We start from the raw sequence: 230,686 nt of genomic DNA, 5'->3' as shown, positions 1-230,686 counted from the left end.
CACCGAAGGCGTGCCGCGTCTGGGCATCCCGCCGTTCAAGATGGACGACGGCCCGATGGGCCCGCGCGAGGAGCTGCACAACGACAACTGGGCGCCGCTGTACAACACCCGCGACCGCGTGACCTACCTGCCCTCCGGTTCCGCCGTGGCCTCCACCTGGAACCGCGATCTGGCGCACAAGGCCGGCCAGGTGCTCGGCGCCGAGGCTCGCGGCCGTGGCAAGGACGTGATCCTGGGTCCGTCCATCAACATCAAGCGCAGTCCGCTGTGCGGCCGCAACTTCGAATACATGAGCGAGGATCCGTACCTGACCGGCGAGCAGGGCGTCGCGTTCATCCAGGGCGTGCAGGAATCCGATGTCGCCGCCTGCGCCAAGCACTACGCGGCCAACAGCCAGGAGACCGACCGTCTCGAAGTGGACGAGACCATCAGCGAACGCGCCCTGCGTGAGATTTACCTGCCTGCGTTCGAGGACGCGGTCAAGCGCGGCGGCGTGCTCTCCCTGATGGGCGCGTACAACCTGGTCAACGGCGAGCAGTGCTGCGAATCCGGTCGTCTGCTGGACGACATCCTGCGCGGCGAATGGGGCTTCCGCGGCTTCGTGGTCTCCGACTGGAGCGCCGTCAAGCGCACCGTGGCCAGCGCCCGCGTGGGCCTGGACGTGGAGATGTCCGTGACGCCGAACTTCGACGAGTACTACTTCGCCAACCCGCTGCGCAAGGCCATGGCCGCCGGCGAGGTGAGCGAGACGGACATCGACGTCAAGGTGGAGCGTGTGCTCGCGGTGATGGACGCACTGCACATGCTGCCCGATACCGATGCTGACTCCGCTGGCGACTCCGCTGGCGATCGTCCCGCCCGCAAGGCCGGTTCATACGCCACGCTCGCGCACGCGCAGGCCGCCCTCGACGTGGCCCGCGAATCCATCGTGCTGCTCAAGAACGACGCCGACGAATCCGGTCGTACGCTGCTGCCGCTGGACGAGCGCTCCCTGCGCCGCGTACTGGTCGTGGGCGCCAACGCCGACCGCATCCACTCCAACGGCGGCGGCAGCGCCGTCATCAAGGCGCTGCACGAGGTCACGCCGATCCTGGGCCTCAACGGCCAGCTCGGCGGCAACGTGGAGATCGAATACGCGCTCGGTTACGACGCCAAGCAGGTGGTGCAGGACGACTCCTGGCAGGAGGAGAGCCTGGAGAACTCGGTGGGCTCCGCCACCGACGACGCCGAACGCGCCGCGCACCTGCGCGAGGAGGCCGTGACGCTGGCCCGCGAGTACGCGGCGGCCGGCGACCCGGTGATCTTCGTGGGCGGACTCGACCACGAGCACGACCTCGAAGGCCGCGACCGCGAGACCATCGCCCTGCCGTACGGACAGGACGAGCTGATCTCGACGCTGCTCGACGTCGCCCCGGACACGATCCTGGTGTTCGTCGCCGGCTCCCCGGTGGCCATGCCGTGGGCCGACCACGCCCGCGCCATCGTCTGGAACTGGTACAACGGCACCGAATCCGGCACCGCGCTCGCCGAGACCCTGCTCGGCCGCGTCAACCCGAGCGGCCACCTGCCCGAGACGTTCCCGATCGCCCTGGAGGATTCCCCGGCCCATTCGATCGGCACGTTCGGCCCCGGCCTGCACGTGCGCTACGACGAGGACATCTACGTGGGCTACCGCTACTTCTCCACCCGCGGCGTGCCGGTGCGCTTCCCGTTCGGCCACGGCCTGAGCTACACCACCTTCGCCTACGCCGACCTCGACGTGCGCCGCGTGGACGGCGACGTGCGCATCGCGTTCACCGTGACGAACACGGGGAAGCGGGCCGGCAAAGCCGTGCCGCAGGTCTACTTCGGCCTCGAAGGCACCGGCGAGGACCGTCCGGCCAAGGAGCTGCGCGGCTTCGCCAAGGTGACGCTGGAGCCGGGCGAGAGCCGTCAGGTGGAGCTGGTGCTGCCCGCCGCCAAGGCCCTGCGCTACTGGTCCAACGAGACGGGGGAGTACGCCCTCGCACCGGCCGCGCGCGTGTACGTGGGCGAGTCCGTGGCCGACATCCGTCTGACCGGCGCGCTGGCTGCGTGCGAGGGCGCCGAAGTCGCCGAATCGGTGACGGACGTGGCCATCACCGCCTGATTGTCCGACTGCTGACTGTTGCATAGGCCTGCCGTGGAATCGCGAAACCGGTTCCACGGCAGGCCTTTTTCGTTCTCCGGGCGCCGGTGGTGGGGAAGCGACGAGGAAACCGGCGCTATGTATGCGGCCGAACGAAGGTGGCGCATACATAGTGAGACTTTTGCCCTGTGAACCGGCGCTATGTATGCGGACGCATGGTTGGGGCGCATACATAGTGAGGCTTTGTCCCCGGACTGGCTGTATACGTGCGGGTGGATGGTTGAACCGCATACATAACGCCGGTCGGCCCGGCGTTTGGCCGCGTCCGACGGTGGGGCCAGCGGTTGGTTCCGCCTGTCGCCGCGCGATGCCGCATGCGCGGTTGCCGCTGCCGCGTCCGGCCGAAAAACGTCGCCGCTGGCGTGTCGGAACTTGTTATTTATAAACTTATAAATAAGATTGTTCTCAACAAACGTACTCGCAATGAAGGAGACGCGACAATGAAGTTCCTCAATGGTGGCTGGCTCGTCAAGGACGGCTTCGACGTCAAGTACGCTGCCAACGTGTACACCGCGAACATCGAGCCGAAGAAGCTCACCCTGTTCTGCCCGTTCGGCGTGCCGATCCACCACCCCGGCCAGACGCTCGACGGCGGCATCCTGACCATCGAAGTGACCTCCCCGCGCGAGGACATCATCACCACGCGCCTCATCAACTTCAGGAAGGACCGCAGCAACTGCCCGCAGTTCGCGCTCAACGAGTCCGACCCGGCCGTCACCATCGCCGAGGATGACGACAAGTGGACCTTCACCTCCGGCAAGCTGACCCTGGAAATCTCCAAGGGCGAGACCATCGACTTCACCTACAAGTACGACGGCAAGACCATCGCGCACTCCGGCTGGCGCGCCAAGGGCCTCGTCACCGATCCGGAAGGCTGCCTGCACGTCTCCGAGCAGCTCGACCTCGGCGTGGGCGAGAAGATCTACGGCCTGGGCGAGCGCTTCACCAACTTCGTCAAGAACGGCCAGACCGTCGACATCTGGAACGAGGACGGCGGCACCGGCACCGAGCAGGCGTACAAGAACATCCCGTTCTACCTGTCCAACAAGGGCTACGGCCTGTTCGTGGACAACCCCGGCAAGGTGAGCTTCGAGGTCGGCTCCGAGAAGGTCTCCCACGTGCAGTTCTCCGTGCCCGGCGAGGAGATGAGCTACTCCGTCATCGGCGGCAAGGACCTCAAGGGCATCCTCAACACCTACACCGACCTGACCGGCAAGCCGCCGCTGGTGCCGGACTGGAGCTACGGCCTGTGGCTGTCCACCTCCTTCACCACCGACTACGACGAGAAGACCGTCATGGAGTTCGTGGACGGCATGGCCGAGCGCAACATCCCGCTGTCCGTCTTCCACTTCGACTGCCGCTGGATGAAGGAACTCGAGTGGTGCAACTTCGAGTGGGACGAGACCAAGTTCCCCGATCCGGAAGGCCTGCTCGCCAAGCTGCATGAGCGCGGCCTCAAGGTGTGCGTGTGGATCAACAGCTACATCGGCCAGAAGTCCCCGCTGTTCGAGGAAGGCGCCAGGAAGGGCTACTTCATCAAGAACACCGACGGCTCCGTCTGGCAGTGGGACAAGTGGCAGGCCGGCATGGCCATCGTCGACTTCACCAACCCCGAGGCCACCAAGTGGTACCAGGACAAGCTCAAGCACCTCGTGGCCCAGGGCGTCGACTGCTTCAAGACCGACTTCGGCGAGCGCATCCCCACCGAGGGCGTCCAGTACTACGACGGCTCCGACCCCGAGCTCATGCACAACTACTACACGTACCTGTACAACAAGGCCGTGTACGACGTGCTCGTGGAGACCAAGGGCGCCGACGAGGCCATCCTGTTCGCCCGCTCCGCCACCGTGGGCGGCCAGCAGTTCCCGGTCCACTGGGGCGGCGACTGCTCCTCCAACTACCCGTCCATGGCCGAGTCCCTGCGTGCCGGCCTGAGCTTCGGCATGTCCGGCTTCGGCTACTGGAGCCACGACATCGCCGGCTTCGAGGACAAGCCCACCCCGGACCTGTTCAAGCGCTGGACCCAGTTCGGCCTGCTCTCCTCCCACTCCCGCTACCACGGCTCCACCGAGTACAAGGTGCCGTGGCTGTACGGCGACGAGGCCGTGGAGGTCTCCCGCGAGTTCACCGAGCTCAAGCTGCGCCTGAAGCCGTACCTGGAGGCGATGGCCAAGGAAACCCACGAGACCGGCGTGCCGATGATGCGCGCGATGGTGCTCGAGTTCCCGACCGACCCGGCTTGCGAGGACATCGACACCCAGTACATGCTGGGCGACGACCTGCTCGTGGCCCCGGTGTTCTCCGAGGACGGCACCGCCCGCTTCTACGTGCCGGACGCCGGCGGCGACCACGCCGGTGAGTCCTGGGCCAACCTGCTGACCGGCAAGACCTACGAGCCGGGCAAGTGGTACACCGAGCAGTACGACTACCACACCCTGCCCGTGCTGGTCCGTCCCGGCTCCGACCCGCTCAACGCCTGAGACCCCACGCGGGTATCGCGTATATGACATGGCTCCCCTCCCTGAGGGGAGCTGTCGCGGAGCGACTGAGGGGAGTTTCCGGATCATGCCGGGCTCCCCTCAGTCACCTACGGTGACGGCTCCCCAGCGAAGGGAGCCAAGAAAACCTATCCTTGGCTCCCCTTGTCAGGGGAGCTGGCTCGTGCGGCGAGACCGAGGAGTAGTTCCAAACAAGAACGGACACTCATCTCGCCCCAATCACCTCACCTACCTCACGCACCCCCATACAAGGAAGTATTCGTCCATGACCCTGTTCAACGTTCAGCCGGCCCGCCGCATCGCCTCCGGCTTCCATCCGGACCCCACCATCTGCGAAACCCCGCAGGGCACGTACCTGATGGTCAACAGCTCGTTCGAATACTTCCCCGGACTGCCGGTCTTCGAATCCGAGGACGGCGAGCACTGGCGCAAGATCGGCGACGCGATGAACCGCCCCGAGCAGTTCCCGTACGAGACGATGGACAACAGCCAGGGCATCTACGCGCCCACCCTGCGCTGGCACGACGGCACGTACTACCTCATCGTGACCAACGTGAACAAGGGCAACATGATCCTCACCACCGAGGATCCGCACGCCGGCTGGTCCGACCCGATCTGGGTGGACGGCTGGCCCGGCATCGACCCCAGCCTGTTCTTCGACGACGACGGCACCGCCTACATCTGCGGCAACGAGGGCGGCGAACCGGACGAGAACGGCGAGCGCGAACCCGCCGGCATCTACCTGTCGAAGATCGATGTGAACACCGGCACCGTGCTCACCAAGCGCAAGCGCATCTGCGGCGGCATCACCGGCTCCAATCCGGAAGGCCCGCACATGTACAAGCGCGGCGACACCTACTACCTCATGTGGGCCGAAGGCGGTACCGAATCCGGGCACATGGAGAACATCGCCCGCTCGTCGAGCCCGGAAGGCCCGTACGAGATGTACCCCGGCAACCCGCTGATCACCAACCGCTCCACGCATCTGACGTTGCAGGCCATCGGCCACTGCGACTGCGCGCACTTCGGCGACGACCGCACGCTCATGGTGTTCCACGGCACCCGCAACAACGACGAATACCCGGCCCAGGGCTGGGTCGGCCGCGAGCCGTACGCCGTCTGGTTCGACTGGAAGGACGGCTGGCCCGAGCTTGCCGATCAGTCGTACGACTGCGATCTCAACGGTCACGGCGACTCGTTGGAGTCCGACGTCGAATGGATCACGCCCGGCATCGACGTGGACAGGCAGTACGTCGTCTCGTCCGGCCGTGCCATGGCGCCCGCCACCGCCAACAACGTGACCATCGCCGTGCATGCGGCCGCGCAGTCGTTCGACCTGGCCCACGGCGCGCCGATGATCGGCACCCGCCAGACCGACCTGCGCTTCGAGTTCGGCGCGACGCTGGCCGACGCCCGCGCGCTGACCCTCGGCGAGGCGGGCGTCGCCGTGTACGCCAACAGCCGCCACTACCTGACCATCGCCGTGCGCGCGTCCGATGCCAACGGGCTGATCCGCGTCAAGGCCACGGCCCACAACGCCGGGCTCGCCACCGTGGTGGGCACCGTGGCCGTGCCGGCAAGCGCCAAACTACGTCTGGTCGTGCGCGGCGACGAATCCGGATACGACTTCGCGGTGGCCAACACCAGCGCATTCGCCGGCGGCGAGCAACTGCTCGGCCACGTGCCCGGCAAACTGCTGAGCTTCACCAACGCAGGCGGCTTCACCGGCATCCTGCTCGGCGTCTACGCCCATGGCAGCGGCGACGTCACCTTCGCCAACGTCCGCTACGACGTGTGATCATCGCAAGGAGCTTCACATGACACCCCTATTCGACACCTTCCTGTTCGGCGGCGACTGGAACCCCGAACAGTGGCCCGAGGAGACGTGGGAACACGACATCGAGATGCTCGAGGACGCCCACATCAACGAGGCCACCATCAACGTGTTCTCCTGGACGCTCCTGCAGCCCGGCGAGGACACCTACGACTTCACCATGCTCGACAAGATCGTGGCGCTGCTGGTCAAGCACCGCTTCAACATCGTGCTCGCCACCGGCACCGCCGCACTGCCCGCATGGATGGTGCGCGAACACCCCGAGATCATCCGCACCACGTTCGAAGGCAAACGCCACGTGTTCGGCGGCCGTCACAACTTCTGCCCGAACTCCGCCTACTTCCGGGGCGTCTCCGGCAAGCTCGCCGGCGCGCTCGCCGAACGGTATGCCGGCACTCCGGGACTCACCGCTTGGCACATCGGCAACGAATACGGCGGCGGTGGCGGCCTGTGCTACTGCGAAAACTGCGCTGCGGCGTTCCGCGGCTGGCTCAAGGCCAAGTACGGTTCGGTCGAGGCGCTCAACAAGGCATGGTGCGCGAACTTCTGGAGCCACACCATCGTGGACTGGGCGGACGTGGTGCCGCCGGTGGGCTACGGCGACGGCATCGGATCCGACTGGGACCCGAGGAAGTGCGTGGTCTCCGGCCTGCTCATCGACTACCGCCGCTTCCAGAACGAGTCCCAGCTCGCCTGCTTCACGAACGAACGCGACGCCGTGCGCGCGCATGACGCGGTGACGCCGATCACCACGAACCTCATGGGCACGTTCAAGGACCTCGACTACTTCACATGGGGCCGCGAGATGGACGTGGTCAGCTGGGACAACTACCCCGGCATGGGCATGCCGGCCAGCCGTGTGGCCATGAACCACGACCTCATGCGCGCCGTGGGCGGCGGCAAGCCGTTCATGCTCATGGAACAGACGCCGAACCAGCAGAACTGGTTCCCGTACTGCAAGGTCAAGCGTCCCGGCGAGGTGGCCGCCTTGAGCTGGCAGGCCGTGGCGCATGGCGCCGACACCGTGCAGTTCTTCCAGATGCGCCAGTCGATCGGCGGGTGCGAACGTTTCCATGGCGCTGTGATTGCACACGATGGCACCGAGGACTCCCGCGTGTTCCGCGAGACCGCCGCGCTCGGCGAGGCGCTGGGCAAGGTGGCGCCGCGCATCATGGGCTCGAAGGTCCGTGCGCGTGTGGCCGTCATGTTCGACTGGGAGAGCTACTGGTCGCTCGAAGGCTGCGTGGGCCCTACTGCCGGGTTCGCCTACCCGGAGGAGGTCCACCGCTTCTACCGCGCGTTCAACCGTCGCAACCTCGCCGTGGACATCATCCCCAGCACCACGCCCGCCGCCGAACTGGAACGGTACGCCGTCGTGGCGGCGCCCGCGCTCATCATGGTCAAGCCCGGCGTGGCCGAAGCTGTCGAGACGTACGTGCGTGGCGGCGGTCGGTTCATCACCGGCTACATGTCCGGCATCCATGACGAGCATGATCTGGTGATTCCGGGCGGATACCCCGGACCGTTCCGCGCGCTCGCCGGCGTGTGGGCCGAGGAGATCGACGCCATCGCGCCGGGGGAGACGATCCCGGTGCGCTTCGGCGGGCCGCAGGCCGGGAAAGAGCCGGCCGTCGGCGACTCCGGTGCCGCGACTGGGGCTTCGGGACAGTGCTGCGGGAATTGCGCGGCCGGAAATGCCGATGCCGCAGGTGCCGGGAACGCCAGGGATGACGCCAGCGGCGAGATCGTCGCCAGCATCATGCACCTGGAGGGCGCCCGCGTACTTGCCACGTACGGCGGCGACGAGTTCTACGCCGGTACCCCGGCCGTCACTGCGAACGTGTGCGGCAACGGCGAAACCTATTACGTTGGCACCCCGCTGGACGAGTCCGGCATGGACGCGCTGATCCAGCCGATTGTGGACGCGGCGGGACTGACCTCGACTTTGACCCCGGACGGCGTGGAAGTCGCCGAACGATATGCGGACGACGGGCGCACGTTCACGTTCGTCATCAACCTGACCGACCGTGAACAGCAGGTCTCGCTGCCGGCGCTGGCCGGTGCCGCCGACCTGCTGTCCGACGGACGCCCACTCGCCGCCGATGTCACGCTGGCTCCCTACCAGGTCATCGTGGCCGAGTCGTAAAGCAGACAATCCAGTGGATTGTCTGTAGACGAGGGGCCGACGAGAGTCGGGCCGGAAAGACGCAGTCGAAGACTGTCCGCAATTGCGGACGAACGATGAGCGTTGTACTGGCTCCCCTCTCTGAGGGGAGCTGTCGAACGGAGTGAGACTGAGGGGAGTCTGCCAGGTGTAGTGCTCCCCTCAGTCAGCTTCGCTGACAGCTCCCCTCAGAGAGGCCGAACCGTGAAGCAAACAATCCAGTGGATTGTTTGTAGGTGAGGGTTCGACGATAGTTGAACCAGAAAAGCGCAGTCGAAGACTGTCCGCAATTGCGGATGAGCCGGATATACCCCCGAAAAAAATAATTTCAATCTTGTTAAATCGTCGATCAATAAGGGTTGGCAAGACCCGCTAAGCTACTGAACAGAATGTTCACGTTCACGTTGTTGTGGAGATTGAAACGTGAAGGATTCGGTTCGGCGGTGAGCTAAGGAGGACACATGGACAGCAAGCGCGTGCTGACATTCGACGTGGGATACCGCTTCATCCGTCACGCCGTGGTGACCGACGGCATGCAGGACGTGCCCTCCGCCTTCGCCACCCCCGCCGAGGACTCCGAAGCGCTGTTCGACGGCATCGCGAACGTGGTTCGCCAGCAGGGCGAATCGCTGGACGGCATCTCGCTGAGCCTGCCCGGATTCGTGGACGTCAAGCGCCAGCGCACCATCACCGGCGGCCCGGTCACCGCGCTGTACAAGCAGAACGTCGGCAAGGAACTGCGTCGCCGACTGGGCGACGACCTGCCCATCTGGGTGGAGAACGATGCGAACTGCGCCGCCATCGCCGAACGGTACGCCGGCAACGCGCGCAAGATGGACGATTTCGTGGTCTTTACCATCACCGACGCCGGAGTGGGCGGCGCGCTGTTCCTGGACGGGCACATCCGCCGCGGCCGCGACTGGCGCGCCGGCGAGCTGGGCATGATGATCACCAACTACCAGACGGAAGGCGCGCGCTCGCTGCACGAATACTCGTCCACGGACACGCTCAACAAGCGATACGCGGCGAAGTTCGGCGGTCCGTCCGAGATCGTGGTGCCCTCCAGTCTGCTGCGCCGCATGGATGACCCGGAAGTGCGTGGCATCGTGGAGGAATGGGCGCAGTACATCGCCGTGGGCATCTACAACGTGGTGGTCTCGCTGGATCCGGAATGCGTGCTGCTCGGCGGCGCCATCTGCCAGGAGACCGCGTTCCTGCCGCTCGTGCAGCGCTCGCTGGAGGAGATTCCGTACTGGAAGGACTTCGCCACGCCTATCAAGCGCTGCCGCAACGTGAGCTACGCGGGCCTCTTGGGCGCATACTATGCGTTTGTGGATGAAGTGAAGTAATTGGAACGGAATCGGCCTGCGGCCGATGGATTTTCCCGCAGCCTTGCGGCTGCTTCGCTGCTCTCCTTCCGGCGCTTCGCGCCACCTCCCTCGCCAGAGGGAGGCAAGACCTGTAACCTTTGCTGGGGAGCTGATAACGAAGCCGACTGAATGCGAGGTAGCCGAAGATTGCTGGGAATACGGTATCGGGCGTAATACAACCGATACGGCTCGGCCGATACCGTTTAGTTTTCGCGGGCCGTCAGGGTGAACGGCAGCAGGCACTGTTTGCTGGCCGGATCGTATTCGGAGGGGTCGCGGAAGCCCTTCCATAGGCTTTCCGGGAAGATCTCGTCGGAGAACGCCATCCATTCCTCCAGCAGGTTCACGGAATGGTCGGCGAGCCAGCGGTATTGCAGGCCGTCCATCGCGGACATCGAGAGCGTGTAGAGGTGATAGAACCGCTCCTCGTCGTAGCCGTCCGGCAGGATCCAGTTCATCGATCCGATCTGCTCCCAATTGCGCAGGTGTCGGCCGATGAAAAAGCGGTGCGCGGGATGTGCCGGATTCAGCGCCTCGCCGTTGAGCATCGAGAACAGCTGCACCATTTCCGGGCGCTGCAGGTTGTAGAGCACCACGTTGGTGCAGTAGCGGGGGAAGCAATAGCAGTAGTGGCCGTCGAAATCGGTCACGGTGGAGGTGGTGGCGTTGTACTCGTCCGCCTCGGGCGTATCGTAGCCCTCGGCGAGCACCATGTTGAGCAGTTCGTTCTTCGAACGGATGTAATGGTAGAGCGCCGCCTCGGTGATGCCGATCTCGTCGGCGATGTCCTGCAGGGACATGCCCCAGAAGCCCTTGGAGGCGATGACCTTGACCGCGGCCTGCATGATCTGCAGATGCCGCTCCTCGGGGCTCATGCGCTTGCGCTTTTCGAAGGTGGTGCCGGCAGTGGTGTCCCGCACCATGGCCTGGTGGGTGGTCCGTGAAGCCGCGGGCCAGCTGCTCTGGTCCTTCAGGAACTGTTCCCATGCTGCGACGGGCATTGGTGACCTCCCTCCTTCGCGGGAATGTGGGCGTTCACATCGTGCAATAGTCTACCGCGAGCGGTGGCGGCGTTGGGATTGGCTGCGATGGCTGAGATCAGCGCCGGATAATCCCAGCCATCGCAGCGAGGGAAGCTGGCGGCGGAGCCGACTGAGGAGAGTTGGCTCACTGTATGAGCATGGCTCCCCTCAGTCTCATTGCATTCGACAGCTCCCCTCAGCGAGGGGAGCCGGGCCCATACCTATCAATCAGTCGAAGAGACGGCCGAGCCAGTCGATGGCGAGCTCGGGCCAGACCTGGATGCAGGGGAAGATGTTGCCCTTGCCGCCCCACGCGGTCTCCTCGGTGCCGAGTGCGAGGCCGTGGCCGCCTTCGGGGAAGAGATGGGCCTCGACCGGCACATGCGCGGCCTTGCAGGCGGAGACGAGCATCAGGGTGTTCTCCATCGGCACGCAGTCGTCGGGTACGGTGTGCCAGGCGAACACGGGCGGGGTCTTGGCGTCGATGTGCTTCTCGATGGAGAGCTTGTCGAGCCAGGCCTGGTCGTCCTTGCGGTCCGGGCCGAGCAGCGAATCGAAGCTGCCGCGGTGGGCAAGCGGGCCGGAGGTGACGACGGGGTAGCCGAGCATAAGCGCGTTCGGGCGCACCTCGTCCGGGTCGTAGCCGTGGGCCTGTTCGTCCTCGTCGCCGGCGGTGGTGGCGAGGTTCGCGGCGAGGTGGCCGCCGGCGGAGAAGCCGATCACGGCGATGCGCTCCGGATCGGTGTGCCATTCGTCGGCGTGCGTGCGGATGAGACGCATGGCCTCTGCGGCCTCGAGCAGGGCGGTGGGGTAGAGGCTGGGCTTGCAGGAGTAGCGCAGCACGAATGCGTTGTAGCCTGCGCCCACGAATTTGAGGGCGATCGGCTCGGCCTCGCGGTCGGAGGTCATTTCGTAGCCGCCGCCGGGGATGACGAGCACTGCCGGACGCCGGCGGTTCGGATCGACCTCCGGGCTGTTGTCGATGACGTAGCCGGTGAAATGGGCCGGGGTGCCGTCGATGCCGGTGATGGTCTGGTCGATGTATTGCATGGGTTTCCTTTGGGGTGTGTTATGGCTCATCCGCAATTGCGGATGAGCCATCGACTGCGCTTTTCTGGTTCGACTATCGTCGAACCCTCACCTACAAACAATCCACTGGATTGTTTGCTTTACGGTTCGGCCCCTCAGCGAGGGGAGCCATAAACTAAACGGCTGATCAGAACGTGACGCTGACGTTCACGGTAGTCGTGCCTGCGGTCGGGACCGGGACCACGGTGCCGTTGACGGGCTGGCCGTCGACGGTGAGCGTGCGCTGGCCGGTGCGGTCGAGGGTGATGTGGTAGGTCGTGCCGCGGAACACGCGGGTGACGGTCAGATGGGTGTACTCGGCGGGCAGGTGAGGCTCGATGGCGAGGCCGTCCAGGGTCGGGCGGATGCCGAGGAGGTACTGGGAGACGTCCACGAACGTCCACGCGGCGGTGCCGGTGAGCCAGGAGTTCTTGCCCTCGCCCGGAATCGCGGCCTCGGGACCGGCGACCATCTGGCAGTAGACGTACGGCTCCACCTTGCGGATGTCGGACTTGTCCTCGAGCCAGGCCGGGCAGTTGCGGCGGTAGACGGCGAACGCCTCCTCGTCGTTGCCGGCCAGGGCGTTGGCGATGGAGACCCACGGGTTGTTGTGGCAGAAGATGCCGCCGTTCTCCTTGTAGCCGCGCGGATACGTCGAGATTTCGCCGAGTTCGATGCGGTAGGTGGAGTACGCGGGCGCGAGGATCGCGGTGCCCCACTCGCAGGTCAGGCGATCGCGCACGGACTTGAGCGCGGCCTGGGCCTTGCCGTCGTCCAGGCCGATGCCGGCCATGACGCACATGCCCTGCGGCTCGATGTAGATCTGGCCCTCGGTGTCGGTGTGCGAGCCGACCGGGCGGGAGTAGGCGTCGTAGGCGCGCACGAACCATTCGCCGTCCCAGCCGGCGGTCTTGACGGCCTGGGTCATGTCGTCGATGGCGGCGCGGACGTTCGCGGCCTCGGCGGCAACCTCGTCGGCGCTCATGCCGGTCGCCTCGCCGTAGTGGTCGAGGATGTCGGCGTACTGGCCGCCGTAGAGCACGAACATGCCGCCGATGAACACGGATTCGGCCACGCCGGTGTCGTTGTTCTCCACGGTCTGGAAGCTCTCGCCGGGGGTGGCGGAGAAGCAGTTGAGGTTGAGGCAGTCGTTCCAGTCGGCGCGGCCGATGAGCGGGAGCTTGTGCGGGCCGAGGTGGGTCATCGTGAAGTTCGCGGAACGACGCAGGTGCTCGAGCAACGGGACCTCGGACCCCTCGACGTTGTTGAACGGGACCGGCTCGGTGAGGATCGAGGCGTCACCGGTCTCGGCCAGGTAGGCGTTCACGCCGGCGATGAGCCACAGCGGGTCGTCGTTGAAGCCGCCGCCGATGTCCGCGTTGCCCTTCTTGGTCAGGGGCTGGTACTGGTGCCAGGCGGAACCGTCCTCCATCTGGGTGGAGGCGATGTCGATGATGCGCTCGCGGGCGCGTTCGGGCACGAGATGCACGAAGCCGAGCAGGTCCTGGTTGGAGTCGCGGAAGCCCATGCCGCGGCCCATGCCGGACTCGTAGTAGGACGCGGAGCGGGACATGTTGAACGTGACCATGCACTGGTACTGGTGCCAGATGTTGACCATGCGGTCGAGCTTGTCGTCGCCGGACTCGACGCTGTAGATGCTCAGCAGGCCGTTCCAGTAGTCCTTGAGCTCGGCGAGCGCGGCCTCGACCTTGGCGGTCGTGTCGAAGCGGGCGAACAGCTCGTGCGCGGGCTTCTTGTTGATGATGCCGACCTTGGCCGGGTCGTCCGGGGCCTCCCACTTCTGGTCGTTCGGCACCTCGATGTAGCCGAGCGTGAACACCAGCGACTTGGTCTCGCCGGGGGCGAGCGTCAGGCGCACGCGGTTCGCGGCGATCGGGTACCAGCCGTGGGCCACGGAATCGTGGGCCTTGCCCTCGGCGATGACCTGCGGGGTGTCCCAGCCGTTGAACTGGCCCAGGAACTCGTCGCGGCTCGTGTCGAAGCCGACGACCGGCGCGTTCACGCCGAAGAATGCGTAGTGGTTGCGGCGTTCCTTGAACTCGGTCTTGTGGTAGAGCAGGGTCGCGTCCTCAAGGCGCTCGACTTCGACTTCGCCGGTGGACAGGTTGCGCTGGAAGTTGCTGGAGTCGTCCACCGCGTTCCACAGGCACCATTCGACGAGCCCGGTCACGTCCACGGTCTTCGGGGCGCCGTTGATGTTGGTGATGTCGAGGCGATTGATCTCGGCCGCGGTGCGCAGCGGTACGAACGCGGTCAGTTCGGTGCGGATGCCGGCCTTGGTGGCCTCGAAGACGGTGTAGCCGATGCCATGGCGGCACTTGTAGCTGTCAAGCGGGGTCTTGACGGGCAGGAAGGTGGGGGAGAAGGTCTCGACCGGCGTGGCGTCCTCGCCCTCGCCGCTCATGACGCTCACGTAGTAGTTGCGCGCGCCGTTGTCGAACGGGACGTTGTTGTAACGGTAGCGGGTGATGCGGCGCAGCTTGGCGTCCTTGTAGAACGAGTAGCCGCCGCCGGTGTTCGAGATCAGCGAGAAGAAGTCCTCGTTGCCCAGGTAATTGATCCACGGCAGGGGTGTCGCGGGGGTCTCGATCACGTACTCGCGGTTCGCATCATCAAAATGACCGTATCGCATGGGTTTCCTTTCGGCTGCTTCGTTGCTGCTGTGGCGCCGGCGGAGCCTTTCCGCGGTGCCGTGCATCTGTGCGTACGAGACCAGCATAGCACTTATTTATAAGGTTATAAATAAGGCGTGTGCGAGAAGTGCTTGCGGTTGACGAATGCGCACGGGCGGTGGGCGGAGCCGGGTTGCCGGGGCGGCTGCGATGTCGACAAGCCATGGGTGGCGCGAGGCGGAGGCGGCGTGCGCCGCCGTGCTTGCGGTCTTTTCGGTACAGAAGAGGGTGCCTTCTATGACGAAAGGACCGTCAATCGCGGCGTCCGCGGTCTTTTCGGTACAGAAGACCTCCGTTCCTGTACTGAAAGGACCGTGAATGCCCGGATTTGAGGTCTTTTCGGTACAGAAGACGGTCATTTCTATGCGGAAAAGACCTCTGGAGGGTGGATTTGCATCCGGGATCTGATGACGCGGTGGTTCTGAACAAATTTCGACCACCGTCAACCTTGATACCTTGTGGAGTGAAAGTGTGATTTGCGTCACGTTGCGCGATGGTTGTGAGCGTTAACAACGAACCGTTGTCGGAAAATGGTCGGAATTGTGCGGTTCTTCGTGGGACGACGGGGTTGCCTTGGTCGGTATCGGGGGTATGGTGACACCCATGATTATTGCTTTGAAGGCTGCAGTGCCGCAGCTGCCGAGAACCAACGATGCCGCCGAGCAGGTGGTGGCCGTGGCTGAGACCGACTCGACCAACGCGCTCGCCGCGCGCATGATCGCCGACGGCACGATGCCGCTCGCCCCGACGCAGGACGGCACGCCCGCCATCGCCGTGGTGGCCGCCGACCGCCAGACCGCCGGTCGCGGCCGCAACGGACATACGTGGGTGAGCCAGCCCGGCCGATCCTCCACGATCTCCTACGCCGTGAGGCTGCCGCGCGCGATCGCCACCGACGGGGCGCTCAACGGCTGGCTGCAGATGATCGCCGGACTGGTCACGCTGGACGCGCTCAACGGCACGATGCGGGAATTCGGCGCCGAGCCGGACCATCCGGATTCGCTGCTGGAGCTCAAGTGGCCCAACGACATCTTCTGCCACGGCCTCAAACTGGGCGGACTACTGTCCGAACTGGTGCTGCTGCCCGAAACGGCGGGCGCGGACGGCGATGCCGATGGCGACGTCGCCATCGTGTTCGGCGTGGGCCTGAACCTCATGCTCGGCGCATGCCGCCTGCCCACGCCGCAGTCCACGTCGCTGCAGCTGCATGTGCACGACCTGCCCGCGTTCGGCGAACTGCGCGACGCCGTGGCCGCCCGCGAGGTGGCCGGCTTCCGTGAACGGCTGGCCAAGTTCGTGGCCGATCCGCACGGTCAGGCCGAACTGCTGCGCGAGGAGATGAAGACCGTGTGCTGGGCGCGCGGACGCCAGGTCGAGGCGCACTTCACGGACGGATCCACGCTGACCGGCGAGGCGATCGGACTCAACGAGGACGCCTCGTTGATCCTGCGCACCCCCGACGGGATCGACCACACCGTGCGCACCGCGGACGTGGGCGTGCTGTAACAGACGTCGTCGGCGTCACGGTTGCCGCCGACGATCAGAGGAAAGAAAGAGAGATGGTTCGGGCCGCCCGGCATATGCTGCATGGGCGGCCCGAACCATGAGATGAGGCGTTTTCGATGCGGCTCGGTGTGACTCGATGTAGCTTCAGCGGACGAGCCTGCTCAGTCCGGAAGCGGCCAGTGCGGCCACCACGGCCTTGACGATGTCACCGGCGACAAAGGCCATCGAGGCCAGCGCGACCGTGGCCAGCGGCACGCCCGTGAGCGCGGACTGCACGGTGATGCCGAAGAAGTACACCACCGCGACGCCGCCCACGAGGGCCGCCAGCAGATAACGGCCGGCGGTGAGCGCCGTGCGCGCGGCGGAGGAAAGGCCGGCCTTGCCGCGCAGCAGCGCGATGACGATGATGCCCGGAACCAGGCCGAACAGGAAGCCGGCGCTCGGACCGGCCAGCGCCATCGTGGAGGCGCCGCCCGCGAACACCGGCAGTCCCAGCGCGCCGGCGGCCAGATACAGCGCCGCGGCGGAGGCGGCCTGACGCCACGGCAACATGAGACCGGCCAGCATCACCACGAAGGTCTGCAACGTGATGGGCACCGGAGTGCCGGGAACCGGAATCTCGCCGGCCGCGGCCGCCAGCCACAGCAGCGCGGCGAACAGCACCGGCTTCCAGGATGCGGCCGCGATGCGGCGGACGGGCGAGATTGCGGAGGCGGCGGGTGCCGCGGTGTGCGAAGTCTGCATGATGATTCCCCTTTGCGATGCGATGATGGATGTTCCGCGATGTGAGACGCGATGATTGCCTGAGTTGTGGCTCCCCTTCCTCCGGAGAAGATCGTCGCTGGCGGCGGCCGAGGGGAGCCGGGATGGCGATGGAGCCTTCCCCCAACGATTGCCATCGTAGGGATGTTCGATTTCGTGCGGTTTCGTGCCAAGGTACAAAAATGTCGATCCCCGTTTGTTGTAAGTTGACGAATAAACCATTTACTGTCAACTTGCGAAGTGTGGGGAAGAGTGGTTCGAAAATGGCGTGATTTCAACATTTTGGCGTCAGTTAGATTACGGTTACGTCGGCGAAACCTACGCGCTCGTTTGTCGGTAGCCTACAAAAGCCCATGAAACGTTTTGTGCGAACGGGTCTTGTCCCGGCCGTTGAAGCGCGCAAGAATTTGACGATATGGCTCAATCTGTCAAAAAACTGCTGATCGCGAACCGCGGCGAGATTGCGCTGCGCGTGGTGCGCACGGCCAAGGAGATGGGGATCAAGACCGTGGCCGTCTACGCCGAACAGGACCGCGACGGCCGCTATGTGGACATGGCCGACGAGGCGTACCTGCTCTCCGGCGACACCTACAAGGACACGTATCTCAACGAGGACCTGCTCATCGACATCCTGCATCGCACCGGTGCGGACGCCGTGCACCCCGGCTATGGGTTCCTCTCCGAAGTGCCGAGCTTCGCGCAAAAGGTCGAGGCCGCCGGCGCCGTCTGGGTGGGCCCGCACCACACCGCGCTCGTGGACCTCGGCGACAAGATCACCGCACGCCGCGTGGCCCTGCGCGCCAAGGTGCCGCCGGTACCCGGCCTGTCCGAGCCGGTCGAGGACATGCGCACGCTGCTCGACTTCGCGCACACCCACGGCTACCCGATCATGATGAAGCGCACCGACGGCGGTGGCGGCCACGGCATCACCGTGGTCCACGACGACGAGGAGCTGCGCCGCTTCTACACCAACCACGACGCGCTCCAGGGCGGCGACCTCAAGGAATACTTCATCGAGAAGTTCATCGACAAGGCCCGCCACGTCGAGACCCAGTCCGGCCGCGACTCCCACGGCAACTTCACCGTCTACTCCACCCGCGACTGCTCGCTGCAGCGCCGCAACCAGAAGCTCGTGGAGGAGGCCCCCGCGCCCTTCCTGCCCCAGGAGATCACCGACACGCTCGTGGAGTACTCCCGCCGCCTGTTCACCACCGTGGACTACGTGGGACTGGGCACCTGCGAATTCATGGTGACGCCCAACGGCAAGGTCTACTTCCTCGAGGTCAACCCGCGACTGCAGGTCGAGCACACCGTCTCCGAGGAGGTCAGCGGCCTCGACCTGGTGCGCGAACAGCTCGTCATCGCCTCCGGCGGTATGCTCACCCCGGCCCCTGAGCCTCGCGGTCACAGCTTCGAACTGCGCATCACCAGCGAGGATCCGGCCAAGAACCTGACCCCGGGCGCCGGTACGCTGGAACGCATCCAATGGCCCGCAGGCCCCGGCGTGCGCATCGACACCGGCGTGGAACAGGGCGACACCATCTCCCCGAAATTCGATTCGATGATGGGCAAGGTGATCGTCACCGCGCAGGACCGAGCCGCCGCCGTGGCCCGCGTGCGCCGCGTGCTCGACGAACTCGTGATCGAAGGCGTGCCCACGCCGATCCCGCTGTTCAAGGAGATCTTCCGCAACGACGACTTCACCGCCGAGCACGGCCACCCGTTCGCCGTATCCACCAAATGGCTGGAGCGCACGTACCTCAACCGCGAGCCGGATTCCGCCCGCGCCGGACAGCCCGCGTCCCTCGCCGGTGCGGGGGCTGGCACGGCCGGCGCGGCGTCGGGTGCCGCGGAAGCCGAGAAGGACCGCACCGAAACGTTCGTCATCGAGATGAACGATCGTCGCGTCAAGCTCACCGTGCCGCTCGACATCGTGGAGAACATCACCGGCTCCGCCCGCGCCCGCGGCGCCAAGCGCCCCACCCAGCCGTTGCGCGGAGCCGGCCTGCACAACGTGGCCGCGGCCGGCCAGAGTGCGAACGACGGCGCCAAGTCCGGCGTCATCGCCTCGCCGATGCAGGCCGTGGTCACGCGCATCAACGTGTCCGAAGGCCAGCAGGTGGCCAAGGGCGACCTCCTCGTGGTGCTCGAATCCATGAAGATGGAGAACTACGTGTACGCGCCGGCGGCCGGCGAAGTGACCAAGATCTTCGTCGGACCCGCCGATGGCGTGGAGGCCGGCGACACCCTCGTGACCTTGGACGTGACCAAGAAGGAGGCGACCAAATGACCGACATCATGGATTCGCCGGCCGTCAAGGCGGCAGTGCGCTCGGCCGCGGCTGGTACCGGCGCGGGAACGGATTCGGCAGTCGCGGGCGATGCGCGCGACACCGCCTCGCGCGGCTCCGCCAACCCGGCGCAGCCCTCGGCCCACCAGCCCCTGAGGGCCGCCGTGGTCAGGGCCGCCGAGCTGGCCCGCGCCGCCGAGGAGCGCGCCCGCGACAAGCAGCATGCCAAAGGCAAGAAGACCGCGCGCGAACGCCTTGACATGCTCTTCGACACCGGCACTTTCGAGGAGATCGGCCGCTTCCAGGGCGGCAACATCGCCGCCGGCAACGCGGGTGCGGCCGTCATCACCGGCTTCGGCCTGGTCTACGGGCGCAAGGTGGCCGTCTACGCGCAGGACTTCTCCGTCAAGGGCGGCACCCTCGGCACCGCGGAAGGCGAGAAGATCTGCCGCCTTATGGACATGGCCATCGACCTCAAGGTGCCGATCGTGGCCATCGTGGACTCCGGTGGCGCGCGCATCCAGGAAGGTGTGGCGGCGCTCACCCAGTACGGCCGCATCTTCCGCAAGACCTGCGAGGCCAGCGGATTCGTGCCGCAGCTGAGCCTGATCCTGGGGCCCTGCGCGGGCGGCGCGGTCTACTGCCCGGCCCTGACGGACCTCATCATCATGACCCGCGAGAACTCGAACATGTTCGTGACCGGACCGGACGTGGTCAAGGCGGCCACTGGCGAGACCATCTCCATGGCGGACCTCGGCGGCGGTGAGGTGCACAACCGCGTCTCTGGCGTGGCCCACTACCTCGGCGAGGACGAGTCGGACGCCATCGACTACGCGCGCACCGTGCTCGCCTACCTGCCCTCCAACGCCGAAAGCCAGCCGCCCGTCTACGCCTACGCCGCCACCCGCGCCGAACGGGACACGGCCAAGCGGCTTGCCCAGATCGTGCCCGCCAACGAACGCCAGCCCTACGACATGCTCGACGTGATCCGCTGCATCGTGGACTACGGCGAATTCGTGCAGGTCCAGGAACTGTTCGGCGCCTCCGCGCTCGTGGGATTCGCCTGCATCGACGGGCATCCGGTGGGCGTCGTGGCCAACCAGCCGAACGTCAGGGCCGGCATCCTGGACGTCGATTCGTCCGAGAAGGTGGCCCGGTTCGTGCGCCTGTGCGACGCCTTCAACCTGCCCGTGGTCACGCTCGTGGACGTGCCCGGATACAAGCCCGGAAGCGACCAGGAGCATGCCGGCATCATCCGCCGCGGCGCCAAGGTGATCTACGCCTACGCCAACGCGCAGGTGCCGCTCGTGACCGTGGTGCTGCGCAAGGCGTTCGGCGGCGCGTACATCGTGATGGGCTCCAAGGCCATCGGCGCGGACCTCAACTTCGCGTGGCCCAGCTCGCAGATCGCCGTGCTCGGCGCGTCCGGCGCGGTGAACATCATCCACCGGCACGACCTGGCCAAGGCCAAGGCCGCCGGGCTTGATGTGGAGGCGCTTCGGGCCAAGTACATCAAGGAATACGAGACCAGCACGGTCAACGCGAACCTCTCGCTCGAAATCGGGCAGATCGACGCGATGATCGACCCGGAGCAGACCCGCGAGGTGATCGTCGAATCCCTCGCCACGCTCGCCACCAAGCGCCGCGTGAAACGCACCCCCAAGCACCACGGCAACCAGCCGCTGTAACGGCGGAGCGACAGGGGAATGCAATTCGGCTCCCCTCTCTGAGGGGAGCTGGCCGCGAAGCGGACTGAGGGGAGTACCTCCAGGATGACCGCAACCCCGGCGGACTCCCCTCAGTCGCCGACGGCGACAGCTCCCCTCAGAGAGGGGAGCCGGAATTAGCCCCACCAAAACCTTCCCAACACGTCAACCAATCCACCAACACAAGGAACACCAATGACCACCTTCTTCCTCAACCGCCTGGCCGCCGAGCCGCACGCGCTCGCCTTCGCCGGACAGTCCACCCCGTGGCCGGTCGCGCTCGCCGACCAGATCACCGATCCCAGCCTCGACAAAGCCCTGCATGCCCACGTCGAGGCCGCAAGCCGTCTGCTCGCCCCCGTGGCCGCCGACCTGCTCGCCACCACCGGTCGCCCGGTGGACCTGTTCGGCTTCACCCCGAACCCAGCCCGCCTCGGCGCCGCGGCCGACACCACCGCCTCCGTGGAAGGCGTGGCCCTGACCCAGCTTGGCGCCCTGCTCGACCTCGAGCACCTGGGATACACGCTCGCCGCGGCCAAGCCGGCCGCCGTGCTCGGCCACTCCCAAGGCGTGCTCGCAGTCCACATGGCCCGTGCCGTCGAAGCCGCCGGCTCCATCGAGGCCGCGGCCCCCACGCTGGACGAGGTCCTGGCCGCCGCCTCGCTGATCGGCGCCGCCGGCACCCGTCGCGTACACGAACTGGGCCTGAGCCCCAAGTACGGTGAGGCCAGCCCGATGCTCTCCGTCAAGGGCGCCACGCTCGCCCAGGTCAAGGCGCTCATCGCCCGCGTGGCCGGCTCGAACCACGCCCGCGGCCCGATCTCCATCGCCGTGACCAACTCGGACAACCACCACGTGCTCTCCGGCTACCCGGAGGATCTGGCCGCCTTCGCCCTCGAAACCGAGCGCGAGCACAAGCATCAGGCCAAGCTGCGCGAGGAGAAGCTGCACGGCGGCACCGTCTTCGACCCCACCCTCGAATACCTCGAAGTCACCCTGCCGTTCCACTCCCCGCTCATGGCCGAGGCCGTGGACCAGACCGTCTCCTGGGCCGCCGCCTGCGGCTTCGACCAGGACCGCACCCGCGCGCTCGCCGAAGAGGTGCTGCTCAACCACGTGGACTGGAACGCCCGCGTCAAGGCCCTGCTTGACCAGGTGGACGAACCGGCCAAGCTGTGGATCGTTGATCTGGGTCCCGGCAACACCCTGGGCAAGCTGGTCGGCAACGTCGTGCAGGGCACCGGCGTGGGCGTGGTGGAGGCCACGACCCTCGCCGAACGCGCCGCACTGTCCACGCTGGAGGGCGAACCCGAACGCACCCAGAACTGGAAGGCCTTCGCCCCGCGCGTGATCGCCACCCCGGCCGGCGACAAGCTCGTCACCAAGTTCTCCCGTCTCACCGGCAAGCCGCCGGTGCTGCTGCCCGGCATGACCCCCACCACCGTGGACCCGGAGATCGTGGCCGCGGCCGCCAATGCCGGCTACTGGGCCGAACTCGCCGGCGGCGGCCAGGTGACCGCCGAGGTGTTCGACCGCCACGTGGCCGCGTTGGAGGAGCAGCTGGAGGAAGGCCGCACGGTCGAATTCAACGCCATGTTCATGGACCGCTACCTGTGGAACCTGCAGTTCGGCTCCTCCCGCATCGTGCCCAAGAAGCGCGCGTCCGGCGCGCCCATCGACGGCGTGGTGGTCTCCGCCGGCATCCCCGAGCTTGACGAGGCCGTCTCCCTCATCAGATCCCTGCAGACGGACGGTCTGCCGTACGTGAGCTTCAAGCCCGGCACCGTGGACCAGATCCGCCAGGTGGTCGCGATCGCCAAGGCCGTGGCCCCCACCGTCATCATGATTCAGGTGGAGGGCGGCGAGGCCGGCGGCCACCACAGCTGGGAGGCCCTGGACGACCTGCTGACCGCCACCTACGCCGACGTGCGCGCCTGCGAGAACCTGGTGCTCGTGGCCGGCGGCGGCATCGGCACCCCCGAACGCGCCGCCGACTACATCTCCGGCCAGTGGGCCCGCGCCTACGGACTGCCGGACATGCCGGTGGACGGCGTGCTCGTGGGCACCGCCGTGATGACCGCCAAGGAGGCGCACACCAGCCCCGAGGTCAAGCAGCTGCTCGTCAAGACGCCCGGCATCCCGGCCGCTTCCGCTGGTGCGGCCGCTTCCGCCGATGACGCCGCCGCCGACCCGTTCGCCCCGCAGGCCGCCCACTGGGTGCCCTCCGGCAAGTCCGTGGGCGGCGTCTCCTCCGGCCTGAGCCACCTGCATGCGGACATCTACGAACTCGAGAACTCCTCCGCCGCCTGCGGCCGCCTGCTCGTGCGCGTCATGAAGCACCCCGAGGAGCTGGAATCCCGCCGCGCCGAAATCATCGAGGCCCTGAACAAGACCGCCAAGCCCTACTTCGGCGACCTCGCCTCCATGACCTACCTCGACTGGGCCAAGCGCTTCGCCGCGCTCGCCTACCCGTGGGCCGACCCCACCTACGCCGACCGCTTCCAGCGCCTGCTCCAGCGCATCGAGGCCCGCGTCAACGCCAAGGACTCCGGCGAGTTCGCCTCCCGACTGTTCGCCGCTTCCGAGGCCTCCGCCGAAAGCGCCGCCGCAGCCGGCCTCCTGACCCGCGACGACATCCTCAACGACCCGGCCCCGGCGCTCGCCAAGCTCGCCGAGGCCTACCCCGAGACCGCCGATCTCACGGTGGTCCCGGCCGACGTGGCCTGGTTCCCGGTGCTCGTGCGCGAATACCCCAAGCCTATGCCGTTCGTGCCGGTCATCGACCACGACCTGCTGCGCTGGTGGGGCCAGGACCAGCTCTGGCAGTCCGAGGACCCGCGCTATTCCGCCGATTCCGTGCGTGCCATCCCCGGCCCGATCTCCGTGGCCGGCATCACCACCGTGGACGAGCCGGTCGCCGACATCCTCGGCCGCTTCGAGCATGCCGCCATCGAGCGCGTCAAGACCGCCGAAACCGAGGAGCCGCAGGCGTTCGCCGCACTCGGCGACGCCGCGAACGCCGAGGACTTCATCCGCAAGTCCCCGAACATCTCCTGGGTGGGCCACATCACCGACAACCCCGCCTACGGCACCGCACTGGGCGACGAGCACTACGAGATCCGCGCGTTCGACGCCGCAGCTGGCAAGTACGACCTTGACATCCATCTCGACACCTACTGGGACAACGACCCGGACGGCGGCTTCTCCAAGCACGCCGTGCGCGACATCGTCATCCCGCTCATCGTGGACGGCACCGAACCCGGCCGCGTGCCGGTCGTGGACCGCGAGCGCCTGATTCCGGACGTCTACGCGATGCTCGCCGCCACCGCCGGCATCGGCAACACCGCCATCACCGGCGACAAGCTCGACGCCATGCCTGAGATCACGCCTGCCGAGGGTCGTGTGTTCGGCGAGGCGCACGCCACCTACACGCTGTCCGCCAACCTCGGCTTCGACCACGAGGCGGCCACCGGCGGCGCCTTGCCCGCCACCCTGCAGCCCAGCCGCATCGCCCCCGACGCGCTGGTCGGCCCCGCCTGGCCCGCGATCTACGCGGCGCTCGGTTCGGTCTCCGTCCATGGATATCCGGTCATCGAAGGCCTGCTCAACGCCGTCCACCTCGACCATCTCATCGAGCTGGAGGTCAGCGAGGAGGACCTCCTCAAGCACACCGGCGAGACCATCGCCCTCACCTCCTGGGCCGAGGACTACTTCGAATCCGCGTCCGGCCGCGTGGTGACCATCCACGTGACCCACACCGCCGCCGACGGCACGCTGCTGGCCCGCGAAACCGAGCGTTTCGCCATCCGCGGCCGCGTCTACTCCGACGCGCTGCCGGCCGACGCCCCCGAATTCGGCGACGCCTTGCACGACGAGATCGAGCCCACGCCGCGTCGTCTGCTGCGCCGCGTGAAGGTCACCGCCCCCGGCGACATGACCGCCTTCGCCCGCACCTCCGGCGACTTCAACCCGATCCACACCTCCACGCGCGGCGCCCGCATCTCCGGCCTCAAGGCACCGCTCGTGCACGGCATGTGGCTGTCCGCCACCGCCCAGCACGCCGTGCAGGCCGCCGACGAGAAGGGCGCCCACTACGAGATCGCCGGCTGGACCTACAACATGTACGGCATGGTCCAGCTCAACGACCAGGTGGAGATCTCCGTGGAGCGCGTGGGCAAGGTTCGTCACGGCGGCATGACCCTCGAGATCACCTGCCGCATCGACGGCCAGCTCGTCTCCCGCGGCACCGCACTGGTCCGCGCCCCGCGCGCCGCCTTCGTGTACCCCGGCCAGGGCATCCAGAAGCAGGGCATGGTCCTGGACGAGCGCGCCAAGTCCGCCGCCGCCCGCGACGTGTGGGAGCGCGCCGACAAGCTGACCCGCTCCAAGCTCGGCTTCTCGATCATCGGCCTCGTGCGCGATAACCCCAAGGAACTCACCGCCAACGGCGTGACCTACCGCCACCCCGAAGGCCTGCTCAACCTGACGCAGTTCACGCAGGTGGCGCTCGCCACCGTGGCCTTCGCCCAGACCGCCCGCCTGCGCGAAGCCGGCGCGGACATCTGGCCCGCCTACTTCGCCGGCCACTCGCTCGGCGAATACAACGCGCTGTCCGCATTCGCCGGCGTGATTCCGCTGGAGACCGTGCTCGAGCTCGTGTTCCACCGCGGCTCGACCATGCACCACCTCATCGACCGCGACGCCCAGGGCCGCTCCAACTACCGCATGGGCGCCCTGCGTCCGAACCAGTTCGGCGTGGACGACGCGCACGTCAAGGAATACGTGGAGTCCGTGGCCGAGAAGAGCGGCGAGTTCCTGCAGATCGTCAACTACAACCTCGCCGGCCAGCAGTACGCCATCGCCGGCACCATCGCGGGCCTCAAGGCCCTGAAGGCCGACGCCGCCCGCCGTGTGGCCGAATACGGCGGCAAACCGGCGTTCATGCTGGTGCCCGGCATCGACGTGCCATTCCACTCCACGCTGCTCAGGAAGGGCGTGCCGGAGTTCCGCGACAAGCTCGACGCGCTGCTGCCGCAGTACATCGACTACCGCGGCCGCCTGGTGGGCCGCTACATCCCGAACCTCGTGGCCGTGCCGTTCGAGATGACCCGCGAATTCGCCGCCAAGATCCTCGACGTGGTGCCCTCCGAACGCATCCGCGAGGCCCTGGAGAACCCGGAGGTGTGGGATTCCTACGCCGCGGACGACCAGAAGCTCGGCCGACTGCTCCTGACCGAACTGCTCTCCTGGCAGTTCGCCTCCCCGGTGCGCTGGATCGAGACCCAGGCGCTGCTCTTCGGCAAGCGCGAGCAGGGCGGCCTCGGCGTCGAGGAATACGTGGAGGTCGGCCTCGGCAACGCGCCGACCCTCGCCAACCTCGGTGCCAAGACCCTGCATCTGCCCGAATTCGCCGGCAGCGACACCGTGGTCTACAACGTGGGCCGCGACGAAGGCCGCGTGTACATGACCGATTCGGACTCCCTCGTGCCCGAGGAAGACGACGATTCGTCGGAGGCCGCGGCACCGGTGGAGACCGCGCCGGCCGGTGGCTCCGCCGTCGCCAAGCTCGGCTCGTCCGCTGCTGCTTCGGCTCCCCTCGCTGAGGGGAGCTCCCGTGCAGCGGGTGAGGGGAGCCCCGTCGCATCGGCTGTTGCCCCGGCTCCCGCCCCTGCCGCCGCTCCCGCCGGCCCGGTCGCCGACCTGCCCTTCAAGGCCTCCGACGCCATCGGCGTGCTCATGGCCTACTCCGCCAAGGTGCGCCTTGACCAGATCGGCAGCAACGACACCACCGACACCCTGACCAACGGCGTCTCCTCGCGCCGCAACCAGCTGCTCATGGACATCAGCTCCGAGCTGGGAGTCGCCAGCGTGGACGGTGCCGCCGAAGCCACACTCGTGCAGCTCGCGCAGATCGTGAACAAGGCCGCCCCGAACTACAAGCCGTTCGGCGCCGTGCTTTCCGAAGCCCTGCGCGACCGTCTGCGTGCGCTCTTCGGTGCCGCCGGCGTCAAGCAGCAGTACATCCGCGACCGCGTGACCAACGTCTGGCAGCTCGGCGAAGGCTGGGTGGCCAGCGTGCTCGCCGCGCTCCTGCTCGACACCCGCGAGGGTTCCAGCTCCCGCGGCGGCGACCTCGCCAAGCTGCCCACCCAGGCCGTGCAGTCCAAGGCCGAGGCGGACAAGCTCATCGACGCCGCCGTCCAGGCCGTCGCCCAGTTGAAGGGCGTCACCGTGGCCCTGCCCACCGCGGGTGGTGCGGCCGGCGGTGCCGTGGTCGACTCCGCCGCGCTCGACGCCTTCGCCGAGAAGGTCACCGGCTCCAACGGCGTGCTCGCCGCCACCGCCCGCTTCGTGCTGGGCGAACTCGGCGTGACCGCTCCGGCCCCCGCCGAGGAGGAGGACGAGAACGCAACCGTGGTGGCCGCCGTCGAGGCCGAGCTCGGCTCCGACTGGCCCAAGCAGGTCGAGCCCCGCTTCGACGCCGACAAGGCCATCCTGTTCGACGACCGCTGGGCCTCCGCCCGCGAGGACCTCGCCCGCGCCTACTACGACAACGATCCGACCGCCCTGAACGGCAGCTTCATCGGCCTTGGCAAGACCATTGCCGACGAAGCGCAGTGGTTCGCCGGCCAGTTCTCGGCCGAGGGCGTTCCCACTTCGGCTCCCCTCGCTGAGGGGAGCTCCCGCGCAGCGGGTGAGGGAAGCGACACCGACGACCTCAAGACCGCCTTCGCCCGCATCGCCTCCGAGGCCCTCGAACCCGCTACCTCCAACCCCGCCGCCTCCCGCTTCGCGAACGACATCGCCATCGTGACCGGCGTGAGCCCGAACTCCATCGCCGCACAGGTGGTCGAAGGTCTGCTCGCGGGCGGCGCCACCGTGGTGGCCACCTCGCACAGCTTCAAGCCGTCCATCAAGGCCTGGGCCAAGCAGGCCTACCGCGAGCACGCCACCGGCGACGCCAGGCTGTGGCTGGTCCCGGCCAACCTCTCCAGCTACCGCGACGTGGATGCGCTGGTCGACTGGGTGGGCCACGAGCAGAAGAAGACCTCCGGCGCCACCACCACCGTGCTCAAGCCCGCCTACGAGCCGACCCTGTTCTTCCCGTTCGCGGCACCGCCGGTGCACGGCACCCTGGCCGACGCCGGCGACCTGTTCGAATCGCAGGCCCGCCTCATGCTGTGGGGCGTGGAACGTGCCATCGCCGGCTTCTCGAAGATCGGTGCGGACACCAACGTACAGCACAAGCTCCACGTGGTGCTGCCCGGCTCCCCGAACCGCGGCGTATTCGGCGGCGACGGCGCCTACGGCGAAGTCAAGAGCGCATTCGGCGCCATCGTCAACCGCGCCCGCGCCGAACGCGACGCCTGGTCCGACCGCGTCACCTTCGCCCACCCGAAGATCGGCTGGGTGCGCGGCACCGGTCTCATGGGCGGCAACGACCCGCTGGTCGACGTGGTGGAGCGTCACGGCATCCACACCTATTCCACCGCCCAGATCGCAGCCAAGCTGCTCGACCTGTGCACCGCGGAATCGCGTGCGGAAGCCGTCAAGCACCCGCTTGACGTGGACCTGACCGGCGGCCTCGGCTCCGAGCCCATCGACATCAAGGCGCTTCGAGCCGAAGCCCAGGCCGATGCCGAGAAGGCCTCCGCCGAGACCACCTCGGCTCCCCTCGCTGAGGGGAGCTCCCGCGCGGCGGGTGAGGGGAGCAGCGAATCCGCCGTCACCCTCAAGGCCCTGCCCACCCCCATCGTCACCAAGCAGGCCGCGGTCGACCTCGCCGACTGGCAGCACGTCACCGCCCGACCGGAGGACGAGATCGTCATCGTCTCCGTCGGCGAGCTGGGCCCGTGGGGTTCCGGCCGCACCCGCGCCGAAGCCGAACTCGGCATCCACTCGGACGGCGAAGTCGACCTGAGCGCCGGCGCCGTGCTCGAACTGGCCTGGAACATGGGCCTGCTGACCTGGCAGGACAGCCCGAAGCCCGGCTGGTACGACGCCGACGGCAACCTGGTGCCCGAGGAGGACATCGCCGAACGCTACCACGACGAGGTCGTGGCCCGCTCCGGCATCCGTCCGTTCGAGACCGGCATGGGCTCCGACTACCAGGACGGCGCCGACGAGGAGGAGGCCGAGGTCTTCCTGGACCACGACGTCACCTTCTCCGTGCCGAACGAGGACGTCGCCCGCGAATACGTCAAGCTGGACGCCAAGCACACGAGCATCGCCCCGGACGCCGAATCCGGCGAATGGAACGTGACCCGTCACGCCGGTTCGATGATCCGCGTGCCGCGCCGCGCCACCATGACCCGCACGGTCGGCGGCCAGTTCCCGACCGGCTTCGACCCGACCCGTTGGGGCATCCCGGCCTCGATGGTGGGCGATGTGGACGAGATCGCGCTGTGGAACATCGTCACCACCGTGGACGCCTACCTCTCCGCCGGATTCACCCCGGCCGAGATCCTGCAGGCCATCCACCCCTCGCTGGTGGCCTCCACGCAGGGCACCGGCTTCGGCGGCATGCGTTCCATGCGCAAGCTCTACCTCGACCGCTTCCTCAACCACGAGATCCCGACCGACATCCTGCAGGAGGCGCTGCCGAACGTGGTGGCCGCACACGTCATGCAGTCGTACATCGGCGGCTACGGCAACATGATCCAGCCCGTCTCCGCCTGCGCCACCGCCGCGGTCTCCCTCGAGGAGGGCGTCGACAAGATCGCCCTGGGCAAGGCCGACTTCGTGGTCACCGGCGCGATCGACGACATCGGCGTGGAATCGGTGATCGGCTTCGGCAACATGAACGCCACCGCCAACTCCGCCGAGATGTACGGCAAGGGCATCGACGCGAGGTTCTTCTCCCGTGCGAACGATCGCAGGCGCGGCGGCTTCCTGGAATCCCAGGGCGGCGGCACGATCCTCGTGACCCGCGGCGACATCGCCCTGAAGCTCGGCCTGCCGGTCGCGGCCGTGGTCGGCTTCATCCACAGCTACGCCGACGGCGCGCACACCTCGATCCCGGCCCCCGGTCTCGGCGCTCTGGCGGCGGGTCTCGGCGGACGCAAGTCGAAGCTTGTGCGTGACCTGGCCGCGCTCGGCGTCACGGCGGACGACATCGCCGTGGTCTCCAAGCACGACACGTCCACCAACGCCAACGACCCGAACGAATCCGAACTGCACAACACGTTGGCCCACGCCATCGGTCGCACCGACGGCAACCCGCTGTTCGTGATCTCGCAGAAGACGCTCACCGGCCACGCCAAGGGCGGTGCCTGCATCTTCCAGGTCAACGGACTGACCCAGCTGTTCAAGTCCGGCGTGATTCCGGCCAACGCGGCCCTTGACTGCGTGGACCCGAAGCTGGAGCGTGACGACCACATGGTCTGGGTCAGGAAGCCCCTGCGCATCGGTGGCGGCGAGGATGCATACGGTCGCGTGACGGCGGGCCGTCCGGTCAAGGCCGGACTCGCCACCTCGCTCGGCTTCGGACACGTGTCCGGCTTCGTGGCGCTGGTGCATCCGGGCGCCTTCGAGGCCGCCGTGGCCAAGGCCGACGGCGAGGCCGCGCTTGCCGAATGGCGTGAGCGCGCCAATGCCCGTCTGGCCGCCGGTCAGCGTCATCTGGAGGAAGGCATGATGGGCCGGGCCGCGCTGTACGAGCCGATCGAGAACCGTCGCTTCCACGACGACCACCGCGGCTACGACCATCACGAGGTCGAAAAGGCGATGCTGTTGGATCCGAACGCCCGTCTCGGCCAGTCTGGCTTCTACGAAGCCTGACAGTCCGATCCGTTCGTTCGGATCCCTTCGCGGGGCACCTGTAGTGTGCCCCGCTCACTTCGCCTACGGGAAGCCCACTGGACTTCCCGCTTCACAGCTCAGCTGAACGCCCGTCTCGGCCAGTCCGGCTTCGACGAAGCCTGATGCATACTCGGCTCCCCTTATCTGAGGGGAGCCGAGTCCATGATGTAGGGATTTTCACATGGTGTGGGGAACCTCCCATGATGTAGGGGCGCGAAATGGCGGAATTCCGCCATTGTTAAGGTTTGCGTCGGCTTTGTATCCCTGCATCATGGGGGAATTCCCATGCATCATGGGCATAATTGGTGCGGGGATCCATGGCGTTGAGGCCTTGAGCCGCGGGGTTTATGGATCAGGGCATACGAAGCGGCGGCTGACGGCCATATTCAGGCAATCGGCCGCATGAATAATTGGAGGATTCATGGGTGTGACCGGGCTGGGCCATGATGTGGTGGACGTCGCAGCGTTTGCCGACCAGTTGACCATGCCCGGTTCGCATATGCGCAACCTGTTCTCCGTGCGCGAGGTGCGACAGGCCTCCGAACGTGCGCGCGTCAAAAACGACGGCGAGACCGTGCATCTGGCCGCCAAATGGGCCGGCAAGGAGGCGTTCCTCAAAGCGTGGTGCGAGGCGCTGGGGGAGCGCCCATACTCATTCACGTTGGATAATTTCCCTTGGCATGAGGTCGAGATCCTCGACGATTCGCGCGGGGTGCCGCATGTGATGCTCGCCGGTAAAGCCGCGCAGGCGTTCCGCGATGTACATGGCGAATCAACGGCCTCCGACTCCCGCAAAAGAGAAGACTCAGTCTTCCAAACTGATTACGCGGGTTCATCCCACGGTGCTTCACTCGTTGCGGATAAATCGCCGTCCATTCATATCTCCCTGAGCCATGACGGTCCCGTCGCATCCGCCGTGGTCATGATTTCCGTCGATTGATAGGTAATCTTCCCTAAATAAGCGACGGTTTTGTATACCAAGATTCGATGGCACCTTATTCTTGGCTCCTCTTGTCAGGGGAGCTATCGAACGAAGTGAGACTGAGGGGTAGTCCATCAGAATTGGGATGATCTTGATGTAACGAAGCCCGCTTCAATCAAATCCGGTTGCACGAAGCCTCATGAATCGGGCCGGCCCCCTTGATTTTTTCGCGTGTGTCGGCGTGCCTCGATTTGCCTATATCGAACCGGTTTGATATGCTATATTCCAACGTCAAACGATTGACGCGGGCGGAATTTAGGCGACGAAGGAGTTCCCGATGGCTCGGAACAATCAGGAGAATGGCAACCAGTCGGCACAGTCGAAGCCGAAGGCAACCAAGGCAACGGCAAAGTCCACGAAATCAGCGGCAACGCGCACCCGCAGCACGGCGTCGCGCCCGGCGGCGGTCAGCCCCGTCTTCAAGGCCAGGCTTGACGCCCATCGTGAGGAACTGGAACAGCTGTTCATGGGCCTGTACAACGACCAGGCCGCCTTCCAGTCGCTCCTCGATGCCATGGCTGCGGCATATGCGGACCGTCCCGCCGACCTCAAGCGTCTCGACAAGGCCCGCGAGGCCGATCCCGAATGGTACAAGCGCGGCGACATGTTCGGCATGACCATGTACACCGACCTCTTCGCCGGCGACCTCAAGAAGCTTGCGGACAAGATTCCGTACCTCAAGGAGCAGAAGCTCACCTACCTGCACCTCATGCCGCTGCTGCAGATGCCGCACCCGAACAACGACGGCGGCTACGCGGTCGAGGACTTCGACAATGTGGATCCCTCGCTCGGCACCAACGAGGATCTGGCCGCGCTCACCAAGAAGCTGCGTCGCGCCGGCATCAGCCTGTGCCTTGATTTCGTGATGAACCACACCGCCTCCACCCATCGTTGGGCCAAAGCCGCCCAGGCCGGCGACCCGGAGTACCAGGACTACTACTTCTGCTACGACGACCGCACCATCCCGGACGAGTACGACGCGCACGTGCCGCAGGTCTTCCCGAACACCGCCCCCGGCAACTTCACGTGGAACGAGCAGATGGGCAAGTGGGTCATGACCCAGTTCTACCCGTTCCAGTGGGACCTCAATTACCGCAACCCCAAGGTCCTCGTCGCCATGATGGGCTCCGTGATGCATCTGGCCAACCTCGGCGTGGAGGTGTTCCGCATCGATGCCGTGCCGTACATCTGGAAGGAGCTCGGCACCAACTGCCGCAACCTGCCCACCGTGCACACCATCGTGCGCATCCTGCGCATCATCCTCGAATGCGTGTGCCCGGCCGTGGTCCTGAAGGGCGAGGTGGTCATGGCCCCCAAGGAGCTCGCCGCCTACTTCGGCACCCCGGAGGCCCCCGAGTGCCACATGCTGTACAACGTCTCCATCATGGTGAACCTGTGGAGCGCGCTGGCCAGTCGTGACGTGCGCCTGCTCAAGGCCCAGATCGACAAGCTCGACGCCCTGCCCGAGAACTGCTGGTTCGTCAACTACCTACGTTGCCACGACGACATCGGCTGGGGCCTGGACGAGGACGTGGAGCGCGCGATCGGCATCGACCCGCTCAAGCACAAGGAATTCCTGTACCACTTCTACGAGGGTGCGGTGCCCGGCAGCTGGTCGATGGGCGAGCTGTACAACTACGACGAGGCCACCCGCGACGCCCGCAGCTGCGGCACCACCGCCTCCCTGACCGGCATCGAGAAGGCGCTCATCACGCACGACAAGCCCCTGCTGGAGACCTCCGTCAAGCGCGACCTGCTCATGCACCAGGCGATGGCCTTCCTGCGTGGCTTCCCGATGCTCAACTGCGGCGACGAGATCGCCCAGCTCAACGGCTGGGATTACAAGGAGGATCCCGACCGCGTGGAGGACAGCCGCAACCTGCACCGCTCCAAGTTCGACTGGGACAAGGCCGCGCTGCGCAAGAAGTCCGGCACGCTCCAGAACGAACTGTGGAAGGGCATGGAAGGCCTGCGCGAGGAGCGTCACGATCCGTGCTTCGCGCCCGATGCCTGGGTGTCCACGTGGGATACGTTCAACGATGCGGTGCTCGCCGTGGTCCGCAAGGTGGAGGGTTCCGTGCTGGTCGGCCTGTTCAACTTCTCCGAACTGGAGCAGCACGCGCACCTCAACGCCAGCGAGGGCATCATCGACTCCCCGGTCGAGGCCGACCTCGCTCCGTACGAGGCGCGGTTCATCCACCTGTGAAATTGAAAGGTTCTGTTAAACCAAGATTGACATGGCCCTTATTTCTTGGCTCCCCTTGATTCATGTCAATCTTGGTTGAACAAAGCCAATTGAAATGCAATGACTTGCCTGCAACCGGCTCCGCGATCAGTTCTTACTGCCTGAATCCCTGACCGATCGCGACCGGCGGCAGGCTCCTGTTCGGCCGCGATGTCCCTGGCCAACAACGACAAAATGCCGGGCAAGGTGTAACACAACACCTTGCCCGGCATTTTCATTTGGCTTTGTTTCCCGCTGCCCGTCAGACTAGTCGGCGTAGAAAACGTAGGACGGACGGCGCGGGAACAGAAGTCCCTTACCTGATACTCCCGTGAGCCGTGTTCATTGCCTCCTCGTTCAGGAGGCCGGCCCGGCGGCGCAAGACCGTCGGACCATCGTGCATAACGCACGGTCTCGGGACATCTGGCGTATTAAGTTATTTTTGCCGCTTGGGAGCGGACCTAATCAGCCCTCAATGGCGATCTGGTGCTTGGCCTCGACCTGCGGCTGAGCCTGCATCTTCGGAACCTGGATGCACAGCGTGCCGTTCTGGTAGCTGGCGTGGATGTCGGATTCCTTCACGTCGTCGCCCACGTAGAAGCTGCGAGAGCAGGAACCCATGTAGCGTTCGCGACGCAGCCACTTGCCGGAATCAGAAGCGCACTCGCACTTCGCGTCCGACGAACCCTGGGCCTCGCCCGACTCAGGGGCCTTGTCCTCATGCTCGCTGCTGCGAGAGGCGGACACGGTCAGGTAGCCGTTGTTGAGCTCGAGCTTGATGTCGTCCTTCTTGAAGCCAGGCATGTCGATGTCGACGTCGTAGCCGTTGGCGGTCTCACGCACATCCGTGTTCATCATGTTCGCCGGCATGGCCGCAGCCACCTGGTTGTCCATGTTGCGCCAACCCTCGAAGAACGGATCGTCGAACAGATCAGAGAACATCGTGTCATTCATCAAAGCCGGAAACATTGCCATAATCGGTACTCCTTGAATAGGAGGGAAGCGGTTTGGCTACCGTCCGCTTCCTGCCTTGCCGCGGGCGGGAAGCGAAGCGGATATCGTGGCCGGTTCCGGAACCCCTTCCGGGGCTCTCACCTTCGCCTTTCACTTCACCCAACTTCCCACGTCCCCAATCATTCCGGTGTTTTACCCACGGTGAAATCCGGGGTGGAATGGGTTTATGTCCCTGAAAGCCTGACTGGCCGAAACTGCCGTGAAACGCAAAGGACCGTTGGAATTCCAACGGTCCTTGAGTGGAGCGGATGACGGGAATCGAACCCGCGTAATCAGTTTGGAAGACTGAGGCTCTACCATTGAGCTACATCCGCGTTAGGTCGTCGCTTTTGGCGACTTGAGACATTATACATAGGAATCCGACGCAAGCAACCCCGTCCGTCGTGCCCATGTCTTGGCCGTTGCCGCATCGCTGTTGTGCGCGTACTGATTACGTACGTGATTGGCGGGCAATGTGCGCTCGCGAGCGGGTTGAGAGTACCATGGTTGCGGTAATAAGGCGGAACGCAAAGCATAGCGCAGAACATAAGGTGTAAGGCCGAGCGAACAGGACGGGGGATTATGGCGGACGACGCAACCGTGGACTTCAACGGAACCGAACGAACCGACGCGACCGGATCCGTGGCGCCTGCCGTCGTCTCCGCAGATGCCCCCGCATCCGACGCCGAGGCGGAGCTCGCCCAGCTCATCCGTCCGAAGCTGACGGCCGAGCCCGTCGAGCCCAACGAGGCCGTCGAGGTGGTGGGCGGCAAGGTCGAGACCGTCGAGGTCTCCAAGCACCCGACCCCGTCGATTCCCGAAACCGACCTGTCCCTGGCGGACATCGAACGCCGCCGCTCCCACCCGTTGCGTTGGGCGGCCATGATCCTCATCGTGCTGGTGGCCATCGTCGTGCCCTACTGGTTCGGGCGCTCGCTGGCCGTGAACGAGACCGAGGCCGTGGTGGCTGCGCTCGGCGGCGTGGACCCACGCGGCATCGCGCTCATCGGCTGGGTGGCCGTGGTCATCACGTATGTGGGTCTGGCGATGGCGGTGGTCGTCTCGCCATCGTGGCCGTGGCTCATCGTGTTCGCGGCGGGACTTGCAGGCGAACAGTTCGTGGCGGGTCTGAGCATGCTCAACCTGAACTTCTGGTACTCCACGTACGTGGTCTACGGCGATCAGGCCAATCTGGCGAACGCCGCGAACATCGGCATCCTGGCCGCCGCGATCGGCATTGCCGTGTACGCCGTGATCTTCGTGGGGCTGCTGGTCGTCATCAAGAAGACCTCGCCGCTCAACGTGCTCACCAAGAGCTGGGCCAGCTTCATCCTGTACTTCGTGATCGAGACGCTGGCGCTGCTCGTGGTGCTGTTCGGCGGCCTGCTGACCGCGGTGTGAGGTTAAGACGCACGGCTACCCCTCAGTCGGCTTTGCCGACAGCTCATCCTGCAATTAATGACGAACTCTGTTCGCGGATATTTGGTTCGACTGTCGTCTCACACGTTGTCTACAAACAGCTCCGCTGTTTGCTTCACGGCAACGTCCTGACAAGGGGAGCCAAGAATAAGGATGACGAAACCGCAAGCCAACCCGCAAGTCCGCACCCTGACCTATAGTTCTCATTTGGCGTGATTTCGCCCGCGGATAGAGAGCGTTCCAAGCACACCCGCTTGGATCACCGCGCAACGAACACAATAAGGAGGACGCCGTGGCACTGACGGCTGAAGAAAAGACCCAGATTATCAACGAGTACGCGACGCACGAAGGTGACACCGGTTCCCCCGAGGTCCAGGTGGCCCTGCTGTCCAAGCGCATCTCCGACCTGACCGAGCACCTCAAGCAGCACAAGCACGACCACCACTCCCGTCGTGGTATGCAGCTCATGATCGGTGACCGTCGTCGTCTGCTTGACTACCTCAAGCGCGTCGACATCAACCGTTACCGCTCCCTGATCGAGCGCCTGGGCCTGCGTCGATAATTCTTCCGCCCGAGTACCTAGGATGGTGCTCGGGCGTTTTACATATCGCCAGCCAACGGCAACAACGGCAAGAGGGTTAAGAGAGTAACGGCCGGCGGGCGGCGGCCATAGGTTAGGAAGGCCGCCATAAGCCCGGAAGGAAGGCCGAACAAGAGAACCCGAATGAGATGGGTTGACACGAGGAACGGTGGCCAAGGGGCCTCCGCACAACAGGTATGTGACGTCCGCTGAAGAGGACAAACCGCGGCGCAGACACATCCGGCCGCGGACAGTATGTAGGAATAATAGAAAAATCAAGAAGGAGGAACCCTATGGAGGGTCCCGAAATCAAGGCCGTTGAGGCCGTCATCGACAATGGATCGTTCGGCAAGCGCACGCTGCGCTTCGAGACCGGCCGCCTCGCCCAGCAGGCCGACGGCGCCGTCGCCGCCTATCTGGACGACGATTCCATGATCCTTTCCACCACCACCGCCGGAAGCAGCCCGAAGGAGAACTACGACTTCTTCCCGCTGACCGTCGACGTCGAAGAGAAGATGTACGCCGCCGGCAAGATCCCGGGCTCGTTCTTCCGCCGCGAAGGCCGCCCGTCCAGCGAGGCCATCCTCGCCTGCCGCATCATCGACCGTCCGCTGCGCCCGCTGTTCCCGCACACCCTGCGCAACGAGGTCCAGGTCGTCGAGACCGTGCTCGCCGTGAACCCGGACGATGCGTACGATGTCATCGCCCTGAACGCCGCCTCCGCCTCCACCATGATCTCCGGTCTGCCGTTCTCCGGCCCGGTGTCCGGCGTGCGTCTGGCCCTGATCGACGGCCAGTGGGTCGCCTTCCCGCGCTGGAGCGAGCGCGAACGCGCCGTCTTCGAAATCGTGGTCGCTGGCCGCGTCATCGAGAACGGTGACGTCGCCATCGCCATGATCGAGGCCGGCGCCGGCAAGAACGCCTGGCACCTCATCTACGACGAGGGCCAGCAGAAGCCGGACGAGGAAGTCGTGGCCGGTGGTCTCGAGGCCGCCAAGCCGTTCATCAAGGTGATCTGCGAGGCTCAGAACGAGCTCAAGGAGAAGGCCGCCAAGGAGACCAAGGAGTTCCCGCTCTTCCCGGAGTACACCGACGAGCTGTACTCCCGCATCGACGAGATCGCCCACAAGGACCTGGACGAGGCCCTCTCCATCGCCGAGAAGCTGCCGCGTCAGGACCGCATCCACGAGATCAAGGAACACGTGCGCGAGGTGCTCGCCACCGAGTTCGAGGACATGGATGATCTGGAGAAGGAGAAGGAGCTCGGCAACGCCTTCAAGGAGCTGCAGCGCCAGATCGTCCGCCGCCGCATCCTGACCGAGGACTACCGCATCGACGGCCGTGGCCTCAAGGACATCCGTACCCTGTCCGCCGAGGTGGACATCGTGCCGCGCGTCCATGGCTCCGCCCTGTTCCAGCGCGGCGAGACCCAGATCCTGGGCGTCACCACCCTGAACATGCTCAAGATGGAGCAGCAGATCGACGCCCTGTCCGGTCCGCAGTCCAAGCGCTACATGCACAACTACGAGATGCCGCCGTACTCCACCGGCGAGACCGGCCGCGTCGGCTCCCCGAAGCGCCGCGAGATCGGCCACGGCGCCCTCGCCGAGAAGGCCCTCGTGCCGGTGCTGCCGAGCCGCGAGGAGTTCCCGTACGCCATCCGTCAGGTCTCCGAGGCCATCGGTTCCAACGGTTCCACCTCCATGGGTTCCGTGTGCGCCTCCACTCTGTCCCTGCTGGCCGCCGGCGTGCCGCTGAAGGCCCCGGTCGCGGGCATCGCCATGGGCCTCGTGTCCGGCGATGTGGACGGCAAGCACATCTTCAAGACCCTCACCGACATCCTGGGCGCCGAGGATGCCTTCGGCGACATGGACTTCAAGGTGGCCGGCACCTCCGAGTTCATCACCGCCCTGCAGCTCGACACCAAGCTGGACGGCATTCCGGCCGACATCCTGGCCGCCGCCCTGCAGCAGGCCCACGAGGCCCGCACCACCATCCTCGAGGTCATCAACGAGTGCATCGACGGCCCGGCCGAGATGAGCGAGTACGCCCCGCGCATCATCACCACCTCCGTGCCGGTCGAGAAGATCGGCGAGGTCATCGGCCCGAAGGGCAAGATGATCAACCAGATCCAGGAGGACACCGGCGCCGAGATCGCCATCGAGGATGACGGTACCGTCTACATCTCCTCCGAGGGTGGCGAGGCCGCCGAGAAGGCCAAGCAGATCATCGACCAGATCGCCAACCCGCACGTGCCGCAGGCCGGCGAGACCTACAACGGCAAGGTCGTCAAGACCACGTCGTTCGGCGCCTTCGTGAACCTCACCCCGGGCACCGACGGTCTGCTGCACATCTCCCAGATCCGCAACCTGGCCAACGGCGAGCGCATCGACTCCGTCGAGGACGTGCTCAAGGAAGGCGACACCGTCGAGGTGGTCGTGCAGGGTGTGGACGACCGCGGCAAGATCTCCCTGGCCATCCCGGGCTTCGAGGACCAGGACAGCAACGCCGGCGCCGGCCGTGGTGGCCGCGGTGGCGACCGTTCCGGCTCCGATCGCGATGACCGTCGCGGTGGCCGTGGCTCCCGTGACGATCGCCGTGGCGGCTCCCGTGGCGGCCGTCGCTCCGATCGTGACGATCGTGACTTCGATCGTGACGACCGCGATGATCGCGACGATCGTCCGCGTCGCCGCCGTCCGGTCGAGCACGACGATTTCGAGGACGATTACGACGATCATCCGCGTCGCCGTCGCTCCGATCGCGATGACCGTGACTTCGATCGTGACGATCGCGATGATGATCGTCCGCGTCGCCGCCGTCCGGTGGATCGTGACGACCGTGACTTCGATGATCGCGATGACGACCATGATGATCGTCCGCGTCGCCGTCGCTCCTCCGACCGCGATCGCGATGACGATCGTCCGCGCCGTTCCTCCGGCCGTGGCCGTGGTTCCGACCGCAACCCGCGCTATGCCACCGACGACAACTACGACGACTACCGCGCCGACCGCGAGGAGCGTTCCGAGCGTCCGCGCCGCCGCGTCCGTCGCGACTTTGATCCCTTCGAAGACTGATAAATAAATAGGAATCGGCCTTTGGCCGGTGCAGGGATTTCGCAGTCTTGCGACTGCGGCTTCTCTCCTTCCGTCATCGGCTTTGCCGATGCCACCTCCCTCGTCAGAGGGAGGCAAGTCCTACATGTGTAAGGCCTCGGCTCCCTCTGACGAGGGAGCTGTCGAACGAAGTGAGACTGAGGGAGAGAAGAGAAGCAGACGAAGTCTGCGGGAGACGCTGCATCGGCCAAAGGCCGATTCCGTTCTCGAGAAGCCCGTCGCATCCCGCGGCGGGCTTCTCGCGTTCCAGAGGCATTTGTGGAAGAATGAGCTGCGGAAGGGTTTTCGCACAAAGGAGCGCACATGAGCGTCGGTCTCATCATCGCAATCGTCATTCTCGTACTCATCATCGGCGTCGTGGCGTGGGGCATCGGTGCCTACAACAACCTCGTCACCCTCAAAAACCGCGTCAGGAACGGCTGGGCGCAGATCGACGTGCAGCTGAAACAGCGCGCCGACCTCATCCCGAACCTGGTCGAAACCGTCAAGGGATACGCCACCCACGAATCGCAGACACTGGCCAACGTAATGGCGGCCCGTGCCGGCGTGCTGCAATCCGCGGCCAGCGGCGACGTATCGCAGCGCATCGCCGCCGAAAACCAGCTCTCCCGCGCCCTGTTCAACCTGCAGGCCACCGCCGAGGCGTATCCGCAGCTGCAGGCCAACCAGAACTTCCTCAACCTGCAGGGCCAGCTCAAGGACCTGGAGAACAAGATCGCATACGCCCGCCAGTTCTACAACGACGTGGTCCTGAAGTTCAACACCGCCATCGAGACCGTGCCGAGCAACATCATCGCCGGTCTCTTCCACTTCGAACAGGCCCAGTACTTCGAGGCCGACGAACCCGCCCGCCAGGCCCCGCAGGTCAGGTTCTGATGGCAAAGCGATTCATCCGGGCCGGCATCATCAGCGCCATCGCCACGCTGGTCATGGCCGTCTTCTTCGTCACGCTTACCTGGGCGCCGAACCACGTGTACGAATCGGACCTGAGCTACCGCACGCTGGATTACGACGTCACCGCGGACACCAGCGGCGACCTCACCGTCACCCAGCACATCGACGTGAAGATGCTCGAGCGCACCGACGGCGACGACAACGTCAAACCATGGAAGCAGCTCTACCAGCAGTACACGCTGCGCGGCAGCAATCTGACCGACATCACGGACATCAGCGTCACCAACGTCACCGACGGCATCAACTACGCGCAGCAGACCGAACCGAAATACCCTGACGACGTATCGGACAGCGAGTGGGACTCCGATTACGCGAACCGCTGGTACATCGCGGACGTGACCGCCGGCGCCTCCCAGCCCAAGCCGTACACCCCCGGCAAGGACGGCCTCGCCATCAACAGCGACGCCACCAAAACCATCGAAATCGGCTGGAACATCCCCGCCACCCGCAAGGCCGACAGCATGAAGTTCGACGTCACCTTCGTCATGCACGACGTGATGACCCAATGGAACGACGTGGCCGACTTCCAATGGGAGCCGTTCGGCAAATCCAACCCGGTGCCGATCGGCACGGTCACCGGCACCGTACACTTCCCCGAAGGCATCACCAAGGACGATTCCTGGGCGTGGCTGCACACCGAACGCACCTCCGAAACCAGCCGTACCGCGGACGGCGGCCTCAGGTTCACGGCCTACAACATCCATTCCGGCGACTACCTGGACGTGGTGGCCGCCTATGCCTCCACGCCGACATCCACCGGCATCAGCCGCGTCCGCAAGGCCGACCGATTAGCCGCCCTCAAACGCAGCGAGGCCGAACAGGAACGGCAGTGGCAGGAAGGCCAACGGACCGCGGCACGCGCGCGCCTGGCCCTGTGGATCGCCACGGTCGTGATCGGCGTGGCATTGTGCGCGTGGGGCCTGTACGCCTCAATCACCAGCAACAAACGCTCGAAATACCGAGGTCCCATCGAATACTGGCGCGACCAGCCCGGCATCAGCCCGGCCTCCGCTGCCCGGCTCATCGACGTGGTGGACAAAACCAGCGGTACGCAATCGAACCGCGAGCTCACCGCCACCCTGCTTTCGCTCGCCGTCAAGAAGGCGCTCGCCATCTACCCAGGATCCTCGGACCTGTACCGCGGTATCGACATGAGCCGGGCCACACCGGTGGAGCTGAGCCACATGATCGCCGCCGATCCGGGCCGACAGCGTGCGGCCCTGTCCACCAGCACCATCGTGCTGCTGCCCGTCGCCATCGACGCCGTGCCCAACCGCGAGCAACTGGGACTGAGCGATTCCGAGGACGCGCTGCTGAACCTGCTCACCGTGATCTCCCATCGCGTGGGCTGCCCGGTGTTCGACTTCAACCAGATGCGCCTGGCCTGCAAGGGCTGGGAGGACGGGTACATCGAGCTCGGCAAGTTCACCACCGCCTGCGACATCGAATACGTGCGCCTGGACGCCTCCCGTTCGCGCGGCTGGCAGTGGATCCTCGCCGGCGTGCTCGCCGCGGTGGTCGGCTTTGGCGCCATGATCGCTAACCTCATCATCGGCTACGGCATGGTGGGGCTCATCACCGGACTGCCGGTGTTCGCCGTGGGACTGTTCTGCTCGATGTCCGGCGCGATGCACGAGCTGACCGCAACCGGTCAGGAGATCGCCGGCCGTTGCCTGGGCCTCAAGCGCTACATGCAGGACTTCTCCAACTTCACCGACCGTGGCGCCGCCGATTTGGCCATGTGGGACTGGTACATGGTTTACGCCGCCGCGTTCGGCATCTCCGAGCGCGTGATGCGCGAACTCGCCAAGGCCTACCCGCAGGTCTCCGACCCCGACTGGCTGGACAGCAACGCCTCCGATTCGATGGTCTACTGGACCTACCGGTCGCACACGTGGCATGACCGGTACGATTACGGGCATGAATCCGGTGGCCCCGGTGGCCCGTGGGGTCCGGGCGGTCCCGGCAACGGTGGCGGCCTCGCCGGCCAGTTCGGCGCGACCCCGCTGTTCGGCGGCACCTCCTATGCGCCCGGCTTCTCCGACCTCGGCTCCCAGCTGTCCTCCGGTTTCGCCGACATCACCTCCACGATCCACGCGGCGGCACCCAGCTACGACAGCGGCGACTCCGGTGGTTTCGGCGGCAGCGGCGGAAGCTTCTCCGGCGGCGGCTTCGGCGGCTCATCCGGCGGTTCCGGCGGCGGCTCCTTCGGCGGACGCTGATGCGGGCCGGTCGAATCGCCCCATGGTGTAGGGATTTGCACATGATGTAGGGATCCGGACACGGCGTAAGGTCAAGAAACGGTTTCATTCCGCCGTTATGAAGAATTCGTGTCCCTACATCATGTGCAAATCCCTACACCATGGGAACAACGTGAGCCGGTTACAGGCCTGGAAATCGGTCAGGTCACAGCCGGCATGCGCACGTTCAGACGCGAATCACGCCCTTGAGCTCCGGATGCTCGGCGTAGATCCGCTCCAGTTCCTCGGCGGTCGGGCGAATCGGATGGTCGCGGTCGGCCTTGACGATGCAGATGAAGCCGAGTGGGCCGTCGTCGGTGGCGCTGAACTGATGCCACTCGTTCGGGCCGACGAACACCAGGTCGCCGGCCTTGACATGACGGGTCTCATAACCCACCAACGCCGTGCCGCTGCCACGGAAGATGATCACCTCATGGGTGTGCTCATGATGCTCGAACGTGCTCCAGCCGCCGGCCTGCACCTCGAAGTAGCGGACCTGATTGCCCTGACCGGCATTGGAATCGAAGAGGATGCGGCGCGTCACCGAACGGAAGGTGGTGTCGTTCTCCTTGTAGACGAGTTCGTCGACGTCCTCCCAGCGGGCCTCCTCGGTTTCCGTACGGAAGGGGACCAACGGCTTGATGACGTGATGCGGGGTGTGATACGTGTCTTTCTGCTGTTCTGCCATGCTCCCCATCATGCATCACGTGACGGCGGGCAGGGACGCAAAGTACCCCCGAACGGTATCGCAATAACTTATAGACCGCTATCAAAGGCCTAAAACCGTTGGAAAATCGCGGTTTTCAGGCACTGCCGCCGGCTATGGATTCCTGTTATATTCGCTTCTATGCTCGCCGTATACCCATGTGCGGCGATGGTCGTATGCCTGGGGGATCGGCATCGGTTGCCGCGGAAACGTCGAAACCATGCGCGTGCAGTACGCCCCGGCCCGATTCGAACCGCCGAACCGCAGGCGGGAAAGGAACACACTATGGCGGATGAGGAATTCGGCTTCGCGACCCGTGCGGTCCATGCCGGCAACATCCCAGACAAGGCGACGGGCGCCCGCGCCCTGCCGATCTACGAGTCGGCGGCGTTCGTCTTCGAGAACAGCGACGATGCGGCGGCCCGATTCGCCTTGCGCAAGTACGGCGAGATCTACTCGCGCATCGTCAACCCCACGGTGGCGGCACTGGAGGAGCGCGTCGCCAGCCTGGAGGGCGGCCTGGGTGCTGTGGCCACGGCCAGCGGCCTGTCCGCGGAGTTCATCACGTTCGTGGCGCTCGCCTCCCAAGGCGATGAGATCGTGGCCTCCGCACAGCTCTACGGCGGCACCATCACCCAGCTGGACGTGACGCTGCGCCGACTCGGCATCGTGACCAAGTTCGTGGACAGCGAAGATCCCAAGGATTACGCGGCCGCCGTCACCGACAAGACCAAGCTGCTGTATGTGGAGGCCGTGGCGAACCCGTCCGGCGAGATCGCCGATATCGAGGGGCTCGCGGAAGTGGCTCACGCGGCGAACATCCCGCTGGTGGTGGACTCCACGATGGCCACGCCCTACCTCATGCGCCCCATCGAACACGGCGCGGACATCGTGATCCACTCGGCCACCAAGTTCCTCAGCGGTGCCGGCACGGTGCTTGGCGGCGTGGTGGTGGATTCCGGCAAGTTCCAGTGGAGCCAGGAGCGGTTCCCCGCGTTCTACGAGCCGGTGCCGTCCTACAACGGTCTGACTTGGGTGGGTAACTTCGCCCAGTACGCCTTCCTGACCCGCCTGCGCGCCGAACAGCTGCGCGACGTGGGCCCGGCCATCAGCGCCCACTCCGCGTTCCTCATCGCGCAGGGCATCGAGACGTTGCCGCTGCGCGTGCAGCGCCAGGTGGACAACACGCGCCGCATCGCCACGTGGCTGGAGGCACAGCCGCAGGTCGAGGCCGTGTACTGGGCCGGCCTGGAAAGCCACCCGCACCACGACCGCGCGCTGAAGTACTTCCCGAACGGCGACTCCGGCTCCGTGTTCTCGTTCGACATCAAGGGTGGGCGCGAGGCCGGCAAGCGGTTCATCGACTCGCTGAACCTGTTCAGCCATGTGGCGAACATCGGCGACGTGAAGTCGCTGGCCATCCACCCGGCATCCACCACGCACGGTCAGCTGTCCGCCGAGCAGCTGCGTGAGGCCGGCATCGGCGAGGGCACGATTCGACTGAGCATCGGCATCGAGACGGTGGACGATTTGCTGCGTGACCTGCAGCAGGCGCTGGACGCTGCCGCGACGGTCACGGAAGCCGCCGCCGATGCGGACAACGGAAAGGAGCAGGCATGAGCGAGCAGGCCAACACCCAGACCAATGCGCCCAAGATCACGCTCAACCGGGCCGGGCAGGGCATCGGATTGACCTCCCCGGCACCCCAGGCGGCCGCATGCGAGGCGCCGACTCCGGTGGGGGAGCGTCGCTGGAAGGAACCGGACGCCCTGACCCGCCGGCATATCCTCGAGAACGCCAAGTCGATAGCCATCGTGGGCGCCTCCTCCAACCCCGCCCGAGCCAGCTACTTCGTGGCCACGTACCTGCTGCAGACCACGCCGTACAAGGTGTACTTCGTCAACCCGCGCGAGAAGGAGATCCTGGGCCACCCCGTGTACCCGGATCTGGCCTCGCTGCCGGAAGTACCGGACATCGTGGACGTGTTCCGCCGCGCCTCCGCCATCCCGCCCATCGCCGAGGAAGCGGCCCGCATCGGCTCGCCGGTGCTCTGGATCCAGCTGGGCATCTGGAACGACGACGTGGCCGAACAGGCCGAGGCGTTGGGCCTGCAGGTCGTCATGGACCGCTGCATCAAGATTGAGTACGCGCGATTCCACCAGGGCCTGCACCTCTTTGGCTTCAACACCGGCGTGATCACCTCACGCAAGGCCAAGTAGACGAGGCAGCCAAGCCATGGTACAAGCCCAGCCGAAGGAATCCCGGGATGCCGCCGTGCCGGAGCGTCCGGAAGCCAAGCCGCAGTCGCTCATCATCGACACCGATCCCGGCATCGACGATGCGGCCGCCATCGCGGCGTTGCTGGCCTCCGACTCCGTGGACGTCCGGCTGATAGCCAGCGTCAGCGGCAATGTGGACATCGGCCACACCACCGAGAACGCCCTGAAACTCCTGACATTCCTCGGCCGCCGCATACCGGTGGCCCGTGGGGCCGGGGAGCCGCTGGAACGGCCCGCGGTCTATGCGCCGGAAGTCCATGGCGATTCGGGCATGGACGGTTTCGATTTCCCCGCGCCGGACCGTTCGCTCCTCCTCGACGAGGACGCCATCGAGGCCGAGGCAAGGGTCCTCCACGAATCCGATGTGCCGGTGGACATCCTCGCCCTCGGCCCGCTGACGAACATCGCACTGCTCATCCGACGGCATCCGGAGGTGCTGCCGAATATCCGGCGCATCGTGCTCATGGGCGGCACTTTCGCGGGTCGTCCGGAAATCACCGTGCCGGACTTCAACATCGCCGTGGACCCCGAAGCCGCGGCCGAAGTGTTCGCCTCGACCATCCCCATCGTGATGGTCGGCGTGGAAATCGGCTGGGATGCCCGCCTGAGCGCGACTGATGTCGAGACGCTGCGTGCCGACGGTCCGGTCGGCACGATGATCGCCGCCCTGTTCGGCGTCTATGACGACGGTCGCGTGGACCGTGGCGTGCAGATGTACGACCCCACCGCGGCCTGGTACCTGCTGTACCCGGAACTGTTCGTCGTCCAGCCCGCCGAGGTGGGCGTGACCGGTACGGACGGCCCGTTCGGAGGCATCACCACCCGTGTGACGTTCGCCCCGGCCACGGTGTCTCATGACGGTGAAGCGACCGGCGAATCCGGTGTCACCGCCGTTTCGACCGCGAACCATGTGGACGTGGTCACCGCCATCGACGTGGACGGGTTCGCCAGTACGTTTGTGAACGGTGTCCGCCGGGCCGACGCCCGTTTCCGGTCCTGAACAATCAGCTCCCATAACCGAACAATCCCCAAGGGGCACGGCGTGTCGCGGACGCCGTGCCCCTTGTCGTACCGGGACTTTGCGACCGTCGACCGGCGGGAATCAGCAGAACCATAGCAGGGTATAAGAATTGGGTATATTTGCCAGCTTGAACCGCCCGGCGGCCAGCGCTTAGTGTGTGAATCACCGCTTCGAAAACAATACAAACCTCCAAGTTGGGCTCATAGCGAGGGACGAAGCGCAATCACATACTTTCCAAGAGAGGGAACCAAGAATGGCAACGAACAACGCACCGGCACAGGCCGGCAAGAAGAACCAGCTGCTCATCCTGATCGTCGCGATCGTGGTGGTCCTGGCCGTCGTGGTCGGCGGCGCATGGGCCATCAAGAGCCGTCAGGCCACCGCCAACGAGGCGAACAACGCCAACGGCGACACCGTCAACATCGCACTGGTCTCTCGCGGCACGCAGGGCGACTTCCTCAACCAGTGGCTGGACGGCGCCAACAAGGAGGCCAAGCGCATCGGCGCGAACCTGCACATCTACGATGCCAAGGGCGATGACAACCAGCAGATCCTGGACGTCCAGTCCGCCGTGGCCACCAAGCCTGACGTGATTCTCGTGGACCACAGCCTCGAAGGCGTCACCAACAACGTCAAGGCCGCTCTGGACGCCGGTATCCCGGTGGTCGGCTTCGATTCCGTCGTCAACGACGACCGTGTGGTCCACGTCTCCCAGTCCGACGCCGACCTGTCCAAGCTCATCACCAGCCAGCTGGTCAAGGACACCAACGGCAAGGCCGACGTGATCTACACCTACGTGGCCGGCTTCGCCCCGCTCGACCGCCGCAACGCCGTCTGGGAGAAGGTCAAGAAGGCCAACCCCGGCCTCAACCAGGTCGCCCAGGTGGGCGTGGTCAACGAGGCCACCGCCCAGCAGACCGCCGAGCAGGTCAAGGCCTCCCTGCAGGCCAACCCGAACGTGACCGCCGTGCTCGCCCCCTATGACGAGTTCGCCAAGGGCGCCGCCCAGGCCGTCGACGAGCTCGGCCTCAACGGCAAGGTCAAGGTCTACGGCGTGGACATCTCCGATGCCGACATCGCCGAGCTGAAGAAGGACAACAGCCCGTGGATCGCCACCGCCACCACCGACCCGGCCAACGACGGCGCCGTCTCCGTGCGCACCGCCTACCTGGCCGCCAAGGGCAAGCTCGGCGACACCAAGACCGTGACCGTCCCGCCCACCCTGGTGACCGGCGACGTGCTGCGTGAGAAGAACATCACCAGCCTGTCCCAGCTGGTCACCGCCTTCCCGAGCCTGCGCACCGACGATCTCTCCCCGGTGGAGGACGCCGCCAAGCAGTGAGTGAACGAGGATAGGGCTGGTCCGGAACCGCTGTGGCGGCCGGACCGGCCCGTCCATGTGCGGGCCGACGACGACGCAAGCCGGTGAACGGCCCGCTCTCTCGGTGACACAGCCAATCCGAAAACGATTAGTCATCCGATTCAAAGCAAATCCATCAACCAACCGACAGTAAAGAAGGCAATCCTGTGAGCACTGCAACTCAAGGTGCTCAGGACATCGCAGCGCAAGGTGGTGCCGGCAACGGTTCCACCGCTCCTGTGGTTCTTGAGATAGACAACGTCACCAAACGGTTCGGCGCTACGCAGGCGTTGAAGGGCGTGAGCTTCCGTGTCCATGCCGGCGAGATCCTGGCGCTCGTCGGTGCCAATGGCGCCGGCAAATCCACACTGATGAGCATCGTCTCCGGCTCCCTGACCCCCACCAGCGGCTCCCTCAAGGTCAACGGCAAGGAAGCGGTGCTCGGATCGGTCAAGGATGCGGCCGCCTCCGGCATCGAGACCATCACCCAGAACGTGGACGACGCGCTCATCCCGGACGCCACCGTCTGGGAGAACCTGGTGTTCCCGCAGATCGCGGACAACCGGTTCGGTGCCTTCCCCTCCGTCAAGGCCATGCGCGCCGAGGCTGAACGCATCGCCGAGGGCCGGCTTGACCTCGACCTCAACGAAACCGTGCGCTACCTGAGCACGTCGGACAAGCAGCAGGTGCTCATCGCCCGCGCGCTCGCCACCAAGCCCGTCGTCCTCATTCTCGACGAGCCCACCGCAGCGCTCGGCGTGCAGGAAAGCGAACGGTTGCATGCCGATGTCCGCCGTCTCGCCGAGCAGGGCACCGCCATCATCTTCATCTCGCACCACATGGGCGAAGTCGCGGAACTGTGCGATTCGGCCGTGGTACTGCGCGACGGCGCGGAAGTCGCCACCTTCACCAAACCGCTCGACACCACCGCCATCGTCCGCGCCATGCTTGGCGACCTCGCGGATGGTCTGCAGAACGACCTTGACGCAATCGAAGACCGGTCGCGGACCGGGGCGGACGACAATCCCCGCAAGGCCGGACGCACGGTGCTCTCCCTCAAGGGCGTCCGTTCGTTCCATGGCACCCGCGCCAACGACATCGACATCCACGAAGGCGAGGTTGTCGGCCTGACCGGCCTCATCGGCGCCGGCAAGACCGAACTCATCTCCCAGATCGTGGGCGACCGTCCGCTCATCAGCGGCACCATGACCCTTGACGGCCAGCCGTACGATCCGCACCACCCCAGCGACGCGATTCGCGCCGGCGTGGGATACGTGCCCGAGGACCGTTCCGTGCAGGGCGAGATCCCGGACTGGTCCATCCGCGAGAACCTCTCGCTGCCCGATCTGAAGCGCTACCGCCACAAGTACGGTCTGCTGAGCTTCTCCCGCGAGGAATCCGCGGCACAGCGAGTCATCGAGACGCTGGGCATCGTGGGCAAAAGCACCGACTCCATCCGGTCCCTTTCCGGCGGCAACCGTCAGAAGGTCATCGTGGGCCGGTGGGTCTCCGCCCAATCCAAGGTACTCATCTTCGACGAACCGTTCCGCGGCGTCGACATCGGCGCACGAGAGGACATCGCCCGGTTGCTCAGGAAGACCGGCACCGCACTGGTCGCCTCCAGCGATCCCGAGGAGATCCTGCAGGTGGCCGACCGGATCCTGGTCATGTCCAACGGCGTGATCACCGGACAGGTGGACCCCGCGACCACCACGGCGGACGAGCTCTCGCAGCTCATCGCGGACAAGGCGGGTATCAGCGGCCATGACGAATCGGATGCGAACGACGTGCGGAACACGCAGGACGCACAGGATGTGAAGGAAAAGGAGCCGGTGGCGTGATCGACATCAAACGAGTTATCTACAAATACGGCCTGCTGGCGCTGTTCGTGCTCATGGTGCTGTTCTTCTGGATCGCATCCCCGGCCTTCGGCACCAAGCAGAACGTGTTCGTGATCCTGCAGTCCGTGTCCGTCACCGCAATCGTGGCATTGGGCGTGACCGTATCCATGTCGGTGGATGGCTTCGATATGGCCGCAGGCTCCATCGTCTCGCTGTCGGTCATGGTCTCCACCGCCACGCAGATCTATCTGGGTCTCGGCGCGTTCCCGGCCATCGTGTTCGGCTTGGTCTCCGGCGTGCTGGTCGGCGTGCTCACCGGTGTGCTCATCGTGTTCGCCAAGATTCCGGACATGCTCGCCGCCCTCGGCTCGATGTTCGCCATCCAGGGCCTGTCGCTCATCATCACCGCCGGCAAGTCCGTCTCCAAGGGCAACGGATACAACGGCGCCCCGGCCAAGGGCGATTTCGACCCGGCGTTCCTGTGGATCGGCAGCGGTACCGTGCTCACGGTCCCGTTCTCGGTGATCCTCATGATTCTGGTGGGCGTGATCGTGGCCGTGTTCCTGGAACGTACGCGCACCGGCCGCCTGATGCGTGCCATCGGCAGCAACCGTGAGGCCGCCCGCCTCGCCGGCACGCATGTGGGTGCCTACCGCATCCTGGCCTACGCGCTCTCCGGTCTGCTCGCCGCGCTCGGTGGCATCGTGCTGGCCGCCCGCGTGGGCCGAGGCGACGTGAACGTCGGTTCCTCCTACCTGCTGGAGGCGATTTCCGCCGCGCTCATCGGCTTCGCGGTGTTCGGCGCCAACCGGCCGAACGCCTTCGGCACCGTGGTGGGCGCGCTGTTCGTGGGCGTGCTGGTCAACGGCCTGACCATGTTCAATGTGCCGTACTACACGCAGGACTTCGTCAAGGGCACCTTGCTGGTCATCGCGCTGGTGGTCAGCTTCTCCAAGATCTTCAATACGCAGCAAAGGGATAGGTAGGTAACGGTAATGACTGAACTACTCGACAACAACACGGTGATCGACTACATCGCCGCGAACCCGGAATACGCCAAGCTCATCGACGTGACCACGGCCACGGCCAAGGAGATCGGCGACGGCAACCTCAACTTGGTGTTCCTCGTCAAGGACGCCGCCGGCCGCGGACTGGTGGTCAAGCAGACGCTGCCGTACGTGCGTTCCGACCATTCCTGGAAGGTCACCGAGGACAGCATCTTCGCCGAGGCCCGCGGACTGGAGGCCGCCGACAAGTACACCGACGGGCTCTCCCCGAAGTTCTACGGCCTCGACCGCGACCGTCGACTGGTGGTCATCGAGGACCTCTCCGACTGGCAGCAGTGGCGTGAGGCGTTGGACGAAGGCAGCGTGAACCCCGGCGCGGCCGGCGATGTGGGTCGTTTCGTGGCCCGCCTGGCATACGGTACCTCGTACTTCAGCAAGGAGCCGCAGGAGGTGCAGAAGGCCGCGGCCGCCGCCATCAACCCGGAACTCGAGCAGATCACCGAGGACCTCATCTTCGAGGAGCCCTACTACGAGCACGAGCACAACGGCTGGGAGCCGGGCGCCACCGATCTGGTGCTGGGCCTGCGCGACGAGGACCTGCGCACCCAGGTGGCCAAGCTCAAGTACGAGTTCCTGACCAACGGCGAGGCACTGCTGCATGGCGACCTGCACTCCAGCTCGCTGTTCGTGCGTTCGGACAAGAACCCGGTGGCGGATGACGACACCACGTCGCCCCGCATCAAGGCCTACGATTTCGAATTCGGTTTCTACGGCCCGGTCTCGTTCGACCTGGGCATCCTGTGGGGCAACTTCCTGCTGGCCCAGGCGCGCGAACTGGCGTTGCTGGCCGACGGCCCCGACACCATCGGCGTGCGCGAAGGCAAGGACTTCACCCGCTTCGACTGGCTGCTCTCGCTGTACGAAGAGGCATGGAACGGCTTCGAGACCGAGTTCCGCCGTCTGGTGGCCGAGCGCCGCGCCGACAAGATCTTCACCGACGCATTCGTGGACGGCTGGATCGCCCGCACCCTGAAATACGCCGCCGGTTACGCCGGGGCGGAAGGCATCCGCCGCACCATCGGCTGGGCCCACCTGCCCGATTTGGAGACGCTGGAACAGGACCGCAAGACCTGGGCGTCCCGTGTGGTCATCACGGCCTCCCGTGCGCTGCTTGAGCGCTTCGAGGAGGTCGGTTCCGCGGCCGACGTGCGCCGCATCGTTGAGGAATCCATCGCAAGGAGCCAGGCATGAGCGACATCGTGACATTACGGTCCGTGGTATGGCAGGACAATGAGGGCGATGCCGAAGCCTCGCTGCGCATCATCGACCAGCGCAAGCTACCTGCGGCCCTGGAATACCGTGACCTGCGCAACGCGGACGACGTGGTGGACGCCATCCAGACGCTGTCCATTCGCGGCGCGAACTCCATCGGTGCCGCCGGCGCGTTCGGCTACGCCTTCGCCGTGCGCGACGGCCTGTCCTCGGCGGAAGCGTTTGACAAGGTATCCAACGCCCGACCCACCGCGGTGACCCTGCGCCACGGCGTACAGCGCGCCGCCGATGCGTTCGCCGCCGAAGGCGACTGGCATGCCGCCGTCGCCGCGGGTGAGCGCATCATCGAGGAGGACATCGACGAATGCCGTCGCATCGGCGAGGTCGGTGCGGCCGAGCTGGCCGACGCCCCGCGTATCCTCACGCACTGCAACACCGGCATTTTGGCCACCGCCGGCATCGGCACGGCCATCGGCGTGATCTACACCAAGCAGGCGCTGGGCCAGGAAGTCCACGTCTACTCCACCGAAACCCGTCCGCTGCGCCAGGGCCTGCGTTTGACCGCATGGGAGCTCGCCAAGAACGGCATCGACGTGACCGCTTTGGTCGACGGCGCCGCACCGGCCGCCCTGCACAACGGACTCATCGACGCGGTGATCGTGGGCGCCGACCGCATCGCGGCCAACGGCGACACGGCCAACAAGATCGGCACCTACTCACTGGCCGTCGCGGCCCACGAGAACCATATACCGTTCTACATCGCCGCACCGCTGTCCGCCGTGGACGCCTCCGCCCGCTCGGAGCAGGACATCCCGATCGAACTGCGCGGCGGTGCGGAAGTATTGGACGCTCCCGGTGTGGATCAGAGCCTGCCCACGTGGAATCCGGCGTTCGACGTGACGCCGTCCTATCTCATCACCGGCATCATCACCCCGGTGGGCGTGCTCAGGGCCCCGTACGAGGAATCGATTAAGAACGCACTGCAGCAGGTGCAGGATGAAACGCAAGGAAGCAACGACTGATGACTGACAATACGGACAACACATCCGGAACCACGTCCGGCGCCACCTTCGAGGTGGTCTACGAAATCAACGGGGACCCGGCCGATGCCCGTTCCCGTGCGGAATCGCTGGCGGTGGAACAGAGCCACGAATTCCCGCGCGCCTACGCGCCTGCCAAGGCCGACCGTTCGCTGGGACGTGTCGTCTCCGTGGAACAGGCCGGCGAATCGCGCTCGCTCGCGGTCGTCTCCTACCCGGAGGACCTCACGGCCTATGAGATCCCGCAACTGCTGGTCGTGCTGCTGGGCAACGCCTCGCTGCTGCCGGGCATCCGTCTGGTGGACGTGCGCGTCTCCGCCGAGTTCGCGCGTCGCATCGCCGGCGGCCCGAAGCTGGGCGTCGAAGGCATCCGCCGCGTGCTGGGCGTGCCGAAGCGCCCGCTGCTGGCCACCGCGCTGAAGCCGGTCGGCCTCGACACTGCGGACATCGCGCAGGAAGCCTACGACAGCGCCTTCGGCGGTGTGGACGTCATCAAGGATGACCAGGGACTAGGCAACCAGGTGTGGTCGCCGTTCGAGGAGCGTGTGCCCGCGGTGGCCCGCGCCATCGCCGATGCGAACGAGAAGACCGGACGTCACAGCGTGTACCTGCCCACGTTCAACCCGGTGGCCGGCGACTGGAAGCGTCACGTGGACATCGCCGTTTCGGCCGGGGCGGGCGGATTCCTGGTGGTGCCGGGCACACTGGGACTGGATTCGCTGCGGTACGTGCGCGACAATACGCCGGACGACTTCATCATCTACGCGCACCCGGCGTTCCTGGGCGGCTGGACCGCCGGCGCCGACCACGGCATCGCACCCGGACTGCTGTTCGGACACCTGCTGCGCTGGTTCGGTGCGGACTCGGTAATCTTCCCGAGCTTCGGTGGCCGGTTCACCCTGTCCGAAGAGGTGTGCCGCTCCATCGCCACCCAGGCCAAGGACGATTTCGCCGGCTTCAAGGGCGCGCTGCCGTCCCCCGGCGGCGGCATGACCGTCGAGCGCGTGCCCGAACTCGTCGATTTCTACGGCCTGGACACCATGTTCCTCATCGGCGGCGCACTGCACGCCACCGGCAACCTGGTCGAAGGCGCGCAACGCTTCCGCGAAGCCGCCGAGGCTTATGCTGACTGATCGGGCCGTCCGGCCGTATCGACGATAAACCGTTGGGCTCCGTTCGATTGTGGTCGAGCGGAGCCCGAATCATATGGCCAGGTATGGCGATTCCCCTGAAATCCATCGGCCTGCCTACGCTGGGAAACGGATAATCCGGCGCCGGGCATCCGGCGTTGACGCCACAACGAAGGGACCACATCATGGCACTGTTCCGCAACCTCGGCCCGTTCTCCACCACCGCCATCGGCCACGGCGAAATGCCGCTGACCATCGAGAACAACCGCGGCCACGACATCGGCATCGAGACGCTGCACGCCTCGCTGGACGCCGGCTGCCGTCACATCGACACGGCCTGGGCGTACTACACGCCGGGCGAGGAGGAGCAGACCGGCGAGAAGCTGGTCCGCGAGGCGCTCGCCACCTGGAAGGGCCCGAAGGACGAGGTCACCGTGGCCACCAAGATCGGCCTGCGCCGCACGTGGGGAGAGCACGGCGAACCGCTGTGGCCGCGCGACGGCAAGCCCGAACACCTCATCGAGTACGGCAAGCAGTCCGCCATGGCCCTCGGCGTGGATACCATCGACCTGCTCTATCTGCACCGCCACGACCCGGAAGTGCCGTACAACGAATCCATCGAGGCCCTGAAGCAGCTCGTGGACGAGGGCGTGGCCCGTGTGGCCGGCGTCTCCAACGCCTCCATCGAACAGATCGACATCGCCCGCTCCATCCTCGGCGACAAGCTCGTGGCCGTACAGAACCAGTACTCGCCGATTCATCTGGAGACCCAGGACACGCTCGACTACTGCGCCAAGCTCGGCCTGGCCTTCGTGTGCTGGAGCCCGCTCGGCGGCTACCGTCACCCCTACGACGAATCCAAGTTCGACCCGTTCCGCGAGGTGGCCGCCGCCCACCACGTGAGCTACCAGCAGGTGACGCTGGCCTGGGAGCTCGCCAAGGGCGATCACATGTTCGTGATCCCTGGCGCCCACCGCCCCGAGACCATCCTCGACTCCCTCAAGGCCGACCAGCTCGAACTCTCCCCGGAAGAGCTCGCCAAGCTCGGCTGACGGTTCGGGTTCGGTTCATAGCTGCCATCGATGCCCGGCCACGTCGGCAAACGACCTCCCGTAATTGCTGTGCTGGCGTCTTGGCTCGCGCCGGACCCAGCTGACGGTTCAGGCCGCGGTTGTTTGCCCGTTTCAGGCTGCTTCTCGCGTTACTTTTTTCGAAACAAGGCCATACTTCGTGAAAAGGTAACGTTTACTGGCACTCAGTGTTACTTTTTCACGAGATAGGGCTGTATTTCGAGAAAAAGTAACACTGACGGCAGCTCAGCGTGTCTTTTTCGCGAAGTGTGGGCTGATTTCGAAAAAAGTAACGCCAGCGGAGTGGATACAAGCACCGTCATCATCCCCATATAGGCCGGAACTCATCATCGGGTGATATCGCATCGGCCGCAAAGGAGTAGTAATGCGTAAAAAGCTGATTCTTGATTTGGACACCGGTATTGATGATGCGATGGCGATCGCGTATGCGTTGGGCAGCACGGACGAGGCGGATCTGATCGGCATCACGGCCACATACGGCAATGTCGCGGTGCCGCTCGCCGCGCGCAACGCCTTGGCGGTGCTGCACCTGTTCGGCCGCGATGACGTGCCGGTGTATCCGGGCGTGGACCATCCCATCGCGCCCGCCGTGCTGCCCGGAACCGGCCCCACGCCCCCGCAGGAACGTGCCCATGCGTACGAGGATTGGCGTGACGGCGGCCGTGGCGGCTGGCCGGTGGGCGCCGTGTGGGTTCCGTCGCCGGGTTCGGTCGCGGTGCATCATCCCAACGGCATCGGCGGCGCGGTGATCCCGGATTCGCCGCGCGCCCCGGAAGCACCCGGTTCGGCCGTCGGTTTCATCATCGATGCCGCCCGCAAGTACGGTCCTGACCTGACGATCGTGCCCACCGGCGCGATGACGACGATGGCGACCGTGTTCCGCGACGCCCCGGACCTCAAGGATTCCGGTGTGAACGTGACGCTGATGGGCGGAGCCCTGACCCTGCCCGGCAATGTGAGCCCGGCCGCGGAGGCGAACATCAGCCAGGATCCGGAGGCCGCCGACTACCTGTTTCGTTGCGGTGCGCGCACCACGATGATCGGCCTGGACATGACCCATCAGACCGCGCTGACCCGTGCGAAGGCCCATGAGTGGGCGTCGCTGGGCACAGCGGCCGGTGATTTCCTCGTCACGATGACCGATTACTACATCGATTTCTATCTCAAAAACCAGCCGGAGATCCACGGGTGCGGATTGCATGACCCGCTGGCCGTGGCAGCGGCGCTCGACCCGTCACTGGTCACGACGTTCGGGTTCAACCTGCAGGTGGATCTGGAGGGCGCGTTCCGCGGGCGGACGATCGGTGACCGGTCCCGTCTGCAGGATGCGGACAAGCACACGCAGGTCGCGCTCGGCGTGGACGTGCCCCGCTTCCTCGACCGCTTCATGACCCGCGTCACCAACGCCGCCTCAGCCGCGTGATACGGAAAGGCTGGTCCGAACGGAATCGTTCAGATCAGCCTTAAAAGCACACGCGGCGAAACGGAAAACCCGCGTCACAGCCCGGGAATCAATCCTCCGGGCGGGTCGAGCGTGAGGTACTCCTCCTCAAGGTCGATGTCTGGCACCAGCTCCTCCACGAACGGCACCAGCGCGGTCTTCTCCACCACGTCCTCGCCCTTCGCGTTCTGGCCGGTCACCACCGGTTCGACCAGGCGGATCTTCAGCAGCGATTGGGCGGGGGAGTCGAGGACATCCACCACCTTGCCCACCACCTGACCGGCGGGCAGTCCCAAGCCGTTATCCGAAGCCAGACGCGCCTCAAGCCCGATGAGATCCTTCGGATACCATTCGTCCGCCTCAAGCATCTCGTCCGGATCGTCGGCCTCGCCGTATAGCTCCACGCCGTTCAGCGCTTCGGCGGCGTTGCGGTCGTCCGTGCCCTCGAACTTCAGGATCCAACGATCTTTCATCGTGCGGGACTTCTCGATGATGTACTCGGTCTCGCCGTCGTCCTCGTACAGGACGGACCCCGGCTCGAAACGCCATTCCGGGTCGTCTGTGAAAACGCGCACGGTGACTTCGCCCTTCAGGCCCTGCGCTCGCCCGATACGAGCGACCCTCAGCAACTCGCGCTGCTGAGGGTCGTCGTGCATGTTCTGCTCTGCCATGCTGTGAATCAATCCTTGTCTTATCGACGCACGTCCATGATGTCGACGCGCACCTTGTGATCGGACAGCGCCTGGATCACGGTGCGAATCGCATTGGCGGTGCGGCCTCCGCGGCCGATGACGCGGCCGATGTCCTCCGGGTTCACGCGCACACGAAGCAGTTCGCCGCGCGCGTTCTCATGGGACTTGACCGATACATCGTCCGGAAAATCGACGATGTTCTTGATGAGGTGTTCCACAGCCTGTGCAAGCATGATTGCTAGCCTTTCGCTATCGCCGTTATGACTCAGGCCTCGGCCGGAGCTTCTTCGGCGGCATCCTCAGCCGGAGCCTCCTCAGCAGCGGCGGCAGCCTCGGCTTCAGCCTTGGCCTTGGCTTCAGCCTCGGACTTGGCGGCCTTCAGCTTCTGAGCCTGGTTCTCCACGGCCTCGATGCGGGCCTCGGCGTCCGGGCCGGCCTCAACGGTCTTCAGCGTGCCTTCGGCACCCTCAAGGCCCTTGAACTTCTGCCAGTCGCCGGTGATCTTGAGCAGGTTGAGCACGGGCTCGGACGGCTGAGCGCCGACGCCAAGCCAGTACTGAGCGCGCTCGGAATCGATCTTGATGGTCGAGGGCTGGGTGTTCGGATCGTAGGTGCCGATCTCCTCGATGACCTTGCCGTCACGCTTCTTGCGGGAATCGGCGATCACCACGCGGTAGAAGGCGTAGAACTTCTTGCCCTGTCGCTTCAGACGAATCTTGGTTGCCAAAATGGCTCTCCTTGTAAATACTAGGTTTGTGGTTTCTCGGTATGCTGTGTGGGGCACGGCTCGCCGGAACCCACGTGTCCTCGCGGCCCGGGGTGTAGAGGGCGCCACGCGCGCGCGAATAACTGGCCTATTATAGCGCGCAGCCCCGGACTGACACTCCGGTTGCGGCGTGCGATCGTCCGAGGCTGCGATTGTCTGGCCGATCGGCCGGTCGGCCGGGTCGCCGGGGCCGTTCGGCCTGGATCGATGCCGGTTGCGGCGTCACTTCACCGTCAACGTCGCGGTGAGCGCCAGATGATCGGTGTCCTTGATTTCGAACGACTTGACGCCGGACGGCTGCAGACCCGGCGTGAACAGCACGTGGTCCAGCTCGATGCGCGGCCACTTGAGCCAGCGGGGGAACGTGAGGTTCGGTCCGGCGCCCTGGGTCAGGCTCGCGTCCTTGAACCCGGCCTTGAGCAGCGCGCGGAAGCTCGGGTGATCGGTGCCGGAGTTGAGGTCTCCCATGACCACGGCGATATTGTGGTCGTCGATGGCCGAGGCGTTGGCGATGGCACGCAGGCCCAGGATGCCGGCGGACCAGTCGGCGCAGCCGCGCATCGGGGACTTCGGGTGCGCCGAGCAGAACGTCACCGTGCGGGTACGATGCGGGGAAGCATCGGGTGCGGGTTCCGGGTCATCGGATCGCGGGTCATCAAGCCTGAGCGTGACGGCCGGCACGTCGGCGGCAGGAATCGTCACCACGTTCGGCACGGCCGCGGCCGGCTCGTACCGCGAAAAGACGACGTTGTATCCGCCGTTGTCGGTGTCCTTGGCCTCGCCTGACTGGTGGTAGGGGAGAAGCTCGCCGATGCCGGCCGCGTCCAGTCGAGCCATCAGATCGTCGCTGACCTCCTGCAGGGCAAGTACGTCGATACCGCGCGTGCGAACGTTCGCCACGATGTCGTCGGCGTCGGCGCGTCCGTACCGGCAGTTCAGGGTCATGACGGCGAACTGTGCCGGCAATGTTTCACGACCTGTTTCATGCTCGCCTGATTGTGTTTCACGGGATGTTTCACGATGGGTTTCGCGGCGTTTGGCCCGCGGATCGGAGGACAGGCCCCAGTAACTGAGCCGTTGCGAGGAAGTCAGCAGCGCGTCCGCCAGCAGACAGAACAATGCGCCCCAAGCGTGCAGCCATGCGGCCACCCCGGCTCCCGCCAACAGGGGAATCCACAGGAACGGCGTCAGCGCGATCATGTACGGCAGCGGCATGCGCGCCTCAGCGCCGGCCGGCAGCGCGCACAGCGCGGCCCAGATGCAACCGATGAGCGCCACGATATAGAGGAACGTGATCATGCGATTCCTTTCACTTACGACATTGGCTCCCCTCGCTGAGGGGAGCTGTCGCTGAAAGCGACTGAGGGGAGCATCTCCCGAATTTGCGGGAGGCTCCCCTCAGTCAGCTCCGCTGACAGCTCCCCTCAGGGAGGGGAGCCAGAGCCAAGGATGCGGCTTATCGTAAAGAACCGCATCCGAAACAATCAGCGACCGAGCAGGCCGCCGAGGCCGCCGCCCAGGTTCGGGGGCAGCTCGGCGCCGCCGTCACCGCCGCCCATCAGGCCTTCCAGGCCGGCGGGCAGGGCCGGGTTCTGCGGCTTCTTGGCGAACGCGGAACCGCCGGTGGAAGCGGACGACTTGCCGGACAGACGGTCGCGCAATGCCCTCTCCTCGGCCTCGCGCTTCATCGGGTTGCCCGACTTGCCGCCCTTCTTCTTGTTCTTGCCCTTCTTCTTGCCGCCGCCCATGGCCGGGCCGCCGAAGCCGGGGATACCGCCGCCCATGCCGGCGCGGTTGGACATACGCTTCATCATCTTCGCGGCCTGCTCGAAACGCTGCAGCAGGGCGTTGACCTGCGAGACCGTCACACCGGAACCGTAGGCGATGCGGGCGCGGCGGGAGCCGTTGATAATCGACGGGTCACGACGCTCGGCCGGGGTCATCGAACGGATGATGGCCTCGGTGCGATCGATCTCCTTCTCGTCGAACTGCTCCAGCTCCTTGCGATGCTGGGCCATGCCCGGAATCATGCCGAGCAGCGACTTCATCGAGCCGAGCTTCCTGACCTGCTGCAGCTGGTCGAGGAAGTCGTCCAGGCCGAACGAGCCGTCGGAGATCTTCTCGGCGGCCTTGCGGGCCTCCTCCTCATCGAACTGCTTCTGCGCCTGCTCGATGAGCGTCATGATATCGCCCATATCGAGGATGCGGGAAGCCATGCGGTCCGGGTGGAAGACCTCGAAGTCCTTCAGGCCCTCGCCGTTGGAGGCGAACAGAATCGGCTTGCCGGTCACGCTCGCCACGGACAGGGCCGCACCGCCGCGGGCGTCGCCATCGAGCTTGGAAAGCACCACGCCGGTGAAGTCCACGCCCTCGTCGAAAGCCTTGGCGGTCTTGACGGCGTCCTGGCCGATCATCGCGTCGATCACGAACAGGATCTCGTTGGGCTGCACGGCGTCGCGGATGTCGCGGGCCTGCTTCATGAGCTCCTCGTCCACGCCTAGACGGCCGGCGGTATCGATGATCACCGTGTCGTACAGCTTCTGCTTGGCGAAGGCGATGGAATCGCGCGCCACCTTCACCGGGTCGCCGGTGGTCTGGCCCGGAGCGGCCACGGCCTCGCCGCCGTCCGACTGCACGCCCTTCTCCGGGGCGTACACCGGCACGCCGGCGCGCTCGCCGACCACTTGGAGCTGGGTCACGGCGTTCGGACGCTGCAGATCGGCCGCCACCAGCAGCGGCGTGTGACCGGCGTCCTTGAGCCAGTAGCCGAGCTTGCCGGCCAGCGTGGTCTTACCGGCACCCTGCAGACCGGCGAGCATGATGATCGTCGGCGGGTTCTTGGCGAAGTTCAGCGGACGGTCCACGCCCTGGCCGAGCACGTCGGTCAACTCCTCGTTGACGATCTTCACCACCTGCTGGGCGGGGTTGAGCGCCTGGGAGACCTCGGTGCCGAGCGCGCGCTCGCGCACCTTGCCGGTAAAGGAACGCACCACGTCGAGCGCCACATCGGCGTCGAGCAGCGCGCGGCGGATCTCACGGATGGTGCCATCGATGTCCGCCTCGGAAAGCTTGCCCTTGCTCTTCAGATGCTTGAACGCATTCGAGAGCCTGTCAGTCAAAGAAGAAAATGCTGCCATAATGGGCAACAGTCTAGCCGCCACGCGGGAAATCGCGGGTTCGGCAGCGGCCGGCCTCGCGGGCCCTCAGCCCGCGGCGCAATCCCGTCCGCCGATCGAGCGTTTCCGGTACCATGGAATGGCAATAAATCCAGTGTTTTTTGGAATGCTTATGCTGTTTTGAAAATCCTTGGACACCACCCTATACGCAGACTGCCGTGCGCCCTCGCGAATCGAGCCAACGGGTCGGAGAAACCGTGAGCCAGTGAAGTAGCGGGCCAACGCAGACATGCCGTGCAATAAGGAAGGCCCGCCTATGCCACAACATAAAACCATCGAACGCAAAGCCCTGATCGTCGGCATCGTCGTCAACGTGATTCAGGTCGCGGCCGGTATGGCCGTGTTCTTCATGACCGGTCTCAAGGCCATGTTCCTCGATTTCTCCTTCACCGCCATATCCGTGCTCTCCGGGCTGGTGGCGGTGTACCTGTCCACCCGAACCGTGCGTACCACCGAACGGTTCCCCAACGGCCTGTTCGCGCTCGAACCGATCTACGCGATCTGCAAGGCCATCTTCACCATGTCCCTGCTGGTGTATTCGCTGATCGACGTCTGCCAAGTGGCCTACGACTACTTCGTGCTCGGGGACGGCGAACGCATCGTCACCGGACCGGTGGTGATCTACGAGGTCCTGACCGTGGCCATCTGCTTCGGCCTGTACGTCTACTACCGCCGCGAGAACCGGGCGATCCGCAACGCCAGCACCATGCTCACCGCCGAATGCAAGAGCACGCTGGTGGACGGCGCGATGTCGTTCGGCATCGGCGCGGTGGCCGTGTTCCTCATGCTGCTGCCCGCCGACGGCCCGCTGGACTTCCTGCACTACACCGGCGACTTCTTCATCACCGTGGCACTGGTGGCGTTCACCATCAAGGAGCCGTTCGGCGTGCTCAAGGACGCCTTCATCGAACTGGTCGGCGGCGTGCATGACGACGACGAGACCAACGCCTTCGTGGAGGCGGAAGCCCAGCACCATCTGCCGGACAACACCGAATACGAGCAGACGTTGATCTTCAAGACCGGCATGAACTACACGGTGGACGTGTATCTGGCCGGCACCGGAGAAACCATCGACGTGGCCAACCTCATCGAATGCAAGCGTTCGCTGGAACAGGCGCTCAAGAAACGCCTGCACATCGTGGACGTCGACTTCGTGTTCGACTGATTCGGCTCCCAGCAGCGCAGAAACGCAGAATGGCTCCGTAGGTAATCCTGCGGAGCCATTCCTGTAATCAGTCGATCAGCGATCGGACAATCAGCCGGAAACCGGTAGGCTCTGTTAAACCAAGATTGACATGTCCATGTCTGGCTACCCCTCAGTCGGCTTCGCCGCCAGCTCCCCTGACAAGGGGAGCCAAGAATAGGGGGACATGTCAATCTTGGTTTAACAGAGCCAACCGGTATTACTTCAGGGACCAGGTCGACCCCTGCGGGCCGTCCTCGATGGCGATGCCGGCCTCACCCAAAGCATCGCGGATCGCGTCGGCCTTGGCGAAGTCCTTGGCCTTGCGGGCCTCCTGGCGTGCCTTGAGCTGCTCGGCGATAAGCGCCTCCAGCGCGGAGTGCTCGGGGGAATCGCCGTCGGCCGCGGCGCCACCGGCGGCACCGGCGGAGACCCACGGCTCGGCCAGCGGGTCGAGGCCCAACGTATCGAGCATGGCGCGCACGGCCAGCAGGGAGTCGCGTACCTCGGCGCGGGCCGTCTCGGTGTCCGCGCGGTCGGAAAGCTTGGAAAGCAGGGTGTTGCCGGAGCGAATCGCGGTGAAGATCGCGGCGGTGGCGCCGGACACGTTGATGTCGTCGTTCATCGCGGTCACGAAATCGGCGGGCAGGTCATCGGCGGACACGGCGGCCACCTCCTCGCGGGAGAGCTGGTCCTCAAGCACCACGCCGGCGCGCTCGATGAAGTTCGCGATGCGCTCGTAGGCGGCCTGCGCCTCCACCAGCGCCTGATCGGACCACTCCAGCATCGAACGGTACTGCACGGAACCGAGGGCGTATCGCACCACCCACGCGGAATGCTCGGCCAGCACGGACGGCACGGACAGGCCGGTGCCCAGCGACTTCGACATCTTCTCGCCCTTGGCGGTGACCCACGCGGAATGCATCCAGCGGGCTGCCGATTCGTAGCCGGCGGCGCGCGTCTGCGCCATCTCGTTCTCGTGATGCGGGAAGCGCAGGTCGAGGCCGCCGCCGTGGATGTCGAAGCCGTCCTTCAGATAACGGTGGGACATGGCGGAGCACTCGATATGCCAGCCCGGACGGCCGACGCCGAACGGCGTGGACCAGCGGGCGTCCTCGGGGTCGGTGTCTTTCGGGGCCTTCCACAGCGCGAAATCACGCGGATCGTGCTTGTCGGGGGATGCGTCGGCCGGATCGACCGGGTTGTACTTGTCATCGCCGGCGGCGTCCACGGACGGGCCCATACGGTCGGCGACGGCCGCGGCCTCGTCCACCTCGGTGGTCTGCTTCTGATGGGTCAGTTCGCCGTAATGCGGCCAGGAGGCCACGTCGAAGTACACGTTGCCGGTGGGCTTGCCGTCCTCGTCCACCACCACATAGCCGTGGCCGTTGTCCAGGATGCGCTGGATGAGGTCGATCATGTCGGACATGTGGCCGGTGGCGCGCGGCTCCACGGTGGGCGGCAGCACGCCGAGCGTGTTGTACGCCTCGGTGAACTCGCGCTCGTAGTAGTAGGCGCGGGCCCACCACTGCTGTCCGGCCGCGGCGGCCTTGTCGAGGATCTTGTCGTCGATGTCGGTCACGTTGCGCACGAACGTCACCTGATAGCCGAGCTTCAGGAACCAGCGGCGCACGATGTCGAACGCCACGGCCGCGCGGATGTGGCCGATGTGCGGGGACGACTGCACGGTGGCGCCACACACGTAGATGCCCACCTTGCCGGGCTTGATCGGCGTGAAATGGCTGACCTGATGCGAGGCCGTGTCATACAGGCTCAGGCCTTCGGCGGCCTTGGCCACATGCACCGGCGTCAGGCTCGACGGCATGACGGAAATGTTGAAATCCTGCGGTTCTTGGCTGTTTCCCATAGGCACCAAGCCTAAGGTCCGAGCCAGACATGGGCAAGGGAGAAACCGGTGTGCGAACCGATTGCGGCACGTGCGCGATGACGCCGTTGGGCGGACGTTCGTTCGCTGCCGGTTCGTCGCCGGTGCCTTGCCGGTTCTTTGCCGATGGCCCCCGGACACGGCCGTTTCTTAACACGGTTAACACGGGAGGGGCCCGTTCGTGCCACAATGGAGACATGGCCACACCACAAGTGCTCATTCTGCAACATGTCCCGTGGGAACGTCCGGGGCGCATCCTGTCCAGTCTAGAGGATCTCGGACTGGAGACGGTGACGATGAACATCACCGACAAGAAGAAGCCCGACCTTCCCGACTTCGGCGAACTGGCAGGCGTGGTGATCATGGGCGGTCCGATGGGCGCGCTCGATTACGACAAATATCCCGGCCTGAAAACCGAGGCCAAGCTGGCCCGCGCGGCCGTGGCGTCCGGCAAGCCGCTGCTCGGCGTGTGCCTGGGCCATCAGATCATCGCGACGGCCCTGGGCGCGCAGCTGCGCAAAGGCGAGGAGCCGGAGATCGGGTTCGCGCCGATCAAGCGCATGGACCGTCATGATTTCTTCTCCATGTGGGACAAGCAGGTCAACGTGCTGCACTGGCATAACGACGTGGTCGGGCTGCCGGAGGGCGCGCAGCTGCTGGCACGTTCCGGACTGACCAAGGTGCAGGCGTTCCGCATCGGCCCGGCACTGGGCATGCAGTTCCATCTTGAGGTGTGCAAGTCGCTGCTGGACGAATGGCTTGAGGAGCCGAGCATGGTCAAGGACCTGAAGGCCGCCGGCGGCTCCAAGTCCGCGCTGCGCGAGGCCTTCGAGCAGTACGACCCGCTGCTGCAGCCGCTGGCCGAGCAGGTGTTCTCCGGGTTCGCCGCCCGCTGCAACTCCTACGCCCAGACGTTGGAGAAGTAGCGTAAGTCCCCATGATGTAGTGATTGGCTCATGGTGTAGGGAACGGCCCATGATGTAGGGCCGTAAAATGGCGGAATTCCGCGGATGGTAAAATTATTCTCCCTACATCATGGGGAATTCCCTACACCATGTGCGCAAAGTGGCCGCAATATAGCAGTGATGGGCAAGCGTGCCGCTACATTGGTGAATCATGCCGACTTACGATATTGGACTGGAACACGTTTCGCTTGCCTTCGCCACCAAAACCATCTTCACCGACGTCACGCAGGGTGTGTTCGAGGGCGACCGCATCGGCATCGTCGGCCGTAACGGCGACGGCAAATCCACGCTGCTGCACCTGTTCCGCGGCACCCAGGAACCGGATTCCGGCCGTGTGACCAAGCGCGGCGGCCTCACCTTCGGCATGCTCGACCAGCGTGACCCGCTCGACGACAACGCCACGATCCGCGAGGCCGCACTGGAGGGGCGCGCGGACTACGAATGGGCGTCCGACAACACCTCCCGCGAGATCGTGGAGGCGCTGCTCGGCGGCATGAGCCTCGACGCCAAGGTCGGCTCCCTGTCCGGCGGTCAGCGCCGTCGCGCCGATCTGGCCCGCCTGCTGCTCAAGGACTGGGACATCCTCGCGCTCGACGAGCCCACCAACCACCTCGACGTGGTCACCATCCACTGGCTCGCCGAACACCTCAAGAACCGCTGGTCCAAGGGTCAGGGCGCGCTGCTGCTCGTCACCCACGACCGCTGGTTCCTGGACGAGGTGTGCGAGTCGATGTGGGAGATCCACGACGGCGTCATCGAACCGTTCGAAGGCGGCTATTCCGCATACATGCTCCAGCGCGTCGAACGCGACCGTCAGGCCGACGTGCGCGAGACCAAGCGCCGCAATCTGGCCCGCAAGGAGCTCGCCTGGCTCTCACGCGGCGCCCGCGCCCGCTCCACCAAGCAGAAGTTCCACGTCAAGGCCGCGCGCGAGCTCATCGCCGACGTGCCGCCGATGCGCAACACCTTGGAACTGAAGCAGATGGCCACCTCCCGACTCGGCAAGCAGGTGGTCGACCTCATCGACGTGACGCAGATCTTCGAACACACGCAAGGCACGGTCGCCGACATCGACCCGGACGTGGCGGCGCTCGCCGACTCCGCCTCCCGCGTGGACGTGGTCAACGCCATGTACGCCGAACCGCAGCTGCACGGTTCCGTGGAGGTGGCGGTCACCGACATGACCGACCCGCGATTAGTGGACGCCGGCGTGCCCGAGGCCGTGGCGGCCGCCGAGGAGGCGCGCGCGAAGGCTGAGGCCGAAGGCGGTGCTTCAGCGCTCGCCGACGACCGTGAGGTGCGGCGCATGAACACCGGCGGCGAGACCATCGGCGGACCGGCTGCGGGCGACGCGGCCGGCGCCGACGAGACGGGCACGGGCGCCACGTCCGCCGCCCGCAAGATCACGGTGTCCGGCCGCGAGATCCTGGACGACGTGACCTGGCTGATCGGTCCCGGCGACCGTTTCGGCATCGTCGGCGCGAACGGCGCCGGCAAGTCCACGCTGCTCAAGCTCATCGACGGCACGCTCACGCCCACCGCGGGCCACGTGAACATCGGCAAGACCGTGAAGTTCGCCGTGCTCTCGCAGCGTCTCGACGAACTGGAGAAGCTGGGCCAGTACAAGATCAAGGAAGTGCTCTCCCGTTACAAGCCGAGCTACATCGTGGACGGCAAGGAGGTCACCCCCGGCCAGCTCATGGAGCGTCTCGGCTTCGAGTCCGCGCAGCTCATGACACCGATCCGCGACCTGTCCGGCGGCCAGAAGCGCCGCATGCAGCTGCTGCTCATCCTGCTCGACGAGCCGAATGTGCTCATCATGGACGAGCCCGGCAACGATCTGGACACTGACATGCTCGCCGTGATGGAGGATCTGCTGGATACTTGGCCCGGTACGTTGATCGTGGTGTCCCACGACCGCTACCTGCTCGAGCGTGTGACCGACCAGCAGTTCGCGCTGCTCGGCGGCAAGGTGCGCCACCTGCCCGGCGGCGTGCAGGACTATCTCGATATGGTCGAGGACATCAAGAACGGCAAGGGATTGCCGGCCGACAATCCCGGCTTCGCGGGTACGGGCGGCAGCTCGTCCAGGAAGGGCGCCAAGGGTGCGGCCGCGCAGGCTCAGGGCACCGCAAACGGTTCGGGTTCCGGCGCCCAGGCTTCGGGCGATGCCAAGTCCGGTGGCGATGCTGGCGCCGCTGCCGGTGCCGCCGAGCCGAAGCTCACCGGCAAGGCCTTCCACGAGGCGTCCAAGCGCGTCAAGGCCATCGAACGCAAGCTCGCCAAGCTCGAGGAGCAGAAGAGCGACATCGAAGCGCAGATGGCCGCGCACGACCCGGCCGATTACGAGGGCCTCAACAAGCTCAACGAGCAATTGAACGCCATCACCGCCGAAAACGACGACCTCGAAGCCGAATGGCTCGACCTGTCCGAGCAGCTGGGATAGGCAAACGTCCTTGAGCCATGGCTCTGCTTGGCCCAGCTCGGTGCGGGCTCGGAGGACGTCTCTCTTTTTCCCCAATCGGCTCTGCCGTCAGTTTCCCCATGACGGGGAGCGGGGCGGAAGCCCAGCTGCGACCTCGGCCGGACAGAGCGATTACTGTTGCCGGGCGAAGTCCTGCAGCATCTCCAGTGACGTGAGCCCCTGGTCTATGGCGGCGTAGGCCAGGCCGATGATTCCGGTTTGGGCCTCGTCGTTGCAGGACTCGATGCGCAAGGATTTGGTGGCCAGCGGTTGCACGCGGGCCCACACGCGCTCGCGGATGCCGTTGAGCAGCAGCTCGCCGCAATGCGAAAGCTCGCCGCCGACGACGATGCATGAGGGATTGAGCATATTGACGCATGCGGAGATCACATCGCCGATGAGTCGTCCCGCCTGACGGATGAGCTGCACGGTTTCGATATCGCCGTGAGTGGCAAGCTCCACCACCTCATCCAAGGTGTGCACGGGTTTGCCTTGGGCTTGCAGAGCCGACAGAATGGCCCATCCGCCAGCGGTGGCCTCCACGCACCCGGTATTGCCGCAACGGCAGAGACTGTGCTCTCCGATACTGCCGAAGACGTGGATATGCCCGATGTCTCCCGCCGCGCCAAACGCGCCATGCATGATGGAGCCAGAGGAGATGATGCCAGCGCCAAGTCCCATGCCGGCATGCACATAGAGAAGATGGGGAACGATGTGCTCTCCATCGGCGGCCAGCTGATATGCCTTGCATAGTGCGCGGGCGTTGGCGTCGTTCTCGATGAAGGCCGGTATATGGTATCGGTCGGCGAAGAACTCGCGCAGATGATGGTTCTCCCAGTGCTGCATGACCGGAGCCTGGATGATGTTGCCGGTGACCGTTTCGACTCGCGTGGTCACGGCCACGGATACCGCGAACAGTCGGGGCGTTGCGGTTGCCGTGATGCCTTCGTCTGTCGTGGCTGGGTCGTTGACGGTTACGGGGACCTCGTCGTTGCCTATGACGGCGCCGGTGTCGGTCCGGCTGGCGAGCTTCCCGGTCAACATGGCGTCGGCTGCCCCGCAGATCATATCCAGGGTCTCGTCCGGTTCGTTCTCCGCACCGGCGCTGACGGTCCGGACCAGTACAGGCCGTCCGGCCAGATCGCACAGGGCGATTGTGGTGGCCGTGGTGGCGATGTCGATGGCGAGGATGTGCGCACAGGAGGGGCTGAAGGCGAATCCCTGTGCCGGTCGTCCGCCGGTCGGGCTGGGCATGGTCAGTGGTTGCGCGATGCCGATGGCGGTGAGCTCGTCGATGCGCTTGTTCACTGTCGGACGCGCCCAACCGGTTGCGGTACCGATTTCACTGCGCGTCATCGGACCGTGCTCTCGCAAGTGTGTGAGTAACTCGACAGTGCCGGCGCTGATATCGATATTCTCCACTGACTTATCCATAGCTGTTAGCATACAACATCGACATATTTGACAAATTCTTTACAATTACTTCCTTACTTTTGTATAGTAATATACAAAACAATGGTATAGTTATGTATTGCAAGGAGAAAACGGATGGCGGTGAAGCGTTCGGCTACTCCACTCGTTGGAAACACCGGTGGCGGAAAACCAATGAGGCCAGCGTAACTACAACAGAACATATTCCGAGGAAGGAAACGACAATGGCGGTCAACATCGCAAATCTCGAAGAGGCCAAAGCTCGTGTCAAGGAGCTGCTCGAATCCCATGAACGTGTGATTCTCGGCATTGTGGGTGCTCCCGGTGCCGGCAAATCCACGTTGGCGCAGCTGCTGGCCGAGGCGTTCGCCGAAGGTGTGCCGGGCGTCGTTGCCGAGCCGGTGGATCACTTTGCCGCTTGGGTGCCGATGGACGGTTATCATCTGGCGGATGTGGAATTAAAGCGTTTGGGACGTCTGCAGCGCAAGGGTGCCATCGACACCTTCGACGCACGTGGCTACCGCTCGCTGCTGCAGCGCATTCATCAGGGCGAAGATGGCGTAATCTACGCTCCGATGTTCGAACGCGACCTCGAGCAGCCGCTGGCCGGTGCTATCCCGGTGTTCCCGTGGACACGTTTCGTGGTGACCGAAGGCAATTACCTGCTGGACGAGGCTGATGCGTGGGCGGATGTGCGCGCCGCCATGACCGAGGTGTGGTACGTCGATGTTGACGATGACCTGCGTCGCGAACGTCTGGTCGAGCGTCACATCAAGTTCGGCAAGGCGCCGGAGCAGGCCCGCAAGTGGGTCATGGAGGTCGACGAGGTGAACGCGCGCCGCATCGCCTCATGCCGTGACCGCGCCGACGTCGCCGTCGAGCTGCCGCCGCTGGCTCTTTGACTCCGCGATCATCCATGCTAACTTCGCTAAACGTACGCTGATTGCTCGCTGGCGTACTGCTAATGAAGTGTTACTTTCCCGCCGAAAACGTGCGCTGGACTTCCGTCGGCGTATGTTTCCGGCGGTTCTCTATCGCTTTGTATGCTCCGCATGCTCCCAGGGATTGATGAGCTTCACTCCGGTGCCTTCGAAATCCTTGGTGTTTCGGGTCGCCACGGCTGCGCCGTGAGCACGCGCGATGGCTGCAATCATGGCATCCTGTATGCTAATGGGTCTGCCCATGTGCTCGCGTGTGGCGCGGATTTCGGCATAACCAATCGCTGATGCGGCATCGAATGAGAGGATTCGATCCCCCAACATGAGTAATTGGAAATCTATAAGTCGGGAAAGATCGTTTCGTTTTCTGCCTGCCGGCATGCGACGGATGCCAGCGAATAATTCGGCGACCGTTATGGCGGTGGTGCTGAGATTCTCCATTGTCTGGTTCCTGTACCAGTCCGCAACATGAGTGTCTGGATTGCGAAGAACGGCCTCGCTGATGACGTTAGTGTCTAGAATAATCATGATTATCCAAAGGTGACTGTCGGGCGTTCGTCACTGATGGTTCGCTCTGGTGGCTGGAACTCGCCTTCGGCCAATCCCTCGATGTTGTTCTCTTCCATGAATTTCCTCAGGCTGTCGTAAAAGTTTGAGGTTTCCATGTCGTGGCGCACGATTCTTCCTGCGGTGAAGTCCTCGATGAGGGAACGAGCTTCAGCCTCGGCCGAGCGATTGTTGCGCTTTGCTATGTCCTTGAATTTCTCGATGGTGTCGTCGTCGAGTTTCCGGATGGTCATAGTACCCATAACGAATCCTCTCCTTTGCGATTCACTGTCTCATGCTGTCAAAATGCTAGCATGTAGTGCATGCATTATGCAAGCATGTAGAGAATAGAAGAAAGCCTCGCTTGATGTCCGCCGAGTTCTTGCCGGCGGACATCAAGCGAGGCTTTCCCCTTCCTTATGATTCAGTGAATCAGCGACCGGTGACTTCGGAGCCGACGACCTTTTCCGAAAGGGCGCGCGGGCCGCGGGTCACGGCCACGGCGCCGGAACGCACCAGCTCGATGACGCCGTAGTGCTCCAGAAGGCCCAGCAGCGCGTCGATCTTGCCCTCGGCGCCGGTGGCCTCGATGGTCAGCGACTCCGGGTTCACGTCCACCACGCGCACGCGGAACAGACGCACGATCTCGAGCACGTCGGAACGGTTGGACTGGTTGGTCGCCACCTTGATGAGCACCAGTTCGCGCTCCACGGTGGAATTCGGGTCCAGCTCCACGATCTTCAGCACGTGCAGCAGCTTGTTGAGCTGCTTGATGATCTGCTCCAGCGGCACGGCCTCCACATCGGCGGTCACGGTAACGCGGGAGATGTCCGGACGCTCGGTGGGGGAGACGGACAGCGAATTGATGTTGAACGCGCGACGGGCGAACAGACCGGCGATACGGGCCAGCACGCCGGGGCGGTTCTCCACCAGGACGGAGAGCGTGTGACGCTCGGAACCCGGCTGGGATGCAGGATACATAGCCATGATTATTCCCTTTCCTCGCTATCCTCAGTGCTCGTCCGCGGCGTTGTCGATGACGGCCGGATCGCCGACCGGCTCGGTGCCGGGAGCCGGCGCGCCGCCCATCAGCGGCTTGATGCCGGGCATGTACGTCACCTCGTCGTTCGAGGCGCCCGCGGCGACCATCGGCCACACCATCGCGTCCTTCCACACGCGGAAGTCGATGAGCACCGGGCGGTCGTTGATCTCGTTCGCCTGCTTGATGGCGTCGATCGCCTCCTCCTCGGTGAACGCGCGGATGCCCACGCAGCCGTACGCCTCGGCCAGCTTGATGAAGTCGGGCACCTCCAGCGGAGCCTCGCCGGCGGCCAGCTGGGACTCGCCCTCGGTGCCGTGGGCCTCGCCGTCCTTGAGGTTGGTCTGCGAATAGTGGTTCTGGTAGAACAGCGTCTGCCACTGGCGCACCATGCCGTACACGGAGTTGTTGAGAATCGCGATCTTCACCGGGGCATGATCCAGGAACGCGGCGGCCAGCTCCTCGGAGGTCATCTGGAAGGAACCGTCGCCGTCGATGAGCCACACCGGCTTCTTGCCGTCGAACTCGCGGGCGGAGCCCACGGACGCGCCGATGGCGGCGGGCAGGCCGTAGCCCATCGTGCCCAGACCGCCGGAGGAAAGCCAGGAGTGCTGGTTCTTGAAGTCGATGAACTGCGAGGCCCACATCTGGTGCTGTCCCACGCCGGTGACCCAGATGGTGTCCGGGTCGGCGAGCTCGGAGAGCTTCTTGATGACCCACTGCGGGGCCAGCGAGCCGTCGGTCGGCTCATCCCAGGTCATCGGGTACTGCTCGCGCCAGCCGTTGATGGCATCCCACCACGGCTTGAGGTTCGGCTTGCCCTGGATGGCCTGCGTGCGCTCGATCTCGGGGATGAGATCGTCCAGCACGGTGGCCACGTCGCCCACGATCGGCACGTCCGGCTGACGGTTCTTGCCGATCTCGGCCGGGTCGATGTCGATGTGGATCACGCGGGCCGTGGGGGCGAAGGCGTCCAGTTTGCCGGTGACGCGGTCGTCGAAGCGGGCGCCGATGGCCACCAGCAGGTCGGCGCGCTGCACGGCGCCGGTGGCCGCGATCGTGCCGTGCATGCCGAGCATGCCAAGGTTCTTCGGATCGCTGTCCGGCACGATGCCTCGGGCCGGCAGGGTGGTCACGATCGGGGCGCCGGTCAGGTCGGCCAGGGCCTTGACCTGCGCGCCGGCGTTGGAGCGGGCCGCGCCGCCGCCCACGTAGAGCACCGGGCGGTAGGACTTGGAGAACAGCTTGGCGGCGTCGGAAAGCACGCGGCCGTGCGCCTTGGTGGTGGGGTTGTAGCCGGGCAGGATCATGCGCTGCGGCCAGGAGTAGTACATCTCGCCGGTCTGGGCGGTCTTGGTCAGGTCCACCACCACTGGGCCGGGGCGGCCGGTGCGGGCGATGTAGTACGCCTCGGAGAGCACGCGCGGGATGTCCTGCGCGCGGGTCACGAGGAAGGAGTGCTTGGAGACCGGGTAGGTGATGCCCACGATGTCCGCCTCCTGGAAGGCGTCGGTGCCGATGGCGTTGACGCCCACCTGGCCGGTGATGACGACCATCGGCACGGAGTCCATGTTCGCGTCCGCGATGGCGGTGACCACGTTGGTGGCGCCCGGGCCGGAGGTCACGATGCACACGCCCACCTTGCCGGTGGCCAGCGCGTAGCCCTCGGCGGCGTGTCCTGCGGCCTGCTCGTGGCGCATGAGCACGAAGCGGAACTTGGTGTCCTCGTTGATCTGGTGGTAGACGGGCAGGATGGCGCCGCCGGGGATGCCGAAGACGTCCTCAACGCCCAGGTCTTCCAGCGAACGGACCAGCGCCTGTGCGCCGGTCATCTTCTCGCCGTCGATGATGGTCTGCTTGTCGGTGGCCGCATAGGTCTTCGGCACGCCGCTGAATGCCTGCAAGGGCGTAGGTAAAGCCATGATTCCTCTCACCTTGTTATCGATGCGCGCGAGAGCCCGCCCGGCCTGGGATGAAGGTCGGTCTGTCTCGTCCGTGATTCCGACCGCGTCTGCTGGGACTTGTGGCCCCGACGCGGTCTGTCGCTCGTGTGTTCTCAAGTCTATTCGTTCGTCAGACAGCGGGGCCCGGCGTGCTCAGTGGGCAGACACCGGCACGTGCGTGCCGTCCGCAATACAGACATGGCACCGGTGCAATCGGTTGCATCGGTGCCATGTCATGCGTGTTCGTCAACTCCGTCAGCGGGCGTCCTTGCGCTGGTCCAGCGTCTTCCAGCCGGCCTCGGCGGCGGCCAGCTGCGCCTTGCGCTTGCTGGAACCCTTGCCCACGCCGATGACTTCCTTATAGGTCTCGCCGCCGGTCTTGTCGGTCAGGACCAGCGTGGCCTTGGCGGTGAAGATCTGCGCGTATTCGGGGCCGGAGACCTCCATGCGGTAGATCGGGTCCGGCAGCCCCATGTTGTGCGCCTTGACGGTCAGCGAGGTCTTCCAGTCGAGCGCCGGGCCTTCGGTGGCCACTTCGGCGAGCGTGTCGTCGATGAGACGGTGGACCACCTTGCGGGCCTCGTCGATGCCGTGCTCCAGGAAGGTGGCGCCGATGAGCGACTCCACGATGTCGCACAGGATGGAGTTCTTCTCCGCGCCGCCCTGCTCGGCTTCGCCGTGGCCCAGCAGGATGTAGGGGCCCACCTTGAGCTTGGTCTTGGCGATGGCGCTCAGCGCGTCTTCCGAGACGGCCTTGGCACGCATCTTGGCGAGCTGGCCCTCGGTCATGTCCGGGTGGATGGTGAACAGCGTTTCGGTGGAGACCAGCTCCAGCACCGCGTCTCCCAGGAACTCCAGTCGCTCGTAGTTGGGCACGCCGGGGTGCTCGTGCGAGAAGGAGCGGTGGGTGAGCGCCTGAACCAGCAGGTCCGGGCTGATGGTGGTGCCCAGGGCCTCAAGCAGTTCGTTGGCGGGTTGCGGTTGCTGTTCGGTGTCTTCGGTCATGGTGATGGGTCATCCTCCGGGTGGGATGGTGGGATGTGATGTGTGGGTGGTTGGTTACGCGAAGGCCCCGCCACCCGTCGATGGCAGGGCCTTCATTATGCCGTTATCTCAGGGCTCACTTGGTGTGGGCCGGCTGGATGGCGGAGCGGTAGGTGCGGCCGCGGAAGGAACCGCAGCTCGGGCAGGCCATGTGCGGCAGGGCCGGGGCGCCGCAGTTCGGGCAGCTCACGGTCTTAGCAGCGGTGGCCTTCCAGTTCGCGCGACGCGAGTGCGTGTTGGCGCGCGAGGTCTTGTACTTAGGCAGTGCCATTTTCAGTATCCTCTATTTCGTTCGAACAATTGAGCTTAAGCGTCCGTTATCTTAGCGCGGGGCTCGTACAAAGTCCAAACCGGCGGTGTCACTGTCAGGCTCATCGCCCGGCGTCACCGCGTCACTCGCCCTGCTCGGCCTCCAGCTGGGCCTTGAGCGCGGCCAAGCCTGCGAAGCGGATGTCGGTGGTCTCGTGGTGATGGTCGGGCTCCTCGTTCAGGTCCACGCCGCACTGCGAGCACAGGCCCTTGCAGTCAGGACGGCACAGCGGCTGCAACGGCAGCGATTCGACCAGCGTGTCGCGCAGCATGGCCTCGATGTCCGCGAACGCGCCGCGCTCCAGCAGCGGATAGGTGTCCTCGGACTCGTCCTCGCCGGCGATGATGTCCACTTCCTCGTCGCGCTTGCCCTGCTTGCCGTGGGCATCGTTGGCGGGCGATTCATAGGGGAAGAAGACGGTGACGTTCACCGTCCAGTCCTTGTCGATGGGCTTGAGGCACCGGGTGCACTCGCTCTTGAACGGTGCGGTCACGCGGCCCGTGAAGATCAGGCCGTCCACGATGGAGTCGAACGAGCCGCTCACGTGGACGGGCTCGCCCTCCTTGATGCCCACGATGTCATCGCCGATGCCGGCGGGTGCCGGGAAGTCGGCGTCGACCGGCTTGGACTGACCGGCGCGGGAGGCGACCTGCGCCACCGGAATCGCCCACGGGGAATCCTCAACTCGTGCCATGGTTCTGTTGCCTTTCGTGAAGTGATTGTGCGCACGTCATCTTGACGCGCGCGTGTCTGTATTCGATGTTCGTGCGGTTTCCATACGGCTCCCGCGTGAGTGCCGTGATTGCGGTGATCGCAGGCCTGGGCGCTACCGCCGGCCCTCGGTCGTCACTGCGTGGCCGTCACTGCGCCTCGGGGTAGTCGTTGAGCGTCAGGTTCGGCATCTTCTCTCCGGCGGCGCGCTGGCGCTCTTCCAGCACGTTGAGGCCGGCGTGCACGTCCTGGGTGAGCTTGCCGAGCTGCTGGGACAGGCCCTCCATCACGGTGGTGCAGTACTGGTCCGCGCCGCGCGTGAGATGGTCCGCCTTGGCCTGTGCGGTCTCCAGGATCGTGCGCGCCTTCTGGCGGGCCAGTTCGGTCACGTTCTCCTGGCCGGCCAGGAACTGGGCCTGCTCGTTGGCGTCCTTGATCATGTCCGCGGCGCGGCTCTGGGCGGAGGCCACGATGGCGCTGGACTGGCTCTGGGCCGATTCCAGCCGGCGTTCGGCCTCGCGCATCAGGGCGGAGGCGCGCTCCAGCTGCACCGGCAGCATTTTCTTGAGCTCGGAGAGACGGTCGGTGAACTCGTCGCGATCCACCTTGACCATGCCGGGGGTGAAGATGGACGACTTCGCCTCCTCCAGGGAGGCCTCCATCTCGTCGATGATGTCGTAGACAGTGGTGAATTCCTCGCGGCTCTGGTCATCGGGGTCGGCTCCCACGCCCTCGCGCAGGTCCGGCATCGCGTCCATGAAGGCGGGGCGGCTGCCTGCGGCGTTGGCCGCGTTGGCGTTCGCGGCGGCCTCGGCGCGGGCCTTGAGCTGGGCGGGCGTGGGCTGCAGCGGGCCGTCGGGCATGGCCTGGGCGGCTTCGGTGGGACCGGGCTCGCGCAGGTCCGGCATCTGCGGCATGGCGGCCTGCTGGCGGGCTACGGGAGCCGGGGCGTCAGGCGTGACGGGGGCCTGCGGCTGCGCGCCGGTCGGGGCGTCCACCGGGTCGGCCGGCGGTGTGGGAATCGAATTGGTGCTCGGCGACTGGCCGTCGTCGTTCTGGTTCCGGCCGGTCAGATCGACGTAGCCGGTGGGGTGATCATCGTTCATATTCAGTCCTTCCGCGTACGTTCCTGGGCCAGGGCCTCGGCGAGCATCGGGACCACGCAATCGGGCACCATGCCGGTCACGTCGCCGCCGTGGCGGGCCACGTCCTTGACTATGGAACTGGAGATGTGTTCAAGAATCGGGTCGGCCGGCAGGAACAGGGTCTCGATGCCGGCGAGCTTGCGGTTGACCAGGGCCATGCCGAGCTCGGCCTCGTAGTCGCCGTTCTGGCGCAGGCCCTTGACGATGACGCTGGCGCCGACCTTCTTGCAGTAGTCGGTGATCAGTCCATCCGTGGAGGAGACCGTGATGTTGGTGCATCCGGCCTTGTCCAGGGCGCGACGGATCACCTCCACGCGCGTCGATTCGGAAAACATCGGTGTTTTCGCGGCGTTGACGGCCACCACCACGTGGACCTCGTCAAAGAACCGCGCCGAGCGCTCGATTACATCCAAGTGTCCGGCGGTCACGGGGTCGTACGAGCCGGGGCATACTGCGATAGTCATGCCTTATAGCCTACCGCGACTGGTGTGCTTCGGCGCCGCCGGTGACGTGGGGAATCTATGATGGTAGGCGGACTTGCTGCCGAATATGAAGGAAAGTGGTGCGACGATGATGTTCGTTGATGATGCCGAGCCGTTGAGGAACCCCGATCAGGGAGCCGGTACGTCGGTGCTGGAGCGCCCGCAGACCCAGGAGGCGCCGGTGCGCGACGATGGCGGCGACGCCGATCGTTTTGCGCATTATGTGTCCAAGGACCGCATCGCCGAGTCCCGTATGACGGGACGTCCGGTGGTGGCGCTGTGCGGCAAGGTGTGGGTGCCCAAGCATGACCCGTCCAAGTACCCTGTCTGCCCGGACTGCAAGCGCATCTACGAGGAGATGATGGCGTAGTTTTTTCGCTGGGATGAAATCGGCCTTTGGCCGATGCAGCGTTTTCCGCAGGGCTTTGCGCCCTGCTCCTCTTCTCTCCCTCCGTCATCGGCTTCGCCAATGCCACCTCCCTCGTCAGAGGGAGGCAAGGTCCTTGTACGTATAGGCTTGGCCCCCTCTGACGGGACATTGCTGTAAAGCAAACAGCACAGTGTGCTGTTTGTAGGCAATGTGCGAGACGACAGTCGAGCTAATAAGACGCGAACGAAGTTCGTCCGTAATTACGGGACGAGCTCCCGCGAAGCGGGTGGGGGAGAGAAGCAAAGCAGACGCAGTCTGCGGAAAACCTCGCATCGGCCAAAGGCCGATTCCGTTCTCCGTCAAACGCTGAAACTACCTCGACGCGATCTCGTCGATGAGCTTGAGCTCCTCGTCGGTGAAGTGCGTGTTCTTCAGGGCACCGATGTTGTCGATGATCTGTTGCGGCTTGGAGGCGCCGGCCAGCACGGAGGTCACCTTGCCGTCGTGCAGCAGCCAGGCCAGGCTCATTTCCGCGAGCGTCTGGCCGCGCTCGGCCGCCAGGTTGTTGAGGTCCACGATCTGGCCGTGCAGCTTCTCGGTCAAGGCGGAATCGTTGAGGAACCGCGGATCGCGGGCGATGCGGCTGTCCGCCGGGATGCCGTTGAGGTAGCGGTTGGTCAGCAGGCCCTGCTCCAGCGGGCAGAAGGTGATGAGGCCCTTGCCCAGCTTGACGGCCGTGTCCTTGAGCCCGTTGCGTTCCACGGTGCGGTCGAGGATGTTGTACTTGTTCTGGTTGATGATGAACGGCACGTGCAGTTCGCTGAGGATCGCGGCCGCCTTCTCCATGGTCGGGCCGTCGTAGTTGGACAGGCCCACGTACAGCGCCTTACCGGAGTTCACGGCCTGGGCGAGGGCACCCATCGTCTCCTCGAGTGGGGTCTCCGGATCCGGGTGGTGGTGGTAGAAGATGTCCACGTAGTCCAGGCCGAGACGCTCGAGGCTCTGGTCGAGGCTGGCGAGCAGGTACTTGCGGCTGCCAAGGTCGCCGTAGGGGCCGGCCCACATCTCGTAGCCGGCCTTGGTGGAGACCACGAGCTCGTCGCGGTGATGCTTGAAGTACTTGGCGAGCAGCAGACCGCAGTTCTTCTCGGCCTGACCGGGCTCCGGGCCGTAGTTGTTGGCCAGATCGAAGTGGGTGATGCCGTTGTCGAATGCGGTGAAGACCAGCTGCTTCATCTGCTCGAAGGGCGTGATGTCGCCGAAATTGTGCCAGAAGCCGAGCGAGACGGCCGGCAGTTTGAGGCCGGAGACGCCGGCGCGGTTGTAGGTCATCGAATCGTAGCGATGCGGGTTGGGGGTGTATGTGGCGGTTGGTTCGAACATGATGCTCCTTTGCGCGGGATTGCGGTGCTGATAGTATGGTTCCAGTTCAAGTGAACTTGAATGCAAATGACGTGCTGCGCTTCGGCGTGTCGCGCCGCGTTGGCTGGCGCGGCCCTGCTGAGCCAAGGGGAACGGCCGTGCCGACCTTGGCTCGCGGAAAACTTGGGAGGAGACGTATATGGAGTCAGGCAAGGAAACGTACACGATTCGCGAGGTGGCGGCGCGGTTCCATATGCAGCCGTCCACGCTGCGCTACTACGAGGATCAGGGCCTCCTGACCAACGTGGGGCGCACGACATCCGGCCAGCGCGTCTACGAGGAGTGCCACATCAACCGGCTGCGTGCCATCTGCTGCTTCAAGAACGCCGGCATGACCATCGACGATCTCAAGAAGTTCTTCGCCTACGAACAGGACGAGCCGGCACACATCGACGAGATCCTGGAACTGCTGGAGTCCCGCCGTGAAACCTTGGACGAGCAACGGCGGGCGCTGGACGAGGCGGCGATGCACGTCCAGCGCAAACTCCACTACTACGGGGGCATCAAGCAGGCCCTTGACGCGGGTGAGCCGCTGCCTGACTGGCGTGACTACAAGACCCGCGTCTATTCGATCGACTGCTGAGTCGTCCGCCAAGCGCACGCGAAACCCGTCGTGCGCGGCTTTTGCGCGGTGCCGCCTCGGTCGTCTGAGGCCTTGGCGGCACCGCTTCCGGCGTCCATTGCCGGCGAGGGGAGCCGCCGAAGCGTCGGGGCACTTGGTTACTTGCCGACGTACGGGTCGTCGAAGAAGCCGAGTTCGTACTTGACGGCGGTCTGGAAGCGCTCGCGCAGTTCGGGATCGTTCGGGTCGGCCACGCGGTTGAACTCGTTGATGAGGAACTCGACCCACTCGGTGAAGTAGTCGCCGCGATGCACGTCCACCCAGCCGCGGTGCTCGGGCTTGACCGGCAGCTTGCGACCGTGATCCGTGGCGCGCTCGGCCCAGTCGAGGTAGAGGCTTTCGGCCACCACGAGCACGGCGAGGCCGTCCGCGTAGGAGCGGGTCTCGATGGTGTCCGTGTACAGCTTCTTGAAGCCGATGCTGGCCGGGGCCAGTTCGGGATGCAGGATCTGGTCCTCGCTTACGCCGTACTGGTCGAAGCGGTCCTGGAAGTAGGTGTCCTCGTCGGCGGCGATGAAGCCGAGCTGGGCGGCGAGACGCACCTTGGCCTTCATCGTGTCGGCGGAGGCCAGCACCTGGCCGATCAGGGAGAGGAAGTCGCTGGCGAACTGGTAGTCCTGGATGAGGTAGTCGCGCAGGACCTCCGGGGCGATGGTCTCGTTCACGAGCTCCTTGACGAAGCGGTGGTTGACGGCCGCCTCCCAGTCGTCGTGGGTCAGTTCGCGCAGCTGCTCGTACGGGGTTTTGGTGGTGCTGGTTTCGGTCATGGTCGGAGCCTTCCCTTGTTCGTGGTGATGATGCATTGGACGCCATGGCGGCGCATGCCCCTTCACGCGCCCAGTCTAGCGGGATACGCCGCGGTGCGGAAGGGGTTTGCGGTATGACCAATCGCACATTGGGAGGAAGTAAAGTCTTTGGCTCTGTTAAACCAAGATTGACATGTCCCTTATTCTTGGCTCCCCTTGTCAGGGGAGCTGTCGGCGAAGCCGACTGAGGGGTAGTCCGGCGGAATTCATGTCAATCTTGGTTTAACAGAGTCAAGTCTTTTGGCTCCTCTCAGTCTCACTTCGTGCGACCGCTCGTCCTGCAATTACGGACGAACTTCGTTCGCGTTTCCCGGCTCGACTGTCGTCTCGCACATTGCCTACAAACAGCTCTGCTGTTTGCTTTACGGCAATGTCCTTCAAGGGGAGCCAAGAGAGGGAGGCTACAGAACTGTGGCTTCGGTAGCTGAGCCGTGAAATGGACAGTCCGGTGGACTGTCCGTAGGCGAAGTGAGCCGCTTGCGGCGAAGGATTCCTACTGAGACTACAGAACTGTGGTTTCGGTCGGAATCACCGGCTCGCCCTTCATGAGGCTCTGGGCGGTGATGGGCAGCTCGGCCAGGGCCTTGGCGCGGTAGTTGTGCGCGGTCATGATGGCATCGTGACCCTGCCAGGTCGAATCGATCTCGCCGTGGTCCACGAAGTCCACCAGCAGGTTCTTCCACTCCGGATTCGGCGTGAAGCCGGCCAGCTTGTCCTCCGAGCCGGAGATCACGTGCTCGGCGTCGGCGAGCGAGTATTCATAGGAGCGGAACGCCAGCTTGCGGCCCGGCACGGTGGCCTTGTTCTTGGACTTCTTGGCCACGGACTGCATGGTGCCATCCGCGCCCTCGCGCTCGGTGAGCTTGTACACCATCGCGCAGGTGGGGGCGCCGGAGCCGGTGACCAGCATGGTGCCCACGCCATAAGAGTCCACCGGCGCGGTCTGCAGCGCGGCCAGCGCGTACTCGTCCAGATCATTGGTCACGGTGATGGTGGTGTTCGTGGCGCCCAGGGCGTCCAGCTGGTTGCGCACGCGCTGGGCCATGGCGGCCAGATCGCCCGAATCGATGCGCACGCCGCCGAGCTCCGGACCGGCCACCTCCACGGCGGTCTTCACGGCCTCCTCGATGTTGTAGGTATCCACCAGCAGTGTGGTGTTGCGGCCCAGGGCGTTGATCTGCGATTCGAAGGCGTCACGTTCGGAATCATGCACCAGCGTGAAACAGTGCGCGGCCGTGCCGATGGCCTTCAGTCCGTACATCTGGGCGGCCAGCAGGTTGGCGGTGCCTTTGAAGCCGCCCACCACGGCGGCGCGGGCTGCGGCCACTGCGGCCCACTCGTTGGTGCGGCGTCCGCCCATGTCCATGCACGGGCGGTCCTTGGCGGCCGAGACCATGCGGGATGCGGCCGAGGCGACGGCGGAATCGTAGTTCAGGATGGACAGGATCAGCGTCTCCAGCAGCGTGCATTCGCCGAACGTGCCTTCGACCTGCAGGATCGGGGAGTTCGGGAAGAACATCTCGCCCTCGCGGTAGCCGCGGATCGAGCCGGAGAAGCGGAAGCGCTCCAGCCACTTGATGGTTTCGGGGCTCACCACATGGCGGTCGGCCAGGAATTTCAGGTCCTCGTCATTGAGGTGGAAGCGTTCGAGCGCGTCGAGGATGCGGCCGGTGCCGGCCACCACGCCGTAGCGGCGGCCTTCCGGCAGATGGCGTGTGAATACCTCGAACACGCACTTGCGGTCGGCGGTGCCGTCCTTGAGCGCGGCGTCGAGCATCGTGTATTCGTACATGTCGGTCATCAGCGCCGGCGAATAATCAATCATGGCGGACCTTTCTTCAGTGACTTAGGCTGCGTTCCCACTTTTGGTTACAGTGACTATAAGTGTAGTCGCGGCCGTGGCCCGGCACCTCCAGCGTCATACGGCTGGGCGTACGATGGGGCGCATGGTTGAAATCAAAGATCTGCTCAAGGAACATCAAATCATCCGCGCCGACGGCCGCAAGGTGGACGAGCTGCGTCCGGTGCGCATCACCCGTCACTTCACCGACGCCCCGGAGGGTTCCGTGCTCATCGAATGCGGCAACACGCGCGTGATGTGCACCGCCACGTTCACCCCCGGCGTGCCGCGCTGGCGCAAGGATTCCGGTCTGGGCTGGGTCACCGCCGAATACGCGATGCTGCCGCGCGCCACCGCCGAGCGCACCGACCGCGAATCCGTCAAGGGCAAGCTCGGCGGACGCACCATGGAGATCAGCCGTCTCATCGGCCGCTGCCTGCGTGGTGTGGTGGACATGAAGGCCCTCGGCGAGAACCAGATCCAGCTCGACTGCGACGTGCTCCAGGCCGACGGCGGCACCCGCACCGCCTCCGTGACCGGCGCGTACGTGGCGCTGGTGGACGCGGTCAACTGGGCCGAGCGCAACCATCACATCAAGTCCGCCGCGCGTGTACTGAAGGATACGGTCTCCGCCGTGTCCGTGGGCGTGATCAACGGCACGCCGATGCTGGACCTGCCCTACATCGAGGACAGCCAGGCCATGACGGACATGAACGTGGCCATGACCGGTTCCGGCGCGTTCATCGAGCTGCAGGGCACCGCCGAGCACCGCCCGTTCACCCGCGCCGAGCTCGGCGTGCTGCTCGACCTGGCCGAGAAGGGCAACAAGGAGCTGCAGGCCGCCCAGCGCGCCGCCCTGGCCCTGGATTAGTCGAGTCGGCGAGGCTCAAGGCCGCATGCTTCGTCAGGTCCGCCCCTGCCGGGCTCTTGCCGGGGTCTGCCCGGTCTTGCAGGGAAACCGTTTGCGGGAAAAGGACTGTATGTTCGCGTCCCAACGAGACCGCCGCGAACATACAGTCGCTACAGGCCTCCAAACAGACTGTATGTTCGCGGGCCCTCCGTTCACGCGCGAACATACAGTCTTGTTTCAGACCCCGTCACCGTTCGGAATCACAGACGTAAAGGAAAAGGTATGAAAATCGTCGTCGCCACCCATAACGAAGGCAAGCTGGTGGAGATTCGCCGCATCCTCGAGGAGGATTTGGGCGAGGCCGCAGCGACCATCGAACTCGTCTCCGCCGGCAGCCTGCACCTGCCCGACCCGGTGGAGACCGGCGTCACCTTCCAGGAGAACGCGCTGCTCAAGGCCCGCGACGTGGCCAGCCGCACCGGTCTGCCCGCCGTCGCGGACGACTCCGGCCTCATTGTGGACGTGATGGGCAACGCCCCTGGCATCCTGTCCGCCCGCTGGGCCGGTGCCCACGGCCATGACAAGGCCAACAACGCGCTGCTGCTCGCCCAGATCGAGGACATCCCGGACGGCAAGCGCACCGGCCGCTTCCGTTGCGCCGCCGCCCTGGTAGTGCCGGACGTGGAGGCGGGCGCGGATGTGACCGGCGGTACGTCCGGTGCCGCTGCGGGCACGACCATGGTCCAGGCCCGCTACGCCATCAAGTCCGAGACGGTGGAAGTGGGGGAGATGCCCGGCGTGATCATCCGCAAGCCCCGCGGCGAGCACGGCTTCGGCTACGACCCGCTGTTCGTGCCGGACGACCAGCCCGGCCGCACCAGCGCCGAGCCCGACTACGAGGGCGAGCCGCTGACCAGCGCCGAAATGACCCCGGACGAGAAGAACGCCATCTCCCACCGCGGCAAGGCCCTGAAGGCCCTGGTCCCCGCCATCGAGGCGCTGCTGTAGCTGGCTGTAACCCCGTTGGTAGGGAGTTGTGGGGAAAAGTACCGCTGACAGTCGCTTCGCGGTACTTTTCCCCAAAGTTTCGTACGAGTTTGGGAAAGTACCACTGGCGACAACTCAGCGGTACTTTCCCAAACCGTATAACCATGGAATGCGAAATCAGCCGAACGGCCGGAATAATACAAGCAAAGAGCCACCCGAAGGAATCGAACCCCCGACCTTCCCGCAAACGATGGGGATGCTCTACCACTGAGCTAAGGTGGCGTGGCTTGAGACGTAGTCTCGAGCCAAGAGAGCAATATAGCACTTCGCATTGCGGCATGCAAACGACGATGCAAACGAATGGTGTCGGTCGTCCGCCGCATCCCGCAGCACGGGGACCGCGCGTTATGCTAGCATCGGTAAACCTGACTGCTGGTCCGGAACAAGGAAGAACATGCGTGATTTTGTGCTGGTGCGGTTGAGCGACGACGAGTTCGATGAGTTCTCCGCCAAGCATCCGCAAGGCAATTTCCAGCAAACCTCGGCCATGGGCCGTCTGCGCGCCGCCCAGGGCGTGGACGTGGAGTACCTGGCCGTCAAGGAACATGACGATATTGTGGCGGCCGCCTTGTTCGAGACGCACCGTTCTCGTCTGTCCACGTTCGCCGCCATCCACGACGGGCCGATGGTCGATTATCACGACGTCGAACTGCTCACGTTCCTCATGACCCAGCTCAAGGCCCATGCCAAAGCCAAGGGCGCCTCTCAGCTGGAGATCACCCCCGAGACCCCGTACCGACTGCGCGACTCGGACGGACAGCCTCTGCTGGCCGGTGCCGAAGGGGCACAGCCGGATGATGCGCTGCTGAGCAACCTGGAATCCATCGGCTTCAGACATGGCGGCTTCACCGTGGGCTACACGGCCGTGCCGCGATGGCGCTATCTCAAGGACCTCACGGGCATTGAGACCGAATCGGACCTGCTGAAGTCCTATGACAAGCGCACCCAGTGGAGTGTCAAGCGCGCCCGTTCCATGGGCGTGCACGTACGCGAGCTGGCCGACGACGAGCTGGGCGTGTTCGCCGCCATCGAGCAGCAGACCGCCGAACGCCGCAGCTTCGAATACCGCGGCGAGGAGTACTTCCACCGGTTCAAGAAGGCGTTCGGCGCCAAGGCGCATTTCATGGTGGCCGAAATCCACATCGACGAGTACGTCAAGGACATGACGGCCAAGCGCGAGGCGCTCGCCGCCAAAGTGGAGTCGCTGACCGCCAAGAACGCCGAGCACCCCACCACCAAGACCGAACGTCAGCTGGGGGAGGAGAGCCGCAACCTGGCCGCCGCCGAAAAGCGTCTCAAGGAGGCCGCCGAGCTCGCCAAGAAGGGCGATGTGCTGCCCGCCGCGGCCTCGCTGTTCGTGGAACACCCGCGCGAGACCATCTACCTCTTCTCCGGCAGCGTGGAGGAGTACAAGCCGTTCTACGCCTCCGCACTCATCCAGCACGAGGCCATGCTGCACCTGTGCCTCGAACGCGGTGTGAGCCGATACAACTTCTACGGCATCGACGGCGTCTTCGACGATCCGGACGACGAGGGCCGCGGCGTGCTCGAATTCAAGCAGGGATTCAATGGATACGTCGAGGAGCTGCCCGGCGAATTCGAGCTGACCGTCAAGCCGCTGGCCTATGCCCTCAAGCAGCTGGCGCACAAGGTGCTGTCCCGCTGAGCAAACAAGCGAAACCATCGAAAACCGTCGAAACCATCGAACAAGACCCAAGACGTATCAGGCGGCGGCAAGCCGCTGCAAGAACCAAGAAGAGAAAGCCTGGACCCATGACCACTGCAACCGCAGCATCGACTTCGTTGAAACCCGTCAAGATCACGCCCGAGGAGCTGGACGCCTTCTCCGCCAAGCACCCGCAGGGCAGCTTCCAGCAGACCTCGCAGATGGCCGCCATGGGCGCGTACAGCGGCGAGATCGATTACGTGGGCGTCAAGCGCGGCGGTGACACGGGTGAACTCGTCGCCGCCTGCTACGTGGTGTACACCAAGGGCCGCCTCGGGCTGGAAGGCTCCGTGTGGTGCGGTCCGCTGTGCGATTACGACGACCCGCAGGTGGTCGAGGCCATGACCGAGGCCCTGCGCCGCTCCGCCAAGGCCCACCACGCCATCAGCGTGTCCTGCTGGCCGGCCGCCGTCTATCAGCTGCATGATCTGGACGGCAAGCCCACCAGCGACCCGGACACCGCCATGATGGAGAACATGGCGCGCTTCGGCTGGCGGCACGGCGGCTTCACCGTGGGCTACGAGAAGGTCATCAACCGCTGGAACTTCATCAAGGGCCTCGACGGCATCCACGACGAGCAGGAACTGCTCGCCTCCTTCTCCAAGTACCGCCGCAAGAACATCCGCATCGCCCAGGACGCCGGCCTGACCGTGCGCCGCCTGCGTCGCGACGAGCTCGGCACGTTCGTGAAGCTGTGCGACATGTCCGCCGCGCGCCAGGGCTTCAAAGGCCGTGACGTGGCCTACTACGAGCGACTGTTCGACACGTTCGGCCGCAACATCGAGTTCAACGTGGTCGAGACCCACTTCGACGAGTACCTGAAGACCCTCGAGACCAAGCTCGCCGCCGCCGACAAGGACAAGCGCAACCTGGAACGCCAGCTGGAACGCGCACGTGCGGCCGCCGAAAACGGCGAGGCCCCCAAGAAGAAGGGCGCCTCCGACCCCGCCACACTGGAGAAGCGCATCGCCACGGCGGACAAGAAGATCGGCGCACTGAAGCAGGACATCACCAAGGTGCAGGGCATCATCGACTCCGACGGCCCGGTGATCCCGGTGGACGCCGGCGTCTACTTCTGGCATCCGAACGAGGAGGTCTGCCTCTCCAGCGGCGAGGACGACCGATTCATGGGCTACTACCCGTCCTCCCTGATCCACTTCCACTCCATGCTGGACTGCATCGCGCGCGGCGTGACCCGGTTCAACTTCTACGGCATCTCCGGCATCTTCGACGAAAACGACCCATCCTACGGCGTCTGGCAGTTCAAGACCCGCTTCGGCGGCTTCGTGGAGGAACTGCCCGGCAAGTTCACGCTGCCGGTTGACGGCCTGCGCTTCGCGGCCGCCGAAGCCGCGCACAAGCTGCTGCATCGCTGACGCCGGTCTGACGGAAGGGGAATAGTATGGGCACCACATCGTTGAGCACCACGGGCTACACGTTCGGCACCATCACGCCGGACGAACTGGACGAGCTCTCCCGCACCGCCGCCCAGGGCAGCTTCCAGCAGGCCTCCGGGCAGGTCAGACTCGCCGAGGCGCGCGGCCATGAGGCCGAATGCATCGGCGTGCGCGACGCCGAGGGCGATCTGGTGGCCGGATGCGTCGTCATCTATCTGAACGGCCGGTTCGGTGCCGACGGCTCCATCTACTTCGGCCCGATCCTCACCTCGATCGAACCGGGATTGGTCACGGCCGTGACCGAGGCGATCCGCGATTCCGCCCGCCGTCATCACGCCGTTTCGGTGGCCTGCTGGCCGAACATCACCTATCGCCGCTACTCCTCGCAGGGCGAGCCGGTGAGCACCCCGAACGATACGGTCATCAAGGCGTTCCAGGACGCCGGCTGGCAGCACGGCGGATTCCACACCGGCTACGGCGTGGTCTGCCAGTGGATGTACGTCAAGGACCTCTACGGCACCACCACGGCCAAGGAGCTCATGGCCTCGTTCGGCAAGCGCGCCCAGTGGAGCGTCAAGCGGGCTCAGTCGATGGGCGTGCATGTGCGCGAGATCGGTCCGGACGAATTCGGCGTGTTCGCGGAGATCGAGCGTCAGACCGGCGAACGTCGCGGCTTCGCTACGCGCGGCGAGGACTACTTCCGCCAGTTCAAGGAGGCCTACGGCGATGCCGCGCACTTCATGCTCGCGGAGATCCACATCGCCGAATACGTGGCGGACATGACCGCCAAGCGTGAGGCATTGGCCAAGAAGGTGGCCGATCTGCAGGCCAAGTACGACGAGCGCCCCACCACGCGCATCGAGCGTCAGCTGGGGGAGGAGAGCCGTAACCTCGCCGCCGCCGAGAAGCGACTGGCCGAAGTGGAGGACTTCGCCAAGCGCGGCGACGTGCTGCCTGCCGCCGCCTCGATGTTCGTGAGCCACCCGAACGAAGTGGTCTACCAGTACTCCGGCTCGGTGGAGGAGTACAAGCCGTTCTACGCCTCGGCGCTCATCCAGTATGAGGCGATGCTGCACCTGTGCGTGGAGCAGGGCATCAGCCGGTACAACTTCTACGGCATCTCCGGCGTCTTCGACGACCCGGACGACGAGGGCCGCGGCGTGCTCGAATTCAAGCAGGGCTTCAACGGATACGCCGAGCAGATGGTCGGCCAGTTCACCCTGCCGGTGGACAGGCTGCGCTTCGCCGTAAGCAACTGGGCCCACAAGCTCCTCAACCGGTAGCAATCTCGGCTCCCCTTGTCAGGGGAGCTGGCGCCGATAGGCGACTGAGGGGTAGTAGGAGAACGACTCAGGGAGGCGCAGAAGACGGAGTATCGGCCTTGGGCCGATACCGATCCAACAGTCAGCGGCCTCACACGCCCATGAGCATATGTGCCGCGGCCATGAGCACCAACGAGATCATCGCGGTCAGGGCCAGCGAGAAGCCGGCGAGCTTGGCGTTGCCGAGCACCTTGTCCGTGAACAGCGTGGAGAAGATGGCGATCGGCGCGAGCGAGCAGATCACGGCCACCGCGCGCACCGAGGCGGAGAACGGCAGCAGGAACCAGGCCGCGCAGGCGAACGCGATGCTGAACGGCAGTCGCCATGCCACCACGGCCAGCACTTCCTTCACGTCGTGCCTGGACTGCGGCAGATCCATGAGCATGCCCACCATGAGCATCGAGACCAGCGCGTTCGCATTGCTCAACGGCTGGCAGAACGTGGCGATCCAGCCGGGCACATGGATATCGGCCACGGTGAGCAGGATCATGAGCAGATACGTGTCGAACGGCACGGATCCCAGGAAGCTTTTGCCGATGGTGCGCAGCAACGCGCGACGGGCGAGCCGTTTGGCGTCCCTGTCCTTCGGCTTCTCGTACGGCAGGGTGGGCGCGTCTCCCGCATGCTGTTCGGCCAGCGTCTTGCCGGGCTTGATGTGCAGCAGCTGCTGGGTGAGCACATTGGTGCCGGCGGCCACCATCACGCAGTTGCCGATATCGAACATCGCGGCCGGCACCACGGCGCCCGCGCCCCAGAACGACTGCACCACCGGGAAGCAGAAGCAGCCCAGGTTGAATCCGGCGCCGTTGAGCATCAGGAAGGCGCGGTCGGTCACGTTGCGCCGGCGCGTGGTCAGGAAGATGAACACCACCGGCAGCAGCGAGCAGAAGAACGCGAACACGGAGATCCACAGCAGTGAAATGTCGTGCGGGTTCGTGGCGAAGGAGTAGACGATGGCGCCCGGCAGCACGATGTTGAATTCGACGGTCTGCAGAATCCGGTAGTCGTTCTGCCCGAACAGGCCGAACCGCCTGAACAGGTATCCGGTGAGAATGATCAGCAACAGGCCGACCGGCGTCAGAATGGCGGACATGGCTCGCTCCCTTCAACCCTTATGACACCACTATCTGCCGTCCGACGCGGTCGTTGCGCCGTGATTCCGTACCATGGACGCGAGCCATGCCGTCCGGGAGGATGGGTGAATGGGTGCGAGAGACGGGAATCGAACCCGCAAGACCGAAGTCACAGGAACCTAAATCCTGCGCGTCTACCAATTTCGCCACTCTCGCGCTTCCCGGACGGATCCGTGCTTCCCCTGCGAGGGTCGGCGCCGATCCGCTTTTCCGGGTGATATGCAAAACCCTAGGCGGACGAACCGACCTAGGGTAGTCGAGCCACTTGTCAGAATCGAACTGACGACCTGCTCATTACGAGTGAGCCGCTCTACCGACTGAGCTAAAGTGGCTTGGTTCGCGGGAGGCTTTTCGCCAGCCGCGCACAAGAAAATAAGTATAAGGCATCCTCTGGATTTGTCCAATCGGGGTTGCGTTGGCCGTGTCGCATCGGCGTTGACGTGGCGTGTCGGGGTGCCGTTGGGATACACGCGGCGCGTGTCGGGGTGGTGCGGGTGCCGTTTGCCGGGTGCTGCTCGGACGGGGCGGTCGTGCCACGCTAACTACCGATTGGTCATCTGAGGTGCGTTTCCGAAACGTCGGTTTGCTGCCATCGGTGGGACACTGAATGTTTTTGTTCTGTTCATGTCTGCTTTTGTGAGTATTCTGTGGGGTGATACGGAACGCATCCAGCTGCGTGCAAGGACGCTCCAATCAACGAGGAAAGGAAAAATTCCATGGCAATCAATCCTCCTGTTGACGCCACCAAGACCCCCGCGTGGGTCGCGTTGCAGAAGCACTACGACGAGCTTCAGGCCGAGGGCATCGACCTCAAGAAGTGGTTCGCCGAGGATCCCGACCGCGTCAAGGAGCTGAGCTTCGACGCCGGCGATCTGCACTTCGACCTGTCCAAGAACCTGATCAAGCCGGAAACCCTCCGCCTGTTCACCTTCCTCGCCGACGAGGTCAAGCTCGGCGACCGCATCAAGGCCATGTACACCGGTGTGCACATCAACAACACCGAGGACCGCGCCGTACTGCACACCGCGCTGCGCCGCCCGGTCGAGGACGAGGGCAAGTACATCGTCGACGGCCAGGACACCGTCAAGGACGTGCGCGAGGTGCTCGACCGCATCTACAAGTTCGCCGACGACGTGCGCTCCGGCAAGTGGACCGGCGTGACCGGCCGCAAGATCGAGACCGTGGTCAACATCGGCATCGGCGGCTCCGACCTGGGTCCCGTCATGGCGTACGAGGCCCTGAAGCCGTACGCTGACGCCGGCATCTCCGCCCGCTACATCTCCAACATCGACCCGAACGACCTGGCCGAGAAGACCAAGGGCCTCGACCCGGAGACCACCCTGTTCATCATCGTCTCCAAGACCTTCACCACCCTGGAGACCCTGACCAACGCCCGCGAGGCCCGCACCTGGCTGCTCGAGGAGCTCGAGGCCAACGGCGCCATCGCCGCCGGCGACGAGGCCCAGCGCGCCGAGGCCATCAAGAAGCACTTCGTGGCCGTCTCCACCAACCTGGAGAAGGTCGCCGAGTTCGGCATCGACCCGAACAACGCCTTCGGCTTCTGGAACTGGGTCGGCGGCCGCTACTCCGTCGATTCCGCCGTCGGCACCTCCCTCGCCGTGGTCTTCGGCCCGGCCCGCTTCGAGGAGTTCCTGCACGGCTTCCACGAGATCGACGAGTACTTCGCCAAGACCCCGTTCGAGAAGAACGTCGTGGTGCTGCTCGGCATGCTCAACGTCTGGTACCGCAACTTCTTCAAGGCCGCCTCCCACGCCGTGCTGCCGTATGACCAGTACCTGCACCGCTTCCCGGCCTACCTGCAGCAGCTGACCATGGAGTCCAACGGCAAGTCCGTTCGTTGGGACGGCACCCCGGTCACCACCGAGACCGGCGAGATCTTCTGGGGCGAGCCCGGCACCAACGGCCAGCACGCCTTCTACCAGCTGATCCACCAGGGCACCCAGCTCATCCCGGCCGACTTCATCGCGTTCGTGAACACCCCGAACCCGACCAAGGACGGCGACCAGGACGTGCACGAGCTGTTCCTCGGCAACTACTTCGCCCAGACCAAGGCCCTCGCGTTCGGCAAGACCGCCGACGAGGTCCGTGCCGAGGGCACCCCGGAGGAGATCGTCCCGGCCCGCGTGTTCACCGGCAACCGTCCGACCACCTCCATCTTCGGCGTGGCCCTGACCCCGTTCGCGCTCGGCGAGCTCATCGCCCTGTACGAGCACATCACCTTCGTCGAAGGCACCGTGTGGGGCCTGGACTCCTACGACCAGTGGGGCGTGGAGCTCGGCAAGCAGCTGGCCAAGCAGATCACCCCGGCCATCTCCAAGGATGACGAGGCCCTCGCCCAGCAGGACGCCTCCACCCAGAGCCTGATCGAGTTCTACCGCAAGAACCGCGAGTTCTGATCTTCGCTCCTATTCTTGGCTCCCTCTGATGAGGGAGCTGTCACCGATAGGTGACTGAGGGAGAGATTATGCCCGGCATCGCATTTGTTGATGCCGGGCATTTTTGTGCCTTGACGTGGCAAACAGGGGAGTATGTACCGGTTCACCCCTGTTCGAGGACGGCTTAGCGAGGCGCGACGGGCAGCATATGCCGATCTCGCCCTGTTGAGAAAGGCCCAACGGGGTCGAAAGGGGATTTGCCTGTATGTGCCGCCTTGCTGAGACCATGAAGCCGTTGCGTGACGGTCGGTACATGCCTGTTTTGCTGCGGTCAGGCATTCGACGGCGCGGCACAATGACTGGCATGTGCCTGTTCTGCCGCGCCGAGTGACTGTCAGCGCGGCGGAGCAGGCAGTACTCGCTCTGATTTCGCCTTGGTTCCGCCTGATGAAGTCCCCTCCTCGTCTCCCTGCAAACACTCCGCGTTCACCTTCGGGCGGTATCGTAGAAGGGGAGAAAAGCATGACTTTGCAAGGAGGCACAGCATGACAGCACCGTCAACGCACGATCCGTCCGAAACGCACAACCACGAGACCAACTATCCCATGGCCGCCAAGGTCTACTTCACCCGCGACATCAGCCCCGCCGGCCTCATGCGCGTCTACGAGGCGTTGGAAGCCCGCCCGCAAGGCAAGGTGGCGGTCAAGCTCAGCTCCGGCGAAGGCGGCAACACCCACTACCTGCAGCCGGCCCTCATCAAGGACCTCGTCCAGCACCTGAACGGCACCATCGTGGAGTGCAACACCGCCTATCCCGGCACGCGCGACGTCTCCGCCCACCACTGGCAGACCATCAAGGATCACGGATTCATGGACATCGCCCCCTGCGACATCCAGGACGAGGAGGGTGAGATCGAGATCCCGGTCGAGGGCGGCAAGCGCATCACCGCGGACATCGTGGGCTCCCATTTCCCGAACTACGACTACTACGCCGTGCTCTCCCACTTCAAGGGCCACATAATGGGCGGCTTCGGCGGTGCGCTCAAGAACATCTCCATCGGCATGGCATCCTCGAACGGCAAGAAGCGCCTGCATTCCGGCCAGGATGAGATCCTGCCCAACCCGTTCAGCGGCGACCAGGACTCCTTCCTGGAGGCCATGGCCGAGGCCGCCACCGCCGTGTTCAACGCGCTCAAGGGCAACATGCTCTTCATCAACGTGATGAACAACCTCTCCGTGGACTGCGACTGCGACGGCAACCCGCACCCGCCCGTCATGGCGGACATCGGCATCTGCGCCTCGCTCGACCCGGTGGCCGTGGACCAGGCCTGCGTGGACATGGTCTATGTCTCGCACGACAACAAGGAGCCGCTCATCGAGCGCATCGAATCCCGTCACGGCATCCACACCATCGAGCACGCCGTCGAAATGGGCCTCGGCTCGCGCGACTACCACCTCATCGACCTCGACCAGCGCTGAACCGAAGGAGTCTTCATCATGCAAACAACCGCAACCACGCGCACCCACGCCCTGCCGTCCATCAAATTCCAGTCCGCGGCGGCCGTACTCGCCGTCATCGCGGCCGTGGCCCTGCCGCAGGTTTTCCACCTGGCAGGCGCCGCGCTCGGCCTGGGCATGGCCCTCGGCCAGACGTTGCTGCCGATGCACCTGCCGGTCCTGCTGGTCGGTCTCCTGGCCGGCCCTTACGCCGGCGCGGCCACCGGCGCGCTCGCCCCGATCGTCAGCTTCGCGCTGACCGGCATGCCGATGGCCCCGATGGTGCCGTTCATGGTCATCGAACTCGCCGCCTACGGCCTGTTCGCCGGCCTGCTGCGCGGCGTCCGTCTGCCTGCCGCGATCCGCTCGCCGTTCGACTGGCTCGTCAAGCTTGTGACCGCGCAGGTGGCCGGCCGCGTGGTCGATGCCATCGCGATTGCCGTGGCCGTTGCGCTGCTCGGCAACACCACGATGACGGTCGCCTCCGTCTGGACGGCGGTCGGCACCGGCCTGCCCGGCCTGATCCTCCAGTGGCTGACGATTCCGGCCGTCATGTTCGCCGTGGACCGTCACCACGACTGACGAGACGGGTCCGGCATGAACGACAGTGCTCTCGAACGCGCCAAGGCCGCGCTGCTGGCCGACCCGTCCGTCGGCTGCGTGGCGTGCCGCGTCCGTGCTGGTGGCGACATGACTTCGGCCGCTGACCGTGACGACCTCAACGGTTCCGGTCGCCGCCGTGTCGATGACGATAACGGTTATCGGCGAAACCGCTCCGCCGGCGTGCGTGCCGAATCCGACGAGATCCTCACCGGATTCGGCCGCGGCGTGCGCCCGCTGCTGCAATGGCTCGCCGCCGGCCAAAGCCTCATCGGCTATTGCGCCGCCGACCGCGTGGTGGGCAAAGGCGCGGCGCTGCTGTATGCCAGGCTCGGCGTCCGGGCCGTATACGCCGAGACGATGAGCGAAGCCGGCCTTGCGGCCCTGCGGGCCAATGGTATCGAGGCCTCCTGCGGCACGCTGGTACCGGTGATCCTCAACCGTTCGCACACCGGCGTCTGTCCGATCGAGCAGTCGGTGGCCGCCATCGGCGACCCGGCCGCCGCCGAACCCGCCATCCGAGCCGCCGTGGCCCGTCTCATGCGGCGGTGATATCCGATTCCTTTGCGTCGGTTTTCCTGAAATAAGGACTGACTTCGTGAAAAACGATCATTGAGTAACCGTCAGTGATCGTTTTTCACGAAATCAAGGAGCGTTTCGAAAAAACCGGTCACTGAGAGCCCATCAGCGATCGGTTTTCGTGAAGTTCCCCATCGTTTCGTGAAAAACGACGCAAAAGAGAACGAAACCGGTTGCATGCCATGGGCTATGCTGGAACACAAGTTCTGAAACATTTCAGAAACCGGCTGACCGGATGCCGGCGATCGGCGGTCCGGGATGCCGGAGTCGATGGCCGGTCACGGGGCATCTGGTATACATCGATGCGAAACGATGTGACCGGCAAACGAGGGGAGAGACCAATGGCCGCGGGCTCACGCAAGCCGACGCTTCATGATGTGGCGAAGCGCGCCGGCGTTTCGGTGGCGTCGGTCTCGAACTATCTCAACGACTACCCGTACATGAAGCCCGCCACGCGCGAGCGCATCCAGAAGGCCATCGACGAGCTGGATTACGTGACCAACCAGCAGGCCCGCAACCTGCGTTCCGGCCGCACCGGCCTCATCTCCCTGTCCCTGCCGGATCTGAACCAGATCTACTTCGCCGAACTCGCCGAGGAAACCATCAAGCAGGCCCGCGAATACGGCTACCGGGTGATCATCGAATCGACCGGCAACGACCGCCAGCGTGAGATCGACAGCGCCCGCGCCATGGCCAGCAACATGACCGACGGCCTGATCCTGAGCCCCACGCAGCTCAGGGCCGAGGACGTCCACGAACTTGAGGGCGACTACCCGCTCGTGGTCCTGGGTGAACGCCTCTTCGGCGCCCCGGCCCCGCACGTGATGATCGCCAACGAATCCGCCGCGCAGGCCGTCACCGAACATCTGCTCAAGGCCGGCTGCCGCACCATCGCCGTGGTCGGCGGCACGCTGGACTCCTCGCTGCCGTCCTCCCGTTCGATGCGCACCAAGGGCTATGTGGCCGCGCTCGCCGACCACGGCCGTCCGCTGAGGCCCGAACTCGTCCGCGAGACCGGGGAATGGACCAGCGCCGAAGGAGCCAAGGCCGTGCGCGACATGTACGCCCAGGGCATCCGTCCGGACGGCATTTTCGCCCTGAACGACCTGCTGGCCATGGGCGTGATCAGTCAGCTGCGCGAGATGCGCGTGCGCGTGCCCGAGAGCGTGCGTGTGGTGGGCTTCGATGACATCGACGAGGCGAAGTACACGATCCCCACGATGACCACCGTGGATCCGGACCGCGCGCAGGTGGCCAAGCTGGCCATCGAGTCGATCCTCAAGCAGCTCGACAACGGGGCTCGCGCGCCGCAGAGCCGGATAGACGTGGCCTTCCAGCTCAAATACCGTGCCTCCTCGCCTCAGGTGTGAGCCACAGCGGGTGAGCCGCGGGGGCGGTGTGAAGCGGCAAAGGGCGGTGCGAACCGCGGGCGCGGCGTAAGCCGCAGGACGGTATGAGCAGCGGAGATGGGCGGCTGCGCGTCCGTGCGCATGTGCCCCTGCGTGACTGGTACGGCGTGTCGCCAATGATTCCAATGGTTCGCGCACGGCTACTCCATGCGAAATGATAACGAATTGACAAACTTCTGAATCGTTATAGAATTATGACCAACAACAAAATCTGAAACGTTCTAGAAAACCGGCGCGCAGTAGCTCCGGCAAGAGCGAAACGACATACCGAAAACCATCCGACATGCCACGGCGGCATCATCGCCCATGTCTTTCCGCGCGTCGTTTCTGAAACGTTTCACGAAACTGTGGGAGAACCAAGGGAGGTCACCATGACGGCAAGCGCAGACAGCGTTTCCGTAGGGAAGGCAACGGCGACAGGCCGCAGGGGAGAGGTGTCGCGGACCGCAAGGCAAGACCGCGCCCGCGTCTCGAAGCCCGGCGAATCCATGAACTCGTGGCAGAGCAAACTGCGCCCGTACCTGTTCATCGCGCCGCTGGTCATTCTCTCCGGCATATTCATCTACTACTGCATCGGTTTCACCGTGGCCACCTCGTTCACCGACTGGGACGGCATCTCCGACGAGATGGACTTTATCGGCCTCAGGAACTACGCCAAACTGCTCACCCCGGGCTCGGTGTTCTGGACCGCCCTGAAGAACAACATCATCTTCATGGTGGTCACCGTGGTCATCCAGGCCGGCCTCGGCCTCCTGCTCGCGGTGATCCTCAAGGAGCGGCTGCGCGGCTCGAACGTCTTCAAGGCGATCTTCTTCATGCCCATCGCCATGGCGCCGGTCATCATCGCCGCCATCTTCCGCATCATCATGGACCCGAACGTCGGCGCCATCAACGAGGCCCTGCGGTTCCTGCACCTCGATTTCCTGGCCCAAAGCTGGCTCGGCGACCCGAAGATCGCGCTCTACTCCATCTGCGCCATCAACATCTTCGAATGGATGGGCTTCTCGATGATCATCTACTACGCCGGCCTCATGTCCATCTCGGAGGACATCTACGAGGCGGCCAAGATTGACGGCTGCGGGTTCTGGAACACCCTCTTCCGCATCACCATCCCGAACCTGTCCGGCACCACCAACACGCTCATCCTGCTCGGCATCGTCGGCTCGCTCAAGACCTTCGACATCGTCATCCAGACCACCGGCGGCGGCCCCGGCCGCTCCACCGAATTCCTGAACACCTACCTGTACAAGGCCGGTGTGCAGCAGTTCAACGGCGGTCTGTCCGCGGCCATCGGCGTGATGGTGCTCATCATCGCCGTGATCCTCTCCATCGTCCAGGTCATCGTCAACAACCGGGCCAACCGGTAGGAACGGAAAGGAACGCATCATGAAGCGCAAAACCAGCACTACGGTGATCATGTACGTGGTCCTGTTCTTCTTCCTGATCATCTGGCTGTTCCCCATCGTCACGGCCATCACCAAGTCCCTGCAGGTGGGTGGCTTCTCCAGCTACCAGTCGGTGATCACCAACCCGGACGTGCACTACTTCCGCGTGGTGTTCAACTCGCTGTTCATCGCCCTGGTCACGGCCGTCGTGGTGGTGTTCATCACCTCGCTCGCGGGCTTCGCCTTCTCCAAGATGAAGTTCGCCGGCCAGAACGTCATCTACGTGGCGATGCTCGCCTGCATGGCCGTGCCGATCGCCTCCGTGACCATGCCGCTGTTCTTCACCATCAAGACCTTCGGCCTGACCAACACCTACCTCGGCATGATCATCCCGCTCGTGGCGTTCAACGCTCTGCAGATGCTGCTGCTGTGGCGCAACTACTTCGACGGCATCCCCAACGAGATCATCGAGGCGGCCCGCGTGGACGGCTGCTCCACCTGGCGCATCTACCTGCGCATCCTCATGCCGATCTCCACCCCGATGATCGCCACCACCGGCGTGCTCACCTTCGTCTACTCCTGGAACGAATACCTGATCCCGCTGCTGCTCATCCGCGACGAATCGAAGTACACGGTCACGCTGGCCTCCACCTACTTCATGGAGACCCGCAGCCAGACCCCGGAGATGGTGGCCCAGGAATACGCCGCCCTGATCCTCATGACCATTCCGTCCATCATCGTCTACCTGATCAGCCAGAAGTGGCTGCAGTCCGGCATCACCGCCGGCGCCGTCAAGAGCTGAGGTGAGTGAGATGACAGCAATCACAGCCGATCCCAAGCCGGGCGCCACGGCCGCCACGGTCGCGCCCGACCCGCCCGCACCCGGCGCCATCGCCCCGCTCACCTCCCGCACGTACGTGAACCCCGTCCCGTACGCGGACGGCAAGTCCCACACCGCACCGGACCCGTTCGTCCTGCGCTACCGCAGCCTCTACTACTGCTACGCCACCGACGAACACGGCATCCTCGTCTCCACCTCGCCGGACCTCGTCCACTGGACCTCGCACGGCTACTGCTACACCGAAGCCGGCCGCAAGAACTTCTGGGCCCCCTCCGTGATCCTCATCAACGGCGTGTTCCACATGTACTTCTCGAACATGCCGGAGGACGAGACGGACACCCACACCGAGATCATGCGCGTGGCCACCAGCGAGGACCCGCTCGGCCCGTTCGCCAAGCGCGCGGAACTGTTCGGCACCTTCGCCATCGACTCCCAGGTGGTCTGGGGCGACGACGGCAGGCTCTACCTGCTCTACGCCGACAACCAGGTCACCGGCCTGTCCGAGGACCGCCCCGGCACCTCGGTGATGATCGACCGCCTCGCCACCCCGTTCGCCCGCGAAGGCAGGCCCCGCCCGCTCATCGTGCCCACGATGGACGAGGAGATCTTCGCCCGCAACCGCTTCGGCGACGGCCGCGACTGGCACACCGTGGAAGGCGCCACCTACTTCATCTACCGCGACCGCGCCTTCATCACCTACTCCGCCAACGCCTACGAGCACGAGGACTACTTCGTGGGCTACTCGGCCGCCCCGCTGCCCGCCGACCCGGCCGACGCTCACATCGATACGCTCGACTGGGCCAAGCAGCTCAACGGCACCAGCTTCGACCCGCTGCTCATCCGCAGTCCGCAGGTGGAAGGCACCGGCCACAACTCCATCGTCCGCGCGCCCAACGCCGTGGACGACTGGATCGTCTACCACGGCCGCAACGCCGCCGACGAACTGTACGTGGGCACCGAACAGCGTGTGATGCGCATCGACCCGCTCTACTACGCCGAAGGCGGGCTGGACACGCCCGGCCCCACCGCCGACGCCCAGGACGCACCGCTCGCCGGCACCGTGCACGACGACTTCGCGCACGGGCTGGGCCCCGCATGGACCGTGGTGTCCGGCGCCGCGCACGTCGCGACCGCGCCGGAATCGGATGGCGGGACGGCGGCGCTCGCCGACGACGCGCTCGTCGCCGACGAGACCGGCACCTTCATCGCCGTGGCCGGCACCTCCTCCGCCACGCAGGTGGTGGACGTCTGGGCCAAGGCCCCCGTGACGCCGCTGGGCGCGTGCTTCGGCATCATGGTGCGGTACACGGACGACCGGAACCTCACCAAGGTCGAAATCGACGCCGGACGCGGCCTGATCGCCATCATCGACGTGATCGGCGGCGTGGCCTCCGAACGTGTGATCCGCCGCGGATTCGACGGCCTCGACCTCAACGCCTGGCACGAATACCGTATCGAACGCCGCTACTGCCGCCTGAACGTGACCATCGACGGACGGTCCTTCGCCTCCTGCACCATCAGCGACGTCCCCGGCCGCACGGGACTGTTCGCCCGCCGCACCGCCGCCGCGTTCAGCGCATACGTGGCCACCGAACATGTGGATCTGTGGGGCGCGCGGCTGCGCGACTTCGGCCGCGAGGTCCGGACCGACGAACGTCTGGTCATCGGCGATGGCGTACGACCGCACGGCGTGCGGCCCGCCACCATCACCCTCGCCACGCCGCTCGACGGCAACCGGTTCGTACTGGACTTCGCCTCCGACACCGACCGCGGCCAGACGCTCATCGCCGTGGACGACTACCGGCTGTCCATCACCGCGGGCGGCGCCGTGCTCATGCACGACGGCGAGACGCTGGACGGAACGGCCCGGCCGGTGCGCCTGCGCGAGATCGGCGGGCCCGTCCGGCGTGACCGGCTTGGCCGTGCGGCGCTCACCGTCCGCATCGAAGCGCTCGACGGCACGCTGCGCATCCACGTGCGCGGCCGCAGCTGGCAGATGCCGCTGGGCGGCCCGGACGCCCGCGTCCGCATCACCCTCGACCGCACCTCCCTGACCGGATACGCGAGGACGTCGCTCGTATCCGACGAACGGAAAGGAGCGTGACTGGCAAAGTCCTTCCTCTTCCACCCTGTCCGATGTCCTGTCCGATGTCCCGTCCAAATCAACCAATCACCATCAACCCGCTTTCCACAACGGTGTGAAAACACAAGAGAAACAAGGAGAACCATCATGTTCAATATGAAGAAGACGGTTGCCGCCGTAGGTGCGCTGGCCATGTCCGTCGGCCTGCTGGCCGGTTGCGGTTCCAGCTCGGGCGGCGGCTCCGACGAGGGTCTGGGCACCGCCGACAACCCCGTCACCCTGACCTTCTGGACCTGGCAGCCCACCGACGCCCAGTGGAAGACCATCTACGCGGCCTTCGAGAAGAAGTACCCGAACATCAAGATCGACTGGTGGCGCACCTCCGAGATGGCCGACTACCAGAAGAAGCTGCAGACCTCGATGGCCGGCGGCGAGGGCCCGGACGTGTTCGGCGTGCAGGCCGGCTCCACCGTGGAGCAGTACGGCCGCTTCGCCGAGGATATGAAGGACCTGGCGGACAAGTACATGCCCGGCTGGGACTCCAAGGTGGCCGAGGGCGCCGTGGAACAGACCACCAACTCGGACGGCAAGATGGTGGCCATGCCGACCATCACCTCCGGCTCCGAATACATCCTGTACAACAAGACCCTGCTGGACGAGAACGGCGTCAAGGTGCCCACCACCTACGACGAACTGGTCGAGGCCAACAAGACCCTCGTCTCCAAGGGCCTGATGCCGCTGGCCCTCGGCGCCAAGGACGGCTGGCATCTGGACGACATCTTCGTGTGGCTGTCCAACCAGTACGGCGAGGGCGACGTGTACAAGGCCGCCGAAGGCAAGGCCAAGTTCACCGACGAGACCTTCGTCAAGACCATGAAGGCCTGGAAGCAGATGATCGACGACGGCCTGTTCCAGGACGGCGCCGTGGGCACCGCCACCTACCCGGACGCCCGCGACAACTACTTCTACGCCCGCAAGACCGCGTTCTTCCCGACCGGCTCCTGGCATGTCTCCGCCGTACTCCCGAACGATGAGACCAAGGGCACGGCCGTCGAGAAGGACGAGCTGGGCATGATGGAGTTCCCGACCGTGGGCGACAACACCACCGGCCCGACCACTGGCGTGGACTTCGGCCTGGCGGTGAACAAGGACTCCAAGAAGCAGGAGGCCGCCATGAAGTTCATCGAGTTCATGACCACCGGCGAGGGCCAGCAGGAGTGGATCAATACGCTGCAGGGCGCCCCGGTCGACAAGGACATGAAGGTCGAGGTGCCGTCCGACGCTACCGAATCCGCCAAGGCCAGCATCGACCTGGTGACCAAGGGCCAGGCCTCGTCCAAGCTTCAGCGCAAGCTCACCTCCCAGGAGCTCAACGACGAGATCGGCGTGCAGATGCAGAACATCTACACCGGCGACGCCACCGTCGAATCCGCGCTGAAGGCGATCGAGCAGGTCAACGAATCCATCGAACGGTAGTCACGGCGGTCTGATCCGCATCCATTGAGGGCCGGCTGGCAGGCGCGTCAGCCGGCCCTTTCGTGTCCATAATCTGCCGTACACTTATCGATTGCTGTGTCGAGAGGCAGGCCGCCGCATAAGCCGGCTTCTCCACGGGTCCAGTCCGAACGGCCGCGCGAGTCGCAAGACGAACGCAAGGCCCGACTTTCGGCGGATTGACAGGCTTCCCAAGGGCAAACCCAAGGGATACACGTGAGCGATCGCGCCCCGGCAACGCAACAACACGGGCGTGCGATCCCAAACCTGGGGCTGATATGCGGCAGCACTGAAGGAACAACAATGGTTAACGCTATTGAGGCTTTTGACGCCAAGCACCTCAAGCCGGCCGAGGAGATCCCGGCCTTCCGTCCCGGCGACACCGTCGACGTGAACGTGAAGATCAAGGAAGGCAACAACTCCCGTATCCAGACCTTCACCGGCGTGGTGATCGCCCGTCACGGTGCTGGCGTGCGCGAGACCTTCGTGGTCCGCAAGATCAGCTTCGGCACCGGTGTGGAGCGCCGTTTCCCGGTGCACTCCCCGTCTATCGACTCCATCAAGCTTGTGCGTAAGGGCCGTGTGCGCCGCGCCAAGCTGTACTACCTGCGCGCCCTGCGCGGTAAGGCCGCCCGCATCGTCGAGCGCCGCGACAACTCCGCCAAGTGAGTTCGTCTACCGGTTGGCCGCGTGACCCACGCGAATAAACCGTGAAATTCAGCCCGGAACCGTTTTGGCTCCGGGCTGTTTTCGTAGAACCCGCGTATGATGGACGCGCACCGGCGGCACCGCCGCGGTATGCGCATCGGTTGGAACTCAAGGAGATGGCATGCAGGACGATCAGGACAACGGCGTATTCCCGGCTTCCGTGGCACCCGTGGCGCCCGTGGATTCGGCGGGGGAGCGGCCCCGGTCCGATGAATCCCGGATGCCGCAGTCCGTTCCCGGCCTGTCCGATGCGAACGTTGCCGGTCCGGCGGCCGATTCCGGCATGATCGTGTCCGCTGACTTCCGCGATGCCGATGACGCCGCAGATTCCGGCAGCGGGTTGGCCGCTTCCGTTGGCGCTGCCGCCAACGACGGCATGATCGTCTCGGCTGATTTCCGTGACGTCGATGCGGCGGAAGACGCCGGTTCCGGAAATCCCGATAACGCTTCCTTCGATGCGACGCCGGAGAACGCCGCACAGCCCTACGCCGCCGTCGAAACCGAATCCGCCGCCGACGCCGCGGCCCGCGACGCCCGCACCTTCCAGGTGGCCGATCACGGCGTGGACTCCTCGCCGGTGCCACCCGCCCCGAGTGTGGCGATCGCCGCCGAACTCGCGGACGACGGCTCCCGTGCGGATGCCGGCACCGCTTCGGCAGGCGGCAAGGGGCGCAAGGCCCATGCGGCCGCCAAGTCCGCCGACGACCGGTTCACCCTGCGTGACTTCTTCCTGTGGTGCGGCGTGCCCGTGCTCATCGTGCTGCTCATCCGACTGTTCCTGGTCGGCTTCTACGAGATCCCCTCCCGCTCCATGATGGACACCGTGGTGCCCGGCGACCGCGTGGTGGCCAGCAAGATCACGACCAAGATCTCGGGCCTGCAGCGCGGCGACGTGGTCGTCTTCAAGGACCCCAACAACTGGCTGAGCGCGGAGCAGAGCAGCGGCATCGGCGGCGGCTACCTCATCAAGCGACTCATCGGCATGCCCGGCGACGTGGTGGAATGCAAGGGCGCCGGCCAGCCGATCACCATCAACGGCGTGGCCATCAACGAGACCTCCTACATCCGTCCCGGCGTGGATCCGAGCTCCTTCCCGTTCTCCGTGACCGTGACCGAGGGGCACGTGTTCGTCATGGGCGACAACCGCGCCAATTCCGCCGATTCCCGCTACCACCAGGACGACGCGGACCACGGTCTGGTGCCCATCTCAGACGTGGTCGGCACCGCATTCGTGCGTTACTGGCCGCTGAACCGCATCGCCGGTATCGATGCCCATCACGAGGTCTTCGCCGACGTCCCGGACGCCTCCGCCGAGTAGTTTTTCTTGGCTCTCCTTGCAGACTATGTGTGAGCCGATAGGCAAACCAAAGAAGTCAGTCGTAGCCTGTCCATCGTGGTCTGTCCATAATTGCAGGACGAGCTGGCGGCGAAACCGACTGAGGGATAGTGCGGGACAACGAGGGAGAATCATGGCGATAATCACACCGACGCTGGAACTGGAGCGTGAACTGGCCGCTCAGGGCTACGACCTCATCGTGGGATTCGACGAGGTGGGCCGCGGCGCGCTCGCCGGTCCGGTGATGGTCGGCTGCGCCGCCATCTGGGCTCGCGACCTGGAGCCGTTGAACGATACCGATCGGGCGGCCGCCGAGGGAGAATCCGACGAAGCCCGTGGTGATGCCGCCGCATCACAGTCACAATTCCTGACCGTCCCGGACGGCGTGGCCGATTCCAAGCTTCTCACCGAACACCGCCGCGAGGCCATTTACGACGAACTGTGCGACTGGTGCGCCGCCTGGGCCGTGGGCCAGGCCAGCAACACCGAAATCGACGACTGGGGCATCACCTACGCCCTCGGCATCGCCGCCCTGCGCGCCCTCGCCGACGTCGAACGCCAGCTCGGACTCGACGGTTCCCAGCCGGGCGCAGCCGTTCATCGCGAAGCGGGAAATACCATGCAGACCGAACCCGTCTCCGGCTCCCCTCTCCGAGGGGAGCTGTCAGCGGAGCTGACTGAGGGGAGTCCGCGAACCACCGCAACCGCTCCCACCCGCCCAATCCGCGTCGGCGCCATCCTCGACGGCCCCAGCGACTACATCACCAAGGCGCTCGGCACCTTCGACGCGCCGGACGTACCCATCCCCGCCGTCGTCACCACCAAAGTCAAGGGCGACCGCAGCTGCGCCACCGTGGCCAGCGCTGCGGTCATCGCCAAAGTGACCCGAGACCGGCTCATGGTGGACCTCGCGCAGTCGGACCCGAAGTACGCGCCGTACGAATGGGCCCACAACAAGGGTTACGGTTCCGCGGCCCACCGCGCCGCCATCGCCGAACACGGGCCCACCGCGCTGCATCGCGTCTCCTGGCACCTCACCTGACGTTTCCCGGCCATCCGGCCGCTTCCGATCCGATCCGCCCAACCAGAACCGGACATGCGGGCCGGGCCAAGCGCCCCGTTCCGCGCCGCGACACGACGATGTGAGCGCTAACGCGGAACCGGCCGGAACGCGCTAAAGTCAGAGGAGACATATATCAGCCGGGTCCGCAACGATCGCAGACCCGCCAGCGGGAAGGTTCGGGAAGTTCTATGGTAACCAGCCGCAAGCCAGGCAAACGTCCGTCCATGTTCGAGGTGGCCAAACTCGCCGGGGTCAGCCACCAGACCGTCTCCCGCGTGATCAACAACTCGCCGGACGTCTCCGACGCCACCCGCGCCCGTGTGCAGGCCGCCATCGACCAGCTCGGCTATCGCCCGTCCAATTCGGCGCGCGCGCTGGCTTCCCGCCGTTCGCGCACCATCGGCCTGATCGCCGGCGGCCTCAAGTTCTTCGGCCCGATCTCCGCCATCACCTCCATCGAATCCATGGCCCGCGACCATGGCCTGTTCATGAGCGTGATGATGGTCCACGAGGCGCTGTGCACCCAGGCCGACTTCGACAACCTGTGCGACACGTTCAACGAACAGAACGTGGACGCCTTCATCTTCCTGACCCCCACGGATGTGATGTTCGCCGCCGCCTGCCGGGCCAAGGTGACCCAGCCGCGCGTGATCGTGACCTCCACCCACGGCCAGATGACCGTGCGCGAGGGGCTGAGCCTGCTCACCGCGGATGGCCGCCGCAGCACCGCACTGGTGGGCATCGACCAGTGGGGCGCCATGGCCAAGGTGGTGGGCCTGCTCGCCGAATACGGCCACAAGTCGGCCCTGTACTTCGCCGGACCCAACGAATGGCGCGACGCCCACACCCGACTCGACTCCTGGCGCAAGATGGCCGCGGCCAAGTCCATCGACTCGCAGATCGTGCGCTGCCACAGCTGGGATGCGGACGAGGCGTACGCGCACATGAACCACCTGCTGGACGAGTACGGCCGCCGTGGCGCCGCGCTGCCCACCGTGGCCGTGGCCGCCAACGACAGCCAGGCCATGGGCATCTGCCGCGCCCTGCACGAGCACGGCCTGCGCATCCCCCAGGACATGAGCGTGGTGGGCTTCGACGACATGTCCGGCATGGACAACATGTATCCGCCGCTGACCACCGTCCGCCCCGATTTCGAGGGGCTGGGCGTGGCCGCGATGCGCGAGACGCTGCGCCTGCTGGGGGAGAGCGGCGAGCCGGCGTTCCTCGCCAGCCAGCACGGGGTGGGCCTGATTCCCACGCAGGTGATGGCACGCCGCTCGCTGGGCCCCGCGCCACGCCGCTGAAAGCATGCGCCACGCCCGGAAAGGCAGCCCGAAAGCGTTGCAATTCGGCGGTTGTTATCTAACCGTTATCTTTTGGGGCACGGTATAAGTTGTGTCGAATACGGGTTATCTGTACAATGATTTCTGGAAATTGTGAGCGCTAACAGCCACCCCAAAGAGGGGGTTCGCGCCCAGGCGTTTTCAAAGACAAGGATAGATATGGCAGCAATCGACAACGCGGCCGAACAGGTCGCCACCATTGCCGAGAAGATCCGCGCGGGCAAGACCACGCTGGGCATCGAATTCGGCTCCACCCGTATCAAGGCCGTCCTCATCGACGACGACTTCCGCACCATCGCCTCCGGTGACTACAGCTGGGCCTCCCACCTGGAGAACGGCCTGTGGAGCTACTCCACCGAGGAGATCTGGGGCGGCCTGCAGCATGCCTACGCCTCCATGGCCAACGACGTGGAGACCGCCTACGGCGAGAAGCTCACGCACATCGGCCACATCGGCTTCTCCGCCATGATGCATGGCTACCTCGCCTTTGACGAGAACGGTGAACTGCTCGTGCCGTTCCGCACCTGGCAGAACACCAACACCTCCGAGGCCCACCAGAAGCTTTCCGAGCTGTTCCAGTACAACATCCCGGAGCGTTGGTCCATCGCCCACCTGTACCAGGCCGTGCTCAACAAGGAGGAGCACGTCTCCAAGGTCGCCTACTTCACCACGCTGGCCGGCTACGTGCACTGGAAGCTCACCGGCAGGAGGGTGCTCGGCGTGGGCGACGCCTCCGGCATGTTCCCGATCGATCCGACCACCCACACCTATGAGACCGAGTTCATCGAGAAGTTCGACGCCCTGCCCGAAGTGGCCGCCCAGCCGTGGAAGCTCGAGAACCTGCTACCCACCCCGCTCGTGGCCGGAACCCCGGCCGGCGAGCTCACCGAGGAAGGCGCCAAGCTCCTCGACCCGTCCGGCACCCTGGAGCCCGGCATCGTGCTCGCCCCGCCTGAGGGCGACGCCGGCACCGGCATGGTCGCCACCAACTCCGTGCGCGTGCGCACCGGCAACGTCTCCGCCGGCACCTCCATCTTCGCCATGGTGGTCCTGGAGCACAAGCTCAAGGCCCTCCACCCCGAAGTGGACCTCGTCACCACCCCGGCCGGCGATCTGGCCGGCATGAGCCACGCCAACAACTTCACCTCCGACCTCAACGCCTGGGTGGGCCTGTTCGGCCAGTTCGCCAAGGCGCTCGGCACCCCGGTGGACGCCGGCACGCTGTACGGCACCCTGTTCCGCGCGGCCATCGCCGACGATGTGGACTCCAACTGCGGCGGTTTGCTCAACTACCCGTTCCGCTCCGGCGAGTTCCTGGCCGGCCTGCCCGAAGGCCGTCCGCTGTTCGCCCGCAGCCCCGAGGCCAACATGACCCTTGGCAACTTCATGCGTGCCCAGCTGTTCTCCGCGTTCTCCCCGGTCAAGATCGGCATGGACGTCATGACCAAGCAGGAGCACGTCCAGGTGGACTCCCTGGTGGGCCACGGCGGCATCTTCACCACCCCGAAGGTCGCCCAGAGCATCCTGGCCGCCGCCTTCAACACCCCGATCAAGGTCATGTCCACCGCCGCCGAGGGTGGCGCCTGGGGTATGGCCGTGCTCGCCAACTACCTGTGGAACACCAACGAGGACCACACCAACCTGGCCGACTACCTTGACGGCTGCGTGTTCAAGGACGCCAAGTCCACCACCGAAAGCCCGATCGCCTCCGACGTGATCGGCTTCGAGGACTTCTTCGCCCGCTTCACCAAGGGCCTGCCCATCGAGCACACCGCCATCGAGTCCATCGATCTCGAAGACAAGTAACCGCTGGCTTGGCTTCCCCTGTCAGGGGAGCTGGCCGCCGAAGGCGGACTGAGGGGTAGCCGGACAGGTTACTGTCTGACAACCCACCGGTTTGGCCGTCATCGATAACACAAGATTTAGCAAACGTCCATCCATTTCAGTGGAAAGGAAACCAACAATGGCAACTCTGGCTGATTACGGTCCCGAGGTCCGTGCCGAGGTCAAGCAGGTGCGCGAGGTTGTCGCATCCCTGCACGAGCAGCTCATCAAGTGGAACCTGGTCGTGTGGACCGCTGGCAACGTCTCCCAGCGCCTGCACACCGCCGACCTCATGGTCATCAAGCCCTCCGGCCTGCGCTACGAGTACCTGACCCCGTCCAGCATGGTCGTGTGCGACCTGGACGGCAACGTGGTCGACGGCGCCGAGGCCCCGTCCTCCGACACCGCCTCCCACGCCTACATCTACCGCAACATGCCCGACGTCTACGGCGTGGTCCACACCCACTCCACCTACGCCACCGCCTGGGCCGCCACCGGTCAGAACATCCCCTGCGGCCTGACCATGATGGGCGACGAGTTCGGCGGCCCGGTGCCGGTCGGCCCGTTCCGTCTCATCGGCTCCGAAGCCATCGGCAAGGGCGTCGTCGAGACCCTGAAGAAGTACCCGAAGTCCCCGGCCGTCCTCATGCAGAACCACGGCCCGTTCACCATCGGTAAGGACGCCGAGGCCGCCGTCAAGGCCGCCGCCATGACCGAGGAAGTCGCCCACACCATGTGGGCCGCCCGTCAGCTCGGCGACATCATCGAGATCGACCAGGCCGATATCGATAAGCTTAACGACCGCTACCAGAACGTCTACGGACAGCACTGACCCGGCGGAGTGTCCGCGGCATTGCTCCTCGGTCGACGTACCTTCGTACGCCTTCCCTCGGTGCGCTTTGCGGACACACACGCCGGCCCAGTGCTTCCAGCACTGACCTTTCCTCTGGCTCCCCTCTCTGAGGGGAGCTGGCAGCGAAGCTGACTGAGGGGAGCCCTTGGTCAGCCACGAAATGTACAACACTCCACACAACGAAGTAAACAAAGGAGCCATCATGGCAATGGAAAACCCCTTTGAGGGCAAGGAAATCTGGTTCGGCGTCGGTTCGCAGGACCTGTACGGTGAGGAAGCGCTGCGCCAGGTCGCCGCTCACTCCGCCGAAATGGTCGACTACCTGAACGCCACCGGCAAGATCCCGGCCAAGATCGTCCTCAAGCCCACCCTGAAGTCCTCCGACGGCGTCAAGCAGTTCATGGTCGAGGCCTCCGCCAACCCGAACGTCATCGGCGTCATCGCCTGGTGCCACACCTTCTCCCCAGCCAAGATGTGGATCCGCGGCCTCGAAGTGCTGACCAAGCCGCTGCTGCAGCTGGCCACCCAGCACCACAAGGAGATTCCGTGGGAGACCATCGACATGGACTTCATGAACCTGAACCAGGCCGCCCACGGCGACCGTGAGTTCGGTTACATCGTCTCCCGCCTCGGCATCCCGCGCAAGATCGTCGTCGGCCACTACACCGACCCGGAAGTCGCCGAGAAGGTCGGCACCTGGGCCCGCGCCTGCGCCGGCTGGGACGCCTCCAACAACATGAAGGTTATGCGCTGGGGCGACAACATGCGTAACGTCGCCGTCACCGAGGGCGACAAGACCGAGGCCGAGCGCGTGTTCGGCGCCTCCATCAACACCTGGGCCGTCAACGAGCTCGTCGCCGCATACGACGCCGTCAAGGACGACCAGGTCAAGGAGATCATCGAGGACTACAAGGCCAAGTACGACGTCGACCCGGCCCTGCTGGACGCCAAGTACGACTCCCTGTTCATCGCCGCCAAGGAAGAGGCCGCGATGGTCAACATGATGCGCGCCAACGGCTGCACCGCCGGCGTCGACAACTTCGAGGACCTCGGCGCCCTGCCGCAGCTGCCGGGCGTCGGCCCGCAGCGCTTCCCGTCCGAGTACGGCTGGGGCTTCTCCGCCGAGGGCGACTGGAAGACCGCCGTCCTGGTGCGCATCGGCGCCGTGATGGGCTACGGACTGCCCGGTGGTGCCTCCCTCATGGAGGATTACTCCTACAACTTCACCGAAGGCAACGAGCTCGACATGGGCTCCCACATGCTCGAGGTCTCCCCGGCCATCGGCACCATCGCCAAGCCGAAGCTGGAGATCCACCCGCTGGGCATCGGCGGCAAGGCCGACCCGGTGCGCCTGGTCTTCTCCGGTGCCCCGAAGAAGGACGCCGTCGTGGTCTCCATGGCCGACGAGCGCGAGCGCTTCCGTCTGCTCATGGACGTCGTGGACGTCGTCGAGCCGCAGGGCTCCCTCAAGGAGCTGCCGTGCGCCCGTGCCGTCTGGAAGCCGCAGCCGTCCCTGAAGACCGCCGTCCAGTGCTGGATCACCGCCGGCGGCTCCCACCACACCTGCATGACCACCTCCGTCGGTCGTGAGGCTTGGGAGGACTTCGCCCGCATCGCCGGTGTCGAGCTCGCCGTCATCGACGAGAACACCACCGCCCGCCAGTTCGAGAAGGAGCTGGAGCTGTCCGAGATGTACCACCGTCTCAACAACCAGCACTGATTGACGGAGCGGTATCGGCATGGTGGAAGGTCCGACGTACCTTCGTACGCCTTCACCTTCCATCGCACCGATACCGCACACGTCAATAGGTGAATGGGGAAATTGAATTCAGGTCTCTGTGCCACTTCTTGGCTCCCCTTGTCAGGGGAGCTGGCGGCGAAGCCGACTGAGGGGTAGTCCCATCAAGATCAGAGCCTGACCGTTGATTGCCATGCAAGGGCCGTTCCGGGAAACCGGGCGGCCCTTTCGCGTTGCAACGAGAAGAGGGTTGGATCCGGTAGTGGCTCCTGCCGTTGCCATCGGACCAAGGGCTGGCTTTCTGCCGTCGCTGAGCCGCACCGATTCACAGCCCCAAGCGCTTCGATACGAATTCGGAGGCCTATTCGCCCCGCGCCGCGGCCACAAACACGTCGAAAATGGCCTGTGAGCGGGTGTCCACGCAATACAGGAATTCGGGATGCCACTGCACAGCCCACAGGAACCGGCTCGCCGGCCGCCACAGCGCCTCAATCACGCCATCTGGCGCGGTAGCCATCACTTCCAGACCCGCCGCCGGCTCCCGCACGGCCTGATGATGGTAGCTGTTCACCGCGATCTCTGACCGCCCGGCGAACAACGCGGCCAACGGTGTGCCGGGAACCAGAGAAACCGAATGCCCGAACGCATCGTACGGCGGATTCATATGATGCTCGACCGCACTGGGATGCTCGCTGGGCAGGTCCTGCCACAACGTGCCACCCAGATATCTGTTGATGAACTGGATGCCGCGGCAAATGCCCAGAATCGGCTTGTCCAGCTGCATCACGGCCGGCAGCAACAGCGATTCCATGCGGTCTCGTTCGGGACTGAGCACTTCGCTGCGACCTGTGGCTCCGGCATCGGACGCAGCGGTGGAGTCACCGGCTGGGGAACCGGTCTTCGAATCGGCAACGGCTGTCATGGGAAGTGTGGCGCCGGAGCCTGTAATCGAATCCGCATCCGGCTTCGTGCCATTCGGCCCCACGTCCGGCCCCACGTCTGGCCCCACATCAGGCCCGCCCGTGAACAGGAACGCATCGAACCGTTCGGCGCATTCCTCCACCGCATCCGCGTCGTCGGTCAGCGGCAACATCACCGGTGTGCCGCCCGCGCGCAGCACCGCATCCATGTAACCGGGCAACATCCACAGGCTGTCCCGCCCGTAATCCATCAACGGTGTCACGGCGATCATTGGTCTATCGGTCATGACGGCACCTCCATTCCGGTGGCCCGCATCGGACCTCCAGTCGATTCGCAGCGACGCCGCCACTGTACCGGACCGATGTAACCGTCAGATCAGGGGCAGTTTGAGCAGGCAGGTCCACGTGCCGTCCTCGACGGAAGCGGTGAACTCGCCGCCCGCCGATTCCGCCGTCTGCCCGCATCGGGCGATTCCCGTGCCGCCGGTCAGTGCCGATGTCAACGGATTACGTACGGCAGCATCAACGTTGTCTTCCGAACCGGTGTCTGGAGAACCATCCGGCAGCGGCTGTCCGGCTCGTCCGCATCGCTTGGAGCCGATGCCGTTCGATGCCGACACCGTGGCCAATCCCGGTCCGAGAGTGATTGCGATGCAATAGCCGGAATCCGGGGCGGCATACTTCATCATGTTGCCGACGATCTCATGCAGGATATCGAAGAGGGCGGCCTTGCGCTCGGACGTGCACGCCGAGGATTCCGCACCGCCGATGATGGTCTCGCCGACCAGCCCGTTCGCATGCAGCCGTGCATCGACGGATTCGCCCAACTCCCGCAATTCGTCCGTCGTAAGCGAGGCGATGCGTGCCGGCGGGACAGACGATGACGCTGTGCCGGCACGTCTGGGCTGTGATGGTCTTTTCGCTGATGAACTGACGGCGGGCGCAGAGGCCGCGATCCTGTTGCACATGACATCCTGCGCTGCCTCGGAACCTGTTTCGGGGTCAGGCTCGGGGGTGGGCCGGATGCCGGTATGCGAGTCGTCGGTCACCGAGCCGCCGTCTGCATGGTCCAATCCTGCGATCAGCGTGCGTATCTTGGCCAGCGATTCGGTTGTGGTCCGTTCGATGAGGGAGATGGTCTCGGCCTCATCGATGCGTCCGATCGGATTGGCGCGTTCCTGGCCGGGGCCATGCATGAGAGCCGACTGTCCGCTGTTCGGCAAGCCAAGGTCTTCCGGCACATCCATTTCGCCGTGAGTTCGACTTCGTACCGCATCCGACTCCAATTGTCGGGCCAGCAGCAGAATCGTGGCCAGGTCGTTGGCCACCGAATGATGCAGTTGCGTCGCCAATTCCTGATCGGCCAACGTATGCAGTAGTTCCGCGCGTTCCTGTGCCTCGATTTCCTGCCGTTCGCGCCAGCTCATCATCGAACCGAGCCAGAGCGCCACCATCAGGAACGCGGCCGTGGCGCACACGATGGTGAACACCGAAGAATCCCATGGGTACAGCCAGATACGCGACGCCGTGGCCGCTTCGGCCGCCACCGCCGCGACCAACGCCATACCGACATGCAGATAGGTCATGACCGTGATGGCCACCAGCAGGCAGAACAGTATCGAAAACGGCGTGGTCTGCGGCACCACGCACCGGGTCGCCCAGAGCGCCACGATCGCCCAACCGCCGACGCTTGGCAGCAAGGCCATAAGCAGACTGCATACGATTGCGAGCAATGCGAAGAGCAACGTGACATCGCTGGCCTCGCCTGCCGCATACAGGTACGCGGTCTCGATCACCGCCGGAATCGCCGCGCACGCCAGCAGCAAACGGGTGCGCGCATCCCAAAGCAAACGTTTGCCCGTGTTCCTGCCATTCGTGATGCCGGTTGAGGTACCGGCCGCATCGATGACTCCCATGGCTCACATCCTCAGATATCGGCGGCACAACGCCACCGCCTCGTCGCGGTCCCGCGCATGCAGTTTCTCCCGCACCCGGGCGACCTGCGAGAAGATCGTGCCCTTCGAGATGCCGAGTTCGGCTGCGATCTCCTCGGTGGAACGGCCGTCCGCATACCGCCGCATGATGGCCGCCTGCTGTGCGGACAATGCGAACGATCGCGTCGGCTGACTGTCCGACTCAACGTTCGTTCGGGACTCCATGCCGGCGGTTTGCGCTGTTCGTGCGGTGGGGGTGGTGATTGGAGCGGCACTATTCGGGAGCCCCATCGCGGTGCGTTGGCTGGCCACTGCACACGGTGCGGCACACGTGCCGTGCGATCGCGCTCCCATTGGCTGCGCGCCGACCGGTAGCCCGGCCGCGGAAAGGCCGACGGCGCATTGGGCGGCAAGACGACGAATCATGCGTGTGATGGCCGCGATATCGTCCTTGCTGATGACATCGGCCGCACCGGACTCGCACGCGGCATCCCGGTATACAGCCGGGTCGTATGCGGTCATGCCAAGCATTGGCAGCTCCGGCGCCCAGCGGCGGACGGCCCGGCATACGTCGACGCCGGTCATATCCGTCAGCGCCATATCCACCAGCAGCACATCCGGCCGGTCCTGTGCACGTATGCATCGCTGGATCGCGGCCGCCCCCAGCTGTGCGGTCCACAACACCGTGAACCCCTCACGGGCCAGTAGCGACCGCAACGCCATCAGTGCCATCGCATCGTTGTCCACCAGCGCGATGGTGATGTGGCCCTTCCCCTGTTCCATAACCCATAGTCTATGGCGCTCGCTGTGACGCACGGCAACTCATGTCATGCGGCGCATGTCAGCGGCTATGCTTCTTGAGATGTCGGGTCATAGTCTGGAATCATCAATCCACCCGATTGGTGCCGGACGGAACCGATAGACTCCGTTACAACTCGGCCGACATGGCCCGGCAGGACTCGGCTTCGCCGCCGGTTTCCCCGACAGGGGAACCGAGGACAAGGACCGCGTCGATCTTGGCTGAACGGAGTCGACTGGCACCCGGGATGGATTGAGCGGTCAACAACCATCACCCGAGCAAGGAGGCCCGTAATGAACAAGGCGATGCAGGCACTGCGCAACCATACGTCCGTGCCCAATGGCGACCGTGGCCCGAAGCGCGATCCAGGGTATGATCCGGAACATTCGGGTGGCAATCCGGGCAATCCGTCCGACCAGCGCGCCGTGCGACCCCTCTGGTGGTGGCTGCTGGCGGCGTTCCTGGCGTTCGCCGTGATCGTGACCGGCGCGTTCGTCTGGCAGCGCTCCACGCGCATGACCTCCCAGAAGATCGTAGACGAACTGGTCGCCCTCGACCCGAACGTCACCGAGGCACAACTGGAATCACAAGGCTACGTGTACGGCGGCGAGGCCGTGGCCGGCTGGCACGGGTACTCCGACGGCGAATCGTACCCGTGGTATTTCAATCCGGACCAAAAGAGCATCGACAAGTTCGTCGATGACGTGAAGGCCGGGCGCGAATCCGTGCTGAAACTGGTGGTGCGCGGCGTGGGACCGACGCAGCAGACGCCCGCGAGTGACGGGGATTCCGCCACTTCCGGCGATACGGGCGGCGTCTCGGTGCGCGTCTTCTGGTACGACCCGAACGTCAGCGCCGACTGGGCCGAGAAGTCGAGCACCCTCGACCCGGTAATCATCCACCATGACGGCAAGGGGCAGATCCGCGAATGGTGGTGGCGCAAGGGCGAGGTGGTTGTCTCGGACAAGCGATTCTCGCGCGGTATCGAGCAGGTCGACGATGCCAACACCACCTATGTGCTCAAGCATCAGCCGTCAATTCCGGCCACCGCCACCGGCAAGCAGTCCACGGATGCGGGTTCCGGGCAGGCCGAGTCCGGCAAATCCGGCCAGATCGGGCAGACCGGTGCCGGCGATTCCACCAAGTCCGGCGATTCCGATGACTCCGCCAAGGATGCCGCACAGGATCCCGCCGTCATCACCGCCTACGACGAGGTGCTCTACACGCTCGGCGGCTGACAATGGCGTAATGGCTGTCATATGCCCGGATTGCCTCACTAGCCGTTCCTCAGCGGGGCAATCCGGGCAGCTATGCGTCATTGTGCTGCGATGAATGAATGTGAGCGGGGTATTCCGGGCAGGTGATGACCTGTCAGCCCCGCAGACATCAGCTCAGCGGGGCATTCCGGTGGTTACCTATCCGTCATGTCCCATTGAGCGGTGGGAAGCGGGGCAACACGGGTATTAACGTGCCACGTCGCCCCGCCCACTGGTTTTGAACGGGGTAATACGGGCGGCAATACGCTGCCTTGCCCCGGTCTGGCTTGAATCAGTGGGGCGACATCGGGAGTTAATGCCTGTCTCGCCCCGGTCCAGCCTGAATAAGTGGGGCAGGACGGCCACTTGCTCACCGTGTAGCCCCGCTTACGGGCGTGCAATACGGGTAACAGGGGCAATACGGGGCAATTTCAGCCGACCAAGCCCCACCGCTCACCGTTTGCCGTTGTAGATCTCGCTGTCGATCACGTCCGCGAAGACACGGTTCACGGCCGGGCGCACCACTTTCAGGGACGGCGTCAGGCACTTGTTCTCCTGCGTGAACTGCGTGTCCAGCACCGCGAACTTGCGCACGGATTCGGCGCGGGAGACCGTGGCGTTCGCCTTGTCCACGTACTGCTGGATCTCCTCGCGCACCGCGGCGTTCGTGGCCAGCCGATCCACCGGCGTCTCGACGGACAGGCCGTGCGCGGGCAGCCAGACGGCCAGCGACTCCGGGTCGAGCGTCACCAGTGCGCCGATGAACGGACGCTGGTCGCCCACCACCACGCAGTGCTCCACGATCGGGCACTTGGCGATCTCCTCCTCCAGTGGGATGGGGGAGACGTTCTTGCCGCCGGCCGTGATGATGATGTCCTTGATGCGGCCGGTGATGGTGATGCGGCCCTCGTCGTCGATTTCCGCCAGATCGCCCGTGCGCAGCCAGCCGTCAGCGGTGAACGCCTCCGCGGTCTTCTCCGGCAGGTTGTGGTAGCCGCGGAACACGTTCGGGCCCTTGACCTGCAGCTCGCCCTCGTCGGAGATGCGCACCGAGGAGCCGGGGGCGGGCTGGCCCACCGTGCCGATCACGTTGTCGCTCACGCGCGTGGCGGCGAACGGGGCGGCCGTCTCGGTCATGCCGTAGCCCTGGATCATCGGCAGGCCGATGCCGTTGTAGAAGTGGGCGAGGTCCAGGGACAAGGGCGCGCCGCCGCAGGCCACGTACTTGATGCGCGGGCCCAAGGCGCCGCGAACCGTGCGGTAGACGAGCGTCTCGTACTTCGCGCGCTCGGCGATCTCCGCAAACGTATGCTTCTCGCCGGCCTGTTCCTTGCGGCTCCAGACGCGCGCGGCCTCGGCGGCCTTGAGGAACAGACGGCCCCGGAAGCCCGCGCCGGCCTTGTGCGAGGCGGCGTTGTACACCTTCTCGAACACGCGCGGCACGCCCAGCAGATACGTGGGTTCGAACGAGCGCAGGTCCGGCAGCAGCGACTTGGTGTCCGGCAGGTAGCCCACCACGCCGTCGTCCGAGGCGATGGAGGCGTACTGGATGAAGCGCGCGAAGCAGTGGGCCAGCGGCAGGAACAGCAGCAGGCGCGGATGGTCGTCGAGAATCATCTCATGCAGCGCCTGCGAGGCCGCGATGGTGATGGACACGAAGTTCTTGTGCGTCAACTCCACGCCCTTCGGGGTGCCGGTGGAGCCGGAGGTGTAGACGATGGTGGCAAGGTCGTCGATGTGCACGGTGGCCACGCGCTCGGCCAGCTCCTCGTCGGAGACGGCCACGCCGAAGCCCTCCAGCGCGCCCAGCGCGTTGCCGTCGATCATGAGGATCTGCTTCAGGGACGGGCAACGGTCCTTCACCGAGTCGAGGCGGTCGAAGCGCTCGCGGTTGTCGGCGATGGCCAGCTTGACCGAGGAGTCGTTCATGATGTTCTGGGCCTGGGAGGCGGAGTCGGTGTCGTAGATCGGCACGCTCACCGCGCCCACCGCGGCCAGCGCGAAATCGATGATGCCCCATTCGAGGCGGGTGGAGGAGAAGATCGTCACCGCGTCGCCCTTGGCGATGCCCAGTGCGATCAGGCCCTTGGCCGTGCGGGTCACCAGGTCGTTGAACTCGCCGGTGGTGACGTTCTGCCAGCGTCCGGGGCCGAGTTTCCTGGCTGCGATGACCGTGTCCGCGCCGGTGCGGGCGAGTCGGTCCGTCAGCAGTGAGTAGATGGTCTGGTTGTCGTTGAGGGTGATGGATTCGCCGGGGGTGGTGTATTCGGTGAGCATGGATATGCGGGTTCCTTAGGGTGCGCGGGTCGTGTCTGTCGTAAGTCTTTCGGGGATGGCTGTTGACGATTTCGGCCATTCTGTCCACGAGGTTACGCGCGCGTAGGTGGCCGCGCGTTGTGCGTACCGGAGAAGTTGGGGCGTGCGTTTTGTCGGTTGCCTACAAGGGCGGCGGACGGAAGCGATGGATGTGGCAATGGGTAAGGCAACGGATGGGGTATGCGGATCGCGCGCGATGGCGGATGCGATGGGCAGGGGTGCCCCCGAACGATGGCCCCGAGCGGCACCCCGAGCAGTAACTCCGAACGATAACGGTTTGGCAACGATTTGCCGTTTAAGTTCATTTTTGGTCATTACGCCGTCCGGCAAGGGGTAGCATATCCTTTCGGCAAGAATCGTGTTAACGCTAACAAGCCAATCGGGGCAGGTCGACAGGCCGGCTCGGCTGGCCAACCGGACCGGTCGAATCGACCGAATTATCCCAAGCGTTGCACCCCTTGCGGGCATCGTCGGCGACGCAACGTCACGCCGCGCCACAGAGAAGAAGAACCAAAGGCAATCAGAGAAACACGAGGTCACTGCAGTGAGTCAAGCGACATCGACAAGCGAACCCATCAAGACGGTCGAGGAAGAGGACGAGCACCAGCGCCGCGGTTCCGGCCGCTACATCGTGGGCCTGGCGCTGAGCGCCGGCCTGGCCGGTCTGCTCTACGGATACGACACCGTGTCCATCTCCGGCGCCATCGACTTCCTGCAGTCCAAGTACGCGCTGAGCCCGGCGCTGCAGGGCCTGGTCATCAGCTCCATCATGATCGGCGGCGTGATCGGCGCCGGCTTCTCCGGCTTCCTGTCCGACAAGTACGGCCGCCGCAAGATCCTCATGTTCGGCGGCGCGTTCTTCTTCGTGGCCGCCCTGTGGAGCGCCTTCACGTTCAGCCCGTTCACGCTGATCCTGGCCCGCGTGATCGGCGGCATCGGCATCGGTCTGGCCGCCGCGCTCGCCGTGACCTACATCACCGAGTCCGCCCCGACCAACATCCGCGGAGCCCTGACCAGCGCCTACCAGCTGCTGACCATCTCCGGCATCTTCCTGACCAACGTCATCAACTACTTCATCGCCTCCTCCGGCTCCCACGAATGGGGCATCGAATTCGGCTGGCGCTGGATGCTCGGCATCGGCGCCATCCCGGCCGCCATCTTCGTGGCCGCCCTGTGGTTCTCCCCGGAATCGCCGCGATTCCTGGTTCAGGCCGGCCGCGTGGAAGAGGGTTACAAGGTCCTCGAACGCATCAACGGTTCGGACAAGGCCCGCCGCGACGTGGAGGAGATTCAGCTCCAGATCAAGGCCGAGCAGGAAGCCAACGCCCAGTTCTCCGACCTGTTCAAGCCCGGCCTGCGCAAGGCCCTGCTCATCGGCATCTTCCTGGCCATCTTCAACCAGGCCATCGGCATGAACGCCATCTCCTACTACGGCCCGGTCATGTTCAGCCACATGGGCTTCGGCGGCAACACCGAGTTCCTGGCCTCCTCCCTGGTGGGCGGCATCGAGCTGGTGTTCACCGTGGTGGGCATGTACCTCATCGATACGGCCGGCCGTAAGAAGCTCATGGCCGTGGGTTCCGGCCTCATGGTGCTGTTCGCGCTCGGCATCTCCTTCTCCTACGCGAACAACTACCAGCTGCTCATGCTCATCTTCGTGATGTGCTTCACCTCCTGCTTCGCCTTCTCCATGGGCCCGATCCCGTGGATCATGATCCCGGAGCTGTTCCCGACCTACCTGCGTGGCCGCGCCACCGGTATCTGCACCGTGTTCCTGTGGGCAACCAACTGGGCCATCGGCCAGTTCACTCCGATGCTCATCAGTGGCATCGGTGGCATGGGCACCTTCCTGGTGTTCGCCTGCACCAACCTCATCTGCTTCCTCGGCGTGATCACCTTCGTGCCGGAGACCAAGGACAAGACACTGGAGGAGATCGCCGAGCTGTGGAAGCCGAAGGACGAGCAGCAGTCCAACGCGCAGCTTGAAGTGGTGCGCGCCACCGCCGACCTCAAGCAGGCCGAGGCGGACATCAAGGCCGCCGAAGCCGAGCTGGCCCGCGCACGCCGCGCCAAGGAACGCGCCATCGCCACCAAGGCCGCCGCGGAGGCGCTCGTCGCCGCGCAGAAGCGCCGCTAGTCGCTAGTCGTTAGTCGCACGCAGCCGCAATCGGGCGATCGATCATTGGCCGATTGCATTCGTTTGGGGCCGGAGCCTCCCGTCTGGGTGGCCCGGCCCCAAACCGTCTCTGGCGTGTGCCCGTCGTTTCCGCTACGGTGGCAAGCGGTCATCGTTACGTGAAGCTGTGTTTGACCAAGTGATGAATGATTCGCAGGACTGCCCCTCGGTCGGCATTCTCCGACAGTTCCCCTGACAAGGGGAAGCCGAGGAAAAGGACGGTTGGTCTGCGTTGTACGCAAAGTCTCGTCAAAGAGTCTCGTCAGGAAGGGGAAACGACAGGCATGTTCGATAAACGACTGTTCGCTATCACGCCGGGACTCGGCCGTCTGGTGGCCGGCAAAGTGGCGCTGATGTGGGTGAGCCTGCTGGCCAACATCGGCTTCATGCTCTCGCTGGTCATGCTGCTGCAGGGGCTGCTGGCCGCCGCGGCCCCGGACATCTCCCACTGCGACGACACCTCGCCGGACGTGATCTGTCCAACGCCGCTCGCCGACGTCTCCGGGTCCGCCGTGCTGCCGATGGCCGGCGACCTCATGATCTACGTCCTGCTCGCGTTGGTGTGCGCGGCCGTGCGTTACCTCGCCACCACCCACGCCACCAGACTCGGCACCGAAGCCGCCGAACGGGTCAAACTCGCCCTGCGCTCCAGGCTCTACCGCAAGATGCTGGCCCTCGGCCCGTCCTACAAATCCCGCGTGACCACCGCGGACGTCATCCAATCCGCCGGCGAAGGCGTCGAGCAGATCCAAAGCTTCTTCGAACTGTTCCTTCCGCAGCTCTTCTACGCCATCCTCGCACCCGTCACGCTATTCGCGGTCATCGCTCCCATCGACATGCCCTCGGCGCTCACCATGCTGCTGTGCGCGCCGCTCATCATCATCGTCACCGGCATGGTCTCCATGACCGCCGCCCGCGCCTTCAAGAAGTACTGGGGTCGGTACACGGACATGGGCGCCGCCTTCCTGGACAACCTGCAGGGCCTCGAAACGCTGAAGAACTTCGACGCGGACGATCGTGCCGCCGCCGAAATGGACGAGAAGGCCGAGGGCTTCCGCGTCATGACCATGCGCGTGCTGCAGATCCAGCTGCGCTCGCTCACGGCCATGGACGTGGTGGCGTACGGCGGAGCCGCGGCCGGCATCGGCGTGGCCCTATGGCGTTTCGCCCACGCGCCCGTTTTCGCGGACGGCTGGTCCCTTGCGGTGCTGGCCGACCACCTGACGCACCCGTTCTCCTACCTCGCCTACGGTCTGCAATACCTGATGCCGTTCGGCGTAGGCTTCCCGCTCACTCTGGCCGGACTGCTGTTCATCATCCTGCTGTCCGCCGAGTTCTTCATCCCGATGCGCCAGCTCGGCTCGTTCTTCCACGTGGCCATGAACGGCATGACCTCCACCAAGCGCATCTTCGCGCTGCTGGACGCGCCCGAACCCGCCCATGGCGTGGCCTCGCTGCCGGCCGGGGATAAAGCCCCCGAAGTCCGGTTCGACAAGGTGGGCTTCTCCTACGACGACGGCACCGAAGCCCTCTCCGACGTGACCTTCACCGCGCGGCCGGGCCGGTTCACCGCCATCGTCGGCGTCTCCGGCTCCGGCAAATCCACGGCCGCCGCGCTGCTGGCCGGCTCGCTCATCGGATACCGCGGGTCGCTCACGTTGGGTGGTGCGGAAGTGTCCGATCTGTCCGGCGAGGCGCTGGCCGGTGCGGTCACGTTGATCGGCGCACGCAGCCACCTGTTCGCCGGGACGTTGCGCGAGAACCTGATGATGGCGTTGCCGGTCGGCGAGGGGAACGGTCCCGCCGGTGCCGTGGACGTCGCGAACGTTGGCAGCGCCGGTTCGACGGATTCGACTGAATCGGCCGGTTCGGCCGGCTCCGTCAACGCGGCCGACCCGGCTTCCCGGCCCACGGACGACCGAATGAACAATCGAATGGACGACCGGTTGTGGGCCGCCCTCGAGCAGGCCCGCATCGCCGACTTCGTACGCTCGCAGCCGGCCGGCCTCGACATGACCATCGAACCGGACGCCGCGAACCTGTCCGGCGGCCAGCGCCAGCGCATCGCCATCGCCCGCGCGCTTCTGCACGACTCCCCGGTGTTCGTCTTCGACGAGGCCACCAGCAGCGTGGATGTGGAATCAGAGGCGATGATCCTCGACACGATCCGCGAACTCGCAGCGATCCATGGCAAGACGGTCATCATGATCACGCACCGCATGGCCAACGCCGAGCACGCCGACCAGGTGGTGGTCCTCGAACACGGTCGCTCCATCGAAACCGGCACGCACGCTGAACTCATGGCCGCGGGCGGCCGGTACGCCGAACTGTTCACCACCCAGGCCGACATCGAACGATTCGACGGACGGGCCGCCGGACGGGCCGCCGGACGGGCCGCCGGCGAGACAGCCGGAGTCGCGAATGACGCGATTCCGCACGCCGGTACTCCGACCGCGCACGGCAAACCGACGGACGGCCGGAAACCCGAGAAGACCGCACCCGCACCACCGCTCACCACCTGGCAGGTCGTCGGCCGACTGCTCAAGGAAGCCAGCCCGCTCGCGCGACTCATGGTCGCGGCCACCGTCTCGGGCAGCATCGGACACCTCGCGGCCACATTCCTGCCGGTCTTCGGCATCGTGGCAGGCTTCGCGCTCGCCGACCACCCGGTATGGGGCATGGGCGCGGGCCCGGCGCTCGCCGGCATGATCGTGTGCGCGCTGCTGCGCGGCGTTACGCGCTACGTGGAGCAGTACCTCAACCACAACGTGGCCTTCCACCTGCTTGCGCTCTTCCGCTCCAAGGCCTTCGCCTCGCTGCGCAGACTCGCCCCCGCCAAGCTTGCCGGCAAGGGCAAGGGCGACCTCATCGCCATGCTCACCACGGACGTGGAACTGCTGGAGATCTTCTTCGCGCACACCATCAGTCCGGTGGCCATCGCCGTGACCACCACCGTCGTCTACGCGCTCGCCATCGCCACGCTCGACCCGCGGATGGCGCTCATGCTCATCGCCGCCCACCTGGTCATCGGCGTGATCGTACCGAAGTTCTTCGCCACCGGCGTGCACAACCTCGGCCCGGCCATCCGCGGCGCCGCCGGCAAACTGGACGACGTGATGCTGGACGACATGCGCGGCCTGGACGAGATCATCCGCTTCGGCCGCGGCGAGGAGCGCGCCCGTGCCATCGAGGACCGCACGCGGGCCCTGTGGCGCGACCACGCGAAGCTCAGCAGCGTCAACGGCCGGTTCGCCGGCATCGGCGGCCTGCTCGTGTTCCTGCTGATCGGCATCGCCACGGCGCTCGTGATCCGCTTCGCCGCCGAGCAGCCGCTTGACATCCCAGCGCTGGTCACCGCATTCGTGCTGCTCGTCAGCTCGTTCGGCCCCACGCTCGCCCTGAGCGCGCTGCCCGCGAACCTCACGCAAACGTTCGCCGCCGCCCGCCGACTGTTCGGCATCATGGACGAGGCCCCGGCCGTCACCGAAACCGGCATCGCCACCCCTGAATACGATGGCATGCGCCTGGACCATGTGGCATTCGCCTATCCGGCCGCCTCCGGCACCGCCACCTCGCCGATTCTCACCGACTTCAGCCTCGACATCCCGCGCCACGGCATCCTCGGCGTGCAGGGCCCGTCCGGCCGCGGCAAGTCCACGATGCTCAAGCTCCTCATGCGCTACTGGGATCCGCAGTCCGGCCGGGTCGCGATGTCCGGCACGCCGCTGCCCGCAATCGACGCGCATCATCGCCGCAGCGTCCAGGCGATGATGAGTCAGGAAACCCACCTGTTCGACGGCACGATCCGCGACAACCTGCTCATCGCCCTGCCTGAATCGGACATCGAATCAAGCCCGTCCGACGCCCTTGACGCGCGACTGCGCGAGGCGCTGGCCAAAGCCTCGGTGCTCGACCTCATCGATTCCCTGCCGGACGGCCTCGCCACGCAGGTGGGGGAGCTTGGCGATCGCCTTTCGGAAGGCGAACGCCAGCGCATCGGACTCGCCCGCGTGTTCCTGCGCCGGGCCGATCTCATCCTCTTCGATGAGCCGACCAGCCGCCTTGACGCCCTCAACGAGGCGATCATCCTGCGCTCCATCCGCGGGGTCGCCGCCGAACACGGCACCGGCGTGGTGCTGGTCTCTCACCGCGAATCCGCCATGCGCATCGCTGACGATGTGCTGGGTCTGTGAGATTCAGGCCTTGATAAGGGCGTCCAGCGAGTCCAGGGCCTCATCGATGGCACGAGCTTCACGGGCGTCCTCCGCCTCGTGGTAGGTGCGTTCGTCAAAGGGCTCCTCGTGCGCGGCGGGCAGCAGCACGCCGCGGGCCGTATCGGCATCATGGAAGCGCTCCACCGATGATATCGACGCCGGCTTCAAACCCTTCGGCCGGCTTTCGTCGGCACGGTTCGCGCTTGCGGAACGGCGTCCGACCAGTTCGGACAGGTCGGTGGGCAGCGAATCGACCAGGGCGTCCACGGCGGCCCGTGCGGCGGCCTCGGCGGCGGCTTCGTCCAGCATCGGCGTGTGAGCCTCATGAGGCGTGCTGCCGTATTCCCCGGTGCCGTCGGCTTCCGCGGCCCCGGCGGTCTGCGAATCGTGCTGCGCGGCGGCCGTCGCCTGCGCGATCGCCTGCGCGATGCGCTCGGACGCCTCCTGCACGGCCCTGGTGACCTCGTCCGTGATGACCACGGAATTGAGTGCCCTCAGCAGCCCGGAATCATGCTGGGTAGGCGGCTGGCCGGATCCGGCGTCGCGGCTGGTGTGGGAATCGGTGTCAGGCACATCGGCACCAAACGCACCGGCCGCACCTGCCTCGGCACTCACGCCAGCCCCGGACGACTGCCGCATCGCAACCTTGCGGGCCTCCTCGGCCGCCTTCCTCGCGGCCTTTTCGGCGGCCAGACGCTCCTTTTCGGCCTTCTCGGCCGCTTCGAGATCGAAGACCTGCTGCTGTGCCTCGATGCGCGCACGCTGGGCCGCGGCCATGATGCCCAGCGCCTGCTGCCGCTCGTTCTCCACACGGCGCAGCGTGGCCTCGGCATGACGGATGTTCGCGTCGGCCGAGCTCAGTGTGTACTTCGCGGCCGCCAGCTTGGTCTTCGGCTGCCACAGATGCTCGATCTCCTCCAACGTGCGGCCCATCGTCTCCGGCACCAGCGTGATGATGCCGAGCAGGCAGATCAGGTTCAGCACGCCGAACAACGCGAATGACGTGCCGCCGCCAAGTCCGTCGATCATGAGCGGCGTGAACTGCGCGATGATCCAGTTGGCGAACAGCAGGCACATCACGCACAGGCCGGTCGCGCGGCCGCGCAGGTACGTGGGGAACAGTTCGGGGATGACGATCCATGGGATCGGGCCCATCGAGAAGGCGAACGAGACGGTGAACGCCATCACGAACACAAGCGCGAGCAGCGAACTGTCCAGCATGTAGGCGACGGAGATGCACAGCGCGAACACGCACATCATGCCGGTGCCCACCTCCATGAGCCGCTTGCGGCCGAAGGTGTCGATGAGGTACATGCCCACCACGGTGGCCACCAGCTCCACGCCACCCACGCTCGCGGCCGTGAGGAATTCGGTGTCGCCGCCAAAGCCGAGCTTGGCGAACATGACCGGGCCGTAGTAGGAGATGGCGCTCATGCCGACGAACTGGTTGAACACCGCCAGGAAGATGCCGATGGCCAGCGCGCGCCGCAGTCCCGGACGGAACAGGTCGTGGAATTCGCTGGACATTTCGTTCTCCAGCTTCACGGAGGCGCGGATGTCGTCGGTGCGCAGGCGTGCGCGTTCGGTGCCGAGGATGTGCTCAAGCACCGCGAAGCCCTCGTCGGTCTTGCCGACCTGGATAAGGAAACGCGGGCTTTCGGGGGCACGGGTCATCGCCAGCAGGAACGCGGCGGCCGGAATCGCGCCGAGCCCCAGCATCCAGCGCCAGCCGGTGCTGATGTCCCAGCCGCTCGACCCGTAGGAGGCGATGATGTAGTTGATGACGTTGGTCAGGAAGATGCCGCACACCGCGAGCAGCTGGTAGGAGAAGGACAGCAGTCCGCGGATGTTTGTGGGCGCCGATTCGGTGATGTAGGTGACGGCCAGCGCCGAGGTCAGGCCGATGCCGTAGCCGCCGACCACGCGGGCCACGATGAGGTCGATGGGCCCGAAGGTCAGCGCGCTCCAGATGGCCGCGACGAAGAAGAACGCGCCGCCGATGATGAGGATCCGCCGCCTGCCGAACCGGTCGGACAGGAAGCCGGCGGTCGCCGCGCCGATGACGGCGCCCACCATGATGGAGGAGATCACGAGTCCCTCCATCAACGTGCTGAGCCCGTAGCGGAAACGCAGGAATTCGATGGCGCCGGAGATGGACACCGTGTCGTAGCCGTATAACAGGCCCGCGAGGCCGGCGCTCAACGCCAGACCGAAGGTGTATTTGCCCGATCCATGGGCACGAATGGTCGTTCCCAAAGGATTCCGCTGTTTTTTGGCAGCTTGAAACAGGCCCGCCATGCGCTCTCTTCCTCTCAACCGCAACAAGGGGGTACCCGACCATCATAGACATCGGGGGAGTAGGAGGCCAGAGGATTCCAAAAATGCTGTGAGCGTTCACAACGTGTGGCCGGTCCGGTGCCGGTGATGCGCTTGCGACACGCCTGATTGACAGGATGATACACAGGTGTATCATCGTAAATGTGTTTGGTACACAGCTGTACCACCAAACGCATCAGGAAACAGGGTGCAATCGCCGGAGAAGGTACTCCGGCCAGCCCAGGAGGAGACAATCATGCGCAACGTCAAGAAGGTTCTCGCGGCGACGGCAGCCGTGGCCACGCTCGTCAGCATCGCGGCCTGCGGCAGCGGTTCGGACGGCAACAGCAGCGCCAACAAGGGCGACGCCGACAAGGCCGAGCTGGTGTTCTGGGGCTGGGACTCCGGCAACTCCATGAAGGACATCATCGCCGGCTTCGAGAAGGCCAACCCCGGCATCACCGTGAAGTTCAACAACACCGGTACCGCCGAGAAGACCTCCACCGCCCTGTCCAACGCCATCGCCGCCGGCAACGGCGCCCCGGACGTCGTGATGCTGGAGGATCCGACCGTCACCCAGTTCGCCGTCACCGACGGCCTCGTGGATCTGAGCGAGTACGGTGCGGACAAGCTTGCGGATGATTTCGCCGCCGGCCCGTGGAACAAGCTGCAGTACAACGGCAAGCCGTACGCCCTGCCCATCGATTCCGGCCCGGAGATGTTCTTCTACAACAAGGCCGTGTTCGACAAGGCCGGCGTCGACGGCGAATCCATCAAGACCTGGGACGACTACTACGAGGCCGCCAAGAAGATCCGCGCCACCGGTTCCTACATCACCAACCTGGCAGGCACCTCCAACGACTACCAGCCGTTCACCGCGCAGGTCTGGCAGGCCGGTGCCCAGCCGTGGAAGGTCGATGGCGAGAAGATCACCATCAACATGACCAAGGACGAGGGCATGCAGCGCTACATCAAGTTCGTCCAGAAGCTCATCGATGAGGACCTCGTGGACACCAAGACCCCGAACTGGTCCGACGACTGGAACCGCGAGCTCAACGACGGCACCATCGCATCCCTGACCATCGGCGCCTGGATGCCGATCAACCTCATGACCGGCGCCCCGGACCAGGCCGGCAACTGGCGTGTGGCCCAGCTGCCGCAGTGGGAGGAAGGCCAGGAGGTCTCCGCCGAGGACGGCGGCTCCGCGCTCGCGGTCGTCAAGCTCTCCAAGAACCAGGCCGCGGCCTACAAGTTCATCGAGTACATGACCCACGGTGACGGCGCCCAGACGATGGCCGACACCGGCACCTTCCCGTCCCTGAAGAAGATCCTGCAGTCCGACTCCTTCACCGACCCCACCACCGAGGCCAACAAGAAGACCAACGACTACTTCGGCGGCCAGAACGTGAACGAGGTGCTCTCCGCCGCGGCCCAGCGCCCGACCGAGAAGTTCCAGTACCTGCCGTACAACCCGTACGCGCAGACCGCCTACGGCGACGAGGTCTCCAAGGCCTACTCCGGCGACATCACCCTGGAACAGGCGCTGGAGAACTACGGCAAGAAGCTCGCCGAGCAGGGCGAGCAGCAGGGCTACACCGTCACCCTCAAGTAGGATTCACGCCGGCGCGAGCTGGACAACAGGAGCGGGGATACTCCCCAGTATCCCCGCTCCTTTCATGCCCGGAAGGCTGAAGGAAAAGGAAAAACAATGTCGCAAACAGTAGGCGTGAGCCCGGAGATGGCGGGCCTGCACACGCCCGAGGCCCGTATCAACAAGCACAAGGCCGATTGGCGTGGATGGAAGTTCATGTGGCCGTTCGCGGTGGTGTTCGTATTCGTGTTCATCATCCCGATCGTGTACGCCATCTACATTTCGTTCTTCAAGAAGCAGATGATCGGCGGCACCAAGTTCGTCGGACTCGAGAACTACACCCGCCTGTTCGTGGACCAGCAGTTCTGGAGCTCGGTCGGCCGCGTGGCCCTGTTCACGGTGGTGCAGGTGCCGATCATGCTCTTCCTCGCGGCCGCGATGGCGCTCGCCCTGGACTCCATGAAACTGCACGGCACCAAGTTCTTCCGCATCTCCACGTTCCTGCCCTACGCGGTGCCTGCGGTGGTCTCGACCATGATCTGGGGCTTCGTGTACGGCGCGAAGTACGGCCTGGTCGGCTCGTTCAACGACTTCTTCGGCACGAACATCGACGTGCTGAAGCCTTCGGTGCTGCTGGCCGCGATCGGCAACATCAACACGTGGGAGTTCACGGGTTACAACATGCTGATCTTCTATTCGTCGCTCTCCACGATTCCGCATTCGCTGTATGAGGCGGCTTCCATCGACGGCGCTTCCGAATGGCAGATCGTCAAGAAGATCAAGCTGCCCGAACTGCGCGGCTCGCTGGCCATCACGGTGATCTTCTCGATCATCGGCAGCTTCCAGCTGTTCAACGAGCCTTCCATCCTGCAGAACATGGTGCCCGGCAACGCGATCACGACGTACTACACGCCGAACATGTACGCCTACAACCTGAGCTTCACCGGCAACCAGTCCAACTACGCGGCCGCCTTGGCCATCACCATGGCCGTGATCACGATGGCCATCGCCTACGCCGTGCAGCTCAAGAGCATGAAGGAGCAGATGAAGTGATGCGCCGAATGCCCGTGATGACCGTCGAACCCGTTGATGCCGATACTAAGGAGCGTGCGTGATGAGTAGCGCGACCATGGCCTCCGGCCGAATGACCGAAGCCGAACTCAGGGCCCAGGAGAAGGCCGCCAGGAAGGCCGAGAAGGAACGTCAGAAGCGCATCGCCGCCGACGAAAAGGCCGAACGCAAGCGCGCCGAGAAATCCGGCTTCGCGAACGTCAACAACCCGAGGCGTTCGGCTTTGATGACCGTGATCTGCGCGATCTTCGCGGTCTACTGCCTCTTCCCGTTCGTCTACCTGGCGATCAACGCCACGAAGACGCAGGCCGACTTCACGAGTACGTTCGGTCTCGGTTTCGGCAAGACCTTCGCCCTGTGGGACAACATTGTCACGGTGTTCACCTACCAGGACGGCATCTTCGGCCGCTGGTTCATCAACACCATCCTGTACGTGCTGGTCGGCGCGGGCGGCGCGACTTTGCTGGCGATCATGGGCGGCTACGCGCTCGCCAAGTTCCGCTTCCCCGGCCGCAAGCTGGTGTTCGCGGTGATCATCGGAGCGATTTCCGTGCCGGGCATCGCCCTGGCCGTGCCGCAGTTCCTGCTGTTCGCCAAGCTCAACCTCACCAACACCCCGTGGGCCATGATCATCCCCTCGCTGGTGTCCACGTTCGGCCTGTACCTCATGTGGATTTTCAGTGACCAGGCCGTGCCGGACGAACTGCTGGAGGCCGCCCGCGTGGACGGCGCCGGCGAGTTCCGCACCTTCTTCCAGATCTCGCTGCCGCTGCTCGCGCCTGGCATCGTGACGACCGCTTTGTTCACGATCGTGGCGACGTGGAACAACTACTTCCTGCCGTTGATCATGTTGAAGGATTCCAATTGGTATCCGTTGACGATCGGCTTGAACCAGTGGAAGGACCAGGCGAGTACGGCCGGTGGCCAGGCGATCCAGAACCTGGTGATCACGGGTTCGTTGATCACGATTATTCCTCTGGTGATCGCGTTCCTGTGCCTGCAGAAGTATTGGCAGTCCGGTTTGGCGGCCGGCGCCGTCAAGGAGTAGTGGGATCGGCCTTGCGGCCGATGCCGTGTTTCCCGCGGGCTTCCGCCTGCTCTTCTGCTACCCCTCAGTCCGCCTGCGGCGTCCAGCTCCCCTGGCAAGGGGAGCCGAGCCTTACCTGTGCAGGCCTCGGCCCCCTCTGACGAGGGGGCTCCCGCGAAGCGGGTGGGGGAGAGAAGAGGAGCAGTCCGCAAGGCCTGTGGAACCCACAGCATCGGCCACCGGCCGATTCCATCCTCCGCGCACAACCCCCAAAACCCATCCAGCAAAGGACTTGTGATTCCCATGACCGAACGCAGATCGTTCAAGTGGCCGGCGTTGCTGACCCCGACCGGTCGAGGCATCGCCTTCGGCGGCGACTACAACCCGGACCAGTGGCCGGACGAGGTCATCGACGAAGACATCCGTCTCATGCGACAGGCGCACGTCAACACGGTCGCCCTGGCCATCTTCAGCTGGGACCGTATCGAACCGTGCGAAGGCGAGTTCACGTTCGACTGGCTGGACATGGTGATCGACAAGCTCGGCGCCGCCGGCATCGCCGTGGACCTGGCCTCGGCCACGGCCTCCGCGCCGATCTGGCTATACGCCAAGCACCCCGAGGTCCTGCCCGTCGACCGGTACGGACACACCGTCAATGCGGGCTCCCGTCAGTCCTGGCAGCCCACGAGCCCGGTGTTCAAGGAATACGCGCTCACCCTGTGCCGCAAGCTCGCCGAGCACTACAAGGACAACCCGACCGTCACCGCATGGCACATGGGTAACGAATACGGCTGGAACAACCGGTACGACTACTCGGACAACGCCCTCGCCGCGTTTCGCGCGTGGTGCGAGTCCAAGTACGGCACCATCGAGGCGCTCAACGAGGCCTGGGGCACCGCGTTCTGGTCCCAGCACGTCAACGACTTCGGCGAGGTCCAACTGCCGCGCCACATGGGCGGTGACGCGATGGTCAACCCCGCCCAACAGCTCGACTACGAGCGTTTCGGCAACGACATGCTCCTCGACTTCTACAAGGCCGAACGCGACGCCATCGAGGAGATCTGCCCCGGCAAGCCGTTCACCACGAACTTCATGGTCTCCACCGACCAGTGCACCATGGACTACGCCCAGTGGGCGAACGAGGTCGATTTCGTGTCCAACGACCACTACTTCCATGAGGGCGAATCCCATCTGGACGAGCTCGCCTGCTCGGACGCGCTCATGGATTCACTGGCCCTCGGCAAGCCGTGGTACGTGATGGAGCACTCCACGTCCGCGGTCCAGTGGAAACCGCTCAACACCCGCAAACGCCACGGCGAACTCGTACGCGATTCCCTGGCTCATGTGGCCATGGGCGCCGATGCCATCAACTTCTTCCAATGGCGGCAGTCGGCGTCCGGCGCGGAGGCGTTCCATTCCGCGATGGTGCCCCACGCCGGCGAGGATTCCAAGGTGTTCCGCGGCGTGTGCGAGCTCGGCGGCATCCTCGAGACTCTGTCTGAGGCCGGCCTGCAGGGCACCGAACTCGAGCATGCGGACACGGCCATCCTGTTCAGCGCGGAGTCCGAATGGGCCACCCGTTCCGAGACCCTGCCCAGCATGAAGCTCAACCACTGGCACGACGTGCGCGACTGGTACCGGGGACTCCTGGACGCCGGCCGCCGCGCCGACGTGGTGCCGCTCGCCTACGACTGGTCCGGCTACCGCACCATCGTCCTGCCCACCGTGATCGCCCTGTCCGACCAGGACGTCCGTCGCATCGCCGACTTCGCGAAGCGCGGCGGCACCGTCGTCATCGGCTACGCCACCGGACTGATCGACGAACGCTTCCACATCGGCCTCGGCGGCTACCCCGGTGCCGGTGGCGGGCTCCTGTGCGAGATGCTCGGCATCCGAAGCGAGGAATTCAACATCCTCGGCCCCGAAGCCGAGGACGAACCAGCCGAAATCCGCCTATCCAACGGACTGACCACCCGCCTATGGCAGAACGACGTGACCTCCCTCGCCCCGGACACCCACGTCATCGCCACCTACCAAGGCCCCGAAGCCGAGGATTGGGAGCTCGACGGCACCCCCGCCATCACCAGCCATCCGTACGGCACCGGCACCGCCGTCTACATCGGCTGCGACCTCGACCGTCACGACATCGCGAAACTCGTCGGCCTGCTGCCTGCGTTCGGCGACGAACCGGACGGCGAACCGGACACCGGCATGGCACAGGCATCCGACCCTCGCGTCCTGCACACCGTCCGCCGTTCCACGGACGGTACCGTCCGATTCGACTTCTACCTCAACCGCACCACGCAGCCGGTCGAGCTGAAGGACGTCGCCGGGGAGCCGGTGCTCGCCCACCGGTGTGAGCGCGGCCCGGAAGCGGGCGGATATACGCTGGCGCGGAACGCCGTGCTCGTCATGAGGCAGGTAGAATAGCGACGTTACCGGAAAGCTCCGCTGCACCGATATCGACGGCCCCATCCCGGCTCCCCTGTCGAGAGCCGGCGGCGAAAGACGACCGAGGGGCGGGCCCGTTGGGATTCATGCCGATATCGGCTCGACGGAGCCCACCAACTGCCTCGTATCGTATGGAGGGCCTCGCGTGAGCAGGATGAAGTCGGACACCAAGAAGCGCGTCACGCTGCGTGATGTGGCGCAAGCCGCGGGCGTCTCGCTGAAAACCGCCTCGAACGTGATCAACGACTCCGGCCGCATGAGCGAGGAGACCCGCGCCAAAGTGGAGCAGGTGATCAGGGAGCTCGGCTACCAGGTCAACGTGGCCGCCCGCAACCTCAACCGCAACCACACCGGATTCATCACGCTCGCCGTGCCCTCGCTCACGCCGCCGTACCTCGCCGAGCTCGCCAACCGCATCATCGACGCCGCCCGCCAGCACGGGTATTCGGTATACGTGACCACGTACGCGGAAGGGTCGGCCAAAGGCGCGCGCGACCTGCTGCAGAAGTTCAACTCCACCGTATCCGACGGCATGATCCTGTCGATGAGCGAGGTGGAGAACATCACCCGCGAGGATCTGGACGTCGATTTTCCGCTGGTGGTGGTCGGTGCCCGCACCACATGGGGCGTGGCCGACCATGTGACGCCGGACGATGTGGCCGCCGCCGCCACGGCCGCCGGATACCTGTACGACCATGGCTCCTCGCGTCTCGCCGTGGTTGGCGCGCGCGGCGCCTACGATGAGGCAAGCCTGCTGAAGGCGGTCGAAGGCAACGCGCAACTGCGTCTGCGCGGCGTCATCGAGGAGACGCATCGCCGCGGTCTCGCCATCGATCCGCGGCTCATCGGCGCCACCGAACAGGACTGGACGATCGGTGCGGGTGCCCGTGTGACCCAGCAGCTCATCGATTCGGGCGTGCCGTTCGACGGCGTGGTGGCGCTGAACGACCAGCTGGCCATCGGTGCGCTCACCGCGCTGCGCATCTCGGGGCACGCGGTGCCTGAACAGGTGCAGGTGATCGGCTTCGACAACATCGAGGAGGCCCCCTACCTCCAGATTCCGCTCACCACGATGGATTCGCGACTCGACTGGACCGCGCCCACCGCCGTCGAACGCATCCTCGGCCGCATCCGCGGCGACATCACCAGCCCCGAACTGCTCACCACCCAATCGCGGGTCATCGCCCGCGCCTCCACACGCTGACCGTGTACAGTGGCGTGTAGTTGAAGCAATGAAGGAGCATCGCATCATGACCAACGGTCACATCAACCCCGCCAACGTGCCGGACATCGCCCTGAAGGACGGCCATTCGATCCCGCAGGTCGGCCTGGGTGTGCTGCGCATCGACGACGAGGGTGTCGAGCCGGTCGTCGAATCCGCGCTGGAAGCCGGCTACCGTCACATCGACGGCGCCGCCGGATACAACAACGAGGCCGGCGTGGGCCGTGCGCTCGCCGCCACCGGCTACAACAAGGGCGCCAAGCGCGAGACGCTGTGGGTCACCACCAAGCTGCGCGACTCCCAGCAGGGCTACGACTCCGCCCTGCGCGCCTTCGAGGACTCCCTGACCAAGCTCCAGCTCGATTACGTGGACATGTACATGATCCACTGGCCCACTCCGTTCGACTGGCGCAGCAGCGAAACCTGGAAGGCGTTCATCAAGCTGCGCAACGAAGGATTCGCCCGCACGCTCGGCGTGTGCAACTTCATGCCCGCCGACCTGAAGCGACTGCATGAGGAGACCGGCTCCTGGCCGGCCGTCAACCAGATCGAGCTGCACCCCACCTGGCAGCAGCGCGAAGTGGTGGACTTCTGCAAGGAACACGGCATCGCGGTGGAGGCCTACTCGCCGATGGCCCGCGGCGCCGACCTCAACGCCGGCGACGGCACCATCGCGCGCATCGCCGAGGCTCATGGCGTCAGCCCTGCCCAGGCGATTCTGCGCTGGCATATCGAGAACGGCACGATCATCATCCCCAAGTCCGTGCACGCCGAGCGTCAGAAGGAGAACCTGGACCTGTTCGGCTTTGCCCTGACCGCCGAGGAGCACGCCGCCATCGACGCGCTCGACGGCCCGACTCGCGCCGGCCACGACCCCGCCACCTTTACCTACGCCTGATAGATGGCCTTTTCTTGGCTCCCCTTGAAGGACATGGTTGTGAAGCAAACAGTCCAGTGGACTGTTTGTAGACCATGTGTGAGCTGATAGGCGAACCAAGGAAGCTCAGGCGCAGCCTGTCCTTAATTACGAACGAGCTGGCGCCGAAGGCGACTGAGGGGTAGTCCCACGAGGCTCGGCAACTGTTTTCGATGGTGGTGATTGATGGCACGACGTCGTAATGCGCATTTCCGCCGCGGTTTCAACGCCTCCAATCCGTTGGAGCGCGTGCTGATCCTGCTGGTGCTCGCCGCCGTGATCGGCGTGACCGTGGGCCTGATGCTGCCGCAGGTCAGTTCCGATGCGGCCCGCATCACCGGCGGCTACACGGCCACCGGTTCGGCCGCCGACACCCTGAACCGTCTCATCGTGGACGACAACCAGGACGCCTCCGGCTACGACCGTGACTCCTTCGGCTTCCGCGAGGAGGACACGGACGGCAACGGTTGCGACGCCCGCGAGGATGTGCTCGCCCGCGACCTGACGGACGTGCAGTACAAGTACGCCGGCTCATGCGAGGTCGTCTCCGGTACCCTCGACGATCCGTACACCGGCAAGACCATCCACTTCGTGCGCGGCCGCACCACCAGCGCCAAGGTCCAGATCGACCATGTGGTGGCGCTCGAAAACGCCTGGCAGTCCGGCGCGCGCGACTGGAGCACCGCGGAACGTCGCCAGTTCGGCAACGACCAGTACAACCTGCTCGCCGTGGACGGTCCCGCCAATCAGGAGAAGGGCTCCGCCTCAGCGGCCTATTGGCTGCCCACCAACTCCGGCTACCGCTGTGATTACGTGGCCCGCCAGATCGGCGTCAAGGACAAGTACCATCTCACCGTCACCTCCGCCGAAAAGGACGCCATGCTCGCCGTCCTCCACAACTGCCCCGGCCAGGCCGTACCCGAGGACCAGTGATTTTGGATGCTGACGATAGCCTGCGGGCCTGATGCTCGAGTTATACCTGTCTTTTACCTTGTCTCACGAAGTGCGCGAAGCGAACGGCTCCTGAACGCTCAAGCCGATTGCTCAAGTCGATGACATCCATCGGTGGATTGCGCCTCAGTCTGATGAGCCCGCGAAGGGATTCGGCGACGGCGTCGGTCTGTTGCTCGGCTAGCCAACACAGGAAATCGTCGGGACTTGTTGCGCGTAGTCGATATTGTTCCAAAATCGGCTGAGGGAAATCCTTGAGGTTGCGGGTCATGAGCAAGTCCGCGCCGCCGTTGAGAGCTGCGGCGAGCACATGTCGGTCGTTGGGGTCGGGCAGGCTGTATTGTCCGCAATCTTCTTCCGGAACTTCGATGGATGATTCCGGAAAAGCCTGATTCATAATGGCCAAACGTCGGCAAAAAGCCGGTTGCATGGCCGTTGGCAAGGTTCTACTTGCGGCTTGTCGGGCCTCATCCAATACTTTCTGTGACCAAAGAGGTAGGAAGAGTCGATGCTCCGCCAATGTCAGCATCACATCGGTCAACGTTATGGAATAGATGATGTTGGCATCAAGAAACACCGACAACATCGGACTGTTCTTTCCTTATCGCTGCGATGGCTCGCGTCGCTTCTTCCGGCAATGGTTCAGGAATGTCGTACAGTCCGTTGGATTCTCCGACTGAAACCATTTGGGTGAGTGCGGCGTTTTTTTGACTGCTGGTCGATCGTTGATATTCCAGCAAATCGTCAAGTTTGATTTTGCGGTGCTTTGAGGGCTTTGAGTAGGGGATGAGGCCGCGATCCAGCATTCTGACCAATGTTTGCCGTGATACGCCTAGAATCGTCGCAGCCTGTTCCGTGGACAAGGTCTGGTCGGCCGATTCGATGATGACGCTTTTCCCTTGGGAAAGTAGGACTGCGGTCTGTTGCACGACTTCTTTCAGCTGTGATGGGAGGGGTGATTCCACACCTTTCGCGTCACGGATGAAAATTTCTTCATCCAGGAGTCTGGCCGTGATGCCTTCCAGCAGTGACAGGTCTTCGATGTTCTTGGAAGGAAGAATCGCACGTGGAATGGTGAGTTCGTGTTCTGCGGTCATAGTGCACCTCCTTCGTCTATTATACCGACCAAAACATCCAAAACGACCAAAACGGTTGCTGATGCCGATGTTGATCGATGGCGGGTGGAGCTGTGCTATGGCATCGAGGCTGTTTGCGATGCTGGCGAAACACCGATTTGCCAGATCGGCAGGTTGTGGCATAATAAACAAGTTGCCTTTTGGTGACATGGATAAGTGTCCGAGCGGTCTAAGGAGCACGCCTCGAAAGCGTGTGAGGTTAACCCCTCCGCGAGTTCGAATCTCGCCTTATCCGCCTTCAGGGTTCCGAGGATATCCCCGGAACCCTTTGTTTATCTGCAAAACCCTTGCTATATCTAGGTTTTGTCATTTTGGACCTTCACCCCTAAAGTTCCTTGTAGCTCCTCGAAAGACCGTAAGAAACGGGGCGGAATGCGGGGCGTATTGGGTCTCCTCATGGAACTCGCCCCGTTAGATGGAGGTGATGATGTGTGCCGAGGAAGACAAGGCGGAGCGGTTTTGGACAGATAAAAGAACGCCGTATGGCTGCAGGTGTTGTATATCAGGCGAGCTACAACACTCCGGCGTGGGCATTCTCTGAGTATCGCGGACTATCGGAAAGGCAATACCAGACCTTCAGAGACCTATTACAGGCTCAAGGATGGTTGGCCGAGCAGCAGCGAAAGATCATTGCGGGTATTTGGACTCCGCCGGAGGTCGACAAGGCCAAAGCCGAAGCTCAGGGGGTGAAGTTCGCTGAATATGCTGGTGTTTGGGTCTCTAATCGGCATAAAGGCAATGGGGAACCGTTGTCGGAATCAACGAGAACCAAGTATCAGGAGCTGTTGAAGAATCACCTTCTCCCTTTCTTTGGAGGAATGACGGTGGTGTCTATCCTCCCTAAGGATGTTCAGCGTTGGTGGGACAGCTATGCCAAGCCTGTTGCGATTAGGGTCAAGGCGTATGAGTTGCTTTCAAGCATCATGCGGAGCGCTGAAAATGACCCCCTTAATGCTCAAGGAGACACTCTTATAGAGCGCTCACCATGCAGAATCAAGACAGCGTTACCGCCAAAGAAGCGTCGAGCCATCAACGTGGAGATTGCGGAGTTGGAGAAGCTGTATGAGGCCATGCCGGAAAGATTGCGTCTGTCCGTTTTTCTGGGTGGTGTCATGGGGCTGCGTCTTGGTGAGGTGTTGGCTCTGAGACGCTGTGATGTGAATCTGGGTGAGAGGACCCTCCACGTATGCGGCAGCGTCAAAGTACGTGAGAACAATGGAGTCAAAGAAGTGGTGCGGGGTACGACCAAGACGCCGAAAAGTGACCGAGTGCTGGATATTCCGGAGTACTTATGCCCGATGATTGAAGAGCACCTTCGCTCATTCGTTGGGAGGGAGAAGTCTGCGCCATTTTTCCCGGCTCGCCGTTCAAATGGCTTCATGAGAGAGAGCAGCTTCAACAACCGTTGGAGTATCGCGAAGGCATCTGTGGGATTGAGCGACGTTCGATTCCACGACCTGCGTCATACTGCCCTGCAACGTCTGGTTGAGCATGGTGCGAGTGTGAATCTCGTCATGGCCGTTGCCGGCCATAGCACCATGGCTACTGCGTCGGTGTATCAGGACAATGTCTCCGCTTCATATCGTCATGATGTGATGAATCGGGTGAACCGGCAGCTTGCGGATGAGCTGATGGAGCCATCAGAAAAGGACCTTGGGGAGCCGTTGCCTTCTCGGGACGACCCCGGTGAGGGCAGGGAGTTGGACGGGCTCCAGTCGCTCGTCAAGGATCTGGAGCAGATGGATTTGGATACACGCACAGCGGTACTTCTCAACTTAGAGGAGCAGAAGCGTAGTCGAGTATTGGCATCGTTCTCCAAGGAGACGCAGATACAGACGATGACCAGTCTGTTCGAAAAGGAGGCATGATTATTGCCGTGGCGCGGATTTAGGGCCTATGAAAAATATGGGCGGATAATCCGAGCATTGTGAACGGGTAAGAGGCTGATGTCTCAAGATTCGTTTTGCCTCAAACCCTTTTATTCCAATAATGGCGAGAATAACGCTATTGGCTGAATCAACGCTGACAATTGAATAATTGCGATAAAGTACTGACCAAGTCCTTGAGCGGTGACCAATTATTTGGAAATTGTGATGGGATAGCAAGAACCTGCTGAAGATAGGCGGTTGACACTTTGATGAAGTGTCCTCTGGCCGCTTCATCTTTATGCAGGAGGAATTCATGCATGATTATATAGGAGCGGTTGAGCCGCTTTCCGTGACTGTAGCACAAGCGGCTGAGCTCTTGGGCTTCAAAGACACCAAGAGTGTTTACCGTCTTATCCGTGAAGGGTATATCCGTGCCCGGAAATCCGGTCGCATTTATCTGGTTTCCTATGCGAGCCTTAAGAGCTACGTGGAGGGCAGATGATCATGACCAATCATGCCGACAAGCTCATCCCTGAAGATGAGAATGACGCTATGTCCAACGCGGCGGAGATTCGCGTGAAGGATGAGGAGTATGGCTCCTCTCATGGTCCTGATGGTTCTGTGCTGCCGGCTTTCTCTGGAGTTGCTTCCGGCGAAGTCGAATCCGGCCTGAATGATGGTGACGAAATGTCTGCTGCAACATCAGAGACAGTTGACGTCTCGTCCTTAGAGGGGCCATCGTCGATTCAAGTTGATGACGGTTCGAACAACCCCCGTCTGGATGCCGTGACCGAGAAAAGATTTTGGGATGCCCGAACATGGCTTCGACATGTCCATGATTATGCTCGTGCCATTCGAGTAAGTCCGGAAGGTCTTCTTGGAGCGGTACTTGTCAGGGTCAGCTCGATGATTCGCCCTTCCGTGGTGCTGAAGGTCACGGATTATGACAATCCTATGAGCCTGAACCTGAACGTGGCACTTGTGGGAGCTCCGGGAACAGGCAAAGGCAAACTGGTGAGTGCAGCTCGAAACCTCATTCCGCTTCCCTTGGGAAACCCGATGCTGGAACTAAAGCCGAAGACCGGTGAAAGCATCGTGTCCAAGTTCGTGTCGATGGTTCAAGACAAGGACGATAAGGGGAAGCCGATACCTAGACAATATCATCCGGAAATCCGTACTGATCGAGTGGAGCTGGTGCAGACTGAGGTCAATGCCCTAGGCGCTTCGTTCAAGACGGATGGCTCGACCATGCTGACGACCTTGCTTCAGGCATTCAGCAACGAGTACATCGGTGCTGAGACGAGAGCTAAGTCAAGCTCGGTTGTGTTGCCGCCCTACTCATACAGGCTGAGTTCCATTCTTGGTGTTCAGCCATCGGAGTCTCATGTCATATTCGACAATTCCAGTGTGGGCTTTGCCAGCCGATTCATCTTTGTGAACGCGATCGATACTGCTGCACCGGTTCAGCGTCCGCTGATGCCGAAAGATCAGTGGACGTGTGATTTGACCAGATTTGACAGCGTAGGCCTCTTTGCTGGTCTTCTTGACCTGCTGCAGGTAGGAGACAGGGAATCGCTTATCGATCCTGATAAGCAGTACCCCCTCATGGAGATGACGTTCCCCTCCAGTGCCAAGAAGCAGGCTGACCGTATGCAGCTGGAAGGGGTGCATGGGAGGATTCATGAACTTGATGCTCATCGACTTGAGCTTCAGGCCAAAGTGGCGGCACTCTTCTGCATCTTGGATTCACGCGATTTGAAGCGGAAGTGCAATGTCACGGCAAAGGATTGGACTCTTGCGGGAACATTCATGCTGATGTCCGACCGTGCGCGTGATTTCTGTCTGGAAGAAAGTGACCGATTGGAACAGGAACGTCGTGTCAAGAAGATTCGCGATGGACAGCTTGCCAAAAAGGCCGCTGACGCAGATATGAGTGAGCTTCACTTGCTGGAAACGGAGGACAAGATCATTCGGTGCCTTGAGGGGCATCCGGATGGATTATCTGGAGTGGATATCCGACGGAGAGTGAATAAGAAATGGAAGGAATGCGTGAAAGATGCTATTAAACGGCTGCATGAAGACCATAGATTGGAGCCGCTAAAGCGAGGTGGTAGCGCTGTCGTAATCTGGAAGCTGTCCTCAGAGGAATAAAATCTGACGTATACCTGTATACCTTGTATACTCGCCTCACGGTTGAGATGAATCGTCATTCTGTCTCAGACATATGTTGATGAGATAGAGGGGCAAATATACAAAGTATACGGGTATACAGATGCTTCTACTTTGTCACGCATCAACAAAATGTTGCGAGCCGGTCGAGTCTTATCTCGCGTGAGTTCTTAAATTAGTTGATTCGACTTGAGGAACGCCAAGGATGCCGAGGACCGTGGGCTCGACTGAACCATGCGCCATATTCCTCAGATATACCGTGAAACGGTATCGAGTCTATGGTGCACGGAGAACAACGGTGTCATACGTGTTATTAATTAACGGGCATGCAAATCAGGCCAAGGCTCAGGTAACAGTTCATCCAGAGTGACGTTAAGAACTTGGGCGATGGCCATGATGTTCCTCAGGCTGGGGTTTGCTGGTGTTCCCGGCATGGATTCGCCCTTCTCGAATTTCTGGTAGGTGTATCGGCTGAGACCGGCTTCGTAGGCAACGTGTTCCTGCGAGAAATTATGGGCCACTCGTAGCCGCTGCATATTAAGGCCCAGTTCCTGTGCATATTGGTTCCATGAACCTGTGGGTGTATTGCGCGGCATGCGCCACAAGATAGGGCCAGACGGTTTTGTATATGGCCTCCTATATATGGCAATATAAGGGTGAAAGGGATTGGGTGAGAACCATGTACTGCCGATTCTGTGGGGCAAAGCTGCCAGAAGATGCTGCATTCTGCGTGAAGTGCGGGAGAAATCTCTCAATGACGGAAGCTACTCTTCAAATGACGATTGGCATGCGTTCATCAGAAGAGGATTCAGCTCTCATACCAGCGGTCGAAACGGAGGCTTCTAATGGGCGGAATGCAGCTGAGGGGAATGTCGCTGAAGCAGACGCTACCGCTCCCAACGTGGCAGCGACGGTTCGGGAGACTATCCCCGTCGAACCGGATGGGTCCCATTCGGTCGGCAGTAGTACTCCATACGAGTCCGGAGCTGACTTCGATAACGACGGTTTCCTTCCTCTCAACAAGGCTGAAACGACTGTAATCGGACTATCGGAAGATGATTCACGTCTACTTTTGGAGACGCTTCGTCAGGCATGGAGCATGCAATCATCGCTGCAAGAGAGCATCACAAATGCTGAACGGAATGGGCTTTTACGTCAGAAAGACCAGAAGAAAACCGTCATTGCAGCGATTATCGCACCTGTTGCCCTTGTCGTAGGACTTCTCGTGATTTTCGTCGGGTTTAAGTATGGAGGGAGCGACGGGCATCTGATTGTTTCCGCTATATGCGAGATTGTGGCTCTATCGGCAATGATATATGGTCTTATTTCTCTGACAAGGATACACCGTATTGATCGTGCAGCTGAAACAGGGGAATCCTATATTGATTACTGTAAAAACAAGGATTTGCAGATTAGTGGAATAATTGCTCCATTGGAAACAATAATTCCGAAAGATCTGAGAACTAACGCATTTGCTGATTCGGTGTTGAGCGATATTAAACAGCAAAAAATGGATTTCAACTCCGCTTTCCGTTCCCACTGCGATTTACGTGTGATATCACATGATCCTGATGTGGGACATGCAGAAATTGTCGGAGCGTATTCCAAGCTATCGAAAATAAGTGACAATAAGTACAATATTGAAAATAATACGCATGATTCGGGTGCGATCGTATTTGTTCGAATTCCACTACTTACGCCCCTGATTGGTGTTGCTCTTGCTGTTATCCTTTGTGTTACTGGAGTAAGTAACACGAAAGTGTATTTAGGTGGTCATGATGAATACCCGTCATATGTTATACAAAATGTTTTGACTAGAACATATCGTGATTGCAGTAAATATGCAGAGTATTATCCTGCTAGTTCAATCATGACAGCCAATTCTACCTTGGTATATAACGCGCCGCGTCAATTTATTCTAGCGATGTTTACGGTACCTTCTGATTACTCTGATAATGCGGAAAAGAATGGAGAACTTGCCGCATGTCTGTATAAAGAGCTTGGTGGTTCGGCGTCTATTGATTCGGACGCGGCGCTTGACTTCTTTAATAGATTTGCGCTTGCTGATGTGAAGCTTCGTTCTGATGGGTTTAATATCAGTGATAAACGAGGTCGTTCCTGTTATATATCCGATAACAAAGTAACGATTGCTGGATATAGTATGGGCTTGACTGGTTCTTTGTTTATAACTATTGGATTGGGGACAAGAACTCCAAATCCTGATCTTACGAAGAGTGGTGAGGATATTAATGACAAATTGCGAATTGGAAGTCTTTCGGAATTAGACAAAGAACTTCCTTCGTTAAACACCATCGCAGACAATAAACAAAACGACGATAAACAATCGTCGGAACAGTCTGATAACGGTCAAAATGATACTGGAGTTAATAATGGGGATCAAGGAACTTCTTCCTCCGTGTCTGTCGATTCCGACTTTACTGACTTGTGGAATTCAGTAGTTGAGGGTCGAGATATGACTAAGCTGACTGGGACATATTGCCGGAATGATGGCAATTGTGTCAGTCTTAACGCTAATCTGAGCTATACTCCGAGTTCATATGGGGAAAGTTTTCCGGGGGGTCTCTCCTTTGTTTCAGGGGACTCAAACCCGCTTCCTAATGGTGATGCTCAATCGGATTTAGGATTCCAGTATCAATCAGATCCTGGTCTTCCGTCAACAAAGATGCCTATTCAGATGATGGCCGGTTGCCAAGGATCAGCGGGATGTTCCGAAGGGTCGAAAGTGTCGGTATATTACTTGATGACTGGAACTGATCTGGATTTCTTCCAGCAGGAATATGTCAGTATTCCAACGGATTCCAGTAATCCCCCTGACTTGTCTCGAGATTATTTGGTCATCGCAGACAGTGATGGTCCGGCAATCTCCAACGATACTGTCTATTACAGGGAGTGATGAGCATGTTCTGTCATAAGTGCGGAAATCAAATTCCGAACGATTCGGCTTTTTGTTCCCGATGCGGGGCTTCAGTGCGGTTCATCGAATCATCTGATAAACCAGATGGACGAGAAGCTTATTCTGTGAATGCTTCTAATTCATCTGTATCCTATTCTCGTCAATCAGAACTAGACAGTGTACCTTCTTCGAAGGCTTCAACGTGGAAATGGATTATCGCTATTTTTACTATGGCTGCTGTTTTTGCTGCTATAGTCTTCATTGCGAATCATGAAAGTGGTCAATCCAATTCTAATGATAGTCAGCAGAATATGCAAGATCAGAAGCAGGATTTGGATCAAAGCCAATATCCTATAGTTAATGCAATTTTGACTAATTGTTCTTCTTTGCAGAATATATCTGTCCAGTCGGTTGAAGATGGAAAATATGTTGATTTGTCTTTTTCTATGTCAGGATATGATGCAAAAATAACGGCTCAAGATATGAATTGTATTCGCGAACAATTGGGCTTTCCGGAACAGTATACTCAATATGGCGATGATAATGATTACATGAATGGTTATGGGCTGTATGTTAATTTATCATCTCTTGCTCTTAAGGAGAATAAGAAGGGAAATTCTGATATAAATTCAGCTTCGTTCATGGGATTGGGTGATTCTGCAATTACGAGGTGCGTCGTCTTAGATTTACAGTCATTGATGGTAAGCTGCGAAATCGGAGATGCTGATAGTTCGCAATCAGCTCCAAATACGCAAAATGATACTTCAGATGGTCAAGCGAATTCATCGGACACGCAAGATTCAACTGCGGATGATGGAGCTGATTCCGTTTCTGATAACGGTCCGGGCTCTCCTGAAGATGCCGTAGGATATGAGAAATACAAGGATTACAACTGTTCTGCTGGTAACTCCGGCAAGCTTATGCCATGCAGTGAGATTTATGCAGATATGGGAAACGGGATGAACTATCTACCCTTTGGAAGAGAAAACAATCCCGATCCTTCTACTTCCTTCGGCTACATTCCGGTTGATGAGAATGGGAATGGTGTCATTGATGGTAATGAATAGGATGCTGTGCTGATTCGTGTGTACTGGTACATTGAATTATGACGTCGTAACATGCGGTGTCCCCGTTGATATGACGGGCCATTATCGGCGCAAGCCGATAAGAAAAGGCCCGACGCTTGGAACATCGGGCCTTAACTGGTTATCGGCTTGCGCCCTTAACCAAAGGTTGCAAGATGAATCATATCACGATGCACGGCACTCTGACCGTGAACGGACGTATCGTGATCGTCCATGTGGGCGATAGCGAGGCAACGGTCACGGTTGATGGTACGCACTTTAACGTGCGTAGCCTCTGGCAGCTCTACCAGTTGCTGAGACTGCTCGTGTAGCGGTCATTAAGGCGCGGTTCTCGTTATCGAGGGCTGCGCCGGCAACCTGAAACTTTGATGTTATTGGTGAGTGGCTCTTGCTCTGACGATGAGAGACTGTCTACTAGATTAAGAGCCTTAAGCGTCCGTGATAAGCCATTAGAAACGGGGCGAAATGCGGGGCGGATGTATCTTATGCAATCGTATTTTCCTAGTATTTCCAGTACATAAGCGGCTATTTAGGTTAGTTACTCGCCTTATCCGCCTCTGGGGTTTCAGGCCACTCGCCTGAAACCCTTTTTCATGCCGAAAACGTTGCAATTCCGCCGTTTTACGGCTTGGTGTGGCATGTCTGGTTGTAAGAGTTGATTCCCTGTTGTATCATCGTGATAGCAATAAATACAATGTTGTACCAAATGGCAGCTAAGTAGATTCCGAATAACAATGGCTGGCGTGGTTTGGCTCTTTTGAGACAACGTTGTATCGGACTTCATGTGAGCAAAGGAGAGCGCATGTCAGAGCAGACGTCCACTGCAAATTCAGATTCCTCCCGTCTGATCGTCGATGATGACTTCGAAGTCGCGCCGGTGGATGACCGCCTGTTCGGTTCGTTCGTGGAACATCTTGGCCGTTGCGTCTACGGCGGCATCTATGAGCCGGGTCATCCTGAGGCCGATGAGGACGGTTTCCGCAAGGATGTCATCGAGCTTGTTCGCGAACTCGGTGCTACCACCATTCGTTATCCCGGTGGCAACTTCGTCTCCGGTTACCGCTGGGAGGATGGCGTGGGCCCCAAGGAGGAGCGTCCGCGCCGTCTCGATTTGGCGTGGCATTCCACCGAGACCAACCAGTTCGGTCTGCATGAGATGGCCAAGTGGCTGGACAAGGTCGGCGGCAACGAGCTCATGGAGGCCGTGAACCTGGGCACTCGTGGCCTGGAGGAGGCGCTTGACCTGCTTGAATACGCCAACATCCCCGGCGGCACCAAGCTCTCCGAGGAGCGTCGCGCCAATGGTGCGGACCAGCCGTTCGGTATCAGGATGTGGTGCCTGGGCAACGAAATGGACGGCCCGTGGCAGACCGGCCACAAGAACGCCGAGGATTACGGCACGCTCGCCGCGTCGGTCGCCGCCGGCATGCGCATGATCGACCCGGATGTGGAACTCGTGGTGTGCGGCTCGTCCAGCCATTCCATGGACACGTTCGGCAAATGGGAGGAGACCGTTCTCGAGAAGACTTACGAGAATGTCGACTTCGTCTCCTGCCACGCTTACTACCATCCCGAATTCCAGGCCGACGGCACCCGCGACATGAAGAGCTTCATGGCCTCCGGCGTGGACATGGACGGCTTTATCAAGGATGTGGCCGCCGCCATCGACGCCACCAAGGCCCGGCTCAAGAGCAGGCACGACGTGTTCATCTCGTTCGATGAATGGAACGTTTGGTACATCGACGAGGAGCCGAGCAGGAACCCGGAAGGCATCGGCAACTGGCCGGTCGCCCCGCGTCTGCTGGAGGACGTCTATTCCGCCGCCGACGCCGTGGTGTTCGGCGATCTCATGATCACGCTGCTCAGGAACGCCGACCGCGTGCACGCCGCGAGCCTGGCCCAGCTGGTCAACGTCATCGCCCCGATCATGACCGAGCCCGGTGGTCCCGCTTGGCGTCAGACCACGTTCTACCCGTTCGCGTTGACCGCCAGGTATGCCAAGGGCGGCACGGTCCTGGAGCCGAAGCTCGCCACCGGTACCTATGAGACCGCCAAGTACGGCGAGGTGCCGATCGTCAACTCCGTGGCCGTGCGCGGCGAGGACGGTTCCGTGACCGTGTTCGTGACCAACCGCTCGCTGGAGCAAGCCAACGACTTCGAGATTCGCCTGCCGGAAGGCTGCGGCACTGCGGTCGAGGCCCGGACTTTGCACGAGGACGACCTCTTCGCCCGGAACACCCGCGACGACCAGAACCGCGTGACCCCGCACGCCAACGACACCGCAGTCCTCGACCTCGAAACCGGCACCGTCCACGTGACGCTGCCCCCGGCCTCCTGGACCGCCGTGCATGTGAAGTGACGTGCATGTGAAGTGACATGGGAAGCCGCCGGTTCATCGGGCCGCAATGCAACCTGATGCTCCGGCGGCTCCTCGCCAATAACCAAACAGGAAAACAAGGAGAGAGAACAATGAAGTCCTTCCGAACGATCATGGCGGCAGGCCTTGCGGCAACGACGGTGTTGTCGATGGCCGCGTGCGGCTCCGGCACCTCATCGGATGAGGGCACCGCCGATAATCCGGTGACCATCAACGTCTGGGCATGGGAGCCGACGCTGACCCCCGTCGCCAAGGCCTTCGAAAAGAAATATCCCAATATCAAGGTGAAGATCACCAATGCCGGTACCGCGCAGAAGCAGTACACGGCCATCAACAATGCGTTGCAGGCTGGCAAGGGTGCCCCTGATGTGGCGCAGATCGAGTATTTCGCCGTACCCCAATTCGTGCTGCAGAATTCGTTGAAGGACCTCAGCGAGTTCGGCGCCGACAAATTCGACGGGTACTACACCCCTGGTCCGTGGGCTTCGGTGACGTACGGCGGGGGAGTGCATGCGCTTCCGATCGATTCGGGGCCCGACGCGATGTTCTATAACAAGGAGACGTTCGACAAGGCCGGTGTCACCGAAGCACCGAAGACGTGGGATGAATTCTACGAGGCGGCGAAGAAGCTCCGTGCCATCGGCGCCTATATCACCTGCGAACCGGCGAACATCGCGGTGACCGAAGCCTGGATCTGGGCGGCCGGAGGCAAGGCGGTCACCGCCGACGGCGAGAACGTCACCATCAATTACGTCAATGACCCGATTGCACAGCAGTACTATGTCTTCATGCAGAAGCTGATCGATGAGGACCTCATCGATACCAAGCTGACCATGTGGTCCGAGGAATGGTACAAGGCGCTGGAAGACGGCTCGTTAGCGACCATCACCACCGGCGCGTGGATGGCGGCCATGCTGAAGGACGGCGTGCCGACCGGTGCGGGCAAGTGGCGCGTCGCCGGACTCCCGCAGATCGACGCCAACACCGACGGCAACGGCGAGGACGGCGGCTCGTCCTTGGCGGTTCTCGAGGGAAGCGACAAGGCATCGGCGGCCTACAAGTTCGTGGAGTTCGCCGCGCATGATCGCGAAGGCGTCAAGATCCGCATCGACAAGGGCCAGTTCCCCGCGGATACCGAAACCATGTCCGATGAGCAGTTCCTCACCAAGACCGATTCGTACTTCGGCGATCAGAAGTACCAGGACGTGCTGGTCGAAGGTGCCAAGAAGGTCGGAACCCAGTGGCAGTTCCTGCCCTACGAAGTCGACGCGCGAACCCGCTTCGGCGACTACATCGGTAAGGCAAGCTCCGGTGAGATCACCTATCAGGAAGGCATCGAACAGTGGCAGGAATCCTTGATTCAATACGGCAACGGCCAAGGATTCAAGGTTACGGCGGGTCAGTGAGCATCTAATCTTCGCCGATGCTATGAAATGATGATTCATGGATACGATTGAACGGATGCGTATCGTATCCATGAATCATGCATGGTATATGAAGGATGTTCGGCGCAGGCCGAATGCAGATGGAGATCGATACAGGGGAGAACGAACGATGACCAGCCGCGTAACGATCAAGGATGTGGCCCGCGAAGCCGATGTCTCCATCAAGACAGTGTCCAACGTCATCAACGGCACCGGGCGTATGCGGCCCGACACCCGCGAACGGGTCGAAAACGCTATGCGCAAGCTCGGCTACACGGTCAACCTGTCCGCCCGCGCCATCCGCTCCGGCGGCACCCGGCTCATCGGCCTCAACATCTTCGACTTCTCCCAGCCGTTTGCGCCCTACCTGACCGACAAGGTCATCGAGTTCGCCAAGGCCCGGCAGTACGGCGTGATCATCAACACGTACGGCTCCGACGGCATGGGCCTTGCGGACAACATCGAGGAGACCTACCGTCTTGGCGCGGACGGGTGGATCTTCTTCAGCGAGCGCGCGCTCGCCGACGAGGGCGCGGTCCTGCAGCAGCCGTATCCGGTGGTGCTTGCCGGCGACTACCTCACCTACGGCAAGAGCGACTTGGTCACCATGCCCAATGTGGAGGCCGTCAAACAGTCGGTCGGCCGGCTTTTGGATTCCGGGACCAGGGCCATCGCGTTGTTGGGCGCACCGCCCGGCATGGAGGATTGGGAGACCATCAAGCAGCAGCGTGAAGGCACGCAGGCGTTGCGTACCCAAGGCTATGTGCAGGCGTTTCTGGAGCGTGGACTTGAGGTCGACTGGCGATACGTGATTCCGGTGCATCGCTGGAACCAGCACGGCGGCGTGCAGGCCACGGCCGCGATGCTCGATTCGTTGCCATGCCCGGAGGCCGTGGTCTGCCTCAACGACGCCATGGCGCTCGGTGCCGTGCATGAACTGCAGCGGCGGGGCCTGCGCATCCCCAACGATGTGCAGCTCGTCGGCTTCGACAACGTGCCGGAAGCCGAATACTCGGTGCCGGCCCTGACCACCATCGACCCGCATGTGGACGACTACGCCAAGCACGCCGTGGACATGCTCATCGACCGCATCGAAGGCTACGCCGGCCCCGCCCGCACCTACACGACCGATTTCACGCTGGTGGAGCGTGCCTCCACGCGGCTCGCCCTGTAGCTGAATGCAAGTATTTACAGTGACTATCGGAATGGCTGTTGCAGCTGTGCCGCAACAGCCATGAAGAATGTGCCGTGACCAGGCTAGCCCTTCATATTGATTCGGTCATTTACCGCCGCGTAAATGAGCACGGCCACATATGTGAGCCATGCCATTTTGGGTGATATCTGACCGGCCAATGCGACGGATGATGCCGTTGCAATCATCGGGAACATTCGGGTGCAGCCTTTGCCAGGCGTATCGTTCTTCGAACTCATGATGAGTCCTCCTTGTGTCACTGTTGATTTATGGATGATGGCCGAAACCATCGCCGCATTCGTCCGGTGCCAGCGGACTCGTGCGGGTACGTACAGCATAGCTGTCAAGCCTTGTCTTTATGCGAATCGGGTGCAAAGCATAATGGGATGTGCAATAATGAAAAGCAACAGTGAGCTGTGCCATTACGGATGCTTATGGTGGCCAACATAGACTTAATGTCCGTAAAGCGAACTGTTAGGGGTGTCACTGCCCCGATCTATGGATGTAAGGCTGACGCCGCAAGGTGTCAGCCTTTTTCATCTTTTACAGCCTGAGGAGCTCACTCAAACAACGCTGCGTCGCTGGCGGGGTAGCCGAGCTGGATGGCGGTGTAGGCGTGCTTGGCGGCCAAGGCGGCGAGAATCGAGAGCGTGGTGTCGTCGAACTGCGCGTCGGCATCGGTGACGGCCTTGATCTCGGCGCGGGCGCAATCCATTTCGATGGCGGCGGCCGTGGACACGCTCAGGCCGCTGGCCTTGTCCGCGATGGTCGTGGGATTAGCCAGCAGCTGGCTGATGTCGTAGACCTTCTGCCGCGGGTCGGCGTGCGTTCCGGCGTTACTGTTGCCGCCGCTGTTGTCGTCGGAAGCCGAGCCGCTACCGGACGAACCGGAACCGTCCGTATCGCCTGCCGCGGAATCGCCGGTCGAACCGGAACCATCGGACTTGGACGAACCGGAACCACTGGTATCAGACGAACCAGCATCGCCCCAACTGCCATCCGCCAGCGACACCAACTGTTGTCCGGCGGTCTTATGCATGTCGCTCAGCGCCAGCGTCGCCCCCTCGGTCTGGCCACGGGCGGCCAGCACCTCCAGCGCGAATCCCGCGCGGTCCTCGGCCACGGCCATCGCATTCAGCACATCGGTCCCGGCAACGGCGGAAGTCACGCCGTCCAAGCGCGCCGGCGTCACGGCGGGGGAGACGCCGCCCAGCTGGTCGGCCATCGAGGCGAGCTCGGCCTTGGTCTGGGCGTCGCGCAGCACGCCCTCGCCGAAACGCCCCGGGCAGTACGTGGCCACGTCGATCCAATTCAACGGAATCGACTGCCCCGCCACGAACCGAATCATCAGAGGCGACCCGGCCGACGCCCAATCGGCGTCATTGACCAACGTCAACGCCTGTTCGCACGGGCTCATCGCGCGCTCCGCCTCCGCACGGCCGGCCAGACGCGGCGCCGAACACGCCGCCAGTGAGCACAGCATCGCCCCGGCGCACGCCACAACCAGCGCGCGTCGGCCGAGAACGAATAAGGGGGAGCGTGTCTGCATGGAAACCTACACTAATAGCTAACTGTGACCACTCAAGACCATGCGCCACATAACTTCATAGGAGGTACGGATCGATGGAACTGGACCTGACAGGAATGCACAAGCTTGCCGCTGAGCAAGGAATCGACCCCGGAACCCTGGATGAGGCGTTGGCCGAGGCCCTTCGTCTCGCCTATCTCAAGACCCCGCACGCCGCCAAGCACGCCCGCGTGGAACTGGACGAGCGCGCCGGCAGCTTCACCGTGTGGGCCGCCGACGAGATTCCGGTCGAACCCACCGAAGACGATCCGCACCCCGCCCCGAAGCTGGGCGAGGAGTACGACGACACCCCGCACGACTTCGGCCGTCTCGCCGCAGCCACCGCGCGTCAGGTCATCACCCAGCTGTTCCGCAAGGCCGAGGACGACAAGGTCTTCGGCGCCTTCTCCGGACAGAAGGGCAAGCTCGTCACCGGCATCATCCAGCAGGACGCCTCCGACCCGGCCAACGTGCATGTGGCCATGGGCGACGTCGAGGCCATCCTGCCGCGTCGTGAGCAGGTGCCCGGCGAGCGTTACCGCCACGGCGAGCGCATCCGCGTGTACGTGGTGAACGTGGCCCGTGGCGTGCGTGGCCCGGAGATCGTGGTCTCCCGCTCCCACCCGGAGCTGGTGCGTCGTCTGTTCGAGCGCGAGGTGCCGGAGCTGGTCTCCGGTGCCGTGTCCATCATGGCCATCGCCCGCGAGGCCGGTGCCCGCACCAAGATCGCCGTCAAGGCCAACACCGAGGGCGTCAACCCGAAGGGTGCGCTGATCGGCCCCGGCGGCGCCCGCGTGCGCGCCGTCATGGAGAACCTCGGCCCGGAGAAGATCGACATCGTCGACTACTCCGAGGATCCGGCCAAGTTCGTGGCCGCCGCGCTCTCTCCGGCCGTGGCCACCGGCGTGCAGGTGATCAGCGAGAAGAACAAGACCGCCATCGCCTTCATCCACGACGATCAGCTGTCGCTGGCCATCGGCAAGGAGGGCCAGAACGCACGTCTGGCCGCCAAGCTCACCGGCTGGAAGATCGGCATCGAATCCGCCGAGGCGCACGCCAAGAAGGTGGCCGCCGAGAAGGCCGCCGAAGAGGCAGCCCAGGCCGCGCAGCCGGATCCGGCGCAGGCCGAGTAACCGTCCAGGTAACCGGACAACCGGAAGAAGGCGTTTCCCGCGGGCCGTACCCATATGGCGCGGCTCGCGGTTTTCGCATGCCTATCCAGCGTTATGAGTATGCTTGATTGGCGTATGTGGGCGGGCGCAGTGCGCGCAAATTCGCCTGCACAGAGACGAGGTAACACGAACATGGTCGCACGATGAGACAGGGCAAGCTTGCCGTCATCACCAACTGACCACGCCCATGCCGCGTGGTCGCAGATAGGAGTAATTAGTGGCGAAACCGCGCGTATACGAATTGGCCAAGGACTTGCATGTCGACAGCAAGACCGTCCTTGAGAAGCTGAAGGACATGGGGGAGTTCGTCAAGTCCGCTTCCTCTACGATCGAGCCTCCTGTGGCACGCCGCCTGAAGGCCGCGTTTGCCAAGGACAACAACAAGGGCGATCAGAAGCCTGCTTCCGCCCGTCCCCAGAACACCGCGAAGCCTGCCGCCGCTAAGCCGGCGCAGCACAAGCCGGCTCCGGCACCCGCCGCCCCGGCCGCTTCCGCATCCCACGCTCAGGCGACCCCGGCCACTCCGCACGCTACTCCGGCTCCGCACGCCCCGACCCCCGGTCCGGCCCGTCGCGCCACTCCCGGCACGCCTGCGCCGCGTCCGCAGGGTGGTCGTCCGGGCGCTCCGGTGCCGGGTCGTCATCAGCAGCATGAGAACCGCGACAACCGCGAGGGCCGCGAGAATGGCCGTCAGGGTCGTCCGGGCCAGGGCCGTCCGAACGGCGGCCAGCAGGGTCAGCACCAGAACGGCCGCAACGGCAACATGCCGACCCCGCGTCCGGGTGCCAACCACAACAACGGCCAGCAGGGCGGCAACACCGGCAACGGCAACAGCGCCGCCTCCAACGCGATTCCGCGTCCGCACACGCCGGGCCCGCGTCCGGGCAACAACCCGTTCTCCCGCAAGCAGGGCATGCACACCCCCACTCCGGGTGACATTCCGCGTCCGCATCCGATGGCGCGTCCGACCGCCGAGGGCGGCCGCAACGGTCGTCCGGGTCGTCCGGGCCAGGGTGCCGGTCAGGGCCGTGGCGGCTTCCGCAACGGTCGTCCGGGTCAGGGCGGCGGTGCGCCGCGTCCGGGCCAGTGGGGCCACAGCCGTCCGGGTCAGGGCGGTGGTGCCGGCGCCCAAGGCGGTGCCCGCGGTGGATTCCGCGGCGGCCAGGGCGGCAACAACTTCCAGGGCGGCGGTGCTCCGTCCAACGGTCCCGCACGCGGCGGCGGTCGCGGTCGCGGCGGTGCCGCAGGCGCGTTCGGTCGTCAGGGCGGCAAGTCCTCGAAGGCCCGCAAGAACCGTCTGGCGAAGCGTCATGAGTACGAGGAGCTGAAAGCACCGACCATCGGCGGCGTTCGCATCCCGAACGGCAACGGCCAGACCATCCGTCTGCGTCAGGGCGCGTCCCTCGCCGACCTCGCCGAGAAGATCAACGTGAACCAGGCCGCACTGGTCACCGTGCTCTTCCACCTTGGCCAGATGGCCACCGCCACCCAGTCCCTGGACGAGGAGACCTTCCAGATCCTGGGCGAGGAAATCGGCTGGAACATCCAGCTCGTCTCCGCCGAGGAGGAGGACAAGGAGCTGCTCCAGCAGTTCGACATCAACCTTGATGAGGAAGAGCTGCAGGATGACGCGGATCTGAAGCCGCGCCCGCCGGTCGTCACCGTCATGGGCCACGTCGACCATGGTAAGACCCGACTGCTGGATACGATCCGTAAGACCAACGTCATCGCACGTGAGGCCGGCGGCATCACCCAGCGCATCGGTGCATACCAGGTCACCGTCACGCTGGACGGCGAGAAGCGCAAGATCACGTTCCTCGATACCCCTGGCCACGAGGCGTTCACCGCCATGCGTGCCCGCGGTGCCGAGCTCACCGACGTCGCGATCCTCGTGGTCGCCGCGGACGACGGCGTGATGCCCCAGACCGTCGAGGCCATCAACCACGCGCAGGCCGCCAAGGTGCCGATCGTCGTGGCCGTCAACAAGATCGATGTGCCTGGCGCCAACCCGGAGAAGGTGCGTGGCCAGCTCACCGAGTTCGGTCTGGTGCCCGAGGAGTATGGTGGTGACACCATGTTCGTGGACATCTCCGCCAAGCAGAACATCAACGTGGACAAGCTCCTCGAAGCCGTGCTGCTCACGGCCGACGCCGAGCTTGACCTGCGTGCCAACCCTGATATGGACGCCCGTGGCGCCACCATCGAGGCCCGACTCGACAAGGGCCGCGGCGCCGTGGCCACCGTGCTCGTCCAGCAGGGTACCCTGCACGTGGGCGACGCCATCGTGGCCGGCACCTCGTACGGCCGCGTCCGCGCCATGCTCGACGAGAACGGCCAGACCATGGAGGCCGCCGGCCCGTCCACGCCTGTCCAGGTGCTGGGTCTGACCTCCGTGCCGACCGCAGGCGACCTCTTCCTGGTCGCCTCCGACGATCGCGCCGCCCGCCAGATCGCCGAGAAGCGTCAGGCCACCGAGCGCGCCGCCCAGCTGGCGAAGCGCCGCAAGGTCGTGTCCCTGGAGGACTTCAAGAAGAAGTTCGCCGAGTCCGAGATCGACATGCTCAACATCGTCATCAAGGGCGATTCGTCCGGTTCCGTCGAGGCGCTGGAGGACTCCCTGATGAAGATCGAGGTGTCCGACGAGGTCGGCATCCAGGTCATCCACCGCGGCGTCGGCGCCATCACGCAGAACGACGTCAACCTCGCCACGGTCGACAAGGCCGTCATCATCGGCTTCAACGTGCGTCCGAACCGTCAGGTCGCGGACCTTGCCGAGCGCGAGGGCGTGGAGATCAAGTACTACTCGGTCATCTACAAGGCCATCGAGGACATCGAGGCCGCCCTCAAGGGCATGCTCAAGCCGGAATACGAGGAGGTCGTCACCTCCCACTCCGAGATCCGCGAGATCTTCCGCTCCTCCAAGTTCGGCAACATCGCCGGCGTCATGGTGCAGGACGGCGAGGTCAAGCGCGGTACGAAGTGCCGTATCCTGCGCAACGGCGTGGCCACGGTCAACGACCTGGAAATCTCCTCGCTGCGTCGCTTCAAGGACGACGTCCAGTCCGTCAAGGAAGGCTACGAGGCCGGTATCAACCTCGGCTCCTTCAACGACATCGCCCTCGGCGACATCATCGAGACCTTCGAGATGCGCGAGGTCGAGCGCAAGTAGTCCATCACGGTTCTCCCATGGCGGGAGAACCTGTCATCTTCGCTGGCTCCCCTCACCGAGGGGAGCTGTCCGCGAAGCGGGCTGGGGGAGCGCCGCAAGTTTGCTGACGTACTCCCCGCAGTCTCACTCCGTCCGACAGCTCCTCCTCGGGAGGGGAGCCGAGTTTTTTGAAAGGAACCTCTATGGCGGGAACCAACCCCCGCGCCGCGCGTATCGCGGCCCTGATCCAGCGCGTCGTCGCCTCCTCCATCGAGCGTGAGCTGCACGACAAGCGACTGACCAACATCACCGTCACCGAAGTGCGCGTGACCAACGATCTGCAGATCGCCAAGATCTACTGGACCCAGCTCGGCCACGAAGGCAAGGAGTCCGGCGAACGCAAGCGCGCCCAGCAGGCCCTTGACCAGGCCAAGGGCCACCTGCGCACGCTCGTCGGCCGCAAGGCCGGCCTGCGTCTGACCCCGCAGCTCCAGTTCGTGTTCGACGAGGTGCCCGGCGAGGCCCACGAGATCGAGGACATCCTGGCCCTGGCCCGCAAGCGCGACGAGGAACTGGCCAAAGCTCGTGCCACCGCCCAGTACGCCGGCGACGCCGACCCGTACAAGCATGACGACGAACCTGCCGACGAGGATGGCGAGGACGAAGTCGATTACGACGCCGACTTCGACGATGACTCCGATGACGGCGTGGACTTCGATTCAGAGGATGGCGCCACCGAAGAAGGACTGAGCGAGTAAGTTCGTCTCTTTCGGCTCCCCCTGTGCGGAGAACCGAAAGTGGCTGACGGTGGAGCCGGCTGAGGGCGGTCCAGTAGGATTCATGTCAATCGTGGTGTAGCAGAGTCGAACACGTTCATCAGGGGGAAAACAAGCACATGGCACAACCCGCTCCAAGCGGCCTCATCATCATCGACAAACCGCAGGGCGTGACCAGCTTCGACGCGGTGGCTGCGGTGCGTGGCGCACTGCACATCAAGAAGGTCGGTCATGCCGGCACGCTCGATCCGATGGCCACCGGCGCATTGGTCATCGCATTCGGCCACGCCACCAGGCTGCTCAGCGCCATCGTGGAGCATGACAAGACCTATGAGGCCACGATTCGACTCGGTCTGGGCACCACCACCGATGACGCCGAGGGCGAGCTGGTCGTCGCGTCCGGCGAGGGCGCCCGTACCGTTACGGGTGTGACGCAGGATGAGATCCGCGCCGCCATCGCCGACCACTTCACCGGGGACATCGAACAGGTGCCCAACACGTTCTCGGCCATCAAAATCAATGGCAAGCGCGCCTACGACCTGGCCCGCGAAGGCAAGGACGTGGAGCTCAAGGCCCGCCCGGTGCATATCAGTGAATTCGTCGTACTCGCCGTCCGCCAGGGGTATGTGGCGGGGGAGCGGGCCGGCGAACCGCTGCGGGAGACCGTCGATTGGCGCGAGACCGCTGATTCGTCCGGGCCGACGATCTCGGCTGTTCCGATCGCCATGGCCGCTTCGAGCGTTCCGCCCATTCCGGTGCTCGACGTGGACGTGCGCGTCAGCTGCTCGTCCGGCACGTACATCCGTGCCCTGGCCCGCGATTTGGGTGCTGAACTGGGCGTTGGCGGCCATCTGATCCGCCTGCGCCGCACGCGGGTCGGTCGTTTCGCCCTGCCGGACGATACCAGTGGCCTCATCGGCGATGAGGCCATGGCAGCCACCCGTGACCACGCGGTCACCGCTTACAGCGAATCCAAGACCTTCACCAACCGCGACGGCGAAACCGTCACCCGCAACAAATGCGTATTGGACACCCCGGTGGAACTGTCCGGTGAAGAGCGGCGCGAATGGCTGCTCGGCCGCGCGCTCACCATGGAACAGGCCGCGCGCGGGGCCATGCCCGCGTTGGACATCACCCCGGACGAGGCCGCCGAACTGCGGTTCGGACGCCGCATCGAACGGGTGATCGGAGAGCCGACCGTGGCCATCGTGCCCCAGACGCACGATGTGGTGGCCATTCTGGAACGCGCGAACGCGCATCAGGCCAAGCCGGTCACCGTATTCCCCGCCGAGTAGACTGAACGCGGTTTGCCTTGCGTCACATGCATGCTGCGCGTCGCAAGGTCGGAAAGCATATGGTACGGCTCTTCTGGGCTGAGATTGACGTGTCCTTTCCCTGGCTCCCCTTGTCAGGGGAGCTGTCGGCGGAGCCGACTGAGGGGTAGCGCAATGGGATGTGCATCAATCATGGTCTGACAGGACTGACGGGTCGAACCCAAAAACACGGACATAACATGTACGACAAAGGACAGGACGCAACACGATGAACATCACGCATCTGACTCCGGACGCCCAGGGCGAAGTCGAATGGCCCTCGTTTGATAACGACAAGAAAGCCGTGGTGACCCTTGGTGCCTTCGACGGCATGCACTTGGGCCATCAGGCCGTGATCAGGCGCGTGGTCGAGCTCGCCCACCAGCACGATTCCTTCTCCGTGGTGATCCTGTTCGACCCGCGCCCCGCCTTCGTGCATGGCTGGGCCGCCAAGCATGACGGTCAGGAACCCGGCGAGGAGAACATCGACGCCGAAGCACTGACCAGCGTGCATGAACGGCTGCGCCGCATCGAGGCGCTGGGCGTGGATCATGTGCTTGTGGTGCACTACACGCTGGCCTTCGCCGCCAAGTCGTACATCTTTTTCCTTGGACGCCTCACCGGCAAGCTCGGCATGCGCACGCTGGTGCTTGGCCAGGACGCCGCCTTCGGCAAGGGCCGTGAAGGCGACGTGCCGCATATCGCCAACCTGGCCGCCGCCACCGGCGTCTTCGAACTGGACGTGGTGGACGACCGCGGTCCCGGCGAGGTGCGCATCCCGCGCGACTTCAAGCCGGAGATGCCCACCGAATGGGGCGAGCCCGCCGACCCGCTGGCGAACGCCACCAAGGCCGAACGCCGCGCCTGGAGCAAGAAGCACCAGGCCAAGGCCATGCGCGCCTGGAGCTCCACCAATGTGCGCTATCTGCTGGCCCACGGCCGCATCCAGGACGCCAACGCGATCTTGGGCGAACCGCACGCCATCGAAGGCGAAGTGGTGCACGGCGAGGAGCGTGGCCGCACCATCGGTTTCCCCACCGCCAATCTGGGCGGCGACATCGAAGGCTACATCCCCGTGGACGGCGTCTACGCCGGCTGGCTTGTGGATCTGGGCACCGACAAGGACGGGGCCGTCCCCGCCGGAGCGGAAGCCCGCCGTTGGCCCGCCGCCATCTCCATCGGCACCAAGCCCACCTTCAGCGAGAAGACCGGTCTCCATGAGCGCGTGGTGGAGTCCTATTGCATCACCGACGATTGGATCGACCTCTACGGCCACAAGGTCCGCGTGGAGTTCGCCGGCTTCCTGCGACCACAGGTCAAGTTCGATGGCCCCGACCAGCTTGTGGACGAGCTCAGGCGCAACGTCGAGGAAACCAAGCGCGTCACCGAGCCCGGCAAGTGAAAATAATGGCCCTGATGAGGAATACGGGATTTCCTTGTCAGGGCCATTACGATTGAGTTTATCGAACCAATCGGTGGCGTTAGTGGCGGAAGTGCGCGAAGAACTCGCGCGTCTGCGGATCGTTCGACTCGTCCATCACCTCACGCGGCGTGCCGTTCTCGGCGATGATGCCGTTGCGCATCAGCACCACGCGGTCGGCCGCATCATGCGCGAAACTCATCTCGTGCGTCGCCATGAGGATCGTGGTGCCCTGCGACTTGAGCTCGGCCACCATGTTCAGCACCTCGCCCACGAGCATCGGATCAAGCGCCGACGTGATCTCGTCGAGCAGCAGCAGCTCGGGGTCGGTCATCAGCGCACGGGCGATGGCCACGCGCTGCTGCTGGCCACCGGAGAGCTGATCGGGATAGGCCTTGGCCTTGGCCCGCATGCCGATACGATCCAGTAATTCCAAAGCGCGCGCCTCGGCACGGTCCTTCGACCAATGATGCACCTTGATGGCGGCCAGCGTCACGTTCTTCAGCACCGACATGTGCGGGAACAGGTTGAACTGCTGGAACACCACGCCGATGCGCGCGCGGATGCGATCCTGGTTGGCACGCGGGTCGGTGATGTCCGTGGAACCGAGCCAGATCTGGCCGTCGTCGACCTGTTCGAGCAGGTTGACGCACTTCATCAGCGTGGACTTGCCGGAACCGGACGGGCCGAGCAACGCCACCACCTCATGCTGCTTGACATCGAACGAGATGCCTCGCAGCACCTGCGTGGAACCGAAGGACTTGCGAACGTTATCCAGCCGCAGCACCGGCTGAGCGGTGTTCTCCTGAATGGCTGCCGGGGTCTGTGCGAGCGTGTCCCGCCGCATGTTCTGATCCGTGCTCATACCGTGCCTCCACTCAGTTCGCGCTTGCGCAGTCGCGCCGTATACCAGTCGTTCAGCAGAATGAACGGCACGCTCATCAGGATGAACAGCAGGCTCGCCACCACATACGGCGTGAAGTTGTACGAGCTGGCGACCTCGATCTGGGCCGCGCGCACCGCATCCACCGCGCCCAGCACGGAGATGAGGCCGACGTCCTTCTGCATCGAGATGAAATCGTTCATCAGCGCCGGCGCCACCTTGCGCAGGGCCTGCGGAATGACGATCATGCGTGTCGTCTGGCCGGCGGTCAGACCCAGCGAGCGTGCCGAGGCGCGCTGCGAGGGGTGCACGTCGTTGAAGCCGGCGCGCAGCACCTCGGCCACATAGGCGCTGTAGCCCATGATGACGGCGATCGTGCCGAGGATGGCCGGGTTGATGCGGCCGAACAGGCCCAGTCCCGGAATGCCGAAGCCGATGAGGTACAGCACGACGATCATCGGGATGCCGCGCATCACCGTGGTGTACAGGGCGGCCAGCACGCGCAGCGGGAACATCACCGGGTTCTTGCTCGTACGCACCAGGGCGATGAGCGTGGCGAAGATGGCGACGCCGATCACGGCCACGACCAGCACCTGGAGGTTGAGCCAGAGGCCGTCGATGGTTTTGGGCAGGGACTTGACGAAGTATTCGGGGGAGAAGAAGGTCTGCTTGACGCGCGGCCAGCCGGGGGACATCTTCAATCCCGTGACGACGATGATGGCCAGCACGATGGTGCTGACCAGGCTGGTGACCACCGACTTGAGCTGCTGCTTGCGCCGATAGTCACGGCGGGAGAGTTCGATTTCGCTCACCGGCGGCATGGATGATGCTCCGGCGGCGGAATCATGCGTGGATTGAGAATCGACCATATGTGGATTGTATTGCAGTGTCCGAACGGGTTTGAGATTGGTGTCGCGCAATGTGGAACGCGAGACGACGAACCCGCCGGTCGAGATGATCTCTCCTCCGACGGGTTCGAATCGGTGCGGACGAACCGTCATGCATGCGGTCGTGCGGCACCTGGTTGGGCTGGACTTGCTTGCCGACCTTACTTGAGCTCGGCCAGGTCGGTGGTGTACTCGGCCAGCCACTTGTCCTGCAGCTGCTTGAGCGTGCCGTCGGCGTTCAGGTCGTCCACGGCCTTGGTGACGGCCGAGGTGAGCTTGGAGTCCTTCGGCAGCACGATGCCCAGGCCGTCCTTGTCCTCGGAGCCGACGATGCGGCCGAGCACCTCGGCGTCTTTGACCTGCTCGGACTGGACCATGTACACGCTTTCGACCGTGTTGGTCACCAGCGCGTCGATCTGGCCGGCGTCGAGCGCCTGGGCGAGCGAGGCGTCGTCATTGAAGGTCTGGATGTCGTCCTTGATCTTGCTCTGGACGATCGTGTAGGCCTGCGTGCCGACCATCACGCCGATCACCGCGTCCTTGAGGTCGGACAGCGACTTGGCGGAAGCGAACTTGCCGTCCTTCTTGACGACCACGGACTGCGTGTCCTTGTAGTAGCCGGAGGAGAAGTCGACGGCCTGCTTGCGCTCGTCGGTGATGCCGAACTGCTGGATGTTGAGATCCCAATCCTTGGCGCCGGGGGCGATGGCGGAGTCGAACGTGGTGCGGATCCACTTCACGTTGTCCTTCTTGAAGCCGAGCTTGTCGGCCACGGCGTAGGCCAGCGCGGCCTCGAAACCCTCGCCGGACTCCGGCTTGTCGTTCATGACCCACGGCTCGTAGGCCGGGTCGCCGGTGGCGATGGTGAGCGTGCCGGGGGTGACGGTCTGCTGCGTGATGTCGGAGCTGTCGCTGCCTCCGGCGTTGGCGTCGGAGGAGGTGTTGGACGAACCGCAGGCGGCGGTGAACATGAGCGTCGCGGCGGTGATGCCGGCGGCGAACACGCGGACGGCGGACTTGAATGACATGGGGTGTTCTCCTTCTTTTCTTGCTTCCTGTCCTAGTACAAGATAGTTATTCGGTGCATGCGACATGTTGCCGGTGCTATCGGTTCCCGCGATGACGGGTTATCGGAGGATCATGCGATGCACATGCGACCGGTAGGAACCGGTGGGCGACGTTGGATCCTATTGCAGCGTGAATCCCTCGAAGGTGAAGCCGGGGGAGACCACGCAGGAGACCAATGCATCGCCGTGTCCGGGAACCGTGCGCTGCCATACGCCGGCGGGAACGATCGCATGCCCGACGGGAGCGCCGTCCTGTGATTGGCCGTGCTCCTCGGCCTGGGATTCCGGTGCGATGCCGTTGCCGAGCACGATGGCCCGCCGCTCGCTCGGATCGTCGGCCGGCTGCTCGCCGTCGCCGCCAAGCTCCAGAGTGACGGTGGCGGGGCCATGCCACAGCCAGATCTCATCGGCGTCCACCTTATGCCAGGCGCTGGCGTCGCCCTCCGGCAGCAGGAAGTAGATCAGCGAGGCGAGCGGACGCCCGCTGTCCGGCTCCGGCAGCGGCGACTGCCAGTCGCGCGTATACCAGCCGCCTTCGGGATGGGCCTCAAGCCCGAGACGCTGCACCACGGAACGCGCGTACGGGCTCATCTCCTCCAATGGAACGCTCATGCGTTGCTCCTTTCGTTCACCATGCGCCGTTGTTGTAGACCACACGGCCTGAAATCACCGTTGCCCGGTTCGTGCCGGCACCGTTGCGAACCAGCTCCTCCAGCGTGTCCTCGATGCCGCGTGGGGTGGCCACGTACACGGGCACGTCGAAGAAGGCGAGATCGGCCATCGCGCCGGCGTTGATCTGTCCGATACGGCCCGCACCCACATGCATGCCGAGTTCCTGGGCGCCGCCCAACGTCATCATGCGGATCAGGCGGTGCGTCAGATCGTCCTTCATATACCCCTGTTCGCGAGCCAGGTCATACAGCATCGCCACATCGTCGAGCACATCCAGACTGGGCGAGCTCGACAGCGAATCGGTGCCGACGGCCAGCAGGTTGCCTTCCTCGAGATATTCCCTGATCGGGGCGTCCCGGCCGGTCACCGTGATGCGGTTCGACCGGGGGCACAGGGCGACGCCGACCCCTCGCTGACGGAGGATACGTCGGTCCTCCGTATCCGCCCAGACGCCGTGCGCGATATGCACATCGGGGCCGAGCGAACCGAGCTGGTCGAGGAACTGGATGGCGGATGCGCCCTGGCCGGCTTCCCTGAGTTGCTGGTAGCTGGTCCAATCCTGGTCACGCCAGGAAGCCGCCGAATACGTGGACAGGGTGGTTTCGCGGTCGCCGGCCTCCATCGGCGTCTCCGCCAGATGGATGTGCAGACGCATGTCGAGCTGACGGGCGATATCCGGCAGATCCACGAACGGCGCGGTCTCCAACGTGTAGGGCGCGTGCGGGCTGATGCCGATGCTGGGCAGGTCCTCCTGCCGCATGCGGCCAAGATGCCGGACGAGTTCGCGCACCCCCACCTTGCGCCAGTCGTCGTTATGCCAGTCCATCACCTCCCAGTAGGCCACGCCGTGCATGCCCTGGGAGGCAAGCGCTCCGGCGGCCTCGGGGTCGGTGACGATATCGGCGGCCGCCGTGACGCCCGCCTCGACCATCATCCGGGCGCCCTGTTCCGCGGACTGCTTCCAGTCGCCTTCCTGGCACAGGTGCTCGTACACCGGATTGAACCCGAGCTCCCAGTCGCGGAAGCTCGAATAGGAACCTTGGCCCACTTCGGCCATATTCGTGTACTGCAGGTGCGTATGCGCGTTGATGAGGCCCGGGGTGATCACGCCATGCCAATGATGCTCCTCGATGCGCCCCTGCGGGGCCATATCCTGCTTGAGCGTATCAAGCACCCAACGCCGCGTGCCCACATGCACCACGCGGCTGCCGGCCACCGCGATGGCGCCGTCCATGATCACCGGTCCGGTGACGGGAATGATGAGCGGTGCGCTGTACAACGTCACCGAGTCGAGCGGAGTCGGGTGCGCGGCCGCATACAACGGGTCGAACGAATCATCGGTCATGGTCATCCCTCCTTTATACCGGCTTCGCGGCACTCATTTCATCGCGATGGGGCGTGGGCATGTCGTGTGACATGCCGTGGCGATTTCGTAGAAGCACTCAGGCCATATCGTCGAACCGGGTGAGGTTCCAGGCGTACCCGTTGTCGGCCACGGCATGGCTGGCCGATTGCCCCCGCGTACGCAGCGCGACGGCGGCGATGCGGCGGTCGGCCTCGGCCCCGAGACGGTGCACGCCGGCGCTGAGCCGATGACCGTCACGGTGATGGGCGAGCAGGTGACAGACCGCGCTCGCCTGGACGGCGAAGCTCAGATCCATGATCTCGATGGGATTGCCGCCGCCGGCCGTGTAGTTGACGCCGTCACCCTGTGCGAGCAGGGTGAGCGCGGGGCCGTCCGGCACGTCGATGGTGCTGAGGGATTGCGTATTGTCATGCCGGAAACCGGGAATGTCGTCAAGCGCGATTTCGTTGGCGATGCCGCCGATCACTGAAAGCACCGCGCCTGCGCGCATGAGTCGCATATGCTCCACTGCGATGGTGTGCCGCACACCAGTTGCGGAGACGACGATGTCCGCCTCGGCCACGGCATCATCGATGTCGCAGGCGGCAAAACCATCGAACACGGCCTTCAGCGCCGCGACGGGATCCGTGTCGCAGACCAGCACCTGCGCGCCCAAGGCACGGACCCGTAGCGCAAATCCCTTGCCAACCGGCCCGTATCCGATCACCGCCACGGTCCTATCCCGGAAACAGTGCGCTCCAAGCAGTTCCTGCATGGTGGTCACGCAGGTCTCGCCCGTTCCATGCATGTTGTCGAACCCGGTCTTGAGCACGCTGTCATTGACCGCGACCACGGGGAACGACAGCGCTCCCGCCTCCTGCATGGCCTGGAAGGCGCGTACGCCGCTGGTCGTCTCCTCGGCCACGCCGATGAGCCCGTCCAGCAGCTCCGGGCGTTGGGCCGCCGCGAGCCTGGCGAAACTCGCGCCGTCATCGATGATGATCTGCGGGCGGATCTCGTCCAGCAAGCGCAGTGCTCCCTCCTGTGTCTGCCGCGGGGACCATCCCGCGTCGGCCTCGACGACGATGCCCTCGTGGCGAAGCTGCTCCGCCACCCGTTGATCCGTCTCCGAAGGGTCGGCGAATACGCCGACCACGGCACCGGCCGCCTTGAGCTGACGCAGCAATACCGCCGTTTTCGGCTCCAGCACCAGACATACGGCGATGCGCACGTCCGTGAAATCCGTGTCCTGCCGTAATTCGTCCATCAACGTGCGCAGCACCGTCATATGCCGTTCGGCGTAATCGATGGCGTCCCTGCCGTCCAGTTTGCGCACATCCTGCAACGTCAAGACGGAATCCGGCTCTTCGACGGTCTCGGACAGATCCGCGGTGACGTCCGCATCGGCCATCATGACCGCCCCACTTGCGGGGATGACCCTACTTGCCGAACCGTCTCCACTTGCCGGACCGTCTACGCGCGCCGAATCACCGTTGTCTGGCTCCATGCCTGCCGGACCGCTTGCCGGCACATCGTTCCGTTCCGTTCGCCGGACGGCCACGCCCCACTGGCCTGCCGCCTCGGCGAACGCGGCCGCATCCTCCGTTCGCGGCACCGTCATGCGGGAGCCGGCCACAGACCGATTCGTCCGCTGTGAATAGGTCATCGCCCAAGTGGCAAAATCCATTCCAGTCATATCATCACCGTTCCCGTTGTCCGATGGTTTCGATGTTGGCTATCCTACATTCCCTGCGCCTGCCGTTTCGGCGTCTTGGCACCGGAAGTCAGCCCCAATGCAGCCAAGGCGTCCTGCAATGTACCGGCCTCCACCAGCCGCAGCCCATCGATGTGCAACGGTTTGCGCAACGGCGCGATGATGGCCGTGGTGAACCCGAGGCGCGCGGCTTCGCGCAGACGGTATTCCATGCGGGGCGCCGGACGTATCTGCCCGGTCAGGGAGATCTCGCCGATGGCGCATGTGGTACGTGCTATGGGTCTGGACGTGGCCGCGCTCGCCAACGCGCTCGCGATCGCCAGGTCCGAGGCGGGCTCCTTGGCCTGGCCCCCGGCGATGGTGGAAACGTACAGGTCGTTCGCCAGCAGATTCAGCTTGCTATGGCGGTACAGCACCGCCGTCAGCATGGCGATGCGGCTCGGATCCACGCCATTGACCGCACGCCGTGGAGTGGGCAGCACCGATGTGGTGACCAGCGCCTGCACCTCGATGGGCAGACTGCGATGCCCATCCAGCGTGAACGTGACGCATGTGCCCTCGATCGGCGCGTTATCGGCCGCATTCGGCCCCGAACCGGACAGGAACAGGCCGGCCGGATCGGTGACCTCCTCGATGCCCTCGCCGCTCATATCGAAGCAACCCACCTCATCCGTGGGACCGAAACGGTTCTTCACCGCACGCAGCATACGCAATGCCGTCTCGCTGTCTCCCTCGAACTGGCAGACCACGTCCACCAGATGCTCCAATGTACGCGGGCCGGCTATCGAGCCGTCCTTGGTCACATGACCCACCAGAAACACCGGAATGTCGAGCGATTTGGCGGTGTCGATCAGGGCGCTCGCCACCTCACGCACCTGCGTGGAACCGCCCGAGATGCCATCGACCTCCTGCGAGATGATGGTCTGCGCGGAATCCACGATCGCCAACGCCGGCTTGTGCTGCTCGATGAGCCCCAACACCGTGGACAGATCGGTGGTGGAGGCCAGCAGCAGATTCGGCTCCACCGCATCGATGCGCGAGGCCCGCAATCGCACCTGAGCCTGCGATTCCTCGCCGGAAATGTACAGCACGGTATCCGAGCCGGTGGTACGCCCTGGACGCCGCGTACCGCCGGTTCCGCGTACGGCCCGCGCGATATTGCCCGCCGTCTGCAACAGCAGCGTCGACTTGCCGATACCCGGCTCGCCGGCGATCAGCGTGACCGAACCAGGCACCACACCGCCGCCCAGCACGCGATCGAACTCCGAGAACCCGGTCTCCAGCCGTTCCACGGTTTCCGTGCCGATCTCGGTGATGGGGCGAGCCGCGGCACGGGCATCCGACGGCACCGCGGCCGACTGCGTGCGCGACGTGCGCCCCGGAGCCGCCGTGCGCGAACCCGCGACGGGACGGGACTCATGGAACTCCTCCACGGTGCCCCATTGTCCGCACTCGGGGCACCGGCCATACCATTTCGTCCCGTTCCAGCCGCATTCGGAACACACATATTGCACAGTCGTTTTCGCCATGACTCCACCCTAACCCGGGTTTTGCAGGACGGTAAAATTTTACCGAACCCGACGGAATCAAGCCGAAAACCATCGATTCACCATACATTCACCTGCGGCACGGAAACCCGCGATCACACGGCCGGCCAGCGTCACGCCGCTGTGAGAGAATCAGGGGCATGACTAACACCGAGAACTCTTCGACCACGCAGTCCCATGGCAAGCTCATCGCAGTGGTGATCGCCGCTGCCGTCGTCATCATTCTGGCAGTGCTGTCGGCCTTCGTCTGGCCGGGCTGGGCCATCAAGAAGGACGCCGGTGCCACCGCCCAGGGCGGAAGCAGCAGCCAGCAGCAGTCCGCGGAAGCCGAGCCGACCACGCCGACCATCGAGGCGACGGCCCTTCCGGACGACGCCACCGAGCTGCTCAAGGCCATGCCGGACAGCGTGCTCAACTACGCGCGCACCAAGGCCGACGCTTCCACCACATGGAGCGCCGCCTCGCCGCTCGAAGAGTACACGCTGACCTACTCCACCGGCGAGAAGGCCAAGGACGTCACGCTGATCGCCGCCCAGTGGTCCACGTCGGACAGCGCCAAGACGCAGTATGACGCGCTGGTCGCCGCCCAGACCGGCGATGAACAGGCCTCCGGCAATGTGAAGGTCTCCGGCAACGTGACCGGAGCCTACGTGGTCAAGGCGGACGCTTCGGACGCGAAGAAGTCCGTGGCCATCTGGCAGAACGACACGGTCGTCTTCCAGGCGACCGGCACCAAGGAGGCCGTCGAGCGCTTCTATCAGAAGTTCCCGATGTGATTCCCGCGCAACCGCATCCTTGCGTCCAGGCGACTCGCAACCCGTCAGACGGAATTCACCGGATGTGCCGGGACTGTCAAAACTGTTGATTTCGTAGGGTTTTGACGGCCTTGCCGAGGCGCGTGCGGCGACACAGCCAACATGCGATTGTCCGCTGTCTGGCTGGATGTGTAGTATTGTGCGAGTTGCAACTTTTACGATTAATCGAAATGGAGGCTTCAGATGGGTTCTGTCATCAAGAAGCGCCGCAAGCGGATGAGCAAGAAGAAGCACCGCAAACTGCTGCGTAAGACCCGCCACCAGCGTAAGTAGTCTTACCTGCAATCAAGGCATTGAAAACCCCGTGAGCCGTTCGGCCGCGGGGTTTCTTTTTGCCTCTGTTAAACCAAGATTGAATGGCCTCCATTCTTTCGGCTTCCCTTGTCAGGGGAGCTGTCGGCGGAGCCGACTGAGGGGTAGTCCAATGAAATTCATGTCAATCTTGGTTCAACAGAGTTTTCTTCTTGTCGTCACCCGAAAAAACGGAAGCCGCCTTCCGCGCGACGAATCACGCGAAGGCGGCTTCCGTTTCGTCAGGCCGAATCAGACCGGATTAGAGCTGATTCGGCGACCGACTCACTTGTTGGAGTTGGTCATCACGCGCGGGCCGTTCGGATCGCCCACGATGACCTTGTCCACCATGTTGAGGAACAGGCCGTGCTCCACCACGCCGACCGTGTTGATAAGATCCTCGGCCAGCTCCTGCGGGTGGTCGATGCGGCCCAGATGCAGGTCCACCACGAAGTTGTTCTCGTCGGTGCGCACCTCCTTGCCCTCGGCGTCCAGACGAAGCACCGGCTTGTAGCCCTTGGCCTCGAACTCCTTGACCACGTGGCCGGCGCCGAACGGAATCACCTCGACCGGCAGCGGGAACTTGCCGATGGTGTCCACGACCTTGGACTCGTCCACGATCCACACGATCTTGTCGGAGTTGGTGGCCACGATCTTCTCCCACAGCAGGGCGGCACCGCCGCCCTTGATGCCGTTGAAGTTCTTGTCCACCTCGTCGGCGCCGTCGATGGTCACGTCGATGTGATCCACGTCGTCGATGTCCACGATCTTGATGCCGTAGCTCTCGGCCTGCTCCTGCGTACGACGGGAGGTGGTCACGCCCGTGAACTCAAGACCCTCCTCCTGCACGCGGCGGCCCAGCTCGTCCACCAGGAACTTGACGGTGGAACCGGTGCCGAGGCCGGCGATCATGCCGTTCTCGATGAGCTTGGCGGCTTCGATGCCGGCCGCCTTCTTGAGGGCATCCTGCTGTGCCTTATCCATTGCGTTTTTCTCCTTTGCCTTCAGCGCTTCACGGATGTATTAACGGAGTGAAGTCCGATTCCTATCCTAACGCGCGTGAACGAAGTTGTGCCGTCGTGTCCGCTTTTGGTCGGCGTTTGTGATGTTGGTTGCATGACGGCCGATTAGACGGCCGGTCAGGCGGCCGTCACTGACGCATGAACGGCGCGTTCGTGATGGTCAGATTGCCGTCGCCGTCCACATATCCCTCGATGGCGATGACGCCGGAAATCGGCATCGGTTGGCCGTTGAAGTACGGGCTGGTCTTGGGCGCGGGGGAGAAGACCAGCGTGCCCGACACCGTCAGTCCGCTCGGTTTCGCGGCCGCCGCCATAGGCGTGGTTGCGATTGGCGCAGGGCCGTGAGACTGTCGGTTTGCCGGAGCCGCGGCGCTATCGTCCGCGCTGTTGGCTTTGGGAATCCTGACGGGGTCCGGGGATGCCGGCTGAGTGTCCGTTGCGACTGATGTGCCTGCCGTGGTATCGGTCTTGCGCATCGCGTTTGTCGCGTCTGTGATATCGTCGGTCGGCCGGTCGCCGAAATCAAGATCCGGCACACCTTCCGGTTCGGCCAGCAGATCGGCCAGCGATTGCCCGCCGCGCGACTTGGCGTGGGAACCTTCGCCCTTGTCGTCGCCCTTGCCGGACTTCGTAGCACCGGATTCAAGGGGCTTGCGCAGGCTCGACGCATCCGCCTGGCCGTCCAGCACCAGCTGCACATCCGGCGGCACATCGGTGCCGCGGGAATATTCGGAATGCAGCAGCGACTGCCATCCCTCGATGGGCAGGTACCCGTCGCGCGCGCCGGACCGACAGTCGCCCGCATAGGTGCGTGCCAGCTCATCCACCAGCTCGTTGCCCGCGTTGCCTGCATGTCCCTTGACCCACTTGAAGCTCACCGGGCCGGGTCGGCGGGAGATCTCCGCGTCGATGGCCTTGATGAGCTCGACGTTCTTCACCGGCTTCTTCTGCGAGTTCTTCCAGCCGTTGCGCTTCCAGCCCTTGACCCATGTGGTCGAGCAGTTGATGGCGTACTGCGAATCGGATTCGATGAGCAGTGGCTCGCTGCCGGGATGCGCACGCAGCGCCTCCAGCACCGCGCACAACTCGCCGATCTGGTTCGTGCCGTTCGTGGCACCGCCCGCGTCATAGCCGTGGTCGTCATGCTCATGACCTGGCTTGCCGCCGGCGTTCTTCTCGTGGTCGGCCCACGCCCAGCCCATTGGGCCGTTCGGATTGCCCAGCGCCGATCCGTCTGTGGATACTGTGATGGTCACGCTTTGCTCGCTTTCCGGTCGATCCGAACGGCCCCTTCGCGGGCGGGCCCGCTCACTTCGCCTACGGAAAGCCCACTGGACTTTCCGCTTGACGGCTCAGCATTCGGATTACCCAGCGCGGACCAATCCGTGGATACAACAATCGTCATGCGCTCCACCCTAACGCACGGCGTACGCAACCTTGCCATAGCCGAGAGCATCTCCGCCGAGTTATCCACACCGCCTATGCGGTTATAAGCTGTATCCACATGAATGCCCCGCTTTTGCGCGTACTGTTCAGACCGTTATGGTGAGGCCATGAGCAATAACGTCAATGGGGATGCAGGCGATGAAAACGCCACAATAATGCGGGATTCAGCCGATGCCGCATATGCCGAATGGTCGGGTGCCGAATCGGTGTCCGATGATTTCGAGGTCTTCGGCAGTCCTGGAAACGAAACTGTCTCGAACGGACGTGCGAATGGCGCGAAGTCGTTGTCGTCCTCGATGTCCATGCGGGACGGTCTTGCCAAGCGCAGGCGAGATACGCTTAAGCGTTGTACCGAAGAGGCCAAGCGTCTGGACCGACAACTGTTGTTTGGCATGACCACCGCGTTGCTGTTGTAATCCGTGCCGTTGCCTGCCGATTGCGATCTTGATGCTGAGGCTTTGCATACGGTGTCCAGCACGAAGTCGAAGCGCATCAGAGTGCGGAATTCACCGCTTCGTGCGCATACCTGGAAAGCTGTGTCGGTTGCGGATCGGGTGCGCCTGAACCAGCATGTGTTCGCGCTCGATTTGTTCCACGCATGGGCCCAACTTGCGGTGCATGTTCCATTGCCGTCTTTGGTCGCTCTCGGCGATTCGATCATCACTGCCATGGCTCGGCAGCCATCACTGGCAAAAGGGCGTGATGCAGTCGGCATTCACCGTGATTTTGTCGCATTCGCGGATGGCCTATCTTCGTTCAATGGCAAGACGGCATGCATGCGTGCTATGGCATTAATGATGCCGAACGTCGATTCCCCAAAGGAGTCGGAATGCCGGTTGACGTTGCAGTGCCATGGCATTCCCCGCCCGGTTGTGAACTATATGGTGCCTGGCATGAGTTTCAAATCCGGGGCGCCGATGAGTTTGGATATGGCATGGCCTGAGTATCGCGTCGGAATCGAATACGATGGGGATCAGCATCGTACCGACAAAGCCCAATGGAGACGCGATCAGGAGAAGCGTGACCGTCTGCGTGCCCGAGGCTGGGTGGTTTTCGCGGTGACTGCTTCGAACTTTGCCGACGACTCCGCGCGGGCCGACTTGGCGTTTTCCGTTGCCCGACAATTGGCGTTGCGCGGCATGGAATTCGGTTTTCGGGTTGTCGCCATGACGGTCGAGCAGCTGGCCGTGCTACAAGGTGGATGATGACCGGGAGTGAGTGGGTGAAAGGCCTTGAAGGGGCGTTTTGCGATGCCAGCTTGCCCCACTGCCAATGAAACCGGTTGCGAGTCGAATAGGGTACATGATTCCTTGCTCCTATTCCGCCTATTCATGCAATTCGCAAGATGGGGACAACCGAGCTTGCCCCCATTGTCAAATGAATCGTTTCATATGAGAATCGGGGCAATATGTCAATCCACAAAAGCGCGGAATGACGCCATTTCTTGAAATCTCTCATTGAAGCCGTCGGAGACGTCTTGCCCCGATTCACGAAAAACAACGAAAAATCAAGATGGGGACAAGGATTTTTGTCCCCGTATATGCGTCAATCGTTTTCACTGAAAATAGGGGCGAGTGATGAAGCATCATTAGCAACTACGTGCTGCGTAATACCCCAGTTGCGACGTGAATAGGCACACGTATGTGCGCATCAAACGAACGGGCCCCCTTCATCGGCACCGATGGCCAGAACTGTCGAACGGAGAATGCATACAGGAGTCTGCAGGGAAGCGAAAGTGATCCAACACGGAGCGCAATGGTAAATACTTCAGCTTCGCACGCTGCGCTTCATTGGCCGAACGGGCATGAAAAAGGGTTCCGCCGGAACTTGAATTCCAGCGGAACCCCAGTGATGCCAAAAAATCAGGTATCAGCCCCGAATCACTCGCTCAGGGCCTTGTCCACCACGACCTTGGCCTCGTCGAGTACCTTGTCGAGGGCCTCGGGGCTCTCGAAGGACTCGGCGTACACCTTGTAGATGTTCTCGGTGCCGGAAGGACGGGCCGCGAACCAGTTGTCCTTGGTGGTGACCTTCAGGCCGCCGATCTTGGCGCCGTTGCCCGGAGCCTCGGTGAGCTTGGCGGTGATCTCCTCGCCGGCGAGGGTCGAAGCGGTCACGTCGTCGCCGGAAAGCTTGGCGAACTTCTGCTTCTGCTCGAGGGTGGTCGGCGTGTCCACGCGCTTGTACCAGGACTCGCCGAAGCGGGCCACCTGGTCCTTGTGCAGCTCGGCCGGGTTCTTGCCGGTCTTGGCGGTGATCTCGGCGGCCAGCAGGTCGGGGATCAGACCGTCCTTGTCGGTGGTCCACACGCGGCCGTCCTTGCGCAGGAAGCTCATGCCGGAGCTCTCCTCGCCGCCGAACGCGACCTCGCCCTTGAACAGCGGGTCGACGAACCACTTGAAGCCGACCGGCACTTCGACCAGCTTGGCGTTGATGGACGCGGCCACGCGGTCGATGAGGGAGGAGGAGACCAGCGTCTTGCCGATGCCGGCGCCGGCGGGCCAATCCGGACGGTTGCCGCCGAACAGGTACTCCACAACCACGGCGATGTAGTGGTTCGGGTTCATGACGCCCCAGTTCGGGCACACGATGCCGTGACGGTCGGCATCCGGGTCGGTGCCGCCCACCAGGTCATACTTGTCCCAGGCGCCGGCGTTGAGCTCGTCCACCAGACCCTTCATGGCGTACGGGGAGGACGGGTCCATGCGGATCTTGCCGTCATGGTCGATGGTCATGAAGCGCCAGGTCGGGTCGACGTCCGGGCGCACCACGCCGATGTTCAGGCCGTACTTCTCGTTGATGAGCGGCCAGTAGTTCACGGAAGCGCCGCCGAGCGGGTCGATGCCCAGACGCACGCCGGAGTTGCGGATCACGTCGAAGTCGATGACGTTGGCCAGATCGTCCACGTAGTGCTCGCGGAAGTCGAAGCCCTCGACGTACTCGGACTTGATGGCCTCCTCGTAGGGCACGCGCTTGATGGACTTGAAGTCGCCGAGCAGCTCGTTGGCGCGGGCGGCGATGGCGTTGGTGGTCTCGGCCGGGGCCGGGCCGCCGGTGACGGGATCGTACTTGAAGCCGCCGTCGGTGGGCGGGTTGTGGGAAGGCGTGACGACGATGCCGTCGGCCAGGCCCTCGCCCTCGAAGCGCTGGGTGCCGTCGGCGGCGCGGTTGTGCGTCAGGATGGCCTGGGAGACCACGGGGGTGGGCACGAAGTCGTCGCGGGAATCGATGCGCACGTGCACGCCGTTGGCAACGAGCACCTCGATGGCGGTCTTCTTGGCCGGGCCGGACAGCGCGTGGGTGTCGGAGCCGAGGTACAGCGGACCGGTCACGCCGGCCTTCTTGCGGTATTCGGCGATGGCCTGGGAGATGGCGATGATGTGGGCCTCGTTGAACGAGGTCTTCAGGGACGATCCGCGGTGACCGGAGGTGCCGAAGATGACACGCTGCTCGGGAACGGACGGGTCGGGGACGAGGTCATAGTACTTGCCGATGACCTCATCGACGTTGATCAGATCTGCTGGGGTGGCGGGCATACCCGCATTGTTTGCTACCATGCTCCCTATTGTGCCACGTTTTTCGCGGTTTCCGGGCGTGGCTGTGTTAAGAGTTGTCAACTTTTGTGCGAAAAACAAAGGGCCGGCCCCACTCCAATGCGGGGGCCGACCCTCGAAGCCGATGCCGGAAACGACCGGCAACCCGTTGATATGACGGTCAGCGGTGGGCGATCTCCTCCTCGATCTCCTCCAGCGACTTGCCCTTGGTCTCAGGCACGAAGCGCAGCACGAACGGGATGGAGAGGGCCGCGAACACGCCGAAGATGGCGAACGGGCCGCCCACGTTGTTGCCGAAGGCGTCGAGCAGCACCAGGAAGAACTGGGAGACGATGAAGTTGCCCAGCCAGTTGGCGGCCGAACCGAAGGAGGAGCCGATACCGCGCACCGACAGCGGGAAGATCTCGCCGATGAGCACCCAGGCGATCGGACCCCACGAGACCGCGAAGCCGAGGATGTAGAAGGCGATGAGGATCATGGTCGGCACGGCGAGCACGGCCACGTCGCCCACGAAGTTCATCACGGCGAGGATCGCGAGCGAGACGGTCATCACGATGGAGCCGAAGATCAGCATGCCCTTGCGCGGGAACTTGTCCATGATCATGGTGGCGACGATCGTGGAGACGAAGTTCACCACGCCGATGCCCACGGACACCCAGATCGCGTCGGACTCGGGGAAGCCGAAGCCCTTGATGAACACCTGCGGCAGGAAGTAGATCACCGAGTTGATGCCCACGAGCTGCTGGAAGAGCATGATGCCGATGGCGGCGACGAGCGCCGGCTTGGCGATGCGGAACAGCTCGCGCACGCCGCCCTTGGTGTCCTGCGCGGCCACGGCCTTGATCTCGTCCAGCTCAAGCTGCACCTGGGTCTGGTCGACGTCCTTGCGGATGAGGGTGAGCACCTTGAAGGCGTTGCGTTCGTCGCCCTTGTTGACCAGGTAGCGCGGGGACTCGGGCAGCATGATGCCGCCGATGAGGAGCAGTGCGGCCGGCACGAGCGCCGAACCGAGCATCCAGCGCCAGTCGCGCATGCCGAGCAGGTTGTGGCCCAGGAAGCCGAGGTTCGAGGCGTAGGCCAGCAGGATGCCGAACGTGATCATGAGCTGGAACAGCGTGGACAGCGAGCCGCGGCGCTTCTTCGGGGCGAGTTCGGCGAGGTAGGCCGGGGTCAGGGCGGAGGCGGCGCCCACGGCGAGGCCGAGGATGATGCGGGCCGCGACCATCATCAGGAAGCCGGTGGAGGTGGCGCACATGCCCGAACCGATGAGGAACAGGATCGCGGAGACGATGAGCAGCTTCTTGCGGCCGAACTTGTCGGACAGCGCGCCGATGGACAGCGCGCCGGCGCACGAGCCGATGAGCACGGAGGAGGTGATGAAGCCGGTCTGCGAGACGGTCAGGCCGAAGTCGGACTCGATGAGCGGGGAGGCGCCGGAGATGATGCCGGTGTCGAAGCCGAACAGCATGCCGCCGAGCGCGCCGAATGTGAAGATGAAGGTGCTGTTCAGGGGCCAGCGCGTGGAGAATTTGCGTGATTCGATGGTCTCGATGGTTTCGATCGCGTTCGTCACGACGTTGCCGTCGATCTCGCTGGTCTCGGATACCGCCTGCATCGCTGCGGGTGATGTCGTTGCCGTCGTCATTGCCTTAGGTCCTTTCATCGCCATTGACGGGCCATGCCCGCCGGCGTGGCCCTGCCGCGTGCGGGTCGGCTTCGATTGCCAAGTCGCCGGAAAACAAAAAAAGACCTGGAACAACGTGGAATACGCATATTCGAACAATGAATACGCAAATTCCACATCGCTCCAGGTCTTGCCTCGTTTCCAAGTAACAACCCTGCTACGCAACGTGTGAAAGATAGAATACGACTTTTCCGTGCGCGACACTCCGAAGAAATCGGGAATCCGCGACGGTTTTCGCGGGAGGCCGTCGCGCCGGATGCCTGTGGACAACCCGACGCCGATGGGGGAGAATTACGGGAAACGGAGACAAGGAGGGGACGTGTCAGGCGAGTGGAACGGGACGGGTGCGTCGGGTGCGATGGGTGCGCCGGCCATGGGCGACGGGATTTCCGCCGCCCCCGCGGCGTCGTCCGCGTCTGGCGTTGCGGCACCGGCTCGGCGTCCCGCATCGCAGACGCCGGCATCCGCGGCCGACATCGCGCAAGGCATCGTCGAGGCGGTCGGCGGCACATCGAACATCACGGACCTGACCCACTGCGCCACCCGCCTGCACATGACCTTGGCGGACCCCGGGCGTACGAATCCGGACCGCATCGAGGCCGTCTCCGGCGTGCTCGGCGCTTTCCCGCGTGCCGGCGGCCGGTACCAGATCATCATCGGCGGCGCGGTGGCTTCGGTGTACGAACGGATCATGGGGTTGCGAGCAACGGTTTCCGGTGGCGAACCGTCTGGTGCTGGGAGCGTCGATGAGGCGACGGGCGTCGTCGTCGGAGATGGCGGGCAGTCCCGTGCCGGCGCCGTACCGTCCGGAACCCCCGGTAATGCCAGACTCGCCGAATCCGCCGTATCCGTTGCAGGGACTGATGCCTTTTCCACCCCCTTCGCCCCATCCGGACGCAACGACTTGCCACGTCTGCCTCGCACGGCGCGCGACTGGGCCGAGGCGATCCTCGACTACCTGTCCGACTCGTTCCGACCGCTGCTCGGCGTGCTGCTCGGGGCGTCGCTGGTCATCGCCATCGCCAACGTCGTCATCGCGCTCGGCCTGATGCCGTCCGGCGGGGATGCCAGCGGTTGGAAGCTGCTCAGGACCATCTGGGAGGGCATGTTCACGCTGCTGCCGATCATGATCGCCTACAACGCGGCCCGCAGGCTGCATGTGGATCCGTGGCTCGGCGGCTCGATCATGGCGGCGCTTATGATCCCGCAATTCACGGGTTTGTCCGGCAGCGTGTCGGTATTCGGAGTGCGGGTGACGCTCAGCGACTACAGCGGCAACATCTTCGTGCCGTTGCTGATGGTCGCCGTGCTCGCGCTCGTATACCACGGTCTTACACGCATCATCCCGGGCAGTGTGCAGATGGTGTTCGTGCCGTTCCTCTCGCTGTCCGTCGTGTATCTCATCGCCCTGCTCGCCATCGGCCCGTTCGGCATATGGATGGGCGACGGTCTGGCCGCGGCGACGGCCTGGCTGGATGCGCATGTGCCGTTCCTGTTCGCCCTCGTCATCCCGATGCTTTATCCGTTCCTGGTGCCGCTTGGCCTGCACTGGCCGCTCAACGCCCTGATGCTGATGAACCTGCAGTCGCTCGGCTACGACTTCGTGCAGGGGCCGATGGGCGTGTGGAATTTCGCCTGCTTCGGCGCTACGGCCGGCGTGCTGGTGCTTGCCGTGCGCGAGCGGGATTCGGCCATGCGCCAGACCGCGTTGGGGGCGCTGGTGGCCGGGCTGTTGGGCGGTGTCTCGGAGCTGAGCCTGTACGGCATCCATCTGCGCCATCGCCGGGTCTATCGATGGCTGCTCGCCGGATGCGCCGCGGGAGGCGTGGCCAGCGCGGTGCTGGGCTGGTTGTTCCCGTCCGTGCTGGCTTCCGGCAGGGTGATTCGCGGGGTGACGACCACGGCGTTCGCCTTCTCCTCGCTGTTGACGATTCCGGTGTTCAGCAGGATGTGGGTGTACGCGCTGTCCATCGCGGTGGCGTTCGCGACGGCCATGACGCTGACCGTGCTGTTCGGGTATCGCACGCCGGTGCCGGACGAATCTGCAGATGATGCGGAAACCACGCCGGTACCGTCTTCGGAGAATGCAGTGGGGCGTGGAAAGCGCGGAGCCGGGTCTGATGATGCGGTCGCAGGTCCCGTTCCGGCAGACAAGGACGATTTCGTTTCGCAATCGGCGACCTGCATTGCTTCTGACCACACTGCCCCGGACGTTGGGGTGTCGTCCAACGCCATCTTCGCGCCGGTCTCCGGCCGGGTCAAGGATCTGGGGGCCACCGGAGACCCGGTGTTCGAATCCCGTGCGCTGGGCGAGGGCGTGTGCATCGTGCCGGCAACGTCAACGATGGTGCCTGTGCTGGCACCGGTGAGCGGCACGCTGAAGACGGTGGCCAAAACCGGTCACGCCTTCGGCATCAAGACCGACGGCGGCGTCGAGGTGCTGGTCCACATCGGTCTTGGCACTGCGGGCATGGACGGTGAGGGATTCGCCGTCGACGCGGCCAAGGGAGACCGGGTCGATGCTGGCAGGACGCTGGCGCAGGTGGATTTCGGGGCCATCGCGGCCGCCGGTCATGACACCGCGGTGGTGGTGACCGTGGTGAACACGGCAGCCATGACCTCGGTCACGCCGCTGACCGGTCGGCATGTGACGGCCGGCGACCCTATCATCGATGTGGAACGGTAAAGGCCGGGATTGGCTGACGGACATGCCGGACATGACGGATACGGCGATGGCGGCGCAAGGGCCGCGGGAAGGAACGCCATGGAGATACTGAGGGTGTTCAACAACAACGTCGTGCTCGCCAAAGAGGCGGACGGCGGCGAGGTGATTCTCACGGGTCGCGGCCTGGGATTCCAGGCCAAACCCGGCCAGACGGTGGATGAGTCCAAGGTGGTGCGCACCTTCGTACCGGCGGACGGGCGCGACCCCGATCATCTGGCGCAGATGCTGTCGGATATCGATCCGGAGACCATCCGTATCATCGTCGACGCCATGAGAGAGACCGGCTTGGGGGAGCGGGAAGTAGGCAGCACCACACTGGTGATGGCGCTTGCCGATCATATCGCCGGAGCCATCGCGCGGCAGCAACGCGGCATCACGGTCGAGTATCCGCTGGCCGGCGAGATCAGCAATCTTTATCCCAAGGAATACGAGCAGGGCCGCACGCTGCTCAAGGCCATCAACGGCAAGCTGTCACAGCCATTGCCGGTTGGCGAGGAGACATCGCTCGCCATGCATCTGGTGAACGCCGGATTCGCGACGGGCGATCTGACCTATACGTATACGATGACCGGTGTGATTCAGCAGATGCTCGACATCATCGAGCATGCGTACAATCTGAAGCTTGACCGCGAGTCAGTGAACGTGGGACGCTTCATCACGCATCTGCGGTACCTGTTCATCCGCATCCACCAGAACAAGCAGCTTGCCGACGAGCCGGCGCCGATCATCAATGCGATTCGCGACGCTTACCCTGAAGCGCTGCGTTGCGCGTCCACTATCGGCAGGCTATTGGAGCTGAGACTGGATGCGGACGTGAGCGAAGACGAAGTGGCCTACCTGGCCATGCATGTGGCCCGGGTCACCGCCGACGTTCATCGGTAGCCCTTGCCTCCGGGACTGCCGACCGAGGGCATTCCCCGCTTTCGGTTCCTTCCTTGGAGGGAACCGAAAGCGGAACCGTCGCTTTTGGCGACTTGAGGGGAGCTGGAAGACAGTTCCCTACCGCACCGGTTCGAGGATGCTGGTGTTTTCCGCGAAATCGGCGGTGGCGTTCGCCGCGGCCGCCTGGGCGGTCTTCTCCAGCGAGGACAGCGAGGAGGCCGGCACGCGCACGATGAGCGCGCGATGGTCCACGGAGAAGCGGATGTGCCGGGTCTCAGGCAGCATGTCGCCGTCCACCTGGGCCTTGGCCGGCTTCTCCAGCATGATCTCCGCGGAAACGCCCTGCACCTGCTCCATCGTGGAGTTCGTGGACAGCGGGTTCTGCTCGGGCTTGCCGGTGATGGTCTGGTGCACCACGTCGCCGAACAGGTTCGCCCATCCCAGGATGCCGCCGGTGGTGTCGATGATCTCGAAATCGAGGATGCCGTCGTCGTAGGATGCGGCCGGCATCAGCGAGAACACGGGAATCTGGCCACAGTTGCCGGCCATCACCGTGCGGAACTTGAGGTTGTTGATGGTGTGGGCCGAGCCGTCGGCGCTGGTGATGGTCAGGTCGCCGCGGAACTTCGGGGCGAACAGGTTCTTGATGCCGCCGGCGAAGTATGCGAGCCAGCTGATGTTGCGCTTGAGTTCGGGGTCCGTGTCGTCGATCATGGCCGCGTCGAAGCCCACGCCGGCGATGATGAGGAAGGCGTGGCCGTGGTCGTCCTCGGGATGGTCGAGCAGCGTGAGACGACCCATGTCCACCAGGCGCGAGCCGTGCGAGGTGGCCACCGTGAGCGCCGCGTCGATGTCGTCCACGGGGATGCCCATATTGCGGGCGAACAGGTTGCCGGTGCCGATCGGGATGATGCCGAGCGCATGGCCGGTGCCGGAGACGGCGCTCGCCACCGTGCGTACGGTGCCGTCGCCGCCCACCGCGATGACCACGTCGGCGCCGTCGTGGAGCGCCTCCAGCGCGCAGACACGGCCGTCCTTGTCGAGCTGGGTGTCGTAGAAGCGGATGCGATCGAGCCCCTTGGCCTGGCAGAACTCCTTGATATGCAGTCGCTGGGCCTCCGCCTGCGGTTTGGAGGGGTTGATCACGAAGGCGTACTGCACCTCGTCGTCACGACGTTTCTCCAATGATTCCGCCAGTTTGCGGCGGCGGCGCGCACGCAACGCGAGTGCTGCGGCGACTATGGCCACGATCACGAGGATAACGACGGCGACGATGAGCGCGGTGACGGCAGGCTGAGACATGACTCCTATTGTTAGCGTGACCACGGGGACAAGCGGCGAAAGTTGCGCGAACATGAACAGTTTGTGCACGTTGTGCGGTTCGCCGGCCGCGGGCGATGAAAGCCGGTTCATGCAACGGATGCCGATACCCGTCCGGAACGAGGCGAAGCGGTCGCCGCGTGTCGGCTTGCGGCGGTAGTGTTAGGCGCATGCTTGATATTCAATTCATCCGTGAACACACCGACATCGTCAAGGAATCCCAGCGCAAGCGCGGCGAGTCCGTGGAACTCGTCGACGAGGTGCTCTCCTCCGACACCACCCGTCGTGAAGCGCTGAAGGCCTTCGAGGAAGCCCGCGCCCAGCAGAAGGAAATCGGCAAGAAGGTCGCCGCCGCTCCGGCCGACGAGAAGGCCAAGCTCATCGCCGAGACCAAGGAGCTGGCCGCCAAGGTGGCCGAGTACAAGTCCAAGGCCGATTCCGCCGCCGAGGAATACACCACCGCCATGTGGAAGCTGTCCAACATCGTCGAGCCGGAGGCTCCGGAAGGCGGCGAGGACGATTACGTGGTCGTCAAGAAGGTCGGCCAGATTCGCGACTTCGCGGCCGAGGGCTTCGAGCCGAAGGATCACCTGACCCTGGGCACCGAGGTAGCCGGCATCGATATGCGCCGCGGCGTCAAGGTCGGCGGCTCCCGCTTCTACTTCCTGCGCGGCCAGGTGGCCCGCATGCAGATCGCCATGCTCACCATGGCCGTGGACCAGGCCGAGGAGCACGGCTTCACGCTGGCCATCACCCCGACGCTGGTGCGTCCCGAGGTCATGCGCGGCACCGGCTTCCTGAACTCCCACGCCGATGAGATCTACCGCCTGCGCGAGCCCGACGACCAGTACCTGGTCGGCACCTCCGAGGTGGCGCTCGCCGGCATGCACGAGAACGAGATTCTGGACCTGTCCAACGGCCCGCTGCGCTACTGCGGCTGGTCCTCCTGCTACCGCCGCGAGGCCGGCGCCGCAGGCAAGGACACCTCCGGCATCATCCGCGTCCACCAGTTCGACAAGGTGGAGATGTTCGTCTACGCCAAGCAGGAGAACTCCTACGCCGAGCACCAGCACCTGCTGGAGATGGAGCAGGAGATGCTCGCCAAGGTCGAGGTGCCGTACCGCATCATCGACACCGCCGCCGGCGACCTGGGCTCCTCCGCCGCCCGCAAGTTCGACTGCGAGGCCTGGGTGCCGACCCAGGGCCGCTACCGTGAGCTGACCTCCACCTCCAACTGCACCGAGTACCAGGCCCGCCGCCTGAACATCCGCGAGCGCATGGAGGACGGCGGCACCCGCCCGGTCTCCACCCTCAACGGCACGCTGGCCACCACCCGTTGGCTGGTCGCCATCTTGGAGAACCACCAGCAGAAGGACGGCTCCATCGAGATCCCGAAGGCCATGCGAGCCTACATGGGCGGCAAGGAAGTCATCGAGCCCACCAAGTGGGAGGCCTGATCCCCCTTCCTGGCTCCCCTTGTCAGGACATTGCCGTGAAGCAAACAGCGGAGCTGTTTGTAGGCGATGTGCGAGACGACAGTCGAGCCGACAGAACGCGAATGAAATTCGTCCTCAATTGCAGGACGAGCTGTCAGCGCAGCTGACTGAGGGGTAGTCACGCGGATAGGACATTGCGTATAAGGCGATTCCGACTGCGATGGGTATGAGCTCACTCCCACTGGCCACCCCAGCTGTATAATTGAACATCGTGCGCTTTTGGCTTTGGCCATCGCGCGCACAAGGACAGATGTCTGAGCGGTCTAAAGAGACGGTCTTGAAAACCGTTGAGGGGCGACCCTCCGCGAGTTCGAATCTCGCTCTGTCCGCCTCTAGGGTTTCAAGCCACTCGCTTGAAACCCTTTTTTCATGCCGAAAACGTTGCAATTCCGCCGTTTTCACGGCCTGACGCCGTTTCTGGGGCATTCGCGTAACCCTGCGCAATGACGCTTGTTAATGGGTACCGGGGTGGGTAAATTGGCGGGTACGAGGTACCGGACGGGAAAATTACCCACTTGAAGGGGAGGGGCGGACGCCATGGCAAGGCCACGGAAACGGCAGCGCAGACGCTTCGGCCGGCTGCGCACCGTCACCAAGCATGGCCACGACTACATCGAGGCCTCATACCTGACGCCGGTGGAGGCGTTCGACAAATGGCCCGACCTGCCCAAGCGCCAGTACAAGGTGGTGACGCCCGAATACGAGACCGAGGCCGTGGCATGGCTCGACAAGGCCGAACGTGACATAAGGCTGGAAGTGTGGACGCCGCCGCAAATCGAACGCGCGCGGGAGAAGCGCGAGGCCGTCACGTTCCGCGAATACGCCGAACGATGGGTGAGGGAACGCCGCAAGGCCAACGGCGACCCCATACGTGAGACCTCGAAGCAGAAATACCGTGAGGCGCTGCGCCTCTACCTCTACCCGGCCTTCGGTGACAAGCGGCTGGGCTCCATCACCGCCAAGGACGTGCAAGCGTGGTGGGACGGTTTCAAGCCCGAACGCGCCGCCGAGGGCGCAAGCCTTGAAGCCCGTCGCGCCGACACCTACGCGAAACTGCGCGCCATCATGGCGAGCGCCGCCAAGGAACCCATAGACGACGAAGGCAACACCCTAATCAAGGCCACGCCATGCACCATAAAGGCCGCACAGGGCGATACCAAGCACAAGGTGGTGATAGCGGAACTCGACCAACTACAGGCCCTTTACGAGGCAATGCCCGCATGGCTGCGCCTCACCGTGTACCTAGCCGGATATCTAGGACTGCGCGAGGGTGAGTGCTTGGGCCTGCAACGCCAAGACATCGACTTGGACGCCATGACCTTGCATGTGCGCCGCGCCGCCAAGACCGAGGAATACGAGGACGGCAGCAAGAAGAACGTGCTAGGCCCGCCCAAGAGCCGGGGAAGCATTCGAGACCTGACTATTCCCGAGTTCCTCGCCGAACCCATACGCGAGCACTTGGAACACGTCGGCCCCGAGCCTGACGCCCTACTGTTCCCCTCTCCGCGTTCCGGCGGCATATGCGCCGGCCAGACACTCCGCAACGCCTTCAAGCGGGCCATAGTCAAGACGCCCGCGCTCGCCGGCATGAGGTTTCACGACCTCAGGGACACGGCGCTGACCCGTCTCGCGGCAATGGGAGCGACCACCGGCGAACTCATGCGACAGGCCGGGCACCAGACGCTCGCCGTCGCCAGCAAATACCAACACCGCGTGCAAAGCCACTACGAGAGCGTCATGGGCAACCTCGAAACCGCCGTGACGACGGCGAGCGCCGCGCCCGCCGACTCCACCGACGGCCCGGACGGTGAACTGGAGGCGCTCGCCGGCGTGCTCGCGGCCATGCCGTTGGCCGAACGGGTGGGCGTGCTGCGCTCGCTGCCTGCCGATAGGCGCGTGGCCGTATTGGATGCGCTGCCCGGCGACGTGAAGGCCGAGACGCTAACGGAACTGCTGAAAGAGTGAGGGGGGCGACACGCCGGTAATGTCAACGTTTTTCGTAATGTTCCATCTCACAGGAAAGGGTGACGTCCCGTGATAACGGGTGAAATCCGATGCAAAACGGCTGAAGTCCGCCGTTCCTCCACCACTGTTATGCGACTGTCCGCCGTTGCCGGAATGCCGCCGTTATTTAGGTGAATTTAATCAAATTTAATCAGTTTTCGGGAGTGAACACGGAAAATGTTAGCTTTTGCGTTTCACGCCCTGTTTCACGGGAGTTATCCACCGTGGAACCGCTATATAGCTGGGATGGGTTGTAAATATGCACTATCCTGCTTTATGACGCGGTGTTACATCTAACAAGCACAATGCCGCGCCCCAGAAAAAGCGAACGCCCCAGAGCGGCCACTCCGAGGCGTTCCGACCCCCGCCCGCGCGTGAAAGCACGGCACCACGAATGAATAGGAGTCAACATGAATAGTAACGCAACCATGCCCACGGCGGGCGCGCGCACGTCCATCAAACGACTGGAGCCGTTGAAGGCGGCGACCGAATCACTTGGCCTCAAGGACGAACGGGTGACCATGCGACTCGTGCGCGAAGGCAAGCTGAAGGCCGTGCGCGTGGGCAATCGCGTACTCATCACCACCAAGTCGCTCGATGCGTTCGCGGGGTGCTGACCCGAGATGGACACCATGGAAGAAACCCCACGCCATGAGGCGGAGGGGCAAGCCCAGCACACCGTTTTCACCCCTCCCGTAGCCGCCGGCATGACCGACGCCAACGCGCCCGGCTACGTATTGGACGCCGTGACGTGGTTCCTCCTAGGCAACGTGTTCGGCGACTACCGGCTTACCGTCACCAACCAGTGCGAACGGACGGCCCGCACCATAGCCTTGGCCGTGTACTCGGGCCACGTGGCACCCCTGCCGTTCTCACTGTCCGTATGGTCGGGGGATAGGCCCGCGTTCGTGCTCGCCCAATACGCGGGCCTGCTCTTGCCGGCCTGCACGCTGACCATACGCCAGTACACGACGCCGACGGCCCGCACGCTGACGTTGAAGACCGACGGCACCGACGGCCGGCTCGACACGCTCATAGACCGGCGGGAACTCCCGTCACGCTCCCGCATGGACATCGGATACATGCGCCGGCGCATAGCCTCAAGCGCGGAAGCCAACCGCACGCGGATAACCCGAGCCGGCGAGCGCGGTTTGTCCGTTCCCGAGGCCGTGGGCATGATTGCCGGCGGCGTGTGGCCGTCCATAGCGGCCATAGTGATAGGCGGGTGAATCCCCGATGTATGCGAACGATACCGAGTTTTGGGAGTCCTCCAGCCGGTTGCGGCATATCCGGGACACGGCCCGCTGCGAGAGGGCCGCGCCGTGGGCCGTGCTGCCCGCCGTATTGGCCCGCGTGTCCGTGGCGATACCGCCCAACGTCGTGGTTCCCGCGTTCGTGGGCGGCGAATACGGCAGCCTGAACATGTTCGTGGCCATCGTGGGCGGTTCCTCCGATGGCAAAGGCGTCGCCGTGGGCTGCGCCCGCCGTCTCGTGCCCGACATACTCGACGCCGTGACCACGCTGCCCGTATCCGGCGAAGGCCTGCCGACCATGTTCGCCCGCCGCGAGCCCGTGGACGGCGGCGCCGGTGACGCGAAACACACCGTGCTCAAATGCGTGAACTGCCGCGCCCTATTGGACGTGCCCGAAGTAAGCGTGCTGGGTGCCGCCATGGGTAGGACGGGAAGCACCCTCTTGGGCACGCTCACGAGCGTATGGAGCGGCGAAGCGTTGGGAGGCCAGAACGTCGGTGAAACCAAACGTCTGCGTGTACCCTCATACGGATACCGCGTGGCGTTGACCACCGGCGTGCAGCCCGGCAATTCCGACATGCTCACACGCGAGGACGTGACCGGCCTTCCCCAGCGCATCCTATGGGGCACCACGCGAGACCCCGACGCGCCCGAGACCCGCCCCGACGGCCCGGCCGGCGCGTTCGGTTTCGACACGAAGGCGCTCGCCGGCATACAACCCGACGCCATGACCTTGAACGGCCTGTACCAGAACGGCAATTACTGGACGTACCGCAACGAGAACGACACCCTGGCGTACCCGCTCGAGATACTCAAGTACCCGCCCGAAGTCAGGGACGAAGTGGACAGGGACGCCTACGCCCGCCTTCACGGCACACGGCCCGCCGGCATGGACGGCCACAGCCTGTTCCTCTCCATCAAGGTGGCCGGCGTGCTCGCCGTCATGGAACAACGCTCCGGCCACGAATACGAGGTTACGGTGGACGACTGGGAACGCGCCAAATACATCACGGCACGCTCCCGCCAGTTCCGCGAGGAATGCATAAACACCGGCCGGAGGGAACGACGCGGCAAACGCCGCGACGCGCTCGCCGACGAACTCGTGGCCAAGGACGAAGCCCAAGAACTGGCCGCACGGGAGAAAGCCGAACGCGACCACCGACGCTACGCCCAGCGCATCACCAAACAGTTGCGAGACCGTGACGGCAGACACGAGGGCATAACAGGGACGGAGCTCAAACGGTTCACCGGACTGTTGGCGGACAACATATACCCAGCCCTTCAACGAATGTTCGATGAAGGGCAATTGGAGAAGACCGGCCCTGACACCGGCCGTCCCCAATCACAGTTATGGGCGCTCCCGTCAGCATAACGACGTATTCGCGGGGGTATAGAACGCTATACGCCTATACCCCTACTCCTGCCTCAAAAACAGGCTCTATACCGCACCGCCGTATAGTTCTATACCTCCGCAAAAGTATAGCGGTATAGAAACCGGTATAGAGACAAAAACCCAATGAAATCAACATGTATAGCGGTATAGCGCTATACCTTGCCCGCGAGCGCGAAAGCCGACGGTAGACACGTCGCGCTCGCCGGCGGGAAGGAATCGAACACATGGACTACAAGACCATACGCAAACGGGTGGAGGCCGGAACGGCCCGCCCGGTATCCGACCGGCAATTACTGAGCGTGATAGCGTGCGCGCTCTTGGATATCGCCGAATCACTCGACCACATCACGCGACTGATTGAAGACGGGGCGGCGAACGATGGCGAAGAACGGTAAGCGCGTGTACAAGGGCACGAGCCCGTTCATAGAGGCCTACAGGCAAGCCAAGGCCCGCACCGAGAAGACACAGCACGACAGGAACCGAAAGGACATGACACCATGCACGAGAACGAACCGCCGCAACTGACCCTGAACCACACGCCCGGCTATTGCACGCCGCCCCTCCCGTACGACGCGATAATAAACGACGACTGCGCCCGCACCCTGTTCCTGACCGACTTGGACGAATGGGGAATGACCTTCGAGGCCACCATGGCCGACAACGAACCCGACGCCCCGGTACTCTCATTTACAGTCTCCGCGCCGCCGGAAGGCACCACGATAGAAGACGACAGGCTGAAGGCGCTCGCCAACCGCGCGGGACTGTTGGCGGACTGGCTGGCCGACTGCGCGCTAACGGCCCGGCATATATCCGCCATGCACCCCGAGGCCCATATAAGCGCGGACATGACCGCCGAAGCCAACCGGACGACGGCGGGAGCCGGCGCATACGGGACGCGGCCCGAGGGGCGTATGCGGGAGTGGTTCGGCGGCACTTTGGCCCTGTACGCATCCATATTGGAACCGATGGGGCTGCGCTTCGCCGTCGCTCTCGACGGTTCCGTGAACCGCGTCGTATGCACGCTGGGCTTCACTGACAATATCCGCGAGTTTGCCGACCTTGACGACATGGCCGGCTGCATACGCTGCTGCCGTGAGGAACTGGCCGCATGGCTGCACGAGTGCATGAACGTGCTGCGCGACTGCCGCGCCGAATACCCGCCGGCGAAATAAACGAAACCCGAGGGGAGGGGCGGTGGAATCCCGACGGCGGAGAGGGTGTGGCCCACTACCCGCGTGCCCGCTCTTCCCCTCCCCCCGGTATCCCGCTAACCGGGGGTCGCGCGCGCGAGGGCGCTCTAACTTCCCGCTAGAGACTCACTAGGGAGTCCGTCGGCGAGCGCGACACCGTGTTTCCTCACGCTTGCTTATATCTACCTAACTAGATATAGTGTGTATCTAGTTAGGTAGATATGAAGGGAGGTGGATACGGCAATGACCTTGAAGGAACTCAGGGAGGCGAAGGGCTGGACGCAGTCGCAACTAGCGAAAGCCAGCGGAGTACCCCAGCCGGTAATCAGCGCCTACGAGAACGGCGCGAAGGATTGGCGAAACATGCCCCTAGAAAGAGCCCTAGCGCTCGCCGACGCGCTCGGCTGCGAAGACCTGAGACACCTAGCCGAATAAAAAGAGAAAGCCCCGAGGCGCTGGAACCGCCCCGAGGCCGACGCCAATCGATTAACGCAATCTGCACCAAAAGCATTAGCCGGAAGGCAACCCCAATACTAGCGGGGAACGCCTTCCGGCGGGAAGGAACACACCATGATTACCAACACGTGGCCCATGGAAGCCGCCGCCGCGCTCGCCGGCGAACGCGAACCCATCACCCTCCACTGGGTACGGTTCGGACAATCACACGAGGCCGGCGCGTTCGCCCTATGCGGAGAATACCTGTCCACGCCCCGTCGGGAGAACCCCGGCCAGTCCACGAGCGGACTCGACGCCATCATGTGCCCCATGTGCGAACTCGAACACGACGCCATGCTGGCCGACCCGAAAGGCTGGGCCAACCGGCGCATGTACGGCGACAGCGGCGACCCGAACCGGGAGGCCGTGCGAAGCGTGCTCATAACGCACATCATGACAAGCGACACGACCATAACCGAAACCGCGCGCACGGCCGGACTCGACCCCCGCGAACTCTACAGGCACATCATGGCCGGCGACGTGAGTCTGGGCGAACTCGACGCCATAGGCCACGCCACCGGCGACAGCCCGCTAAGCCTGCTGAAGGGCATAACCGCGATACGAGTCAAACGCGAACAGGCCCGACGCTGACCGCCAACCGCAACCGAACACAACCGGCCCGCCGTCGCATCTGCCACACGCGGCAATCAAACCGCGCGGCGACGGCCGGCCATAAACGGCAAACCGATTGAACACAGGCCAGCCGAAAGAATCCAACAAGGAACCACGAGGAAAGAAAACCACGAGCAAGGCCCGACGCACACGCCCCACGACGGCGAACGCGCCGGGCCTTCCCGTATCCGCCGGCCGACAGGGGCGGGGGAGGACTCCACCAAGCGGGCCGGCGAAACCGTTGGATAGCACGTCGAATCATGCATACGGCAGAACCCCCTGTTTTTCCCAGCCGCGCAAAGACGTGGGGCATGGGATGAAAGCCCGCCGGAAGCGGCAAGGAACCCGCCGAAGAACATAAGCCGGACGCGAACGACGAACGGCGGACACGAACGGCGAACCGTTTTCAGCCGGCGTTACGAAAAGGCCGGAACCATTGCAAACATTGCGCTCGCCGGCGTGCTTCACCATGAAAACGAAAAGGGAATAGTGGGGCGTTGAAGGGGTGGGGGATAACCCCGGCCGGCCCGAACCGGAACCGCCGGTGAGGCGGCTCGCAAGCACGCCGAAATCAAACATTTGAGATTCCAAGCACGAAACGACCTGATTTCCAACGATTCCACGCCTTGAAGCCCTTGTTTCCGCCGGAGCATTCACGGTGCTTGTTCGTGTGTACCCCCCCCACGGGGGGAGACCCCTCCCGGCCGGTCTGCGGCCTCCTCGGGCGCAGTGCCGGTCTCTCCCCACGATTTGAAAAGCGTTAACCGTTAACGTTTCAGAACCGTGAAAACCCTTGTGTTTCCGCCGTTCCCACCGTTAACCGTTAACCATTAGCGTGACGTGTCACGCTTTCCGTCACCTGTTGACGGTTGGCGTCGCAAACGCCCGTGGTCTTGAACGACATGGGCGTTTGCCTTGCCTACTTGCTGAAAGAGTCTGACGTCGCCCTGTAGAAGCCGCCGGCCGTGATGGTTGGCCGTAACATCGTTACGGACGGGGTGCCGGCTGGCCGTGGCCTCTGCGCGACGGCTAGGGAGGGGCGGCGAGCGCCTTCCGGCCTACAATGGGTTATGTGCGTAACGGCGCGCCGACACGCGGGATAAAACTTCGATAAGTGGGTACGTAGGTGGGTACGGAAAAACAGGAAGTCCGGGAGCCGTTGGAAATAAAGGCGTTCGGCGTTTAGTTGCGGAATCTCGCTCTGTCCGCAAGCCGAGGGGTTCCGTTCGTTATGGACGGAGCCCCTTTTGCGTTGTGTTCGCCTCGCGCCGCGTGTTCCGGCGCAAGCCCGAATCCTTGCGGAATGTGCGAAAAGTATCACAATGAATGTGAGATTTCCGTTTAACAGAAAATTCGCGCACAAAAACGGACAAAAACGCACATTTTTGCTTCTTCTTGTAGTACACTAGGAAGTCGAAGGCAAGATACTTCAAGGAGGAAACATGACCACTGTTCTGGTTACGGGCGGCGCGGGCTTCATCGCCACCCATACCGATGTCGAGCTGCTGGAAAAGGGATACGACGTCGTCTCCGTCGACAACTACGGCAACTCCTCGCCGGTCGCGCTGGACCGCGTCGAGCAGATCACCGGCAAGAAGATCAAGCGTTACGACGGCGACGTGCGTGACGAAGTCCTGATGAACAAGATCTTCGACGAGAACCCCATCGACTGGGTCATCCACTTCGCCGGCCTCAAGGCCGTGGGCGAGTCCGTGGCCAAGCCCATCGAGTACTACGACAACAACCTGTACTCCACGCTGGTGCTGCTCAAGGTCATGCGCGCCCACAACGTCAAGAAGCTCATCTTCTCCTCCTCCGCCACCGTGTACGGCAACCCGAAGGAGCTGCCGATCACCGAGGAGACCCCGACCGGCGGCACCACCAACCCGTACGGCACCTCCAAGCTGTTCCAGGAGCAGATCCTGCGCGACGTGCACGTGGCCGACCCGGAGTGGACCATCGTGCTGTTGCGCTACTTCAACCCGGTCGGCGCCCACGCTTCCGGCCTGCTGGGCGAGGACCCGAAGGGCATCCCGGCCAACCTGACCCCGTACGTGGCCAAGGTGGCCATCGGCGAGCTCAAGGCCGTCCAGGTCTTCGGCGACGACTACGACACCCCCGACGGCACCGGCGTGCGCGACTACATCCACGTGGTGGACCTCGCCAAGGGCCACGTGGCCGTCATCGACCACATCGAGAAGCCCGGCGTGTTCACGTACAACCTGGGCACCGGCCACGGCTACTCCGTACTCGAGGTCATCAAGGCCTACGAGAAGGCCGCCGGTCACCCGATCCCCTACGTGATCAAGCCCCGCCGCCCCGGCGACATCGCCGCCTGCTACGCGGACGCCTCCAAGGCCGAGCACGACCTCGACTGGAAGGCCGAGCTGACCATCGATGACATGGCCGCCTCCTCCCTGAACTGGCAGACCAAGAACCCGAACGGTTTCCGCGACGCCGAGAAGTGATCTCGTCCGATGAGACGAAAGCGGGCCTCCGCTGCCGTACGCATGTCGTACGCGGCGGAGGCCCGTTGTTCTTTTCCGTGAGCTCGCATAAGCTCATACGAACTCATACGAACTCACGCGATGCGCCGGTCGGCGGCCCAGCGCGTCAGCTCGGTCCGGTTGGACAGCTGCAGCTTGCGCAGCACCGAACTCACATGCGTCTCCACGGTCTTGATGGAAATGAACAGCTCCGCCGCCACCTCCTTGTAGGTGTATCCGCGGGCAATGAGCCGCATCACCTCCTGCTCGCGGGCGGAAAGCCGGTCCAGCTCCTCGTCGCGCACCGGCCCGCCGGCCTGCGAGCCAGCCTCACCGACGGCACCGAAGCCGTTCCCGCCGCCCGCGCCTTGGAACGCGGAGAGCACGAATCCCGCCAGCTTCGGCGAGAACACCGCATACCCCTCATGCACCTGCTTGATAGAGGAGATGAGATCGGCGCCGGTGATGGTCTTGGTCACATACCCCTGCGCGCCGGCCCGGATCACCGCGCCCACGTCCTGCGGCGCATCCGAGACGGACAGCGCCAGGAACACGGTATCGGGGGAGTAGGGGCGCGACTTCAGCAGGATCTCGGCCCCGCCGCCGCCCTCGCCGCCCGGCACATGCACGTCCAGCAGCACCACCTGCGGCTTGGTCTGGGCGATCATCGCCACCGATCCGGGCACGTCCGCCGCCTGCCCCACGATGTCGAAGGAATCGCGCAACGTGGCGATCACCCCCGCGCGAAACATCTCATGGTCGTCCACCACGGCCACGCGAATCCTCGTGGATTGCTCCTCGTTCATGCTGTCTCTCCTTGTTGCGCCGCAGGTTGCGGTGTGGTTTGCGTTGCAGACTGCGCTGTGGCGTGCAGCGCGATCGGCATATGCATACGGACCTCGGTGCCCCAGCCGGGTCTGGACACGATCTCCACTGTACCGCCGCGCCGTTTGATACGGCCGATGATCGATTCGCGGATGCCCAGCCGGTCCGGCGGAATCGCGTCGATATCGAAACCGGGGCCGTGGTCGCGCACGAACGCCTCCACCAGCGTGGCCCCGGCCTCGCAGTACAGCGAAATCGGCTCGCCGCCGTGCGTCACGGCATTGACCAACGCCTGCTGCGTGGCGTCCAGCAGCGCGTCCGTCTGGGCGCTGGGACGGGCGTCCCCCACGATGACCACCTCGATGGGCTTGCCGTGCCCATCCTCCACTTCGGCCGCGATCTTCTTGAGACCGGCGCTCACCGAACGATCCGAGGCGGAGCGCTCCTGATACAGCCATTCGCGCAGCTCGCGCTCCTGGGCCCTGGCCAGCGTGAAGATGGTGTCCGGCTCCTTGGCATGCAGCTGGATCAACGCCAACGTCTGCAACACGCCATCATGCAGGTGCGCGGTCATATCCGCGCGCTCCTCCTCACGCTCCTTGAGCGCCTTCTCATGCGAGAGCTGCTGCAGCATCGCGTTGGCCCAGGGCATGACCGCCACCACGGTAGCCACCAGCATCACGAACCCCGAGAACATGATGCGTCGGGGCGAGGTGCCCCATCCCACGAACGTCACGTTGGACACGTACAGCGCCCAGCCGCAGAAAACCAGCACGATGCCGCCGAGCATGGACAGCAGCTGCGTGCCGTGCGGCGTGAGGTTCATCCATGCCAACGCGATGCCCGCCATACCCAGCAGCAGCGGCAGAATCACCGCGCTGTCCACGCCGGTGCTCACCAACAGCAGTCCGATGCCCATGAGCAGCACGCCGCTCAACGCCACCAGCGCCGGCTTGGGGGCGCGTCTGACCGCATCCGCCAACGATTCCGGTGCCGCCGGCGGTGCCGTCGCCGCCGTCCGCCGTATCGCCGGGAAGCCCCGCATTGCCGCGCGACAGCGGCGCCTGGCCCACCGGCACCGACGCCGCTGAGGCCGCGGCCGCCGCCACCGGGTCGCCTGCCGGCATGAAGATCCACAGGAACACATAGCCGATGATGCCGGCCCCGTACACCATCGTCAGCAGCACGAACGCCAGCCGCACCCCCGCCACGGACACCCCCAGATGGAGGGCGATGCCCTTGCATACGCCGGTCAGCCATCGGCCGCGCTTCGGCCGCATCAACGGCAGCCGTGCGGGGAGCATCGGTGGCAACGGTCGCGAAGCCGCCTGCGACTGTGTCTGCCCGGCCGCGCCGGTCTGCATGGGGAAGGTCATACCTCCATTGTGCCGCGTTCAGGGCTTTGGCACCGGGGTTTCAACACGGGTTCAGGGAACAATCAGGGTGTTTCCGGGGGAGCGTGGCAGCGCCGCGTTGCTGTAATGGAACCATGAGCAATCCCACTATGAATCCCTATGAGCCGCAGCCGAACAAGGCTTCGCGGCGTTTCTTCGCCTGGATCAGGTCGAGCGGCCTCATGCGCGGCGACGACCGCTGGATCGGCGGCGTGTGCAGCGGACTGGCGTCCCGACTCGGCTGGAGCCCCACCCTGGTCCGCGCGCTGATGATCGTCGCCACGCTGTTCTTCGGCTTCGGAGCGGCCCTGTACGCGCTGGGTTGGTTCCTGCTGCCGGACGTGCGTGGCGGCCACATCCTCGGCGAGGACCTCATCGCCGGCCAGTGGAACTGGAACTGCCTCGGCTGCTTCCTGTTCATGGCCGTGGCGGTGCTGATCCCCGGCGCCGGCTGGGCGTGCATCGCGCTCGCGGCCGTCACGCTGTGGGCGCTCGCCAAAAGCGGCATCAGGCAGCAGGAGGGGTACGGGTTCGGTGTCTGCGGCATGCGTGGCAGACCGCCCGCCGCGGGTCCTGCAGGCCCGTACGCTGGTCCGCAGGGCCCATACGCCGGTCCGATGAGCCCCGGATACGGTCCCGCCGGCCCGACCAATACGTCCAATCCGGCCGCTTCGTACGGCCCGTACACCGGTCTGGCCAGTCCATACGCGGGCCCCGCGCCTGCGTCACCGAACGTCGCCGGTCCGGGGCCGATGGGAGCCCCCATGCCCGCGGGCACGCCCTACGCCGGTTCCTCCGCTGCATCGATGCCGTACGCCGGTCAGTCGATGCCCCCGACCGCCCAGCATCCCGGACCGGGCGTCATGCCCGGTGGCCCGACTGCCGCCGCCCAGACTGCGCGCCCCGCATACGCCAGCCCATTCGCACCGGGCCAGGCGACCGCCCCGACCTCCCCGGCCCCGGCCAATAGCCGTTACGACACCTCCGAACCTGAGACGACGCCCGTGAAATCGCTGCGCCGCCGCCCGGCAGGACCCATCATGGTGCTGGCCGTGCTGGGACTCATGTTCATCTCCTTCGCCGGCGTCATGGCGGCCATCCAAGCCAACGACTTCGGACTCGGCCCCATCATCGAACTCGTCACCATCTGGAGCGCGGCGGTGTGCATCGTGATGGGCGTGATCGTCGTGGTCCTCGGCGTGCGCGGACGACGTACGGGCGGATTGATTCCGCTGGGACTGATGGCAGGCGCATGCGCCGTGACCATGATCGTCGTCTCCGGTACCTATTCCTCCTATTACTACGACCTGACCCATGACACGGGCACCTATGTGTCCACCGTGGACCTCGGCGAAGGCGTCAATTCGGAAAACGCATATGGCATGAACGAGGTCCAGGCCGCGCACATGCTGGTGGCCGATTCCAGCGACCGCACGTTCAAGACGCTCAAGGGCGGCGTGCTCTTCATGGGCGACAGCTTCGAGAACAGCCATGCCATACTCGACCTGTCCGCATGGGAGGACACGCATCCCGATCACGAGCTGGAACTGCAGAACGGCAGGAAGACCATATCCTATTGCCCGGCCGGCACGATCACCCTGTCCGCTTACCGTTCACAGGTGCATATCATCCTGCCGGACGGCTGCTCGTACGCCTTCGGCAGCAGCCGCGACGGATACCAGATCGCCGAGGCCATCGGCGGCAAGTACGACGCCACGAGCACCAGTTACAGCATCATGTCGATGACGCCCACGGCCCTGACCAGTGCCCCGCTCACCTATGGCTCGGGCATGAGCGGCTCCGAGTACGACTGGCTCAACAATTACGAGAGCACGCCGGTCAATGGTCCGGAACTGCTTATCGACGTGCCCTATGCATTGGAGGCGCGGGTGAACGTCACGTACGTCTCGAATTGGGAGGGATTCACCTTCAGCCAGTATGAAAACCTGCACAGCACCGAGGCCGGTCGTGAGGAACGGCAGTAGTCCGCGCTTGACGTCGCCCGAACGGAGGAGCGACGCGCCCGGATCCGATGCCGAAGGCTCCAACCAGAATCAGTAGGAGAACAGCAATGAACAGCGATACCACACGGTTCCACACCATCGAGGATGTAACCGAAACCAAGGCGATGCCGGTGGCCGATACCGAGACCATCGCCCCCGTGACGGGGCTTGCGCCCGCGGCTGAGCCCATAACCGAGCCTGCGGCTGAGTCCGAAACGGTGCCCGAAACCAAAGTGATGCCGGTGGCCGAGCCGGATACGACTGCGGTGCTGCCGGTGCCCGAGGACGCGGTGGCGACCGCGGCGATGCCCACCGTCCAGGACGGCACCGTGACCGAGACGTTGGCCCCCGTGACCGAGACGTTGCCTCCCATGACGGCGACGTTGCCTCCCATGGCCGGTGACGAAGAGCCCCGGACCATCGCGCTGGAGTCCGTGGCCGATGTCGTCGATGATTCGGCTGGCGATTCGGCTGATGCCACGACCGACGGACTATCCGACGAATTGTCCGACGAGCCGGCCGACGAAACGTTCGAGGCTGTGTCCACCGACGCCTCCGCGGATGCGTCCGGCGACGCCGTCGCAACCGAAGCCATCGATCCTGTGGCCGGATCCGCTGCGGAACATGCGCCCGAGCCCACGGCTGAGTCCGCGTCCGAGCCCACGGATGAAGCCGCGACCGAAGCCACACCCGAATCCGCGTACGAATCCACGGCGATGCCGGCGGACGCGAATCCCGATCCCAAGAGCCTGCCCATCGGCGAATTGCCGCTGCATGGCGACGGGATTCCTCCGGCGACCGATGTGCCGATGTACGGTCAGCCGTCCGCCGGCCGGGAGCCTGCCGCCCCCGAAGCCAAGCGAGGGGTGAGCGTGCTCACGATCATCTTCGGCGTACTGGGTCTGATCATCGGCCTGACGGCGTTGACGTTCGGACTGGTGTTCCCCAACACGCCGATCCCGACCTTCGCCGCGGACCCGCAACTGGTGGTGGCCATCGCATGCGGTTCCATCGGCGTGATTCTGGTGATCGTAGCCATCGTCTGGGCCGTGATGGGAGCCGCGAAACAGCGGAAAACCCAAGCTGGGCAGTGATGCGAGTACACCTGTTGGGGTTGCGGCCGGTGACTCCGCATGGCTGACCGCCCGGATTCCGGCCTGCCCATGGGGCAATGGGCGGGCGCGACATGGGCGGTCGGTCCGCCGGCGTGATGGGACTGGATGAATCGGGAGGACGGATGAAACGGATAGCACGCATCACGGTGGTCGCCCTGACGCTGCTGTTGGTGTTCTCCGCGCTCGGCTGGGCGATGATGCCACGCTGGACCATCCGCTCCTATACCAACCATCTCACGGTCGCCACCAGCGACCCCGGCATCGAACCCGCCAACGCCAGCATTCCGCACGAAGGCCGTTACCGGACTCGGGAAACCAGCATCACCGTGGACGTGGGCGACGGCGTGACGTTACCCGCCGTACTGCGCGAACCGGTGGATGCGCCCGGCCCACGCCCCGCCTGCCTGTTCATCCACGGCTCCGGCACCAGTGGGGCCGAGGACTTCGGCGACATCGCCAACGCCATGGCCTCCGCCGGCATCGTGACCCTCGTGCCCGCCAAACGCAACGACGACTACACCGTGCTCCACCGCGACTACGCGCGATTCGCCCACGAATACGGCAAGGCCCTGGACGTGCTGCGCGGCACCGACGACGTGAACCCGGCCGCCACCGGAATCTACGCCGAATCCGAAGGCACCTGGATCGCCACGATCCTTGCCTCCTCCCGCAAGGACATCGCCTTCGCCGCGCTGACCTCCGCGCCCGTGTTCAAGGGCCGCGAGCAGATGGCCATGGCCGTCAGCGCCTATGCCAAACAGGCCGGGGCACCGAAGCCGGTCATCAAGGACATGGCCAAGCTCATGTCGCTCGACTACGCGCCCTTCGACCTGGCCTACGCCGATTTCGACGCCGACCGGTACCTGTCGACCCTGACCATGCCGGTGCTCGTCAGCTACGGCACCTACGACACGGCCATGCCCATCGAACAGGGCGCGCAACGCATCATGGCCGCCGCGCATCGTGCGGGCAACGACGACGTGACCATACGCTACTTCGCCGGCAACCACCAGATGCGCGCCGGACAGGGCCTCTTCACGCCGGGCCTGCCGCTCGCGGACGGATACACGCAGGCGCTGGAGAACTGGATTAACGGCGTGGCAGTGGAGCTCGGGACGGGTACTGAGAACGTGAATGTACGCGATGTTCGTGCCGAAGCTGCCGAAGTTGACGGAGCTGCCGAAGCTGCCGACGAGGATACTGGCGATGCTGACACGAACGTCCCTACCACCGCTGTGAACACCACTGCGAAGACTTGGACCATGGCGAAAAATTGGGCCACGCCGCAAATCGCCGGCGTGCAGCCGCATCAGCGCTTCGCCGCGCCCACCCGCACTGATTCCGGTATCATCGGCTCGCTCGGCGTGCTCGTCGGCATCATGGCCGCGGGGCCGATGCTGCTGATCGTCGCGGCTCTGCTGGGACTTGGCATGATGGCAACCGCATTCATGCGGGATTACGGGTCGAAGGTGCGTATCAAAGGCAAACGTGCCGCCCTGCACATCCGACCGGGCATACTGCCCGGCAGCGCGCACGCGGCAACGGCGGGCAACGGAATTCCGGCAGTGCGAGCGCATGCGACTGTGGGCCGGTCGCCGGCGCGACTGGGCATCGCCGGACCATGCTGGTTGCTCGGCATCGCCTCGACGGTGACCAGCATGTTGGCATACGGCTACCTGACCGCTGTGGGACTGGCGTCCGTGTATGTCAAGCCATACCCGCAACTGTTCGGCAACGGCTGGACGGTGCTGCAGGTACTGACCGTGCTGCTGGTGATTGTGTTCGCCTGGCAGTTGGAGTATTGCTGGAGCTGCCGCTGCTGCATCACCGGTGCGCGTCGCGTCATCTGCGTCGTGACGGCACTCGCCTCGGTCACGACGCTGACCTCGCTGGCCTTTTGGGGGCTGTTCGCCCTGCCGTTCTGACGGTAAATCCCCGTGAGCGGGGCGGAATGGGGAGTATGTGCCGGTACTATATCGCCCAGCGGCATGTGAGCGGGGCATAAGAGGGAGTATCCATCGGTGTTGCCCCGCTTGGCTGGGTGTTGGCGGAGTGGATCAGGTGCCGACTGCCCATTTCACCTCGCTGAGATTTCGTGAGCACAGTAAAACGGGTATCAGCTATCCGATTGGTTTCGCTGAGGCTTGGCAAACGGAGTGAATTGGGCATGAAGCACCCGGGATACCCCGTTGACATGCTGTGAGCGGGGGCGGAATGGGGAGTATGTGTCCATTCCGCCCCCGCCCGCGTAGCGTCAGACGGACCGTTGCGCGGCTTCGGCCTCGTCGAGACCGCTGAACCCGCCGAGCCGCACGGTGTTGAGCAAGGTCTCCTCGGTGATGTTGCGCTGCGGATCGGCACCGGCGCGCTCGCGGATCATCGCCTCATACAGGTCGAACGTGGCGGGGGAGTAGGTGCCCAGCTCGCCGCGCAGATAGGTTTCGAACGACGTGGCGGTGGGGGTGTCCTCCGCGGTGGTGAGCACGCGCATGGCCTCGCCCAGCTTGGGATAGCGCCTGCGGAAATCGGCGGCCCACGCCACCTGTTGCGCGATCACCCGCTCCTGCCGGGCCGCACGGTCCGCATCCAGCTTCGGGATATACGGTTCGATGTTCGCCGCGTACTCGGCCGGCGCGGTGGAGGCCATCATACGGCCGTACTTTTCGGTGACGAGATTGCGGCCCACACGGTCTGCCTCGTCAAGATCGGCTGCATACGATGTCAGCAGCGGACGCTCCCAAGTGAGGAACTGGGCCAACCGCATCTGATGAAATACCGGCCAGTTGCCTTGGCAGGCCGCGCGGCCGCCTTCGTTGTTGGTGCGCTGAAACTGGTCCCATTCGTACCGCACGATGGTCTCGCGCAGTTCGTCCAGGGTGGTGTTCTGTTCCGTTGTCATTCAAGCTCCTTCGCATGGTTACGGTTGCATGGGATGTACCGACGGTGTTTGCCTTTGGCTCTGTTAAACCAAGATTGACATGCCCCTTGTTCTTGGCTCCCCTTGTCAGGACATTGCCGTGAAGCAAACAGCGGAGCTGTTTGTGGGCGATGTGCGAGACGACAGTCGAGCCAGTGGACTGCGAACGAAGTTCGTCCTCAATTGCAGGACGAGCTGTCGGCGAAGCCGACTGAGGGGTAATCCAGTGGAATTCATGTCAATCTTGGTTTAACAGAGTCTTGCCTTTTCCTGGCCAGCCGGCGGCACAGACGATGAAGGGGAGTCACTCCGCGGATATCCGGTTCGCGGAGAGACCCTACAGACTCTTGAGAATCGGATCATCCGAGGCGATATGGTCCTCCACATACGGGCGCTGCCATTCCAGGAACGTCTCGCCGGACGTGGTCAGATGCTCGCGCAGCAGTTCCTTGACGATGGCCTGCGCAACCTCCTCCACGATGCCGTTGATCTGCTCGATGGCCGGCGCGGAACCCTTGCCGCCCTCGCCGAACCCCGCGCCGCCGTAGCAAGCCGCCGAGCTCAGCCGCATCACGGTCTCCAACTGACCGCACACGCCCGGCAGCAGCGCGAACATCGAGCCGGACAGCTTGCGCAGGGCCGCGAACTGCCACTTGTAGTACGGCATGTACCCCACCACCATCGGCACGTTGATGAGGAACACCAGCGACGCCGTGGCATTCACGAACTCGCGGATGGTAAGCCACGCGGCCGCGCCGTCGCCGCGCTTGAGCGAGCGCGGCAGGTTGTACTGGCCGGCCTGCGCGATCATGCCGAGCCGCTTGGAGATAAGTGCAAGCCGCACGTCATCCGGCATGTCCTTGAATCCCTGACGGGTCTTGGAGAACATGCCGGTGGGGTCCGCGAACACCTCGCCGTTGGTGGCTGCGGCCAGAGTGGCCTCGTCCAGCATGAGCCATTCATGCGCCGCGGTGGGTGCTGGGGCGGCCGGATAGCCGGTGATGGCGGTGAAGAAATCGCCGATGCGGAACACGCCGTCGCGACGGTTGACGCCCTGCGCCCGCGGGGTGGCGGGGGAGAAGCGCTGCGCTGACCCGTCTTCCGTTGCTTCGTCGTCGCCTTCTGCGGCCGCAAACGTGACGCGATTCTGCCCGTCCACGGTGAAGTCGCGCGGCAACGCCTCGTAATCGGCCTGCAATCGTTCGCCGATCGCCTCGTAATCCTCGTCCGCAAGCCACAGGCAGCAGCGTGGACCGAAGTCGTGGTCCTGCGAATACTCATCGTCGAATCCGTAGCATTCGGATCCGTGACCCACCAAGCCGGCGGCGATGCGACCTACGTACTGCGGGTACCTCGCCTCGATCAGCGGCCGAACCGCCTGCGCCCAGAACGCGCGCGCCAGCTTCAGTCCGGATACCGGGCAGACCGTGGCATCGGAAGAGTCGGAACCGGAATCCGCCCCGTCCACCGGTTCGGTGAGCGGATTCGCCCCTGGCCTGCCGTCGTCGGAAGCATGGCCGGGGACGCTCGATGCGATGTTCTCAACAGCGGGCGAGCCGGCGCCAGCACGTTCTTCGGCGATTGCGGAGGTAGCGCCGGACTTCTTGACATCGGTTGCGGCGTCGGTTGCGGTGTCTCCGTCCGACTGGATGCGCTCGCCGTGCGCCGCGGCCTGACGTTCGGCCTCGCGCAGGTTCTCTTCGGTGATACGCCAGTAATCGGTGTCCTTGCCGTAGCATTCCTCGATGACCCCGAGCGCACGGCGATACCCGTCCGCCGCATCCGCGAAGCGTTCCTCGGCGAAGCATACCTGCGCGAAGCCGGCCAGCGCGGAGGCGTAATGCGCGGAATGCTCCAGATGGCCGGTCCGGTAGATCTCCAACGTCTTGGCCGCGTGCCAGTGCGCGCCTTCCAACTTGTGCTCGGCGAGCAGGATCAATGCCAGATTGGTGTGTGAACTGGCCACGTCGATGTCCGCATCCGGGTTCACGCTGGATGCCTCGATGATGCGCAGGGCCTCGCGCAGTTCGGTTTCCGCCTTATCCAAACGGTCGGTTTCGCTGTAGAGCATGGAGAGGTTGTTGTGCAGCGCCGCGAGCCTGCGATCGGTGGGGGAGAAGGCCCGACGGCACACGTCCTGCGCCTGATGGTAGAGGTCCTCGGCCTGGTCGTACTGCTTGGCCGCGCGCATGGCGGTGGCGCAGTTGATGAGTGTGGTGGCCCATGCCTCGGAGGTGCCGGTGGTCAGACCCATGCGTGCGGCAAGTTCCAGCGCCCGCTGCACGATCCACTGGTTCTCCTTGTGACGGCCTTGGGAGCGGTAGAAGCCCATCGTTTCGTTGAGCACGGTCAGCAGCCCGGCCGCGTCGCCGGCGTTCTCCGCATCCACCGCGGCCTGTTCCAGGTACGGGCCGGCCTCGGTGGATGCCGCATGACGGTTGAAGATGTCGTCCAATCCCTTCAGGAAGGCATCGACGTCGAAGTCCGCGGGCGTCTCGCCGCCCTCGCCGTTTTCGTCGTTCTCGTCATCATCGATGGCCGATTGTGCGGCGGCCACCTCATCAGTGTCGTCGCCATCCTCCGGACCGTGCGCGAATTGTGCGGCGAATTGCCTGAGCAGCGCGTCTTCGTCAACCACCGTGTACCTCCTTGAACAGATTCCTGTAACAGTCTATGGTCACGGCGGCCGGCGCATACGAAAAATCGCCTGTGAGTTTGCTCTCAGCAGGCGATTGTCGGAGTTTGAAAGGTGGAGCTATGGAAGAACGAACTCGCTGATGTTTTGAGTTTGCCGATATGGAAGGCGCGGCGGGCAGGTATGTGCGTGACGACCGTAAGCTTGGCCGAACGGCCTTGAGTGTGTCGACACGTACATACCTACCCGCCGCGCCGCCAGTCGTAATCAGTTCACCTTGACTTCGCGCATGCGGTGGATGGCGTCGGTGTTCGTCTCGCAGCGCCACGAGTAATAGGTCAGCAGCCCCACGGCCATCAGGGCCAGCGGGACGCCGCCCAGGCCGGTGAACCGGTACTGCATGGCGAAGGCGTTGAGCATGGCACCGCCCACGATGGAGCCCACGGCGTTGCCGAAGTTGAACGCCACCTGCACTGCCGCGCCGGCGATGAGTTCGCCGCCGCCCTGGCCGGCCTCGGTCATGAGCAGCTGCTGCGGAGCGGAGATGAAGAACAGGCCGAACGCGATCCAGAACGTCAGGATGGCGGTGGTCACCAGGTTGGCGGGCACGAGGAACACCATGATCAGGCCGAGGCAGGAAATCGCCTGTCCCAGGGCCGCGGTGCCGGCGTGGCGCCAACGGTCGGTGATGCGTCCGCCGATCAGACCGCCCACCACCATGCCGAAGCCGGCGAGCATCATGAGCAGCGGCACCAGGTCGGACGACCAGCCGCCGGACTTCTGCAGCCACGGGGAGACGTAGCTCCACCAGCAGAACACGCCGGCGTTGCCGGTGAACACGGCGGCCAGGATCACCCACGGGCCGCGGCGGGTCAGGAAGCGGAACTGGCCGGCGATGCCCGCGTCCTTGATGGGGGCGACGTACGGGATCCACGTCAGTGCAAGCACGATGGTCATCGCGGCCCACGCGGCGAGGAATCCGAACGCGAGACGCCAGGACAGGAATTCGGCCATCAGCGTGCCGGCGGGAACGCCCAGCATGTTGGCCACGGTCTGGCCGGTCACCATCGCGGCGACCGACTGCGCCTCCTTGCCCTTGTCCGCCAGCGTCTTGGCGATGAGTGTGGCGGTGCCGAAGAACGCGCCGTGCGGCAGGCCGGAGATGAAGCGAGCGACAAGCAGCATCGGGCCGTTGACGGAGACCGCGGACAGCAGGTTGCCTGTCAACGCAATGGCCATGAACAGGATGATGAGGTTCTTCGGCGGCACCTTGCGGCCGAACACCAGAATCAGCGTGCCGAAGCACACGCCGAAGGCGTAGGCGGAAATGTAATGGCCGGCGGTGGGGATGTCCACGCCGGTCGCGGCGGCGGCCTGCGGCAGGATGCCCATCATCACGAATTCCGCGGCGCCGAGGATGAACGCGCCCGAAGCGAGCGCGAGCAGACTTTTCTTCATCGGTACTCTTGCCTCCACTCGTGCCTTCGCGCGGCGATCGGTGATGGGATACCGCGGTTCAGGCAAAAAGAAAGGGAACCAGCGGTAACCACTGATTCCCTTATTGCAGTCGGGCTGGCGGGATTTGAACCCGCGGCCTCTTCGTCCCGAACGAAGCGCGCTACCAAGCTGCGCTACAGCCCGTTTTGGCAACGTCGTATAGCTTACGATAAGGGTGCCTGATTATGCAAACTACGGCGTGTCGCGCGGAATTTCAACGTTTTCGTGGCGGATTGCGGTGAATGGCGGTGATTTCGTTTTTTGGGGGGCTCCCCTCTTTGAGGGGAGCTGTCGGCGGAGCCGACTGAGGGGAGTTCGGCGATGTCGATAAATCAAGTCGCTCCCCTCAGTCTCACTACGTTCGACAGCTCCCCTCGGGGAGGGAGCCAGAAGACGGAGACTTATAAAGGGCTTGTTGCAGGCGCTTGGCGAAAGCCCGAAAAAGAGAATTCGCCGGTCTTGCGTACACTGAAGAACCATGGCTGAAGTTGTTGAAAACACTGAGAATACCGAGAACGAAACCCCGGCCGTCCCGCAGATGAGCACCGTCGAGCGTGCGGAAATGCTGCTCAAGCAGGACGCCACCATCACCGAGAAGATCAAGTCCGGCGCCACGCTGGACGAGGCCGTGGACCCCTCCAACAAGGAGTTCGGCCCGCTGGCGCACCCCGAGCAGGTGCAGATGCGTGTGGCCAAGCGTGCCATGATGCTTGAGGCCGGCATCGCCCCCTACCCGGTCCACCTGGACGTGACCGACACCATCGAGGACGTGCGCGCCAAGTACGACGGCAAGCTCGAGCCCGGTCAGGAGACCGAGGACATGGTCGGCATCGCCGGCCGCGTGCTGTTCCTGCGCAACGCGGGCGGCCTGTGCTTCGTGCAGCTCTCCGCCGGCGACGGCACCAAGATCCAGGGCATGATCTCCAAGAAGGAGATCGGCGCCGACTCCCTCAAGCAGTTCAAGCAGCTCGTGGACCTCGGCGACCACCTGTACCTGAAGGGTCGCGTGATCGCCTCCAAGACCGGCGAGCTGTCCGTGTTCGCCACCGAGTGGGCCATCGCCTCCAAGGCGCTGCAGCCGCTGCCGGCCCTGCACAAGGACCTCAACGAGGACACCCGCACCCGCAAGCCGTACATCGGCATGATCGCGGACGAGAAGATCCGCAACATGGTCCGCAACCGCTCCAAGGCCGTGGCCTCCCTGCGCCGCACCTTCGACGACCATGGCTTCCTCGAGGTCGAGACCCCGATGCTGCAGACCCTGCACGGCGGCGCCGCGGCCCGTCCGTTCACCACGCACATGAACGCCTTCGATCTCGACCTCTACCTGCGCATCGCCCCGGAGCTGTTCCTCAAGCGCTGCCTGGTCGGTGGCATCGACCGCGTGTTCGAGATCAACCGTGACTTCCGCAACGAGGGCGTCGACGCCACGCACGCCCCGGAGTTCACCATGGTCGAGGCCTACCAGGCCTACGGCACCTACGACTCCATCGGCCAGCTGGTCAAGGAGCTCGTGCAGAAGACCGCCATGGACGTCTACGGTTCCCACAAGGTCACGCTGCTCGACGGCACCGAATACGACTTCGGCGGTGAATGGAAGACCATCAGCATGTACGACTCCCTGTCCGAGGCCCTCGGCGAGGAGATCGTGCCGAACGGCGGCCCCGAGCACCCCGGCACCTCCGTGGAGCACCTCGGCGAGATCGCCGACAAGCTCGGCGTGGAGCGTGACGACGTGGAGAACCACGGCAAGCTCGTGGAGCACCTGTGGGAGCACTTCTACGAGGACAAGCTCTACGAGCCCACCTTCGTGCGTGACTTCCCGGTCGAGACCTCTCCGCTGGTCAAGGGTCACCGCACCAAGCCGGGTGTGGTGGAGAAGTGGGATCTCTACGTGCGCGGCTTCGAGCTGGCTACCGGCTACTCCGAGCTCAACGACCCGGTCGTGCAGCGCGAGCGTTTCGTGGCCCAGGCCAAGGACGCGCTGGCGGGCGACGAGGAGGCCTGCGACATCGATGAGGACTTCCTGGAGGCCCTCGGCGTGGGCATGCCGCCGGCAGGTGGCATGGGCATGGGCATCGACCGACTGCTCATCGCCCTGACCGGCGCCACGATCCGCGAGACCATCACCTTCCCGCTGGTCAAGCCGCTGGTGGCCTGAGTCTCAAACCTGTTTCCCTTTGTATGTTCGCGTCTGAACGATCATGCCGCGAACATACAAAGGGTTTAGCCTCATTAATCCTTTGTATGTTCGCGAGGCCCTCGTCGGGACGCGAACATACAAAGGATTTTGCATAGTGTTGGGGGAAAACATGAATCCACGTCTATGGTTAACCGGACTGCGCCCCAAGACACTGCCCGCTTCGATCGCCCCGGTGCTGGTCGGCGCGGCACTGGCATCCCGCCGTATCGACCAGCTCGGCACCTGCGTCGAGATTCATCCCGTGCCGCAGGAATGCGTGGCCAACCAAGCCCTGGCCGAGCCGTTGCAAGGCCATTTCTGGCCGGTGGCCATACTCTGCATGCTCGTGGCGGTGTTCCTGCAAATCGCGGTCAATTTCGCCAACGACTATTCCGATGGCATCCGTGGCACCGATGAGGGGCGGGGCGCGGCGGAGTCGGACGCCGAACAGCGCGGCGGAACGCCGAAACCCCGTCGCCTAGTGGCCTCGGGCGTGCCTCCGAAGCATGTGCTGATCGCAGCCGGCATCGCCGCCGTGCTCGCCGCCGTCTGTGGCCTGGTGGCGGTCGTCATCTCGCAGGCGTGGTGGCTGCTGGCTGTGGGCGCCTTGAGCCTCATCGCCGGCTGGTTCTACACCGGCGGCAAGCATCCGTACGGGTATGCCGGCCTCGGCGAAGTCGCGGTATTCCTGTTCTTCGGTTTGGCCGCGGTGCTCGGCACCGAGTACGCGCTTGCCGGCAGCATCGATGTGATGGGCGTGTGCGGTGCCGTCTGCTGTGGTCTCAACGCCGTGATGCTGCTCATGGTCAACAATCTGCGAGACATCGCCGAGGACAAGCGGCATGGCAAGCGCACGCTGGCCGTGCGGCTGGGAGAGCGGCGCACTACCGCATTGTTCACCGCCTGCTGCATCGCGGCGTGGATGCTCGGCCTGTTCGTCTGTATGTCGCTGTGGCTGCCGTGGGGCGGCATCCTGCTGATTTCCGGTGTGGGCGTGCCGGTGCGCATGGTCTCCAGCGTGCCCAAGCACCAGTTCCGCACCGCCCTGAGCGACGCCGGTTTCCAGACGCTGCTGTTCGCCGTCGTGGTCGTGATCGCCGTTGCCGTGTGACGCTAACCGTTATCCAATCGATGCGAAAAACGTAAGATTCGCAGTCGCGTTTGGCCCGCACGGGCTGTAAACTGGCCGTATGTCTTACAAACTAGTACTGCTCCGTCATGGACAGAGCGCATGGAACAAAACCAATCAGTTCACCGGCTGGGTCGACGTCCCGCTGACCGAGCAGGGTGAAGCCGAAGCCAAGCGTGGCGGCGAGCTGCTCAAGGAGAAGAACGTCCTTCCGGACATCGTGTTCACCTCCCTGCTGCGTCGCGCCATCAACACCGCCAACATCGCGCTGGATGCCGCGGATCGTCTGTGGATCCCGGTCGAGCGCAACTGGCGTCTCAACGAGCGTCACTACGGCGCTCTGCAGGGCAAGAACAAGACCGAGATCCGCGAGGAGTACGGCGACGAGAAGTTCATGCTGTGGCGCCGCTCCTACGCCACCCCGCCGCCCGAGATCGATCCGAACGATCAGTACGCCCAGAACCACGACCCGCGTTACACGGGCGACCCGGTTCCGGAAGCCGAGTGCCTGGCCGACGTGGTCAAGCGCGTTGAGCCGTACTTCAAGTCCGCCATTGAGCCGGAGCTCAAGGCCGGCAAGACCGTCCTGATCGCCGCCCACGGCAACTCGCTGCGTGCCATCGTCAAGATGCTCGACAACCTGTCCGAGGAAGAGATCGCCAAGGTCAACATCCCGACTGCCATCCCGCTGCTCTACGAGCTGGATGAGAACTTCAAGCCGATCAAGCCGCGTGGCGAGTACCTGGATCCGGAGGCCGCTGCCGCCGGTGCCGCTGCCGTCGCTGCTCAGGGCCAGAAGTGAGCCTCAAGCCGATAGGCTAGCGCGTCGAACACGCATCAAGGGAGTCGCACCTCACCGTGCGGCTCCCTTTTTCGTACCCGCGTTTTTTCTGGCTCCCCTCTTTGAGGGGAGCTGTCGAACGAAGTGAGACTGAGGGGAGTACCACGTTCGTTCCCGCCTGTTCCCGCCTGTATACTCCCCTCAGTCAGCTTTGCTGACAGCTCCCCTCAAAGAAGGGAGCCAGAAAAACGCGGTCGATCAAACGGCATAAGAAAACGGCGTCCAGTCGCAACCGGATCGCCGTTTCGGGCATCCCCGAGGGGATAAGGATTTCAGTCCAGGCGTATCAGCCGATGTCGGTGCCCTCGTCGCGCGCGGGCTTCTTGGACGGGTCGAAGCCGGACACGATGTACACCACGCGGCGGGCGGAGGACACGGCGTGGTCGCCGAGACGCTCCAGGAAGCGGCCCAGTAGCACGATGTCCACGGTCTGCTGACGGGTGATGCCGTCGGAAAGCGCCAGCTCGAAGGTCTTGTGGTGCAGCTCGTCCAGCGTGTCGTCGTCGAGGATGATGTGCTCGGCGATCTTGGCGTCACGGTCGGAGAGCATGGCGATGAGCTGGTCCGCGGTGTTGCTCAGGAAGTCGATCATCTGGGCGAACACCGGCTGGGCGGCCTCCGGCAGCGGGGATGCCGGGTAGGTGCGGCGTGCGGCCTCGGCGACGTGACGGGCCAGATCGCCCATACGCTCGAAGGTGGAGGCCAGGCGCATGGTGGAGACGACCACGCGCAGGTCGGTGGCCACCGGGTTCTGCTTGGCCAGCAGCTTCACGCACTGATCGATGACGGAGGACTCCAGGGCGTCGATCTCGATGTCGCCGTCGATGACGGTCTGGGCGGCTTCGACATCCTGCTTCAGCAAAGCCTCTCCGGCGCCGTTGATCGCCTTACGCACGTCCTGCGCCATATGGTCGAGGTCGTCGGCAACCTGCTTCAGCTCCTCGTTGAAAATAACGCGCATTTCTCTAGCCTTTCATGCTTTTCGGTATTGCAACCTCTCTCAGTGTATTATTCCAGCTTTCATGCGTTACTTCAACGTAGGCAATGGCAACCTCAAGTTGTTGCAAAGTTCATTGGGTTGTTCACCTTCAATTCATGTTCCCGGCGTGTTTTTGGCTTGCTTTCGGCGTGTTCCCAGCGTGCCGCGCGATGTGGGAGAATAGGAGCCATGACTGAAATGCCGATTGCGGCCCTGATCACGCTGATCGTGGCCGCCGTGTTGCTGGTGGTTCTTGGTGTTGTTCTGATTTTCGGCGTGGCGACGCATCGTGTGCGTGTGTCCGCGCGTCCCGCGGGGGAGGGGGACCCGGACGACGAGGAGTTGCCGGACGAGGCCTCCACACTGCTGTCCATGCTGCCGGACGTCTCGGTTCTGGTGGATGAGCACGACGAAGTGGTCCGTTGCAGTCCCGGTGCCTACCGTCTGGGTGTGGTCCAGGAGGACGCCATCGTGGGCAAGGAGATACTGGACGCGATTCACGAGACGCGCGCCCATGGAGGCAAGCGCCAGTTCGACCTGACCACCGACACCCCCGAACGGTACGCGGCCGAGCGGGACAAGGGAAGTGCGGTCAAAACCCAGTCCGTACGCCGGCCCAACTGGCTGAAGGTTACGGTGGGGCGCATCAACGCGCAGTTCGTGATCGTGCTGGTGGAGGACGTCAGCGATTCGGTCCGGTTCGCCCAGGTGCGTGACGCATTCATCACGAACGTGTCCGAACAGTTGCTTGGCCCGACCGAGGCCCTCGCTAAACTCGCCGATTCGCTGGAGCAGGGCGAGCCCGACCGCGAGCGCATCATCGAGGATGCCCGTCAGGTGCGGTCCAGCTGCGGCAAGCTCAACCATATGGTCTCCGACCTGCTGCTGCTCATCCGCGCGCAGGAGCCGATCACGCCGTCCTCGGCGAATCGTCTTGCGGTCATGGACCAGTTGCGCAAGACCGTCGACCGACTCACTCCGAAGGCCGAACAGGCCGGCGTCACGCTGCGGCTGAGCGGCGACGACACGCTGGTGATCAACGATGAGGGCGGCCAGATCGATAGTGCGGTGACCAAGCTCATCGAGAACGCCATCGGCTATTCGAAGGAAGGCGGTGTGGTGAGCGTGTCCGCTTCCAAGAGCCAGGATGGAGGCCGTGCCTCGATTCGTGTGATCGATCAGGGTGTGGGCATCGCCAAGAAGGACCAGGCGCGCATCTTCGAGCGCTTCTACCGCGGTGCCGGCCAGAGCGAACGCACGGCGGACGGCGTGGGTCTGGGCCTGGCCATCGCCAAGCATGTGGCGCTGACCCACCACGGCGACATCGCCGTCTGGAGCACCCCCGGTCAGGGCAGCACCTTCACTCTCACCCTGCCCCTGGCGCAGTGATTTCATTGCTTGGCTACAAGCCCAATCGCCGGTAATCCCAGCGGTCGAAGAACTCCCAGATCAGCAGCAGCAGTCCGATGATCACGCCGGACGAGCACATGATTACCAGCGGCTCGAAGGTATGGTCGATGGTCGTCAGTATCAACGCGACGATCAGGGCCACGGCCCATAGGCCGGTGCCGATGCCGAACACCTTGCGCAGATCCACGCGCACTGGTTTCGGGGTAGGCTTGCGGACGGCAGGGTCGATGATGGGCGCGAACTTCATAGTCATGCACTGTAGTCAACAGGAACGTCAATCGCCGCGCACGACGATGCGATACGCGGCGATTGACAGGAAAACAAGCGGATTACGGACGGACCTGCCTTACTGCAGGTGCTCCACTACGTAGTCCACGCACTTGGTGAAGGCGATCACGTCGGACGGCTCCACGGACGGGAACACGCCCACGCGCAGCTGGTTGCGGCCCAGCTTGCGATAACCCGCGGCGTCCACGATGCCGTTCTCACGCAGGATCGCGAGCACCTGGCTGGCCGAGACGCTCTCGTCCAAATCGATGGTGACCACGGCGTTCGAGCGTGCGCCCGGATCGGTGACGAACGGATGCGCGTAATCGGAGCGTTCGGCCCACGTGTACAGGATGGACGCGGACTTGGCGCAACGGGCGGCGGCCCACGCCAGTCCGCCATTGCCATTGAGCCATTCGATCTGGTTGGCCATCATGATCAGCGTGGCCACGGCCGGGGTGTTGAGCGTCTGATCCTTGCGCGAGTTGTTCAGCGCGGAGGTCAGCGAGAAGAACGGCGGCACCCAGCGGCGCGCGCCCTCCAGATGAGCGCTGGACTCCACGCCGGCAGCGCGGTCGATGGCCTCGGGGGAGAGGATGGCCACCCACAGGCCGCCGTCGGAGCCGAAGGCCTTCTGCGGGGAGAAGTAGTAGACATCGGTCTGCGCGATGTCAATGGGTAGGGCGCCGGCCGCGCTCGTGCCGTCGATGACGGTCAGGGCGCCGGCCTCGCGGCTGCCGGGCACGCGGCGAATCGGCGCGGCCACGCCGGTGGAGGTCTCGTTGTGGGCCCAGCAGTAGGTGTCCACGCCCTCGGTGAGTTCGGGCAGGCGGTATGTGCCCGGCTCGCCTTCGAAGATCACCGGCTTCTCCAGGAACGGCGTGTTGGCGGCGGAGGCGGCGAACTTGGCGCTGAACGAGCCGTAGGTGCCGAACGCGGCCTGACGGGTGATCAGCGAGGCGCAGGCCACCTCCCAGAACGCGCTGGCGCCGCCGTTGCCTAGCGCCACCTCATAACCGTCGGGCAGGTGGAAGAATTCGGCGAGGCCTTCGCGGATGGAGCCGACCACCTGCTTGACCGGGCTCTGGCGGTGGGAGGTGCCCAGCAGCGTGGTGGCGCCGGCATCCAGCGCGGCGATTTGCTCGGGCCGGATCTTGCTCGGGCCGGATCCGAAGCGGCCGTCCTCGGGCTTCAACGATTCAGGAATGGTGATGCTCACAGTCATGCCTTCAAGGCTAGCCCGTGCCGGCAACGAATGCGGGCAATCTCCCGATTGCCGGATTTTCGGGCTGTTTCAGGGTGCGTACTCTGCACCGTTGAACACCCACCTACCCATTTGAGACTCCTCTTTCTGGTCATCAGGACTAGAACCCGCCGCTGTCGTAGGGGACCGAGGGCGCGGTCCCGCATGTCGTCCGCATGCCGGTTGCCTGATGGCCGGATGACGGATTGCGTTGTGATGTGTTTCGCGGAGTGGTCTTTGCTTGAAGCGGATGCGGTCGTTTGAGTATGGGAGAGGGGCTCTTCTGTACTCAAAAGACCGCGAATCCCCGCATCAGCGGTCTTTTGGGTACAGGAGTCATGTGCTTCTGGACTTGAAAGACCGCTAGGAGGGCATTCCGCGGTCATTTGAGTACAGAAACGGGCTTTCTGTACTGGAAAGGACGCTGGGGGAGGGATTTGCGGTCGTTTGGGCATAGGAGGGAACGGCTTCTGTCCTCAAACGACCGCTGGAAGTGGGATGCGCAATCGTTGTGGTACAGGAGGGGCACACTTCTGTCCTCAAACGGTCACGAGGAGAGGGATTCGCGATTGTTTCGGTACAGGAGATATGTGCTTCTATACCCAAACGGTCGCCGAAAAGACGGCTCGCGATCGTGAGAGTAAGAGCTTGTCTTTTCCGTGCTCGAAGGCCGCCAAGATGGGGTAACGCTCCTTTGGGGCGGAAGGACGGTTGTCGGCGGGCTGCGCCGATTGATTAGTTTTTCACACGTAGAGGGGCGGCTCCGGGCAACCGGCCCGGCAGCCGAGCTGTCGGCCGTTCCAGGCGTCGATTTCCCAAGGAGCCCGGCAGCCCCGTCATAGCCGGGCATAGATAATGGCTCTGTTAAACCAAGATTGACATGTTTCTTATTCTCGGCTCCCCTTGTCAGGACATTGCCGTGATGCAAACAGCGGAGCTGTTTGTAGGCGATGTGCGAGACGACAGTCGAGCCAACAGACTGCGAACGAAGTTCGTCCTCAATTGCAGGACGAGCTGTCGGCGAGGCTGACTGAGGGGTAGTCAGACATGGATTCATGTCAATCTTGGTTTAACAGAGCATAGATAATTCCTATATATAACGGTATGCGAGAAAAGCGATAGCGTCCCCAGCTGATCATGCCGGTGCGGTAAACGGTATCGGCAATCTTGCCGCAAGCCCGGAAATACAAGGGAATACTGCGGAAAAGCGCCGTGAAAAACCATGAAACAGGCCGTGAAACATCGGTGGTTTTCCGGGGAGAACGGGCGTACGTCAATCGATTGACACGCCCGGACGGGCCCTTGCCAGGTTGGCAATTGACATACTCCCGTTGTAGAGTGGGCAATTGTGACGGTACGGCGACGCTCTCACGAAGAGGCGTCCGACCCATCCAAGGAGTTAATCAGTTATGAAGCATGCCTCGCATAAAGCGACCAAGGTCTCACACCAGAAGTTCAGCTTAGCGAAGGCTCTCTTCGCCTCTGGAAAGGGTTCCCACTCCGTTCGTGCGGTCCGTGCGGCACAGGCCGCCGGCGGCGATGCCATCGCGCTGGGCCTTGATCCCGCGGTGGCCGAGAAGATCAACGAAATCGCCCCGCAGACCCGTCGTTCCATTCGTGAGGCCGCCCGTGCGGCCGAACGTCGCAGCCATATCCTCGCCTCCGCGTCCCTCGCGGCGCTGGTAGGCACCGCGGCGACCTCCATGGCCTTCGCCCACAACGACGACACCACCACCGTGTTCGCCGACCCAGCCACCACGACCACGCAGATCAAGCGCGTGAGCGACGTGACCTCCGCTTCCCGTTCCGAGGCCCGTACCGAACTCAATTCTTCCGTGACCGAGCAGTCCATCAACGAAGGCGGATGGGGTCTGAGCAACTCCGAAAGCTCGCTGAACACCACGTTGATGAACCGCAACACCGCGAACAACCCGGTGGTCTCCGTGCTTATGGACGAGGATTCCGCGGCTCTTCCGGCCGGCTTCGACCCGAACCACAACATCGGCACCGGCGGCAACAACTACCCGTGGGGCCAGTGCACGTGGTATGCGTACAACCGTCGCGCTGAGCTCGGCCTGCCGAGCAGTGGCAACTTCGGTAACGGCGGTGCATGGGCCGATTCCGCTCGCGCCTTGGGCTACTGGGTGGACAACACCCCGCGCCATGTGGGCGACGCCGTGGTCTTCACGCAGGGCCAGGCCAACGCCGATCCCGTCTATGGCCATGTGGCCGTGCTGGAGAAGATCAACGCGGACGGTTCCATCGAGATCTCCGAATCCAACGCCAAGGGCCTGGGCGTGATTTCCCACCGCACCTTCACCGCCGACGAGGCCGCCAAGTTCCAGTACGTGCACTACTGATTCCCGTTGATTCGCCGTATGCGGCTCCCGCATCATCGCGGGTGAGGTACCGGCTTTCGTGACATTGGTCACTTTCCCGCTGAAATCCGAGATGGATTTTTAGTGATTGTCAACTAGCGACACGCCGACATAATCCCCTATATTGTGCGGTTTCGCCCATTGACTCCCAGCTTCCGTTCATATTTACGGGCTAGCGTTCAGGTTTCATGAGGACTTTTCCCCGAATCGCTTCAGTAATCGCCGCGTGCACAGCCACGGCCAGCCTGCTTGCCTTCGCCCCCGCGGCCAATGCCGACGAGGGTATCGTCACTTCCATCAAGTCGTTCCCCACGAGCAGCCAGACCCGTGAGAACCTGACCGCCGAATCCACCGCCACCGAAGTCGAGGGCGACTCCAGCTGGGGTGGCATCGAGACTTTGAACGTGCCGCAGACCGCCTCCCAGGCCGAGAAGGACGCGGCCGCCGCCGAAGCGGCCAAGAAGGTCCAGGACGAGGCCGAGGCGGCCCAGGTGCAGAGCCAGATGGAATCCGCCAGCCGCGGCCAGGCCCGCAGCACCCTGTCCTACACCGAGACGGACGGTTCCGTGTCTGCCGGCGCCGCCGCATCCATCGATCGCGCATACTCGCTCATCGGCCAAAGCATGGATTGCACCGCTCTGGTGAGCTACGCACTTGCCGCACGCGGCATCAACTTCCATGGCTGGCCCGAGGAATACGCCAACGTACCCGGCGGCCAGATCGTCACCGACGGCTCCCTGCAGCCCGGCGACATCCTCATCTACGCCAACACCGGCGGCTGGAACGGCGGTGCTCATTACGACCACGTGGCGCTGTACGTGGGCAACGGCCAGGCCGTGCACGGCGGCTGGAACGGCTACACCGTGGCGCTGGCCGGCGCCATGCTCAACCAGGTGACCATCGTGGTGCGCATCCCGTGATGCACCTTCGCTGAATCGATGAACCTCTCAAGGCCCCGGAACGGATGTGTCCGGGGCCTTGTGCTGTGCGGAAGCGAACCAGAACAGGCGTCAACGTCTGTGGTAAGGTGGTGCGTTGATGATGAACGTTAAGCAGATTCTTTCGACTTCCGTCGCGGTCGTAGCGGCCGCCACCCTCTTCGCCGGCGTAGCACCCGCCGCCAGCGCCGCGGACACCGCCAGCACCACCACCGCAGTGGTGTCCTCCCGCTCCTTCCCGAAGGCCTCCGCCGCCAAGGCGAACTTCCTGGCCGAATCCACCTCCACCTCGGTGGACGAGAACTCCAATTGGGGCGGCATCGAGACCCTGAACGTGCCGCAGACCAAGTCCCAGTCCGAAAAGGACGCCGAAGCCGCACAGAAGGCCGCCGACGAGGCCGCCAAGGCCCAGACCCAGGAATATGCGGCCAGCCGCTCCGAACAGCGCACCGCCATCCCGCAGATCGACCTGGGTTCCATGACCGGCAGCGGCGCCGATCTCGCCCGTTACGCCAGCCAGTTCACGGGCTATCCGTACGTCGCCGGCGGCAACACCCCGGCTGGTTGGGATTGCTCCGGCTTCGTGCAGTACGTGTACGCCCAATTCGGCATCTCCCTGCCCCATTCCTCCGGTGCGCAGGCCGCCATGGGCACGCCAGTCGCCAGCCTCGCCGAGGCCCAGCCGGGCGATATCCTGGCCAACGGCACCCACGCCGCCATCTACATCGGCAACGGCATGGTGGTCAACGCCATGAACCCGGTGCAGGGCACGCAGATCGTCGACGTCTCCGTCTTCGGTGGTGCCGGCTACGCCATCCGCCGTCTCCTGTAGTTGATTCGGCGGGCCGTACAGGTCGCCGAACCGCCTGGAACCATCCGGAACCATCCAAGAACTGTTCCAACGTTCATGCCAAGGCGCGTCCCATTACGGGGCGCGCTTTTTGCGTATTTGCCTGTTCTTTTTGCGCGTAGGCTACCGCCGAAACCGAGTGTCACGGGGTATTGTTGGACATGTGCGGGACTATCCCGTAATAACTTCAAGGAGGTCGTCATGATTAACGACAAGGCCATACTCGTCGGCGTTGACGGGTCGCATGCCAGCTACAAGGCAACATGGTGGGCCGCGAATTATGCCAAGCATGCCGGGCTCACGCTGCAGATCGTCTGCGCGTATTCCCTGCCAAGCTATGCCGCCGTTTCGTTCGATGCCACCTATACGGCGATGGGGGATGACAACGCCGCGCATTCCGACGCCCAGGAGATCCTGTCCAAGGCCAAGGCCATCGCGGACGAGCAGGGTGTGGAGGCGGCCACGCTGATCGTCACCGGAGACCCGGCGTCCGTGTTCGTGGAATTGTCCCGCAACTACAACCTCATCGTCATCGGCAACCGCGGCAAGGGAGGCCTGGCCGAACGACTGCTCGGCACCACGTCCTCCTCGCTGCCGGCGTACGCCTACTGCCCGATCGTGGTGGTGCCCTACACCGACGACGACGGCAACCTCATGCACCTCAACAACACCATCACCAAGGTGGCCGTGGGCTCCGACGAATCCAAGTGGGGCCTCAAGGCGCTCGACATCGCCGCCGACTTCGCCTCCTGCTGGGGCGCCGAACTCGACGTGATCTCCGCCGTGCCGAACCTCAAGGGCGTGGACGGCGAGGACGCCGTGATGGAGTCCTACAAGGAAGACCTCGACGTGCGCATCAAGCCGCTGCAGGAATCGCACCCGGACCTGAAGATCAACAAGCAGATCGTGTCCGGACCGGCCGTGAGCGCCCTGACCAAGGCCAGCTACGACCATGACGTGGTGGTCGTGGGCTCCCGTGGCCGCGGTGGCTTCACCGGCCTGCTGCTGGGCTCCACGAGCCAGGGACTGCTGCAGCACGCGGTGGGCCCGGTGTACGTGGTGCCGCGCAAGTATGTGGAGGCCGCGGAATCCCGTCTCGACACCGTGCCGAGCTCGCCGGCCGACGTGCCGACCAAGTCCCTGGAGGACATCGCCGGCGTCGAGGAGATTCCGGTGGACAAGGCCGAGCCGGAAGTGGCCCAGCAGATCGAGAAGACCATCGATCCCGATAGGCAGTGATTTGATGGGTCGATAGCAACATGACACTGGCTCCCCTCAAAGAGGGGAGCCAGTTTTGATGTTTATGCCGCCTTACGGCAAATGATCCGTAATGCCGTACGACAAAAATCAGTGCTTGATGGTCACGTCCATGCGGACCGGGGTCTCCTGCACGTACGTGTGCTTCACCGTGCAGCCCTTTTCGATGTGGCGGGTGATGCGCTCCTTGAGCTTCGCGGCGTCCTCCTCGGACAGGTCGGCGTCGGCGGCATCCACCACGACATGCTCCTCGAAGGCGGTGTAGGCGTCGTTCTCAGGGTCGTAGGAGCCGTCCACCACGATCTTGGCGCCCTTGCCCTCGCCGAGCGTGTGCTCGATGGCGAACTGGCTGGACAGCGCCGCGCAACCGGCCAGCGCGACTTTCATCAGATCGCCCGGCGTGAACTGGCCGCGATCCTTGCCGAACTTGATGTGAGCGCCGTCATCGCTGAAAGCATCCCACGAACCGTCCTTGTTGCGCTCAACCCACAGTCGCTTACCCATAGTGTGCCTCCTTACGGCATCTCATGGCATTGTTGACCTCTCCATTATGCCCCTAGGTATTGCGTTCGTTACGCTGACGGCTCGAATGGCCGGAAAATAAGGCTTTCCGCGAGGTCGCCGCACCAGCGCGACGGCCTAGGTAGGGCTCTGTCGATACGATGTTGCCCATGGCTTTGACCGAAGAACAGCTCGCAGACATCCGCACCCGTATCCCCACGCGCCCCGAAACGGCCATTCCGATGCCGTATGAGGACCTGGTGCGCAAGATCCTGACCGAAGGCACCCTGAAGTCCGACCGTACCGGTACGGGCACCATCTCCCTGTTCGGCCAGCAGATGCGATTCGACCTTGCGCAGTACTTCCCGCTGCTGACCACCAAGACGGTCTTCTTCAAGGGACTGGCCTACGAACTGCTGTGGTTCCTCAAGGGCTCGTCCAACGTACGCTGGCTGCAGGAACACGGCGTGCACATCTGGGACGAATGGGCGGACGCCAACGGCGACCTCGGCCCGGTCTACGGCGTGCAGTGGCGCTCCTGGCCGGCCCCCACACCGGAGGACCCGAACCGCACCATCGACCAGATCGCCAATGTGATGGATCTCATCAAGAACCACCCGGATTCCCGCCGCATGGTGGTCTCCGCATGGAATCCGGCCGAAGTGGAGCAGATGGCGCTGCCGCCCTGCCATGCGCTGTTCCAGTTCTACGTGGCGGACGGCCGGCTCTCCTGCCAGCTGTACCAGCGTTCGTGCGACATGTTCCTCGGCGTGCCGTTCAACATCGCGTCCTACTCGCTGCTCACGCTGATGATGGCCCAGCAGGCCGGTCTGGAGCCCGGCGAATTCGTGTGGACCGGCGGCGACTGCCATGTGTATGACAACCACATCGACCAGGTGCTCGAACAGCTCTCGCGCGAACCGTACCCGTACCCGCAGATCGAGATCCGCAAGGTCGATTCGCTCTTCGACTACGACTACGACGACTTCACCATTGTCGGATATCAGCATCACCCCACCATCAAGGCGCCAGTCGCCGTCTGACGGTTCGGTGCCGGCTTGATGGTCGGTTGCCGTCTGACATACCCACTACACTAAGGGCAGTTCCGCAATCCAGGAGGAGTAAGCGAAATGGAGCATGACAGTAGCCGTAGCGGCTATCACGAATCCGAGCCCGGATCTGCCGGGCTGTCTGCCACGGAGGAGGACTGGGGTGACGATTTCCCCAAGACCTTCTCGGTGAATCTGATCTGGGCCGAAGCCCGCGACAAGGAAGGTCGCGCCGGCGCCATCGGCCTCAACGGCGGCATGCCTTGGCACCTGTCCGAGGATATGAAGCACTTCAAGGAGCTGACCGTATCCCATCCGGTGATCATGGGCCGTAAGACCTGGGAGTCGCTGGGGGTCAAGTACCGTCCGCTGCCGAACCGAGACAACATCGTGGTCTCGCGTGACCCGCTGTACCGTGCGCCGGGTGCCACGGTGGTCACCAGCCTCGACGACGCGCTTGACATGGCCCGTCAGGAGGCGATTCCGGACGATGGTCTGGATCGTTCCGAAATCTGGATCATCGGCGGCGCGCAGCTGTTCTCCGAGGCCCTGCCGTTCGCGGACAAGGCCTACATCACGATGCTGGCCGCGAACGTGGACGCCGACACCTACGCTCCGGACATGGCCGCGCTGGTCGAGGCCGGACTGTGGCAGGAGACCGAAGTGGGGGAGTGGCACACGCCCGCCGATCCGAAGAGCGGCATCGACGCCTACCGATTCGTCCTGCTGACGAAGACCAAGTAAGACAAGAGCACCGACAGACCCTGGCATGCGGACGATTCGCTGTTCCGCTGCCGGGGTCCGTCTTTCGGATGGCGGTCGTGTCCGTGTCACGTCCGCTACATCCGTTTTCCGATCTATGAAAGGCGATATGAGCACCAACAAGCCCTACACCGTCATGACTGTCTGCACCGGCAACATCTGCCGTTCGCCCATGGGCGAGATCATCCTGCGTCATTTCTTCGACGAACGCGGCCTGTCCGACCGCGTGAACGTGGAGTCCAGCGGCGTGTCCGATGAGGAGTGGAGCCATCCGATCGACCCGCGAGCCGTGCGTGTGCTGCGCGAACGCGGCTATGGCGATGAGATTCCGCGCGACCACTTCGCCCACCGTATCTCCCGCGACGAGATCGAGCGCACGGACCTGTTCCTGCCGATGACCGCGTCCCATATGCGTTCTCTGTTGCGTATGCTACCGCCCGGCAAGCGCGCGGAAGTGCACATGTACCGCAGCTTCGACCCGAACCTGCCCAAGCCGAAGCCGGGCCGCGAGGACCAGATCGACCTGGTGGATCCGTGGTACGGCGGCCAGCACGAGTTCGAGGTCGCCATCGACCAGATCGAGGAGGTCGCGCCGTACATCGTGGACTGGGTGGAGCAGCAGCTCAAGGACTAGTTACGACAGCTCTCATGCATTGAAAAGGCCTTCGTCTCTCCTTGCGGGGACGAAGGCCTTAGCTATATCAGAACACCAGTTGCACCAGCAGCATGTACACGATGGTTCCGCCGGCGATCGACAGCAGCATGTTGCGTTTCCAGCAATGCAGCAGCACGATCGTCGCGCAGGCGATGAGTTCGGGGACGCCGTGCGAGCCAGTGAGAATCGGCGTATTGCGCAGCGAATACACCACCAGCAGGCCGGTCATCGCGTACGGCAGTACGGAGCCGAGGTATTCGACGAGACGCGGCGGCTGCTTGGATTCCGGGAACACGATGAACGGCAGGAATCGCGTAAGCATGGTGCCGATCACCACGGCGACGACGGTGAGCACACCCTGCCAGATGGTCATGGTCATGATTGACGTTCCTCCTTGGCATCGGCGGCCGCGGTGGCGACAGGCCGATCATCGTTGTTGCATACGTTGGCTGCGGTGTCGTCGCCGGCGGCGGCATCGGACTTGAGCGTATCCAGATACGGGCGCAGCACCATGAACAGCACCAGCATCGCGATCAGCGACGGAATCATGAAATCGTCCGCACCGAACAGCACCAGGCAGGCGAGCGAAGCCAGCACGCCGATGACGGCGGACAGGCGCTCGCGGTGCTTGCCGCCGAGCCACTGGTCGAGGAAGATCACGAGGAAGAGTGCGGTGAGCACGAATTCGAGGCCGTCCGTGTTGAAATCGAGATGTGAGCCGATCAGACCGCCGATTGTGGCGCCGATCACCCAATACGACTGATTGAACAACGTGACCCACAGGTAGAACCAGCCACGGTCGACGCCGTGGGGGATACGGGCGGAGGAGTTGATGGCGAAGGTTTCGTCGCACATGCCGAAGATGAGGTACGGGCGCTTCCAGCCGAGGCCTTTGAACGGGCCGAGCATGGACAGGCCGTAGAACAGGTGACGTGCATTGACCATCAGGGCCAGCAGGAACGCGGCGATCGGGTTGAACGCGGAAAGCAGCAGATTCACCGTGACGAACTCCATCGAGCCGGCGAAGATGAACGCGCTCATGCACATCGGCCAGACGAAGGAGAACCCCTTGGTGCCCATGAGCATGCCGTAGGAGGCGCCGAGGAACAGGAAGCCCATGCAGATCGGCACGGTCAGCGGGAACGCGGCCTTCAGCGCCGCGATGCGCGGGGATTGGGCTGCGGGTTGGGAGGTGCCGGTCGAATCCTGATTATCGTATGCAGGTGCTTCAGTCGGTACTGAAGCGGTGGTGGTGGCCATCCGTGAATCCTCCCCTCCGCCGGGCCTTTGCGGTGTCCCTCGGAACGACGTCGGTCTATCTTGCGGGCAAACGGTTGAAGATATGTTCCTCACGCAAACCGTTTGCCCGCCAAAACAACCTGTCAAGAATAACGCCCACGGTGGAGGTACGGATTTGTGGGAGGGCGGCGAGACATTTGCCGTCTATACGAGGAGCCGTCGGTCACTCATCCTGATAGAGCCCGAAGTCCGCGATGAGCCTCTCGTCTTGCAGGAGCTGGGAGCGCGTATGCTCCCCGAGCTTCAGGGAGACCTCACCGGCGAGGGACTCGGCGATAGCGATAATGCCCACAAGCGAGCGGAACAGGTAGGGGCCTTCGCATTCGGCGAAGAACGCATAATCGGCCGCGGCCGCCAGCGGGGACGAGGGCGCATCGGTGATGGCGATGATCACGGCACCGTGTTCCTTGGCGTGCAGGACGGTCTGCACGGTCTGCCGGGTGTACTGACGGATGGAGATGGCGACCAATACGTCACCCGGATTGATATCGCGTATCTGCGCGAGCAGGTTGCCGGTGGGACTGTCAAGCAGGTACACGTGGTTGCGGGCCATATGCAGTAGATAGGACAGCAGGTAGGCGGGTGAGAAGCATTTCTGCATGCCGCAGACATAGACCGCGTCGGTGTGGGCCAGTGCTTCAATGGCCTGCTGCCATGCCGTGGGATTCATGGTGGAGAAGGTACGTGCGATGTCCCGGCTCAGGTCGTGTGCCGCTTGTGGGGTGCGGTCATCGGCGGCATGTGCCGGCTGTGTATGGTCGTCATCGATTTGATCGATACGTGAGACCTGATCAAACCGATCGATAAGGTGCGCCTGTTCGGAAAGTTGCTCGCGGCACATGTGCGCCAGAGCGGGGTATCCTTCGAAACCAAGCGATTTGGCGAAACGCACGAGGGATGAGCTGTGCACGCCGGCCTTCTTGGCGTTGTCCGCCAGACTGCGTACGGCCACGCCTGGAAGATCGTCCAACAGGAGCCGCGCGATGCGTGCTTGCCCTGGGGCGTAAGCAGACAGGTTCCCTTGCAACCGTTTGCGTAACTCGTCGTACGTATGCGGTGCTGTTTGGGTGGCTTCCTTGCTGCCCATGGAACCTGTCCACCTTCCTTGTCTGCTATGTGTCGGTTATGTCATCGAGGGCCGATCATGATCGTGATATCGATGCTAGCCCGTCTTGGAGAAATTCGAGCGACTGCGCAATCCATGGCAACTCAAGAGGGTTGTCCGAATAGTAGCTCTGCCAACGTTGCTCATTGGTGCGTCCATAGACCAGACTGGTGGCCACGCGCAAGCGCAATGCCTCGGGCGCATCGCCGAATGCGGAACCCTGCAACGTGCCGATGCCGTAACGGGACAGAAGCTCGTGAGCGAGGTTGTCGCTGGTGGTGATGCCTTGGGAAGCAAGGCGCTCGCGAATGGGCTCGAAGTCGGGATAGATGTAGAACGCGGCCGTGGGCTCGCGGCAGACGGCTCCATTGTTCACGAACACATCGTGGATGGCGTGCGAGACCTTGCTGTGCAGTCGTTTGGAACCAGCGATGAACGTCTTGATTTCGTCCGGCTCGCCGAGTGCGTATTCAGCGACCTGCTGCATGGGGGCAGCCATGCAGGACCAGGTTTCGCTGCCGATACCGATGATGGTGTCGCGCATGTGCTCGCCCCATTCGTTGTCGGGGAAGCGGGCGAATCCGATGCGCCATCCGCCCAGGGACAGGTTCTTGCTCATGCCCGAGGTGACGATGGTCTTCTCCGGGTAGGAAGCGAGCGGGCTCGGGGCGGTGCCCTCGTACACCAGGTCGGCGTAGATTTCATCGGAAATGATGGCGATGTCGTGTGCGCGGGCAATGGCTGTGATGGCATCCACGTCAGCTTGGGAGGCGAACGTACCGGTGGGGTTGTCGGGGATGGTCAGGAGGATGGCTCCAATCTTCACACCATCATGCTCTGCCTTGTCCACCGCTTCGGCCAGCGCGGTCGGATCCGGCACGCCGCCGGCATGTTCGGTAATGGGCACGCGGATGACGGGGATATGGGCGATTTCGGCTTCGGCCGCATAGCTGACCCATGCGGGCTGCGGCAGCACGAGGGCGCCCTCAATGGACAGAATCGAGGCGAACAGGAGCGGCTTGGAGCCCGGGCCGAATACTATCTGCTGATAGTCGGTATCGTATCCCCTGCGCGAGAACCATCCAGCCGCGGCCTTGCGGGGGCCTTGGTCGCCTACGACGGGGGCGTAGTAGTTGGCCGGGGCGGCGCGCCTGAGCACGTCGAGCAGGAAGTCGGGGACTGGAAGGCCTGCCTCGCCGAATCCGAGATGCAGTACCTTCTCTCCCGCCGCCAAGCGGCGTTCCAGGGCTTCGTTGATGGCCAGTGTCGCTGATTTGTGTACCATGATGTTCCTTTATGAAAGACTGTCTGATGTGCTTGGGAATTATGCGCCCGTGCTATTCGACGCAGCTGAGGAATTCACGCAGACGGGGATTGTCTGGGTTTTCGAAAACCTTCTTGGGGTCGTCGTCCACCACGATGTGCCCCTTCTCAATGAACAGGAGTCTGGTGCCAACGTCGCGGGCGAAGTTCATCTCATGCGTGACCACGACCATGGTCATACCCTCCTGAGCGACCTCCTGCATCACATGCAGGACCTCTTGACGCAATTCGGGGTCGAGCGCGGATGTGGGTTCGTCGAACAGCATGACCTGAGGCTTGAGCGCCAAGGAACGGGCGATGGCCACGCGCTGCTGCTGGCCGCCGGACAGCTGATTGGGGTAGTTGTCCTTGCGATCTGCGAGATGCACCTTCTCCAGAAGGCTTTCGGCGAGCTCGAACGCTTCTTTCTTGTGCATGCCGCGTACCTTGCGGGCACCGAATGCCACGTTCTCCAAGGCGGTCAGGTTCGGGAACAGGTTGAACTGCTGGAATACCATGCCTGCCTCGCGGCGGATGCGGCGAATATCGGAAGGAGTGCCCTTCACGCTGGTGCCGTCGACCAGAAGGTCTCCTTCGTTGATGGTCTCCAAAGCGTTGATGCAGCGCAGGAACGTGGACTTGCCGGAACCTGAGGGGCCGATGACCACGACGATCTCGCCCTTATCGATGGACAGGGTGATCTTGTCGAGGATGGTGACGTCGCCGAATCTCTTGGTGACGGACTGGAAATCGATGATGCTCATAGAATCCTCATCTTTCGTTCGGTCAGACGCAGAATGGCGCTGAGGAAACCGGTCATAATCAGGTAGAGGACCGCGATGGCACTCCAGACCTCGACGGCCTTGAAGTTCGTGGCCATGATTTCCTGACCGGTGCGGGTCAACTCAGCCACGCTGATCACGGTGAACAGGGACGTATCCTTGAGGCTGGTGATGAACTGGTTGCCCAGCGGCGGAATCAGACGGCGTACAGCGACCGGTGCCAGGATGCTCAGCAGTACCTGCCAGAATGGCATGCCCATCGCAAGTCCGGCTTCGGTCAAGCCCTTGGGCAGGGCCAGGAACGCGCCACGCACCAATTCCGCGATGTATGCGCTCGAGTTGATCACGATGGCGAAGATTGCGGCGACCATTGCATCCACTCGCGTGCCGGTCATGATCGGGATTGCAAAGTAGATGAACATCACTTGGACGATGATTGGTGTTCCACGGATGATTTCGATGTACACCAATGCGATCGCGTTGAACACCTTCGGGGCGTAGGCGCGCACCAGGCCGAGCAGGACGCCGAGCAGCAGGCCTCCCGCCAGACCGATGCCGGCGATCTCCAGCGTGACCCCGGCGCCCTTGAGCAGGGCGGGCATCGAATCGAATACGACGGACCAATCGAATGTCATGGCTGTCTCCTCACGTTATCGGGCAAACCAGCGAACCATATGCGGGGTGGAAGGTATTCGCTTCGGGTCCTTCGTCCCGCGTGGCCTCACTTGCTCGCGGGCTCCTCGCCGAACCACTTCTTGTACAGTTTGTTGTAGGTGCCGTCCGACTTGAGATCCTTGATTGCCTTGTTGACCTTCGCGGTTAGTTTGCTGCCTTTCGGGAAGGCGATGCCGTATTGCTGGGCCTGCTCCTGCTTGCCGACTTTCTTGACCTTGCCGTTACCGTTCTTGTTGATGTAGTACATCACGTTCGGAGTGTCGTGGATGGCTGCATCCACGCCGCCCGCCTGCAGCTCAAGGTAGGCGTTATCGATGTTCGGGAACAGCTTGATGGTGGTATCGGGCAGATTCTTCTTGGCCCATTCCGCGGCGCTTGTGCCGGTCTTCATGGCCACGGTCTTGCCGGCCAGATCGTCGAAGCCGGTGATATCGCTGTCGGAGCGGACCATCACCGAGAAGCCGCTGTCGTAATAACCGTCGGAGAAGTCGATGGCCTGCTTGCGTTCGTCGGTAATGGTGATGCCGGCGAGGGCCACATCCACCTGGCCGGTCTGCAGGGCCGGCAGGATGCCGTTGAAGTCCATCGGCTGGAGGTTGTACTTGACGCCGATGTCATCGGCGATCGCCTTCCATAGGTCGATGTCGAATCCGGTGTACGAATCGCCTTCCTTGAATTCAAACGGCACGAATGAAGTGTCCGTGGCGACGTTCAGGGTCTTGCCGTCAGTGCCGTCCGATTCCGATGCGCCCGTGGACGAACCGCAGCCGGCCAGCAGGGGAATGGTCAAGGCGATTGCTCCGATGATGCCGACCGCTTTCCTGATCAGGTTGCTCTTGTTCATGTTGTGTTCCTCTCCTTGGCAACTGGGATGCAACATATATTGCATCAAGAAATATATACGCAATGTAACTTGCGTTACCGTGATGTAAATCATCCAGACAAGCTAAGTAAAGGGAGGCTCCCATGGCCCTGCAGCACAATACCGACATCTCGAATCTGACTTGGGTCACCATCAGCGGTGGCCGTGCGGAAGCGTTCCATGAATTGGGCGAGTACTTTGCCGAGAGGATTCGTGCAGTGATGAATTCCATGCCGGAGCGTGAACCCCTGCTGGCGTGGAGTCGGACCGTTGAGGGCGGTGAAACGGTACGACGATTGCGAGAAACAGCCGAACGTGATTATCCGGAGGAATATACGGAACTGCGGGCGATGGCCGAAGGCAGTGGAGTGCCCTTCGATGAGCTGTTTCTGGCCAATATTCGTGGTGATATCGGCTCTTATGACGGCACCGGATGCACCGATATCCTTTGGAATGGCAGGAACCCTTACGTCGCTCATAACGAGGATGGCGCTCCTGCGGTCGGCCGCGACCTGACGCTGCTGACCATTCGCCTCGATGGGGAGGATCCGGTGTTCGCCCAATGGTATCCGGGCTTCCTGCCATGCAACGCCTATGCGTTGACAGCATCCGGCATGGCTTGGGGTATCAACCATATCGGCGTGGCGCATCCTGCGGCCGCCCCTGCGGCCGGGCGCCATTTCGTCGCGCGGCGTTTGCAGCGTTGCCGTACCGTCGATGAGGCTGTGGCATTCCTGCAAACCCATCCCATGGCAGGCGGATTCAGTTTCAATCTTGCCAGTGCGACGGAACGGCGGGAGGTGTCCGTCGAATGCGCTGCCGGTCGTGTGGCGGTGTTCGAAGTCGGGCATGATCGGCCCTATCACTGGCATGCCAACCATCTGCTGCATATGCCGGATCCTGAGGGGAGGGGAAACGACGGTTCGGTGGCAGAGCTTGACTCGAAGTCACCTCAGGAAAGCGCCGTTGCCGTCGCCCTCGGGCCTATCGAGGAAAGCCTGGAACGCGGCAAGGTGCTTGACCGACAGCATCCGCTCGATGAGACCATGACTCCGGAATGGTTGCATCGATTCATGGCTGAACAGGAGATGCCCGACGGTGTATTTCGCACCGCACGCGATGGCGATCCTCTGGAAACCCTATGTACGACGATTTACGACATGGGTGGTCGACGATTGCTGATTTGCGGTCATCAAGCACAGCCGGAGTACCGGAGTGCCAATGATTTGCTCGCCGAGCGAGGATGATGGTCGTGGCTTCGCCGAAGTCATGCTTCTGCTATGGGTCCGGGCCGGGTGCTCATCATTGCTTCCGGCCGGATTCTCCTCGGATATCCGCGTCGGTCCAGTTCTGCTTCACATAGGGATTGGAAATTGGCGTCCGGCGGATGCGGTCCTCCACTTCGCTCCGGTTCCATTCGGATACGTACGAATACGAAATGCGTCCGGGGGCGAGTCGTTCCATCATGGACTGGTAGGTGTCTCGTTCGGATAGCAACGTGTCGATGAGGTATCCGGGTTCGTCCGGGAAACGGTCCAGACCTCGCACGTAGAAGTTCTTACGGGAGTCGTGGATGATCACGGGCACGCTGTCCAGCCGTAGCAGCTCTTTGAATATGACCAGACGGCCGATGCGCCCGTTGCCGTCGGAGAACGGATGCGTGGTCTCGAACATCCAGTGGGCGTTTGCTATAAGAAACGGGTCATCCTTCAGGGTTCGATACAGCTCGAACACGTGCTCCATGGCGGCGGGTACGTCTTGCGGCGGGGCGGTGTGTACTTCCAGGATTTCGCTGATGACGTTCGGCAGCACCTTGTAGCCGCCTACGTTGCGATTCGGGCCGAGTTCCTGGCTGGTGCCGCGTTTGAGCATCGTGTGCAGGTCACAGACCATGTCCTTGTCAACGGGGTCGTCAACATGGTCGAGTATCCAGTTGAACGTGCGGAAATGGTTCCGTGTCTCGACCACGTCATCGGCGCGGATTTCGTCGTCGGAATCGTGGGGCAGAAGGGCTCCGGTATCGTACAGCTGCGCGGTCTGCTCGGGGGAGAGCGTGGAGCCCTCCATATGATTCGAGTTGTAGGCGAACAGAATCTGGGTGTTGTAGTACAGGCCGCCGCCTACGTGCTGGTCGCGTTCCTGCCTCAGCCAATCCACTAGCCGTACTTTGCTGGCCATGCGGTCCCTCCCGACAGCGGTAAATCTTTTTTCACCGCGACAGACTTCGGGTTATAGGAACCAAACGTGGTGTTTATGACCGGGGTTTGGCCTTGTAGCAGTAGGCGTGTCGGGGTGGTTTTAACGCGATGTCGTATTAAAGGCCGCCGGTCAGGCCGTCCGGTGCCTGTTCGAT

173 protein-coding genes, 7 tRNA genes and 2 pseudogenes (1 of these 182 cut by a window edge) are annotated in these 230,686 nt (G+C 63.8%); 112 read left to right on the top strand and 70 right to left on the bottom strand.

The genetic code is table 11. The features are described 5' to 3' along the window. The 5 genes from KIH81_RS03285 to KIH81_RS03265 all read left to right on the top strand — a co-directional run. A protein-coding gene (locus KIH81_RS03285; RefSeq protein WP_214304049.1) for a beta-glucosidase crosses the window boundary here: on the top strand, nt 1–2,128 show its 3' portion. Its footprint begins 104 nt before the window's first position; 2,128 of the gene's 2,232 nt are visible here — the last part of the coding sequence; its start codon lies off the left edge, out of view; its stop codon occupies nt 2,126–2,128. A gap of 479 nt (nt 2,129–2,607) precedes the next feature. After that, nucleotides 2,608–4,647 (top strand): alpha-xylosidase, encoded by a 2,040-nt coding sequence (yicI, locus tag KIH81_RS03280; protein ID WP_214304048.1) that lies wholly within the window; start codon nt 2,608–2,610, stop codon nt 4,645–4,647. A 283-nt stretch (nt 4,648–4,930) separates the two neighbouring features. Further along, complete coding sequence (locus KIH81_RS03275) at nt 4,931–6,463, top strand: glycoside hydrolase family 43 protein (protein WP_214304047.1); 1,533 nt, start codon at nt 4,931–4,933, stop codon at nt 6,461–6,463. A 19-nt stretch (nt 6,464–6,482) separates the two neighbouring features. Further along, complete coding sequence (locus KIH81_RS03270; RefSeq protein WP_214304046.1) at nt 6,483–8,645, top strand: beta-galactosidase; 2,163 nt, start codon at nt 6,483–6,485, stop codon at nt 8,643–8,645. 479 nt (nt 8,646–9,124) lie between these two features. Then, on the top strand, nt 9,125–10,012 hold the full coding sequence (locus tag KIH81_RS03265; RefSeq protein ID WP_214304045.1) for an ROK family protein: 888 nt from the start codon (nt 9,125–9,127) through the stop codon (nt 10,010–10,012). A 224-nt stretch (nt 10,013–10,236) separates the two neighbouring features. Here the strand turns inward: KIH81_RS03265 and KIH81_RS03260 are convergent, their stop codons facing one another. From KIH81_RS03260 to KIH81_RS03250, 3 genes are all read right to left on the bottom strand, one after another. Beyond that, nucleotides 10,237–11,034 (bottom strand): TetR/AcrR family transcriptional regulator, encoded by a 798-nt coding sequence (locus tag KIH81_RS03260; RefSeq protein ID WP_214304044.1) that lies wholly within the window; start codon nt 11,032–11,034, stop codon nt 10,237–10,239. Between the two features lie 249 nt (nt 11,035–11,283). Then, entirely contained in the window at nt 11,284–12,105 is an 822-nt protein-coding gene (locus KIH81_RS03255) for an alpha/beta hydrolase (protein ID WP_214304043.1), read from the bottom strand. Nucleotides 12,106–12,271: 166 nt separating this feature from the next. After that, a complete protein-coding gene (locus KIH81_RS03250) occupies nt 12,272–14,776 on the bottom strand; it encodes a glycoside hydrolase family 94 protein (protein WP_214304042.1) in 2,505 nt (834 codons plus the stop codon). 643 nt (nt 14,777–15,419) lie between these two features. Between KIH81_RS03250 and KIH81_RS03245 the strand changes: the two genes are divergently transcribed. Next, complete coding sequence (locus KIH81_RS03245) at nt 15,420–16,322, top strand: biotin--[acetyl-CoA-carboxylase] ligase (RefSeq protein ID WP_214304041.1); 903 nt, start codon at nt 15,420–15,422, stop codon at nt 16,320–16,322. A 144-nt stretch (nt 16,323–16,466) separates the two neighbouring features. On the opposite strand, the gene KIH81_RS03240 is transcribed toward KIH81_RS03245, so the two are convergent. After that, nucleotides 16,467–17,066, bottom strand: a complete 600-nt coding sequence (locus KIH81_RS03240) for a biotin transporter BioY (RefSeq protein WP_214304040.1) — start codon at nt 17,064–17,066, stop codon at nt 16,467–16,469. A gap of 433 nt (nt 17,067–17,499) precedes the next feature. Here KIH81_RS03240 and KIH81_RS03235 point away from each other — a divergent pair, with 433 nt between their 5' ends. From KIH81_RS03235 to KIH81_RS03215, 5 genes are all read left to right on the top strand, one after another. Next, nucleotides 17,500–19,374, top strand: a complete 1,875-nt coding sequence (locus KIH81_RS03235; protein WP_214304039.1) for an acetyl/propionyl/methylcrotonyl-CoA carboxylase subunit alpha — start codon at nt 17,500–17,502, stop codon at nt 19,372–19,374. After that, the gene (locus tag KIH81_RS03230; RefSeq protein WP_214304038.1) at nt 19,371–21,062 is read left to right on the top strand and encodes an acyl-CoA carboxylase subunit beta; all 1,692 of its coding nucleotides are present in this window, start codon (nt 19,371–19,373) and stop codon (nt 21,060–21,062) included. The genes KIH81_RS03235 and KIH81_RS03230 overlap by 4 nt, the downstream gene beginning before the upstream one ends. 213 nt (nt 21,063–21,275) lie before the next feature. Next, entirely contained in the window at nt 21,276–30,860 is a 9,585-nt protein-coding gene (locus KIH81_RS03225; RefSeq protein WP_214304037.1) for a type I polyketide synthase, read from the top strand. 442 nt (nt 30,861–31,302) lie between these two features. Continuing rightward, complete coding sequence (locus KIH81_RS03220; protein ID WP_214304036.1) at nt 31,303–31,821, top strand: holo-ACP synthase; 519 nt, start codon at nt 31,303–31,305, stop codon at nt 31,819–31,821. Nucleotides 31,822–32,140: 319 nt separating this feature from the next. Continuing rightward, the gene (locus KIH81_RS03215) at nt 32,141–34,069 is read left to right on the top strand and encodes an alpha-amylase family protein (RefSeq protein ID WP_236029201.1); all 1,929 of its coding nucleotides are present in this window, start codon (nt 32,141–32,143) and stop codon (nt 34,067–34,069) included. A 483-nt stretch (nt 34,070–34,552) separates the two neighbouring features. Here KIH81_RS03215 and KIH81_RS03210 read toward each other — a convergent pair whose 3' ends face one another. Together KIH81_RS03210 and KIH81_RS03205 are read right to left on the bottom strand one after the other, a co-directional pair. Further along, nucleotides 34,553–35,062 carry an Hsp20/alpha crystallin family protein gene (locus KIH81_RS03210; RefSeq protein WP_214304035.1) on the bottom strand — a complete coding sequence of 170 codons (510 nt, stop codon included), beginning with the start codon at nt 35,060–35,062 and terminating at the stop codon, nt 34,553–34,555. A gap of 279 nt (nt 35,063–35,341) precedes the next feature. Beyond that, nucleotides 35,342–35,415 (bottom strand) — tRNA-Gly (locus KIH81_RS03205). Nucleotides 35,416–35,662: 247 nt separating this feature from the next. On the opposite strand from KIH81_RS03205, the gene KIH81_RS03200 reads away from it, so the two are divergent. The 5 genes from KIH81_RS03200 (at nt 35,663) to KIH81_RS03180 (ending at nt 43,368) form a co-directional block, all read left to right on the top strand. Then, entirely contained in the window at nt 35,663–36,481 is an 819-nt protein-coding gene (locus tag KIH81_RS03200) for a hypothetical protein (RefSeq protein WP_236029199.1), read from the top strand. Between the two features lie 310 nt (nt 36,482–36,791). Beyond that, nucleotides 36,792–37,061, top strand: coding sequence for a 30S ribosomal protein S15 (rpsO, locus tag KIH81_RS03195; RefSeq protein WP_033891585.1), 270 nt, complete (start codon nt 36,792–36,794; stop codon nt 37,059–37,061). Between the two features lie 311 nt (nt 37,062–37,372). After that, the gene (locus KIH81_RS03190) at nt 37,373–40,153 is read left to right on the top strand and encodes a polyribonucleotide nucleotidyltransferase (protein ID WP_214304034.1); all 2,781 of its coding nucleotides are present in this window, start codon (nt 37,373–37,375) and stop codon (nt 40,151–40,153) included. A gap of 342 nt (nt 40,154–40,495) precedes the next feature. Beyond that, nucleotides 40,496–41,068 (top strand): LemA family protein, encoded by a 573-nt coding sequence (locus tag KIH81_RS03185; protein ID WP_214304033.1) that lies wholly within the window; start codon nt 40,496–40,498, stop codon nt 41,066–41,068. Then, a complete protein-coding gene (locus KIH81_RS03180; RefSeq protein WP_214304032.1) occupies nt 41,068–43,368 on the top strand; it encodes a DUF2207 domain-containing protein in 2,301 nt (766 codons plus the stop codon). The genes KIH81_RS03185 and KIH81_RS03180 overlap by 1 nt, the downstream gene beginning before the upstream one ends. A gap of 205 nt (nt 43,369–43,573) precedes the next feature. On the opposite strand, the gene KIH81_RS03175 is transcribed toward KIH81_RS03180, so the two are convergent. After that, a complete protein-coding gene (locus tag KIH81_RS03175; RefSeq protein ID WP_214304031.1) occupies nt 43,574–44,074 on the bottom strand; it encodes a cupin domain-containing protein in 501 nt (166 codons plus the stop codon). A 303-nt stretch (nt 44,075–44,377) separates the two neighbouring features. Between KIH81_RS03175 and KIH81_RS03170 the strand changes: the two genes are divergently transcribed. The 11 genes from KIH81_RS03170 (at nt 44,378) to KIH81_RS03120 (ending at nt 57,556) form a co-directional block, all read left to right on the top strand. Continuing rightward, a complete protein-coding gene (locus tag KIH81_RS03170) occupies nt 44,378–45,712 on the top strand; it encodes an O-acetylhomoserine aminocarboxypropyltransferase/cysteine synthase family protein (RefSeq protein ID WP_214304030.1) in 1,335 nt (444 codons plus the stop codon). Then, on the top strand, nt 45,709–46,311 hold the full coding sequence (locus tag KIH81_RS03165; RefSeq protein ID WP_214304029.1) for a CoA-binding protein: 603 nt from the start codon (nt 45,709–45,711) through the stop codon (nt 46,309–46,311). Before KIH81_RS03170 ends, KIH81_RS03165 begins: the two co-directional genes overlap by 4 nt. Before the next feature lie 16 nt (nt 46,312–46,327). After that, a complete protein-coding gene (locus KIH81_RS03160) occupies nt 46,328–47,371 on the top strand; it encodes a nucleoside hydrolase (RefSeq protein ID WP_214304028.1) in 1,044 nt (347 codons plus the stop codon). A 274-nt stretch (nt 47,372–47,645) separates the two neighbouring features. After that, nucleotides 47,646–48,734 (top strand): substrate-binding domain-containing protein, encoded by a 1,089-nt coding sequence (locus tag KIH81_RS03155; RefSeq protein WP_214304027.1) that lies wholly within the window; start codon nt 47,646–47,648, stop codon nt 48,732–48,734. Nucleotides 48,735–48,919: 185 nt separating this feature from the next. Next, nucleotides 48,920–50,593 carry a sugar ABC transporter ATP-binding protein gene (locus KIH81_RS03150; RefSeq protein ID WP_214304026.1) on the top strand — a complete coding sequence of 558 codons (1,674 nt, stop codon included), beginning with the start codon at nt 48,920–48,922 and terminating at the stop codon, nt 50,591–50,593. After that, the gene (locus KIH81_RS03145) at nt 50,590–51,579 is read left to right on the top strand and encodes an ABC transporter permease (protein ID WP_214304025.1); all 990 of its coding nucleotides are present in this window, start codon (nt 50,590–50,592) and stop codon (nt 51,577–51,579) included. The genes KIH81_RS03150 and KIH81_RS03145 overlap by 4 nt, the downstream gene beginning before the upstream one ends. A gap of 9 nt (nt 51,580–51,588) precedes the next feature. Next, nucleotides 51,589–52,851: an S-methyl-5-thioribose kinase gene (gene mtnK, locus KIH81_RS03140; RefSeq protein WP_214304024.1), complete on the top strand. Its 1,263-nt coding sequence runs from the start codon at nt 51,589–51,591 to the stop codon at nt 52,849–52,851. Further along, nucleotides 52,848–53,894 (top strand): S-methyl-5-thioribose-1-phosphate isomerase, encoded by a 1,047-nt coding sequence (gene mtnA / locus KIH81_RS03135; RefSeq protein ID WP_214304023.1) that lies wholly within the window; start codon nt 52,848–52,850, stop codon nt 53,892–53,894. Before mtnK ends, mtnA begins: the two co-directional genes overlap by 4 nt. Beyond that, complete coding sequence (locus KIH81_RS03130; RefSeq protein WP_214304022.1) at nt 53,894–55,045, top strand: RuBisCO large subunit C-terminal-like domain-containing protein; 1,152 nt, start codon at nt 53,894–53,896, stop codon at nt 55,043–55,045. The genes mtnA and KIH81_RS03130 overlap by 1 nt, the downstream gene beginning before the upstream one ends. A 182-nt stretch (nt 55,046–55,227) precedes the next feature. Continuing rightward, nucleotides 55,228–56,094 carry an aldo/keto reductase gene (locus KIH81_RS03125; RefSeq protein ID WP_214304021.1) on the top strand — a complete coding sequence of 289 codons (867 nt, stop codon included), beginning with the start codon at nt 55,228–55,230 and terminating at the stop codon, nt 56,092–56,094. 403 nt (nt 56,095–56,497) lie between these two features. Beyond that, the gene (locus KIH81_RS03120) at nt 56,498–57,556 is read left to right on the top strand and encodes a nucleoside hydrolase (RefSeq protein WP_214304020.1); all 1,059 of its coding nucleotides are present in this window, start codon (nt 56,498–56,500) and stop codon (nt 57,554–57,556) included. Nucleotides 57,557–57,630: 74 nt separating this feature from the next. Here the strand turns inward: KIH81_RS03120 and rimM are convergent, their stop codons facing one another. The 5 genes from rimM to ffh all read right to left on the bottom strand — a co-directional run bounded on the left by rimM (nt 57,631) and on the right by ffh (nt 62,169). Further along, entirely contained in the window at nt 57,631–58,245 is a 615-nt protein-coding gene (gene rimM, locus KIH81_RS03115; protein WP_109058096.1) for a ribosome maturation factor RimM, read from the bottom strand. Nucleotides 58,246–58,265: 20 nt separating this feature from the next. Then, nucleotides 58,266–58,499 (bottom strand): RNA-binding protein, encoded by a 234-nt coding sequence (locus tag KIH81_RS03110; RefSeq protein ID WP_007051427.1) that lies wholly within the window; start codon nt 58,497–58,499, stop codon nt 58,266–58,268. A gap of 32 nt (nt 58,500–58,531) precedes the next feature. Further along, nucleotides 58,532–58,993 carry a 30S ribosomal protein S16 gene (gene rpsP / locus KIH81_RS03105; RefSeq protein ID WP_109058095.1) on the bottom strand — a complete coding sequence of 154 codons (462 nt, stop codon included), beginning with the start codon at nt 58,991–58,993 and terminating at the stop codon, nt 58,532–58,534. A 261-nt stretch (nt 58,994–59,254) separates the two neighbouring features. Then, a complete protein-coding gene (locus KIH81_RS03100; protein ID WP_214304019.1) occupies nt 59,255–60,331 on the bottom strand; it encodes an endonuclease/exonuclease/phosphatase family protein in 1,077 nt (358 codons plus the stop codon). A 185-nt stretch (nt 60,332–60,516) separates the two neighbouring features. Then, a complete protein-coding gene (gene ffh / locus KIH81_RS03095; RefSeq protein ID WP_214304018.1) occupies nt 60,517–62,169 on the bottom strand; it encodes a signal recognition particle protein in 1,653 nt (550 codons plus the stop codon). A gap of 295 nt (nt 62,170–62,464) precedes the next feature. Here ffh and KIH81_RS03090 point away from each other — a divergent pair, with 295 nt between their 5' ends. Continuing rightward, nucleotides 62,465–63,373, top strand: coding sequence for a cation transporter (locus tag KIH81_RS03090; protein ID WP_214304017.1), 909 nt, complete (start codon nt 62,465–62,467; stop codon nt 63,371–63,373). Nucleotides 63,374–63,611: 238 nt separating this feature from the next. Here the strand turns inward: KIH81_RS03090 and cysS are convergent, their stop codons facing one another. Beyond that, nucleotides 63,612–65,258: a cysteine--tRNA ligase gene (gene cysS, locus KIH81_RS03085; RefSeq protein WP_214304016.1), complete on the bottom strand. Its 1,647-nt coding sequence runs from the start codon at nt 65,256–65,258 to the stop codon at nt 63,612–63,614. A gap of 215 nt (nt 65,259–65,473) precedes the next feature. Here cysS and KIH81_RS03080 point away from each other — a divergent pair, with 215 nt between their 5' ends. Beyond that, nucleotides 65,474–66,202, top strand: coding sequence for a type 1 glutamine amidotransferase (locus KIH81_RS03080; protein ID WP_214304015.1), 729 nt, complete (start codon nt 65,474–65,476; stop codon nt 66,200–66,202). A 190-nt stretch (nt 66,203–66,392) separates the two neighbouring features. Beyond that, on the top strand, nt 66,393–68,687 hold the full coding sequence (locus tag KIH81_RS03075; RefSeq protein WP_214304014.1) for an ABC-F family ATP-binding cassette domain-containing protein: 2,295 nt from the start codon (nt 66,393–66,395) through the stop codon (nt 68,685–68,687). Nucleotides 68,688–68,837: 150 nt separating this feature from the next. On the opposite strand, the gene KIH81_RS03070 is transcribed toward KIH81_RS03075, so the two are convergent. Next, complete coding sequence (locus KIH81_RS03070) at nt 68,838–70,139, bottom strand: ROK family transcriptional regulator (protein WP_274608197.1); 1,302 nt, start codon at nt 70,137–70,139, stop codon at nt 68,838–68,840. Nucleotides 70,140–70,360: 221 nt separating this feature from the next. Between KIH81_RS03070 and KIH81_RS03065 the strand changes: the two genes are divergently transcribed. Further along, on the top strand, nt 70,361–71,038 hold the full coding sequence (locus KIH81_RS03065; protein ID WP_214304013.1) for a nucleoside/nucleotide kinase family protein: 678 nt from the start codon (nt 70,361–70,363) through the stop codon (nt 71,036–71,038). 129 nt (nt 71,039–71,167) lie between these two features. Here KIH81_RS03065 and KIH81_RS03060 read toward each other — a convergent pair whose 3' ends face one another. The 9 genes from KIH81_RS03060 to coaD form a co-directional block, all read right to left on the bottom strand. Then, complete coding sequence (locus tag KIH81_RS03060; protein WP_214304012.1) at nt 71,168–71,602, bottom strand: type II toxin-antitoxin system VapC family toxin; 435 nt, start codon at nt 71,600–71,602, stop codon at nt 71,168–71,170. 2 nt (nt 71,603–71,604) lie between these two features. Then, the gene (locus KIH81_RS03055) at nt 71,605–71,883 is read right to left on the bottom strand and encodes a FitA-like ribbon-helix-helix domain-containing protein (RefSeq protein WP_214304011.1); all 279 of its coding nucleotides are present in this window, start codon (nt 71,881–71,883) and stop codon (nt 71,605–71,607) included. Between the two features lie 169 nt (nt 71,884–72,052). Then, a complete protein-coding gene (gene ilvN, locus KIH81_RS03050; protein WP_214304010.1) occupies nt 72,053–72,607 on the bottom strand; it encodes an acetolactate synthase small subunit in 555 nt (184 codons plus the stop codon). 24 nt (nt 72,608–72,631) lie between these two features. Continuing rightward, nucleotides 72,632–74,581, bottom strand: a complete 1,950-nt coding sequence (locus KIH81_RS03045) for an acetolactate synthase large subunit (RefSeq protein ID WP_214304009.1) — start codon at nt 74,579–74,581, stop codon at nt 72,632–72,634. Nucleotides 74,582–74,857: 276 nt separating this feature from the next. Next, entirely contained in the window at nt 74,858–75,607 is a 750-nt protein-coding gene (gene rnc, locus KIH81_RS03040; protein WP_214304008.1) for a ribonuclease III, read from the bottom strand. A gap of 115 nt (nt 75,608–75,722) precedes the next feature. Then, nucleotides 75,723–75,917 (bottom strand): 50S ribosomal protein L32, encoded by a 195-nt coding sequence (gene rpmF, locus KIH81_RS03035; protein WP_109057624.1) that lies wholly within the window; start codon nt 75,915–75,917, stop codon nt 75,723–75,725. Between the two features lie 121 nt (nt 75,918–76,038). Beyond that, nucleotides 76,039–76,650: a YceD family protein gene (locus KIH81_RS03030; protein WP_214304007.1), complete on the bottom strand. Its 612-nt coding sequence runs from the start codon at nt 76,648–76,650 to the stop codon at nt 76,039–76,041. 166 nt (nt 76,651–76,816) lie between these two features. After that, nucleotides 76,817–77,584, bottom strand: a complete 768-nt coding sequence (locus tag KIH81_RS03025; RefSeq protein ID WP_420829121.1) for a cell division protein — start codon at nt 77,582–77,584, stop codon at nt 76,817–76,819. 191 nt (nt 77,585–77,775) lie between these two features. Then, on the bottom strand, nt 77,776–78,276 hold the full coding sequence (gene coaD, locus KIH81_RS03020; protein WP_214304006.1) for a pantetheine-phosphate adenylyltransferase: 501 nt from the start codon (nt 78,274–78,276) through the stop codon (nt 77,776–77,778). Nucleotides 78,277–78,382: 106 nt separating this feature from the next. Here coaD and KIH81_RS03015 point away from each other — a divergent pair, with 106 nt between their 5' ends. Then, nucleotides 78,383–78,664, top strand: a complete 282-nt coding sequence (locus KIH81_RS03015; RefSeq protein WP_109057627.1) for a DUF3039 domain-containing protein — start codon at nt 78,383–78,385, stop codon at nt 78,662–78,664. A 372-nt stretch (nt 78,665–79,036) separates the two neighbouring features. Here KIH81_RS03015 and KIH81_RS03010 read toward each other — a convergent pair whose 3' ends face one another. Then, the gene (locus tag KIH81_RS03010; protein ID WP_214304005.1) at nt 79,037–80,047 is read right to left on the bottom strand and encodes an aldo/keto reductase; all 1,011 of its coding nucleotides are present in this window, start codon (nt 80,045–80,047) and stop codon (nt 79,037–79,039) included. A gap of 178 nt (nt 80,048–80,225) precedes the next feature. Here KIH81_RS03010 and KIH81_RS03005 point away from each other — a divergent pair, with 178 nt between their 5' ends. After that, on the top strand, nt 80,226–80,669 hold the full coding sequence (locus KIH81_RS03005; protein WP_214304004.1) for a MerR family transcriptional regulator: 444 nt from the start codon (nt 80,226–80,228) through the stop codon (nt 80,667–80,669). A 137-nt stretch (nt 80,670–80,806) separates the two neighbouring features. Here KIH81_RS03005 and KIH81_RS03000 read toward each other — a convergent pair whose 3' ends face one another. Both KIH81_RS03000 and KIH81_RS02995 read right to left on the bottom strand, forming a co-directional pair. Further along, nucleotides 80,807–81,475, bottom strand: coding sequence for a TenA family protein (locus tag KIH81_RS03000; RefSeq protein ID WP_214304003.1), 669 nt, complete (start codon nt 81,473–81,475; stop codon nt 80,807–80,809). 541 nt (nt 81,476–82,016) lie between these two features. After that, entirely contained in the window at nt 82,017–83,339 is a 1,323-nt protein-coding gene (locus tag KIH81_RS02995; RefSeq protein WP_214304002.1) for a nicotinate phosphoribosyltransferase, read from the bottom strand. A gap of 121 nt (nt 83,340–83,460) precedes the next feature. Here KIH81_RS02995 and rph point away from each other — a divergent pair, with 121 nt between their 5' ends. After that, the gene (gene rph / locus KIH81_RS02990) at nt 83,461–84,225 is read left to right on the top strand and encodes a ribonuclease PH (RefSeq protein ID WP_109057632.1); all 765 of its coding nucleotides are present in this window, start codon (nt 83,461–83,463) and stop codon (nt 84,223–84,225) included. A gap of 261 nt (nt 84,226–84,486) precedes the next feature. Next, nucleotides 84,487–85,212, top strand: coding sequence for a non-canonical purine NTP pyrophosphatase (locus KIH81_RS02985; protein ID WP_214304001.1), 726 nt, complete (start codon nt 84,487–84,489; stop codon nt 85,210–85,212). 188 nt (nt 85,213–85,400) lie between these two features. Here the strand turns inward: KIH81_RS02985 and KIH81_RS02980 are convergent. Next, a tRNA-OTHER gene (locus KIH81_RS02980) sits at nt 85,401–85,473 on the bottom strand. A 172-nt stretch (nt 85,474–85,645) separates the two neighbouring features. Here KIH81_RS02980 and KIH81_RS02975 point away from each other — a divergent pair. The 3 genes from KIH81_RS02975 to KIH81_RS02965 all read left to right on the top strand — a co-directional run bounded on the left by KIH81_RS02975 (nt 85,646) and on the right by KIH81_RS02965 (nt 89,657). Further along, the gene (locus tag KIH81_RS02975; RefSeq protein ID WP_214304000.1) at nt 85,646–86,917 is read left to right on the top strand and encodes an aminoacyltransferase; all 1,272 of its coding nucleotides are present in this window, start codon (nt 85,646–85,648) and stop codon (nt 86,915–86,917) included. A 107-nt stretch (nt 86,918–87,024) separates the two neighbouring features. Next, nucleotides 87,025–88,353 carry an aminoacyltransferase gene (locus KIH81_RS02970; RefSeq protein WP_214303999.1) on the top strand — a complete coding sequence of 443 codons (1,329 nt, stop codon included), beginning with the start codon at nt 87,025–87,027 and terminating at the stop codon, nt 88,351–88,353. 26 nt (nt 88,354–88,379) lie between these two features. Further along, a complete protein-coding gene (locus KIH81_RS02965; protein ID WP_214303998.1) occupies nt 88,380–89,657 on the top strand; it encodes an aminoacyltransferase in 1,278 nt (425 codons plus the stop codon). 130 nt (nt 89,658–89,787) lie between these two features. Here the strand turns inward: KIH81_RS02965 and KIH81_RS02960 are convergent, their stop codons facing one another. The 3 genes from KIH81_RS02960 to KIH81_RS02950 form a co-directional block, all read right to left on the bottom strand. Continuing rightward, nucleotides 89,788–90,789 (bottom strand): AEC family transporter, encoded by a 1,002-nt coding sequence (locus KIH81_RS02960; RefSeq protein ID WP_214303997.1) that lies wholly within the window; start codon nt 90,787–90,789, stop codon nt 89,788–89,790. Nucleotides 90,790–90,903: 114 nt separating this feature from the next. Continuing rightward, nucleotides 90,904–90,985: transfer RNA gene (locus KIH81_RS02955), tRNA-Leu, on the bottom strand. Between the two features lie 103 nt (nt 90,986–91,088). Continuing rightward, nucleotides 91,089–91,161 (bottom strand) — tRNA-Thr (locus KIH81_RS02950). A gap of 384 nt (nt 91,162–91,545) precedes the next feature. Here KIH81_RS02950 and pgi point away from each other — a divergent pair. From pgi to araA, 16 genes are all read left to right on the top strand, one after another. After that, nucleotides 91,546–93,246, top strand: coding sequence for a glucose-6-phosphate isomerase (gene pgi, locus KIH81_RS02945; RefSeq protein WP_109057638.1), 1,701 nt, complete (start codon nt 91,546–91,548; stop codon nt 93,244–93,246). A 524-nt stretch (nt 93,247–93,770) separates the two neighbouring features. Beyond that, complete coding sequence (locus KIH81_RS02940; RefSeq protein WP_214303996.1) at nt 93,771–94,703, top strand: DUF362 domain-containing protein; 933 nt, start codon at nt 93,771–93,773, stop codon at nt 94,701–94,703. 18 nt (nt 94,704–94,721) lie between these two features. Then, nucleotides 94,722–95,303 (top strand): ECF transporter S component, encoded by a 582-nt coding sequence (locus KIH81_RS02935; RefSeq protein WP_214303995.1) that lies wholly within the window; start codon nt 94,722–94,724, stop codon nt 95,301–95,303. Between the two features lie 15 nt (nt 95,304–95,318). Continuing rightward, nucleotides 95,319–95,873, top strand: coding sequence for a DUF1893 domain-containing protein (locus KIH81_RS02930; RefSeq protein ID WP_214303994.1), 555 nt, complete (start codon nt 95,319–95,321; stop codon nt 95,871–95,873). 368 nt (nt 95,874–96,241) lie between these two features. Further along, on the top strand, nt 96,242–97,270 hold the full coding sequence (locus KIH81_RS02925; protein WP_214303993.1) for a LacI family DNA-binding transcriptional regulator: 1,029 nt from the start codon (nt 96,242–96,244) through the stop codon (nt 97,268–97,270). A 527-nt stretch (nt 97,271–97,797) separates the two neighbouring features. Next, nucleotides 97,798–98,676: a carbohydrate ABC transporter permease gene (locus KIH81_RS02920; protein WP_109057642.1), complete on the top strand. Its 879-nt coding sequence runs from the start codon at nt 97,798–97,800 to the stop codon at nt 98,674–98,676. Between the two features lie 19 nt (nt 98,677–98,695). After that, the gene (locus KIH81_RS02915) at nt 98,696–99,496 is read left to right on the top strand and encodes a carbohydrate ABC transporter permease (RefSeq protein WP_109057643.1); all 801 of its coding nucleotides are present in this window, start codon (nt 98,696–98,698) and stop codon (nt 99,494–99,496) included. 10 nt (nt 99,497–99,506) lie between these two features. Continuing rightward, the gene (locus KIH81_RS02910) at nt 99,507–101,639 is read left to right on the top strand and encodes a glycoside hydrolase family 43 protein (RefSeq protein ID WP_214303992.1); all 2,133 of its coding nucleotides are present in this window, start codon (nt 99,507–99,509) and stop codon (nt 101,637–101,639) included. Between the two features lie 126 nt (nt 101,640–101,765). Further along, nucleotides 101,766–103,094, top strand: coding sequence for an ABC transporter substrate-binding protein (locus tag KIH81_RS02905; RefSeq protein WP_214303991.1), 1,329 nt, complete (start codon nt 101,766–101,768; stop codon nt 103,092–103,094). A 321-nt stretch (nt 103,095–103,415) separates the two neighbouring features. After that, nucleotides 103,416–103,781, top strand: coding sequence for a 50S ribosomal protein L19 (gene rplS / locus KIH81_RS02900; protein WP_109057646.1), 366 nt, complete (start codon nt 103,416–103,418; stop codon nt 103,779–103,781). A gap of 586 nt (nt 103,782–104,367) precedes the next feature. Next, nucleotides 104,368–105,138, top strand: coding sequence for a signal peptidase I (gene lepB / locus KIH81_RS12015; RefSeq protein WP_338024732.1), 771 nt, complete (start codon nt 104,368–104,370; stop codon nt 105,136–105,138). A gap of 157 nt (nt 105,139–105,295) precedes the next feature. Beyond that, nucleotides 105,296–106,198, top strand: coding sequence for a ribonuclease HII (locus tag KIH81_RS02890; RefSeq protein WP_214304068.1), 903 nt, complete (start codon nt 105,296–105,298; stop codon nt 106,196–106,198). A 209-nt stretch (nt 106,199–106,407) separates the two neighbouring features. Next, the gene (locus KIH81_RS02885) at nt 106,408–107,523 is read left to right on the top strand and encodes a LacI family DNA-binding transcriptional regulator (RefSeq protein WP_109057647.1); all 1,116 of its coding nucleotides are present in this window, start codon (nt 106,408–106,410) and stop codon (nt 107,521–107,523) included. 198 nt (nt 107,524–107,721) lie between these two features. After that, nucleotides 107,722–109,368 carry a xylulokinase gene (locus KIH81_RS02880; RefSeq protein WP_214303990.1) on the top strand — a complete coding sequence of 549 codons (1,647 nt, stop codon included), beginning with the start codon at nt 107,722–107,724 and terminating at the stop codon, nt 109,366–109,368. Between the two features lie 157 nt (nt 109,369–109,525). Further along, nucleotides 109,526–110,218 carry an L-ribulose-5-phosphate 4-epimerase gene (locus KIH81_RS02875; RefSeq protein ID WP_109057649.1) on the top strand — a complete coding sequence of 231 codons (693 nt, stop codon included), beginning with the start codon at nt 109,526–109,528 and terminating at the stop codon, nt 110,216–110,218. Nucleotides 110,219–110,441: 223 nt separating this feature from the next. Continuing rightward, nucleotides 110,442–111,959 (top strand): L-arabinose isomerase, encoded by a 1,518-nt coding sequence (gene araA, locus KIH81_RS02870; protein WP_109057650.1) that lies wholly within the window; start codon nt 110,442–110,444, stop codon nt 111,957–111,959. A 379-nt stretch (nt 111,960–112,338) separates the two neighbouring features. Here the strand turns inward: araA and KIH81_RS02865 are convergent, their stop codons facing one another. The 3 genes from KIH81_RS02865 to KIH81_RS02850 all read right to left on the bottom strand — a co-directional run bounded on the left by KIH81_RS02865 (nt 112,339) and on the right by KIH81_RS02850 (nt 115,614). Beyond that, nucleotides 112,339–113,148 carry a gamma-glutamyl-gamma-aminobutyrate hydrolase family protein gene (locus tag KIH81_RS02865; RefSeq protein WP_236029216.1) on the bottom strand — a complete coding sequence of 270 codons (810 nt, stop codon included), beginning with the start codon at nt 113,146–113,148 and terminating at the stop codon, nt 112,339–112,341. Nucleotides 113,149–113,268: 120 nt separating this feature from the next. Further along, the gene (locus KIH81_RS02855; protein WP_214303989.1) at nt 113,269–114,813 is read right to left on the bottom strand and encodes a hypothetical protein; all 1,545 of its coding nucleotides are present in this window, start codon (nt 114,811–114,813) and stop codon (nt 113,269–113,271) included. 3 nt (nt 114,814–114,816) lie between these two features. Continuing rightward, nucleotides 114,817–115,614, bottom strand: a complete 798-nt coding sequence (locus KIH81_RS02850; RefSeq protein ID WP_214303988.1) for a response regulator transcription factor — start codon at nt 115,612–115,614, stop codon at nt 114,817–114,819. Between the two features lie 309 nt (nt 115,615–115,923). On the opposite strand from KIH81_RS02850, the gene KIH81_RS02845 reads away from it, so the two are divergent. Beyond that, the gene (locus KIH81_RS02845) at nt 115,924–116,868 is read left to right on the top strand and encodes a DUF2264 domain-containing protein (RefSeq protein WP_214303987.1); all 945 of its coding nucleotides are present in this window, start codon (nt 115,924–115,926) and stop codon (nt 116,866–116,868) included. 471 nt (nt 116,869–117,339) lie between these two features. On the opposite strand, the gene KIH81_RS02840 is transcribed toward KIH81_RS02845, so the two are convergent. Beyond that, nucleotides 117,340–119,163: an AMP-dependent synthetase/ligase gene (locus KIH81_RS02840; protein WP_214303986.1), complete on the bottom strand. Its 1,824-nt coding sequence runs from the start codon at nt 119,161–119,163 to the stop codon at nt 117,340–117,342. Between the two features lie 397 nt (nt 119,164–119,560). Here KIH81_RS02840 and KIH81_RS02835 point away from each other — a divergent pair, with 397 nt between their 5' ends. Both KIH81_RS02835 and KIH81_RS02830 read left to right on the top strand, forming a co-directional pair. After that, complete coding sequence (locus KIH81_RS02835) at nt 119,561–121,339, top strand: sugar porter family MFS transporter (RefSeq protein WP_338024730.1); 1,779 nt, start codon at nt 119,561–119,563, stop codon at nt 121,337–121,339. A 323-nt stretch (nt 121,340–121,662) separates the two neighbouring features. Beyond that, entirely contained in the window at nt 121,663–125,571 is a 3,909-nt protein-coding gene (locus tag KIH81_RS02830; RefSeq protein WP_214303985.1) for a thiol reductant ABC exporter subunit CydD/CydC, read from the top strand. 3 nt (nt 125,572–125,574) lie between these two features. Here the strand turns inward: KIH81_RS02830 and KIH81_RS02825 are convergent, their stop codons facing one another. Next, nucleotides 125,575–127,848, bottom strand: coding sequence for a sugar porter family MFS transporter (locus tag KIH81_RS02825; protein ID WP_236029197.1), 2,274 nt, complete (start codon nt 127,846–127,848; stop codon nt 125,575–125,577). Nucleotides 127,849–128,164: 316 nt separating this feature from the next. Between KIH81_RS02825 and KIH81_RS02820 the strand changes: the two genes are divergently transcribed. The 7 genes from KIH81_RS02820 to KIH81_RS02790 all read left to right on the top strand — a co-directional run bounded on the left by KIH81_RS02820 (nt 128,165) and on the right by KIH81_RS02790 (nt 137,119). After that, entirely contained in the window at nt 128,165–129,520 is a 1,356-nt protein-coding gene (locus KIH81_RS02820; protein WP_214303983.1) for an ABC transporter substrate-binding protein, read from the top strand. 96 nt (nt 129,521–129,616) lie between these two features. Beyond that, a complete protein-coding gene (locus tag KIH81_RS02815) occupies nt 129,617–130,552 on the top strand; it encodes a carbohydrate ABC transporter permease (RefSeq protein ID WP_214303982.1) in 936 nt (311 codons plus the stop codon). Between the two features lie 61 nt (nt 130,553–130,613). Then, on the top strand, nt 130,614–131,618 hold the full coding sequence (locus tag KIH81_RS02810) for an ABC transporter permease subunit (protein ID WP_214303981.1): 1,005 nt from the start codon (nt 130,614–130,616) through the stop codon (nt 131,616–131,618). 282 nt (nt 131,619–131,900) lie between these two features. Beyond that, nucleotides 131,901–134,027: a beta-galactosidase gene (locus KIH81_RS02805; RefSeq protein ID WP_214303980.1), complete on the top strand. Its 2,127-nt coding sequence runs from the start codon at nt 131,901–131,903 to the stop codon at nt 134,025–134,027. Between the two features lie 175 nt (nt 134,028–134,202). Continuing rightward, a complete protein-coding gene (locus tag KIH81_RS02800) occupies nt 134,203–135,252 on the top strand; it encodes a LacI family DNA-binding transcriptional regulator (RefSeq protein WP_214304065.1) in 1,050 nt (349 codons plus the stop codon). A 46-nt stretch (nt 135,253–135,298) separates the two neighbouring features. Then, nucleotides 135,299–136,168, top strand: coding sequence for an aldo/keto reductase (locus KIH81_RS02795; RefSeq protein ID WP_214303979.1), 870 nt, complete (start codon nt 135,299–135,301; stop codon nt 136,166–136,168). A 204-nt stretch (nt 136,169–136,372) separates the two neighbouring features. Beyond that, nucleotides 136,373–137,119 carry an HNH endonuclease family protein gene (locus tag KIH81_RS02790; RefSeq protein ID WP_214303978.1) on the top strand — a complete coding sequence of 249 codons (747 nt, stop codon included), beginning with the start codon at nt 136,373–136,375 and terminating at the stop codon, nt 137,117–137,119. 40 nt (nt 137,120–137,159) lie between these two features. Here the strand turns inward: KIH81_RS02790 and KIH81_RS02785 are convergent, their stop codons facing one another. Together KIH81_RS02785 and KIH81_RS02780 are read right to left on the bottom strand one after the other, a co-directional pair. After that, nucleotides 137,160–137,723 carry a PIN domain-containing protein gene (locus KIH81_RS02785; RefSeq protein WP_214303977.1) on the bottom strand — a complete coding sequence of 188 codons (564 nt, stop codon included), beginning with the start codon at nt 137,721–137,723 and terminating at the stop codon, nt 137,160–137,162. Beyond that, nucleotides 137,704–138,234 (bottom strand): helix-turn-helix domain-containing protein, encoded by a 531-nt coding sequence (locus KIH81_RS02780; protein ID WP_214303976.1) that lies wholly within the window; start codon nt 138,232–138,234, stop codon nt 137,704–137,706. Before KIH81_RS02780 ends, KIH81_RS02785 begins: the two co-directional genes overlap by 20 nt. Before the next feature lie 189 nt (nt 138,235–138,423). Between KIH81_RS02780 and KIH81_RS02775 the strand changes: the two genes are divergently transcribed. From KIH81_RS02775 to KIH81_RS02760, 4 genes are all read left to right on the top strand, one after another. Continuing rightward, nucleotides 138,424–138,508: transfer RNA gene (locus KIH81_RS02775), tRNA-Ser, on the top strand. Nucleotides 138,509–138,755: 247 nt separating this feature from the next. Next, nucleotides 138,756–140,141, top strand: a complete 1,386-nt coding sequence (locus tag KIH81_RS02770; RefSeq protein WP_214303975.1) for a tyrosine-type recombinase/integrase — start codon at nt 138,756–138,758, stop codon at nt 140,139–140,141. Nucleotides 140,142–140,439: 298 nt separating this feature from the next. Next, complete coding sequence (locus tag KIH81_RS02765; protein ID WP_338024729.1) at nt 140,440–140,643, top strand: helix-turn-helix domain-containing protein; 204 nt, start codon at nt 140,440–140,442, stop codon at nt 140,641–140,643. Next, nucleotides 140,640–142,292 carry a hypothetical protein gene (locus tag KIH81_RS02760; protein ID WP_214303973.1) on the top strand — a complete coding sequence of 551 codons (1,653 nt, stop codon included), beginning with the start codon at nt 140,640–140,642 and terminating at the stop codon, nt 142,290–142,292. The genes KIH81_RS02765 and KIH81_RS02760 overlap by 4 nt, the downstream gene beginning before the upstream one ends. Nucleotides 142,293–142,627: 335 nt before the next feature. Here the strand turns inward: KIH81_RS02760 and KIH81_RS02755 are convergent, their stop codons facing one another. After that, on the bottom strand, nt 142,628–142,906 hold the full coding sequence (locus KIH81_RS02755) for a helix-turn-helix domain-containing protein (RefSeq protein ID WP_109056441.1): 279 nt from the start codon (nt 142,904–142,906) through the stop codon (nt 142,628–142,630). 32 nt (nt 142,907–142,938) lie between these two features. Here KIH81_RS02755 and KIH81_RS12325 point away from each other — a divergent pair. The 7 genes and pseudogenes from KIH81_RS12325 to KIH81_RS02725 form a co-directional block, all read left to right on the top strand. Then, nucleotides 142,939–143,052, top strand: a pseudogene (locus KIH81_RS12325) (zinc-ribbon domain-containing protein); the annotation flags it as partial. Between the two features lie 12 nt (nt 143,053–143,064). After that, nucleotides 143,065–145,224: a hypothetical protein gene (locus KIH81_RS02750; RefSeq protein WP_214303972.1), complete on the top strand. Its 2,160-nt coding sequence runs from the start codon at nt 143,065–143,067 to the stop codon at nt 145,222–145,224. After that, nucleotides 145,224–146,291, top strand: a complete 1,068-nt coding sequence (locus KIH81_RS02745; RefSeq protein ID WP_214303971.1) for a zinc ribbon domain-containing protein — start codon at nt 145,224–145,226, stop codon at nt 146,289–146,291. The genes KIH81_RS02750 and KIH81_RS02745 overlap by 1 nt, the downstream gene beginning before the upstream one ends. Before the next feature lie 173 nt (nt 146,292–146,464). Then, the gene (locus KIH81_RS02740; RefSeq protein ID WP_214303970.1) at nt 146,465–146,620 is read left to right on the top strand and encodes a hypothetical protein; all 156 of its coding nucleotides are present in this window, start codon (nt 146,465–146,467) and stop codon (nt 146,618–146,620) included. 491 nt (nt 146,621–147,111) lie between these two features. Beyond that, nucleotides 147,112–148,668 (top strand): arabinosylfuranosidase ArfA, encoded by a 1,557-nt coding sequence (arfA, locus tag KIH81_RS02735; protein ID WP_214303969.1) that lies wholly within the window; start codon nt 147,112–147,114, stop codon nt 148,666–148,668. A 110-nt stretch (nt 148,669–148,778) separates the two neighbouring features. Further along, entirely contained in the window at nt 148,779–150,092 is a 1,314-nt protein-coding gene (locus KIH81_RS02730; RefSeq protein WP_214303968.1) for an ABC transporter substrate-binding protein, read from the top strand. A gap of 148 nt (nt 150,093–150,240) precedes the next feature. Beyond that, complete coding sequence (locus KIH81_RS02725; protein WP_214303967.1) at nt 150,241–151,284, top strand: LacI family DNA-binding transcriptional regulator; 1,044 nt, start codon at nt 150,241–150,243, stop codon at nt 151,282–151,284. An 83-nt stretch (nt 151,285–151,367) separates the two neighbouring features. Here the strand turns inward: KIH81_RS02725 and KIH81_RS02720 are convergent, their stop codons facing one another. Together KIH81_RS02720 and KIH81_RS12010 are read right to left on the bottom strand one after the other, a co-directional pair. Continuing rightward, nucleotides 151,368–151,541 (bottom strand): hypothetical protein, encoded by a 174-nt coding sequence (locus KIH81_RS02720; protein WP_214303966.1) that lies wholly within the window; start codon nt 151,539–151,541, stop codon nt 151,368–151,370. A 320-nt stretch (nt 151,542–151,861) separates the two neighbouring features. Beyond that, nucleotides 151,862–152,719 carry a hypothetical protein gene (locus KIH81_RS12010; protein WP_236029211.1) on the bottom strand — a complete coding sequence of 286 codons (858 nt, stop codon included), beginning with the start codon at nt 152,717–152,719 and terminating at the stop codon, nt 151,862–151,864. A 206-nt stretch (nt 152,720–152,925) separates the two neighbouring features. Here KIH81_RS12010 and nusA point away from each other — a divergent pair, with 206 nt between their 5' ends. The 5 genes from nusA (at nt 152,926) to ribF (ending at nt 160,680) form a co-directional block, all read left to right on the top strand. Then, the gene (gene nusA, locus KIH81_RS02710) at nt 152,926–154,002 is read left to right on the top strand and encodes a transcription termination factor NusA (RefSeq protein WP_214303965.1); all 1,077 of its coding nucleotides are present in this window, start codon (nt 152,926–152,928) and stop codon (nt 154,000–154,002) included. Nucleotides 154,003–154,258: 256 nt separating this feature from the next. After that, nucleotides 154,259–157,210, top strand: coding sequence for a translation initiation factor IF-2 (infB, locus tag KIH81_RS02705; RefSeq protein ID WP_214303964.1), 2,952 nt, complete (start codon nt 154,259–154,261; stop codon nt 157,208–157,210). A gap of 182 nt (nt 157,211–157,392) precedes the next feature. Continuing rightward, nucleotides 157,393–157,947 (top strand): 30S ribosome-binding factor RbfA, encoded by a 555-nt coding sequence (gene rbfA / locus KIH81_RS02700; RefSeq protein ID WP_214303963.1) that lies wholly within the window; start codon nt 157,393–157,395, stop codon nt 157,945–157,947. 137 nt (nt 157,948–158,084) lie between these two features. Next, a complete protein-coding gene (gene truB, locus KIH81_RS02695) occupies nt 158,085–159,260 on the top strand; it encodes a tRNA pseudouridine(55) synthase TruB (protein ID WP_214303962.1) in 1,176 nt (391 codons plus the stop codon). Between the two features lie 247 nt (nt 159,261–159,507). Continuing rightward, entirely contained in the window at nt 159,508–160,680 is a 1,173-nt protein-coding gene (gene ribF, locus KIH81_RS02690) for a bifunctional riboflavin kinase/FMN adenylyltransferase (RefSeq protein ID WP_214303961.1), read from the top strand. Between the two features lie 79 nt (nt 160,681–160,759). Here ribF and KIH81_RS02685 read toward each other — a convergent pair whose 3' ends face one another. The 7 genes from KIH81_RS02685 to radA form a co-directional block, all read right to left on the bottom strand. Beyond that, the gene (locus KIH81_RS02685) at nt 160,760–161,545 is read right to left on the bottom strand and encodes an amino acid ABC transporter ATP-binding protein (RefSeq protein ID WP_214304064.1); all 786 of its coding nucleotides are present in this window, start codon (nt 161,543–161,545) and stop codon (nt 160,760–160,762) included. Between the two features lie 14 nt (nt 161,546–161,559). Further along, on the bottom strand, nt 161,560–162,402 hold the full coding sequence (locus KIH81_RS02680; protein ID WP_420829120.1) for an amino acid ABC transporter permease: 843 nt from the start codon (nt 162,400–162,402) through the stop codon (nt 161,560–161,562). Nucleotides 162,403–162,629: 227 nt separating this feature from the next. Next, nucleotides 162,630–163,496 (bottom strand): ABC transporter substrate-binding protein, encoded by an 867-nt coding sequence (locus KIH81_RS02675; RefSeq protein WP_214303959.1) that lies wholly within the window; start codon nt 163,494–163,496, stop codon nt 162,630–162,632. A 159-nt stretch (nt 163,497–163,655) separates the two neighbouring features. Next, nucleotides 163,656–164,147, bottom strand: a complete 492-nt coding sequence (locus tag KIH81_RS02670) for a cupin domain-containing protein (protein WP_214303958.1) — start codon at nt 164,145–164,147, stop codon at nt 163,656–163,658. A gap of 16 nt (nt 164,148–164,163) precedes the next feature. Continuing rightward, entirely contained in the window at nt 164,164–165,552 is a 1,389-nt protein-coding gene (locus KIH81_RS02665; protein WP_214303957.1) for an amidohydrolase family protein, read from the bottom strand. A gap of 97 nt (nt 165,553–165,649) precedes the next feature. Then, nucleotides 165,650–167,248, bottom strand: coding sequence for an adenosylhomocysteinase (locus KIH81_RS02660; RefSeq protein ID WP_236029195.1), 1,599 nt, complete (start codon nt 167,246–167,248; stop codon nt 165,650–165,652). A 44-nt stretch (nt 167,249–167,292) separates the two neighbouring features. Next, nucleotides 167,293–168,795, bottom strand: a complete 1,503-nt coding sequence (radA, locus tag KIH81_RS02655; protein WP_214303956.1) for a DNA repair protein RadA — start codon at nt 168,793–168,795, stop codon at nt 167,293–167,295. A gap of 158 nt (nt 168,796–168,953) precedes the next feature. On the opposite strand from radA, the gene KIH81_RS02650 reads away from it, so the two are divergent. Next, nucleotides 168,954–169,589 (top strand): hypothetical protein, encoded by a 636-nt coding sequence (locus tag KIH81_RS02650; protein ID WP_214303955.1) that lies wholly within the window; start codon nt 168,954–168,956, stop codon nt 169,587–169,589. Between the two features lie 222 nt (nt 169,590–169,811). Further along, a complete protein-coding gene (locus KIH81_RS02645; protein WP_004268639.1) occupies nt 169,812–169,901 on the top strand; it encodes a 30S ribosomal protein bS22 in 90 nt (29 codons plus the stop codon). A gap of 303 nt (nt 169,902–170,204) precedes the next feature. On the opposite strand, the gene rpiA is transcribed toward KIH81_RS02645, so the two are convergent. Together rpiA and KIH81_RS02635 are read right to left on the bottom strand one after the other, a co-directional pair. Further along, nucleotides 170,205–170,903 (bottom strand): ribose-5-phosphate isomerase RpiA, encoded by a 699-nt coding sequence (gene rpiA / locus KIH81_RS02640; protein WP_214303954.1) that lies wholly within the window; start codon nt 170,901–170,903, stop codon nt 170,205–170,207. Nucleotides 170,904–171,069: 166 nt separating this feature from the next. After that, nucleotides 171,070–172,143, bottom strand: a complete 1,074-nt coding sequence (locus KIH81_RS02635; RefSeq protein ID WP_236029209.1) for a ribonuclease H family protein — start codon at nt 172,141–172,143, stop codon at nt 171,070–171,072. A 351-nt stretch (nt 172,144–172,494) separates the two neighbouring features. Here KIH81_RS02635 and KIH81_RS12005 point away from each other — a divergent pair, with 351 nt between their 5' ends. Then, nucleotides 172,495–172,803 (top strand): hypothetical protein, encoded by a 309-nt coding sequence (locus KIH81_RS12005; protein WP_236029193.1) that lies wholly within the window; start codon nt 172,495–172,497, stop codon nt 172,801–172,803. A 51-nt stretch (nt 172,804–172,854) separates the two neighbouring features. Next, nucleotides 172,855–173,592 (top strand): hypothetical protein, encoded by a 738-nt coding sequence (locus KIH81_RS02630; protein ID WP_236029191.1) that lies wholly within the window; start codon nt 172,855–172,857, stop codon nt 173,590–173,592. A 675-nt stretch (nt 173,593–174,267) separates the two neighbouring features. On the opposite strand, the gene pgm is transcribed toward KIH81_RS02630, so the two are convergent. Then, on the bottom strand, nt 174,268–175,944 hold the full coding sequence (gene pgm / locus KIH81_RS02625; protein WP_214303952.1) for a phosphoglucomutase (alpha-D-glucose-1,6-bisphosphate-dependent): 1,677 nt from the start codon (nt 175,942–175,944) through the stop codon (nt 174,268–174,270). 157 nt (nt 175,945–176,101) lie between these two features. Next, nucleotides 176,102–177,586, bottom strand: coding sequence for a sugar porter family MFS transporter (locus KIH81_RS02620; protein WP_214303951.1), 1,485 nt, complete (start codon nt 177,584–177,586; stop codon nt 176,102–176,104). Between the two features lie 412 nt (nt 177,587–177,998). Between KIH81_RS02620 and KIH81_RS02615 the strand changes: the two genes are divergently transcribed. Together KIH81_RS02615 and KIH81_RS02610 are read left to right on the top strand one after the other, a co-directional pair. Next, nucleotides 177,999–180,311 carry a glucose PTS transporter subunit IIA gene (locus KIH81_RS02615; protein ID WP_214304062.1) on the top strand — a complete coding sequence of 771 codons (2,313 nt, stop codon included), beginning with the start codon at nt 177,999–178,001 and terminating at the stop codon, nt 180,309–180,311. 78 nt (nt 180,312–180,389) lie between these two features. After that, the gene (locus KIH81_RS02610) at nt 180,390–181,232 is read left to right on the top strand and encodes a PRD domain-containing protein (protein WP_214303950.1); all 843 of its coding nucleotides are present in this window, start codon (nt 180,390–180,392) and stop codon (nt 181,230–181,232) included. Between the two features lie 117 nt (nt 181,233–181,349). Here KIH81_RS02610 and KIH81_RS02605 read toward each other — a convergent pair whose 3' ends face one another. Further along, entirely contained in the window at nt 181,350–182,534 is a 1,185-nt protein-coding gene (locus KIH81_RS02605; RefSeq protein WP_214303949.1) for a diacylglycerol/lipid kinase family protein, read from the bottom strand. A gap of 188 nt (nt 182,535–182,722) precedes the next feature. Here KIH81_RS02605 and serS point away from each other — a divergent pair, with 188 nt between their 5' ends. The 11 genes from serS (at nt 182,723) to galE (ending at nt 193,463) form a co-directional block, all read left to right on the top strand. After that, nucleotides 182,723–184,009: a serine--tRNA ligase gene (gene serS, locus KIH81_RS02600; RefSeq protein ID WP_109056399.1), complete on the top strand. Its 1,287-nt coding sequence runs from the start codon at nt 182,723–182,725 to the stop codon at nt 184,007–184,009. A gap of 283 nt (nt 184,010–184,292) precedes the next feature. Then, nucleotides 184,293–184,377: transfer RNA gene (locus KIH81_RS02595), tRNA-Ser, on the top strand. Nucleotides 184,378–184,585: 208 nt separating this feature from the next. Then, entirely contained in the window at nt 184,586–186,013 is a 1,428-nt protein-coding gene (locus tag KIH81_RS02590) for a tyrosine-type recombinase/integrase (RefSeq protein WP_214303948.1), read from the top strand. Between the two features lie 449 nt (nt 186,014–186,462). After that, on the top strand, nt 186,463–186,669 hold the full coding sequence (locus KIH81_RS02585) for a helix-turn-helix domain-containing protein (protein ID WP_214303947.1): 207 nt from the start codon (nt 186,463–186,465) through the stop codon (nt 186,667–186,669). Nucleotides 186,670–186,684: 15 nt separating this feature from the next. After that, nucleotides 186,685–187,281: a hypothetical protein gene (locus KIH81_RS02580; protein WP_214303946.1), complete on the top strand. Its 597-nt coding sequence runs from the start codon at nt 186,685–186,687 to the stop codon at nt 187,279–187,281. Between the two features lie 7 nt (nt 187,282–187,288). Continuing rightward, the gene (locus tag KIH81_RS02575; protein ID WP_214303945.1) at nt 187,289–188,677 is read left to right on the top strand and encodes a DUF3987 domain-containing protein; all 1,389 of its coding nucleotides are present in this window, start codon (nt 187,289–187,291) and stop codon (nt 188,675–188,677) included. Between the two features lie 245 nt (nt 188,678–188,922). Beyond that, entirely contained in the window at nt 188,923–189,093 is a 171-nt protein-coding gene (locus tag KIH81_RS02570) for a hypothetical protein (protein ID WP_214303944.1), read from the top strand. A 102-nt stretch (nt 189,094–189,195) separates the two neighbouring features. Continuing rightward, nucleotides 189,196–189,870, top strand: coding sequence for a hypothetical protein (locus tag KIH81_RS02565; protein WP_214303943.1), 675 nt, complete (start codon nt 189,196–189,198; stop codon nt 189,868–189,870). A 261-nt stretch (nt 189,871–190,131) separates the two neighbouring features. Next, complete coding sequence (locus tag KIH81_RS02560; RefSeq protein ID WP_214303942.1) at nt 190,132–190,323, top strand: helix-turn-helix domain-containing protein; 192 nt, start codon at nt 190,132–190,134, stop codon at nt 190,321–190,323. A gap of 135 nt (nt 190,324–190,458) precedes the next feature. Then, a complete protein-coding gene (locus KIH81_RS02555) occupies nt 190,459–190,974 on the top strand; it encodes a hypothetical protein (protein ID WP_214303941.1) in 516 nt (171 codons plus the stop codon). 1,463 nt (nt 190,975–192,437) lie between these two features. After that, nucleotides 192,438–193,463 carry a UDP-glucose 4-epimerase GalE gene (gene galE / locus KIH81_RS02550; protein WP_214303940.1) on the top strand — a complete coding sequence of 342 codons (1,026 nt, stop codon included), beginning with the start codon at nt 192,438–192,440 and terminating at the stop codon, nt 193,461–193,463. A gap of 113 nt (nt 193,464–193,576) precedes the next feature. On the opposite strand, the gene KIH81_RS02545 is transcribed toward galE, so the two are convergent. Continuing rightward, nucleotides 193,577–194,287: a LuxR C-terminal-related transcriptional regulator gene (locus tag KIH81_RS02545; protein ID WP_214303939.1), complete on the bottom strand. Its 711-nt coding sequence runs from the start codon at nt 194,285–194,287 to the stop codon at nt 193,577–193,579. Beyond that, nucleotides 194,284–195,670, bottom strand: a pseudogene (locus tag KIH81_RS02540) (ATP-binding protein). Before KIH81_RS02540 ends, KIH81_RS02545 begins: the two are co-directional and overlap by 4 nt. Nucleotides 195,671–195,795: 125 nt before the next feature. Here KIH81_RS02540 and KIH81_RS02535 point away from each other — a divergent pair. The 3 genes from KIH81_RS02535 to KIH81_RS12320 all read left to right on the top strand — a co-directional run bounded on the left by KIH81_RS02535 (nt 195,796) and on the right by KIH81_RS12320 (nt 200,743). After that, nucleotides 195,796–197,685 carry a PspC domain-containing protein gene (locus tag KIH81_RS02535; RefSeq protein WP_214303938.1) on the top strand — a complete coding sequence of 630 codons (1,890 nt, stop codon included), beginning with the start codon at nt 195,796–195,798 and terminating at the stop codon, nt 197,683–197,685. An 86-nt stretch (nt 197,686–197,771) separates the two neighbouring features. After that, nucleotides 197,772–198,797 (top strand): sodium/calcium exchanger protein, encoded by a 1,026-nt coding sequence (locus KIH81_RS02530; RefSeq protein ID WP_214303937.1) that lies wholly within the window; start codon nt 197,772–197,774, stop codon nt 198,795–198,797. Nucleotides 198,798–198,940: 143 nt separating this feature from the next. After that, nucleotides 198,941–200,743, top strand: a complete 1,803-nt coding sequence (locus tag KIH81_RS12320) for an alpha/beta hydrolase family protein (protein WP_420829117.1) — start codon at nt 198,941–198,943, stop codon at nt 200,741–200,743. Between the two features lie 329 nt (nt 200,744–201,072). Here the strand turns inward: KIH81_RS12320 and KIH81_RS02520 are convergent, their stop codons facing one another. The 4 genes from KIH81_RS02520 to KIH81_RS02505 all read right to left on the bottom strand — a co-directional run bounded on the left by KIH81_RS02520 (nt 201,073) and on the right by KIH81_RS02505 (nt 206,011). Then, a complete protein-coding gene (locus KIH81_RS02520) occupies nt 201,073–201,717 on the bottom strand; it encodes a DUF4125 family protein (RefSeq protein ID WP_214303936.1) in 645 nt (214 codons plus the stop codon). A 355-nt stretch (nt 201,718–202,072) separates the two neighbouring features. Beyond that, nucleotides 202,073–204,292, bottom strand: a complete 2,220-nt coding sequence (locus KIH81_RS02515; RefSeq protein WP_420829119.1) for a DUF4037 domain-containing protein — start codon at nt 204,290–204,292, stop codon at nt 202,073–202,075. 345 nt (nt 204,293–204,637) lie between these two features. Then, nucleotides 204,638–205,828, bottom strand: coding sequence for an MFS transporter (locus KIH81_RS02510; protein ID WP_214303934.1), 1,191 nt, complete (start codon nt 205,826–205,828; stop codon nt 204,638–204,640). Between the two features lie 109 nt (nt 205,829–205,937). Next, nucleotides 205,938–206,011, bottom strand: a tRNA-Pro gene (locus KIH81_RS02505). Nucleotides 206,012–206,345: 334 nt separating this feature from the next. Here KIH81_RS02505 and lysS point away from each other — a divergent pair. The 3 genes from lysS (at nt 206,346) to KIH81_RS02490 (ending at nt 209,980) form a co-directional block, all read left to right on the top strand. Next, nucleotides 206,346–208,028 (top strand): lysine--tRNA ligase, encoded by a 1,683-nt coding sequence (gene lysS / locus KIH81_RS02500; RefSeq protein ID WP_214303933.1) that lies wholly within the window; start codon nt 206,346–206,348, stop codon nt 208,026–208,028. Nucleotides 208,029–208,179: 151 nt separating this feature from the next. Further along, entirely contained in the window at nt 208,180–209,160 is a 981-nt protein-coding gene (gene menA / locus KIH81_RS02495) for a 1,4-dihydroxy-2-naphthoate octaprenyltransferase (protein ID WP_214303932.1), read from the top strand. 79 nt (nt 209,161–209,239) lie between these two features. Continuing rightward, nucleotides 209,240–209,980, top strand: coding sequence for a phosphoglyceromutase (locus KIH81_RS02490; protein ID WP_033889849.1), 741 nt, complete (start codon nt 209,240–209,242; stop codon nt 209,978–209,980). Nucleotides 209,981–210,305: 325 nt separating this feature from the next. Here the strand turns inward: KIH81_RS02490 and phoU are convergent, their stop codons facing one another. Beyond that, entirely contained in the window at nt 210,306–210,980 is a 675-nt protein-coding gene (phoU, locus tag KIH81_RS02485) for a phosphate signaling complex protein PhoU (protein WP_214303931.1), read from the bottom strand. A 207-nt stretch (nt 210,981–211,187) separates the two neighbouring features. Between phoU and KIH81_RS02480 the strand changes: the two genes are divergently transcribed. After that, complete coding sequence (locus KIH81_RS02480) at nt 211,188–212,387, top strand: sensor histidine kinase (protein ID WP_214303930.1); 1,200 nt, start codon at nt 211,188–211,190, stop codon at nt 212,385–212,387. Between the two features lie 13 nt (nt 212,388–212,400). Here the strand turns inward: KIH81_RS02480 and KIH81_RS02475 are convergent, their stop codons facing one another. Continuing rightward, nucleotides 212,401–212,655: a DUF2530 domain-containing protein gene (locus tag KIH81_RS02475; RefSeq protein WP_214304061.1), complete on the bottom strand. Its 255-nt coding sequence runs from the start codon at nt 212,653–212,655 to the stop codon at nt 212,401–212,403. 99 nt (nt 212,656–212,754) lie between these two features. Next, a complete protein-coding gene (gene serC, locus KIH81_RS02470) occupies nt 212,755–213,900 on the bottom strand; it encodes a phosphoserine transaminase (protein WP_214303929.1) in 1,146 nt (381 codons plus the stop codon). A 1,427-nt stretch (nt 213,901–215,327) separates the two neighbouring features. Between serC and KIH81_RS02465 the strand changes: the two genes are divergently transcribed. The 4 genes from KIH81_RS02465 to KIH81_RS02450 all read left to right on the top strand — a co-directional run bounded on the left by KIH81_RS02465 (nt 215,328) and on the right by KIH81_RS02450 (nt 219,323). Then, nucleotides 215,328–216,278, top strand: a complete 951-nt coding sequence (locus KIH81_RS02465) for a CHAP domain-containing protein (protein WP_214303928.1) — start codon at nt 215,328–215,330, stop codon at nt 216,276–216,278. Nucleotides 216,279–216,484: 206 nt separating this feature from the next. Next, nucleotides 216,485–217,216, top strand: a complete 732-nt coding sequence (locus tag KIH81_RS02460; RefSeq protein WP_214303927.1) for an NlpC/P60 family protein — start codon at nt 216,485–216,487, stop codon at nt 217,214–217,216. 118 nt (nt 217,217–217,334) lie between these two features. After that, entirely contained in the window at nt 217,335–218,066 is a 732-nt protein-coding gene (locus KIH81_RS02455) for a C40 family peptidase (protein ID WP_214303926.1), read from the top strand. Nucleotides 218,067–218,285: 219 nt separating this feature from the next. Continuing rightward, entirely contained in the window at nt 218,286–219,323 is a 1,038-nt protein-coding gene (locus tag KIH81_RS02450; RefSeq protein ID WP_214303925.1) for a universal stress protein, read from the top strand. 108 nt (nt 219,324–219,431) lie between these two features. Here the strand turns inward: KIH81_RS02450 and KIH81_RS02445 are convergent, their stop codons facing one another. Beyond that, nucleotides 219,432–219,845 (bottom strand): OsmC family protein, encoded by a 414-nt coding sequence (locus KIH81_RS02445; protein WP_214303924.1) that lies wholly within the window; start codon nt 219,843–219,845, stop codon nt 219,432–219,434. Nucleotides 219,846–220,084: 239 nt separating this feature from the next. Here KIH81_RS02445 and KIH81_RS02440 point away from each other — a divergent pair, with 239 nt between their 5' ends. The 3 genes from KIH81_RS02440 to KIH81_RS02430 all read left to right on the top strand — a co-directional run bounded on the left by KIH81_RS02440 (nt 220,085) and on the right by KIH81_RS02430 (nt 222,287). Continuing rightward, on the top strand, nt 220,085–220,885 hold the full coding sequence (locus KIH81_RS02440) for a thymidylate synthase (protein WP_214304060.1): 801 nt from the start codon (nt 220,085–220,087) through the stop codon (nt 220,883–220,885). Between the two features lie 87 nt (nt 220,886–220,972). After that, nucleotides 220,973–221,635 (top strand): dihydrofolate reductase, encoded by a 663-nt coding sequence (locus tag KIH81_RS02435; RefSeq protein WP_214303923.1) that lies wholly within the window; start codon nt 220,973–220,975, stop codon nt 221,633–221,635. Between the two features lie 127 nt (nt 221,636–221,762). Then, complete coding sequence (locus KIH81_RS02430; RefSeq protein WP_214303922.1) at nt 221,763–222,287, top strand: low molecular weight protein-tyrosine-phosphatase; 525 nt, start codon at nt 221,763–221,765, stop codon at nt 222,285–222,287. 67 nt (nt 222,288–222,354) lie between these two features. On the opposite strand, the gene KIH81_RS02425 is transcribed toward KIH81_RS02430, so the two are convergent. From KIH81_RS02425 to glnH, 7 genes are all read right to left on the bottom strand, one after another. Further along, nucleotides 222,355–222,687, bottom strand: coding sequence for a branched-chain amino acid transporter permease (locus KIH81_RS02425; RefSeq protein WP_214303921.1), 333 nt, complete (start codon nt 222,685–222,687; stop codon nt 222,355–222,357). Beyond that, nucleotides 222,684–223,568 (bottom strand): AzlC family ABC transporter permease, encoded by an 885-nt coding sequence (locus KIH81_RS02420; protein ID WP_214303920.1) that lies wholly within the window; start codon nt 223,566–223,568, stop codon nt 222,684–222,686. The genes KIH81_RS02425 and KIH81_RS02420 overlap by 4 nt, the downstream gene beginning before the upstream one ends. Before the next feature lie 202 nt (nt 223,569–223,770). Then, on the bottom strand, nt 223,771–224,694 hold the full coding sequence (locus KIH81_RS02415; protein WP_214303919.1) for a MurR/RpiR family transcriptional regulator: 924 nt from the start codon (nt 224,692–224,694) through the stop codon (nt 223,771–223,773). Between the two features lie 55 nt (nt 224,695–224,749). Continuing rightward, on the bottom strand, nt 224,750–225,997 hold the full coding sequence (locus KIH81_RS02410) for a pyridoxal phosphate-dependent aminotransferase (protein ID WP_214303918.1): 1,248 nt from the start codon (nt 225,995–225,997) through the stop codon (nt 224,750–224,752). Nucleotides 225,998–226,049: 52 nt separating this feature from the next. Beyond that, nucleotides 226,050–226,778, bottom strand: coding sequence for a glutamine ABC transporter ATP-binding protein GlnQ (gene glnQ, locus KIH81_RS02405; protein ID WP_214303917.1), 729 nt, complete (start codon nt 226,776–226,778; stop codon nt 226,050–226,052). Beyond that, complete coding sequence (gene glnP, locus KIH81_RS02400) at nt 226,775–227,431, bottom strand: glutamine ABC transporter permease GlnP (protein ID WP_214303916.1); 657 nt, start codon at nt 227,429–227,431, stop codon at nt 226,775–226,777. Before glnP ends, glnQ begins: the two co-directional genes overlap by 4 nt. Nucleotides 227,432–227,517: 86 nt before the next feature. Further along, complete coding sequence (glnH, locus tag KIH81_RS02395) at nt 227,518–228,315, bottom strand: glutamine ABC transporter substrate-binding protein GlnH (RefSeq protein ID WP_214303915.1); 798 nt, start codon at nt 228,313–228,315, stop codon at nt 227,518–227,520. Nucleotides 228,316–228,437: 122 nt separating this feature from the next. Between glnH and KIH81_RS02390 the strand changes: the two genes are divergently transcribed. Beyond that, nucleotides 228,438–229,580, top strand: a complete 1,143-nt coding sequence (locus KIH81_RS02390; protein ID WP_214303914.1) for a C45 family autoproteolytic acyltransferase/hydrolase — start codon at nt 228,438–228,440, stop codon at nt 229,578–229,580. 55 nt (nt 229,581–229,635) lie between these two features. Here the strand turns inward: KIH81_RS02390 and KIH81_RS02385 are convergent, their stop codons facing one another. Then, nucleotides 229,636–230,511, bottom strand: a complete 876-nt coding sequence (locus KIH81_RS02385; protein ID WP_214303913.1) for a Fic family protein — start codon at nt 230,509–230,511, stop codon at nt 229,636–229,638. Nucleotides 230,512–230,686: the final 175 nt, after the last annotated feature.

This window comes from Bifidobacterium miconisargentati (assembly GCF_019331675.1).
Taxonomy (GTDB): domain Bacteria; phylum Actinomycetota; class Actinomycetes; order Actinomycetales; family Bifidobacteriaceae; genus Bifidobacterium; species Bifidobacterium miconisargentati.
The sequence above is the reverse complement of the archived record's forward strand: the minus strand, read 5'-3'. Positions and strand labels throughout refer to the sequence as shown.

Excerpts from the sequence above, each read along its gene's own strand:
- yicI (WP_214304048.1), top strand. The coding sequence starts at position 2,608 with ATGAAGTTCCTCAATGGTGGCTGGCTCGTCAAGGACGGCTTCGACGTC.
- KIH81_RS03275 (WP_214304047.1), top strand. The coding sequence starts at position 4,931 with ATGACCCTGTTCAACGTTCAGCCGGCCCGCCGCATCGCCTCCGGCTTC.
- KIH81_RS03270 (WP_214304046.1), top strand. The coding sequence starts at position 6,483 with ATGACACCCCTATTCGACACCTTCCTGTTCGGCGGCGACTGGAACCCC.
- KIH81_RS03265 (WP_214304045.1), top strand. The coding sequence starts at position 9,125 with ATGGACAGCAAGCGCGTGCTGACATTCGACGTGGGATACCGCTTCATC.
- KIH81_RS03260 (WP_214304044.1), bottom strand. The coding sequence starts at position 11,034 with ATGCCCGTCGCAGCATGGGAACAGTTCCTGAAGGACCAGAGCAGCTGG.
- KIH81_RS03255 (WP_214304043.1), bottom strand. The coding sequence starts at position 12,105 with ATGCAATACATCGACCAGACCATCACCGGCATCGACGGCACCCCGGCC.
- KIH81_RS03250 (WP_214304042.1), bottom strand. The coding sequence starts at position 14,776 with ATGCGATACGGTCATTTTGATGATGCGAACCGCGAGTACGTGATCGAG.
- KIH81_RS03245 (WP_214304041.1), top strand. The coding sequence starts at position 15,420 with ATGATTATTGCTTTGAAGGCTGCAGTGCCGCAGCTGCCGAGAACCAAC.
- KIH81_RS03240 (WP_214304040.1), bottom strand. The coding sequence starts at position 17,066 with ATGCAGACTTCGCACACCGCGGCACCCGCCGCCTCCGCAATCTCGCCC.
- KIH81_RS03235 (WP_214304039.1), top strand. The coding sequence starts at position 17,500 with ATGGCTCAATCTGTCAAAAAACTGCTGATCGCGAACCGCGGCGAGATT.
- KIH81_RS03230 (WP_214304038.1), top strand. The coding sequence starts at position 19,371 with ATGACCGACATCATGGATTCGCCGGCCGTCAAGGCGGCAGTGCGCTCG.
- KIH81_RS03225 (WP_214304037.1), top strand. The coding sequence starts at position 21,276 with ATGACCACCTTCTTCCTCAACCGCCTGGCCGCCGAGCCGCACGCGCTC.
- KIH81_RS03220 (WP_214304036.1), top strand. The coding sequence starts at position 31,303 with ATGGGTGTGACCGGGCTGGGCCATGATGTGGTGGACGTCGCAGCGTTT.
- KIH81_RS03215 (WP_236029201.1), top strand. The coding sequence starts at position 32,141 with ATGGCTCGGAACAATCAGGAGAATGGCAACCAGTCGGCACAGTCGAAG.
- KIH81_RS03210 (WP_214304035.1), bottom strand. The coding sequence starts at position 35,062 with ATGGCAATGTTTCCGGCTTTGATGAATGACACGATGTTCTCTGATCTG.
- KIH81_RS03200 (WP_236029199.1), top strand. The coding sequence starts at position 35,663 with ATGGCGGACGACGCAACCGTGGACTTCAACGGAACCGAACGAACCGAC.
- KIH81_RS03190 (WP_214304034.1), top strand. The coding sequence starts at position 37,373 with ATGGAGGGTCCCGAAATCAAGGCCGTTGAGGCCGTCATCGACAATGGA.
- KIH81_RS03185 (WP_214304033.1), top strand. The coding sequence starts at position 40,496 with ATGAGCGTCGGTCTCATCATCGCAATCGTCATTCTCGTACTCATCATC.
- KIH81_RS03180 (WP_214304032.1), top strand. The coding sequence starts at position 41,068 with ATGGCAAAGCGATTCATCCGGGCCGGCATCATCAGCGCCATCGCCACG.
- KIH81_RS03175 (WP_214304031.1), bottom strand. The coding sequence starts at position 44,074 with ATGGCAGAACAGCAGAAAGACACGTATCACACCCCGCATCACGTCATC.
- KIH81_RS03170 (WP_214304030.1), top strand. The coding sequence starts at position 44,378 with ATGGCGGATGAGGAATTCGGCTTCGCGACCCGTGCGGTCCATGCCGGC.
- KIH81_RS03165 (WP_214304029.1), top strand. The coding sequence starts at position 45,709 with ATGAGCGAGCAGGCCAACACCCAGACCAATGCGCCCAAGATCACGCTC.
- KIH81_RS03160 (WP_214304028.1), top strand. The coding sequence starts at position 46,328 with ATGGTACAAGCCCAGCCGAAGGAATCCCGGGATGCCGCCGTGCCGGAG.
- KIH81_RS03155 (WP_214304027.1), top strand. The coding sequence starts at position 47,646 with ATGGCAACGAACAACGCACCGGCACAGGCCGGCAAGAAGAACCAGCTG.
- mtnK (WP_214304024.1), top strand. The coding sequence starts at position 51,589 with ATGACTGAACTACTCGACAACAACACGGTGATCGACTACATCGCCGCG.
- mtnA (WP_214304023.1), top strand. The coding sequence starts at position 52,848 with ATGAGCGACATCGTGACATTACGGTCCGTGGTATGGCAGGACAATGAG.
- KIH81_RS03130 (WP_214304022.1), top strand. The coding sequence starts at position 53,894 with ATGACTGACAATACGGACAACACATCCGGAACCACGTCCGGCGCCACC.
- KIH81_RS03125 (WP_214304021.1), top strand. The coding sequence starts at position 55,228 with ATGGCACTGTTCCGCAACCTCGGCCCGTTCTCCACCACCGCCATCGGC.
- KIH81_RS03120 (WP_214304020.1), top strand. The coding sequence starts at position 56,498 with ATGCGTAAAAAGCTGATTCTTGATTTGGACACCGGTATTGATGATGCG.
- rimM (WP_109058096.1), bottom strand. The coding sequence starts at position 58,245 with ATGGCAGAGCAGAACATGCACGACGACCCTCAGCAGCGCGAGTTGCTG.
- KIH81_RS03110 (WP_007051427.1), bottom strand. The coding sequence starts at position 58,499 with ATGCTTGCACAGGCTGTGGAACACCTCATCAAGAACATCGTCGATTTT.
- KIH81_RS03100 (WP_214304019.1), bottom strand. The coding sequence starts at position 60,331 with ATGATCACGTTCCTCTATATCGTGGCGCTCATCGGTTGCATCTGGGCC.
- ffh (WP_214304018.1), bottom strand. The coding sequence starts at position 62,169 with ATGGCAGCATTTTCTTCTTTGACTGACAGGCTCTCGAATGCGTTCAAG.
- KIH81_RS03090 (WP_214304017.1), top strand. The coding sequence starts at position 62,465 with ATGCCACAACATAAAACCATCGAACGCAAAGCCCTGATCGTCGGCATC.
- cysS (WP_214304016.1), bottom strand. The coding sequence starts at position 65,258 with ATGGGAAACAGCCAAGAACCGCAGGATTTCAACATTTCCGTCATGCCG.
- KIH81_RS03080 (WP_214304015.1), top strand. The coding sequence starts at position 65,474 with ATGGCCACACCACAAGTGCTCATTCTGCAACATGTCCCGTGGGAACGT.
- KIH81_RS03075 (WP_214304014.1), top strand. The coding sequence starts at position 66,393 with ATGCCGACTTACGATATTGGACTGGAACACGTTTCGCTTGCCTTCGCC.
- KIH81_RS03070 (WP_274608197.1), bottom strand. The coding sequence starts at position 70,139 with ATGGATAAGTCAGTGGAGAATATCGATATCAGCGCCGGCACTGTCGAG.
- KIH81_RS03065 (WP_214304013.1), top strand. The coding sequence starts at position 70,361 with ATGGCGGTCAACATCGCAAATCTCGAAGAGGCCAAAGCTCGTGTCAAG.
- KIH81_RS03060 (WP_214304012.1), bottom strand. The coding sequence starts at position 71,602 with ATGATTATTCTAGACACTAACGTCATCAGCGAGGCCGTTCTTCGCAAT.
- KIH81_RS03055 (WP_214304011.1), bottom strand. The coding sequence starts at position 71,883 with ATGGGTACTATGACCATCCGGAAACTCGACGACGACACCATCGAGAAA.
- ilvN (WP_214304010.1), bottom strand. The coding sequence starts at position 72,607 with ATGGCTATGTATCCTGCATCCCAGCCGGGTTCCGAGCGTCACACGCTC.
- KIH81_RS03045 (WP_214304009.1), bottom strand. The coding sequence starts at position 74,581 with ATGGCTTTACCTACGCCCTTGCAGGCATTCAGCGGCGTGCCGAAGACC.
- rnc (WP_214304008.1), bottom strand. The coding sequence starts at position 75,607 with ATGACCGAAGACACCGAACAGCAACCGCAACCCGCCAACGAACTGCTT.
- rpmF (WP_109057624.1), bottom strand. The coding sequence starts at position 75,917 with ATGGCACTGCCTAAGTACAAGACCTCGCGCGCCAACACGCACTCGCGT.
- KIH81_RS03030 (WP_214304007.1), bottom strand. The coding sequence starts at position 76,650 with ATGGCACGAGTTGAGGATTCCCCGTGGGCGATTCCGGTGGCGCAGGTC.
- KIH81_RS03025 (WP_420829121.1), bottom strand. The coding sequence starts at position 77,584 with ATGCCGCAGATGCCGGACCTGCGCGAGCCCGGTCCCACCGAAGCCGCC.
- coaD (WP_214304006.1), bottom strand. The coding sequence starts at position 78,276 with ATGACTATCGCAGTATGCCCCGGCTCGTACGACCCCGTGACCGCCGGA.
- KIH81_RS03015 (WP_109057627.1), top strand. The coding sequence starts at position 78,383 with ATGATGTTCGTTGATGATGCCGAGCCGTTGAGGAACCCCGATCAGGGA.
- KIH81_RS03010 (WP_214304005.1), bottom strand. The coding sequence starts at position 80,047 with ATGTTCGAACCAACCGCCACATACACCCCCAACCCGCATCGCTACGAT.
- KIH81_RS03005 (WP_214304004.1), top strand. The coding sequence starts at position 80,226 with ATGGAGTCAGGCAAGGAAACGTACACGATTCGCGAGGTGGCGGCGCGG.
- KIH81_RS03000 (WP_214304003.1), bottom strand. The coding sequence starts at position 81,475 with ATGACCGAAACCAGCACCACCAAAACCCCGTACGAGCAGCTGCGCGAA.
- KIH81_RS02995 (WP_214304002.1), bottom strand. The coding sequence starts at position 83,339 with ATGATTGATTATTCGCCGGCGCTGATGACCGACATGTACGAATACACG.
- rph (WP_109057632.1), top strand. The coding sequence starts at position 83,461 with ATGGTTGAAATCAAAGATCTGCTCAAGGAACATCAAATCATCCGCGCC.
- KIH81_RS02985 (WP_214304001.1), top strand. The coding sequence starts at position 84,487 with ATGAAAATCGTCGTCGCCACCCATAACGAAGGCAAGCTGGTGGAGATT.
- KIH81_RS02975 (WP_214304000.1), top strand. The coding sequence starts at position 85,646 with ATGCGTGATTTTGTGCTGGTGCGGTTGAGCGACGACGAGTTCGATGAG.
- KIH81_RS02970 (WP_214303999.1), top strand. The coding sequence starts at position 87,025 with ATGACCACTGCAACCGCAGCATCGACTTCGTTGAAACCCGTCAAGATC.
- KIH81_RS02965 (WP_214303998.1), top strand. The coding sequence starts at position 88,380 with ATGGGCACCACATCGTTGAGCACCACGGGCTACACGTTCGGCACCATC.
- KIH81_RS02960 (WP_214303997.1), bottom strand. The coding sequence starts at position 90,789 with ATGTCCGCCATTCTGACGCCGGTCGGCCTGTTGCTGATCATTCTCACC.
- pgi (WP_109057638.1), top strand. The coding sequence starts at position 91,546 with ATGGCAATCAATCCTCCTGTTGACGCCACCAAGACCCCCGCGTGGGTC.
- KIH81_RS02940 (WP_214303996.1), top strand. The coding sequence starts at position 93,771 with ATGACAGCACCGTCAACGCACGATCCGTCCGAAACGCACAACCACGAG.
- KIH81_RS02935 (WP_214303995.1), top strand. The coding sequence starts at position 94,722 with ATGCAAACAACCGCAACCACGCGCACCCACGCCCTGCCGTCCATCAAA.
- KIH81_RS02930 (WP_214303994.1), top strand. The coding sequence starts at position 95,319 with ATGAACGACAGTGCTCTCGAACGCGCCAAGGCCGCGCTGCTGGCCGAC.
- KIH81_RS02925 (WP_214303993.1), top strand. The coding sequence starts at position 96,242 with ATGGCCGCGGGCTCACGCAAGCCGACGCTTCATGATGTGGCGAAGCGC.
- KIH81_RS02920 (WP_109057642.1), top strand. The coding sequence starts at position 97,798 with ATGAACTCGTGGCAGAGCAAACTGCGCCCGTACCTGTTCATCGCGCCG.
- KIH81_RS02915 (WP_109057643.1), top strand. The coding sequence starts at position 98,696 with ATGAAGCGCAAAACCAGCACTACGGTGATCATGTACGTGGTCCTGTTC.
- KIH81_RS02910 (WP_214303992.1), top strand. The coding sequence starts at position 99,507 with ATGACAGCAATCACAGCCGATCCCAAGCCGGGCGCCACGGCCGCCACG.
- KIH81_RS02905 (WP_214303991.1), top strand. The coding sequence starts at position 101,766 with ATGTTCAATATGAAGAAGACGGTTGCCGCCGTAGGTGCGCTGGCCATG.
- rplS (WP_109057646.1), top strand. The coding sequence starts at position 103,416 with ATGGTTAACGCTATTGAGGCTTTTGACGCCAAGCACCTCAAGCCGGCC.
- KIH81_RS02885 (WP_109057647.1), top strand. The coding sequence starts at position 106,408 with ATGGTAACCAGCCGCAAGCCAGGCAAACGTCCGTCCATGTTCGAGGTG.
- KIH81_RS02880 (WP_214303990.1), top strand. The coding sequence starts at position 107,722 with ATGGCAGCAATCGACAACGCGGCCGAACAGGTCGCCACCATTGCCGAG.
- KIH81_RS02875 (WP_109057649.1), top strand. The coding sequence starts at position 109,526 with ATGGCAACTCTGGCTGATTACGGTCCCGAGGTCCGTGCCGAGGTCAAG.
- araA (WP_109057650.1), top strand. The coding sequence starts at position 110,442 with ATGGCAATGGAAAACCCCTTTGAGGGCAAGGAAATCTGGTTCGGCGTC.
- KIH81_RS02865 (WP_236029216.1), bottom strand. The coding sequence starts at position 113,148 with ATGGATTACGGGCGGGACAGCCTGTGGATGTTGCCCGGTTACATGGAT.
- KIH81_RS02855 (WP_214303989.1), bottom strand. The coding sequence starts at position 114,813 with ATGGGAGTCATCGATGCGGCCGGTACCTCAACCGGCATCACGAATGGC.
- KIH81_RS02850 (WP_214303988.1), bottom strand. The coding sequence starts at position 115,614 with ATGGAACAGGGGAAGGGCCACATCACCATCGCGCTGGTGGACAACGAT.
- KIH81_RS02845 (WP_214303987.1), top strand. The coding sequence starts at position 115,924 with ATGAACAAGGCGATGCAGGCACTGCGCAACCATACGTCCGTGCCCAAT.
- KIH81_RS02840 (WP_214303986.1), bottom strand. The coding sequence starts at position 119,163 with ATGCTCACCGAATACACCACCCCCGGCGAATCCATCACCCTCAACGAC.
- KIH81_RS02830 (WP_214303985.1), top strand. The coding sequence starts at position 121,663 with ATGTTCGATAAACGACTGTTCGCTATCACGCCGGGACTCGGCCGTCTG.
- KIH81_RS02820 (WP_214303983.1), top strand. The coding sequence starts at position 128,165 with ATGCGCAACGTCAAGAAGGTTCTCGCGGCGACGGCAGCCGTGGCCACG.
- KIH81_RS02815 (WP_214303982.1), top strand. The coding sequence starts at position 129,617 with ATGTCGCAAACAGTAGGCGTGAGCCCGGAGATGGCGGGCCTGCACACG.
- KIH81_RS02810 (WP_214303981.1), top strand. The coding sequence starts at position 130,614 with ATGAGTAGCGCGACCATGGCCTCCGGCCGAATGACCGAAGCCGAACTC.
- KIH81_RS02805 (WP_214303980.1), top strand. The coding sequence starts at position 131,901 with ATGACCGAACGCAGATCGTTCAAGTGGCCGGCGTTGCTGACCCCGACC.
- KIH81_RS02800 (WP_214304065.1), top strand. The coding sequence starts at position 134,203 with ATGAAGTCGGACACCAAGAAGCGCGTCACGCTGCGTGATGTGGCGCAA.
- KIH81_RS02795 (WP_214303979.1), top strand. The coding sequence starts at position 135,299 with ATGACCAACGGTCACATCAACCCCGCCAACGTGCCGGACATCGCCCTG.
- KIH81_RS02790 (WP_214303978.1), top strand. The coding sequence starts at position 136,373 with ATGGCACGACGTCGTAATGCGCATTTCCGCCGCGGTTTCAACGCCTCC.
- KIH81_RS02785 (WP_214303977.1), bottom strand. The coding sequence starts at position 137,723 with ATGTTGTCGGTGTTTCTTGATGCCAACATCATCTATTCCATAACGTTG.
- KIH81_RS02780 (WP_214303976.1), bottom strand. The coding sequence starts at position 138,234 with ATGACCGCAGAACACGAACTCACCATTCCACGTGCGATTCTTCCTTCC.
- KIH81_RS02770 (WP_214303975.1), top strand. The coding sequence starts at position 138,756 with ATGGCTGCAGGTGTTGTATATCAGGCGAGCTACAACACTCCGGCGTGG.
- KIH81_RS02765 (WP_338024729.1), top strand. The coding sequence starts at position 140,440 with ATGCAGGAGGAATTCATGCATGATTATATAGGAGCGGTTGAGCCGCTT.
- KIH81_RS02760 (WP_214303973.1), top strand. The coding sequence starts at position 140,640 with ATGATCATGACCAATCATGCCGACAAGCTCATCCCTGAAGATGAGAAT.
- KIH81_RS02755 (WP_109056441.1), bottom strand. The coding sequence starts at position 142,906 with ATGCCGCGCAATACACCCACAGGTTCATGGAACCAATATGCACAGGAA.
- KIH81_RS02750 (WP_214303972.1), top strand. The coding sequence starts at position 143,065 with ATGACGGAAGCTACTCTTCAAATGACGATTGGCATGCGTTCATCAGAA.
- KIH81_RS02745 (WP_214303971.1), top strand. The coding sequence starts at position 145,224 with ATGAGCATGTTCTGTCATAAGTGCGGAAATCAAATTCCGAACGATTCG.
- KIH81_RS02740 (WP_214303970.1), top strand. The coding sequence starts at position 146,465 with ATGAATCATATCACGATGCACGGCACTCTGACCGTGAACGGACGTATC.
- arfA (WP_214303969.1), top strand. The coding sequence starts at position 147,112 with ATGTCAGAGCAGACGTCCACTGCAAATTCAGATTCCTCCCGTCTGATC.
- KIH81_RS02730 (WP_214303968.1), top strand. The coding sequence starts at position 148,779 with ATGAAGTCCTTCCGAACGATCATGGCGGCAGGCCTTGCGGCAACGACG.
- KIH81_RS02725 (WP_214303967.1), top strand. The coding sequence starts at position 150,241 with ATGACCAGCCGCGTAACGATCAAGGATGTGGCCCGCGAAGCCGATGTC.
- KIH81_RS02720 (WP_214303966.1), bottom strand. The coding sequence starts at position 151,541 with ATGAGTTCGAAGAACGATACGCCTGGCAAAGGCTGCACCCGAATGTTC.
- KIH81_RS12010 (WP_236029211.1), bottom strand. The coding sequence starts at position 152,719 with ATGAGCCCGTGCGAACAGGCGTTGACGTTGGTCAATGACGCCGATTGG.
- nusA (WP_214303965.1), top strand. The coding sequence starts at position 152,926 with ATGGAACTGGACCTGACAGGAATGCACAAGCTTGCCGCTGAGCAAGGA.
- rbfA (WP_214303963.1), top strand. The coding sequence starts at position 157,393 with ATGGCGGGAACCAACCCCCGCGCCGCGCGTATCGCGGCCCTGATCCAG.
- truB (WP_214303962.1), top strand. The coding sequence starts at position 158,085 with ATGGCACAACCCGCTCCAAGCGGCCTCATCATCATCGACAAACCGCAG.
- ribF (WP_214303961.1), top strand. The coding sequence starts at position 159,508 with ATGAACATCACGCATCTGACTCCGGACGCCCAGGGCGAAGTCGAATGG.
- KIH81_RS02685 (WP_214304064.1), bottom strand. The coding sequence starts at position 161,545 with ATGCGGCGGGACACGCTCGCACAGACCCCGGCAGCCATTCAGGAGAAC.
- KIH81_RS02680 (WP_420829120.1), bottom strand. The coding sequence starts at position 162,402 with ATGCCGCCGGTGAGCGAAATCGAACTCTCCCGCCGTGACTATCGGCGC.
- KIH81_RS02675 (WP_214303959.1), bottom strand. The coding sequence starts at position 163,496 with ATGTCATTCAAGTCCGCCGTCCGCGTGTTCGCCGCCGGCATCACCGCC.
- KIH81_RS02670 (WP_214303958.1), bottom strand. The coding sequence starts at position 164,147 with ATGAGCGTTCCATTGGAGGAGATGAGCCCGTACGCGCGTTCCGTGGTG.
- KIH81_RS02665 (WP_214303957.1), bottom strand. The coding sequence starts at position 165,552 with ATGACCGATGATTCGTTCGACCCGTTGTATGCGGCCGCGCACCCGACT.
- KIH81_RS02660 (WP_236029195.1), bottom strand. The coding sequence starts at position 167,248 with ATGACTGGAATGGATTTTGCCACTTGGGCGATGACCTATTCACAGCGG.
- radA (WP_214303956.1), bottom strand. The coding sequence starts at position 168,795 with ATGGCGAAAACGACTGTGCAATATGTGTGTTCCGAATGCGGCTGGAAC.
- KIH81_RS02650 (WP_214303955.1), top strand. The coding sequence starts at position 168,954 with ATGACTAACACCGAGAACTCTTCGACCACGCAGTCCCATGGCAAGCTC.
- KIH81_RS02645 (WP_004268639.1), top strand. The coding sequence starts at position 169,812 with ATGGGTTCTGTCATCAAGAAGCGCCGCAAGCGGATGAGCAAGAAGAAG.
- rpiA (WP_214303954.1), bottom strand. The coding sequence starts at position 170,903 with ATGGATAAGGCACAGCAGGATGCCCTCAAGAAGGCGGCCGGCATCGAA.
- KIH81_RS02635 (WP_236029209.1), bottom strand. The coding sequence starts at position 172,143 with ATGGGCTGGGCGTGGGCCGACCACGAGAAGAACGCCGGCGGCAAGCCA.
- KIH81_RS12005 (WP_236029193.1), top strand. The coding sequence starts at position 172,495 with ATGAGCAATAACGTCAATGGGGATGCAGGCGATGAAAACGCCACAATA.
- pgm (WP_214303952.1), bottom strand. The coding sequence starts at position 175,944 with ATGGTAGCAAACAATGCGGGTATGCCCGCCACCCCAGCAGATCTGATC.
- KIH81_RS02620 (WP_214303951.1), bottom strand. The coding sequence starts at position 177,586 with ATGACGACGGCAACGACATCACCCGCAGCGATGCAGGCGGTATCCGAG.
- KIH81_RS02615 (WP_214304062.1), top strand. The coding sequence starts at position 177,999 with ATGGGCGACGGGATTTCCGCCGCCCCCGCGGCGTCGTCCGCGTCTGGC.
- KIH81_RS02610 (WP_214303950.1), top strand. The coding sequence starts at position 180,390 with ATGGAGATACTGAGGGTGTTCAACAACAACGTCGTGCTCGCCAAAGAG.
- KIH81_RS02605 (WP_214303949.1), bottom strand. The coding sequence starts at position 182,534 with ATGTCTCAGCCTGCCGTCACCGCGCTCATCGTCGCCGTCGTTATCCTC.
- serS (WP_109056399.1), top strand. The coding sequence starts at position 182,723 with ATGCTTGATATTCAATTCATCCGTGAACACACCGACATCGTCAAGGAA.
- KIH81_RS02590 (WP_214303948.1), top strand. The coding sequence starts at position 184,586 with ATGGCAAGGCCACGGAAACGGCAGCGCAGACGCTTCGGCCGGCTGCGC.
- KIH81_RS02585 (WP_214303947.1), top strand. The coding sequence starts at position 186,463 with ATGAATAGTAACGCAACCATGCCCACGGCGGGCGCGCGCACGTCCATC.
- KIH81_RS02580 (WP_214303946.1), top strand. The coding sequence starts at position 186,685 with ATGGAAGAAACCCCACGCCATGAGGCGGAGGGGCAAGCCCAGCACACC.
- KIH81_RS02575 (WP_214303945.1), top strand. The coding sequence starts at position 187,289 with ATGTATGCGAACGATACCGAGTTTTGGGAGTCCTCCAGCCGGTTGCGG.
- KIH81_RS02570 (WP_214303944.1), top strand. The coding sequence starts at position 188,923 with ATGGACTACAAGACCATACGCAAACGGGTGGAGGCCGGAACGGCCCGC.
- KIH81_RS02565 (WP_214303943.1), top strand. The coding sequence starts at position 189,196 with ATGCACGAGAACGAACCGCCGCAACTGACCCTGAACCACACGCCCGGC.
- KIH81_RS02560 (WP_214303942.1), top strand. The coding sequence starts at position 190,132 with ATGACCTTGAAGGAACTCAGGGAGGCGAAGGGCTGGACGCAGTCGCAA.
- KIH81_RS02555 (WP_214303941.1), top strand. The coding sequence starts at position 190,459 with ATGATTACCAACACGTGGCCCATGGAAGCCGCCGCCGCGCTCGCCGGC.
- galE (WP_214303940.1), top strand. The coding sequence starts at position 192,438 with ATGACCACTGTTCTGGTTACGGGCGGCGCGGGCTTCATCGCCACCCAT.
- KIH81_RS02545 (WP_214303939.1), bottom strand. The coding sequence starts at position 194,287 with ATGAACGAGGAGCAATCCACGAGGATTCGCGTGGCCGTGGTGGACGAC.
- KIH81_RS02535 (WP_214303938.1), top strand. The coding sequence starts at position 195,796 with ATGAGCAATCCCACTATGAATCCCTATGAGCCGCAGCCGAACAAGGCT.
- KIH81_RS02530 (WP_214303937.1), top strand. The coding sequence starts at position 197,772 with ATGAACAGCGATACCACACGGTTCCACACCATCGAGGATGTAACCGAA.
- KIH81_RS12320 (WP_420829117.1), top strand. The coding sequence starts at position 198,941 with ATGAAACGGATAGCACGCATCACGGTGGTCGCCCTGACGCTGCTGTTG.
- KIH81_RS02520 (WP_214303936.1), bottom strand. The coding sequence starts at position 201,717 with ATGACAACGGAACAGAACACCACCCTGGACGAACTGCGCGAGACCATC.
- KIH81_RS02510 (WP_214303934.1), bottom strand. The coding sequence starts at position 205,828 with ATGAAGAAAAGTCTGCTCGCGCTCGCTTCGGGCGCGTTCATCCTCGGC.
- lysS (WP_214303933.1), top strand. The coding sequence starts at position 206,346 with ATGGCTGAAGTTGTTGAAAACACTGAGAATACCGAGAACGAAACCCCG.
- menA (WP_214303932.1), top strand. The coding sequence starts at position 208,180 with ATGAATCCACGTCTATGGTTAACCGGACTGCGCCCCAAGACACTGCCC.
- KIH81_RS02490 (WP_033889849.1), top strand. The coding sequence starts at position 209,240 with ATGTCTTACAAACTAGTACTGCTCCGTCATGGACAGAGCGCATGGAAC.
- phoU (WP_214303931.1), bottom strand. The coding sequence starts at position 210,980 with ATGCGCGTTATTTTCAACGAGGAGCTGAAGCAGGTTGCCGACGACCTC.
- KIH81_RS02480 (WP_214303930.1), top strand. The coding sequence starts at position 211,188 with ATGACTGAAATGCCGATTGCGGCCCTGATCACGCTGATCGTGGCCGCC.
- KIH81_RS02475 (WP_214304061.1), bottom strand. The coding sequence starts at position 212,655 with ATGAAGTTCGCGCCCATCATCGACCCTGCCGTCCGCAAGCCTACCCCG.
- serC (WP_214303929.1), bottom strand. The coding sequence starts at position 213,900 with ATGACTGTGAGCATCACCATTCCTGAATCGTTGAAGCCCGAGGACGGC.
- KIH81_RS02465 (WP_214303928.1), top strand. The coding sequence starts at position 215,328 with ATGAAGCATGCCTCGCATAAAGCGACCAAGGTCTCACACCAGAAGTTC.
- KIH81_RS02460 (WP_214303927.1), top strand. The coding sequence starts at position 216,485 with ATGAGGACTTTTCCCCGAATCGCTTCAGTAATCGCCGCGTGCACAGCC.
- KIH81_RS02455 (WP_214303926.1), top strand. The coding sequence starts at position 217,335 with ATGATGAACGTTAAGCAGATTCTTTCGACTTCCGTCGCGGTCGTAGCG.
- KIH81_RS02450 (WP_214303925.1), top strand. The coding sequence starts at position 218,286 with ATGATTAACGACAAGGCCATACTCGTCGGCGTTGACGGGTCGCATGCC.
- KIH81_RS02445 (WP_214303924.1), bottom strand. The coding sequence starts at position 219,845 with ATGGGTAAGCGACTGTGGGTTGAGCGCAACAAGGACGGTTCGTGGGAT.
- KIH81_RS02440 (WP_214304060.1), top strand. The coding sequence starts at position 220,085 with ATGCCGTATGAGGACCTGGTGCGCAAGATCCTGACCGAAGGCACCCTG.
- KIH81_RS02435 (WP_214303923.1), top strand. The coding sequence starts at position 220,973 with ATGGAGCATGACAGTAGCCGTAGCGGCTATCACGAATCCGAGCCCGGA.
- KIH81_RS02430 (WP_214303922.1), top strand. The coding sequence starts at position 221,763 with ATGAGCACCAACAAGCCCTACACCGTCATGACTGTCTGCACCGGCAAC.
- KIH81_RS02425 (WP_214303921.1), bottom strand. The coding sequence starts at position 222,687 with ATGACCATGACCATCTGGCAGGGTGTGCTCACCGTCGTCGCCGTGGTG.
- KIH81_RS02420 (WP_214303920.1), bottom strand. The coding sequence starts at position 223,568 with ATGGCCACCACCACCGCTTCAGTACCGACTGAAGCACCTGCATACGAT.
- KIH81_RS02415 (WP_214303919.1), bottom strand. The coding sequence starts at position 224,694 with ATGGGCAGCAAGGAAGCCACCCAAACAGCACCGCATACGTACGACGAG.
- KIH81_RS02410 (WP_214303918.1), bottom strand. The coding sequence starts at position 225,997 with ATGGTACACAAATCAGCGACACTGGCCATCAACGAAGCCCTGGAACGC.
- glnQ (WP_214303917.1), bottom strand. The coding sequence starts at position 226,778 with ATGAGCATCATCGATTTCCAGTCCGTCACCAAGAGATTCGGCGACGTC.
- glnP (WP_214303916.1), bottom strand. The coding sequence starts at position 227,431 with ATGACATTCGATTGGTCCGTCGTATTCGATTCGATGCCCGCCCTGCTC.
- glnH (WP_214303915.1), bottom strand. The coding sequence starts at position 228,315 with ATGAACAAGAGCAACCTGATCAGGAAAGCGGTCGGCATCATCGGAGCA.
- KIH81_RS02390 (WP_214303914.1), top strand. The coding sequence starts at position 228,438 with ATGGCCCTGCAGCACAATACCGACATCTCGAATCTGACTTGGGTCACC.
- KIH81_RS02385 (WP_214303913.1), bottom strand. The coding sequence starts at position 230,511 with ATGGCCAGCAAAGTACGGCTAGTGGATTGGCTGAGGCAGGAACGCGAC.